Below are 227,483 nucleotides of genomic sequence, written 5' to 3'. Positions count from 1 at the left end.
CGACGGCGAGGTCGAGGTCCGCGTCGGCGAACACGAGGAACGGGGCGTTGCCGCCGAGCTCCATGCTCGTCCGCAGCACGTTCTGCGCCGCCTGGGCGAGGAGGGTCCGGCCGACCGGCGTCGATCCCGTGAACGACAGCTTCCGGAGTCGCGGGTCGGCGATGATCGGCTCGGACAGCGCACCGGCGTGCGTGGTGGGCACGACGTTGACGACCCCGGCCGGCACGCCCGCCTCGACCAGCAGGTCGGCGAACAGCAGGGTGGTGAGCGGGGTGAGTTCGGCGGGCTTCACGACGACCGTGCACCCGGCGGCGAGCGCGGGGGCGATCTTGCGGGTGGCCATCGCGAGGGGGAAGTTCCACGGGGTGATGAGGAACGCCGGGCCGACGGGCTTGTGGCTGACGATCGCACGGCCGGTGCCCTCGGGGTTGGTGCCGTAGGAGCCGCCGATGCGGACGGCCTCCTCGGAGAACCAGCGGAGGAACTCACCGCCGTAGGTGACCTCGCCGTTCGCCTCGGCGAGCGGCTTCCCCATCTCCAGCGTCATGAGGAGGGCGAAGTCGGCGCGGCGTTCCTGGAGCAGGTCGAAGGCGCGGCGCAGGACCTCGGCTCGCTCGCGCGGCGGAGTCGTCGCCCAGCCGTGCTTCGCCGCTTCGGCGGCGTCGAGGGCCGCGACACCGTCTTCGGGGGTTGCGTCGGCGATCTCGAGGAGCGTCTCTCCGGTGGCGGGGTCGACGACGCCGAACGTGCCGCCGTCGGCTGCCGGTCGCCAGGTGCCGTCGACCAGGAGGCCCGTGGGGACCTTCGCGAGCAGCTCGCGTTCGGCGTCGGTGCGCTGGGTGGCCTGCTGGGTGGTCTGCTGGCTGGTCTGCTGGGTGTCGGTCATGCTGCTGCGAGTCCTTCCAGGACGATGTCGAGCCCCTCGTGGAGCAGGTCGTCGTCGATCGCGAGCGGGGGGAGGAAGCGGAGGACGTTGCCGTACGTCCCCGCGGTGAGGGCGATCACGCCGTGCTCGTACGCGTACCGTACGACCCGTCCGGTGAGCGCGGCGTCGGGTTCCCCGGTCGCCGGGTCGACGAGTTCGATCGCGATCATGGCGCCGCGGCCACGGACGTCGCCGATGCGGGGGTCGGTCGCCTGTGCGGTGCGGAGTCGTCCGAGCAGCACGTCGCCGATCTCGGCAGCGCGCTCGACCAGGCCGTCGTGCTGGAAGGCGTGGATCGCGGCGAGTGCTGCGGCGCACGCGACGGGGTTGCCGCCGTAGGTGCCGCCGAGTCCGCCGACGTGGGCGGAGTCCATGATCTCGGCGCGCCCGGTGACGGCGGAGAGCGGCATCCCGCCGGCCATGCCCTTGGCGGTGGTGACGATGTCGGGGACGATGCCCTCGTGCTCGCTCGCGAACATGGCGCCGGTGCGGGCGAACCCGGTCTGCACCTCGTCGGCGATGAACACGACGTCGTTCGCGGTGGTCCACTCCGAGAGCGCGGCGAGGAACCCGGGTGCCGGGACGACGAAGCCGCCCTCGCCCTGGATCGGCTCGACGAGCACCGCGGCGGTGTTCTCCGCGCCGACCTGCTTCTCGATCTGGCTGATCGCCCGCTTCGCCGCCTCGGCACCGGACAGTCCGCCGTCGCGGAACGGGTACGACATCGGGACGCGGTACACCTCGGGCGCGAAGGGACCGAAGCCGTTCTTGTACGGCTGGTTCTTCGCGGTGAGCGCCATCGTGAGGTTCGTCCGCCCGTGGTAGGCGTGGTCGAACACCACGATCGCCTGCCGACCGGTGTGCTTGCGGGCGATCTTCACCGCGTTCTCGACCGCCTCGGCCCCGGAGTTGAAGAGCGCGCTCCGCTTCTCGTGGTCGCCGGGGGTGAGCCGGTTGAGCGCCTCGGCGACCTCGACGTACCCGTCGTAGGCGGCGATGGTGAAGCAGGTGTGCGTGAACGCCTGGACCTGCTGCTGCACGGCGTCGACCACGCCCGGGTGCGCGTTGCCGACACTCGTCACCGCGATCCCGGAGCCGAGGTCGACGAACGAGTTGCCGTCCGCGTCGACGACCACGCCGCCACCGGCCGCGACGACGGCGATCGGTACCGCGACCCCGACGCCGGACGCCACGGCGGCGGCCTTGCGTTCGAAGAGCGCTCGGGAGCGGGGGCCCGGCACCTCCGTGACGAGCCGCCGTTCCTGGGGCAGCGAGGGGCCGCCCGCGGCGGCGCTGGTCGAGGGTGCGACGGTGGAGGACATGCCGCGATCGTAGGAGCCACTCCCCTGCGGCGCCGCTGTCCACCGTGTACACCGGTGGTCACCTCGATCGACGCAGCGGATAGGGTGCACCCATGCCCGCGACCCTGCGCTCCCTGCTCCACCGCGCCGACCTGCGGCTCCGGCTCCTGACGGCCACCGACGCAGCCCTCGATGCGCCGCTCTCCTGGTTGCACAGCTCCGACCTCGAGGACCCGACGCCGTTCCTCGCCGACGGGCAGGGGCTGCTCACCACCGGCACGCAGTTCGGCGACGACACCGAGGTCACGGCGGCGGTCACGGACGCCTACGTCGCCCGACTGCTGCGCCGGGGCGTCGTCGCGCTCGGCTTCGGGGACGAGGTCGTGCGCACCGGCACCCCGCCGCAGCTCGTCGACGCCTGTACCGAGCAGGGGCTCGCACTCTTCGAGGTCCCGTACGAGACCTCCTTCATCGCCGTCGCGCAGGCGAACGCGGACGCCGTCGCCCGTGACGCCAACGCCCGCAACGCCTGGGCCCTCGCCGCGCAGCGGGCCATCTCGCTCGCGGCCATGCGACCCGACGGCCTCGGGGCGACCATCGCCGAGCTGTCCCGGCAGCTCGACGGGTGGGTCGGCCTCTTCGACGTCTCCGGACGGCTCGATCGCGGTCACCCGGCCGACGGTGTCCCCGCCGAGGACCTCGAGGTGCTCCGGACCGAGGCGCTCCGACTCCTCCGAGCCGGCCAGCGGGCGAGCCTGCCCGTGACGACCGAGCACCGCACCGGGTTCTCGCTGCAGACACTCGGCAGCGGCGGCCACCTCAGCGGCGTGCTCGCCATCGCGAACGGCGGCGCGCTCGACCGGGCCGGCCGCGAGGTCGTCACCGCCGTGATCGCCCTGGCCGGACTCGCACTGCAGCAGAACCGCGAACTCGCCCGTGCGCGCGGGCTCCTCCGCACCGGGCTCCTCACCATGCTGTCGGTGGGCGACCCCGCCGTCGTGGACACGACCTCGCGCGAAGTGTGGGGACCGCTGCCGGCCGAACCCGTCCGGATCGCCGCCGTCGACGTCCCCGACCAGGACCTCGACACCGTCGTCGATTGGCTCGAGCTGTGGGTGCAGGACCGCCCCGGCCGGCTCTTCTTCGCGGCGGACGACGAGCTGTTCCTCTGCGTCGGCGCCGAGGACACCGCGATCGTCGAGGAACTCGTGGACCGCTTCGACCTGCACGCCGGGCTCTCCGACGGCGCCTCGTACCGGTACTTCGGCCGTGCGCGGACCGAGGCGGTGCAGGCACTCGACCGCCGGCGCGAGGGGCGACCCGGCACCACCGAGTTCGGCGACCTCGCCCGCGAGGGGGTGCTCGCCCACCTGGCCCACGTGGACGTCGACGCCGGTGCCGTCGCCCGCGCGTTCCTCGCTCCCCTGCTCGACCACGACCGGACGGCCGGCACCGAGCTGACCCGCACAGTACGGACCTGGCTCGAGCAGAACTGCGAGTACGACCGCACCGCCCAGGCACTCGGCATCCACCGGCACACCGCCCGCGCGCGGGTCGAGCACGCGGGACGGCTGCTCGAACGGGACCTGTCGGTGTTCGCCACCCGCGCCGACCTCTGGGCGGCGTTCGTCGTCGAGGGCGCGTGAGGCGCGCCTAGGCTGGCGTCGTGCCGACCACTCCGACCCGCCGGCGCCTGAGCCCGGCCGAGCGGGAGGCCCAGATCGCCGACGCGGCCGTCGCCGTCGCCCGCGCCGAGGGCCTCGCCGCCGTGACCCTGCGGGGCGTGGCCGCAGCAATCGGCGTGGCGCCCTCGCTCGTGGCGCACTACCGTCCGGTGATGGAGGACCTCGTCGGCGACACCTTCCGCACCGTCGCGAGCGCCGAGGTGGCCGAGGTCCGCCGGATCGTGCACGAACGGTCCGACCCGACCGCACGCCTGGGGATCCTGCTGGCCTGCATCGCCGACCCCACCCGGGACGACGTCGCCGCGCTCTGGGCCGACGCGTGGAGCCTCGGCCGGACCAACGGTGCGCTCGCCACCGCCGCGCGCGACGTCATGGACGACTGGCAGGCGCTCGCGACCGGGGTGGTCCGCGACGGCGTCCGCGACGGGGTCATGCGCACCGACGACCCGGACGCGGTCGGCCGGCTGCTGTTCGCGCTCGTGGACGCCACGAACGGGTACGCCCTCGTGGACTACCTCGACCGGCCGACGCGCGAGGGCCTCGTCCGCACGACGATCGCCCACGCCGTCGGGCTGGACGCCGCTGCCCTCAGCGCTGCAGGGCCACCCACTGCAGGAGCATGATCGTCTTGCCGTCGGCGATGCGCCCGTCCGCGACCATCGCCAGGGCCTCGTCCAACGGAAGCTCGAGCACCTCGATGTCCTCGCCCTCGTCCTCCAGCCCGCCGCCGGCGTGCACGAGGTCGGCGGGCGTGTAGGCACCGACGTACCCGTGCACGCGCTCGGTCACGGACCCGGGGCTCATGAACGCGTCGAACACCTTCGTGAGGCTGCCGAGCCGGATGCCGAGCTCCTCCGCCGCCTCGCGCCGCACGGCCGTCTCCGGGTCGTCCTCGTCGAGGAGGCCCGCCGCCGCCTCGACGAGCATCCCGTCCGGATGGCCGTTGACGTAGGCGGGCCAGCGGAACTGCCGGGTGAGCAGCACGGTGTCGCGCTCGGGGCCGTGGGGCAGCACGGCAGCACCGTTGCCGCGGTCGTAGGTCTCGCGCTGCTGCCGGTCCCAACGACCGTCACGGCGCCGCACGTCGAGCGTCGTCCGGCGGAGCACGTGCCAGCCGTCCGAGACGACCTCGACGTCACGGACGACCACGTCCGGGTTGCGGTCGAGGTCGCGGCCGACGGCGTCGAGTCCGGTGCGACCACGGGCGTCCGGGACTGTGGTGCCGGGTCGGGGTTCGGTCGTGCGCGCGTCGTCCACGTCGTCACGCTAGCGTCCCGCCGGCGCGGGCGGGCCGCCGGTACGATCGTCACGCCGCACCAGGGAGCGGCGGGGACGGGGAGCACATGACGACGACGGACGAACTGCGACGTTCCCGACCGACCCCGCCTCCGGTCGTCCGGACGGCGGTCGTACTCTGGGCCGTCTGGCTGGTCGTCGGCGTCGTCTCCACCGTCGTCGTCTCGGCGTCCGGGTCGGGACTGACCGGGGTCGGCGGCGTCCTCGCACTCGTGCTGTCGTTCGTCGTCTGGGCCGCCGTCGCCGCTGCGACGATCCTGGTGCTCCGCGGCTCCGCGGTGGCCCGGATCGTGCTCGTGGCGATCGCAGCGCTCCGTGCCGTCCTGAGCATCACCGACGGGGGCCTGTCCACCGTCCTGATCCTGGTCTCGGTCGTCGCCGCGGTGCTGCTCTTCCTGCCCAGCGCACGCCCGTTCTTCCGGCGCGCCGACGGTGCCGAGCCGAGCCGCGCCTCCAGGCCGACGGATCCCGACCGCCCTCGGGACTGACGCCGCCGCGGAACGCGAAGAGGCCCCCGGATCTCTCCGGGGGCCTCTTGCGTTGTCTGGTGCGCGAGGGGGGACTTGAACCCCCACGCCGTTTCCAGCACACGGACCTGAACCGTGCGCGTCTACCAATTCCGCCACTCGCGCCAGCCCGAGAACACTACCACGCACAGACGCTGCCAGACGCCAACCACTACCATGCAGAGGTCGACGACCGAGAACACTGGAGACCCATGGGCTTGTTGGACAGCTTCGAGCGAGGGCTGGAGCGCGCCGTGAACGGCGCGTTCGCGAAGACCTTCCGCTCCGGCGTGCAGCCCGTCGAGATCTCGAGCGCCCTCCGCCGCGAGCTCGACACCAAGGCAGCCGTCGTCTCCCGCGAACGCATCCTCGTGCCGAACGAGTTCTTGGTGCGACTCGCGCCGCCGGACTACACGCGCATGAACGACATCGGTCGGCCGCTCGTCGACGAGCTCTCGCAGATGGTGCAGCAGCACGCGGTCGCGCAGAACTACTCCTTCTCCGGACCGGTGACGATCCGCCTGCAGCAGGACGGCACCCTCTCCACCGGGATCCTGCAGATCGACTCGACGACGGTCCAGCGCGACGTCGCCTGGGTCGCGGTGCTCGACATCGGTTCGCAGCGGCACAAGCTGCAGCGCGGTCGCACCGTGATCGGTCGCGGGACGGACGCCGACATCACCGTCGCCGACACCGGCACGAGCCGCAAGCACGTCGAGGTCATCTGGGACGGCAAGCACGCCCAGGCCAACGACCTCGGGTCGACGAACGGCTCGAAACTGAACGGTGAGCGCTTCCAGCAGGCCATCGTGGAGCCGGATTCCACGATCGAGATCGGTCGTACCCGTATGGTGTTCCGGGTGATACCCGAGAACGACGGAGGTACCAGGTGACCACAGGGCTGACCCTGCTCGTCCTGCGCTTCGCGTTCCTCGCGGTGCTCTGGCTGTTCGTGTTCGTGATCGTCTTCGCCCTGCGGAGCGACCTGTTCGGCCAACGCGTGCGCACCATCCCCACCGATCCGAAGGCCGGTGCGTCGGGTCCGACGACCCCCGCGGTGCCGGCAGCAGCGGCCCCGGCGGCCGCGTCAGCCGGTGCCTTCACGGACCTCATCGGTCAAGCGACGGGGGCGCAGCAGTCCGCCACGCCGGCTGCGACCCGCCTCGTGATCACCGAGGGCTCGCGCGAGGGCATGGAGATGCCGCTCGGTGGCGGCCCGATCACGATCGGCCGGTCGAGCGAGTCCAACGTCGTCATCCGCGACGACTACACGTCCACAAACCACGCCCGCCTCGACCTCCGGGCCGACGGCTGGCTCCTCACCGACCTCGAGTCCACGAACGGCACGTTCGTCAACGGTCAGAAGGTGACCGTTCCCGTGATCATCGCGGAGCGGACGCCGATCACGATCGGGACGACGACGTTCGAGCTGCGGCGGTAACCCGGGATGACCGCTCGCACGCTGAGCGCCGCTGTGTCCCACGTCGGACGCATCCGCGCGAACAACCAGGACTCCGGCTACGCCGGACAGCACCTGTTCGCGGTGGCCGACGGCATGGGCGGGCACGCGGGCGGTGACGTCGCCTCGGCGATCGCGATCCGCCGCATCCGGGAGGTCGACCGCGAGTTCCCGTCGGCGCACGACGCCGAGTTCGCACTGCAGTCGGCGCTGATCGCGGCGAACCAGCTCATCACCGAGACGGTGTTCGAGCACCAGGAACTCACCGGCATGGGCACCACGGTGTCCGCGATGATCCGGGTCGGCGAACAGATCGCCATCGCGCACATCGGCGACTCGCGCATCTACCGGCACCGCGACGGCGAGCTCCAGCAGATCACGTCCGACCACACCTTCGTGCAGCGGCTCGTGGACAGCGGCCGGATCACCCCGGAAGAGGCCGCGGTGCACCCGCGGCGCTCCGTCCTCATGCGGGTGCTCGGCGACGTCGACGCCGCGCCGGAGGTCGACACCGCCATCATGGACATCCAGCCGGGCGACCGCTGGCTACTCTGCTCCGACGGACTCTCGTCGTACCTGGCCGAAGAGCGCATCCGGCACGCGCTCGCGTCGAACATGGACGCGAACCAGGTCACGCAGCGCCTCGTGAAGGAGACGCTCGACCACGGCGCGCCCGACAACGTGACGGTCGTCGTGATGGACGTCACCGACACCGAGCCCGACGACGACGACGATGCGGCCACCACGGTCGGCTCCGCGGCGGCACCGCTCACGTTCGAGGCGTCGACCGGCCGCAAGCCGATCCGCCTCCCCACGATCCTGCTCCACCCGCTCAAGGTCACGACCGCCCCCGAGGACTCGCACTTCGAGCCCGAGTCCGACCAGTTCTTCGCCGAGCTCATCGCCGAGGACCGCCGTCGCCGGATCCGCCGTCGTGTCTCGTGGACCATCGCGCTCGTCGTGGCCGTCGCCGCACTCGTCGGCGCCGTCTTCCTCGGCTGGCGGATCATCCAGGACCACTACTACGTCGGGACCGACCGCGGCACCGTCGCGATCTACAAGGGCGTGCAGCAGTCGATCGGGCCGATCGCGCTGTCCGACGTGTACGAGGACACCGACATCTCGGTGTCCGGGCTGCCGGAGTACACCCGCGAGAACGTCCGTTCGACGATCAACGCGCAGTCGCTCGACGACGCCCGTGACATCGTCGACCGGCTCCGGAAGGCTGCCGAAACCGGGCAGGACCAGGCAGGCACCGGCGGTGACGGCGGATCACCGTCCCCGACGCCCTCCTCGTCCCCGACGAAGTCGCCGTCGCCGTCACCAGGGGCGAAGCGATGAGCAGCGCCACCGCCCAGTCCTTCACGCAGGCGATCACGATCAAGCTGCGGGAGCCCGCCCGCGCCCGCAACCTCGAGCTCGTGCTGCTCGTCATCGCGTGCGGCATCTGCGCCGGCGCGATGGTCCTCGTGCAGCTCGGCACGAAGGGCAAGCTGTTCGACACCTCGGTGCTCTGGGTCGGCGCCGGCATCCTCGGGCTCGCGCTCGTGATGCACGTCGTGCTGCGCATCGTCGCGAAGAACGCCGACCCGTTCATCCTGCCGGTCGCACTCGTGCTGAACGGCATCGGGATCGCCGAGATCTACCGCATCGACGTCCACAACGGCCTGACCGGCTGGGGCGCGATCGGCGTGAAGCAGATCGTCTGGACGATGCTCGCGATGATCCTGGCGATCATCACGGTCTCCGTCGTCCGGAACCACCGGTTCCTGCAGCGGTACCGCTACATCTTCATGTTCCTGACGATCGCGCTGCTGCTGCTGCCGATGCTGCCGGGCATCGGACTCAACGTGAACGGCGCGCGGGTCTGGATCAAGCTCGGCTCGTTCACCTTCCAGCCGGGCGAGCTCGCCAAGATCACGATGGCGCTGTTCTTCGCCGGCTACCTCGTCACCGCGCGGGACTCGCTGTCGATCGTCGGCCGGAAGTTCCTCGGCATGACGTTCCCGCGGGCGCGCGACCTCGGTCCGATCCTCGTGATGTGGGCCGCGGCCATGGGCGTCCTGGTCTTCCAGCGCGACCTCGGCACCGCGCTGCTCTACTTCGGCCTGTTCCTCGTGATGATCTACGTCGCGACGGCGCGGCTGAGCTGGGTCCTCATCGGGCTCGTGTTGTTCGTCGGCGGCGCGCTCGTCGCACAGTCCGTACTCGTCTACGTGCACGGTCGGTTCGAGCAGTGGCTCGACCCGTTCAACCAGGAGATCTTCACCAGGCAGACCCAGGGCAGCTACCAGCTCGTGCAGGGCCTGTTCGGCTTCGCGAACGGCGGGATCACGGGCACCGGTCTCGGCCAGGGGCGTCCGTACATCACCCCGGTCGCCAACGCGGACTACATCATCGCGTCGCTGGGTGAGGAACTCGGCCTGATCGGCGTCTTCGCGATCCTCGCCCTGTTCATCATCCTGGCGTCCCGGGGCCTCCGCGTCGGGTTCATGGCGCAGGACGACTTCGGCAAGCTGCTCGGCGTGGGCTTCGGCTTCATCATCGCCCTGCAGGTGTTCGTCGTCGTCGGCGGCATCACCCGGGTCATCCCGGTCACCGGCCTCACCACGCCGTTCATGGCGGCCGGTGGTTCGTCCCTCGTCGCCAACTGGATCATCGCCGCGATGCTGCTGCGCCTGACCGATGCAATCCCCGCCGAACAGCGCGTGCAGCAGGGTGCGATCCCGGCTGCTCGTGGTCGCGGGACGACCAGGAAGGAGCGCAGCCGGTGAACCGACAGCTCCGCGGTGTCTCGACCGTCATCGTGCTCATGTTCGTCGCACTCTTCGTGTCGACGACCTCCATCCAGTTCTTCTCGGCCGACTCCCTCCGCGCGGACTCGCGGAACTCCCGGACGATCCTCGCCAGCTACTCCACGAAGCGCGGCGCGATCCTCGTCAACGGCAGTCCCATCGCCGAGTCGACCCCGGTGGACGACCAGTACCAGTACCAGCGGAAGTACACGAACGGCGACCTGTACTCGGCCGTCACCGGGTACTTCACGATCGGCCAGGGCAACTCCGGCATCGAGGGCGCCGAGAACACCGTGCTCTCCGGCAACTCCGACGCCTCGTTCTTCCAGAACCTCAACGCGATCCTGACCGGCCAGGACGTCCAGGGCGACAACGTCAACCTGACGATCGACCCGGACGTCCAGAAGGCCGCGTACGACGCACTGGGTGACAACACCGGTGCCGTCGTCGCGATCCAGCCGAAGACCGGCAAGATCCTCGCGATGGTGTCGAAGCAGAGCTACGACCCGAACACGCTGACGTCGCACGACACGCAGAACGTCATCGACCAGTACAAGGCGCTCGAGTCGAACGCCGCGAAGCCCCTGCAGAACCGGGCCATCGGCGGCGACCTGTACACGCCCGGGTCGGTCTTCAAGCTCGTCGTGGCGTCCGCGGCGCTCGAGGGCGGCAAGTACAACCTCGACTCCGAGTTCCCGAACCCGTCGCGACTGCAGCTGCCCGGGACGAGCACGTACATCAACAACGCCGAGGGCGGCTCGTGCGGCGGCGGCGACAAGGTCAAGCTGCGCACGGCGATCCAGTACTCGTGCAACATCCCCTTCGCGGAGCTCGGCCAGAAGCTCGGCTACGACGCGATCAAGAGCATGGCGGACAAGTACGGCTTCGGCGACGCGATCGAGGTCCCGATGCGCGCCACCGCCAGCCAGTACCCCGACGTCAGCGACGACACCGCGCAGCTCATGCTGAGCTCGTTCGGCCAGGCCAGCGTCCGCGTGTCCCCGCTGCAGATGGCCATGGTCTCCGCCGGCATCGCGAACGGCGGCAAGGTCATGCAGCCCTCGCTCGTCGACTCGATCACGACGAGCGACTTGAAGACCGTCGAGTCCTTCTCCCCGAAGCAGTACAGCGATCCGCTCTCGGCCTCCGAATCGAGTGACCTCACCGAGGCCATGCAGAGCGTCGTCAGCTCGGGGACCGGCACCAATGCCAAGATCGACGGTGTCGACGTCGCAGGGAAGACTGGCACGGCCGAAGGCGGCACGGGCGATCCCTACACACTCTGGTTCACGGGCTTCGCCCCGGCGAAGGACCCGGAGGTGGCCGTCGCGGTCGTCGTCGGGAACGGCGGCGGACTCGGGCAGTCCGGAGTCGGCAACACGGTCGCGGCCCCGGTCGCGAAGAAAGTCATGGAGGCGGTGCTGAACAAATGAGACCCACCAGCGGACTCACCTTCGGTGGGCGGTACCAACTCTCGTCCCGCGTCGCCATCGGCGGCATGGGAGAGGTGTGGCAGGCCACCGACCTCGTCATCGGCCGGACCGTCGCACTCAAGATCCTCAAGGACGAGTACCTCGGCGACCCGGGCTTCCTCGAGCGCTTCCGCGCCGAGGCCCGTCACGCTGCGCTCGTCAACCACGAGGGCATCGCCAACGTCTTCGACTACGGCGAGGAGGACGGCAGCGCCTACCTCGTGATGGAGCTCGTCCCGGGCGAGGCGCTCTCGACCATGATCGAGCGGGAGCACACGCTGCCGGTCGACAAGGTCCTCGACATCGTCGCGCAGACCGCGAACGCCCTGCAGGCCGCACACGCCGTCGGGCTCGTTCACCGGGACATCAAGCCGGGCAACCTGCTCATCACGCCGGACGGCCGCGTCAAGATCACCGACTTCGGCATCGCGCGCATCGCCGACCAGGTGCCGCTCACCGCGACCGGACAGGTCATGGGCACCGTCCAGTACCTCTCGCCGGAGCAGGCGAGCGGGCACCCGGCGTCGCCGTCGACCGACATCTACTCGCTCGGCATCGTCGCGTACGAGTGCCTGGCGGGCCGTCGCCCGTTCACGGGCGAGTCGCAGGTCGCGATCGCCATGGCGCACATCAACGAGCAGCCGCCTGCGCTCCCGGGGGACATCCCGGAGCCGGTCTCCGCCCTGGTGATGTCGTGCATCGCCAAGAAGCCGGCCGACCGTCCGGCGACGGCGGCGAACCTGGCCCGTGCGGCTCAGGCGCTCCGCCGTGGGGACGTCGCGGCCGCCACCGTCGCCGTCCCGGCCATCGCGGCTGGCGGCACCGTGGCGTTCAACCCGCCGCAGACGCCGGGGAACGACGCCGCGACGGCGCTCATCGGCACCCAGGCCGGTGCGGTCGCGGGCGGTCCGGGCACCCCGGGCTCGCCGGTCGACGGCGAGGGCGAGGAGCCGAAGAAGAAGCGCGCCTGGATCTGGTGGGTCGTGGGCATCGTCGCGGTGCTCATCATCGCCGGTGTCGTCGGTGCGTTCGCCCTGAACAGCAACGACCAGCCGGAGCCGACGAAGTCCGCGACGACGCGCAGCGCGACGCCGAAGCCGTCCAACACCCCGACGCCGTCTCCGACCGAGACCCGCGTGACCGTGAACTCGGCGGACTTCGTCGGGCTGTCGGTCGCCGACGCGCAGGCCAAGCTCGAGGCCCTGAACCTCACCTCCCGCGTCGAGGACGGCGACCCCGCCCCAAAGCCCGAGCAGGCGAACACCGTCCAGTCGATCAGCCCCACCGGCAGCCTGGCTCCCGGCTCGCTCGTCGTGCTGCAGCAGTACACGGCGCAGCCGACGGTCAACCAGCCGAACTCGGCGTCCCCGGGTGCGGTGTCCGCCGACGGCGTGGTGACCTTCAGCTGGGCGGCGGCGACGTGCCCGACCGGGTACACCGTGTCGTCGTACGCGTACACGATCACCGGCGGCAAGGACGCCTCGAGCCAGACCTCGGGCACGCTCGACGCCGACCACCGATCGGTCACCGTGCAGATCGACAAGATCGACACCTCGGCCTCGCTGAGCTACACCGTGACGTGCGGCAACCTCGCGGCGTCCGCGGCGTCCGAGGCCGCGTCGAGCGATGCCTGGCAGGCCACGGACGAGCCGACGACCGACCCGACCGACGGCAACAACCCGAGCCAGGCACCGCAGGACGGCAACTGATCGACCCCCGGACGGGGGCTCGCGACACCGTTGCGTAACGGTTCGGTCGAGCCCCCCGTCACCAGCGTCTCACCAGCGAAGCCTGCCGTACACTTGCCCGGACGGACATTCGGAGGAGTACGTGCCAGAAGGTGTGACCGCGGGGATCACCCTCCTCGCCAACCGCTACGAGATCGGTGACGTCATCGGTCGGGGCGGCATGGCCACTGTGCATCTGGGCAACGACACCCGGCTCGGACGCAAGGTGGCGGTGAAGCTGCTGAAGCCCAGCCTCGCCAACGACCCGGCGTTCCGCACGCGCTTCCGGCAGGAAGCCCAGGCGGCCGCCCGCATGGCCCACCCCACCATCGTCCGCGTCTACGACGCCGGCGAAGAGACGGTCACCGAGACCTCTGGTGCCGAGGTGCAGGTGCCCTTCATCGTCATGGAGTACGTCGAGGGCCGTCCGCTCTCCGACATCATCGGCGAGGGCCCGGTCGCCCCGGACGAAGCCGTGCGCATCACCGAGGGCATCCTCACCGCGCTCGAGTACTCGCACCGTGCCGGCGTCGTGCACCGCGACATCAAGCCCGCGAACGTCATGGTGACGCACTCCGGCCAGGTCAAGGTCATGGACTTCGGCATCGCCCGCGCCATCACCGACACCTCCGCGACGGTCGCCCAGACGACCTCGATCCTCGGTACCGCGTCGTACTTCTCCCCGGAACAGGCCCGCGGCGAGACCGTCGACGCCCGTACCGACGTCTACTCCACCGGTGTCGTGTTCTTCGAGCTGCTCACCGGCCGCCCGCCGTTCCTCGGGGACACCCCCGTCGCCGTCGCGTACCAGCACGTCAGCGAACAGCCCGTCGCGCCGTCGTCCCTCACGCCCGAGGTCTCGCCGGCGCTCGACGCGGTCACGCTGCACGCCCTGGTGAAGGACCGCACGCGCCGCTACCAGAACGCGGCGGAGTTCCGGACGGAGCTGCAGCAGGCCGCGGCGGGCAAGGTTCCCGCGTCGACCCGCAAGCTCCAGCAGCAGGCCGCCCACGACGCCTCGACGGTGCTGTTCGGTGTGAACCCCCGGACGACCTCGAACCCCGCGGTGGCCTTCCGCGAGCTCGACGACGACACCGCCGAGCACCGTCCGCAGCGCACTCAGAACCGTCCGCCCGTCGCCTGGATCTGGGTCGGCATCATCCTGACCGCGGCGGTCATCGTGGCGGTCGTGTTCTTCGTCGCGAACCTCGGTCCGGGCAAGCCTCCCGTCACGTCCTCGGTCAGCGTGCCGAACGTCGTCGGTGCCACCTACGACTCCGCGGCCTCCGCGCTCGGCAAGAAGGACCTCGTCCCCGTCAAGGTCGAGGAGAACTCCGACGACGTCGACCGGGGATCGGTCATCCGCACCGAGCCCGGCTCCGGCACGAACGTCGCGCGCAAGCAGAACGTCCGCGTGATCGTCTCGCTCGGCCCCGAACAGGTCGCCGTCCCGGACCTCGCGGGGCAGGCGCAGGACGCAGCGCAGAAGACCCTCGAGCAGGCGGGCTTCGCCGTCGGTGCGATCAACTCCGACTACTCGCCCGACGTGCCCGAGGGGACGGTCATGAGCACCGACCCCGCCGCCTCCTCGCAGCACACCAAGGGCACGGTGGTGAACCTGACCGTGTCGAACGGCAAGGTCGAGTTGCCGAACGTCACCCAGCAGCCGTTCTCCACGGCGAACGCGACCCTCGCACAGCTGGGGCTGAAGGTCACGCCGGCGCCGTCCTACTCGTGCATCGGCGGTACCGTGACGCAGCAGAGCGCCCCCGCCGGCGACATCGCGCAGGGCAGCACCGTGACGCTCACGTACTGCGCCGGCTCCGCGCAGCCCTCGCAGCCGCCGGCGACGGATGCACCCGCCGACGGTGGTAAGGACGGCGGCGACGACGGTCAGTGACCTGACCGCGTCCTGACGGATGCTCCGTGACGGGGGTGCGCCGCGCCTCCTGTCCGGCGTCGTGTCGGCCTGCGTTCCCGGAGGCGCGGCTCGAGCCGGCTACGCCCCACCGTCCCGCAGGGCGGTCGCGTCAGTGGCGCGCCGCTGTCAAGCCCGGTGCGCCGCGATGAGCGGGTTCAGGCCCGCAGCGCGTTCCGCTGCACCGGCGAGGCCGGTCGTCTCGAGCCAGTTGCCGACCATCCGGTAGCCACCCTCGGTGAGGACCGACTCCGGGTGGAACTGCACGCCGTACACGGGGTGCTCGCGGTGCTGCACGCCCATGATGACGCCGCCACCGGTCCGGGCGGTCACCGTGAGCTCGTCGGGGACCGTGCCGTCGACGATCGCGAGCGAGTGGTACCGCGTCGCCGTGAACGGGTGCGGGACGCCCGTGAAGAGGGGGCTGTCGTCGTGGTCGACCTGCGAGGTCTTGCCGTGCATGAGTTCCTCGGCGTGGGTGACCGTCGCACCGAGCGCCTCGGCGATGGCCTGGTGGCCGAGGCACACACCGAGCAGGGGCTTGTCCGCGGCGATGGCGGCGTGCACGGTCTCGACGGAGACGCCGGCATCCGCGGGCGTCCCGGGGCCGGGAGACAGGAGCACACCGTCGTACTCGGCGATGCGGTCGGCGATCTCGGACGCGGGGAAGGCGTCGTTCCGGACCACGTCGGTCTCCGCCCCGAGCTGCTGCACGTAGCCGTTCAGCGTGTAGACGAAGCTGTCGTAGTTGTCGACGACGAGGATCTTGGTCATGGTCGGTTCACCGTACTCGTGGGGGATGTGTGCGGCGGGCTGAGAGGCTTCCCACACCCGCGGTCACGGTAGGATACCGGCCATGGCCAAGGACAAGGACCGCACCAAGCCCGCCCGGACGACCCGAGCCGACTCGGTCGACACCGCGGGGGACCAGCCGAACCCCGTGTGGTTCAAGCCGGTCATGTTCGGTTTCATGCTCATCGGCCTCGCCTGGGTGATCGTCTTCTACATCTCGAACACGACCCTGCCGGTGCCGTCCCTCGGCTCGTGGAACATCCTGATCGGCTTCGGCATCATGTTCGTCGGCTTCCTGATGACCACGCGCTGGCGGTAGCACCCCGGCCACACACCTCCCGACGCCCGTCGCACCTGCTGGTGCGGCGGGCGTCGTCGTACGTGCCGTTGTCCACAGCGCACTCGCCCCGCCGTAGCCCTTGTCCCCGCCTCCGCGTGCGTTCTCCACAGTTCTCCACACTCTCCACACACCCATCCACACCCTCGTCCCAGAGTTATCCACAGCGAAGTCCACAGTGGGGATAATCACACGCGTGTAACTCACCGCGTTCTCCACAGCTGTGGACAACTCGGTCGTGCACGTGTGGAAAAGCCCCCGCGGACGCACGAACGCCCCGCCGCTGAGCGACGGGGCGTTCGTGTGCAGACGGGGACTCAGATGCCGACGCCGACCGACAAGCCCGCGTACGCCGCGTAGATGAGCCCGACGAGGACGACGGCCTCAGCCACCAGGAGTCCGATCTGCAGCCGCCTTTGCCGGATGTTCCGGGTCCGCGCGAAGACGAATCCGGTGATGAAGCCGAGGACGATCCCACCCACGTGCGCCTGCCACGAGATCGCGGTCCCGGGCAGGAAGCCCACGACGAGGTTGAGGCCCATGATGACGAGGAGCTGCACGGCGTTGTAACCGAGGCTGCGCTGGATCACGAAGAACGCCGCGAACAACCCGAAGATCGCACCCGACGCCCCGACCACCGGCGTGGCAGGGCTGAGCAGGGAGACCGCGAGGTCGCCGCCGAGCCCTGCCAAGAAGTACAACGCGACGAACCGCCACGTGCCGAGGATGTTCTCGAGCATCCGCCCGAAGATCCACACCGCCCACATGTTGAAGAGGATGTGGAAGAAGGACGAGTGGACGAAGAGGCCCGTCACGAGTCGCCACGGCTGCGAGCCGACCGCCGGGGCGTAGTAGCTCAACCAGGCGTTGACGTAGCCGCCGGTCACCTGGTTCAGCAACCACAGCACAGCCGAGACGGCGACGATCACGACCGTCGCCTTCTGATCGAGCATGGCGAAGCGCCGCCGGGCGACCGTCAGCCCGCTGGGGCCTCCGGACGCCCGACGGTTCGCCTGGAACTGCGCACGCTGCTCGCGCACGCACTCAGGGCAGTGCACCCCGACCGCCGCCGGCGTCTGGCACTCCGGGCAGATCGTCCGCCCGCAGCGCTGGCAGAGCACGAAGCTCTGCCGGTCCGGATGCCGGTAGCAGGTGTTGTTCGGGTTGTACGCCTGATCGGTCACGTGGTGGCTCAGACGTCCTCGACGTCGATGCTCTGGATGACGACGTCCTCGAGCGGCTTGTCACGGCCGTCGGTCGCCACACCCTCGATCGCGTCGACGACCGCGCGGGACTCGTCGTCCGCGACCTCGCCGAAGATGGTGTGCTTGCCCTGCAGCCACGGCGTCGCCACCGTGGTGATGAAGAACTGCGAGCCGTTGGTGCCGCGGCCGCCCTGGATGCCGGCGTTCGCCATGGCGAAGATGTACGGGTTCTGGAAGGTGAGCTCCGGGTGGATCTCGTCGTCGAAGCGGTAGCCCGGTCCGCCGATGCCCTGACCGAGCGGGTCGCCGCCCTGGATCATGAAGTCCTTGATGATGCGGTGGAAGACGACACCGTCGTACAGCTTGTCGGTCGAGACCTTGCCGGTGCCGGGGTGGGTCCACTCCTGCTTGCCCGTCGCGAGGTCGACGAAGTTCTTGACGGTCTTCGGAGCGTGGTTGCCGAACAGGTTGACGCGGATGTCGCCCTTGTTCGTGTGGATCGTTGCGACAGCGGTGTGCAGAGACATGTTCCGATTCTCGCATGTACTGCTGACGGTCAGACGGATCACACAGGTGGGGCTCCGTGACCTGTCAGGCACTGCGGTGGCAGGATGGGGGTCACGCCGTTCCGATGGAGGTACCAGATGACGACGATCGAGATCCCGCGCAAGCGCCGGAAGCAGATCAAGAAGCTCAAGGGCCAGACCGCCTCGCTCCTCGGCGAGCAGCGCAAGGTCCTCGAGCACGCGAACGCGATCCTTGCGGAGGCGCGGTCCCACGCCGTGGACACCGCTCGCAAGGACATCGCTCCGCGAGTGCAGAACGCGATCGACAACGGCATCCGTCCGGCTGTCGCCACGGGGGTGCACGCTGCCACGAGCGCAGCGCAGAGTGCTTCGCACCGCTTCCAGTCCGAGGTCGTCCCCGGACTCGTCGCGACGGCGGGCTCGGTCCTCAGCGTGGGTGACCTCGCGAAGGATCCCCGCGTCAAGAGGATCGTGAAGAACGCCCAGAAGAAGGGCAAGAAGGCCAAGAAGGCTGCGGAGAAGTACGTGCCGCACCAGAAGAAGGGCATCGGCTTCGGCGGTGTCGCGCTGATCGTGGTCGGTGTCGTCGCCGTGGCGGGCGCCGCCTACGCCGCGTACCAGACGCTCCGCGCGGACGACGACCTGTGGGTCGCCGATGACGCTGACACGGCGGAGAAGCCTGCCGCCTGACCTCCCGGTTCGCACGAAGGGCCCCGGCACGCGCCGGGGCCCTTCGTCGTCCGTGGGCCGGCGGCCCGCCGGCCGTCGCCGGAGGCGGCGAGCGGGCACAATACGTCGCGCTTACCGCGCCGAAGCGGCCGTTCGTGCCCACTCGGCGCACGACGCGCGGCATGTCGTGCCCGCTCACCGGCCCGGCGGCGGACGGGAGGCGCGGGTCGACCCCGCCCCGCGCCTCCCGTCCGCCGTCGCGCTCGGCCCACCCCGCCACGCGGCGCGGTCGCACGACCCGCCACGCACGTCCACCGGGGTCCACCTGGAGCCGTGTCGCGGTCGCACGACGCGCCGCTCACGTCCGCCGAGGTCTCAGGAACGGCCGTTCTGCCCGCGCGAGATGCCACAATCGGCAAACCTCGAGCGCGAAACCGACCGATCGCGCGACGCAAGAACGTCGCGCAACGGAACCGATCGCGGAGCGGCGCGCCGAAGGCGCAGACGAACACAACGACCGAGTGAGGCGAAGCGAGGAACGAGCGGAGCATCGCTCACGCCGAGGGAGTGGAGCCTGGGAGAATCGAACTCCCGACATCCTGCTTGCAAAGCAGGCGCTCTACCAACTGAGCTAAGGCCCCGTGACACCCATCGTACGGAGTGTCGGAGGAAGTGGTGGGGCTACAAGGACTTGAACCTTGGACCTCTTCGTTATCAGCGAAGCGCTCTAACCGCCTGAGCTATAGCCCCTCAGACCGGATGAAAGCCTACCGTACGGATCTCGCAGAACGAAATCGAGGCGGTCGGCCCATCCGGCCCGGGTGTGTCAGTTGTTCGTGAAGCCGACGAGCAAGCCGCCGGTGATCCGCACACTGAGGTTGTAGAGGACACTCACGATGGCGCCGAGCACGGTGCCGACGACCACGTTGAGGATGCCCACGACGATGGAGAACCCGAGCACCTGGCCCAGCGAGAACTGGTCCATGATCGAGTAGTTGTTCTGCCCGGTGACGTCCTTCAGCAGGGCGTCGATCTGGGTGAAGACACCGGTCTGGTTCAGGATGACCCACACCAGCGCGGTGGCGACGACGATCACGATCGAGCCGGCCAGGGCGATGAGGAAGCTGAGCTTCACCATCGACCAGAAGTCGACGTACACGAGCCGCAGTCGCACCTGACGGGTGCCGACGGGCCGCTTCGCCTTCTTCTGGAGCTTCTCGGCGACACTACTCATTGCTTGACTGGTCCTCTCCGGCCACGGTGTCCGTGGGCACTGTGTCGGCGGGGTCGGCGGCCGCTTCGTCCGGGCTGACCGTCTCCACCGGGCCCGCAGGCTCGATCTCGGCGTCGTCCTGGTCGTCCAGGTTCCGCTCTGTGTTCCGGGCCACCGCGATGATCCGGTCGTTCTCCGCGAACCTCGCGAAGACCACACCCATCGTGTCGCGACCCTTGGCGGGCACCTCGGCCACGGCAGACCTTACCACCTTGCCCGATTGCAGCACGACGAGCACCTCGTCGTCCTCGCCCACGATGAGAGCACCCACAAGGTCGCCTCGGTCAGCGGCCAGCTTGGCCACCTTGATGCCGAGACCACCACGGCCCTGTACGCGGTACTGGTCGACCGACGTGCGCTTGGCGTAGCCGCCCTCGGTCATGACCCACACGTAGCCGTCGTCCGAGACGACCCGGGCTGCGAGCAGCGAGTCGTCGTCGCGGAAGGACATGCCCTTCACGCCGGAGGTCGATCGACCCATCGGGCGCAGGGTGTCGTTCGTCGCGGTGAAGCGCAGCGACATGCCGTGCTTCGACACGAGCAGGAGGTCGTCGTGCTCGTCGACGAGGAGCGCCTGCACCAGGGTGTCGCCGTCGCGCAGGTTGATCGCGATGATGCCACCGGTGCGGTTCGTGTCGTACTCGGTGAGCGGGGTCTTCTTCACGAGACCGTGCGCCGTGGCGAGCACGAGGTACTGGGCCGCCTCGTAGTCGCGGATGTCGAGCACCTGCTGGATCTGCTCGTCCGGCTGCATGGCGAGCAGGTTCGCGACGTGCTGACCCTTGGCGTCGCGGCTGGCCTCCTGCAGCTCGTAGGCCTTCGCGCGGTAGACCCGCCCCTTGTCCGTCAGGAAGAGGAGCCAGTGGTGCGTCGTCGTCACGAAGAAGTGCTCGACGATGTCGTCGGCGCGCAGCTGCGCACCCTTGACCCCGCGGCCGCCGCGGTGCTGCGAGCGGTAGTTGTCGCTGCGCGTCCGCTTGACGTACCCGCCGCGGGTGATGGTGACGACCATCTCCTCTTCGGGGATGAGGTCCTCGATGGACATGTCGCCGTCGAAGCCGAGCAGGATCTCGCTGCGGCGGTCGTCGCCGAACCGCTCGACGATCTCCTCGAGCTCGTCGCCGATGATCGTGCGCTGACGGGTCTCCGACGCGAGGATGTCCTGGAAGTCGGCGATCTTGCGCTCGAGCTCCTCGGCCTCGTCGTGGATCTTCTGCCGCTCGAGGGCGGCGAGCCGACGGAGCTGGAGCTCGAGGATCGCGCGCGCCTGGATCTCGTCGACGGACAGCAGGTCCATCAGGCCGGTGCGGGCCTCTTCGACGTCGGGCGACCGGCGGATGAGCGCGATGACCTCGTCGAGGGCGTCGAGCGCGGCCAGGTAGCCACGGAGGATGTGGGCGCGCTTCTCGGCCTCGCGCAGCCGGAACTGGGTGCGGCGGACGATGACGTCGATCTGGTGGTCGACCCACGCCGAGATGAACCCGTCGAGCGCGAGGGTGCGGGGCACACCGTCGACGATCGCGAGCATGTTCGCGCCGAAGTTCTCCTGCAGCTGCGTGTGCTTGTACAGGTTGTTGAGGACGACCTTGGCGACGGCGTCGCGCTTGAGCACGATGACGAGACGCTGACCGGTACGACCCGAGGTCTCGTCGCGGATGTCCGCGATGCCGGCGAGCTTGCCGTCCTTCACGCCCTCGGCGATGCGGATCGCGAGGTTGTCGGGGTTCACCTGGTACGGGAGCTCGGTGACGACGAGGCAGGTGCGACCCTGGATCTCCTCGACGTTGACGACCGCGCGCATCGTGATCGAGCCACGACCGGTGCGGTAGGCGTCCTGGATGCCCTTCGTGCCGAGGATCTGCGCCCCGGTCGGGAAGTCCGGGCCCTTGATCCGCTGCATGAGCGCGCCGAGGAGCTCTTCACGCGTGGCGTCGGGGTGCTCGAGCGCCCACTTGGCGCCCGCAGCGACCTCGCGCAGGTTGTGCGGCGGGATGTTCGTCGCCATGCCGACCGCGATGCCGACGGACCCGTTGACCAGCAGGTTCGGGAAGCGTGCCGGCAGGATCGCGGGTTCCTGCGTGCGACCGTCGTAGTTGTCCTGGAAGTCGACGGTGTCCTCGTCGATGTCCCGGACCATCTCCATGGCGAGCGGCGCCATCTTGGTCTCGGTGTACCGCGGGGCGGCGGCGCCGTCGTTGCCCGGGGACCCGAAGTTGCCCTGGCCGAGCGCGAGCGGGTACCGGAGCGACCACGGCTGCACCAGGCGGACGAGGGCGTCGTAGATCGCGCTGTCACCGTGCGGGTGGAACTGCCCCATGACGTCGCCGACGACGCGCGAGCACTTCGAGAAGGCCCGGTCGGGACGGTAGCCGCCGTCGAACATCGCGTAGATCACGCGGCGGTGCACCGGCTTCAGTCCGTCACGGACCTCGGGCAGGGCACGACCGACGATGACGCTCATCGCGTAGTCGAGGTAGGAGCGCTGCATCTCGAGCTGCAGGTCGACCTGCGAGATGCGGTCACCGGAGACGACGATGTCCCCGCTGTCGCCGTGGACGATCTCGGGCTGCTCGTCGGCGCCGTTCTCGTTGTCGTCAGCCATGTGGCTTCGTTCCCTTTCTGGACAGCCTGGAGGCTGTGGTTCCGTCAGTCGCGCCGGGCGCGACCACAGGTGGTCAGGACTGGTCCGCGCGACTCACGCCGCGCCTCCAGGCCAGGATCAGATGTCCAAGAACCGGACGTCCTTCGCGTTCTGCTGGATGAACTGGCGACGGGACTCGACGTCCTCACCCATCAGCGTCGCGAAGACGCTGTCCACCGCGGCGGCGTCCTCGAGCGTGACCTGCAGGAGCGTCCGGGTGTCCGGGTTCATCGTGGTGTCCCACAGCTCCTTGTAGTCCATCTCGCCGAGACCCTTGTAGCGCTGGATCCCGTTGTCCTTCGGGATGCGCTTGCCGGCGGCGAGGCCGGCCTGCATCAGGGCGTCGCGCTCCCGGTCGCTGAACACGTACTCGTGCGCCGAGTTCGACCACTTCAGGCGGTAGAGCGGCGGCTGCGCGAGGTACACGTAGCCGCGCTCGATGAGCGGCCGCATGTAGCGGAACAGCAGGGTGAGGAGCAGGGTCGTGATGTGCTGGCCGTCGACGTCGGCATCGGCCATCAGCACGATCTTGTGGTACCGGGCCTTGTCCGGGTCGAAGTCCTCGCCGATGCCGGCACCGAACGCCGTGATCATCGACTGGATCTCCTGGTTGGCCAGGGCACGGTCGAGGCGGGCCTTCTCGACGTTGAGGATCTTGCCGCGCAGCGGCAGGATCGCCTGCGTCATCGGGTTGCGACCCTGCACGGCGGAACCACCGGCGGAGTCACCCTCGACCATGAAGATCTCGGAGACCGTCGGGTCCTTCGACTGGCAGTCCTTGAGCTTGCCGGGCATGCCGCCCGACTCGAGGAGGCCCTTGCGACGGGTGGTCTCGCGTGCCTTGCGTGCGGCGAGACGGGCCTGCGAGGCCTGGATCGCCTTGCGCACGACGTCGCGGGCCTGCGTCGGGTTGCTCTCGAACCAGTGGGTGAGCTCGGTGCCGACGACGCGCTGGACGAAGCCCTTCGCCTCGGTGTTGCCGAGCTTGGTCTTCGTCTGCCCCTCGAACTGCGGCTCGCCGAGCTTCACGGAGATGACGGCCGTCAGCCCTTCACGGATGTCGTCACCCGTGAGGTTGTCGTCCTTCTCCTTGATGATCTTCGCCTCGCGCGCGTACTTGTTGACCAGGTACGTCAGCGCCGCGCGGAAGCCCTCTTCGTGGGTGCCGCCCTCGTGCGTGTTGATCGTGTTCGCGAAGGTGTGGACGCTCTCCTGGTAGGAGGTGTTCCACTGCATCGCGACCTCGAGCGCGATCTTGCGCTCCGGGTCCTCGGCCTCGAAGCCGATGACGTCCGGGTGCACCAGGTCGGCCTTCTTCTGGGCGTTGAGGTACTCGACGTAGTCGGCGAGGCCGCGCTCGTAGAGGAAGGAGTCGTGCCGTGCCTCTTCACCCTCGGCCGGGGTGCGCTCGTCGGTCAGGGTGATCCGCAGGCCCTTGTTGAGGAAGGCCATCTGCTGGAAGCGCGTGCGCAGGGTCTCGTAGTCGAAGACGACGGTCTCGAAGATGTCCGCGTTCGGCCAGAAGGTGATCGTGGTGCCGTGACCGTCGTCTTCCTCGTCCTTCGACAGGGGCGCGACCGGGACGCCGTCGGTGTAGCTCTGGCGCCAGACGTGGCCCTGCTGGCGGACCTCGACGTCGAGCTCGGAGCTCAGCGCGTTGACGACCGACGAACCGACGCCGTGCAGACCACCGGACACCGCGTACGCGCCGCCGCCGAACTTGCCGCCGGCGTGCAGGACGGTGAGCACGACCTGGACGGTCGAGACGCCCTCGGCAGCGTGGATCCCGACGGGGATGCCACGGCCGTTGTCGACCACGCGGACGCCGCCGTCTTCGCGGATGGTGACGTTGATCGTGTCGCAGTAGCCCGCGAGTGCTTCGTCGACGGAGTTGTCGACGATCTCCTGCACGAGGTGGTGCAGACCGCGGGGACCGGTCGACCCGATGTACATGCCCGGACGCTTCCGGACGGCTTCGAGTCCCTCGAGCACCTGGATCTGGTCTGCGCCGTACGCTGGATCGCTCTGCGGGGTCGCCTCGCCGGACGAGTTCTGTCGGTCGTCGTCAGATCCGGATGTCATTCGAAGGTGCTCCTGCCTGCGCGCGGAACACCCGCGCACTGCACCTCTCAGTCTACCGCAGGACCCCCTCCTCCGAGGGCGGATTCCGGCCGTGGACGGCCTTTTTTCGTCCTTCCGGACGATTTCGTCGCCCTACCCGTAAGTGTCGCGGGGACCGCGCCCCTGAACCGTCCTGGGACCCCGTTTCCAGGTGGGGGCGTCGGGGCCCGAAACCCGGATCGACTGGACCCCCGCCTCGGGGTGCCGCTCGGCGATGGTCGTCGTGACGGTGCTGCGCATCAGTCGGAGCTGGGTCGCCCAGGCCGTCGAGTCGCACCGGATGACGAGTGCACCGTCGTCGATGGTCACGGGTCGGGAGTGCTTCGCGAGTTCCTCCCCCACCACGGCGGGCCAGTCCACGAACAGCTCGGACCGGGCGAGGGGCTCCGTCCAGCCGAGTTCCTGCGCGAGCGAACCGACGACGTCGCCGAGTCCGGCGGGCTCGCGACCGCGACCGTAGGGCACGGAGTCGGGATCGAGTCCCTTCATGCGGCGCCGGCGCGCGTCGACGCCGCGCTTCGAGGGGTCGCCGAAGACGGCGCGGAGGTGCCGGTAGACCCGCGAGGGCTCGGTCGGCTTCGACGGCTTCGGCATCAGACGCCCGCTCCGGTCGGGTCGGCTTCCGCCCGGTGGTCTTCCGGTTCTCCGGTCGGACTGGAGGCGCGGCTCGGCTCCGCCTCGTCGGTCACGATCGTGCCCGATTCGATCCGGACGGTGTGCGCGGCCAGCTGCTCGGGCACGTCACCGAACACCGCCGCGGTGATGAGCACCTGCTCGTAGTCGGCGACCGCCCCAGCCAGGCGTTCCCGGCGGGACTCGTCGAGTTCGGCGAACACGTCGTCGAGGATGATGATCGGATCCCCCAGGCTCGACTCGGCGCGGAGGATCGAGGCACTGGCCAGCTGCACGGCGAGCGCGAACGACCACGATTCCCCGTGACTGGCGTAGCCGCGGGCAGGTAACCCGTTCAGCTGGAAGAGGACGTCGTCGCGGTGGGGACCGACGAGCGTCAGGCCGCGGTCGAGCTCGTCGCGTCGACGCCGTTCGAGTGCCGCGCGGAACGCATCTGCTGCTGCGGTGACGGTGACCGGCTCGTCGGGTGTCCCGAGGACGGGATCCGTCGCGGCCGCGTCCTCCGGGTCGCCGCCGCGGACGCTCAGGACTCCGGTGATCGACGCCTCGTGCCGTTCGCCGGCGACGGTCGCGTAGGCCTCGGCCACGAACGGGGCGAGCCGCCGGGTGAGGTGGTCACGGGCGGCGATGATCTCGGCGCCGAACGCCACGAGCCGCTCGTCCCAGACGTCGAGCGTCGCGAGCGAACCCGCCTTCGCACCGGTCGCCCGGGCCGACTTCAACAGGGTGTTCCGCTGCCGGAGCGTCCGGTCGTAGTCGGCGAGGACGCCCTGCATGCGCGGGGCGATCTGCCCGAGGAGCTCGTCGAGCATCCGGCGTCGGCCGGCCGGTTCGCCCCGGACCAGCGCGAGGTCCTCGGGAGCGAAGAGGACGCTCGTGCAGTAGCGCGGGAGCTCGCGGGGCTTGATGGCCGAGCGGTTCACCTGCGCCCGGTTCGCGCCGGTGCGGTTGATCTGGACCTCGGCGAGGATGCTGCGGTCCTCGTGCGCGAGCCGAGCGCGGACGATCGCCGCGTCGCAGCCCTGCCGCACGAGTGCCGCGTCCGTCGGGACCCGGTGCGATCCCAGGGTGGAGAGGTAGCCGATCGCCTCGACGAGGTTGGTCTTGCCCTGTCCGTTCCGGCCGACGAACAGGTTCGGCCCGCGTGCGAGGTCGACCTCGGCCTCCCGGTAGTTCCGGAAGTCCGTGAGTTGCAGGTGGTCGACGTGCACGCGGGCCGTGGCCGGGTTGCCCCGGTTGGACTACGCCTTCTTGACGGCGTGGCCGCCGAACTGGTTGCGGAGCGCCGCGACGGCCTTCATCGTCGGGGACTCGCTGCCCTGACGCGAGACGAAGCGGGCGAACATCGCCGCGGAGAGCGCGGGCATCGGCACCGCGAGCTCGATCGCCTCTTCGAGGGTCCAGCGACCCTCGCCCGAGTCGTCGACGTAGCCCTCGAGCTCGTCGAGCTTCGGGTCCTCGTTGATCGCGAGGACGAGGAGGTCGAGCAGCCAGGAGCGGACGACCGTGCCGCGCTGCCATCCGGCGAAGACCGCCGGGACGTCGTGGACGATGTCCTTCGCCTCGAGGAGCTCGTAGCCCTCACCGTACGCCTGCATGATCGCGTACTCGATGCCGTTGTGGACCATCTTCGCGTAGTGGCCCGCGCCGACGCCGCCGGCGTGCGAGAAGCCCTCTTCGCGCGGGCCCTCGGGACGGAGCGCGTCGAAGACGGGCATGGCGAACTCGACGTCCTCGGGGGCGCCGCCCACCATGAGGCCGTAGCCATTCTCCTTGCCCCAGACACCGCCGGAGACGCCGGCGTCCATGTAGCGGATGCCCTTGGCGTCGAGCTGCTTGGCGTGCACCTCGTCGTCGAGCCACTTCGAGTTGCCGCCGTCGATCACGAGGTCGCCCTCGCTCAGGACGTTCGACAGGTCGGTGATCACGTCGTCGGTGATCTTGCCGTGCGGGACCATGACCCACACGAGCTTCTTGCCCTCGGGGAGCGCCGCGGCGAGTGCGCCGAGGTCGGCGACGTCTGAGACGGCGGGGTTCGCGTCGTAGCCGGTGACCTCGATGCCTGCGTTGCGGAGACGGGCACGCATGTTGTTGCCCATGCGACCGAGGCCGACAAGACCGATGTGCATGATTTCCTCTTCTGTTCGTCGTCGCGCTGATGCAGGGATGGCGCGTCAGCGCAGTGTTCGGCTGTTGCGCTTACCGCAGCAGGAGATTGGGCTGCAGCAGGTACCGGTATCCGTCCGCGGCCGGGGCCTCTTGCGAGGTCTGGCCGGTGATGAGCACCGGACCCGGCTTGTTGGGGTTCTCCGTCTTGGTGAAGGAGATCCGGACGAACTCGGAGTGCACCGCGTTCAACCCGTCCAGGAGGAAGGCGGGCTTCAGCGAGACCACCGTTTCCTCACCGGTCAGCAACGCACTGATCGACTCTGACGCCTGCGCTTGTTCGGAACCGATCGCTTCGAGCGTGAGCCCGTCGACCGTGAAGGAGAACCGGAGGGCGGCTTCGCGCTCCAGGACGAGGGAGACCCGTCGGACCGCCTCGACCAGTTCCGCGGTGTTGATCACCGCGTGGTCCTGGACGGTCTCGGGGAAGAGCCGGCGGACCGGCGGGTAGTTGCCCTTGATGAGCAGCGACGTGACGGTCTTGTCGTCCGCGTGGAACGCGATGAGCTCGCGATCGGACGAGCCGCTGATCGACACCGAGACGGTGGACGCCGAGCCGAACGTGCGGCCCACCTCTTGCAGGGTGCGGGCCGGGACGAGCGCGTGCAGCGGGTCCGACCCGACGCGGCCGGAGTCCCACGCGATGGTGCGGACGGCGACGCGGTAGCGGTCCGTCGCGATGAGCGACAGGTCGTTGTCGCCGACCTCGAGCTGGACGCCGGTGATCACCGGGGTGACGTCGTCGCGGCTGGCGGCGACGGCGACCTGGGACACGGCTTCGGAGAAGGCGTCGCCGGGGATGACGCCAGTCTGCTCGCCGATCTCCGGGAGCGTCGGGTACTCCTCGACCGGCATGGACAGCAGCGTGAAGTGCGCCGAACCGCAGGTGACCGAGATCTTCGAGTCCTCGGTGGTGAAGGTGACCGGGGCGTTCGGCAGGCGACTCGCGATGTCGTTGAGGAGCCGGCCGGAGACGAGCACCGTGCCGGGGTCGTCGATCTGCGCGGCGATGGACGTCTGCGCCGAGACCTCGTAGTCGAACGACGAGAGCGTGAGTCGATCGCCGTCGGCGTGGATGAGGACGCCCGAGAGGATCGGGAGGGTCGTGCGCTGTGGGAGGAGCTTCACCGCGAAGGAGACGGCTTCGGAGAAGACGTCCCGGTTGACCTCGAACTTCACAGCTGGAACCCCTGTCGATCGGTTGGACTGTCCGGCCGCCCCATTGTGGCACAGCCCGGCGAGGCCCGGATTTCTTGTCATCCCGCCGTCCACAAGGTTGGCCCGCTGAGATCAATCGTTAACCAGGAGTAATGGTGTTAACGCCTGTGCACACTGTGGATAACCCTGTTCACACCGCTTGTCCACAGGGAACTACACACGTGTGAGTTGTGAGTGGTGTGTGGGCGGCGTCTGGATGAATGAATCTCATCTATCCACTTCCATCCCCAGTCTCCACAGGTGGCCCCTCCGCTGTGAACAACCGACCGGCGTGTCCTCCACAGTTATCCACAGGCTTTCCACACTGTGTGAAGTCCGGCGCATGGAACCGTCTCAGATGGTGGATGCGCGCGGAAGCAGGCCGATCTGACGGTCGTCAGCCGCGCCTCCAGGGCCGTACCAGATGTGCGCAGCGCGACGCAACGCGACGTGCGTCAGCGGTAGCGGCGGGTCCTGCTTGATGCGGCTGGTCAGCTCCGTGACCTGGTTGTAGATCGAGCGACGCTCCTTCATGAGCTCCGCGATCTTCTTGTTGGCGTACATGACCGTGGTGTGGTCCCGGTTGCCGAAGAGCTGTCCGATCTTCGGCAGCGACAGGCTCGTCATCTCACGGCAGAGGTACATCGCGATCTGCCGTGCCGTGGCGATCGCCTGCGAGCGGGAGGACCCGTAGAGGTCGTCGACGGAGAGCTTGAAGTACTCCGCGGTGTGGTTGATGATGTCCGTCGGCGCGATCACGTTGTCGTCGTCGAGCGTGATGAGGTCCTTGAGGACCGTCTGCACCAGGGCCATGTCGACGGCCGTCCGGTTGAGGCTCGCGAACGCCGTGACGCGGATCAGGGTGCCCTCGAGCTCGCGGATGTTGCTCGACACCTTCGACGCGATGAACTCGAGGATGTCGTCCGGCACCTGCAGGTGGTCGGACTGCGCCTTCTTGCGGAGGATCGCGATGCGGGTCTCGAGGTCCGGCGCCTGGACGTCGGTGATGAGGCCCCACTCGAAGCGGGAGCGCATCCGGTCCTCGAACCCGGTCAGGTGCTTCGGTGCGACGTCCGACGTGATGACGACCTGCTTGTTGTGGTCGTGCAGCGTGTTGAAGGTGTGGAAGAACGCCTCTTGCGTGGAGTCCTTGCCCTGCAGGAACTGGATGTCGTCGATCAGCAGGATGTCGATGTCGCGGTACCGCTGCTGGAACTGGTTCGACCGGTTGTTCGCGATCGAGTTGATGAAGTCGTTCGTGAACTCCTCGCTGGACACGTACCGCACCCGGATCCCGGGGTAGAGGCTCTCGGCGTAGTGGCCGATCGCGTGCAGGAGGTGGGTCTTGCCGAGGCCCGAGTCGCCGTAGATGAAGAGCGGGTTGTAGGCCTTCGCCGGGGCCTCGGCCACCGCGACCGCCGCCGCGTGGGCGAAGCGGTTCGACGAGCCGATGACGAAGTTGTCGAAGTTGTACTTGGGGTTGAGCCGGGACTCGGGGCGACCGCTGGTCCCCGGGGAGTCGATCTGGCTCGGGACGAACGGCGCCTCGATGTACTGGCGGGGGGCCGCACTCTGCTCGACGGCCTCCTGCACCGGCTCGGCGTACTCGGGGACGTTGCTCGTGACCTGCGTGTCTACGCGCGGCTCGGACGCCATGTCCGGGTTCACCGTGATGGCGAAGTTCGCGACGGTGTCGTCACCGATGCGGGAGACGGCCTCGGTGATCGGGATGCGGATCCGCTGCTCGAGCATGCCGCGGGTGAGGTCGTTCGGCACCTCGAGGTAGAGGGTGCCGGCGAGCACGCCCTTCGGCTCGACCAGGTTGAGGAAGCCGTGCAGCTGCGGGGTGATGCGGTCGTCCTCCGAGAGGAGTCCGAGGACGGATGACCAGAGGTCCTCGACGGGGTCGGCCGGCATCGTCATGTCGCGCTCGTCTCCTGATGTCGTGTCGTGCTCGTCGCTGGTGCTCGTCTGCACTGGGTGTCCACCGCCGCCGGACGGACCGGCGCAGCGTCGACCGCCGGAACGTTCCTGGCGGGTCGTCGTGAGTCCGGGTGGCATCGTCGACGTCCCGGACGCGTGTCGTCCCGCATGGTGGTCCACAGGGTTGTCCACAGTCTTGTCCACGACCGGCGCGAGCCGCACGACGAGGGGAATCCCCCGTCGTACCGGGCCGCTGGCCGGTCGATCACCCCACTGTAAAGGACTCGAGCGCGTCGTACCGAACGCACGTTTTCCCCAATGTGGATAATGAACGTGCGCACCGCTCCCTCGGTCGGGTCGACGACGGCGTTTGACCTGCTCGCCCCTGTCACGTACCGTTAACCAGTTGACTGCGGCCGTTCGGTCGCGCCCATCTGCGTCGTTCGGCACCGAGCGACTACACATACGTGACGGCTCGCCGCGAGCAGCCGTGTGGAGAACATCATGAGCAAGCGCACCTTCCAGCCGAACAACCGCCGCCGCGCCAAGAAGCACGGCTTCCGCGCCCGCATGCGCACCCGTGCCGGCCGCGCCATCCTGGCCGCACGTCGCGCCAAGGGCCGCACCGAGCTCAGCGCCTGATCAGGCTCCCCGCCTGATCTCGTCCTCCGGTACCGACTCGTGTTGGCCCGCGCCAACCGGATCGTCCGAGGTGACGACTACCGGTCCGTCGTGCGTCGTGGTCGCAGAAGCGCCACGGCGCACGCCGTCGTATCGGTGGTCCGTCGCACCTCGGGCGACCCGTCGAGCGGTACCGGTCCGACACGGTTCGGGTTCATCGTCGCGAAGACGGTGGGCAACGCCGTGACCCGGAACCTGGTCAGGCGTCGCCTCAAGGCGATCGCGCACGGACTGCTCGCCGACATCCCCGTCGGCTACGACGTGGTGGTCCGCGCACTGCCAGCCGCTGCGCAGGCCGGATGGCCTACCCTGCTCGAAGACGTCTCGCGCTCCTGTGCGCGTGGTGTGGAGAAGGCAGCATGAACCGCAACCTGTGGACCCGGCTCGCCTGGGCCGTCGCGTTGCTCCCGCGCAACGTGTGCGTCATCGTGCTGCGCGCCTACCGTGCCGTGATCTCACCGCTCTACGGCAACGTCTGTCGGTACCACCCCTCGTGCTCCCGGTACGCGCTCGAGGCGATCCAGCAGTACGGCGTCGTCCGCGGATCCGCCATGGGTGCATGGCGCATCGCACGGTGCAACCCCTGGGCAGCCGGGGGCATCGACGACGTCCGTGCACGGCGTCGCCCCTACGACGTCAACCGGTTCGGGTTCGTGCTCGCACCGACCCAGCCGCAGCCGCAGCCCACGGGTGGTTCCACCCTGCCGGTCCTGCTCCCCCAGCGCACTCGAAAGGCGTGACAGTCCCCATGGACCTCGGATTCATCGGAACGATCCTCTGGCCGCTCAAGTGGGTGGTCTCGGCCATCCTCGTGGGCTTCCACTGGATCTTCGAGAGCATCGGCATGGACCCCGGAGCCGGCATCACCTGGGTGCTCTCCATCATCTTCCTGACCTTCGTGGTGCGCGCCGCGCTCATCCCGATCTTCGTGCGCCAGATCAAGTCGCAGCGCCGCATGCTCGAGGTGGCGCCGCAGCTCAAGAAGATCCAAGAGAAGTACAAGGGCAAGAAGGACCAGTTCTCGCGTGAGGCCATGAGCCGCGAGACCATGGCGCTGTACAAGGAGACCGGGACGAACCCGCTGAGCTCCTGCCTGCCGCTGCTGATCCAGATGCCGATCTTCTTCTCGCTGTACTCGGTGCTGCACGAGGCGCAGATCAACAAGACGGGCATCGGCCTGCTCACGAACGACCTCGCCGCGTCGTTCGGCAACGCATCGCTCTTCGGCGCTCCCCTGCACGAGACGTTCACGAACGCCTCCGGCTGGGAGGTCCGGGTCATCGCCGGCGTCATGATCGTCGTGATGACCGCCTCGCAGTTCATCACCCAGCTGCAGCTCGTCGCGAAGAACATGTCGCCGGAGACCAAGGAGTCTCCGATGTACCGCCAGCAGAAGATGATGCTGTACATCCTCCCGCTGGTCTTCGTCATCTCCGGTCTGTCGTTCCCCCTCGGCGTCATGTTCTACTGGCTCGCCTCGAACGTCTGGACGATGGCGCAGCAGTACTTCGTCATCCGCAGCATGCCGACCCCCGGTTCCGAGGCCGCACTCGCTCGTGAGGCACGTCTCGCGAAGAAGGCGCAGCGTCGCGGTGCGGCCACCCCGGTCCTCGCTGAGGCCGGCGCCGGGGCCGGTGCCGCCGAGATCGAGGCCGTCCGCGTGACGACCCAGCGGCAGCAGCCGGTCGGCAAGAACCGTGCCAAGAAGAACGGGAAGAAGTAAGTGACCGAGCAGGACACCGCGGACGCCGTGGACACCACCGTCGACACCTCGACCGCGACCGTCGACGACGACGCCCGCGACGAAGCCGACATCGCGGCGGACTACATCGAGGAACTCCTCGACATCTGCGACCTCGACGGCGACATCGAGATCGAGGAGCGTGCGGGCCGCGTGTACCTGTCCGTCACGGACGAGGGCGACGCGCTCCGCGTGCTGTCGAAGCCGGACACCGTCTCGGCCCTGCAGGAGCTCACGCGCATCGCCGTCCAGGCCGAGACCGGCGAGTTCAGCAGGCTGATCCTCGACGTCGGCGGCTCGCGCGATGCCCGTGCGTCCGAACTGCAGCGGCTCGTCGACACCGCCATCGAGCGCATCGAGGCGGGTTCGACCACGGCTGCACTCCCCGCGATGTCGTCGTACGAGCGCAAGCTGGTCCACGACCTGGTCGCCGAGAAGGGCTTCCACTCGGAGTCCGAGGGTGAGGGTCGGGACCGCCACACGGTCGTCACCCGATGACCGAGACCGCGCCTCCCGTCCTCGAGACGGAGCCGGCGGCTGCTGCGACGCTCTTCGGCGATCGCCTCGACCTGGCGCGTTCCTTCACGAACGAGCTTGCTCGACGCGGTGAGGAGCTCGGCCTGATCGGCCCGCTCGAGCTGCCGCGCTTGTGGACGCGACATATCCTCAATTCTGCGGTGGTCGCTCCACTCCTGGAGGAACGGGGCCGGGTCGCCGACGTCGGTTCCGGTGCTGGACTCCCCGGCTTGGTGCTCGCGATCACCCGGCCGGACGTGCACCTCACGCTCATCGAACCGATGGAACGGCGAGTGGATTGGCTGACGTCAGAGGCCTCACGCCTGGGCCTCGACAACGTCGAGGTCGTCCGTGCCCGTGCTGAGGACGTCGCCGACGACATCGTGGTCGACCAGGTGACTGCGCGGGCCGTCAGCGCGTTGTCGAAGCTGATCCCCCTGACCGTGCCGCTGGTTCGGTCCGGTGGCCAGCTCATCCTGATGAAGGGTGCCCGCGTCGAGGACGAGATGGAGAAGGCTCGAAAGGTCATCCTCCGGAAGCGTCTCGCCGATGTCGAGGTGCTCGAGCTCGGAGTCGGTGTGGTCGAGGAGACCACACGCGTCTTCCGGGCTACAGTTGACTGACGCTGCGGCTCGGGCCGGTTCGACCGGCCACCAGTGGCTCCGCGTTCCACGTGAAACCGAACCGGGGAAGAGGCACTCGTTGAGTTCATCGACCGATTACGACGCGTCGACACCGCTCGCCCGTGAGATTGCTGATCTGAACCGTCGTCGCCGTGCGATCGCGACGCAGCAGTTCCCGCTGCCGCCGAAGACGCGTGTCTTCACGGTGTCGAACCAGAAGGGTGGCGTCGGCAAGACCACCACCACGGTCAACCTCGCCGCTGCGTTGGCGCACGGTGGAGCGCGCGTGCTGGTGATCGACCTCGACCCACAGGGCAACGCGTCCACGGCGCTCGGCGTCAACCACCAGGCCGAGGTCCCGAGTATCTACGACGTGATCGTCGACGAAGCACCGATCGCCGACACGGTCCAGCGCTCCCCCGAGTCGGACACGCTCTGGTGCGTACCGGCCACGATCCACCTCGCCGGCGCCGAGATCGAGCTGGTGTCGCTCGTCGCTCGCGAACAGCGCCTGCGGACCGCACTGGACCAGTACCTCGAGTCGCTGGACGAGCCGTACCACTACGTCTTCATCGACTGCCCGCCGTCGCTCGGGCTGCTCACGATCAACGCCTTCGTCGCAGCGCGCGAGGTCCTCATCCCGATCCAGTGCGAGTACTACGCGCTCGAGGGGTTGAGTCAGCTGCTCCGGAACATCGAGCTCATCGAGCGGCACCTGAACCCGAACCTCGCCGTGTCGACCATCCTCCTGACGATGTACGACAGCCGGACGAACCTCTCCAACCAGGTCGCAGCAGACGTGCGAGAGCACTTCGGCGAGCAGGTGCTCGAGGCCGTGATCCCCCGATCCGTCCGCGTCAGCGAAGCCCCGAGCTACGGGCAGAGCGTCGTTGCGTACGACGTCAACTCAACCGGCTCGCTCTCCTACCTGGAGGCGGCAGCCGAGATCGCAGCACGAGGAGCGCAGCACTGATGGCACCGAAGCGAACTGGACTCGGACGGGGTATCGGAGCCCTCATCCCGACGGCGTCGGAGCAGCAGGACCGCCCCGTCGACGTGTTCTTCCCGACCGGTGGATCGCCGGCGTCCGCGCCGCTCGTCGACGGTGCGACCGCAGAGGAGCTCGTCGCGGTTCCCGGCGCGCGTCTGGCGAACCTGAACCCTCTCGACGTCGTGCCGAACGCGCACCAGCCGCGCAAGGAGTTCCGCGAAGAGGAACTGCAGGAACTCGTCCACTCGATCCGCGAGATCGGGGTCCTCCAGCCCATCGTCGTGCGCCCGATCGCCGGCGCCGCTGGGACGGAGCCGCAGTACGAGCTGATCATGGGTGAGCGCCGACTCCGCGCCACCAAGGAGCTCGGGCTCAGCACCATCCCCGCCATCGTCAAGGACACCCCCGACGATGCGATGCTCCGTGACGCCCTGCTCGAGAACCTCCACCGTGCGAACCTCAACCCGCTCGAAGAGGCTTCGGCGTACCAGCAGCTCCTGGCGGACTTCGGCATCACGCAGGAACAGCTCGCCCAGCGGATCGGCCGTTCGCGTCCGCAGATCACCAACACGATCCGTCTCCTGCGACTCCCCTCCCCCGTCCAGCGGCGCGTGGCAGCGGGCGTGCTCTCGGCTGGACACGCACGTGCGATCCTCGCTGCGCCTGACGCCGAGGCCATGGAGTACCTCGCCGAGAAGATCGTCAACGAGGACCTGTCCGTCCGGGCCGCCGAGTCGATCGCGCAGCAGCTCGCGGCGAAGACGCCGGTGAAGCCCAAGGCGGAGCCGTCGAAGCGGCAGGTGCATTTCAACGACCTGGCGGAGCGGCTCGGGGATCGATTGAACACGCGGGTCAAGATCGCTGTCGGGGCGCGGAAGAGCTCGGTGACGATCGACTTCGCGAACGGGGATGACCTCAACCGGATCCTCGGGGAGCTTGGGATCGAGGACGTCGCGGGCTGACGTTCGGCCGTCTCCTGCCGCGGAGGTCTCTGTACGGCGCTGTGCGGCCGCCTGCCGGGTCGACGGCCTCGTCGGGTCCGTGGGTTCGACGGCGGGTCTACTGGGCCCTGAGTGAGCCTGCTGTGGCCTCTCGGGTACCCCGTTGTTCGGGGGCCTGATCGTGCAGGTGGCGTTTCACGTGGAACATCGAGTCCAAGTGCCGAGGGTGGTTCGTGTCGGCCAGCAGATGCCGTTCTGTCCGATCGTGGCGCCGTGCTCGCGCCCACCGGAGCCGTCAGACCGAGCGATCTCGCCCCTGCACGGAGCCGCAAGAAGCCCTAGGTGTCGAAACCAGTGGCCCGCGTGTTCCCGCAGTAGCGGTCATCCGCGCCATGTAATCGCGGTGGGGCAGTCGAGCGGCTGCGGCGCGTCTCGAATCCGGCCTTGTGCCGAGCTGCACGTTCGCACGCGTATGGGTGGCGGAACACGAGGCGGGATGTCGGATGACCCGCACGATACGAGTAGGAGTTGGCCCCGGGGTTCCTTCGCGGCAACGGCGCGATCCGTGACGGACGGGCGCTGGGGCCGGGCCGCTCCCCCGTTGGACGATGAGCGGCGAATGATCTCCTAGGCGCTTGGCATGGAGCCCTGGTCTTTGAGTCGCTGCGTAACCCTCCAGTTCGAGGGCGATGAGATGGGTGCGGGCCAACCGAAGGAACCGTCTCCATCATGCGTCACGGCCGTACGCGGGGATCCGCACCCGTCCCGGCATGCATGGAAGTCAGGGCTGTGGCCCCGGGCTGGCTCGCTCTGCGCGCGGCCCTCGGGCAGCGAGTGTGGATCGTGGAGAGGTCGACACTGGAGGACGCGATGTCTCCCAAGTGCCTTCCGCGCAGGTTTGGGCGAATGTTCCACGTGCAACGGGCGAACTAGGCCGGAGGTTTCACGTGGAACACGGCACGAAGCTTCCACAGCCCGACTGCAGCGAACACAGGCTTCAGTAACATCATATCTCCGAACCGGTAGTCATCGGCAGCCGCGAGCCGGTCAGCGAGCGTCCGGTCGCTGACGCGCGAGGTAGACACGCGCCTTCTCAGCGTGCAGCCCGTTCGATGCGAAGGCGACCCAATCCGCCGACTCAATCCACGGAAATGCGTTCCGGACGTTCTCCCACGTCGAACGACTGCCCGGCTCGATCGACACAGGACCATCCCAGCCGAGGGAGTTCTCGATGTAGTCGCGGAGGAGCACAGCCTCCGCGACCGTCCCGCGCACGGGTCCCCCACTGCAGAGGATCTGAACGGAAGCGCCGGCCGCGAGCCGAACGTGCTGTGCGGACAGTGATCCGAGCCCGCCACCGATTCACGACGTTGATGCGACGACCCCGATTGCCGAACCCCAGGACGACGACGAGCCCAGTAGAGCCCTCCGTCGGTGGTGGAAGCCGTCCTGCCTGACGAGTGGCCCGCCAGTGCACGGCTTCGCCTGTGGCCAGCGTCACGAGGCTCAAGGCCGAGAGGACGGGGGCAAGGGATGTTCCACGTGGAACGTGTCGGCACCCCACGATCGCGGTGTCAAGCTCGGTGCTCGCGGATCGCCTGCTCCGCGAGCTCGGCGTAGGTCCACCCCAGGTCGAAGCCCGACGCGGAGAGGGCCTGCGGCACGAGAGAGGTCTCGGTGAGCCCGGGAAGGACGTTCGCCTCCAGGAACCAGGGCGTCCCAGCAGCATCGACGATGAGGTCGACGCGCGAGATGTGTCGCAGACCGAGGGCCTCGTGGGCTGCCACGGCGGCGGCGGACGCAGCAGCCGCGAACTCCTCGGACAGGCGGGCGGGCGTGTAGAAGGTGGTCTCGCCGGCGTTGTACCGCGCCTCGAACCCGTAGATGCCGTTGCGGGGGACGATCTCGACGGCGGATAGTGCCACCGGACCGTCGCCGGTGTCGATGATGCCGACCGCGACCTCGGTCCCACGGATGAGCTGCTCGACCACGACGTCGTCGCAGTACGTGTACGCGGTGACCATCGCGCGCGGCAGGTCGTTCACGTCGTCGACGAGGGTGACGCCCTGGGCGCTCCCACCTCGGGCAGGCTTGACGGCGAGTGGGACCGGGTGCTCGACAGCGATGCTCTCGAGGACGCCGACCGCGCCGAGCTCCCGGAAGACGTCGTGCGAGAGCGTGACCGAGCGAGGGGTCCGAACGCCAGCCCGCGCGACCAGCGCCGACGCGGTGGGCTTGTCCCATGCCAGCCGGGCCGACGTCGAACGTGAGCCGACGAACGGGATGTCCAGCGCCTCCAGGATGCCCCGCAGGGCGCCGTCCTCACCGGAGGCGCCGTGCAGAGCCGGCCACACGACGTCCGGGCGGCTCTCCCGCAGGGTCGGCAACAACGATGCGTCCGCGTCGCGGAGGTCCACCTGCCAGCCGTACCCGGTCAGCGAGTCGGCCACACGGCGACCGGAGCGCAGGGAGACGTCACGCTCGTGCGAGATCCCTCCCGCGACGACGACGACGTGACGGCGGGTGAGCTCGGCCATGCGGATGGACCTCCGGTACTGCGGGTGGAACGGTGAAAAAGGCTGATCAGGAGATGTTTGGGGGCGGAGCGCTCACCGACGATGCCGGACGAACGACCGCGTTGGGCCGCGTCGCGGACCCGAAGGTCTCGACCAGCTCGAGCTCGTCGTTGACGACGTTCGCGAGCCGCTTCACGCCGACGCGGATCTGCTCCGGCGTCGGGTAGCAGAACGACAGGCGGATGTGACCGCCGCCGCGGCCGTCGGCGTAGAAGGCCGTCCCCGGGGTGTAGGCGACGAGCTCCTTGACCGCCCGCGGCAGCATCCCCTTGGAGTCGAGCGACTCGGGCAGGGTCAGCCAGACGAAGAACCCACCGTTCGGCTTCGTCCAGGACAGGTCCGGCAGGAACTCCCCCAGCGCGGACAGCATGGCGTCACGACGCTCGGCGTAGAGGCCCCGGAAGGTGTCGACCTGACCCTTCCAGTCCGCGGCGTCGAGGTAGGCGTTCACGACGTACTGGCCGAAGGAGTTCGGCGCGAGGACGGCCGACTCGTTGGCGAGGACGAGCTTCTCGCGGATGGCGTGCGGTGCGAGGGCCCAGCCGACACGGAAGCCCGGCGCGAGCGTCTTGGAGAACGAGCCGAGGTAGAGCACGCCCTCTTCGTCGATCGATCGGATCGCCTGCGGCGCCGGCTCGTCGAACCAGAGGAGGCCGTAGGGGTTGTCCTCGAGCACGAGGATGTTGTTCGACCGGCAGATGTCGAGGATCTCGATGCGACGCTCGCGGCTGAGGGTCACACCGGCGGGGTTGTGGAAGTTCGGGATCGTGTAGAGGAACTTGATCCGCTTGCCCTGGGTCCGCAGGTTCGCGATCGCTTCGCGCAGCGCTTCGGGGACGAGACCGTTCTCGTCGGTGGTGACGTGCACGGTCTCGGCCTGGTACGACCGGAAGACCCCGATCGCGCCGACGTAGGACGGCGATTCGGCGAGCACGACGTCACCCGGGTCGATGAAGAGCCGCGTGACGAGGTCCAGCGCGTGCTGCGAACCGGTGGTGACGACGACGTCCTCGGCGCTGGCACGGATGCCCTCGAGGCTCATCACGTCGACGATGTGCTCGCGCAGGGACCGCAGGCCCTGTCCCCCGCCGTACTGGAGCGCCATGGCGGCGTCCTCGGCCATGACACGGTCGAGGGAGCCCGTGACGAGCTCACGCGGCAGGGCGGAGACGTACGGCATGCCGCCGGCGAGCGAGACCACCTCGGGCCGCGACGCGACGGCGAACAGGGCTCGGACCTCGGAGGCGCTCAGCCCGGCGGTGCGCTGGGCGTAGGAGTCGTACCAGGGGTCGAGGCTGTTGCCGTTCGTCATCTTGGCTCCGTTCCAGCGGGACCTGCCCGCCACTCACATTCCCGCCACACTACGACATCGACCCCGGAAACCCGGGCCCCGCGACGGGGCCGATCCTGAACCAGTGGCCCGGAAGACGCGAGCGGCCCCGCACCCGGTGGGGTGCGGGGCCGCTCGGTGGGGCAGGTGCCTACGCGAGGAACTCTGCGAGGTCGGCCTCGAGCGCCGGCTTCGGCTTCGCGCCGATGACGGTCTTGACGACCTCGCCGCCCTTGAAGACCTTCATCGCCGGGATCGAGGTGATCTGGTAGTTCATGGCCGACTGGGGGTTGTCGTCCACGTTGAGCTTCACGATCTCGATCTTGCCGGCGTGCTCTTCGGCGATCTGGTCGAGGATCGGCGAGACCGCGCGACACGGGCCGCACCACTCGGCCCAGAAGTCGACGAGGATCGTCTTGTCGGACTTGAGGACCTCGTCCGAGAAGGTGGCGTCGGTGACTGCCTTGGCGTTGGACATGTGTGCTCCTTCGAGAAGTCGATCAGTGGGTGCAACGCCCGGGGCGCTGCGGTATTCCGTGGATCAGGCGTGGGCGGCTTCGACGTCGACCGTGACGGGCGACTCCGGGGTCACGCCCTCGGCAGGGCCGGTCAGCGCGTCGTCGAGCTCGGCGAGGTACTTCTCCGCGTCGAGCGCCGCGACGGTGCCGGAGCCGGCGGCCGTGATCGCCTGGCGGTAGGTCGGGTCGATGACGTCACCGGCGGCGAACACGCCGGGCAGGTTCGTCTTCGAGGAGCGACCCTGGACCGCGATCGTGCCCTCGGGGGCGATGTCGATCTGCCCGTGGATCAGGTGCGTGCGCGGGTCGTTGCCGATCGCGATGAAGAGGCCGTCGAGGGCCAGCTCGCTCTCGGTGCCGTCCACCGTGTCGCGCAGCGTGACGCCGGTCACCGCGGAGTCACCCGTGATGCCGGTGACCTCCTTGTTCCACGCGAACTCGATCTTCGGGTCGTTCATCGCCCGGTCCTGCATGATCTTCGACGCGCGCAGGGTGTCCTTGCGGTGGATGACCGTCACCTTGTCGGCGAAGCGGGTGAGGAACGTCGCCTCTTCCATCGCGGAGTCGCCACCGCCGACGACGGCGATGTTCTTCTGGCGGAAGAAGAAGCCGTCGCAGGTGGCGCACCAGCTGACGCCGTGGCCGGACAGCCGCTCTTCGTCTGCGAGGCCGAGGTGGCGGTACGCCGAACCGGTCGCGTAGATGACCGCGAGGGCCTCGTACGTCTCGCCGGAGCCGACCGTGACCTTCTTGACGTCACCGGTGAGGTCGACCGACACGGCGTCGTCGTACAGGACCTCTGCGCCGAACTTCTCGGCCTGTTCCTGCATCTTGATCATGAGGTCCGGGCCCTGGATCCCCTCGGGGAAGCCCGGGAAGTTCTCGACCTCGGTCGTCTTCGTGAGCTCGCCGCCGGTCTCGACGCTGGAGGCGACGATCAGGGGCTTGAGCTCCGCGCGTGCCGCGTAGATGCCGGCGGTGAACCCGGCCGGGCCGGAACCGATGATGATGAGCTGGCGCATGCCTCGCTGCCCTTCCGTAGATAGCTGACCGGGTCAACACATGCTACCGGCGTGGCATTCCGCATCGCCCGGGAGCGCGTCAGCGACCGAGCCGCTTCCGCAGGATGTCGACGGCGCCCCTGATCTCGCCGTTCTTCGCGACGACGAGCGCCCCGAAGTAGACGAGCACCATCACGGCACCGGTGAGGGCGATGGTGATCAGTGCGCCGGAGACGTCGGACATCGCGAACCCGTCGGCCGAGAAGCCGCCGAAGAAGTTGACGACGACGAGCCCCACGACGCCGGAGATGAGCGCGGCGATGACGAACTGCACGTGTGACCGGGTGACGATCGGCCCCTCGATGCCGTTCAGACGCTTGCGGACGAGGACGAGCGCGATGATCGTCTGCACGGTCCCCGCGACGGTCGTGCACACCGCGATCGAGACGCCGATCACGTTGCCGGGGAAGGTCGCGACGGCGAGGGCGCCGATGACGAAGAGCACCGACTGGACGCACTGCATCAGGAACGGCGTCCGGTGGTCGTGCAGCGCCCAGAACACCCGCTGGATGATGAAGAGCATGCTGAACAGCACGAGACCCGGCATGTAGGCCCACAGGACCTCGGCCATCGCCTGGGTGTGGTCGAACCGGTTCTCCCAGATCCGGGCGAACGGCATCGCGAGCACGATGAGCGCGACGCTCGCGAACACGGTGAACAGGCCGACGATCCGCAGTGAGAGCGAGAGGTTCCGGCGGACTGCTCCGAGGTCGCCGCGTTCGGCGTCGTGGCTCATCCGCGTGAAGTACGCCGTCGCGATGGAGACCGCGATGATCGAGTGCGGGAGCATGAACAGCAGCCACGTCGTGCCGAGGGTGGCGATGCCGGCGCCCCCGGCGAGCGATGCGACGCGCGACTGCACGATGCCGGCGAGCTGCGTCACGAGGATCATCGCGAACAGCCACCCGGCGGCCGTCCCGGTGGAGCGCAGCCCCACCCCGCGCCAGCGGAAGTCCGGTCGGAAGGTCAGTCCGGCACGCCGCCAGAAGAACGGCAGGAAGGCGGCCTGCGCGAACACGCCCAGTGACGCGCTGCCGGCGAGGACGGCGATCTTGATCGCCGTCCACCCCTCGGTGGAGGAGTTGACGTCGCGACCGCCGAACAGCGCGATGAAGACGATCAGTCCCGCGATCGCGATGACGTTGTTGAGCAGCGGCGCCCAGGTGAAGGGCCCGAACACCTGCTTCGCGTTCAGGACCTCGCCGAGGAGCGAGTACATCGCGTAGAAGAGGATCTGCGGCAGGCACCAGAACGCGAACGCGACGGCCAGGTCCGTCTGGGCGGGCGTGAAGCCCTTGCTGTCGCCGGACGCCTGCTGGCTGTACACCCACACGAGGAACGGCGCCAGGATCGTCGCGACGACGGCGATGACGACGAACACCGACCCGCCGAGCGTCACGATCTTGTTGACGTAGGCCACGCCGCCGTCGGTGTGCTGCTTCATGGAGCGGACGATCTGCGGGATGAGCACGGCGGACAGCAGGCCGCCGGCGATGAGCGCGTAGATGTTGTTCGGCAGCTGGTTCGAGATGCCGAAGGCGTTCGCGGCGTCGGAGCCGGTGTTGCCGATCGCGAAGGCGAGGACGAAGGTCTTCGCGAAGCCGAGGATGCGCGACAGCATGGTGCCGGCAGCGAGCATCGCACTGGCACGGCCGAGACTGCGCTCGGCGGCCGGCTCCGCGTCGACGGACGGCTCGGGCTGGGTGGCGCTGATGGTCGGCTCCTCGGGGTCGGCTGTCGGTGCGTCGCGCACCGCGGTGTCGGACTGGAGGAACGGTGCCCGCCCGTCGTGCGGCGATGCGGCGGGCACGGGGTCCCCACCGACCACCGGCTGGACCTCGAGCAGCCGGTTCGGGTCCTCGTCGTCGTCCTCGTCGACGTCGCCGTTCCGGCGACGGCGACGCTTCCGGATGCTCCGGAAGATGCCGAACCCGAAGATCGCGACGAGCGCCACCGCCGCGGCCGCGGTGATCACGGTCTCCCACTGCGCCTGGACGTTCAGCTCCACGGTGGCCGGGGTCGCGATCTTCACCCCGGTCGGACTCGTGAGGGAGAGGGTCAGGTTGACCTTGCCGTTCGCGACCGACTGGACCGGCACCGTCGTACGGGTGGAGGAGTCCGGCTGGATCTTCACCTCGATGTCGTTCCGCACCACCCGCAGCGCGGAGTTGGACGGCTGCACGGACAGCAGCACCGTGACCGGGAAGTCGGAGCGGTTCCGGATGGAGATCGGCAGCGAGGACCGGTCGCCGAGCAGGGTGAGGCTGCTCGAGTCGGGGATGCTGATCTGCGAGGTCTTGCCCGCCCAGTTCGCGACCTGGGCGTCCACGGCGGTCGCGAGGCCGTCCGTGTCGGTGCGCCAGGCGTTCGAGGCCAGGGCGAGCAGCCGGAGTCGGGCGGGCGCGGTCAGGTCGGTCGGGGTGTCCAGCGCGGACGCGAACCCGGCGAGGTCCTGTTCGCCGTCCACCAGTCGCTGCAGCTGGTCGATGCGGGCGTCGCCGTTCGTCCCGGCCGACAGCGTGAGGGAGCCGGCCGTGGCGGAGGCCGCGGTGGAGAGGTCCGCCGGGGCGACCCAGGCGGTGTCCTCGAGCGCGTCGAGCGCCTGGCTCAGCCGTGCGGAGTTCGTCGGCCAGTCGCGACCGAGGGTGAGCAGGATCGGTGCCTCGGCCGTGCCCGCCCGGGCGGAGGTGGCGAGCGTCGCGGTGAGCTCGGACATGGCCGTCGACCACTCCTGCTGGCTCGACGCGGTCGCGGCGGTGCGGAGCAGGGCAGACATCGACTGGTCGGACACGAGGACGTGCTGCCCGGCGATCTGCTCGGACGCGGCGATCGTCGTGTCCGCGCCGGCCGACGTGTTGCCGCTCGACACGATCGTCGTCTTCGAGCCGGCCTTCGCGAGCGCCGGCAGGTCCGCCGCGGTGACGGTGCCGTCCGACGGCCAGGCGATCCCGTCCATCGAGTAGGGGAAGTCGAGCAGGGAATCGGTGGTGGGCAGCGTCGCGGGTGCCTCGTCGTCCGTCCCGGGGTCGGCGGTGGCGTCGTCGGTCGGTGACGTCGAGGCGGAGGGGTCGGCCGTCGGGCTCTGCGGATCCGACGTCGGGGTCGGGGTCGGGGTGGACGCGCCGGGGAAGTTCTGCTGCTTGATCTCCTGGTCGAGGGAGATCGGCGAGAGGACCCCGTCGGCTCCCGCTTGCCGGAGGCCGGTGACGTCGGCGTCGGCGTACGGGAGCGCGAAGGTCTCGTTCCGGAGCGACTCGAGCCGGTCCAACCACGCGGTCGCCGACGACGGTGCGTTCTCGCCGAGGATCCGGATGGACGCGATGATCCGCGGGTCGATCGCGACGGCGACGTTGTGGTCCTCGGCTGCGTCGAGCTGCTGGGTGAGCGTGCCGTCGACGGCGGTCGCTGAGGCCAGGACGCCGGCCGTCAGGACGCCCTGGTTCGTCGCCGGGACGGTGATGGGCATCGCGACCGAGACGCTCACCGGCGTCTGGTCCGTCTCGGGGTACCAGGTGATCGCGGACCGCGCCACGGCGTAGGTGTCACCGGCCGTGTACTCGGCGGCGATGCGTCGGGCACCGAACGACGAGTACCCGCCGAGGGCGACGTTGCCCGAGACGATCTTCACCGAGCCGAGCGTGACGGATCGATGTGCCGGGACCGCCGGGACGTCCACAGAGTCCATCGGGGCGCCGAGGTAACCGGTCGTGCTGGTGTCGGCAAGCCAGTCGGAGAGGACGTCGCGCGTGCTCACGGAGCGGAAGATGTCGAGCTCCGCGGTGCCGGCGGGGACGTCCGCGTCGGTGTCGTTCGTGACCGTGACGGAGAGCTCGAGGTCCTCGTCGCGCTGGACGATCCCGCGGTTCGCCGGAGCGATCGTGATCGTCGTCCGGCCCTGCTCGGCAGCCGCGGGGTGTGCGGCGTGCGTCGTGGTCGTGGAGGCCGTCGTGGCGAGTGCACCGTCGGCCGCAGCGGGCGCGACGACGAGGCCGAGCGCGACGAGGGCCGACGCGGCGGCGGCGAGCGTGGTGCGGAAGATCTGCATACGGGAGGGCCACGGGGTCGGTTCGGGCCGTCCACGAGTGTATGAGGCCCGACCATGAACGCTCCCGTGCGCGCGCACGTTGTGGAGAACTCAGGCCTGCGATCTGGGAGGATGAGGACCGTCATGCAGTCCGTTGCCCAGGCCGTCGAGCGACTCGACGCACTCGCCGCCACCGAGCCCGTCGCCATCCTCGCTCGGGCCTTCGCCGACGCCGGACACGAACTGGCCCTCGTCGGCGGTCCCGTCCGCGACGCCTTCCTCGGGCGAGCGGTCACCGACCTCGACTTCACCACCGACGCCCGTCCGGACGACATCCTGCGGATCGTCGGACCGATCGCGAGCAACACCTGGGACGTCGGTCGGCAGTTCGGCACCATCGCCGCGCGGGTGGCCGGCGAGCAGGTCGAGATCACCACGTACCGCAGCGACGTCTACGACGGCGAGACCCGCAAGCCCGAGGTCGCGTTCGGCGACACCATCGAGGACGACCTGCTCCGCCGCGACTTCACCGTCAACGCGATGGCGCTCCGTCTGCCCGCACGGGAGCTCGTCGACGTGCACGGGGGCGTCGAGGACCTCCTCGCCGAGCGCCTGCACACGCCCCAGGCCGCCCGGGTCTCCTTCCGCGACGACCCCCTGCGGATGATGCGCGCCGCCCGGTTCACCGCGCAGCTCGGCTTCACGGTCTCGGACGAGGTGCGCGAGGCCATGACGGACCTGGTCGACTCGATCGACATCGTCTCCGCCGAGCGGGTCCGCGACGAACTGGTCAAGCTCCTGAACACGGACGAACCGGTGGACGGCGTGCGTCTACTCGTCGACACCGGGCTCGCCGAGCGCTTCCTCCCCGAACTGCCGGCGATGCGGCTCGAGATCGACGAGCACCACCACCACAAGGACGTCTACGAGCACTCCCTCACGGTCCTGACGCAAGCGATCGGCTACGAGGCCGAGCGGCACCCCGGCGAGGCCCCCGACACGGTGCTCCGGCTCGCCGCGCTCCTGCACGACATCGGGAAGCCCGCGACCCGCAAGCTCGAGCCCGGCGGCGCCGTGAGCTTCCACCACCACGACCTCGTCGGCTCGAAGCTCGCGAAGAAGCGGCTCCGTGCCCTGCGCTTCGACAACGACACCATCGCCGCCGTCAGCCGCCTGATCGAGCTGCACCTCCGCTTCTTCGGCTACACGGACGGCGCGTGGACCGACTCCGCCGTCCGTCGCTACGTCCGGGACGCCGGCGACCAGCTCGAACGCCTGCACGAGCTCACCCGCTCCGACGTCACCACCCGGAACCGCCGCAAGGCCGACCGGCTCGCCTTCGCCTACGACGACCTCGAGGACCGGATCCGGGAACTCTCCGAGCAGGAGAAGCTCGACTCGATCCGGCCGGACCTCTCCGGCGACGACATCATGCGCATCCTCGACATCCCGCCGGGGCGTGCCGTGGGCGAGGCCTACCGCTTCCTCCTCGAGGTGCGGATGGACGAGGGCCCCCTCGGCCCCGACGATGCCGAAGCGCGCCTGCGCGACTGGTGGGCCGCCCGCGACGCGACCGCCTGACGGACGCGATCGGTTCTGCACAGCCGGTGGCGCGCCTCCAGGCCGTCCGCTAAGCTTGCCGGGTTGTCCGCACGCACTCTGCGTGGCGGGACACATGCATCAACCCTCCTGCCCCGAGAACTGCTCGGGGCCGCTGAGACCAGAGGAGGTGGGTTCCGCATGCACCAGTACGAACTGATGGCGATCCTCGACCCCGAGATCGACGAGCGCACCGTCGCTCCCAGCCTGGACAAGTTCCTCGCTGTGATCCGCAACGACGGTGGCACCGTCGACAACGTGGACGTCTGGGGCCGTCGTCGTCTCGCCTACGAGATCGCGAAGAAGTCCGAGGGCATCTACGCCGTCGTGGACTTCACGTCCACCCCCGAGGCCGCCAAGGAGCTGGACCGTCAGCTCGGCCTCTCCGAGGCCGTGCTCCGCACGAAGGTCCTCCGCGCCGAAGAGGGCATCGCGCAGGTCGCCGCCCAGAAGCAGCGCGACGAGGCCCGCGCGGCCCGCAAGGCCGCCAACGCAACCGCGACCGCGAGCGCCGAGTAACCCGTGGCCGGCGAAACCGTCATCACGGTGGTGGGCAACCTCACCGCGGACCCGGAGCTGCGGTACACGCAGAACGGGCTCGCCGTGGCGAACTTCACCATCGCGTCGACTCCTCGCACGTTCGACCGTCAGGCGAACGAGTGGAAGGACGGCGACGCGCTGTTCCTCCGTGCGAGCGTCTGGCGCGAGTTCGCCGAGCACGTGGCGGGCTCGCTGACGAAGGGCTCGCGCGTCATCGCGCAGGGTCGTCTCCGTCAGCGCTCGTACCAGGACCGTGAGGGCCAGCAGCGCACGAGCATCGAGCTCGAGGTCGACGAGATCGGCCCGTCGCTCCGCTACGCGACCGCGCAGATCACCCGTGCTGCGGGTGGTTCCGGCGGCGGTCGTGGCCAGGTCGGTGGCGGCAACGCCCCGGCGGGCAACGGCGGCAACGGCGGCGGCTGGAACAACAACGGCGGCGGTCAGTCGGACGCGCCCTGGTCCCCCCAGGGTGGCCAGCAGGGCGGCAACGCACAGTCGAACGACGTGTGGAGCACCCCGGGCGGCACGTACGACGACGAGACCCCGTTCTGATCCTCCGCGGTTCAACGGACACAACTTCCACTTCTTAAGGACAAACAATGGCTGGAAAGAGCACCGGCGATCGCCGGAAGCCTCGCGGTAAGGGCGGCAAGAACGCCGCTCCCGCGAAGTCGATCAAGGTCGGCGTCATCGACTACAAGGACGTCGCGACCCTTCGCAAGTTCATCTCGGAGCGTGGCAAGATCCGCGCCCGTCGCATCACCGGCGTCTCCGTCCAGGAGCAGCGCCTCATCGCCCGTGCCGTGAAGAACGCCCGTGAGATGGCGCTCCTCCCCTACGCCGGCTCCGGCCGCTGATCGGAGGTCGACACATGTCGAAGCTCATCCTCACCCACGAGGTCTCCGGCCTCGGTTCCGCCGGTGACGTCGTCGACGTCAAGAATGGCTACGCCCGCAACTACCTGATCCCGCAGGGCTTCGCTGTCGCGTGGTCCAAGGGCGGCGAGAAGCAGGTCGAGTCGATCCGTGCGGCACGTGCCGCTCGCGAGCTCGCCACCATCGAAGAGGCACAGGACCTCAAGATGAAGCTCGAGAACGCGACCATCAAGCTGACCGTCAAGGCCGGCAAGGACGGTCGTCTGTTCGGCTCCGTCCGTCCGGGCGACGTCGCTGACGCCGTCCAGGCGCAGGGCGTCGGCTCGCTCGACAAGCGCAAGGTCGAGGTCCCCGCGACCATCAAGACCGTCGGTGACCACGAGGCCACCGTGCGTCTGCGCGAGGACATCACTGCCGTGATCTCGCTCCAGGTCGTCGCCGCCAAGTAACACTGGCCGCGGTCTTCCGCTCACGACGGGCGGGTCTCCTCCGGGAGGCCCGCCCGTCGTCGCGTTCCGGGGTCGTCGGTGGCGGTTCCGGCCCAGGAGGCGCGGCTCGTCCCGCGCTGACCGGTTACTTCTCAGACAGGGTCGCGCTTGCTGGGAACGGCTTGGGAAAGTTGTCCTCAGATTTCCGTTTGTCAACTGTTTTTACACAGGCGAAACGGACGGATCGGCAACCTTCAATGCGTACTTGAACCCCACTTCTCCACACATGGTGTGGAACACGAAACCCCAGGTCAAGCGGTCGAAAGTGTGTTCCCCAGGCCACTTGTCCACACCCCTGTCCACAGTTGTCCACACAGCATCCCGGCGTGTTCCGCAGGCTCTCCACAGAGTTATCCACAGGGCCGTTTGCTGGGGATAACTCTGTCCCCGTAGCTTGGCCCAGCGACTCGGCGATGTCGGTCGCCCGGGGTAGAACAGGGACGGTCGGTTCGTCACGGCCGCCGTCGACGGACCCGTCGCAGCCACTGGACGAGCCGCCACTGAACAAGAGGAGCAAGTGTGTCGATCGCGCATCTCGAACCCGCGCCGCAGGACTACGCGGATCGTGGTGGCGCGGAACGCACTCCCCCGCACGACATGCTCGCCGAGCAGTCGACGATCGGCGGCATGCTCCTGTCGAAGGACGCCGTGGCCGACGTCATCGAGACCGCTCGTGGCGTGGACTTCTACATCCCCAAGCACGAGGTCATCTTCGACGCGATCCTGTCCCTCTACTCGCACGGTGAGCCGACCGACGTCATCGCCGTCACCGACGAGCTGACGAAGACCGGCCTGCTGTCCCGCGCCGGCGGCGCCGAGTACCTGCACAGCGTGACGAGCATGGTGCCCACCGCGGCGAACGCCGGGTACTACGCGGCGATCGTGGCGGAGAAGGCCGTGCTGCGCCGCCTGGTCGACGCGGGTACCCGAATCGTGCAGATGGGCTACGCGTCCGAGGGTGAGGTCACCGACCTCGTCAACAGCGCCCAGGCCGAGGTCTACAACGTCGCCGGTGGTGTGCAGACCGAGGACTACGTCCCCCTCACCGACGCCATCTCCGCCGCCCTCGACGAGATCGAGGCCGCGAAGGGGCGCGACGGGCAGATGACCGGCGTCCCGACCGGCTTCGCCCAGCTCGACGGTCTCACCAACGGCTTCCACCCCGGGCAGCTCATCATCATCGCCGCCCGCCCGGCGCTCGGGAAGTCGACGCTCGCGCTCGACCTCTGCCGCGCGGCCGCGATCAAGCACAACGAGACCGCCGCGTTCTTCTCGCTCGAGATGGGTCGCGCCGAGATCGCGATGCGTCTGCTCTCCGCAGAGTCCAGCGTGCCGCTGCAGAACATGCGCAAGGGCACCGTCGACTCTCGCGACTGGACGACCATCGCGCAGACCCGTGGGCGGATCAACGACGCCCCGTTCTTCATCGACGACTCCCCCAACATGACGCTCGTCGAGATCCGGGCGAAGTGCCGGCGCCTCAAGCAGCAGCACAACCTCCGCATGGTCGTCATCGACTACCTGCAGCTCATGACCTCCGGCAAGAAGGTCGAGTCCCGCCAGCAAGAGGTCTCCGAGTTCTCGCGTGCACTGAAGCTCATGGCGAAGGAGCTCCAGGTCCCCGTCGTCGCACTGTCGCAGCTGAACCGTGGTCCCGAGCAGCGTGCCGACAAGAAGCCCCAGATCTCCGACCTGCGTGAGTCCGGGTCGATCGAGCAGGACGCCGACATGGTCATCCTGCTGCACCGTGAGTCGGCGTACGAGAAGGACAACCCGCGGCAGGGTGAGGCGGACCTCATCGTGGCGAAGCACCGCAACGGGCCGACGGACACGATCACGGTGGCGTTCCACGGGATGTTCTCGAGGTTCGTGGACATGCCGCAGTAGGCGACGTTTGTCGTCCGCCAGCTAACTTGTCCAATTGCCACACAACGTGTCCTGAAATACGAAGTTGGACAGGTTGGTGGCAGTCCGGTCGATGGACGTGTCGATCTCAGCACCCCTGGTCCCACCGTCTCGCTGGCCGATCGCCTAACGAGATGGGTTGTCGCTCCACTCACGGCGAGCCTGATCATGCTGTGGTCTCTACGGGTTCCCGACGCCGCACCGCACCGCGTCGACGTCGCCCCCCGTTCCTGAGTCAGGATGACGGAGTCGGAGATATCACGTGGAGCAGCGGCGACGTCATCTAGCCTTCAGCTATGACGGTCTTCATCAGCTGGTCGGGCGAGCGCAGCAAGGCGATTGCACATGTGTTCGCGAGCCACCTTGAGTACGTGATTCAAGGGCTGCCGACGTTCATGTCCGACAAAGACATCGCATCCGGCGTGCAGTGGTTCCAGGAGATCAGCGACAAGCTCCGAGAGGCCACGTTCGGAATCATTTGTGTGACTCCGGACAACCTCGACAAGCCATGGCTGAGCTTTGAAGCGGGGGCGCTCGGCAATCAGGCACCGCGATCACGTGTCGTTCCGGTTGCGGTAGGGCTGAGCAAGGAAGACCTGCCGTCGCCACTGAATGGGTTTAACGCCGTTGATCTGAATGAGGACGGGTTTGTCAGACTGATCAAGTCGATTCATGAGGCACGCGACGTCGCCACTGCCTGGCCGATCATCGAGTCGGCCGCCCGCCGCGAATGGCCCGAAATCGCAAAGGAACTCGATGCGGTCCCTACCCCGCCCGTCGCGGTAGAAACCGAACGCCCCTTCGACATGGAGAGCGCCGTCAAAGAGATGCGCGGGCTGCTCCGAAGCCTCGTCGAACAGCGGTACACCCCCCGACCGCTCAGCGACCTCGAGGCGTTCGAAGCCCGGATCGCCGAGCAGGCCCGTCGGGACCTTCGACTTGGCACCGACGCTCGGTCTCAACGCTCTCGGTTCATTCGCGAGGACGCTATCTCGCCAGGCCTAGCATCCGAACTCGCGAAGCCAAGTCTCGGATTGGTAGCCACAATCAACGGTCTGCTGGCTGACTACCTACACGGCGACAAGTCCGCACGGGAGCGGCTGCTCGAGCTCGGTGTCGACCCCGATTCAACAACACCACTTCGGGATCACGTGGCTGAACGGATTTCGGCGATCCAGCGGGCCGCAGCCGAAATCGAGGACGACCAGAAGCACGCCGACTAGGGCCGCGGCGCCGGGGACGTCCGTTACCCTCCGCGGATGCCGCCGCGCCGCGCCCGCTCAGGTCGACGTGGAAGCTTCTGCCCTCTGTAAGCCGCTCCTTCAGCGCACCTTCCCCGAGTACCGCCGGCTGAACCTCAAAGCATGGAACACCTACGAGCAGTCCGGATCGCGCTTCGACCAGAGCGGCCCGCAACGGCACCTATGACGCTCTAGGGCTTGGCAGGGAGGTCCATCGCAGCGTCAAGCAGAGGCTTCTCACAGTGCGTGAGCAGGCCGGAGCCCGGGTGCGCGGTGTCGTTTGGGCAGAACGCCAGGGCGAGGAAGCACAGCTTGAGTCGGATGAGACTGAGCGGGGCCGTCGCATGTGCAAGTGCGAATTTGATGGCCTGCTTCACGAGCACTTTGACCGCAACCGCGAGTATGGTTGGGCCGTTGATCGACGCGGCTGCGAGTTTCGCGACGACGTCGCCCGGCGCGTCAATCAAACCCTCGAGAGCGACCGCTGCATCCTCGAACAGCACGCACAGCACGTGACCGCGGCGGGCGACCCTTCCCCCTGGCGGTGCTACCGCGTCGAGCAGCAGAAACGTGGTGTCCCATATGCGGTCGATATCGTCATCTGCGAGTGCGAGCTCGAGCACCTTCTCGGCCAGGGAATCCATCCACTTTTGATCTGACGCTGAAAAGGGAGGAACCGCGGCAGGCTGCGTGTGCCCGATCGAGTGGGTCGTGGTCCCCGGCGCGACTGATGGCGCCACTAGAACCGAGATGCCTCCAGTAGTGACGGAAGCACCAAAATGCCCGGCTGGACAGTCTCTCTCGCGCTGGCTACCGCTTCGGTGACCGCGTTCCTGCGCCGTGCACACGCCATATGACATGGTGTCCCCCTCGACGGTGCGGCGATCCCCATGCCACATCAGGAGGACGTAGCAGCCTGCCGGCACCGAACCCGATCCTGCCCGGCTCGCTAAAGTGCCGTCAAGACCCCCTGTCAGCTGATGTCCAGCGCCTCGCCTGTCGCGGGGTCGATGTCCGCCAGTGTGCTTGCGGTTGTCGATCGATCAACGAGACAGCGTGTTTGGGTGAACACGTGACTACAGCCGGGAGGGGCTCCACGCTCGTCGACGTGGCGTTGCGGGACTTGCCCAGCGTCGTGCAGGCTGCCGTGGTGCGGATGCCCCGCGCATGCGTCTCCGAGCTCGACGACGAAGGGGCGACACTCGAGCAACGCTCGGTGCGTCTTGATTCCTCGTATCGAAGTCATCTCGCGCGAGGTCTGCCGGACACCGCATGGGGACTCTGAGTTCGCGATCGTCAGAGCTCAGCGGGGTGGCCTGTCCGCGCTCGACCCGATTCTGTCGGAGTTCGAGCAGTCCCTTTTTGGTTCGATCCACGCGGCAGCGACGGAGGCCTCGCCATAGGCCTCTACCCGTCGTACTCGGTATAGCTATCGCTAGGAGTCGAACCCCATTCGGCGGATGGCTTCGTCCACCTCTGCTGCGTGCTGTTCGAGTTGCGCATCGCGACGCTGCTTCGCTTGCGCATCCCGGCGACGCTGCGTTGCGGCCACTTCGTTGGCGTAGTCGATGGTCTGGCGCACCGTCGCAAGGTGATAGTCAGCGACCTCCTCGACAGTCGTGCCGTCGAGGAGGATCCGGTTGCCGCGAACCGACCCGATACCCGGCCGGTGCATCGAGGAGAACAGTGCGTTGTTCCACCGTTCGGTGAAGGCGGCCGCCCAGAGTTGATCGGGAGTGCGGGAAAGCACCAACGGCACGAGATACAGGGCGCTCCCCGGCGTCCCGTCCCCGCGAGGCGTACCAACGTTGTCCCGATCGATTCCCACGACCCGGATCGGAACATCTTCTGACTCGATCGATTGCTGCGCTGCAGCAGGGCGGAGACGGCGAGCAGGGATCTGCCGGACCGGCTGCAGGTGACTTCGGATGCTGTTCGCGAGGGTCTCCACGGCCTCGTTGGCGTTCTCCGTCGAGATGTCGAGATAGAGCTTGTCCTTCAGCGACGGGGGCATGTCGGTGCCGTCGACGCGTAACGGAAGCACCTGGACACCGCGGCGGGCGATCTCCCCCGTCATTGCGAGGGAAAGCTCCTTCTGACACCACGGACTCGTGACACTGGCGCTGCTGACAATTGCGGCGACGAACTCGATCTGATCGAGCGCCGCCGTTACGCGCTCGACGATACTGTCGCCAACCCGAAGCTCTGCTTCGTCACGCCACACGAAGAAGCCTTGTTGCTCGAGGCCGTCTTGCAGCTTGCGGGCCAGTGCCTTGTCGGCGTGCTGATAGCTAATGAACACGCTTGTTGGGTATGCCTCGGTCACAGAGTGAGCATACGAGTGAGGTCCGACGACACTCGGCCTGCTAGGGCGCGAGTGGCTGTCCGCGCATAGAGCTGCCATGTCGCCCTACATCGCAGACCTTGAAGCCGTCGTCTCGCAACTCGAACACATCGTGCACGCGTTCGTGCAGGTGCTCCATCACGTCGCCGTGGTCGTCGGTGACATCGTCTCCGTCGTCGTCGCCATCCGGTCGACTGTCGGCTGGTTCCGCCGGACTGCAGGGAGCAGCACGAGTGGTCCCCGTCATCGTCGGTGACTGTGCTGCGCAGCTGCAATGCATGGCTACCGTCCAGTCCGTTCACGAGCAGTGGGCGTCGACTCGGCGCTCAACGCGTGCTGCGGTCGACGTGAGCCCGGCAGCAGAAGTGAACAAGTTATTTGGCAGCGTGGCCGGACAGGTATGGGCAGAGGGCGAGCTGGATGACGGTGTGCGGGACTGCTTGTGTGGCAGCCGACAACGTTTGTTGTCGGCGTGCCAAATAGATGGTCTTTCCGCCTAAGAAGTGGTCCCTCCGCGTCCAACGGACCTTCTGTTCGGCGGGCGACTACTCGACGATCGGACCCGCATCGTGAGCGCTCCGCCTTTCAAGTCAGCCCCGGCCTTGACGCCATTCACCGGAGCACCTGGCGACTTCGGACTCGGCCCGGAGCCTCCGCGTCGGCGTACGTCGAACCCCTGGGCGGACTTTGAAGCGTGGTGTACCCAGCGGGGGCTGAGCTCGTTGCCCACCTCGGGTCCGGTCGTAGCCAGCTATCTCCTCGATCGGTGCCGGGAGGTTGATGACACAGGGGCGCTCGCGCACTCGGCTGCCCGGATCTCGGGCTGGGTTGACATCATCGACGCCAAGCACGTTCAAGCAGGGCTCCCCCGCATCAGGTCGGCTTCGCCGGTCCCTGTCGTTCTCTCCCGCGCCAACCGGCACGCAAATCGAGAGCGATCGCGACAACCATTGACCGCGGTGCGGGCGCTGCAAGAGACGCTTCGGGAGATCGACCGCTCGTTCTCGGAGGAAGCGGAGAAGGACCGCGCACGGGCTCTGCTGCTCATCGGCGCGGTCGGAGAGTTGTCAGACGCATGTTTGAGGTCTCTGCGTGTCGGGGACGTGCTCGCAGAGCCTGGAGACGGTCTTCGAATCTCGATCTCGTCAGCCGAAGTTGTCTGGATCCCGCTCATCCGGCACGCCGAATTCTGCCCCGCTTGTTCTCTGGTGAGATGGCGGCGCCACGTTGTCGGATCGGAATCGACTTTGAGCAAAGGGCAAAGCATGCACGTCTGCGTGATCGGTGCCGTCTACCCATCAGTCGAGCTGGAGAGGTCTCCCTTGTTCCGTCGATCGGTGACTGGAGAACCCGAGGCACTCACAGTCCGGGCTGGTCGGGCGATGCAATTCGATCCGAGTGACTGTTGTTCTAGTCGGTGGCTTTGCTGGCGGCGATGGCGGTGAAGACGCTGACGATCAAGAAGGCGATCGCGACCAGGATCGCAACGATGCCTTGTGCGTTGCCGTTGAGCAGGACTGCTCCGCCCAACCAACCGAGCCCTACAGCGACCACGGCGACGGCGGCTGCCCAGACAGCAACGGCGATGTTGCCGTGTGCCTGGTGACGGAGACGGGTCGCGTTTCGAATGTTCGCGATGGTCGAGATGACGGCGCTGATGGTGAGGATGAGGAACGCCATGATGACCACGTCGGAGGCTCGCGTGGCGAGCTCGAAGTACGCCAGGAACACGGCAATAACCGCCGCACCGATCAGCGGGCGGATCGGATGCGTCGGTGTTGTGGTCTGAGCGTCGGTGACGGCCATCGGGGTTCCTTTGTCGGCGATAGGTGTGTGGAAATGCTACTGGCGGATCAGGGGGCGACAGCGACTCATCGCCCCCTGATCAGTCTCAGTAGTTCGTCGTGAACGCCTTCGAGGAGTTCACGTGGAGCGACATGTAGAGATCCTCCGACTGATGCCCGGTGTTCCCGACATAGTGCGCGTGGGCGGTCGCCACCGCATCCTTTGAGCCGTCCTGCTTCTTACGCTTGATGGCGAGGGACTTGCTGTCGACGGACCCCCAGAACGCGTTGACGTAGAGCGAGCTGCTCGGTGCCGAGTCGATCTGCGCGCCGCCGGTATAGCGCTCGTACGTGGCCTTGAAGGATAGCTCGTAGCTTGCGGTCTGGAGGTAAACGGTGCAACCAGACATCACCACGTAGCCGCCGCCGTTCGACTCCTTGCAACCCTTGATGGCGCGCGGCGCGATCGATCCCGATGCCGCCGGCGCCGCTTGCTCGGTCCCGGAAACGCTGATCGAGCCATCAGCGAAGGTCGAAACGACCTCATCTGCGGTAGCAGTCGTGATGGTGCGCGACGACACCGGGATCGCTCCGGACTTCGCAGAGTCGAGAGTCTGACCGTGCGAGAGCTTGTCGACGAGGGCGTCCTGGGTCGTGGTGGGGACGCCGTACTCGGTCAGGAAGCTCCGTGTGTACGCCTCATCGTCGCTGGTGGCCGCGTGAGCAGGAACGGCGAGGGTCACACTGAGGCATGCTGCGACTGCGACAGCAGTTGCGAATGTTGCGACTCGGCGGGTTCGGGTGCTGTTCATGATTGTGGTCTCCTTCGTCATCGAGCTCACCAGCCCGTCGTCCATGCCTTGTCGCCGCCGACCTTGACGTACATCGTCCCCGTGTAACTGCCCGCGGATCCGCTGAACTGAGTCGAGCCGCGCGCGTACGCAGGCCCAGCAGAAGTCTCGGTCTTGCGCTGGATGGAAATCTTCGGCGTCGCCGCCTGACCACCACGAGCGAACTGATACGGCGTCGTGATCTCGTTGATGGTGTCGCCGGTCCCGGAGACCAGCGTGTAGGTGAGGTGCATCCCGACCGTCAGAACACCGTCGGAGGCCTCCGCGGCGCAGTCGTGGTAGGTCGTGCTGTAGTGCGACGTGGTCTTCTTCGCGCAGTTCCCGACCGCCTTGGTCGAGAACCCACCGGAGGTCGAAGTCGTCGGCCGCTCGACCGTGGACCTCCTCGCCCGTCCGGTCGTCGATCGACCGGCCCTCCGTCACGCCCCGATCTGCACGACCCCGATCGCGGACAGCACGAACGCCACGATCGCCGCGCTCGACCGGACCACGTCGATCCGCTCCCACCGCACCACGACCCGCTTCCAGTCCGCCGGCGGGTCGAGCGGATCCCAGTCGTTGACCCCGATGTTGATCGGGACCGTGCCGAGGAACGACGCCAGGACGAACACCCCGAGCGCCGCAGCGGCTGCCACTCGCCACCCGAGCCCGTCGCCCGCGCCGGCGACGACCAGGACCGCGACCGTGGCGAGCACGGCCGGCACCATCAGCATCGGTACGACGACCTTGAGCGACCTGACGAGCGCGATACGCGTGCGGAGGTGCGCATCGTCCGGCAGGGAGGCCATCGCCGGTTGGACGCCCCACCGCACGATGAACTCCTCGCCGGCGAGGAGACCGACGAGCACGAGCTGCGCGACCAGGACCACGTTCATGGACCACAGCCTCGTCCGAGCCACTCACACCACGCTGACGTGGCGCTCACACAGGTTCGACAGAACCGTCACCGGTGCCCGGGAGCCGCGACGGCGCGCATTCGACCACGAAACGGAACAGGAGCGGCCCCGCTGCCTGCGGGGTCGCTCCTGTTGACCGTGGCTCTTACGACTGCGCGACGCAGACCTGCTTGACGCTCGTGACGTGGCCCGTCGAAGCACCGATCTGGAACGTGTACGTGTGGTACCCGGAGTTGTAGCTGTACGAACCGCTCTTCGTGACCACGCGGATCAGGTTCGTTCCGGCCGAATTGCGGTCTGGTGAACCGAAGATGTGGACTTCACCCGTGCTCGTCCAGTTCAACTGGGCCGTCTTGTTCCCGCACCCGATGGTCAGGAGTGACCCGATCTTCTCGGCGTGTGCTGGACCTCCGGTGAACAGGGTGGCGGTGACGAAAGCCACGGCGACCAGCAGGAGAGCGCCGAACCGCTTTCGACCGGCAAAGGACGACGTCGTTTCTCGGGAGATTTGGCTGGTGATGTTCATGTTGCCTCATTCACTTCCGTTCGGGGATTCCCCGAAATGCCTTCGGGATCCCGTTCGGACGCTAACATCGGCAAGATGCGGTCAACAGTCCGCTGTTCTGTGGACTGCATTTCCCGGAGCATTGCGTATAAGGTCTCCGCCACAGCCGCAGCAGTGTTCCTCGGGCGCGCTGGAGCGGCACCGCTGACGATCGAGGGGACCGTGCAACAACGCTGTGACCAGTGCTGACGACCCATCCAGGGTGAGCCGGTCCGGACGGCTACGCGGACGCTGTGCGACGCGTGCGGGACGACCTTCCTCGGGCTAGCTGCCGGAACGATGGCCGGCAACGGCGACGTCGGGCAGTCGATCGCGACGGCGGGCTGGTTCGAGCGACTGCGCCGCCGGAAGCTGGACTGAGCACCGCGATCGAGGTCAGCGCACCGCTGCGAGCACCGCCGCCTCCTCAGCCGCCCCGAGCCCCGCCCGCCGCGGCCGCTCCACCCCACGCGCCCGCTCGTCGTCGAGCACCCCGGCGAGGGTCTCCGCCAGCGGACGACTCCGACCCCCGGCATCGCGGAACGCCCGCGCAGACCGGTGCATCAGCGCCGCATCGGAGTGCGGAAGCCACAGCGGCAGCGACCTCGGCCCCGCCCAGTACCGTATGTCGTGGGTGAGCAGCACGTCGTCCTCGACCTCGACGAGCTCGCCGTCGAACCCCGTGGCGTCGACGACCAGGCGGAAGAAGTCCCGCATCAGCACGATCTCGCCGACGGCGTTCACGACCCCGGTGCGGCGGGTCCGCCCCGCACGTCCGACCCACCCTGCGAGGTCCGCGACGTCGATGACCTGCACGGAACGCCCTTCCGACGTGGGGACCAGCACCGGCCCGGGTCGGTTGAGTCGGGCGGGCCAGTACCCGAACCGGTCGCTCGGGTCGCCCGTGCCGACGATGAGGCCGGGTCGGGCGACGAGGAGCCGCGACCCGAGTCGGTCGGCGCTGCTCCGCTCGGCGGCGACCTTGGCGTCCGCGTACTGCGTCAGGTCGACGGGTTCGACGACCTCGGCGGTCTCGTCCGCGCCCGGTTCGTCGTTCCGGGCGTAGACCGAGGTGGTCGAGACGAGCGTCCAGTGCGCGGCGGAGTCTGCGAGCGCGTCGAGCGCGGGACGGACGAGCTCCGGATCGGACGAGAGCTCGACCACCTCGTCCCAGGCGCCACGCACGGGTTCGTAGGCGCCGTCCGCGCGACGATCGGTGCGGACGAGTCGGGCGCCGTCCGGGACGTCACCCGTCGCACCGCGTGCGAGGCAGGTGACCTCGACGCCGTCCCCGAGGAGGTCCCGGACGATCGCACGTCCGAGCCATCCGGTCCCGCCCAGCACCAGTGCCCGCATGGACCCATTCAACCGTGGTCGACCCCGAGCGTCCGGCTCGTCCACCCCGCCAGCGCGGCGGTCGCCGTCCTGGAGATCGTGGCGTCGGGGAGCATGCTCGTGAAGCCGTGGAAGGCTCCTGGCCACACGTGCAGCTCGGCGTCGACGCCCGCCGCCCAGAGTCCACTCGCGAAGGCCACGGTCTCGTCGCGGAAGACCTCGGCGCTGCCGCAGTCGATGTAGGTGCGCGGGAGTCCGGCGAGGTCCGTCGCCCGCGCGGGAGCGGCGTACACGGACACGTCGCCGGTGGCGCGTCGGCTGCCGAGGTAGGCGTCCCAGCCGAACCGGGTCAGCTGGCGGTCGGCGACGCCGACACCGTCGATCTGCACGGTGGAGACGGTCTCGTCGCGGTCGTCGAGCATCGGCGACACGAGGATCTGGGCCAGCAGCGACGGCCCGCGACGGTCGCGGGCGAGCAGGGCCGTGCCCGCTGCGAGGCCGCCGCCGGCGCTCTGCCCGGCGATGACGATGCGGTCCGGGTCGATGCCGAGCTCCTCGACGTGCTCGGACACCCACACGAGCCCGGCGTAGCAGTCCTCGACCGGGAACGGGTCCGGGTACTCGGGCGCGAGGCGGTAGTCCACGCTGACGAGCACGACGTCGTGGACCAGCAGCCAGTCGTCGTAGGAGTCGAGGTTCCCGAGGTGGTGGCCGAACACCATGCCGCCCCCGTGGATCGTGTACACCCCCGTGGTCGCGCCGGTGCGACCGATGCGCTGGATCACCGCGAGGCCGATCGGGTCGCCGCCGTGACCGGGCACGGTGATGCGTCGACGCTCGTACCCGCGGGCGTGCAGCCGTGCATCGAGTTCGGCCTCGGTGACGTCGAGCTGCCGCATGCGCGGCAACACCTCGGGCGTGATGGTGACGGGTCCGCGCGCTGCGATGGCGTCGAGGAACGGCACGAGTTCGGGGTCGAACGGCGGGCGGGTGATGACTTCGGACACGGGTGCACTCCTTCGATGAAGAAGTGGCGACCCCCGCGAGTCGCGTGTGAGTACCCGGCAGCCGATGGGGCGCGGGCCTTTTCCCTCTGCGCCCGACGATAGCGCATCCCCGACGGGTGCCCACCCACGCCGATCAGGTCGGTCGGTGCTGCTCCGCGTACCGACGCGCACGACCGATCCGCCGTACCGAGAGGGGGATCGCCCAGGCGAGCACGACGACCACGGGCAGCAGCCCCAGGTCGCCGCGGACCGCGGACGACACGAACTGGAACGCGATGGCGACGTACAGCAGGCCCGTGAACACCAGCTGGAACTGCAGGGCGAGCGGGACGATCCGGGCGTACCGGACCGCTCCGGCGCGGTCGGCCTCGTCGAGCGGGAGCTCCTTGCCTCGCAGCACCACCTTCGCGTACCGCCGCAGGCGTCCGATGTCCCGCCCACCGCTGTCGCGGAGCGCACGGTTCAGCGGGAGCGCCACGACGATCGCGGCCATCGCCGTCGCGGTGAAGGTCAACTGGCCCCCGAGCAGGACGACCTGGAGGAGCGCTCCGCCACGGTCCGCGAAGTCCGCCAGGATCGTGACCCCGATCGTGCAGACCACCGCGGCGATGACGAAGGTCGTCGCGATCGAGCGCACCCCGCGTCGCACCAGCCCGGTGCCGGGGACGTCGTCGCCCTGGTCGGTGATGGGCGGCTCCGAACGCCGGAAGAGTGCTCCGAGCGGGCGGGCGACGGCGAGGAGCACCGCGGCCCCGACGACGAGCACCACCGGCACCCAGAGGGGAGCCTGCGCCGACAGAGCCGTCAGCACGAAGACCACTGCGGCCACGACGTCGACGGCGGCGACGACTGCCGAGACCCGGAACAGGGAGCGCTGGCTCTCGGGGGACGAGCGGTGGTCGTAGTAGCCGGCCAAGGCTCCGACGAGGACCGGTCCCATGACGACGAGCGGCGTGCAGACGGCCGCGGCGACGAGCCACCCGTGCGCCGCGCTCCCGAGTTCGAGCGCCACGAGCAGCCCGCCGCCGAGGGACAGCGCCGTCGCGACGACGATCGTGGCGATGTGCAGCAGGACCCGGATCACACCGTCGCCTCGGTCCCCCGGATCCGCCCGACGACGACGTCGACGATCCCCGCGAGCAACGCCGCCGCGACGAACCCGAGCGCCACGCCCAGTCCGAGCGGCAACCCCTGCGCGTAGTCGCCCTTCGAGCTCGCGAGCGCCGAGTAGAAGACGCTGCCGACGGCGGCGATCCCGATCGCGGACCCGACGCGCGCACCGACCTGGATGAGCCCACCGGCCGAGCCGCCCTGCTCCACCGGTACCTCGGACAGCGTGAGCGTCTGGTTCGGCGAGATCGTCAGTCCGGAGCCGACACCGGCGACGAGGAGCGGCACGACGAGCCACCATCCGAGGTCGGACCGGTAGTGGTTCGCGACGACCCAGATCACCCCTCCGAGACCGATCAGGACCAGCACGGTCCCGACGACGATGAGCTGTCGGCCGAACCGCGAGACGACGCGACCGCCGATGGTCGACGCGACCCCGGACCCGATCGCGAACGGCACGGACGACAGGCCGGCGAGCAGCGCGGAGTACCCGAGGCCCGACTGCAGGGCCAGCGTCAGGACGAAGAACAGCGGCGTGAACCCGGCGAAGTACAGCGTCGCGAGCCCGACACCGAGCGAGAACGACCGGCGGCGGAACAGCCCGAGGTCGATGACGGGCTCCTTCGACCGCGCGTACCGCCGCTCCCACAGCACGAAGAGTGCGCCGAGCACGACGGCGGCGACCACGAGCCACCACTTCGCCGTGCCCTTCCACTCCTGCGCCTGCACGAACGGCAGCAGCAGGGCGACCACCGCGGCGCCGAGCAGGACGATCCCGACCGGGTCGAAGTCGTGCTTCCGGCCGCGTTCCGCCCGGCTCGCCGCCGGCAGGTAGCGGAAGGCCAGGAGGATCGTGACGAGTCCCACGGGCAGGTTCACGAAGAAGACGAACCGCCAGCCGTTCTCGGTGCCGAAGGCCGTGATGAGCAGACCACCGACGAGGGGGCCGATCGCCGTGGCGATGCCGACCGTGGCGCCGAACAGCCCGAAGGCGGTGCCGCGCTCCTTCCCGCGGAACAGCTGCTGGATGAGCGCCGTCACCTGGGGTGTGAGCAGACCACCGGCGAGGCCCTGCACCAGCCGAGCGACGACCAGCACGATCCCGTTCGGAGCGAAGCCGCAGAGCGCGCTCGCGAGGGTGAAGAGCCCGACCCCGATGACGAACATGCGCCGGCGGCCGGAGGCATCGCCCAGTCGGCCGCCGGGGACGAGCAGGAGCCCGAACGACAGTGCGTAACCGGAGAGGATCCACTGCACGGCCTCGGGGGTGGCCCCGGGGAGTCCGGACGAGATCGACTGCAGTGCGACGTTGACGATCGACACGTCGAGCAGGACGATGCCGCCGCCGAGCAGGCAGATGACGAGGGCCTTCCACCGGTTCGGGTCCGGCTGGTCGCCGGATCCGGCGTCGGAGTGCTCGGATCGCTCGGGCGGCGCGGCGGTGGCCGCGTGGTGCGCATCGTGGTGCGCGACGGTGGGAGCCGCGTCGGGCTCGGCGGGGAGTCGGTGTTCGGGTGCCATGACGCTCTCACGCTAGGCCGCGGATACGGCGCAGGTCCGGCGAGCACGGATCTTGTCCACACCTTCAGGAGGCGCGGTGCGGGTCCGGTACGCCGGCTGGCAGCATGGCCTGGTGACGACCGATCCGGACCCCGCCCTCGTCCCCGAGCTCCTCGTCGCCGACCTGGACGCGAGCATCGGCTTCTGGTCCGGCCTGTGCGGGTTCACCGTGGCCTACGCGCGTCCCGAGGAGCGGTTCGCCTACCTGACGCTCGGGTCGGCGCACGTCATGCTCGAGCAGGCCGGGGTCGGTCGGAACTGGCTCACCGGGCCGCTCGATCGACCACTCGGCCGCGGGATCAACCTGCAGATCGGTGTCCCGGACGCGGACGTCGTCGCGGCGTCGCTCCGTGCCGGCGGTGTGGAGCTCTTCATGCCGGCGGAGACGCGCTGGTACCGCGTGGGCGACGAGGAAGCCGGGGTGCGGCAGTTCCTGGTCACCGATCCCGACGGCTACCTGCTGCGCTTCCAGTCGTCCACGGGGCGTCGACCGGTCGCGCCCTAGCGCGACTCACGCGTCATCGCGCAGCGACCGCACCATGCTCCGCAGTGCCCGGAGTGCCGCGCCCTGCTCGTCGGCCGACATCCCGCTCAGCATCCGGACCTCGACGCCGCGGACGGCTGCCGACGCCTCGGCGAGACGCTCCCGCCCGAGCGGGGTGAGCTGGACCGGCAGCGCCTTGCCCACCGGTGCCTCCGACGCGCGCGTCACCGAGCCGTCCCGTTCGAGCGCCTGCAGCAGGACGTTCATCGACTGCCGCGTCACGAACGCCCCGCGGGCGAGGTCGGAGTTCGACGACCCCGGGCGCTGCGCGAGCAGCTCGAGGCACGAGTAGTGCGTGACGGTCATGCCGAGCGGGCGGAGGACCGCCTCCATCGCGGTGCGGAGCGCGCTCGCGGCCTCTTTGAGCAGGTACCCGAGGGACGTGTCCAGGTCGATGCCGTGTCCGTCTTGACGCATGTCAGTAGTCTGACATAGGTTCGTCCGTGTCAGATAACTGACACCAACGAAGGAGATCCCATGCCCGTCACCGGTCCCGACTTCATCTCGCTGCAGACCCGCGATCTCGATGCATCCCAGGCGTTCTACGAGCAGTACCTCGGCCTCGTCCGGTCGCAGGCGGGTCCGCCGCACGCGGTCGTCTTCGAGACCACGCCGATCGCGTTCGCCCTGCGCGACCTCGTGCCCGGCACCGACCTCGACGCCGTGGCGCAGCCGGGGATCGGCGCGGCGATCTGGCTGCACGCGACCGACGTCCAGGCGATCCACGACGCCTTGGTCGCCGACGGCCACCGGATCGTGTCCGCGCCGATCGACGGCCCGTTCGGTCGGACCTTCACCTTCGCCGACCCGGACGGGTACCAGGTGACGCTGCACGACCGCGCCTGACGCCCTGGCACGGGCGGACCGGACGGTCTACGGTGTCGCCATGAGCGACGACGCCGGGGGCGAGCAGCTGTGGCGGTCGATCGTCGGGCGGCCGGCGCTCTGGATGGCCGTGGCGTGGACCGCCCTGGGCGTGGTGTGGCTCGTGTTCGCCGCGGTCGAGGGCGGCGACGACGCGTGGCGGTGGATCATCGGTGCGGTCTGGATCGCACTCGGCGTCGGCCGGATCGCCGTCGCGGTCTGGGACTGGCGGCACCACCGTGGGCGGTACGCCGGGCGCTGAGGCGGCGGCGCGGCTCGTGTCAGTCGTCGTCGGGGGTGGTCCGGCGACGGGCGACCAGCAGGACGGCGACGAGCGCGGCGGCGACCACGACCGCGATCCCGCCGAGGACCCATGGCGTCGCCCCAGGCCCGGACGACCCGGCCGTGGCGCTGATCGCACCGGCACCGGCACCGGCTGTGGCGCTCGGCGTCGGGGTGCCCGCGCTCGGGGTCTGCGTCGGTCCCGTCGCCGTCGCCGTCGCCGTCGGGGTCGGGGCCGGTGCTCCGGTCGACGTGAACCGGTAGCTCCCCGAGATCGGGTGTCCGTCCACCGAGACGCTCCGCCAGGTCACCGTGTACGACCCGGCAGCCGTGAGGTCGGCCGCCGTGCGCAGCGTGCTGCCGTCGACGTCGACACTCCCCGCGCCGACCTCGGCGCCGTCCGGGCCGGTCACGCTGACGACGATCCCGGACTCGAGCCCGGCCAGCGGCGGCTCCGAGAACGTGAGGGCGACCTGGTCGAGGTCACCCTCGACCGTCGCGTCCGCAGCGGGTGCGGTCGAGGCGAGGACGTCGTGGGCGGATGCGGGGGCCGCCGTGACGAGGACGAACGCCAGGGCGACGGCCGACACGGCGGTGGCGATCAGGGCACGGAAGGGCACGGTCCATTGTCGCCGATCCTGACCGGACGCACAGGACCGTGCCGTACTGCCCTCGCACGCCGGCATGCGCTACGGTCCGATCATGATCGTCTGGATCAACGGGACGCACGGCGTCGGCAAGACGACCACCAGCAGGCTGGTGCAGCCGCTCCTGCCGGACGCTCGCGTGCTCGATCCGGAGAAGGTCGGCGAGACCCTCATGGACGTCCGGCCCCCGCTGCCCGAGTCCGGCGACTTCCAGCACTGGGACCCCTGGCGACCGCTCGTCGTCGAGACCGCGCGGCAGGTCCTGGCCTTCGCGGGCGGCACGCTCGTGATGCCGCAGACGGTCCTCGTCGAGCGGTACTGGCGGGAGATCGCGGACGGGTTCGCGGCGCACGGGATCCCGGTCCGGCACTTCGTGCTGCACGCGGAAGAGGAGACCCTGCGGGACCGGATCCAGAACGACGCCGTGATGGGGCCGTCCACGTTCCGGTACAGCCGCGTCGAGCCGTACGCCGAGGCGGCACGCACCTGGCTGCACGCCGCGGCCGAGGTCGTCGACACGACGGACACCCCGCCCGAGCAGGTGGCACGGGACATCGCCGACGCGGTGCTGCAGGTCACACGGTGAGCGCCTTCGTGCAGCGGTCGCAGTGGTCGGTCGTGACGTCCGAACCGGCGGACGCGGCGGAGCTCGTCACGCGCATCCCCGACGTCCGACGGGCCACGGTCGAGGGTGCGCCCTCGGGGTTCTCGTTCGAGGAACGGCGACGTGGCTCCGAGCTGCTGTCGCTCGTGTCGATGGCGAGCACCGGCGTCGTCGAGGGAACGGTCGAGGCCGAGTCCGCGATGGTCCTGTTCTGGCTGAAGTCCGGCAGCGGTGCGGTCGACGGCGACGGGGTGCGCACCGGCCGTCCGGTCCTGTTCCGCCACGAGCCGCAGCAGGTCCGGTGGGACGGGTTCCACCTCGACCTCATCCGCATCGACCGGACCACGGTGGAGCAGGTCGCTGCCGAACGCGGCGCCTGGCAGCCGGGGCCGATCGAGTTCCAGCCGCACCACATCCCCGAGGGGCCGACGCTCGCCGCCTGGTGGTTGATGGTGCGCGCGGTGGCTGCCGACGTGCTGCGCGGTCCGGAGGAGGTCACCGAGGAGCACGAGCGCGAACTGACCCGCTTCGCGGCGGGCGGCCTGCTCACGGCGATCCCGCACTGGCCGGTCGGGCAGGACCAGCCCCGCACGGCAGCGGCGGCACGGTTCGCCCGGGCCGAGGCGTACCTGCTCGAGCACGCGACCGAGCAGATCACCGTCGAGGACGTCGCGGCGGCCGCGGGGCTGAGCATCCGCGGGCTGCAGGACGCGTTCCGGCGCCACCACGGCATCACGCCGACCACCTACCTCCGGCGCATCCGACTGCTGCTCGCCCGTGAGGGCCTGGAGTCCGGGGACGACCGGAGCGTCGGGGACGTGGCGCGGGACTCGGGCTTCGCGCACCTCGGACGGTTCGCCGGCAGCTACCGCGACGAGTTCGGGGTGCTGCCGCGGGAGACCTGGCAGGCCGCGCGCCGCCGCTGATCCGCGCGCCGCCGCTGAACGGCGCGCCGCGCCGGTCAGGCCGCCAGCGGCTGGTCCCGCAGCGCCGGGCAGTGCTCCGGCGTCGGGTGCTCGGTGATCGCGATGACCTCGTCGAGCCGGTCCCGAGCGGCCTCGAGCTCGGCGAGCTGCGCCGTGATCCGGTCCCGCTCGGCGACGAGGAGCGCGAACGACTCCGGCGTCGCCACCCCCGCGTCCACGCAGGGCAGCAGCTGCACGATGGTGCGGCTCGGCAGCCCGGCGGCGAAGAGCTGCTGGATGAGCTGGACCCGCTCGACGGCGGGCACGGCGTAGGAGCGCTGGCCGCTCGCCGTCCGTCCGGCCGGCAGCAGGCCCTGCTCCTCGTAGTACCGGAGCGACCGCACGCTCACGCCGGTCGCCGCAGCGAGGTCTCCGATGCGCACGATCTCCTCCTTGCACCTGACATCGATGTGAGGTCTTAGCGTAGCCGAGCCGCTGCGGGAGGTGCCCGCTCGGCAGGAGGAACACCATGGACATCGCTGGATCGGTCGCACTCGTCACGGGCTCGAACCGGGGCATCGGACGACGGTTCGTGCAGCAGCTGCTCGAGCGCGGCGCCGCCAAGGTCTACGCCACGGCCCGGCGCCCCGAACTGGTCGACATCGAGGGGGTCGAGGTGCTCCCGCTCGACATCACCGACCAGGCGTCCGTCGCGGCGGCAGCGGCGGTGGCGTCCGACGTGACCCTGCTCGTCAACAACGCCGGCATCACCACGCAGGGCTCGCTGCTCACGGACGACCTGACCGACGTGCGGCGTGAGATGGACACGCACTTCTGGGGCAACCTCGGGATGGTCCGGTCGTTCGCGCCGGTGATCGAACGCAACGGCGGGGGCGCGATCGTGAACGTCCTGTCGGCGCTGTCCTGGTTCGCGTACCCGGGCTCGGGCGGGTACGCCGCCGCCAAGGCCGCCGAGTGGAACATGACGAACGCCGTCCGCCTCGAGCTGACCGGCCGGGGCATCAGCGTCCAGGGGCTGCACCTCGGAGCCGCCGACACCGACATGATGGCCGGGTACGAGGGGCCGAAGGTCGACCCGGCCGAGGTCGCGCGCCTCTCCCTCGACGGTGTGGAGCGGGGCGCGGCGGAGGTCGTCGTGGACGACTGGAGCGCCGGGGTCAAGGCGTCGCTCGCCGAGGCGCCCGAGCGGTTCTACGCGCAGTTCGCGTGATGCGGCCAGCGTGACCAAGAGACGGACGGGAGGGACGGTGCGGACCCGCACCGCGCCTCCCGTCCGCCGCTCCGCACGGTCCGCGCGCTCGTCGCGTCCTCCGCGCTCGCCGCGTCAGGACCGCGCACGGGATCGGACCGACGGCGTCAGCGATCCGTCAGGACACTGTCCGCACGGCCGCCCCCGCCGGATCGTGGAGTGGTGACCCTGACCGCGATCCTCCCGACGCTCCGCGCGTCCCTCCCCGACCCCGTGGACCAGACCCTCTGGCCCGCCCACACCGAACCCACGACCGGCGACGTCCTGGTCGCCGCCGTGTCGATGGTCCGGCTGGCCGAACTCGCCGGCACCCCGTGCGTGCACACCGCCGAGCAGGCACCGCCCCGCTACCGACCCCGCACGTGGACGCCGGGCGAGGTGAGCGTCGCGGTGGCGTCGGTGCTGCGCGTGCGGCGCCCCCGGACCGGTGTCGTCCTGCTCGAACTCGACGCGGTGCTCCCCCGGTTCGCCGTCCTCGACCAGGTGCGGCTCATCGGCCGGGTGAGCACGGCGCCCCCGACCGGGACGTACGTCCTCACCCCGTGCGCCGGCGCGGAGGACGGTCCCTTCCACCGGCTCCCGGCCCCGTTGCCCGCGGACGTCCGCGAGGGCGACCTGCTCTGCTTCCCCTGCGTGGCCGCGATCCGGCACCGCGACGTCGTGGTGCCGGTCCGCGCCGAGGTCGTCCGGTGAGCGCCGTCTCCGACCTGCGCGCACGCGTGGTCGACGGCCCGCACGTGTGGGGTCGGTACTCCGTGCGCCCCGTCGACCGGACGATGTGGAGCACGAGGACCCTCGTCGTCTACCCGCCGGGCACGACCCGACGCGAGCGTGCGGTGCTCCGCGCGTGGTCGGCGTGGCCGGCCGTCGGGGCACTGCTGGCGATCGCCGTGATGGCCGCGCTCGCTCCCCGCGCCGCCCTCGGGACCGTCGCCGCCGTCGGGGTGTACGCGTGCGGCTTCCTGGTGCTCGGGCGGGCCGCCCGTCGACTCCGTCCCGGTGTCCGGACACTGACGGTGACGACCTTCCACGGCACCGGGCGACCCGAGGTGCACGGGGACGTCGGGTTGCTCGGCGCCTCGCTCGACGCGTTGACCGTGCCGGAGCGGGCGCTCCGTGCCGGCGCGATCCGACCGGTGGACTTCGAGTCGATCTGGGCCGACGTCTGGGACGACCTGCCGAGCGGCCCGCGGTCCCGGGTCAGTCGTGCAGGAACGCCTCGAGCTGCTGGACCACGAGGTCCGGTCGGGTGATGAACGGGTGGTGCCCCGTCGGGAGTTCGACCGACCGGGTGGCCCGCGCCGCGTGCTCCCGCTGGAGTGCGACGGTCGTCGAGCGGTCCTCGGCGCACACCACCGCGGTGGAGTCCACGCCGACCCACCCCTCGGCGCTCGTCGGCGTGCCGAACGCGCGGACGTCCTGCGAGGTGACCCGGTCCCACGCCGCCCGCTGCGTCGCGGCGTCCGCGTCCTGCAGGAACCGGGCGCCGAACGACCGCTCGTCGTACCCGTCGACGACGATCCGCCCGTCGGCGTCCGGGCGCACCGCGACGGGGTCCGGCTCGCCGGACATGATCGACCCCTGCGACGCCCCGACGGGCGGCAGGTAGCTCGACACGAGCAGCAGGTGCCGGACCGCGGGGTGCGGGCCCGCCTCGGCGATCACCGTCCCGCCGTAGGAGTGTCCGACGACGATGGCGTCGGGGACCTCGTCGAGGGCGCGGCGCAGTGCGGCGGCGTCCTCCTGCAGGCCGCCGCCGGTGTCGGTCTCCCCGCACGACGGCAGGGCCACGGCGCGGCTGGCGATCCCGGTCCGTTCGCGCAGCAGGTCGCCGGTCGGAGCCCACCACCAGTCGCCGTCACGGACGAGGGCGCCGTGCACGAAGAGGACCGTCGGGCTCGTCACTCCATCACCATCGCGGACATGCGTGTCATCAGGCCGCGGGGGACGAAGCGGTGCGCACTCGCCAGCACGGCGTTGCGCGCGCCGGAGACGACCGTGGGTCCGCCGGCACGGGCGAACGCCCGCAGACCGACGCGTGCGACCTCCTCCGCCGACTGCCGACCGCCCTCGAGGAACGACCCGCCGCCCGCGGCGTCGAAGAAGCCCGTCGCGGTCGGGCCGGGGCACAGGGCGAGCACCCGGATGCCCTGCCCGCGCGTCTCCTGCCAGAGCGCCTCGGTGAAGGACAGGACGAACGCCTTCGTCGCGCCGTAGAGCGCCATGTGCGGGGTGGGCTGGAACGCCGCGGTCGAGGCCACGGTCATCACGCCGCCGACGCCGCGGGCGAGCATGCCGGGCAGGAACGCTCGCGTCAGCCGGACCAGCGCGGTCTCGTTGAGCGCGATCTGCTGCACGATGCCGTCCTCGGGCTGCTCGGCGAAGGTGCCGTGCCACCCGACCCCGGCGTTCGCGATCAGGACGTCGACGCGGGTGCCGTCGAGCGCCGTGATCACCTCGTCGACGCCGTCGGCCGTGGCCAGGTCGGCCGGGAGCACCCGCACGCGCACACCGTGGCGCGCGTGGATGCCCGAGGCGACGGCGTCGAGCTTGTCGGCGGACCGGGCGACCAGGACGAGGTCGGCGCCACCCGCGGCGAGGCCCTCCGCCAGCGACTCGCCGATGCCGCCGCTCGCACCGGTCACGAGGGCCAGTCGGCCCCGGAACGGTTCGGGGTTCCGCGCCACCGCTCAGCCCGCCGTGCGGAGGAAGTCGGCGATCGGGGTGGAACCGGTGTTGAACCGGATCGTCCGGCCGATCGTCTCGTCGCCCTCGACCGAGTCGGCCACCACGTGCGCGACGTCGCCGCGCGGGACCTGCGTCGAGGAGCCGTCCCAGTCGACCGAACCCGTGGGCTCGTCGTCGGCGAGGGTGCTCGGCGCGACGACCGTCCAGCGGAGCCCCGAGTCGCGGAGCACGGCGTCGGCGATCATCTTCGACTGCGCGTACGCGAAGAAGTCGTCGTCCTGCGGCACCCCGTGGTCGAGGAGCGAGCCGGACCAGGAGACCATGACGTAGCGGTCGACACCGGCCTTCGCGGCTCCCTGCACGGACAGGATCGCCGCGTCGCGGTCGATCGCCCAGGTGCGGTCGGCCGATCCGCCGCCGGCACCGGCCGACCAGACCACGGCGTCGTGTCCGTGGATGAGCTCGGCGAAGTCGGTGAGGGTCTGCTGCTGGATGTCGGCGACGTGCGGCTGCCCGCCGTGGGCGCGGATCTCGTCGGCCTGGTCGGGGTCGCGGATGACCGAGGTGACGGTGTGGCCGCGGTCGGTGAGGATGCGGGTGGCGAGGAGTGCGACCTTGCCGTGGCCGCCGAGGACGATGACGTTGCTCATGGGCCGGACGGTACTCGTGGTGGCTCAGCGCTCCGGGAGTAGCGTCCGAACCGACACGACAGGAGCACCGATGAGCACGAAGAACGAGCAGCACACCCTGGTCCGCACCCTGGTCCTGGGCATCCTCAGCGGCGGCCGGAGCGCCACCCCGCTCGCCGTCATGGCAATGAACCACGACCGCTCCTCACTGAAGGGCTCGTGGCAGGACTGGAAGGTCTTCAGCACGCCCCTCGGCCGTGGCGTCCTCGTCGCATCGGCCGTCGGCGAGCTCATCGGCGACAAGCTGCCGGGGACGCCGAACCGGATCTCCCCCGCGGGCCTCGCCGGGCGCGTGGCGTCCGGAGCGCTCGTCGGGGCCGCGCTCGGCACGACGGGCAGGCGCGACCTGCGCATCGAGGGCGCGATCCTCGGTGGCGTCGGCGCGATCGTCGGCAGCTTCGTCGGCTGGGGTGCGCGCAAGCTCGTCGGCGCCACGACCCGCCTCCCCGACCCGGTCGTCGCGCTCGCCGAGGACGCCGCGACCATCGCCGGCTCCGTCAAGGTGATCACCACCTCGTGAAGGCACCGCGTCGAGCCCTCGTCACCGGCGGCAGCATCGCCGGGCTCTCCGCCGCCTACTGGTTGGACCGGACCGGCTGGGACGTCACCGTCCTCGAGCGCTCGGCGGGCTTCCGCACCGGTGGCCAGAACGTCGACGTCCGGGGCGTCGCCCGCGAGGTCCTCGACCGCATGGGGCTGACCGAGGCGATCCGCTCGGCCAACACGGGCGAGACCGGCACGGTGATCGTCGACGAGCAGGGGGGCACCATCGTCCGGCTGCCCGACGACGACTCCGGTGAGGGGGCGACGGCGGAGCTCGAGGTCCTGCGCGGCGACTTCGCGGACGCGATCCGGCAGGCGCTGCCGGACCGCGTGCGCCTCGTCTTCGACGACGCCGTGGTCGCGGTGGACGAGGACGGCTCGGACGGACGACCCGTCACCGTCCGCACCCGGAGCGGCGCGACGCTCCAGGCCGAGCTCCTCGTCGTCGCCGAGGGTGTCCGCTCGAGCACACGCGACCTGCTCTTCACCGTCGAGCCCCGGCGGCTCGGCATCACGATGGAGTTCGGGACGATCCCACGGATCCCGTCCGACGACGACACCTGGCGCTGGTACAACGCCGTCGAGGGTCGACAGGTGCACCTGCGGCCCGACAACCACGGCACGACGAGGGCGATGCTCGCGTACACCAACGACGACGGCGAAGTCCCCGACCGGCGCGACCGCTACGCCGGCGCCGGATGGCAGACCGATCGTGTGCTCGACGGGTTCGAGCAGTCGGACGACGTCTACGTCGACGACCTCACGCAGATCCACGCCCCGACCTGGCACCGGGGTTCCGTCGTGCTGCTCGGCGACGCGGCCTGGTGCGTGACACCGATGGGCGGCGGCGGGAGTTCGCTGGCGCTCACCGGCGGGTACGTCCTCGCTGCGTCCCTCGCCGACGAGTCCGACACCACCGCGGCACTCGGGGCGTTCGAGGCCTGGATGCGGCCGCTCGTCGACCGGATCCAGACCATGCCGTCCGGGATCAAGCACTTCGCGTACCCGCAGACGAAGCTCGGTCTCGCGGCGCAGCGCGCCGCGCACCACGTCCTGACCTCGCGCCCGGTGGCGCCCCTGATGGCGCGACTGACGCACACGGCGGACTCGGACCAGCCGCTCCCGGCCCTGGAGCCGACCCGCTGACGGACGGGAGGCGCGGTGCCAGCCCGCACCGTCCCTCCCGTCCGTCACAGGGGTTCCGTCCGGGCCTGCCACGCCCAGTCGCGTGCGCCTAGCGTGACCGGCATGCGCATCGTCGTCATCGGAGCCACCGGCCACATCGGCACGTTCCTCGTCCCCCGTCTCGTCCGCGCCGGTCACGACGTCGTGACCGTCACCCGCGGCAGCAGCACCCCGTACGCCGACTCCCCCGAGTGGCAGCAGGTCGAACGGGTCACCGCCGACCGCGAGCAGGAGGACCGCGACGGCACGTTCGGCGACCGGATCGCCGCACTCCGTGCCGACGCCGTCGTCGACCTCGTCTGCTTCACGACGTCGTCCGCCGAGGCCCTCGTCACGGCCCTCCGCGGCAGCGGCACCCACCTCGTGCACTGCGGGTCGATCTGGCGTGCCGGGGTGTCGCACGTGCTGCCCGTCACCGAGGAGAACGCGACCGAGCCGTTCGGCGACTACGGCGTGCAGAAGGACGCGATCGCCCGGATGCTCAAGCGTGAAACTGCCGACGGGGGTTTGGTGACTACCTCGTTGCACCCCGGTCACATCAGCGGACCGGGCTGGATGCCCATCGGTCCGCTCGGCAACCTCGACCCCACGGTGTGGACGAAGCTGTCCGCCGGCGAGCCCGTCGAGGTCCCCGGCCTCGGTGCCGAGACGATGGCGCACGTGCACGCCGACGACGTCGCACAGGCCTTCCAGCTCGCGGTCGAGCAGCGGGACGCCGCGGCCGGCGAGGACTTCTTCGTCACGGCTCCGACGGCGCTCACGGCACGCGGGTACGCGCACCTGGTCGCGTCGTGGTTCGGCCAGGAGGCGCGGCTCGAGCCCGTCTCGTGGGACCGGTTCCGCGAGACCACGGCTCCGGAGCACGCCGGTGCGAGCTGGGAGCACCTGTCGCGCAGCCAGGTGTTCGGCACCGAGAAGCCGCGGCGGCTGCTCGGCTACGAGCCCGCCTGGACGGCCGAGGCGACGGTCCTCGACGCGTTCCGCTGGCTCGTGGAGCACGGCGAGGTGGACGTCGCGCGCCCCCTCGTCGTCTGAGGTTGTGCTTGCGCCTGTGATCAGTTGCGGCTAATATCAGCCTTGGCTAATGTGCGCTGCATGCAGATCGACTGGCCTCGAGAGTTCAACGCTCAGCTCGACCGCCTCGAAGCCGACACCACCGAACGGGGTCGGCGGCGGCTCGAGTTGCTCACGTTCATGCTCAAGCGGCTGCGGGACCTGGATGCAGCGCCGACGCACGACACCGCAGTGATCAAGCGGGTCCGGCAGTCGAAGGAGCACGTCGTCTGGCGGGTGTCGCACCCGTACGTCCAGGGGATCGCGCTCCGGTTGATCTGCTGGTTCCCGCCGGGCACGGACCGTGTCGTCATCGCGCTGTTCTCCGGCGACAAGGCCGCGATGGGTGACGTGTTCTACGACACGGTCGGCGTCCGAGCCGACCGACTGATCGACCGATGGGTCGACGAGACGAAGGAAGCATGATGGGCGAGAAGGACTTCGTGCACGGCAACGACCGACTCGAGCGGATGCTCGAGCGCCCCGGCATGGCCGACGCCGTGGCGGCGCTCGAGACGGAGGCGGACGAGCTCGACCGGATCCACGCCATGAGCCTCGCGATGGTGCGGGAAGCCGGCAAGCGGACCCAGGTCGAGATCGCACACGAACTGGGGATCAGCCAGGGCGCGGTGTCCCAGATGGAGCGTCGGGAGGACATGCTCCTCTCGACACTCCGGAGCTACATCACCGCGGCGGGGGCACAGAACCCCCGGATCATCGTGACGGTCAACGGACACGACGTCGAGCTCGCGATCTGAGGTCAGGCGCGGGCGGTGACCACCAGCCCGCGGCGGCGGTGGACCGCCCAGACCGTCAGGGCGAACCCGACCAGGACCGCTCCGCCCACGGTGACCGCGGTCCAAACGCCGGCGTTCCACAGCACCGAGGCGAGTGCCGAGCCGATCGCCCCGCCGATGAAGTTCGCGGTGACGAACGCGGTGTTGAGTCGGCTGCGCGCCGCCGGGTCGATCGCGAAGAGCCGGGTCTGGTTGAGGACGTTCGTCGCCTGCACACCGACGTCCAGCAGGACGACCGCGACGAGGACGACCACGATCGACCGCGCTCCGAGGCCCGCGAGCACGAGCGAGACGAGCACGACGGCGATCGCCGCACCGGTCACCGGCACGGAGACCCCGCGGTCGTGCAGCCGACCGACCCGCTGCGCGGCGACCGCCCCGGCGAGCCCGGCCAGACCGACGAGCCCGATCGCGCTCGTGGAGTACCCGAACGGCTCGGCGCTGAGCAGGAACGTCAGCGCGGTCCAGAACATCGTGAAGACGGCGAACATCGCGGAGCTGATGACGAGGGTCACCCGCACGGCCCGGTGCGCGGCGACGGCACGGAACACCGAGGCGATGAGCGTGGGGTACCGCACCCGGTCGCGCCGGTCGAGCTCGGGGATCGCCCGCCGGAGCAGCACGGCGAACAGCAGGGCCGCGACGGCGGCGACCACGTAGATCGTGCGCCAGCCGAACGCGTCCGCGACGAGCCCGCTGACCGTCCGCGACACGAGGATGCCGGTGAGGACCCCGGATGCGATCGTGCCCACGACCCGCCCGCGGGACGAGGGATCGGCGAGGTCCCCGGCCAGCGGGATGAGCAGCTGCCCGGCGACGGTGGTGAGGCCGACGAGCGCGAGCGCCACCAGCAGCACGGCGAACGACGGGGCCACGGCGGCGAACAGCAGCGCGACCGCGGACGCGACGAGCACCCCGGGGATCAGGCGTCGTCGGTCGAGCACGTCGCCGAGCGGCACCACGAGCAGGATCCCCAGCGCGTACCCGACCTGGGTGAGCGTGACGAGCAGCCCGGCGACCGCGGCGGACGTCCCGAGCGAGGACGCGATGTCGTCGAGGAGCGGCTGCGCCCAGTAGAGGTTGCCGACGGCCGCGCCCCCGGCCACCGCGAACAGCAGCGTGCGCGCGGGCGTCATCCCCGCACCGGCGGTCACGGACGCCGCCGGAAGAGCTCCGCGAGGTGCCACGGACCCGGTGCGAGGCGCACTGCAGCCTCGGCGCGGATGCAGTCCTCGCGCGCGCGGTCGCGCGTGAGTTCCTCGATCTCGCGCTCGGCACGCAGGCGGAACCGGACCCGCTCGAGGAACGTCAGCGGCTCCGCGGGCCGGGTGGTCCGGATCGAGTCGGTCTCGCTCATGCGTCCTCCGTCTCCGGGACGGCGGCGACGGTGGTCGCCGCGAGGTTGGCGAGGAGCTGCAGGCGCTCCTCGGACGGCGAGCCGGGCTCCGCGCCGTAGACGATGAGCGTCAGCCCGGTGTCCGTGACGAGCTCCATCGTTTCGTACGTCAGGTCGAGGTCGCCGACCTCGGGGTGGTGCACGTGCTTGATGCCGGACCGGTGCCGCATCACGTCGTGCGCGGCCCAGCGCTGGCGGAACTCCTCGCTGCGGGTGGAGAGCTCCCCGATGAGGTCCGTCAGCCCGCGGTCGTACGGGGACCGGGCCGCTTCGGCACGGAGCACGGCGACCATGTCCCCGGTCACGCTGTCCCAGTCGCGCCAGAACTCGCGACCACGGGGGTCGAGGAAGGCGAAGCGCGCGGTGTTCGGGGTACCGGACGGGTCGAGGAAGAGCGGTGCGTAGACCGCACGGGCGAGAGCGTTGCCGGCCAGGAAGTCCGACCGGCCGTTCCGCACCCACGCGGGAGCGGTCATCGAGTCGAGCACCCGCTGCACGTTCGGCCGGACCTTCGACGTCGGGGTCTTCCGACGCGTCGTCGCCGAGGCGTTCTGCGCACGGGCGAGGTCGAACAGGTGCGCGTGCTCGGCGTCGTCGAGCCGGAGCGCCCGGGACAGGGATCCGAGGACGCTCTCGGACACCCCGGTGAGGTTCCCCCGCTCGAGGCGGATGTAGTAGTCGACGCTCATACCCGCGATGAGGGCGAGTTCCTCGCGGCGAAGGCCCTTCACCCGTCGCGCGCCGCCGAAGTCGGGAAGCCCGACCTGCTGCGGCGTGACGCGCTCGCGGCGGGTGCGGAGGAAGTCGCGGACTTCGTCTCTCGTGTCCATGTCCTCCACGGTAGGTCCGATCGACGGGTCGGAGCAGGGGCTGCTGGTACCCGTCAGGTCGGTCCGGGCGGTCGTAGCGTCGTGGACATGGACACACTCACCCTCAACAACGGACTCGAGATCCCCGCGATCGGGTTCGGCGTCTTCCAGAGCGCGCCGGCCGACACGGTCGACGCCGTGCGCACCGCGCTCGAGACCGGGTACCGCCACATCGACACCGCCGCCGCGTACGGCAACGAGCGCGAGGTCGGCGAGGGCATCCGCGCCTCGGGTGTCGACCGCGACGAGATCGTCGTCGAGACGAAGATCTGGGTCTCCGACTACGGTCTCGACGAGACCCTGCACGCGTTCGACAAGGCGACCGGCAAGCTCGGCTTCGACCACGTCGACGTCCTGATCCTGCACCAGCCCGCACCCGACCGCTTCGAGCGGACCATCGCGGCGTACCGGGCGCTCGAGCGGCTGTACGCCGAGGGTCGTGTCGGCGCGATCGGCGTGAGCAACTTCATGCCGCACCACCTCCGGTCGCTCCTGGACGCCACGGACGTGATCCCGGCGCTCAACCAGGTCGAGCTGCACCCGTACTTCACGCAGCCGGACGTGCAGCGCGCCGACGCCGAGCACGGCATCCTCGACCAGGCGTGGTCGCCGATCGGCGGCATCACCTTCTACCCGGGCTGGGGCGACGAGCGGGTCAGCGTGCTCGACGACCCGACGATCCGGGCCATCGGCGAGGCCCACGGGAAGACCCCGGCGCAAGTGATGCTCCGGTGGCACGTGCAGCAGGGCCGCAACGCGATCCCGAAGTCCACGAACCCCGGGCGCATCGCCGAGAACTTCGACGTGTTCGACTTCGTGCTCTCCGAGGACGAGCTCGCAGCGCTCGACGCCCTCGACACCGGTCGTCGCGGCGGGCCGGACCCGGACGGGACCGACACGAGCCGCTTCGAACGGGTGATCCCGGAGGCCTGACGCGACCCGGTGGGGCCTGGAGGCGCGGTGCGGGCCGGCACCGCGCCTCCAGTCCCGCAGGCGGTCGCGACCACCGCGTCAGACGCGCTCGCGCGCACGCTCCACGATGCGCTCCGTCGCCGCCCACGAGGCGAGCAGCCGCAGCGCGTCCGCCGTCGGGCTCCCGGGCGTCGCCGGGTAGATCGTCAGCGCGAGCCCCGGGTCCTCCGTGAGCTCGAGCGTCTGGAAGTGCAGCTCGAGCGGACCGACCACCGCGTGCCGGAACGACTTCACCCCCGCGTAGTGCCGCCGGACGTCGTGCGCCGCCCAGAGCGTGCGGAAGTCGTCGCTCCGCATCGAGAGCTCGCCGATCAGGGCCGCGAGCCCGGGGTCGTTCGGCGTCCGCCCGGCCTCGCGCCGGAGGATCGCGACGTTCGTGTGCGCCGCGCGCTGCCAGTCGAGGTAGAAGTTCCGTGCCTGCGGGTCGAGGAAGATGAACCGCGAGAAGTTGCAGGGCCGTGCGCTCGCCGCGACGAGGTCCGAGTGCATCGCCCAGCCGAGCGTGTTCGCGGCGACGATGTCCTGTCGGTTGTTCACGATCATCGCGGGGGCGTCGGCGATGGCGTCGAGCAGGTACTGGAGCTCCGGGCGCACTGCCGCCACCGGTGTGACCGCGGCGGCACGGCGGGGCGTGGCGTTCTGGTGGCGGGCGAGGTCGCGCAGGTGCTCGTGCTCGGCCGGGTCGAGGTGGAGTGCGCCCGCGATGGCGTCGAGCACGCTGTCCGAGACGCCCTGGAGGTTCCCGCGCTCGAGCCGGGTGTAGTAGTCGATGCTCACGCCGGCCAGCCGGGCGACCTCCTCGCGGCGCAGCCCGGTGACGCGGCGGCGGGTGCCGAACGTCTCGACGCCGGCCTGCTCCGGTGTGATGCGGGCGCGGCGACCGGAGAGGAAGTCGCGGGCTTCGTCGCGGTGGTCCATGCCGGTCACGGTACTTCGGCTGGGCGGGGGCGAGCGAGGTGCTGCCGGAACCCCCGTGCTGGTCGGGGTCCGTCGCTCGGGCTCAGCTCGTCGCGAGCGGCACCGACACGATCCGGTCGTCGCCGTCGGTCGGGTCGCCACGCCCGTCGGTGTTGTTCGTGACGAACCACAGGGCACCCTCGGGGCCCTCGAGCACCGTGCGGATGCGGCCGAAGTCCCCCGCGAAGTACTCGGTCGACGTCGAGGGTGCGTCGGCCGGCACAGCCCTGACGACCTCGCCCTGGAGGTTCGCGATGAACACCGTGTCGTCGATCACCGCCAGGCCGCTCGGTGAGGCGTCGTCGGTGGCCCACTGCTGCACGGGATCGACGAAGCCCTTGCTCGTGCCGCCGGTGCCCTCGACCTCGGGCCAGCCGTAGTCCCGGCCCTTCTCGATGACGTTGAGCTCGTCCCAGGTGTCCTGCCCGAACTCCGACGCGAACATCGTGCCGTCGGCCGTCCACCCCATGCCCTGCACGTTCCGGTGGCCGAAGCTCCACACCGGGGACCCGGGGAACGGGTTGCCGCCGGGGACCTGGCCGTCCGGGGTCAGCCGCAGGATCTTCCCCGCGAGCGAGTCCCGGTCCTGCGCGTCCGAACCGGTACCGGCGTCGCCGACGCTCGCGTAGAGCATGCCGTCCGGGCCGAACGCGATCCGCCCGCCGTTGTGGAAGCTGTTCGACGGCAGCCCGTCGATCACGGTCGTGGCGTCCCCGAGCGCGTAGGAACCGGCGCTCCCGGACAGGTCGTAGCGCTGGATGCGGTTGCCGTCGTCGCCCGTCGAGTACACGAACAGGTCGCCCTCGTGCAGCGCGAGTCCGAGCAGACCGCCCTCACCGCCGTGCCGGACGCCCGCGATCGTGCCGACCTCGCGCGTCTTCCCGGCGCCGGTCAGTTCGAGCACCGTCGCCGAGTCCCGCTCGCTGATCAGGGCATCGCCGCCGTCACCGGTGCGGACCACCGACCATGGGGCGTCCAGTCCGGTGGCGATGTCGGTCGTCTCGCCCCCGGGTTCGAGCTGTCCGGCGGCGCTCGCCGCGGGGGTCGTGGCGCTCGACGAGGGGCTGCTCGTGGCGGTCGCCCGACCCTCGAGCGTGCGGGCGTCGTCGTCGGTGCAGGCCGCGAGGACGAGGGCCGCGGCGGCGAACGCGCCGAGGGCGGACAGGGTGCGGCGGGTGCGAGCGGTGGTGTGCACGGTGGTCCTCCCGGGTCGTGGGTCGATTGCACACGCCGCGGTCGGGAATCCCCTGGGTGACGGGGGTTGCGGTGGAACCCCTGTCGGCAGGGACTCCCACCCGCGCACCGACCAGCCGTTCGATGGGTCCGTGCCCGCCACCGTGACCCCGCCCGCTCCCCCGACCGCCCGCGCCGTGCCGACGGCCCTCGTCGCCGCCGTCGTGTTCCTCACCGCGGTCGCGCCGCTCGCGACCGACATGTACGTCACCGCGTTCCCGACCGTCGAGGCCGAGTTCCACACGAGCGCGTCCGCCGTGCAGCTGACCCTCACGACGTTCTTCGCGGGCATGGGCCTCGGGCAGCTCGTCGGCGGACCGTTCTCCGACCAGCGCGGGCGCCGCCTGCCACTGCTCGCCGGCACGCTGCTCGTCGTCGCGGCCTCGGTCGTGTGCGCGCTCGCCCCGTCGATCGGCGTGCTCACGGCGGCGCGCCTCGTGCAGGGGTTCGCGGGCGGGTGGGTGATGGTGATTGCTCGGTCGGTGATCGTCGACCTCGCCCACGGCGCCCAGCTCGTCCGCGTCCTCAACGTCGTGATGGGTATCGGCGGGATCGCACCGGTGCTCGGGCCGCTGTTCGGCGCCGCGATCCTGGGGTTCGGTGACTGGCGGACCACGTTCTGGGTCCTCGCCGGCCTCGGGGTGCTCATGTGCGTGACCGCGGCCGTCGTCGTCCCCGAGTCCCTCCCACGGGACCGACGGCACGCCGGCGGCCTGCGCACGTTCCGGCTCGCGGCGCGGCAGGTCCTCGGCGATCGACGGTTCGTCGGCTACGTCGTCACCGCGTGTGCTGCGTTCGTCGGGGTGTTCGCGTACGTCGCGACCTCGCCGTTCGTGCTGCAGACCATGAACGGACTGTCGCCGACGGCGTACGCGATCGACTTCGCGGCGAACGCGGGCGCGATGACGATCGCGTCCCTCGTGGCCGCCCGACTCGCCGGCCGGGTGTCCACGAGACGCATCATCCTCGTCGGGCAGGCCTGCATGGGCGTCGCCGGTGCGGGCATGCTCATCGGCGCGATCTGGTTCGGGATGCCGCTGATCGTGGCCCTGATCGGCTTCTTCGTGCTCATGATCGGCAACGGGCTGGTCGTCACGAACGGTGGGGCCCTCGCATCGTCCGCCGTCCCCGCACACCCCGGGACGAGCTCAGCCGTGCTCGGTCTGGTTCAGTGGACGACGGCCGGCGTGACCGCTCCGATCGCGGGACTCGGCGGCTCGGACACCGCCGTCCCGATGGCCGTCCTCGTCCTCGGTGGCGCGCTCGTGTCGCTCTGGGGACTGCTCGTCCTCGCACGACCCCACACCACCGGAAGGACCACCTCATGACCACCATCGCCATCGTCGGAGCCGGCAAGGGCCTCGGCCTCGCCGTCGCCGAGCGCTTCGCCCGCGAGGGCTTCTCGATCGCCCTGCTCTCCCGCAACCAGGACCGCCTGGACTCCCTCGCCGCCGGCCTCCGGGAGCACGGGTACACCGCCGCCGGCTTCGCCGCGAACGTCCGCGACGGGGACTCCCTCCGCGGCGCCCTCGAGCGTGCGACCGAGCAGCTCGGGCCGATCGAGGTGCTGCAGTACAGCCCGCTGCCCGCCAAGGAGTACATGCGCCCGGTGCTCGAGACCACGGCTGAGGACCTGGTCGGCCCGATCGAGTTCTCGGTCTACGGCTCGGTCAACGCCGTCCGCCAGGTGCTGCCCGGCATGCGCGCGATCGGGCGCGGCACGATCCTGTTCGTGAACGGCGGGAGCGCGGTGCGCCCGGGTGCTCGGGTCACCGGCACGTCCGTGGCGTTCGCGGGAGAGAGCGCCTACGCGCAGCTGCTGCACGACGCCGTCCGTGACGAGGACGTCCACGTCGGACAGCTCATCATCCCGTTCGGCATCGACGACGGGCAGCCCGAGCACTCCGGTGCGTCGATCGCGGACCGCCTCTGGGCGATCCACACCGAGCGCGGTGCGTTCCGGACCTACGCCGAGCCGCTGCCCGAGTGACCAGCTGACGGACGGCGGGTGGGGCCCACCTCCCGTCCGACCCTGGTCGCGTCTCGATCAGCGCGCGGCGCGCGTGATCGCCGTCGCCATCACACGCGCGACGACGACGTTCGTCGCCGCGTCGCCGTGGATGCCGTCCGCCGACGCACCCCGGACCCACGCGCCGTCCGCCTGCCGGAACCCGGCGAACGGGTCGACGTACGACCAGCCGTGCTCCGCCGCGTCGCGCTCCAGCGCCCGGCTGAGGACGAGCTGTCCCGCGCGGCGGTCGGCGCCCCACTGGCTCCAGGTCCAGTTCGACGGCGGGCCGGAGACGACGAGGACGTGCCGCGCACCGACCTTCCGGACGACGGCGTCCACGTTCGCGATCGTCGTCGCGGTCGGGATCGCCTGGTTCACGTCGTTCGTGCCGAGCTCGACGACGAGGACGTCCGCGTCCGGCACGGGGCCGATCTCGTGGAGGACCTCGTCGGACCGGTACCCGCTGTGCGCGTAGCCGCCGACGGCGTGGAACCGGGTGTCCGGCACGAGGTCGTGGAGCCAGGAGTCCGGCCGTGCCGTGATGGAGTCGCCCGCGTACGCGAAGGTGACCGCGCCGGATCGGTCGCCGGAGCCGAGCGCCCCGGTCACGGCGTCGTCCGGTGTGGCGGCACGGACAGCTGTTCCGCCGGCTGCGGCTCGGGTGTCCGCACGTTCGACCGGCGCGGCGGAGGCGCGACCCACGGACGGGGCGCGCTCGGCTGCGGCGGTGCTCGCCGACACGACGGCCGTGCCGACGACGAGGGATCCGCCGGCGACGAGGCAGGCGGCGGTGACGATGCTCGCGACGAGGGCGAGACGACGGGTGCGGGACACGACATCAGGTATCCCCCGGATCGGCCTGCCGTACCAGTCCCCAGACCTGGGGAACCGCGCCGCTGGCTGTGGGTCTTCGCGGCCGTTCCCAGCCGGCCGCCCCGGTCGGGTCCGGGACCCGCCGCGTCCGGTCACGGTGTGCGCCGCAGTGCCACGCGGTGGCGGCGGCCCGCGAAGACCCACGTCCCCGCGGTGACGAGCAGCGGCAGCCCGAGCCCGAGGAGGGCGAGCACGGGCCAGTCCGCCACGAACGGCAGGTGCGTGGTGCCGGCTGGTCCCGCCGAGAAGCGGAGGGTGAGCGCCCGGATGGGCAGCAGCCCGAGCAGCGTGCCGATCACCGCACCGACGGTCGTCAGGATCGCGGCCTGCCACGCGGACACCCGGCGACGGAGCACGGGTGCCGCACCGACCGCGTCGAGGACCTCGTCGTCGCGTCGGCCGTCCGAGCGGGCCAGCCCGATGGCGACGGCGGTCGCGCCGATCGTCACCGCCGCGGCGAGGGCGAGGACGATCGCCTTGACGATGCCCTGCGCGTCGACCGGACCGGCCTCGTACTGGAAGTACGGGCCGCCCCACCGTTCGCGGTCCTCGCCGCCGAGGCTCTGCCACGCCGAGGTCAGCTCGTCGGACTGTGCCGGGGTCAGGTCCGCGGACTGCTCCGTGACGAGCATGCCGTCCACCGCCGGGACCCGGTACCGCTCGGCGGTCTCGCGGGTCATGAAGACGCCGACCTGGATGCGGGGGGTCTGCACGTCGAGCACCGCGGGGATCGTCGTCGTGGCGTCCGGACGGGTCTTGGCCGTGATCGCGGGGCTGTTCGACGTCTGGTCGCGGAACGCGTCGATCCGGACCTGGCCGTCGTGCGCGTACTCCGGCCACAGGGCGACGGCGCGGCCCGAGGTGAGGGCGTCGCGGACCTCGGCGGACGGACGGTGTCCGGTGAGGACCGCGTAGTCGTCCACCGTGCCGGTCCAGATCTTCGGCGCGGAGGTGTCCTGCGACTCCAGGTAGCGCGAGCACGACGTGGTGTCGTTCGCGCGGCAGTCCGTCCGCCCCCACGAGTGCAGGAGCGAGAGCGTCGACGGCTGGTCGCCGGCGACGTCGGGCGCGACGCCGAGCACACGCACCTGGTCGTGGTCGAGGACACCGGAGACGATCTTCGCCGCCTTCGCCGTGACGGAGGCGTCGTAGCCGCCATCGCTGCCGTCCTCGTTCGAGAGCCAGACGTCGGCCGTCGCGACGCCCACGGCGGTGCGGTACTCGTAGTCGCGGACGAACTGCGCGTGCTCGGACGCACTCCACGTGATCGCCACCGAGGCCACGAACACGACGCTCATCACGCTCGCGAGCACCGGCACGGTCCGCACCGGGTTGCGCCGGGCGTCGCGGGCGGCGATGCGGGCGGAGAGCCCGAGCCGCGTCGCGGTCCGGGAGACGAGGGCGAGCAACCACGGCGACGACATCGCGACCCCGAGCTGCATGAGGCACGGGCCGATCGCGACGCCGGCGCCGACGATCCAGGCGAGGTGGTCCTGCTGCACCGGGCGGTCGTTGAGCAGCAGCACGCCCGCACCGCACGCCAGGGTCATCACGGTGCCCGCGACGACGAGCACCGGTGCCCAGATCCGGCGGCGGCGCTCGGCGCGCGGGTTCACCGCCGCGGGCCGGAGCGAGCCGCGCAGTGCGGCGAGGACGTTCACCCGCGTGGCCGCACGGGCCGCGACGAGCGCCGACACGAGCCCGGCGAGGACGGCGGCGGCACCGATCGACAGGACCAGGCCGACCGGGACGTGCAGCCCGGGCCACGAGCCCACGTTGCCGTTGTCGGCCAGGTGGAACGCGAGCACGCCGACCCCCGTGCCGAGCGCGACCCCGAGGACGGCGCCGGTGAGCCCGAGCACCAGCCCGGAGCCGGCGACGATCGACCGGACGAAGCGTCGGTCCCCGCCGACGCTCGTGACGATCGCGTACGAGCGGGTGTCCGCCCGGGTCCCGACGAGGAACGCGGCGCCGGCGAGCAGGGCCACCTCGAACATCGCGAAGACGCCGAGCAGCGCCATCGCCCCGAGGAACCAGCCGATCGGGCTGCTGAGCCCGGCGCCGTGCAACCGCTCGTCGGGCGGGTCGAGCACGACGGGACGCGACTGCACGGTGATCCCGTGGGCGTTGAGCGCGCGGATCTCGGACCACGTCGGGGCGTCCGAGGCCAGGTACACGGTGACGTCGAACGGCGCCGCGGCCGTGCCGGTCGTCGGCTGCGTGGTGCCCCACGGCACGAAGACGCCCTGCACGCCCGGGTCGGACGCGGCGTCGCGCATGGTGCCCGTGATCGTGAAGCGCTTCGTCACCGGGTCGGTCAGGTCGACCGTGTCGCCGATCGACGCGCCGAGACGTTCGAGCGTCGCCGGGGTGACCATGAGCTCGTCACGGCTGGTCGGTACGGCGCCGTCGAGCACGTGCCAGTGCCCGTCGAGGACCCGCGACCAGACCGCTCCCTCGACCGCCTGGATCCCGATCGGCCCCTTCGGCCCGGTCAGCACGATCTGCGCCGAGGTGACCGGGATCGACACGGCACCGGCGGGCACGTGGTCGAGGACGTCGGCGAACCGGGCCTCGCCGTCGGACTCCGCGACCGGGCTGTCCTTCGCGGACTCGGTGTACTGCCACTGCACGGGGTCCTGCCGCATGCCCGGGAGGTCCGGGCCGACGACCTGCATCTGCGCTGCCGCGTGCCCGAGGTCGTACCGGAGGCTCTCCGCCTGGGTCGGCTGCGTCGACTGCACGACGACCGACACCGCGGCGAACCCGGCGGTCGGGATGCCGATGAGGGCGACGATCAGCGCCGCGCGGCCGGCCTTCGCGAACGCCAGCCGGCGGCCCAGCCGGAGCGCCGGTCGCAGCGCGAAGGGCGTGCGGCGGTCACGCCCCGCGCGGGCCCCGGCGTCGGCGCGTCGCCGACGCGCGTTCACGAGGCGGTCCGGTCCGTGAGCGCCATCTCGACGCCCGAGTACACGGTCTCGTCCACGACGCGGCCGTCGCGGAGGAACACGATCCGGTCCGCCCAGGCCGCGTGCCGGGCGTCGTGGGTCACGAGCAGCGCGCCCGCCCCGGAGTCGACGTGCCGGCGCAGCATGCGGAGCACGACCTCGCCGGTCTGCGAGTCGAGGGCACCGGTCGGCTCGTCGGCGAGGACCAGCCGGCGCTCGCCGACGACCCCGCGCGCGATCGCGACCCGCTGCTGCTGGCCACCGGACAGGTCGTCCGGGAAGGCGTCGGCGCGGTGCCCGAGCTCGACGTTCTCGAGCGCGAGTTCGGCTGCGCGCCGGGCACGGCTCGCCTTCCAGCCGTCGAGCTCGAGCGGCAGCGCCACGTTCTCGACCGCGGTCAGCGACGGGATGAGGTTGAAGTCCTGGAACACGAACCCGACGAGACGCCGACGCAGGGCGGCGAGGTCCTTGGCCGGCCGGTCGGACACGAAGTCGCCGTCGATGACGACCTCGCCGCTGGTCGGCGGCAGGAGCGTGCCCGCGCAGGCGAGCAGCGTCGACTTGCCCGAGCCCGAGGTCCCCATCACGGCGACCATCTCGCCGCGGGCGATGCGCAGGTCGATGCCGGCGAGGGCGGTGACGGCCTTCGCGCCGGAGCCGTACTGCACGCTCACGGCGTCGAGTTCGAGGAGCGGGGCGGCGGCGTTCACCGGGCGCTCCGCACGGTGGCGTCGGACGACTCGGCAGCGACCGTCGAGTCCGGTGTCGGGGACGGTCGGTGGCGCGCGACGCTCGACTCCACGTGGTCGAGCCAGCGGACGTCGGCCTCGGCCTGGAAGAGCATCGACTCGAGCACGAGCGACCAGGCCAGGTCGTCAGCCGGGTCCGAGGAGCGCTTCAGGCGGGTCAGGTCCTGCAGGTTCCGCACGGCGGCGGCGCGCTGGACCTGCACGAGGCGCGGCACGTCGACGCCGGGCACCGTCACCGCGAGGGCGAACTTGATCGCGAGCTCGTCACGACCGCGCTTCGGCGGGACCGGCTCGCTGAACCAGCGTGCGACCTCCTCGTGACCCGCGTCGGTCGCCGTGTAGACGACGTGTCCGTCGTCGTCGGCGTCACCGCGGGCCACGAGGCCGTCGCGTTCCAGGCGGTCGAGCGTCGTGTAGACCTGGCCGATGTTCAGCGGCCAGCTGCCCCCGGTCCGGTGCTCGAACTCCCCCCGGAGCTGGTACCCGTAGCCGGGCCCGGCCACCAGCAGCGCGAGTACGCCCATCCGTACGCTCATGACGTCTTCCCCCTCGTTCCGTCCGCCTTGGACATACCGAGTATGCACATACCGCGTATGCGAACGCAACCCCATGACGGACTGGAGGCGCGGTGCCAGCTGGCACCGCGCCTCCAGTCCGTCACCGTGTCGCGTCAGTGACCCAGCTTCGACAGCTCCTCGAACTCGTCGTCGGTCAGCTCGACCGTCGCGCCCGCGAGGTTGTCCTCGAGGTGGGCGACGCTCGACGTGCCGGGGATCGGCAGCACCACGGGCGAGCGCTTGAGCAGCCAGGCCAGGGCGAGCTGGGCCGGGGTGGCGCCCTTGCGCTCGGCGATCTCGGTCAGCGGGGAGTCGCTGCCGGTGAGACCGCCGGTCGCGAGCGGGAACCACGGGATGAAGCCGATGCCCTGCTCGGTCGACCAGTCGAGGAGTTCCTCGGCGTCGCGCTTCTGCAGGTTGTAGAGGTTCTGGACGGAGACGATCGTGGCGATCTCCTGCGCGGCCTTCACCTCGTCGACCGACACCTCGGACAGGCCGATGTGGCGGATCTTGCCCTCGTCCTGCAGCTTCTTCAGCTCGCCGACCTGGTCCTCGAGCGGGACCTTCGGGTCGATGCGGTGGAGCTGGAACAGGTCGATGCGCTCGAGGCCGAGGCGGCGGAGGCTCATCTCGGCCTCCTGGCGCAGGTACTCCGGGCGGCCGACCGGCGGCCACTCGTTCGGCCCGGTGCGGGTGAGACCGGCCTTCGTCGCGATGGCGATGTCGTCGCCGTAGGGGTGCAGTGCCTCGCGGAGCAGGTCCTCGGCGACGTAGGGGCCGTAGGAGTCGGCGGTGTCGAAGAAGTCCACGCCGAGCTCGACGGCGCGCTTGAGGACGCGGATCGCCTCGTCGTGGTCCTTCGGGGGTCCCCAGACGCCGGGGCCGGTGAGCTGCATGGTGCCGTAGCCGAGGCGGTGGACCTCGAGGTCACCACCGATGCGGAAGGTGCCGGAGGCGGCGGCCGGACGGTTCGTGGTGTCGGTGCCAGTGGTCATGTCCCCGGTCTACGCCTGCTTCGTTGCAGGTCTGGTGAACCGGTGTCCCCCGGGATCTGTCAGAAGCGGTTCCTATGCTCCTCGGCGTGCCCCTCCGCTCCCGCAGACGGAGTCCCGGCCGCTCGTTCGTCATCGGTGTCGTCGGGATCGCGTTGCTCGCCGGGATCGTCGTCCTCCTCGTCCCCGCCGTCCTGGGCGTCCTCGGGAGCTCGGGGTCCGTGATCGGCTCGCTGCTGCCGTGGCTCGCGCTCCTGCTCGTCCCCGTCGCCGGTGCGGCACTCGGCACCCGGTCGAAGCGGCTCGCCGTGCTGTCCCTCGCCTTCGCCGCCGCGTGGGCCGTCGCGGTCCTGCCCGGCGTGCTCGCTCCCGGCACCTCGGGGTCGCCGCAGTTGACGGTCGTCACCGAGAACATCGAGGCCGCCAACCCCGAACCGGCCGCCACCGCGAGGTCGATCGCGGCGCGCGACCCGGACGTCATCGCGCTCGAGGAGCTCACCCAGACCTCGGGCACGGCGGTCGCGGGCGTCCTCGACGAGCGGTACCCGCACCACTACCGGGTCGGGTCGATCGGGGTGTGGAGTCGGACGACCCTGCGCGACGGCGAACCCCTCACGCTCGGTCTGGGCTGGGCCCGGGCGCTCCGTGTGACGGTGGACACCGGGGTCGGCGACGTCCGGTTGTACGTCGTGCACATGGACTCACTGCGACCTGGCGGCGAGGACGGTCGGCCGCGGATGCTGGCGTCGCTCACCGAGGCGGTCCGCGACGACGAGTCGGAGCGGCTCGTCGTCGCGGGGGACTTCAACGGCGGTGCGGCCGACCCGGAGATGCTCCCGCTGACCCGGATGCTCGACGAGGGCGGCGGGTTCGGGGCGACCTGGCCGGCGCAGTTGCCCGTCGTGCGGATCGACCACGTCTTCACCCGGGGGCTCGGGACGACGTCGACCGAGGTCCTGCCCGCGAACGGCAGCGACCACCGGGGCGTGCTCGTCGGCCTGCGGCGCTGACGGCGGGCGCGGGCGCCGGCGTGGGTGCGTCGAACCACGTTTCCGACGTCGAACCAGCCCGCGCGCCTGGTTCGTCGTCGTCTTCGTGGTTCGACGCGGCCGTCAGGGCTTCCGCGGGTACGGGGTCTCGCCCCGCTCGAGCCCGCCGACGAGCTTCGCGAGCCGGTTCGCCCGCGCCGTCGCACTCGGCGCGGTCGTGATCCGGTGGAGCACGGCGTACCGGTTCGTGGCGTCGAGTTCGGCGAACAGCGCTGCGGCCGCGGGAGCGGCGTCGAGCGCTGCCCGCAGGTCGTCGGGCACGGTGGCCGTCGCGGCACCGGCGTAGGCGCGGTCCCACCGGCCGTCGCCCTTCGCACGGTCGACCTCGGCCCGGCCCCGGTCGCGCATGCGCCCCGCGGACTCGAGGGTGGCGACGAGTCCGATGTTCCGCTGCGACCAGATCGACGCCTTGCGCCGCGGGGTGAACCGCTGGCGGAAGGTCGTGTTGTCCCGCCCGCGCTTCTGGCCGTCGATCCACCCGGAGCAGAGCGCTTCGTCGAGGGCCTGGTCGTAGGTCAGCGTCGTCGGCTCCGTGGTGCCCTTCTTCGCGAGGACGAGCCACACGCCGTCGGGGTCGTCCTCGTGCGCGCCGAGCCAGGCGCGCCAGGCAGCGGCGTCGGGGAGTACCAGGTCGTCCGCGTCCATGCGGTCATCGTAGGGCGGCCCACCGTCGTCCGGAGGGCCACCGCTCACACCCAGTTCGGCTGCGCCAGCACCCCGTCCGGGTCCACCTGCTCGGCGATCCGGTGCAGCCGCGAGGTGTTCACGTCGAAGTAGTCCGCCGGGTCCGTGATCGCCGCGTCGCAGTAGTTCGCGTACGCCGCGTCACCCCACGCCGGCCGCATCGCCTTCCGGAACCCCCGGACGTAGGCGTCGAAGGGTGCCGGGTCCGATCCGTCCGCGAACACTGCGGTGTACTGCACGGTCATGAGCGCCGACCGCCACGGGAACGCGGTGTCGGTCCGTCCGACGTCGGAGACGACACCGCCGAGGGCGTCGAGCGCGACCCCGCCCTCGAGGTTCCCCGCCACGTCGCCGGCCGCCTCGGCGTGGGCGACGAGCACGTCGATCTGTTCGTCGGACAGTTTCACCGATCCGATCGAGGACGTCGCCGCCTCGGACACCCGCTGTGGCTTCCCCGCCAACGCGGACATCGCGGCACCGTAGGTGAGCTGCCGCGCGGTGTGGGCGAGCGGCTTCGCTCCGGTGGCGGCGATGAAACCGTCGACGGTGGTGTCAGCGCCGGTCTTCGAACCCGTCCACACACCCGTCACAGTGACCGTCGGGGCGGTGTGCCGGCTCCCGTTCAGCAGCTTGAGCGTCGACCACAGCTCCGGGTCGGCGGTGGGCGCCCAGTCCTGCCAGGCGCGCACGACCGCCGCTGCGGCCGACCACGCGAAGGTGATCGAGAAGAGCAGGACGCCGGGCGCGGCCTGGGTCCGGTACGTCAGTGCGGTCACGACGCCGACGGTCCCACCGCCCCCGCCGCGGCAGGCCCAGAACAGGTCGGGCTCGGCGGTCGCGGAGACCTCGTGCACGGTGCCGTCCGGCGTGACGACGGTCGCACCGGTGAGCTGGTCGCACGTCAGCCCGAAGGAGCGGACGAGCACACCGACCCCGCCGCCGAGCGTCAGGCCGCCGATCCCGACCGTGGGGCAGGAGCCGGCGCCGATCGCCCGTCCGGCGGCGGCGAGCGTGGCGTAGACGTCTCCGAGCTGCGCACCGGGACCGATCGTCACGGTGCCGTCGTCGTGCACGTCGATGCCGTCGAGGTCCTGCGTGCTGATCACCAGCGACCGCGGGACGTCGGTGCCGCTCGCACCGCCCGCCGACCAGCCCGTGTACGAGTGCCCGCCGGAACGGAGCGCCACCGGCGTGTTCGTGTTCCGGGCGAAGGCCAGCCCGGCCTGGACGTCCGCGGTGCCGGCCGCGCGCAGGATGCCCTGCGGGTCGGCGTCGTCGTACCGGGGGTTCTCGACGAGCCGGGCGCTGTTCCATCCGTTCGACCCGGAGCGCAGCAGCCGTCCGGAGACCGCGGCGGCGAGGGCGTCCCACGAGTCGGGGCCGCCCGGTGTCGGTGACGCGGTCGGAGTCCCGGTGGGGCCGGACGTAGTCGTGGCCGACGGGGACGGGGACGGCGCCGGTCGACTGCACGCGGCGAGCACCCCGGCGATCCCGAGTCCGACTCCCCCGGCGAGCACCGCACGCCTGGTGGCGGGACGGGTCACGGTCCGGAGACCCCACCGCCGGCGCCGGTGACACCCGGGTGCGCGGCCTTCGACAGCCCCTCGGTCACCGAGTGCGCGGCCTCGGCGTCCGCTCTCGCCTGGGCCCCGAGCCGCGGGTCGGCCGGTCCGAGGTGCGCGAGGCGCTTCGCTCGTCGGTGGTTCTGCACCTCGAGCACGGTGATGACGGCGGCGATCAGCACCGCGACGCCGATCACGATCCACACGATGGTCATGACGTCCCCTCTCGTCCCGGGGTCTCGGACCCCGTGCCGGCGAGCGTACCCGAGCTGCTGATCCGGGTGGCCCCGGCCCACTCGTGCACCCAATCCGGCACCGACAGGTCTCTATCGGACGCGCCCGCGGCCTCGAGCAGCTCCGACGGGGACACCGTCCCGCCGGTACGCAGCAGGAACCGCGCCTGCACCACGGCCCGTGCCACCACGGTCCCGCGGCGGACGAACGTCTGCTCCAGGTAGGCCGCGCGGTCGTCCATCCCGAGCACCCGGGTCACGAGTTCGAACCGCTGGCCGAGCGTCAACGACCGCTTGTAGGTGATCGTCTGCGCCGACACGACCGGGTACCAGCCGCGCTCGGCGATCGCACCCCAGAACCCCGAGCGCAGCATGAGGTCGAGCCGCCCGAGGTCGAGCATCGACAGGTACTTCCCGTTGTTCACGTGCCGCAGCGGGTCGAGGTCGGTCAGGGTCACCCGGAACGGCGTGCGGACCTCGTCCCAGAGCGTCGGTCGCCGTCCGCCGATCGCGGGGCGGAGCCGGACGCGCAACTGGAGCAGGAACAGCCGGAAGTACAGGTTCACGCCCCGATCACACCAGGGTCGGGCCACGAACGCGCGGAACCTTGGAGGAACCGCACGAACCGGCATTCCCGGCTGACGGGTCCGGTCAGTGCCTCCCTCCAACCGAGGGACCCGGAGTAGACCTGCTCCCATGCAGACACGCAAGCTCGCAGACCTCGAGGTCGGACCCGTCGGCCTCGGCACCATGGGCATGAGCGCCTTCTACACGGGCGCCGGCACCGACGACGACGAGTCGATCCGCACCATCCACCGTGCGATCGACCTCGGCGTCACCCTGTTCGACACCGCCGAGGCGTACGGCCCCTACACGAACGAGGACCTGCTCCGCCGGGCCCTCGGAGACCGCCGCGACGACGTCGTCATCGCGACGAAGTTCGGCCTCATCACGCACACCGCCGGCGAGGAGACGCCCGCCACGGGCCGCGGCATCAGCTCCGCACCGGAGTCCGTGCGCGAGGCGCTCGAGGGCTCGCTCCGCCGCCTCGGCACCGACCACATCGACCTGTACTACCAGCACCGCGTCGACCCGGCCGTCCCGATCGAGGACGTCATCGGGCAGCTCGCCGGCTTCGTGCAGGAGGGCAAGATCCGCCACATCGGGCTCTCCGAGGCGAGCGCAGCGACGATCCGGAAGGCCCACGCGGTCCACCCGATCACGGCGCTCCAGAGCGAGTACTCGCTGTGGACCCGGGACCCCGAGGGCGACGTGCTCGACACCCTCCGCGAGCTCGGCATCGGCCTCGTGCCGTACTCGCCGCTCGGCCGCGGGTTCCTGACGGGAGCGATCACGAAGCCGTCCGACCTGGACGCCGACGACTTCCGCCTGGCGAACCCGCGCTTCCAGGAGGAGGCCTTCGCCGAGAACATGCGCATCGTCGACGCCGTCAAGGAGATCGCGACCGAGGCCGGGGGGACCCCGGCGCAGGTGGCGCTGGCATGGCTGCTCGCGCAGGGCGACGACGTCGTGCCGATCCCCGGCACGAAGCGGGTCTCGCGACTCGAGGAGAACGTCGGCGCAGCCGACCTCACCCTGACAGCGGACCAGATCGCGCGCCTGTCGGCGCTGCCGGTGCCGACGGGTGACCGCTACCCCGACATGTCGACCATCGGTCGGTAGACGCGACCGGATGACGGCCTGGAGGCGCGGTGCCGGCTGGCACCGCGCCTCCAGGCCGTCTCGGCGTGCGTTCCGGGCGTCGGTCCGGTGACGGACGCGACCCACGCCCGTCATCCCGGCCCGGCGACGCGGGCGGAACATGCGCCGTTCGCCATGCGAGCTGCGCACATTTCGCCCGCTCGCGGGTTGCGGGCGGGACACATGCCCCGCGCGGCATGGGATCAACTGCCTCGGTAGGTGCTGTAGGCAAACGGGCTGAGCAGGAGCGGCACGTGGAGGTGCTCGGTCCCGCGCACGGTGAAGGCCACGACGACGAACGGGTGGAACGTCGGTACGCCGGCGGCGCGGTGGTACCCGCCCGTGTCGAAGCGCAGCTGGAGGTCGCCACGCGGCAGGACGTCCGGCCCGAGCGCAGCGCGTCCGTCGGTGTCGGTCGTGCCGGTCGCGAGGACGTCGCCGTCGACGGTGCTCAGCACGAGGCCCACCCCCGCGGCGGGCGTGCCCCGGGTCGCGTCGAGGACGTGCGTGGTCAGCTGGGCGACGGCGAAGGTCGCGCGGATGCGGTGCAGTGCGATGTCCGCGAGGGCACCGGCGGCCTCGGCGACCTCGACGTCGGGATCGTTGCCGAGCCGCCGTCGGAGTTCGGCGAGGAGCTCCTCGGGCGTCCGGCCGGCCGCGCGCACGAGGAACACCCGGCCGAACCGCCGCTCGTACTCGGCGTTCCCCGCGGCGATCGCCCGGGCGACGTCGTCGTCCGCGGCGCGCATGGCCGACTGCTCCCGGGCTGACGAGGCATCGCTGCCCCGCTCACCGATCCGCGGGTGCTGCGCGAGGGCGGCGTCGAGCTCGGCGGCGCCCCACCCACGTGCCTCGGCGGCGGCACGCTCCAGGAGCGCGGCGACGGAGCCGTACGGCCGTCCGGCGGCGAGTGCGTCGGCCCACGCCGGAACGGCCGCCCACCCGGTGGCCGTGGCGACCGCGTCGGAGACGGTCGCGTCGTCGAGATCGCCGATGTCCATGCCGCCACGCTACGGAACGCCCGTTTCACCGGGGTTACGCCGTGGTTACCCGCGCGACGTGACCCACGGTCCCGGAACGGTCGCCGCTGTGGGACGGGAGGCGCGGGTCGGGCCCGCACCGCGCCTCCCGTCCCGCAGGTGCGCACCTCGACGACGTCTGCGCGCGCTGCACGCCGCGCACTCGTCGTCCGCGTGCGCACTCGCGGCTAGACCTCCGCGGCGAAGGACGCCGCGCGGAGCTGCAGGTCCTCGATCCGCTGCAGCCGTGCGGCCTCGACGTCGTAGCCCTCGTACGCGAGCGGCGGCGTCCGCCGGACGTTGCGCGAGCACTGGAAGTCCTGGCAGACGAGCGTGCCGACGGTGTTGCCGTTGCGACCCGCCGTGCCGGACCGCTTCGCGCTGTAGAACACGACGTCGTTCGGGAGCTTCACGTCCTGGCACCACGAGCACTGCGCCCGGGCACGGGGCGAGGCCTCGGCCTGCCGGAACAGGATGCCGACGAGGTCGCCCTCGAGGGTCGGCACGACGGCGTACGCGCGCCGGGCGAGCTTCGGGTCGCGCCAGCCGAGGTAGTCGAGCGCGTCCCAGTCGAGGGTGTCGAGGTCGGCGGGCAGCGTGAGGTCGCCGGTCTCCTTGCGGGAGGCGTTGACGAAGGACGTGCGGATGGTCTTCTCGCTGATGGGCAGCATGGTGGTTCGCTCTCGGACGGGCCCGGGGCACGCGGACGCATGCCGCACCGGGCGGAGGGTTCAGGGTTCGATGACGGCGGCCGCACCGAACGGTGCGACCGGGGGCATCACGCCCTGATGTCGGCGAAACGGGCGCCGACCACCTCCTGGAAGCTCACCCGACCAGCCTACGTCGACGTGTCAAGCCGGGTGCGGCTGCGCGGTGAGGAGGACGAGCGAGCCCTCGAACGTCGGCTGCGTGCGGAGCGCGCCGTGGGCTCGGTCCCACTCGCCGGACTCGAGGGCCGTGCGGAGCGCGGCGACGGATCGCCGTGCGGTCATCTCGTCGACGGAGCTCCACGCCGGGTCCGCCCGTCGTGCGCCCGGGTCGAGGAGGCGTTCCGGCCGCGCGTAGTACGCCTCGGAGAACCCGTCGATGCACGTGAACGGGATCGGCAGGCGCGTTGTCGTGACCGCGTCGTCGGTGAGGGCCGCCGCGATCCGGGCGAGCGAGGGGTAGCGCCGGGCCTCGGTCGCCATGACCTCGGGGGCGTACTCGGCGAGCCAGAAGTCCTCGACACGGTCGGGGTCGCACGTCAGGATCACGATCGGACCCCGGGTCACCCGGCGCAGCTCGGCCAGCCCACGCTCGAGGTCGCCCCACTCGTGCACGGAGAAGGTCGTCATCGCGGCGTCGAACGTGTCGTCGGCGAACGGCAGGTCCTCGGCGGTGGCGTCGATCGCGGTCACCTCGCGGTCGGTGGGCTCGTAGGACCCGGCGCCGGCGCCGGCGCCCACGTCGAGGACCGTCCGGGCGTCGCCGAGGGCCTTCGCGATCGCCCGGGCGAAGGACGGCTCCGGCCGACGGTACTTGCTGTGGTCCTGACCGATGCGGGCGGAGTCGGCGTCCCCCGCTGAACCGTCCGTCGTCCTCGTCACGGCCCCAGCCTACGGACCGGGCCTGTTACGGTCGGGCCATGGTCTCCGGGGGATTCGCCGTCGTCAGTGTCCTGTACATCGCGTTCGTCGTGGCGCTCGCCGTGCTGACGGTCGCGCTCATCGTGCTCGTGTTCGCCGCGATCCGCGTGCTGCGGCTGTCCGCGACGGAGCGGCAGCTGCGCATCGAGCGGCTGCGGTACGACGCCGCCGTCGACGGCATCGAGGACGGTGGCGCCAGCCCCGACGAGACGGGTCCCGCGACCCCCACCGTCTGACGCCCGTCGCGCGGGAGGTCAGTCGACCGACTCGGTCTCCGACTCCCGCAGCGCCGCGTAGTGCTCGGCACGCTCGGTCGCAGCCCACGACCCGAGGAGCGCCAGGGACCGCTCGGACTCGCTGCCGGGCTCGGCCGAGTACGAGAACATCACCAGGCCCGGGTCCGCGACGAGTTCCAGCGCCTCGTAGTCGAGCCGGAGCTCACCGACGATGGGGTGCACGAGCCGCTTCTTGCCGGTGCGGTGCATCCGGACGTCGTGGGCGGCCCACCACGTGCGGAACTCCTCGCTCCGGGTCGACAGCTCGCCGACGAGGGTCACGAGTCCGGGCTCGCACGGGTTCGAGACCGCGGCCGCACGGAGGATCGCCACCGCGTCCCGAGCGGTCTGCGCCCAGTCCGCGAAGAACTCCTTCGCCGCGGGGTCGAGGAACGTGAAGCGCGCGGTGTTCACCGGGCGACCGGGGCCCGCGAACATCGGCGCGTACAGCGCGCGACCGAGCTCGTTCGTCGCGACCACGTCACCGCGCTCGTTCCGCACCCAGGCGGGCGCTCCCGTGATCGAGTCGAGCAGCCGCTGCACACCGGGGCGCACGCGGGTCGGGACGTTGCGGTGCATGACCTTCACGCCGGCGTTCGCCAGGCGGGCGAGGTCCCACAGGTGCACGCGCTCGTCCTCGTCGAGCTGCAGCGCACCGGCGAGCCCCTCGAGCACGCTGTCCGAGACGCCCTTGAGCGAGCCCCGCTCAAGCCGCGTGTAGTAGTCGACGCTGACGCCGGCGAGCATGGCGACCTCGTGCCGACGCAGCCCCGGCACCCGTCGGACACCACCGCCGAACGACGGCATGCCGACCTGCTCGGGAGTGAGCCGCGCCCGCCTCGAGGACAGGAAGTCGCGGATCTCGTTGCGCACGTCGATACCCATGCGACGAGCGTACGTCCCGTGGCTGGTACCGCGGCAGGCCCTGCCCGTACCCGGGACGGGACGGACGGGAGGCGCGGGGCGGCCCCGCACCGCGCCTCCAGTGCTCAGGCGGTTGCGTCGGCCGTGATGCGCACGCGCGCCACGCGGTGACCGTCCATGGCGGTCACCTCGAGCCGGTGGCCGCCGACCTCGACGACGTCCCCGACCTCCGGCACGCGGTCCAGCGCCACCTGCACCAAGCCGCCCACCGTCTCGTAGTCGCCGTCGGGGAGGGCCGGGCCGCCGTCGGCCACGAGGTCCTCGAGCACGGTCGCCCCGTCGACGCCGTCGTGCTCGGCCGCGGGCTCGTCGTACTCGTCGCGGATGCGTCCGACGAGGTCCTCGAGCAGCGCCTCGAGCGTCACCATGCCCGCGCTGCCGCCGTACTCGTCGACGACCAGGGCGATCTGGTGTCCCTCGGTGCGCATGTCCGCGATCGCACTCGACAGCGACTTCGTCTCGGGCAGCGCGAGCACCGGACGCACGAGGGTCGACACCGGTGCGGTGGGGTCCTCCGGGCGCAGCAGGTCCCGCAGGTGCACGAACCCGTCGACGTGGTCCCGCGTGCCGTCGGTGACGAGGTACCGGGTGTGCCCGAGGTCGATGGCGTGGTCGGTGGCCGCGGCGATCGAGATGCCCGCGTCGATCGTCGACACGTCGTACCAGGGCCGCATCGACTCGCGGAGGATCCGGTCGCCCGCGTCGAGGGCGCTCCGGGCGATCCGGCGTCCCTGGGCGTCGATGGCGTCGTGGTCCTCGACGAGACCGCGGAGCTCCTCGGTGCTCATCGACTCGCTCCGGGCGTTCGGGTCCCCGCCGAGCAGCCGCACGACGGTGTCGGTCGACTTCGAGAGCAGCCAGATCACCGGGCGCATGAGCGTGGCGAACCGGTCGAGCGTGGGGGCCACGGCCATCGAGAAGCCCTCGGCGCGCTGCAGGGCGAGCCGCTTCGGCACGAGCTCGCCGAAGACCAGCGACAGGTAGGCGATCACGAGGGTCATCAGCACGAGTGCCACCGTCTCGGCAGCACCCTGCTCGAGCCCGAGGCCCGTGAACAGCGGCGCGACGTCAGGAGCGATCGACGATGCGCCGTACGCGGCCGAGAAGAACCCGGCGACGGTCACGCCGATCTGCACGGCGGAGAGGAAACGGTTCGGGTCGCGGCCGAGCTCGGCGACGCGCATCCCGCGGGACCCGCGGCGCTCGAGCTGCTGCAGCTGGGATTCACGGAGAGAGACGAGGGCGATCTCGGCTGCGGCGAACACGCCACCGACGAGCACGAAGAGCACCACGAGCCCGAAGGCGATCCAGGTGTCGGGTCCCATCAGCGGGCTGCCGGCTCAGATCGGCGACGGGTGGGCGGTCTGTGACAGTCGTCCATGCCTGTGAGCATGCACAGGGAACCTGATCAGGCGGTGAGGGAACGCCCGATGCGCGCTTCGAGCCAGGCTTCCGGGTCGATCGGGGTCTCGCCGTCCATCAGGACCTCGAGGTGGAGGTGCGCCCCGGTCGAGACCCCGGAGGAGCCGACCTTGCCGATGAACTGCCCGGCCTCGACGGTGTCCCCGACCTTCAGCGGCGAGGAGCCGGGGATCATGTGGCCGTAGAGCGTCGAGACCTCGCGCCCGTCGATCACGTGGTCGATGATCACCGCGGTGCCGTACGAGAAGTACGTGCCGGAGACCCGGACGGTCCCCGCGGCCACGGCACCGATCGGCGCGCCCATGCCCGGGTTGAAGTCGAGGCCCTGGTGGAGCGACGAGCAGGCGCCGCACGGAGCCGAGCGGTAGCCGAAGCCCGAGCTCATCCGCACCGGCCCGGGGAACGGTGACCGGACCTCGCCGCCGTAGGACACCGACGTGCCCGGGGCCCCGGCCGAACCGCCGCCGACCGTGAAGCCGTCGCGGTCGAGGGCGGAGGCGGAGATCGCCTGCGTCACGGCGTAGTCCTGCGTGCGGACGGAGGGCGCGAGGGTCGCGGTCGCCATCGAGGTGCCGGCACTGGCGTGCGCGGGCATCGCGGACGCGGCGAACATCGCGAGGGCGGCGAGGGCGCTCGTGAGCGTCACGCGGCTGGCGCGGCGGGACCTGGAGGCGCGGGTCGCCCGGGCGACGGCGGTCACGCCGGGCGCGGGGCGGCGGACGACGCGCTGGATGCGGGCGTCGACGTGCTCGGTCGTCGCACGCGCGGCGGCAGCTCGGCGACCGGTGCGTTCGGGCTTCGGCGCGCGAGGCGGCGCGGGCGTGCGCTCGGCCTTCGGTGCGCGCTCGGGCTTCGGCGTCCGCTCGCGGCGGGCCGGCTTGCGGGCTGCTGCGCGCTCGGCCTCGAGGGCGGCGCGACGGGACAGGTGCACCACCGGGGTGTCCGGGTGCTGGTCGAGTTCGCGTGCAGTCGTCATGGCCGCCCACCATTCTGCACGACTCTGTCGCTTTGTACAGGTCCTTTCGTGATCTCATCGTTACCGAAGTGCTGGGAGGCTGCTGATCCCACAGCCCGCCCCGGCCCCGGAGGCCGCCCGATCAGTAGTGTCCGCAGTGAGCGAGCGGAAAGGACCCTCCACATGGCCCGAACACCGCGCGAGCGGCACGAACCGGTCGACCTGGCGTCGGCGCACGTCGTGCTCGCCGGGACGCAGGAGCTCCTGCCGGTGCTCCGGACCGCTGCCGTCCGGGCCGGGGTCGACGCCGCCCGGATGCGCGTGGTCGGGGTGGACGACCTGCCCGATCCCGAGGAGACCTGGGACGCCGAACTCGCCGTCATCGCGATCCGTCGACCCGGTGACGACCCGGCGTTCCACCGTGCGCACGAGGCCGCCGAGATGATCGACCCGCTGCTCGCGCCGCACGCGGTCCGAATCGTCGTGACGGTCTCGGGGCTGACCCGGCTCGCGCCGAAGGTCGAGCGGACGCTGACGTCCGAGGTGCTCCACCAGATCGGCGCGGCGTCGGCACCGTCCGGGTTCGAGCGGCCGTTCCGGAACTTCCGGATGCGCGTGGGGCTCGCGGCCCTGAAGACCGCCGGCGTCCGGGTCTTCCGGGTGCGCATCGGCGAGTGACCGTCACCGTGCGGGAGCGCCCCTGAGCTCGAGGGCGATCTGCTCGGCATCGAGGTTCTGCAGCATCGACTCGAGCACCTCGGCGTCGAAGCTGCCGTCGTCGCGGGCGTCGAGGATCGCGGCGCGCTGCGCTTCGAGCACCGCCAGGCGCCGGGCCTTCTCGCGCCCCATCCACGCCCGGAGTTCGGCGGGGTCGGCGGCTTCGAGCTCTTCCCGCGCGCGGGGTCCGGCCTCGCTCGTCCCGGGGACCTGCTCCGCCGCTGCACGCATGAGCTCGAGGAGCCGCTTGCGTTCCTCGGTGTCCTGCGCGGCGGTGTCCGTCGTCGGCGCGGCGATGCGACGGAGGAGCGGCCCGATCGTCCCGCCCTGGACCACGAGCGACAGCAGGGCCACGGCGAACGCGACGAAGACGAGCAGTGACCGCTGGGGCGTGCCGTCGGGGAGCGTCTGGGCCGCCGCGACGGTCACCGCGCCGCGCATCCCCGCCCAGACCACCGCGGTGCCCTCCCGCCAGCCGAGCGGCGCCTTCGTGTAGTACGCGATGTCCGCCAGGGTGCGTCGGACCCGCACCGCGAACCGGTCGAGTTCCCGTTCGGACGGCGCCCGGTTGCCCGGGCGGTGTTCGCGGATCACCTCGCTCATGGCGTCGCGGTCCTGCGCGTGCATCTCCGCGAAGCGGGTCTGCATCCGTTCGCCGCGCTCGGCGCTGGCGGACAGGGCGAGCAGCAGCGGCACGACGTAGGCCGCCCGGACGAGGACGGTGAGCACCAGGGCGCCGACGGCGATGAGGAGCGCCGGCCCGATCCCGGCGTGCTGGTCCTGCACGTCGCCGAGGATCGACGCGAGCTGCAGTCCCATCGTCAGGAACACGGCACCCTCGAGCACGAGCTCGATCGTCTGCCAGTTCTGGGCGTCCGACAGCCGGTGCCCCGGGGGGAGCCTGCGCGGGCCGACGATGCCCGTGAACAGCCCCGCGACGACCGCCGCGACCAGGCCGGACCCCTCGAAGTGCTCGGTCGGGATCGCGGCGACGAACGGCACCGCGAAGGACAGCGCCGTGTTCACCGCGGCGTTCGGCACCCGGGACCGCACCCAGACGTTGAGCCAGCCGACGAACCAGCCGATGACGACGGCGATCGCGACGGCCCGGGCGAAGTCTCCGAGTGCGCCCCAGAACGAGAACGACGCGCCCGCGGCGAAGATCGCGGTGCGGAGGAGCACGAGCGCGGTCGCGTCGTTGAGCAGTGACTCCCCGTCGAGGATCGAGATCGCCCGCCGTGACACCGAGGTCTGCTTGACGATCGAGGTCGCGACGGCGTCGGTGGGACTGACGATCGCCCCGAGCGCGATGCCCCACCAGAAGCCCAGCCCCGGGACGACCCACGCGAAGAAGAGCCCGAGCACCAGGCTCGACGCGACGACGAGCAGGACCGACAGGCCGCTGATCGCGCCGAACTCCCGCCGGAAGTTCATCGACGGCATCGACACCGCCGCCGAGTACAGCAACGGGGGCAGCACCCCTGCGAGGATCCACTCCGGTTCGATCCGGGCGTGCGGGATCCACGGCACGAGGCTCGCGGCGACCCCCACCGCGACGAGGACGAGCGGCGCGGCGACCCCGATGCGCGGGCCGAGCACGGCGGCGCCCGCGATGGCGACCAGGGCGACCACACCGATGACGAGGAGTTCGTTCACTCCCACAGCGTGGCACCGTTCCGGGCGATCAGTCCCGGTCCGGCTCCGCGCTGTGGACAGCCGAGGCGTTGACCGCGTGGTGTGGAGGAAGGACGTGGGCGACGACCGCGACACTGCCGGCGGCCAGGACGAGCGCGAGCGTGCCCGCGGTCACGGCGGTCCCGATCCGCCGCAACCGCGAGCCCGACCCACGGTCCCGCGGCGCGAAGCGGGCGAGCCCACGACGCGGCGTCGGACCGACCAACCACGGCCCGGAGCCGTCCTCGTCGTACGAGAACGGCCCGGACCCGTCCGGCGCGTACCGGTACGGCCCGCTGCCGTCCACGGCGTACGCCGAACGGAGGTCCTCCGCGGACCACCCGAAGTCCTCCGGTGTCTGCCGTGTCGTCGACATGCGCGCCTCCTGCGGTCGTGTGGTGCGGAAGACCACTCCACGCGACGTTCCTATGAGTCGACAGTGCGCCTCCAGGAAGCCATCCGAGCATCTGCTCCACGCAGGCGGCACCATGTATCTTGATGTCGAGACATCCCGTTGCGCGAGTAGCGTGGACGTACCGACGGTCGAACAAGGGAGTACCCGCCAGCATGGCCAAGATCATCTACACCCTCACGGACGAGGCGCCGTTCCTCGCCACCCACTCCTTCCTCCCGGTCATCCAGGCCTTCGCCGGCACCGCAGGTGTCGACGTCGAGACCCGCGACATCTCGCTCTCGGGCCGGATCATCGCCCAGTTCCCGGAGCGGCTCACCGCCGAGCAGCGCCTGGACGACGCCCTCGCCGAGCTCGGGGACCTCGCGAAGACCCCCGAGGCGAACATCATCAAGCTGCCGAACATCTCGGCGTCGATCCCGCAGCTCAAGGCCGCGATCAAGGAGCTCCAGGCGCAGGGCTACGACCTGCCGGACTACCCCGACGAGCCGACGTCCGACGACGAGCGCGACGCCCGCGCCCGCTACGACCGCACCAAGGGCAGCGCCGTGAACCCGGTCCTGCGCGAGGGCAACTCCGACCGCCGCGCACCGCTCTCCGTCAAGAACTACGCCCGCAAGCACCCGCACCGCATGGGCGCCTGGAGCCACGACTCGAAGACGAACGTCGTGACGATGGGCACGGACGACTTCCGCTCGAACGAGCAGTCCTGGATCGCCCCCGCCGACGACGTCCTGACGATCGAGTTCGTCGGTGCCGACGGTGCGACCACGGTCCTCAAGCAGTCGATCCCCGTCCTCGCGGGCGAGGTCGTCGACGGCACGGTGCTGCACGTCCGTGCGCTCGAGGCCTTCCTGCAGGACCAGATCCGCGCGGCGCAGGAGCAGGGCATCCTGTTCTCGGTGCACCTCAAGGCCACGATGATGAAGGTCTCCGACCCGATCATCTTCGGCCACGTCATCCGGGCGTTCTTCCCGAGCGTCTTCGAGCGCTTCGGCGCCGACCTCGCCGCCGCCGGGCTCAACCCGAACGACGGCCTCGGCTCGATCCTCGCCGGGCTCGACGCCGTGCCGAACGGTGCGGAGATCAAGCAGGCGTTCGCGGACGGCATCGACGCGGGCCCCGAGCTCGCGATGGTCGACTCCGACAGGGGCATCACGAACCTGCACGTCCCGAGCGACGTCATCGTGGACGCCTCCATGCCCGCGATGATCCGCACCTCGGGCCACATGTGGGGTCCGGACGGCGAGGAGCACGACACCCTCGCGGTCATCCCGGACTCGAGCTACGCCGGCATCTACCAGGCCACGATCGAGGACTGCCGCGCCAACGGTGCGTTCGACCCGGCCACCATGGGCTCGGTGCCGAACGTCGGCCTGATGGCGCAGAAGGCCGAGGAGTACGGCTCGCACGACAAGACCTTCGAGGTCCCGGCAGCCGGCCGCGTCCGCGTGGTCACGAGCGGCGGCGAGACGGTCATCGAGCACGAGGTCGAGGCCGGTGACATCTGGCGCGCCTGCCAGACCAAGGACGTCGCGATCCGCGACTGGGTGAAGCTCGCCGTGACGCGTGCCCGTGCGACCGGCTCCCCCGCGGTGTTCTGGCTCGACGAGACCCGTGCGCACGACGCGAACCTCATCGGCCTGGTGCGGACCTACCTCGCCGAGCAGGACACCGACGGCCTGCAGATCGAGATCCTCTCCCCCGAGGACGCGATGCGCTTCTCGCTCGAGCGCATCCGCCGCGGCGAGGACACCATCTCCGTCACGGGCAACGTGCTCCGCGACTACCTCACCGACCTGTTCCCGATCATGGAGCTCGGCACCTCGGCGAAGATGCTCTCCGTCGTCCCGCTCCTCGGCGGCGGCGGCCTGTTCGAGACCGGTGCCGGTGGTTCGGCGCCGAAGCACGTGCAGCAGCTCGTCGAGCAGAACTACCTGCGCTGGGACAGCCTCGGCGAGTTCCTCGCCCTCGCGGTCAGCCTCGAGCACCTCGCCGGTGTGACGGGCAACGAGCGGGCGAAGATCCTCGGCGAGACGCTCGACCGTGCGACCGGCACGTTCCTCGACGAGGACAAGTCGCCGCGGTCGCAAGCTCGGGTCGATCGACAACCGCGGCAGCCACTTCTACCTGGCGAAGTACTGGGCCCAGGAGCTCGCGGCGCAGACGACCGACGCCCAGCTCGCCTCGGCGTTCGCCGAGATCGCGGCGACGCTCGACGAGCAGGAGTCGACGATCGTCGAGGAGCTGAACAGCGTGCAGGGGCACCCGGCGGACATCGGCGGGTACTACCGTCCGGACGACGCCAAGACGAGCGCCGTGATGCGCCCGTCCGCCACGTTGAACGGGATCCTCGCCGCGCTGTAGCCGCGGGACGCACGGACGGGAGGCGCGGTGCCAGCTGGCACCGCGCCTCCCGTCCGTCGTGTGGTCGCGACCACCGCTGTCGCGTCAGTTCCGGGACGGGACGGGCGGGCCTGCGGCCAGCAGCGCCACGAACACCAGGGCGACGGCGACGACGCCGACGAGGATCGACACCGCCGGGTGCCGCACCACGAAGAACAGCAGGCGGTCCCAGAACCCGACGCGCCCCTCGGCACCCTGGCGCCACGGGCCCTCGAGCATCCCGCGCCGGGCCACGGCGACCTCGAACGGCACCGTCGCGTACGGCACGACGGCACTCGCCCACCCGAGCACGAGCGCTCCGGCCGACCACCGCTGGTTCACCGCGACGACGGTCGTCACGACGAGGTACGCCAGGAACACGAACCCGTGCACCCCGCCGCCGATCCGGACGCCCCAGTCGCCGGCACCGAGGCCGTACTTGAGCACCATCCCGGCGATGAGCATGGTCCAGGTCACGAGTTCGGCGACCGCGGCGGCGCGGAACAGGGAGCGGGGAGTCATGCGGACATCGTCGCGGACGCCTCCCGGGAAACCCCCGACACTCCGGTGGTCGTATCGATTCGACGACCAGGCGGACTAGCGTGGGAGCCATGTCGACGCCGACCGAATCCCGTCCCCTGAACATCGTCGTCTGGAACGAGAACGTGCACGAGAGCCGGGGTGACGAGACCGTCGTCGGGCACTACCCCGACGGCATGCACACCGTGATCGCCGCCGCGCTCCGCGAGCACCACTCCGACGCGACCGTGAGCACGGCCACCCTGCAGGAGCCCGACCACGGCATCACCGCCGAGCGACTGGCCACCACCGACGTCCTGTTCTGGTGGGGCCACGCCGCCCACGACGAGGTCAGCGACGCCGTCGTCGACCTCGTGGTCGATGCCGTGCACGCGGGCATGGGCCTCGTGGTGCTGCACTCCGGGCACTACTCGAAGCCGTTCAAGCGCCTGATGGGCACGACCTGCTCCCTGAAATGGCGCAACGACGGGGAGCGCGAGCTCGTCTGGACCGTGGCACCCGAGCACCCGATCGCCGCGGGCGTCCCGCACCCGATCGTCATCGACCGCCAGGAGATGTACGGCGAGTACTTCGACATCCCGCGCCCCGACGAAGAGGTGTTCCTGTCGACGTTCGCCGGCGGCGAGGTCTTCCGCTCGGGCGTCGCGTACCGCCGGGGCCTCGGGAAGGTCTTCTACTTCTCCCCCGGTGACCAGGAGTACCCGGTGTACCACCACCCGGACGTCCAGCGGGTGCTGTCGAACGCGGCCGCGTGGGCGGCGCCGGTGTCCGAGCGACGCGAACTGACCGCCGACCCCCACCCGCGGGACTGGTTCCTGGGCGAGGGTGCGGGTAGACAGGACGGGTGACCCACCTCGACGCCGCAGCGCACCGGTCGGCCGTGGTCGAGGCGCTCGGCGTCCTCGGCTGCGGCCCCGAGGAGCGCTTCGACCGCATCACCCGCATGACGCAGGAGGCCTTCGGGGTCCCGCTGACCTTCCTCAACCTCGTCCACGACGGACTCGTCACGTCCCAGTCGACCTTCGGGTGGCAACAGGGCTCCAGCGTGCCGGCGAGCGAGCAGTTCTGTGCGACGACCGTCCTGAGCCCCGAGCCGATGGTCATCCCGGACACCACGCTCGATCCCCGGTTCGCCCACACCCCCGCGGTGGCTGAGCACGGCATCCGGTTCTACGCGGGCGCACCGCTGTCGATGCTCGACGGCACGCGCGTCGGCACGCTCTGCATCATGGACGCGACGCCGCGCTCGCTGACGGCCGAGGACATCGACCTGCTCCGCGACCTCGCGCGCTGGGCGGAGCGGGAGCTCGGGCACACGATCGAGCGCGACCGGGTCCGGCGGGTCGTGGAGGGCCTCGTCCCCGGACCCGTCGAGGTCCCGGGGTACTCGCTGGAGGTGCTGACGCTCCCCCGCGAGGACTCCGGTGACGTCGCGGATTGGCGAGTCGCCGCCGACGGCCGCCTGCACTGCACCGTCGGAGCCGTCCCGGCAGCCGGTCGCGCCTCGGCGCTCCTGGCAGCAGCGGTCCGGGCAGCCGTGATCGCGCGGACCGACGTCGACGTGGAGACCGCGATCGTCGGCCTGGAGGCGCAGGTCGCCGCCGACCTGTCGGCTGCGGACACCGTCGGGTCGCTCTTCCACCTGCGGCTCGACCCCGCGACGGGTCACGTCGTGCACCGGGACGCCGGGCACGGCCTCGCGGCGGTCGTGCGCGCGGACGGCGGTGCCGCGGTGCTCCGGTCGCACGACCTGCCGATCGGCCTGCAACCGGACGGGACGCCGCGGACCCCCGGTGCGCTCGAACTCGCGTCGGGAGACCGCGTCGTGCTGTGCACCGACGGACTGCTGGCCGCGGTCGGGGACCTCGACACGCTGATCGGATGGGTGCGAGGCGCCGACGACACCGCGAGCCTGGTCGACCGGGTCCGGGGCGTCGCCACGGCCGGCACGCTCCTCGTCCTCACGCGCGACTGAGCGCCCGCGCCCGCGGTCGTCAGCGCTGCGCGGGCTTCGCGGTCAGGGACACGACCAGCAGCGTCGCGAGCATGCCGAACCCGGCGAGCTCGATCCCGAGGCCGGCGAGCTGCCAGTAGGCGCTCCCCACGACCTGCGGCTGCGTGATCGACTCCGGCCACCACCCGTCGATGAGCGGGATCGACGCCGGGAACGGATCGAGGCCGAACACGACGAGCCCGCCGAGCAGGAGCACCACCCCGAGCGCCGCCATCGCGCCCCGCGACCCTCGGAGCATCCGGGCGACGAGCGCCGCGGCGATGCCGGTCAGCCCGACCACGGCGATCGCGAACGCCAGCACGACGACGGTCTGCGGCGCCAGCGCGACCCAGTCGAGCACGGCGATCGGCAGCAGCAGCCACCGACCCGTCCGTGCCCAGCGCACCGGGTTCCGCCATCCGTCCATGCCGGGAACCGTACGACAGCCGACCGGGGAGGTTCCCGGACGTCACCCGGACACCGCCTGGGACGGCCGCATCGGTACGCTTGCAGGATCATGGCGCAGGACGGTGGCACGCGGCAGCAGCGGGCGGTCGCCACCCGTGCCGCGATCCTCGACGCGGCGGCGGGCGAGTTCGACGAGCGCGGGTACCTCGGCACCTCGATGGACGCCGTCGCCGAGCGGGCCGGTCTCACCAAGGGTGCGCTGTACTTCCACTTCACGTCGAAGGCCGACCTCGCCGGCGCGGTGATCGCCCGGCAGCACGAGGTCTCCCGGCGGTACGGCGAGGCGGCGGCCGCCCGCGGGACGACCCCGCTCGAGGTGCTCATGTGGATGTCCCAGGGCCTCGCGTCGCAGATGATCCACGAGACCGTCGTGAGCGCCGGCATCCGTCTGTCCACCGAGGCCGCGACGGCGGACGTGGCCCGGCAGGACCCGTACGCCGACTGGATCGCCGTGGTGACCGACCTCGTCCGACAGGGCATCGACGCCGGCGAGGTCGACCCCGCGTGGGACCCGGAACTCGTCGGTCGCGTCGTCATCCCCGCGTACACGGGGGTGCAGACCGTCTCGGACGTCCTCGCCGACCGGTCGGACCTGTACGTCCGGCTCCGTGAGCTCTGGACGGTCCTGCTCGCGGCCATCGTCTCCGACCGGGTACGCCCCGAGATCCCCCGGCTCGTCGCGCTGATCGCCCCGCTGCCCGACGACGCCTGACCCGACCGCCACGCGACGCGGGTCCCCCCATGGACACCCACGTCGCTGGTCCCTCGAGGCTACCGAGCGCCCGCCCCGCCCGGCTCTCCCCAGTTCACGGGTGTGCGCGCCCCCGGCTACCCTGACCCGATGGCCACCCCCGCCGCCGAGGTCGACGTCGACGTCCCGCTCGTCGCCGCCCTGCTCCGCGACCAGCACCCGGACCTCGCGGACCTCCCGCTCGCGATCGTGGCGAGCGGCTGGGACAACGTCATGGTCCGGCTCGGCGAGCTGCTCGCCGTGCGGCTCCCCCGCCGGGCGGCAGCTGCGGCGCTCATCGAGCACGAGCAGCGGTGGTTGCCGGAGATCGCGCACCGGGTGGCGGCGATCGTGCCCGTCCCCGATCCGGTCCGCACCGGACGCCCGGCCCTCGGGTACCCGTGGTCGTGGAGCGTCGTCCGCTGGCTGCCCGGTACCCCGGCGGCCGAACGCGCCGGCGGCGTGCACGTGGCCGAGGCGCTCGCCGCGTTCGTCGAGCTGCTGCACGTCCCCGCGCCGCCGGACGCTCCCGTGAACCCCGTCCGCGCGGTGCCGCTCGCCACGCGCAGCGACAGCGTCCTGACGCGACTCGCGACGGCGGACGTGCCCCGGGCCCGTGAACTCGCGGCAGTCTGGCGGACCGCGGCGGCGCTGCCCGCGTACGCCGGGCCTCCCGTCTGGGTGCACGGCGACCTGCACCCCTTCAACGTGCTCTTCGAGACGGCACCGGACGGCGGGACCCGCCTGGCGGCGGTCGTCGACTTCGGCGACGTGACCGCGGGCGACCCGGCCGTCGACCTCGCCACCGCGTGGCTCACGCTCGACCGGGAGGCGCGGCGCACCTTCCGCGCGCGCGTCGCGGCCGACGACGACACCTGGGAGCGGGCGCGTGCCTGGGCCGTCTCGATCGGTTCGGCACTCCACCTGTCCGACGACCGCGCGTTCCGCGCCGTCGCAGGCCGGGTGATCGGAGAAGTGCTGGACGACTGAGTCCGCGCGGGGCTATCGTGACCGCACCAATCCGTGCACGTGAAGATCGGAGGGGCCGTCATGACCCTCGAGTTCCGCGTCCAGCACGACGTCGCCACCGACGCCTCTCCCGTCCCGTCCACCCCGACCCGCACCGGCTTCCGCGGGCTCCTCGACCGGTTCTCCGCACGCCGTTCCGCTGCGCGCGACCGTCGCGTCGAGGCCCGGTTGCAGGAGCTGGACGACCTCGCCCGGCTGCTCTCCGGGGCGCGCGGCGTCATCGAACGGGGGTGGATCCAGCACGCGTGGTTCGCGTACGTCGACGAGCACGGTCGGATGCGGAAGGCCTCCAGTGCCGCGGCGATGGACGTGCAGGGCCGCCCCCTCGTCGCCGCGTGCCTGGTCGGCTCCGTGGTCTCCGCTGCCGGTGGCCCGCACGCCGTGCACTCGCAGCAGGTGCAGCGCGCCCTCGACCTGGTGTGGCACGCCCTCGCCGTCGACGAGGGACAGCCGGTCCTCTGGTGCCCGGCGCCGGACGTCCGGATGGGACGGGTCCGCGACCTCACCAGCTGGAACGACGCCCCGGCGCGGAACTCCGGCGAGGTCGCCGGGCTCCTGCTCACCGCCGAACGGGTCGCCGTGCAGGAGTCGGAGCGCGTCCGCGAGCGTTCGGTGGCACGATCGAGGGCATGACGAGCGCCGACCCGGTCCCCGAGGTCCACCCCGCACCGGCAGCACCGACCATCGCCTCGAGCGGCGGCTCGATGCTGTCGGACGAGGGGTCGACGACCGGCATCGACGCCGAGGTCATCAAGCGGACGCTGCACCGGTACCTGCAGAAGCACCGCGCGGCACTGGTCGCCAAGCTCGACGGGCTCGCCGAACGGCAGGCACGATGGCCGGTCACGCCGACCGGGACGAACGTGCTCGGCCTCGTGAAGCACGTCGCGGGCGTGCAGGCCATGTACTTCGGCGAGGTCTTCGGGCGCCCGCTGCCGGACCCGCCCGCCTGGCTCGAGTCCGAGGACGGCGACGACATGTACGCGACGCTCGACGAGACCCTGGACGACGTCGTCGCGTTCCACCACCGCAGTGCCGCGCACGCGGACGCCACGATCGAGGCGCTCGACCTCGACGCCCGCGGGGTCGTTCCCTGGTGGCCGGAGGACCGCCGGCGGGTGACCCTGCACCGGATCCTCGTGCACATGGGGTACGAGACGGCCCGGCACGCGGGGCACGCCGACATCGTGCGCGAGATGCTCGACGGGCTCGCGGGTGACGGGGACGGCAACCTCGCCGAGAAGACCCCGGACGAGTGGGTCCTCTGGCGCGAGCACCTGGTCGACGTCGCCGAGCGGTCGGGACTCCGCGACCTCGGCGCATAGCCGACGACTGCTCGCGATCGTTACCGTTCTCCCAGGGTCGGGGCGCTGCACCTGTCCTGACCGGGTGTTTCCGGCTTCGCGGATCCGCAGGGAGTCGCTCCGGCGCCCGTCCTCGGTTGTGCGGTGACCCTGCCCCCTGCGTAGGTTCGAACCCACTTGTGCCCCGACCCGTGGGCAGTTCGGCCGACCGGAGGGGAGCGTTCTGCGCGTGTTCCAGTACATCGGGGAGCGGTGGGACCAGATCTGGTTCGCGTCGTGGCAGCACTTCTCACTGGTCGTCCAGTGCACGGTGCTCGCGACGCTCATCGCCGTGGTCCTCGCCACGCTCGTCTACCGCAGCGAACGGCTCACCTCCGTCGCGAACGGGGTCTCGGCGATCGGCCTGACGCTCCCGTCCTTCGCGGTCATCGGTCTGCTCATCGTGCCGCTCGGCTTCGGCGTCGTGCCGTCCGTGGTGACGGTCGTCTTCTTCGCGACGCTGCCGATCCTGCGCAACGCCGTCGTCGGTCTCGCCGAGATCCCGCCGACGGTGGTCGAGTCGGCGCGGGGCATCGGCATGAGCCGGTTCCGGACCCTGCTCCAGGTCGAGCTGCCGATGGCGTGGCCGATCATCCTCAGCGGTGTGCGGGTGTCCGCGCAGATGGTGATGGGCATCGCCGCGATCGCCGCCTACGCGCTCGGCCCCGGGCTCGGCGGCTTCATCTTCTCCGGGCTGTCCCGCCTCGGCGGTGCGAACGCCCTCTTCTCCGTGACGGTCGGGGTGGTGGGGGTCGTCCTGCTCGCCCTCGTCCTCGACCTGCTCCTCCTCGGCCTCGGCCGTCTGACCATCTCGAGAGGTATCCGTGTCCAGCACTGACTCCGCCACCACCACCGCTCCCGCCGGCGACGTCACCGGCCGCCGCATCCTGCTCGACGAGGTCACGAAGCGGTACCCCGGTCAGGCGAAGCCCGCGGTCGACGGCATCACGCTCGAGATCCCGGCCGGCAAGATCGTCATGCTCGTCGGCCCGTCCGGCTGCGGCAAGACGACCACGCTCAAGATGATCAACCGCCTGATCGAACCGACCGAGGGACGCATCGTCGTCGGTGAGGACGACGTCACGGGGATCGACGCGGACGAGCTCCGTCGCCGCATGGGCTACGTGATCCAGGCCGGCGGGCTCTTCCCGCACATGACCGTGGCGGCGAACATCGCGATCGTCCCGAAGATGCTCGGGTGGTCGAAGGAGCAGATCGCGGCCCGCGTCGACGAGCTCCTCGACCTCGTCTCGCTCGACCCCGACACCTACCGCGACCGGTTCCCCCGCGAGCTCTCCGGCGGTCAGCAGCAGCGCGTCGGCGTCGCCCGGGCGCTCGCCGCGGACCCGCCCGTCCTGCTCATGGACGAGCCGTTCGGCGCGGTGGACCCGATCACCCGCCAGCGCCTGCAGGACGAGCTCCTCCGCATCCAGGAGGAGCTGCACAAGACGATCGTCATCGTGAGCCACGACTTCGACGAGGCCGTGAAGCTCGGCGACTGGATCGTGATCTTCACCGAGGGTGCCCACATCGTGCAGTACGACACCCCGGAGCGGATCCTCGCCGAGCCGGCGAACGAGTTCGTCGAGAACTTCATCGGGTCCGGCGCCGGACTCAAGCAGCTCACGCTGAACCGGGTCCGCGACGTCGAGCTCGCCCCCGCGGTGACCTGCTCGCCGGGCGAGGAGGCGAAGGCCGTGCTGCAGCGCATGCAGGAGGCCGGTGGCCACGGGCACGCCGTCGTCGTCGACCGCCGACAGCGTCCGATCGGGTGGCCGACGCGTCGTCAGCTCGAGCGGCTCGACCGGATCCCGGAGGGCATCGAGCCCGACCTGCCCGTCGTGGGCGGGGCCGCCACCCTGAACGACGCGCTCGACACCATGCTCGTGTCGAGCGCCGGCGCCGCACTCGTGACCGGCCGCGGCGAGGCGTTCCAGGGCGTCATCACGGTCGAGACGGTCATGGACGCGATCACCCGGTCGCGCGCCGCCGCCGCCCAGGACCAGGCGTACACGCCGGTCGGGACGAACACGAACCCGATCGAGACCATGCCGTCGTCGCCCGTGGTGGCGACCAGCGGGGAGGACCTGTGAGCGCGGTCGCCGCCGGGACGGGGACGGGCAGCCGCACCGGGTGGAAGGGGCTGCTCGTGCAGCCGATCGCCATCCTCGTCGTCCTCGCCGGGTTCGCGGTCTGGCTCGCCACGGCGGACCTCACGCCGACCGAGCGCACCACGCTCAACCCGGCGGACATCCTCGCGCTCACCGGGCAGCACCTCGTGCTGACCCTCGAGTCGACCGTGCTCGTGCTCGTGATCGGCATCCCGCTCGGCGTCCTGCTCACCCGCGGGCCGCTCCGCCGGGCGAGCGTGTACGTGCTCGCCGTCGCCAACTTCGGGCAGGCGGCACCGGCCGTCGGGCTCATCGTGCTGCTCGCCGCGTGGCTCGGCCTGAACTCGTGGTCGGCCGTCGTCGCCCTCGTGCTCTACGCGATCCTGCCGGTGCTCCGGAACACCATGATCGGCATCCAGAGCGTCGACTCGCGGTTGGTCGAGGCCGGGCGGGGCATGGGCATGAGCGCGTTCAGCGTGCTCGTGAAGGTCGAGCTGCCGCTGGCCGTGCCGGTCATGCTCTCCGGCATCCGCACCGCGCTGGTGCTGCTCGTCGGCACCGCGAGCCTGGCGACGTTCGTCGGCGCCGGTGGCCTCGGACTGCTCATCACCACGGGCGTGAACCTGTTCCTGCCGAAGGTCCTCGTCTCCGGGGCGCTCCTCGTGGCGCTCCTCGCCCTGTCCATCGACTGGATCGGCCGCGTGGTCGAGACGGTCGCACGACCGAAGGGACTCCGATGACCCACGGGACCCACGCCCTGAACGCGACCCACGACGCGCCGCGCGCCGATCTGCGGGGCGCACGCCGCGCCTCCCATCCGACCGTCCGTCGCCGGGTCGCGACCGCCACCGCCGTGGCGGGCGCGGCCGCCCTCGTGCTGACCGGCTGCGGCCTGCAGCCGGCGACGTCCTTCGTCCCCGCCGCGGACCCCGGTTCGATCCAGCGCATCGACGACCTGCCGGACGGCGCGCACATCACCGTGACCTCGAAGAACTTCACCGAGCAGCTCGTGCTCGGCAAGATCGCCGTGCTCGCCGCGAAGGCCGCCGGGTTCGACGTCACCGACGAGACGAACGTGCCGGGCAGTGTCGCCGTCCGCGAGCTGATGACCTCGCACGGCGCCGACTTCACCTACGAGTACACGGGCACGGCCTGGCTGACCTTCATGGGCCACAGCGAGGGCATCCCGGACAAGACCGAGCAGTGGGAAGCGGTGAAGCAGGAGGACGCCGGCAACGGCCTCACCTGGCTCGAGCCGGCGCCGATGAACAACACGTACGCCTTCGCCGTCCGCGACGAAGCCGTCTCGGAGCTCGGGAACATCAAGTCCCTCTCCGACATCACGAACCTCCCCGTCAGCGATCGGACGTTCTGCGTCGAGTCCGAGTTCAACTCCCGTGCCGACGGCTTCAAGCCGATGCTGAAGAAGTACGGGCTCGAGCTCGGCGGCTCGGGCGACAACGGCATCCCGACGAAGAACGTCAGCATCCTCGACACCGGCACGGTCTACACCGCGACCGATCGTGGCAAGTGCAACTTCGGTGAGGTCTTCACCACCGACGGCCGCATCAAGTCGCTCGGGCTCACCGTGCTCGAGGACGACAAGGGCTTCTTCCCGGCGTACAACGTCGCGCCCGTGCTCGACTCGGCGACGCTCAAGGAGTACCCGCAGCTCGAGGACGTCTACGACCAGATCTCGCCGAAGCTCACGGACGCCGTGCTGCAGGAGCTGAACCGGCAGGTCGACGTCGAGGGTCGGGAGCCCGCCGACGTCGCCTTCGACTGGATGGTCAAGGAGGGCTTCATCACGAAGCCGTGATGCGCGCGGCGGTGTCGCGGATCGTCGCGACCACCTGCGCGCGGACCTCCTCCGGGTCCGACCCCTCGTGGCGCGCCGAGCTCCGCAGCCCGGTCATGCACATGCCGAGCAGCATCTCGGCCGCCTGGGGCGTGGCCGCGTCCGGACCCCAGGCCGGGTCCCGCTCGAGGATCGTCCGGACCGCGCCCGTCATCGCCTCGGCGACCGTGGTCATCCGGGAGACCTGGCGGCGCATGAGCTGCGGGAAGCGCACGATCACCTCCTTCCGGGCGAGCCGCTCGTGCTCGTCACCGAAGGACTCCCCGAACACCAGGAACGCCAGGTCCACCACGGCCTGCGCCGCGGGCTCCCCCGCGACGGCGGCCAGGTGGGCGTCGAGCGTCTCGGGCGCGAGGTCGAGCTCGGTGTGCCCGAGGACCGCGTCCTCCTTGCTCTCGAAGTAGTTGAAGAACGTGCGCGGGGAGACCTCGGCGCGCGCGGCGATCTGCTCGATCGTGGTGCGGTCGATGTCCTGTTCGAGTGCGAGGGAGCGTGCCGCCTCGGCGATCCGGTGCCGGGTCTCGAGGCGTTTGCGGTCGCGGAGGCCCATCTCGGAGGCGGGCGCGGTGTCGGGCATGGCCCGACTGTAACCGGAACGTCACATCGTTTACAGCAAACGCAAACTTGCAGTCGTGCAGCGGACAGTACGGTGGGCGCATGACCACTCCCGTGCTCGAGGCCCGCGGCCTCGCCAGGACCTACGGCCGCGGCGCGACGCGGTTCGACGCGCTCAAGGGCGTGTCGCTGCAGGTGGACCAGGGCGAGAGCCTCGCGATCGTCGGCAAGTCCGGCTCCGGGAAGTCCACGCTCATGCACCTCCTCGCGCTGCTCGACAAGCCGTCGGCGGGCCAGGTGCTCCTCGACGGCACCGACGCCGCGACGCTCAGCGCGCGGCAGGTGAACCGCACGCGGAACAGCACCTTCGGGTTCGTCTTCCAGCAGTTCTTCCTCACGCCGAAGACCTCGGTGCTCGAGAACGTCGTGCTCCCGTTGAAGATCGCCGGCGTCTCCGGTGCCGAGCGGAAGCGCCGGGGCATGGCCGCACTCGACGCCCTCGGCCTGGCCGACAAGGCGAAGAACGACGCCAACGACCTGTCCGGCGGGCAGAAGCAGCGCGTGGTCATCGCGCGTGCACTCGTCGGGGAGCCGAGCGTCATCTTCGCGGACGAGCCGACCGGCAACCTCGACACGAACACGGGGCAGGTGGTCGAGGACATGCTCTTCGGGCTGCAGCGCGACCGGGGCATCACCCTCGTGGTCGTCACCCACGACGAGGAACTCGCCGAACGCTGCGACCGGCGCGTCAACGTGCGCGACGGACTCATCGTGGGCGGGAGCGACGACGCCGTCGACGCGCCGGCCACCCACGGAAGGCACTCCGCATGAACGTCCTCGACCTCTTCCGCACCGCGGTCGCGAACACCTTCCGGTCGAAGCTGCGCACGACGCTGACGGTCATCGCGATCTTCATCGGCGCGTTCACGATCACCCTGACCTCGGCCATCGGCACGGGCGTCAGCAACTACATCGACACCCAGGTGGCCTCCATCGGCGACACCGGGTCGCTGACGATCACCAAGGCCGTCGAGTCGTCGACCGACTCCGGGCCGGCGAAGTACGACCCCGACAAGTCGAGCCAGAGCGTGGACCGCGGGCCGGCCTCGTTCGCGTACCTGTCCCAGTCGGACGTCGCCAAGATCACGGACGTCTCGGGGGTGAAGAGCGTCCGCCCCGCCGTCGCCCTGAGCACGAAGTGGGTCGAGTACGACGGGAAGGGCAAGTACGTCGTCGACATCGCCGCCAACGCCGGGGAGCTCGACGCCGACCTCGCCGCCGGGAAGCAGCTCGACGACGCGTCCTCCGCCGGCAACCAGGTGCTCCTGCCCACGAACTACCTGGAGAACCTCGGTCTCGGCAGCGCGAAGGCCGCCGTGGGCAAGGAGCTGACCGTCGCGGTCGACGACTACCAGGGCAAGGAGCACACCCTGACCGCCACGATCGCGGGGGTACAGAACGAGTCGCTGTTCGGCGGCGGTGCCGGTGCGAACGCCGCCCTCACCGACGCGATGCAGGCCGCGCAGGAGACCGGCAAGCCCTCGTCGATCGCCACCTCGTACGCCAGCGCCACCGCCACGCTCGACAGCGGTGCGTCGGCCAGCAGCGTGAAGAGCGCCCTGTCGAAGGACGGCTACACCGGGCAGACCATCCAGGACCAGCTCGGCCAGTTCCAGACGGTCATCAACGGCATCGTCGGCGTGCTCAACGCCTTCGCCGTGATCGCGCTCGTCGCGGCCGGGTTCGGCATCATCAACACGCTGCTCATGAGCGTGCAGGAGCGCACGCGTGAGATCGGCCTGATGAAGGCGATGGGCATGGGCGGCGGGAAGGTCTACACGCTGTTCTCGCTCGAGGCCGTGTTCATCGGGTTCCTCGGCAGTGCGATCGGTGCGGGCGTGGCGATCCTGCTCGGGACGGGGATCTCGAACGTCCTCGCCGGGACCGTCCTCAAGGACCTGCCGGGGCTGCAGATCATGCAGTTCGCGCCGTCCTCGGTGATCACGATCATCCTCGTGGTGATGTTCATCGCCTTCCTCGCGGGCACGCTGCCGGCGCGTCGGGCGGCCCGGCAGAACCCGATCGAGGCGCTCCGGTACGAGTAGGCGCACGCGTGCCTAGTCTCGAGGGGTGGCGGCGTTCGGACGGGACCTCGGGGACGGGTACACGCTGACGCTGCGCGACCTCACCACCGTCCGGCCGCTGCACGAGCTCGTCGTCGCGAACGCCGACCGGCTCCGTGCCGCGGAGCCGTGGGCGTGGCAGGAGCAGACCGTCGAGACGATCGGCCTGCACACCGAACACCTGCTCGGCCAGTACGCGATGGACCGCGCGCTGCCCTGCGTCATCCGGCAGGACGACCGGGTCGTGGGTGCCGCCTCGCTCGCCTTCGACCCCTACCTGGGGCAGGCATCGCTCGGCTACTGGGTGGACGCGGGCCAGGAGGGACGGGGTGTCGCCCGGCGCGCCGCCACCGTCCTCGTCGGGGTGGCCCGGGCGCGGGGCGCCGCGCGTGCCGAGATCCGGACGGCGGTCGACAACGTGCGCAGCCGGGGCCTCGCCGAGCGGCTCGGCTTCACGCACGAGGGCACCCTGCGGAGCGCGATGCCCCTGGGGCCGGTGCGGGTGGACGTCGCCGTGTACGGCCTCGTGTTCTGAGCGGGCAGCTCCGGGCCCCAGGGCCGACCGGGTCAGCGGCCCTGCGTCGCGCCCGACCACACGGCGAACGCGCCGCCCACCACGAGCAGCACGAGCAGCAGGATCCACACCGCCAGTGCGACGAGGTTCAGGAAGATCCCCCACCCGGCACGTCCGCGGGCGAACGGTTCGCGGCTCCGCGAGGCGACGCCGAGGCACAGCCCGACGATCGGCGCGACGAACGTCCAGCCGGCGAGCAACGAGCAGACACCGAGGACGAGACTCGCCGTGCCGAGCCCGGTGCGGGGGGATTCCGAGGACGTGACCATGCACCCGACGCTACGGGTCCGTGGGAGGCGGGTCGTCCCTCCAGGGCCTGATCCGGTTCCACCTGCGGACGGATGGTCACCGGACGCCGGTATCGTCGACTGCATGGCCTTGTTCGGACGACGCAGCAAGCACGACGTGCGCGACCGACCCGTCAGTCAGGTCGAACTGAAGCGCGCCGTCGACGAGGGCTTCCTCATCGCGAAGGCCGCGGTCACCATCGCCGTGGGCAACCGGATCATCACGAACGCCCTCCGCGACGAGGGGTACTTCGACCACGCCGTCATCGCCGACGCCGCGCGCGAGGAACTCCACCGCATGGCCGAGGAACAGCGCGGCGACGCTGCCCGGATGCGCGAGATCCGCTCGAGGTCGAGCAAGCAGAAGGGCCGTTCGCGGCACCAGCACGACTACCGCCGCGGTGACGACCTCAAGCTCCGCACGCGTGAGGCGACGTACGAGCAGCTCGCGACGATGCTCGACAAGCGCCGGGACGACCAGGGCTTCGTCGACGGCATCGTCCTCGCCGCACGTGCCCGCGCCTGGGACGACATCGGCACGACCGTCGTCGGGCGGCTCGGGTGGGCGCAGCGTCCGGCGGACGACTACGAGGTCGGGCGGGACGACCGGCTGCAGCAGATGCTCGACGAGGACTTCGCGGCCCTGCTGGCGGAGCACCCGGTGGGATCGACCCCGGTGGACGCCGACGAGCCCGACGCGGCGGACGCGGGCGACGACGGGTCGGACCCGGCGGACCCGGACGCGGCGCGCGTCTGACGCCTCACCTGCACCGGGCGCGCCGCGCCCCGACCGAGACGGCGCGCAGCAGCGGTCCCTAGGCTCGGGGGCATGGTGGATGCGGTGGTCGTCGGAGCCGGACCGAACGGACTAGCGGCGGCGGTGACGCTCGCGCGTGCCGGGCTGTCGGTCGAGGTCGTCGAACGCGCCGACACGATCGGCGGTGGTGCGCGGACCGCCGAACTCACGCTGCCCGGGTTCCTGCACGACGTGTGCTCCGCCGTGCACCCGATGGCGCTGCAGTCCGAGTTCTTCCGGCGCTTCCGCCTCGAGGACCGCATCGAACTCCGCCTGCCCGAGGTCCAGTACGGGCACCCGCTCGACGGCGGCCGTGCCGGGATCGCGTACCAGGACCTCGCGCGCACCGCGGAGTCGCTCGGTGTCGACGGCCCGGCGTTCCGGCAGCTCATGGCCCCCCTGTCCGGCAACGCCGACCAGGTCGCCGACTTCGCCACCGGCGCCCTGCTGCACGTGCCGCGGCACCCGCTGAGCGTCCTCCGGTTCGGGTTGCGGGCGCTCGAGCAGGGCACGAGTGCGTGGAACCTGCGTTTCCGCGACGAGGTCGCCCCCGCCATGGTCTCCGGCGTCGCGGCCCACTCGATCCAGCACATGCCGTCCCTCGCCACGGCCGCCGCCGCGCTGTCGCTCGGTGCCTACGCGCACGCGCGGGGCTGGCCCGTCCCGATCGGCGGCAGCCAGGCGATCGTCGACGCGCTCGCCGCCGACCTCGTCGCGCACGGCGGCCGGATCGAGACCGGGCGCGAGGTCCGCTCGCTCGCCGACCTCACCCCGGCCAAGGCGGTGCTGTTCGACACGAGCGTCCCCGGGATGCTGCGGATCGCCGGGAAGCAGATCCCGACGCCGCGACGGGGTGCCCTCCGGCGCTTCCGGTTCGGCAACGCCGCCGCGAAGGTCGACTTCGCGCTCTCCGACCCGGTCCCGTGGACGAACGAGGCACTCCGCCGTGCCGGCACGGTGCACATCGGCGGGACCCGCGCCGAGATCGCGGCCGCCGAGGGCGCGGTCGCACGCGGCCAGCACGCCGAGCGTCCGTACGTGCTCGGCTCGGAGCCCACCGTGGTCGACCCGAGCCGCGCGCCCGCGGGCAAGCACGTCTTCTGGGCCTACGCGCACGTCCCCGCCGGGTCGGACGTCGACCAGACCGAGGCGATCACGCGGCAGATCGAGCGGTTCGCGCCCGGGTTCCGCGACACCGTCCTGCAGTCGAGCAGCCGCACCGCGGTCGAGATGGGCGCGTACAACCCGAACTACGTCGGCGGTGACATCGCCGCGGGGGCCGCGAGCTTCTGGCAGCTGGTCAAGCGCCCGGTGCTGTCGTCCGACCCGTGGCGCATGGGCGGCGGCATGTACCTCTGCTCCGAGGCGTCCGCCCCCGGCCCCGGTGTGCACGGCATGGCCGGCTGGCACGCGGCCCGGAGCGCCCTGCGGCACACGTTCGGGCTGCCCGAGCACGTCGATCTCACACCGGAGGACTGACCATGGCGAAGAACGTCCGCATCCTGCACTGCCGCCCGGAGGACGTCTTCGACGTGCTCGCGGACGGCTGGCTCTTCACGACGTGGGTCGTCGGCGCCTCGCGGATGCGCGGGCAGGACCCGGGCTGGCCGGCGGTCGGCACCCGCCTGCACCACTCGTTCGGCGTCTGGCCGCTCGTGATCGACGACGTGACGACGGTCCTCGAGTGGGACGCCCCGCACCGCATGGTCATCCAGCCGAAGGGGTGGCCCCTCGGCGAGGCCCGGGTCGAGCTCGTCGTCGAGGAGCACCGCCGTGGCTGCAAGGTCACCATCGTGGAGAACGCCGTGGCGGGGCCGGGCGCCTGGATGCCGGACTTCCTGATGCAGCCGATGATCTGGATCCGCAACCGCGAGACGCTGCGGCGGCTCGGCTGGGTGGCCGCGGGTCGCGCCGCGACGTCCTGAGGGACGGGAGGCGCGGTGCGGGCCCGCATCGCGCCTCCCGTCCGTCCTGTGGTCGCCGACTGACCGCGCAGCCGGGGTACACACCGGTCCACCGCGTGCCCGACCGACCCGATCCGGTCCGCATCCTGCTGCTTCCCCGAGCTGGTGCGGCTCGACGCGGCGCACGCGCCGGGGCGGGGTGCCGACCGGACCTGGCGAACGCCTCCGAGCAGCCTGAGCGATCGTCGGGACTCGTGTGACTGAGCGAACGTACAGGCATACCGTCCCTCGGTGTCGGGCCGAGGGAGCCCGGCGCCGAGGGGGGTCGGGTCGTGCAGCACACGTACGGGCAGCAGTTCGCGGAGATCTACGACGACGTCTTCCCGCCGGACCCGGGGCTCGTCGACGTGCTCGCTTCCAGCGCACCGGCGACGGCGCTCGAGCTCGGCGTGGGGACCGGTCGCGTGGCGATCCCGCTCGCGCAGCGGGGCATCACCGTCACCGGCGTCGACCTGTCCGCCGAGATGCTCGACCGGTGCCGCGACGGCGCCGACGAGGCCGGCGTCGACCTCGACCTGGTGCAGGGCTCGATGACGGACCTCCGCCTCGGACGGCGGTACGACCTGGTCTTCTGCGTCTGCGCGTCCATCTCGATGCTGCTGACCCGCGAGCACCAGCGCGAGACGCTCGCCACCGCGCGGGACCACCTCGCCGACGGCGGCCGGTTGGTCGTCGAGACGCACAACCCCGACGCGGTGCTCGGCCTGCACGGCGGACGTCGTCGTGAGACCTGGTTCGTCCCCTACCCGGGCGCCGGCCGTGGTCTGCAGACCTACGCGACCCTGGACGAGCCGACCGGACTCTGGCAGGTCAGTCACCTGTGGCACGACGGCGGACGGACGACCATCGGGAACGAGGTGAGCCTCCTCACACCGGTCGAGGTCCTCACGGACCTCGGTGCGGAGCTCGGGCTCGTGGTGCGGTCCGTGGCGGGCGACCGGGACGGCGGTCCGGTGACGCCGGAATCCCCCACGTACACGGTCGAGTTCGAGGTGGCGTCGTGATCGGGTTCGTGGACCGCGTCGTCCGCAGTGTCGTCGACCGGTCGGCCGACCGCGGGAACGTGCTCGCCGCGACCGAGCGGGCCTCCGCGCTCGTGGTGCTGATGGGGAGTCTCGAGCACCTCGCGAACGCGGACAACCGCCGGACGGGCGGCCTGAACGACTGGACCCTGCTGCGGGGCTCCGCGCTCGTCCGCAACGAGCGGCTGCGCCGCGTGCTCGACCGCGTCTACCGGCCCCGGGTGGTGACCGCGATGCACGGGCTCCGGGTGGCCGCCGCCCTCGTCCACCTGTCCCCGGTCCGCGACCGACGCGTCCGCGCCGCGGCGTCCGCCGTCACGGTGCTCACCGGCTACGCGCTCGGGCCGCTGCACCACAACGGCGGCGACGGCAGCGACCAGGCGGCGTTCTTCACGCAGGCGCTGTCGGGCGTGGCCCGGGCCTCCGGACGACCCGCGACGGTGGACACCGCGCTGTGGGCGGTCGCGAGCCAGGCGACGCTGTCGTACCTCGTCTCGGGGTGGGTGAAGCTGATGGGTGAGCCCTGGCGGAACGGCTCGGCGCTGCTCGGGGTGATGCGCACGCGGACCTACGGTTCGGAGTGGGTGTGGCGGGTCCTGCGCGACCGGCCGGCACTGGCGCGGGTGGGCGAGGTCGCCACACTCGTCCTCGAGTGCGCGTTCCCGATCGTGTTCGTGCTCGGCCCGAGGATGCGCGTGGCGTACCTCGGCGCGATCGCCGGGATGCACCTCACCATCGCCGCGACCATGGGACTCGGTCGGTTCCTCCCCGCGTTCCTCGCACTGCAGCCCGCGGTGCTCTACGTCACCGCGGACCGTCGATCGGTCGTGCCGCGTCGTCACGACGGGTTCCCGTGGGTCCTCGGCGTGATCGGGGCCGCGGTCGGGACGCAGGCCGTGGTCCGGCAGGTCGTGGACGCCCGGCGCAGTCGACGTCCCCGTGCCGGGCAGACCGTGGTCGAGACGCCCGCCGGCTCGCGCCTGGCCGTGCGGTACCGGCCGGCGGCTTCGGGCCCGGGCGCACCCCTGGTGGTGTTCGAGAACTCGCTCGTCGCGGTCCAGGAGTACTGGGACCCGATCATCGCGGAGCTCGGCGGCGACGTCGCCATGCTGACGTACGACCGTCCCGGTACCGGGGCGAGCACGGCACCCGGCGCGACGCTCGCCACCTACGCGGAGGACCTCCGTTTCCTCGTCGGCCGCCACGCCGGGGACGGACCCCTCTGGCTCGTCGGGCACTCGTTCGGCGGGCACCTGCTCCGACGCCACGCGGCCGAACTCGGGCGCGACGTCGCCGGGGTGGTCCTCCTCGACCCGACCACCGGTTTCGTGGACCGACCCGACGAGGACGTCCTGACCGCCGTCCGGTCGCTCACGGACGGCTTCCCGCTGATGGAGTGGTCCCTGCGGACCGGCTGGGGATGGCTGCTCGACGCCACGACCTGGGCGATCCCCGCACGCCCGGGACGGACCGACGACCTGAGCCCCGTGTACCGGAACGCCCGACTGTGGCGCACCGGCCGTGCGGAGTGGCAGGCGGCGGAGCCGGACCTCGTCGCCGACCGACCCGGACGCCGCATCCCCGAGGGTGCCGACGTGCTCGTCGTCACGGCGAGCACGAGCGACGAACTCCAACCGGCCGTGAGCGCCGCGCACGAACGCGTCGCGCACGAGCACGACGGTCGCCGCGAGGTCGTCCTGTCCACCCACGACGGCCTGCTCGTCCACCCCGGACCGGTCCGACGGGTCGGTGCACTCGTCCGCGAGGCGATCGGGGTGGACCGATGAGCCGCCGCAGTGACGGTCGGGGCCCTGCCCCTCGCGATCGGCCTCGCGCTCTGGATCATCGCGACGGTCATCGGCCAGCACCCGAACCGTCGGTTCGATCGGGTCCGGCAGGTCGACACCGCCGCGCTGCTCATCCCGAACTGGCGCTTCTTCGCACCGATCCCCGCCTCGATGGACTTCGAGCTGCTGCACCGGTACCGGCAGGACGACGTGGTCAGCGAGTGGACGCGGACCAAGGACGTCGCAGCGCGCCGGCTCCGGCACATGCTGTGGTTCCCGGACCGGCGGGTCGACAAGGGCCTGTTCGACGTGGTCGGACGGTTCCTGGTGGCAGCGGAACAGCTGCCGGACGGGTACGAGACGGGCGCAGACTACCGCGCGCTGCTCGCCTTCGTCCGCCGCGTCGTCGCCGCGCAGACCGGTGGTCGCGCCGATGCCGTCCAGTTCGCGATCGTCCGCACGGGCGGTCACGACGACACCGTGCCCGTCGAGGAGCTCTTCGCCTCCCGACGGGAACCGATGCACGACGGGGACGGCCCCCGTCGGCAGCCGGACGCCGCCTCCGCAGCGTCCGCACGACCGAAGGAGGAGACCAGATGAACGCCAACACACGGACCGCGCTGTGGTTCGCAGCACCCGTCGTGCTCATCGCCATCGCGGTGGCGATACTCCTGTTCGACCTGCCCGGCTTCGCGTGGCTGTCGGTCCTGGTCGTGCTCGGCATCGCAGCCGCAGTCTTCGTCGTCTCGGCACGACGAGAGTGACCTCGGCCCACCGGGCCGGGAACCGGGCCCTGCGCCCGACCATCACCATCGCAGAACGGAAGGAATCCAGCATGACCACCATCGCCGACATCGCGTTCGACAGCGACCGCGGGCAGCGGTTCGCACCGGAGCAGCCCCTCGCCGCGACCCCGCTCGCAGCGCTCGCCGCCACCTCGGTCTTCACGGGTGCGGTCGCCGCGTACGCGGTCGAAGAGGCCGTCGGGAACTGATCAGCAGGACATCGAGGAAGGAAGCAGCGCATGCAGCAGACACGACAGCTCGACGCCGTCCCGTTCGACAGTGACGAGGCGACCACGTTCCGTGGTCTCCGTCCCGTCGCGGCCACCCCGGCAGCGGTGGCCTGGGCCGGCGCCGTCGTGGCGGCGGCCGGGGTCGGTGCCGCCATCGGGGACGCCGTCGACTGACGGAGCCGCGTGACGGCGCCGGTGGGCGCCGTGTGCGGGCAGGACGGGAGGCGCGGTGCCGGTCGGTACCGTGCCTTCCGTCGTGGACGGTGCACGATCAGGGCGCGGCGCGGGTGCGTCTCGGTCCGGGTGCGGGGTGCGGGTGCGCTCCGCGCTACGGCCGGGTGTCGACGAGCGCGACGAAGCGGCTGCCGATGCCCTCGACCTCGTGCCGGGTGAAGCCCGCGACGGGGTCCGGCGCCTGGTAGGGCTCGTGGTAGTCGCACATCAGGTGGTCCCAGTCGGGCCACCACTTCTTCGGTCGTGCCTCTTCCGCGAAGCCGCAGACCACGCACTCGAGGCGGACCCAGACCTTCTTGGTGCCGGTGCGGTTGGCTCGGGACTGCACGAGCCAGGCGGGCGGGTCCTGCTCGATCGCCGTGAGTTCTGCCTCGCTGAGGTGCGAGGGGATCCCGTGCCGGGTCGCCATCTCGAGGGAGATGTCGAGCCGGACGGCGGCGTCACGTCGGGAGAGCATCCGACCAGCGTAGAGCGCCGACATCGAGCGGTGGGGACGGGTGTCGCTGCGCCGACGCTCGCGCTACGATCCCGACATGCGTTCTCCTCGTTCTTCGTGGTGGCTGCGGTAGCAGCCTCCTGACGCATGGTCGCGGGCTGCACGGCAGCTCGCAGACCGCAGGACCGTCGTGCAGCCCTTTCTCTCGAGAGGGCAACTCCAGTGGACACGTTCACCGCCACACAGCACCGCATGCACGACCTCGACGCCCGCATCCGGGCGCGACCGGACCGGTTCCGCGTCCTGACCGGCGAACGGCCGACCGGTCGGCTGCACCTCGGGCACTTCTTCGGCACGATCGCCGAGCGCGTCGCGCTGCAGCGGCGCGGGGTCGAGACCTTCCTGGTGCTCGCCGACTACCAGGTCATCACCGATCGGGACACCGCTGACCACGTCGCCTCGAATGTCCGCGAGGCTGTGCTCGACTACCTCGCGGCCGGACTCGACCCGGCCGCGACGACGGTCTTCACGCACTCGTCGGTGCCGGCGCTGAACCAGCTGCTGCTGCCGTTCCTCAGCCTCGTCACCGCAGCGGAGCTGCACCGCAACCCGACCGTGAAGGCCGAGGTCGCGGCATCCGGTCGCGCGCTCAGCGGCCTGATGCTCACCTACCCCGTCCACCAGGCCGCGGACATCCTGTTCTGCAAGGGCAACCTCGTCCCGGTCGGGAAGGACAACCTGCCGCACGTCGAGATGACACGGATGATCGCTCGGCGGTTCAACGACCGGTTCGGCGCGCTGTTCCCCGAGCCGGAACCGCTCGTCACGACGTCGCCAGAGGTCCCCGGTGTCGACGGCCGGAAGATGAGCAAGAGCTACGGCAACGCCATCGCGCTCGGCATGACCGACGACGAGACCGCGGACGTCATCCGACGGGCACGCACGGACGGTGATCGGCACATCACCTTCGACCCCGAGCGCCGGCCGGGGGTCGCAGCGCTCCTCACGACCGCGGCACTCTGCACGGACTCGACCCCGGAGGCGATCGCCGACGAGATCGGCTCAGCGGGCGCGGCGGCGGTGAAGCGTGTCGCGGTCGAGGCGGTCAACGAGCGCTTCGCCGCGCACCGACGCCGTCGTGCCGAACTCGCTCGCGACCCGTCGATCGTCACAGCGGTGCTGGCGGCCGGGAACCGTCGGGCGAACGAGGTCGCCGAGGCGACCCTCGACGAGGTCCGCACCCGGATGGGCATGCGGTACACCGACGAGCCGATCAGGCCTCGCTGCGACTGAACTCGCTCGCCCGGCGGACCTGGTCGTCCGTCAGCGCGACGCCCGTGTACCGCTCGAACTGCCGCGCCGCCTGCAGCGCGATCACCTCGGCACCGGTGATGACCTGCTTGTCCGCAGCGCGACCGGCGCGGATCAGCGGGGTCTCGGACGGGAACGCGACCACGTCGAACACGGTCGTCGCCGCCCCGACGCGATCCTGGTCGAAGGCGAGCGTGTCCTGCTGGTCGCCGCGCATGCCGAGGGGCGTGACGTTCACCAGGACGTCGGTGACCGGCGCGTCCCGCTCGTCGGCGACCCACTCGTACCCGTACTGCGCCGCGAGGGCCGGCCCCGCCTGCTCGTTGCGTGCGACCACGGTGAGGTCGTCGAACCCGGCACCCCGGAACGCCGCCGTGACCGCCTTGGCCATGCCGCCGGAGCCGCGGAGCAGCACGCTCGCGGACGGATCGACGGCGTGCGAGGCGAGCAGCGACGCGACTGCCTCGTAGTCGGTGTTCGACGCCGTGAGGACGCCGTCGTCGTTCACCACGGTGTTGATCGACTCGATCGCCGCCGCGGACTCCTCGACGACGTCGACGAGCGGGATGATCGCTTCCTTGAAGGGCATCGAGACCGAGCAGCCGCGGATGCCGAGTGCCCGGATGCCGGTCACCGCGCCGGGGAGGTCGGTCGTGGTGAACGCCTTGTAGACGAACTCCAGCCCGAGCTCGTCGTAGAGGAAGTTGTGGAAGCGGGTGCCGATGTTGCTCGGTCGAGCGGCGAGTGAGATGCAGACCTGCATGTCCTTGTTGAGGATGGGCATGTCGTAAGTCTCCCATGACAGCGGGGATGGAGCGGTCCACAGGAGTCAGACGTGGAGGGGGTGGGGTTGTCCCCACCACGGACCCGGGTGTCCCCCGGATTCGATGTCGGATCGATCCTCCGTACCGTCGATGACATGAACACACTCATCCGCCCCCGCACCGGCCGCCTCCTCGCCGGGGTCTGTGCCGGCATCGCCGACCGGTTCGGCTGGTCCCGCACCCTCGTCCGCATCGCCTGGGTCATCCTGAGCTTCTTCCCGGGGCCGCTCTGGATCGCCTACGTCGTCCTCTGGATCCTCATGCCGAACCAGGGCTCCCGGCGCTGATCCCCCACCCGTCCGGACGGGTTAGTGTGGCGGGGTGCCGGTCTCCGTCTTCGATCTGTTCAGCATCGGGATCGGTCCGTCGAGTTCCCACACCGTCGGACCGATGCGGGCCGGACGCGCCTTCGCCGCCCGCGTGGCCGAGGCTCCCGTCGCGACGATCGCCGTCCACCTCTACGGCTCGCTGGCCTCGACCGGTCAGGGCCACGGGACGCTCGGCGCGGTCGTCGCCGGCCTGATGGGGTCGGACCCCGAGACCGTGGACCCCGACGCGATGACCCGATCGCTCGCCGAGCTCGAGGAGACCGGCGTGCTCGGGCTCCAGGGCGGGTCGAGCGTCCGGTTCCGGCTCGCCGACATCGTGCTCCACCCGCTGACGATGCTCCCCCGCCACCCGAACGCGATGCGCCTCCGCGCCGACGACGCGTCCGGGGCGACCATCGCCGAGGAGACGTACTACTCGATCGGCGGCGGGTTCATCACGAATGACTCCGATGGGGACGTCGCCGAGACCGCGATCCCCGTCGACGACGCTGTGCCGTACCCGTTCTCGAGCGGCGCCGAGCTGCTCGCGGCCTGCGCGGCGAGCGGTCTGCCGGTCAGCGGGGTCGCACTCGCCAACGAGACCGCCACGCGCAGCGCCGACGAAGTCCGGGCCGGCCTCCTCCGCATCCACGGCGTCATGGAGTCCTGCGTCGAACGGTCCGTCGAACGCTCGGGCACGCTCCCGGGCGGGCTCACCGTTCGACGCCGCGCCGCGAACTGGTTCGAGCAGCTCACCGCCGACGACCCCGGGCACGACCCGCTCTTCGCGATGGAGTGGGTGAACCTCATGGCGATGGCCGTCAACGAGGAGAACGCCACCGGTGGACGGGTGGTCACCGCTCCGACGAACGGTGCCGCCGGCATCATCCCCGCCGTCCTCTACTACGCGCTCACCTACGTGCCGACGGTCACGCCGGCGAACCGCGACGACACCGTGGTGCGCTTCCTGCTGACCGCGGGCGCCGTCGGTTCGATCTACAAGGAGCGCGCGTCGATCTCCGGCGCCGAGGTCGGCTGCCAGGGCGAGGTCGGATCGGCGGCGTCGATGGCCGCCGCAGGGCTCGCCGAAGTGCTCGGAGGAACGCCCGAGCAGGTCGAGAACGCCGCCGAGATCGCCATGGAGCACAACCTCGGGCTCACCTGCGACCCGATCGGCGGGCTCGTCCAGATCCCGTGCATCGAGCGGAACGCCATCGCCGCGAACAAGGCGATCAACGCGGCGCGGATGGCGCTCCGGGGTGACGGCGTGCACCACGTGTCGCTCGACCAGGTCGTCGAGACGATGCGGCAGACCGGCGCCGACATGTCCACGAAGTACAAGGAGACCGCGATGGGCGGGCTCGCGGTGAACGTCCCGCTCTGCTGAGTACCGTCCCTCCCATGACGAAGCCCGACCGCGACCACCTCGACGACGGTGTCGACATGTCCTTCGAAGAACGCCGCCAGGACACCTTCCGACGCATGTCCGGCTCCGACGAGCACGACGCCGACCCACGGGTCGAGGTGTCCCGCGCCGAGGACGGCGACGTCCGCATCGACGTCTCCGACAGCGCCGCGGTCCGCCCCGGCGACCCCGGAGCGACGGATCCGCGGGAGGACCCCGCGCAGTGACCGGATGAGCTGATCACCGGACTGACGGTGGCGCACGGCATGATCGTTCCGTGCACCTCGTCCTCCGCCGCGTCGACGGCGGCGTCCTCGCGACGCCCCTGACCGACGCGGGGACCGCAGACGGCGAGCCGATCCGGGTGGACGAGCCGCGCCTCCCGGCGTTCGTCGCGTCCCGGGACGCGCCCGACGTGCGCTGGGTGTGGGACGACACCGCGCGCTGGTACCCGGCCGTGCTCGCGGCCGGCGGCCGGGTCGGACGCTGCATCGACCTGCGCCTGTGCCGCCGCATCCTGCGATCGGCCCTCGCGGCTCGGGACACCGCGCTCGCCGCCGCGCCCGTCGACGGATGGGACGCCGCCGTCCAGGAGGCGCGGGTCACCCGCCCGACGCACGCCCGCCTCTTCGACGACGCGCTCTTCGACGTGTCGCCTCCCGACGACGAGCTGGACCCGGTGGCAGAGCTGCGGGCGCAGCTCGACGCGGTCGCGTCGTCGACCGCGCCGGGTGCGCTGCGGCTCCTGGTGACGGCGGAGTCCGCCGGCGCGCTCGTGGCGGCGGAGATGCTCCACGCCGGGCTGCCCTGGCGCGCCGACGTGCACGAACGACTGCTCGAGGACGCGCTCGGACCGCGGGTGCCGTACGGCGTGCGCCCTCGGCGGCTCGAGGAGATCGCGGCCGTCGTGCGCGAGCGGCTCGGTGACCCGTCGCTCAACCCGGACTCGCCCGCCGACGTCCTGAAGTCCCTGCGCCGAGCCGGCCTGATGGTCACGAGCACACGGAAGTGGGAGCTGCAGGAGATCGAGCACCCGGTCATCGAACCGCTGCTCGAGTACAAGCGGCTCGCCCGGCTGCTGACCGCGAACGGCTGGACCTGGCTCGACGAGTGGGTGCACGACGGTCGGTTCCACCCGAAGTACCTGGTCGGCGGGGTCGTCACCGGGCGCTGGGCGGCCGACGGCGGGGGAGCGATGCAGCTGCCGAAGGGCATCCGCGCCGCCGTGGTCGCGGACGACGGGTGGAAGCTCGTGGTGGCCGACGCGGCGCAGCTGGAGCCCCGGGTGCTCGCGGCGATGGCCGGCGACCGTGCGATGGCGGCGGCCGGCGACGGGCGCGACCTGTACGACGGCGTCGTGGCCTCCGGAGCGGTCGAGACCCGGCAGCAGGCCAAGGGCGCGATGCTCGGCGCGATGTACGGGGCGACCCAGGGCGAGGGCGGGCGGCTCGTCCCGCGGCTCGAGCGGGCGTTCCCGGCCGCCCTCGGACTCGTCAGCCGGGCAGCCCGGGCGGGGGAGCGGGGCGAACCCGTGACGACGTTGCTCGGCCGGACGTCACCGGTGCCGGACGCCTCGTGGTTCGCGGCGCGGAACCAGGCCTACACGGTCGAGGGGACGCCGGCGATGCAGCGGGCGGTGGAGTCGCGGGCACGGAGCTGGGGGCGGTTCACCCGGAACTTCATCGTGCAGGGCACCGCTGCCGAGTGGGCGCTGGCGTGGATGGGGTCGTTGCGCTCGCGGCTCGCCGAGCACTTCCCGGGGCCGGTGACGGACGGCCCGCACCTGGTGTTCTTCGTGCACGACGAGATCGTGGTGCACACCCCGGCCGAGCACGCCGAGTGGGTGGCCGAGCAGATCCGGGCCGCCGCCGCCGATGCCGGGCGACTGCTCTTCCGCGACTTCCCGGTGGTGTTCCCGCTCTCGGTGGCGGTCGTCGACGACTACGGCGCCGCGAAGGACTGACGCCGCGCACCTGCGCGCCCTGCGTCCGGCGCACCGCACCCGCACACCGGGACTCGGGCAGGGTGGGTCGATGCAGACCGATCACCCCGAGGCCCCCGACCAGCGCGTCGGCGACGTCGACCTCACGACGTGGCGCACCCGCGCCGGCCGGGCATCCGCGGACGGCTGGGCAGCGCTCGGCCACCGCTGGGGTGCGCTCCCGCTGCTCGTGGTCACCCTCGCGATCGGCATCGGGGTCGCCGTGACCGCCACCTGGGCGGCGTCCGAGGTCTACGACGCCGTGCGCGAGGCCGACGACGTCGCCGTGCTCGACCGCCCCGTGCTCGACTGGATGCTCACGCTCCGGTCGCCGACGGCCGACACCCTCGTGACCTGGTGGACGGACGTCGCCGGCACCATCGGGATGCCGATCGTCGCCCTGGGGTTCCTCGTCGGCTTCACGATCCAGCGTCGTGCCTGGACGCCCCTCGTGCTGCTCGTCGCGGCCGCGGGCGGGTCCCTGCTCATGACCATCGCGGGCAAGGACCTCATCGGCCGTGCCCGCCCGCCGCTGCGCGATGCCGTCCCGCCGTACGAGCACTCGCCGTCGTTCCCGTCCGGGCACACGCTCAACGCGACCGTCATCGTCGGGACGATCGTGTACCTGCTGCTCCTCCGGCAGTCGAAGCTCGTGACCCGGGTGCTGACGATCGTCGCCGGCACCTTCTTCGTCGTCTCGGTCGGCATCTCGCGGGTGTTCCTCGGCCACCACTGGCTGACCGACGTCCTGGCGGCGTGGGCGCTCGGGCTCGCCTGGCTCGCGCTGGTGATCACGGCGCACCGGCTCTACCTCACGGCGCTCCGCCGCGGTGCGCGACCCGTCAGGTCGTCCCGGTAGGTTGCCCCGCATGGAAGAACGGGTATTCGGCGGTCGGTACCGCGTCACGGGAACGCTCGGGCACGGCGGCATGGCCTCCGTCTACCGAGCGGTCGACGAGCAGCTCGGGCGTGAGGTGGCGGTCAAGGTCTTCCGCATCGGAGCGGTCGACCACGGCGAACGCGCCCGTGCCGAGGCGGAGATCCAGACCCTCGCGGCGCTCCGCAGCCCGGCACTCGTGACCCTGTACGACGCCGCGCTCGACGACGTCGACGGCGACTCGTACCTCGTGATGGAACTCGTCCCGGGCAGCGACCTCGCGACGCGACTGCGCGAGGGGCCGCTCGACCGTGCCACCGCCGCCGGTGTCGGGGCGCAGGTCGCGGACGGCCTCGCGGCGGCGCACGCGCAGGGCATCGTCCACCGCGACGTGAAGCCGGCGAACGTGCTGCTCGAGAGCGACGGCGTCCACGTCAAGCTCGCGGACTTCGGCATCGCCCTGCTGCGGGACGGCGCCCGGGCCACCCAGACCGGCACGGTAATGGGCACGGCGGCGTACATCGCACCGGAGCAGGTCCTGGCGCAGCCGATCACCGGCAAGGCCGACGTGTACGCGCTCGGGCTCATGCTCCTCGAGGCGCTCACCGGCAAGCAGCCGTTCCCGGGCAGCGCGGTCGAGTCCGCGACCGCTCGCCTCACCCGCGGTCCGGAGATCGACCCACACCTGCCCACCGCCTGGCGCACGCTCCTGCACGTCATGACCGCGCAGGACCCGGCGGACCGGCCCTCGGCGGCCGAGGCGGCACAGCGACTCCGTGCGCTCGGCCACGACGACGCCGCTCCGGCCACGCAGCTCCTCCCAGGCGGTCCCGGCACGGTCACGCCGGCCGTGGCGGGCGCGGCGGCCGGTGCCGCGGCGGCGGGCGCTGCGGGTGCCGCCCGTGCGGACGAGGCGACGCAGGCGATGCCGGCGAGTCGCGCCTCCGGGGCCGACGCCGCCACGCGAGCCATGCCGACCGCGCAGCCCGGCGGCGCCGACGACGCGACGCGCGTCCTGGACGCGCAGCGGCCGAACGCCTCCGACGACGTCGCGACCACGGTGCTCGGCGCGCAGGGGGGCCGCGGTGCGGACGGCGCGACCGGAGCGGTCGGCCATGCCGGAGGCCCCCGTGGCCCGGTCGCGGCGCCCCCGGCGCCGGCACCGGACGACCGACCTCGGCGCCGACGCGGGCCGATCATCGCCGCCGTGGTGATCGGTGTGCTCGTGCTCGCCGGCATCGTCGTCGCCGTGTTCGCCCTGAACGGGGACGACGGGTCGACGCCGGCACCGACCGAGTCGAGCTCACCCTCGACCGACGACCAGCAGCCGAGTGAGCCGGCGGAGCAGCCGTCCGAGCCGGCGGAGCAGCCCTCCGAACCGGCCGAGCAGCCGTCCGAGCCCGCACAGCAGCCGTCCGAACCGGCCGAACAGCCGTCCGAGCCGGCACAGCCGAGCGACCCGGCGGACGACCCCTCGGTGGGGCCGCAGCCGTCGAGCCCGGCGTCCAACCCCGTGCAGGCTCCGCAAGACGGCGCCGACCCTGCCGTCGACACCAGTGGTCCGGGCGGCTCCGGCTCCGGCTCCGGCCCGGGGAACTCGGCGAACGCGCCGGGGCACAACAAGGGCTGACACGCCGAGGGTTTTCCTCCAGACGGTGGACCAAATACGCTGGGCCGGTGCGAGAACTGCAACGGAGCGGTGGCCCGACGACGGCCGTCGCCGCGCGGAACGGTGTCGGCTTCGGTTCGGCGGAGGGCTGGCTGGTCGAACGACCGGCGGGTGAGCACGTCGCCGCCGCGGTCGTCCCCGGGTTCGCCGGTCGGACGATCGAGTCGGGTGACGAACTCTCGTGGGTGTGGTTCCCGGAGCGCGTGCTGCCGGACGGTGCGACGGAACCCACCGAGGACGACCTGCCGCACTTCTGGGACGCGACGGCGTTCGCGCTCGACCTGGTCTGTACCGACGGCACGCGGCTGAGCGACGCGGCGCGCGACCAGTACGGCGATGCGCTCACGCCGGAGGCGCAGGACGCCGCGCGCAAGCAGTGGGTCGACCAGTGGAACCGTCGGGCGGTGGACCTCACCCTGCTCGCTGGCCGGGTCGTGGACCGCCTGGAGGCGCGGCTCGGCTCCGCCCCGCACCCCACGACCGCAGACGGGTCGCGCCCGCACCTCCGCGGCTGGCTCGACGCCGTCCGCATCGGGCCCGCGCGCCCCGTCCCGCGCACCCCGCTCGACCACGTCCGCACGACCCGCGGCACGCAGGCGTCATCCCGGTTCTCCCGCGGCAACAACGCCCCGCTGGTCGGCATCCCGCACGGTGGGGTCTTCGGCCTGCCCATGACCGACGCCTCGAGCAACCGCTGGCCGTACGCCTACCAGGAGCACGACCGCACCGACGCGACCGGCCGGGTCCGCCCGGCGATCCAGGCCTTCGCCACGAGCCACATCCCGTCCCCGTGGATGGGGGACCGGGGCGTCTTCCAGGTCATGCCCTCCCCGCTCGACACCCCCGATCCCGACCGGGCCACCCGCGCCCTCGGCTTCGACCACGACGACGAGCAGGACGGCCCGCACCGCTACCGGGTCGCCCTCGACCAGGACGTCACGGCCGAGATGACCGCGGGGGAGTTCGCCCTCGGCTTCCGGTTCACAGGCACCCGGAGCATCGTGCTCGACCACCACGGCCGGGTCTCGGACGTCTCGGTGACGGTCACGGACGGCACCGCCGTGGTCGAGGTCCTGCTCGACGACCGTCCGGGCACCCCGCCCCACTTCGTGCACCTGCAGGTCCCCGGGGTGACGGCCGACCACACCACCGTCGGCGAGCAGCAGCTCCGCGGCTGGTTGTCGCTGTCCGACGAGGCCGAGGGCACCGACGTGCTGCTCGGGATCTCCACGGTCTCGTTCGAGGACGCCCGCGCGAACCTGGACGCCGCCGGCCCCTTCGACACCATGCGCGCCCGTGCCGAGCGGCTCTGGACGGACGAGCTCGCCACGCTCTCCGTCGAGGGTGCGACCCCCGACCAGCTGACGAGCCTGTACTCGGGGCTCTACCGCCTGTTCCTCTACCCGAACCGTGCCGGCGAGACCGCGCGCGACGGGGTTCCCCGGCACCGCTCCCCGTACGGGTCCGTGCATGCCGAGCCGATCCGCGACGAGCCCGGACCCGAGGTCGTCGACGGGCCGTTCACCACCACGAACGGCTTCTGGGACACCTACCGGACCGCCTGGCCGCTCCTCGCCCTGCTCACCCCGGAGACGGCGGGCCACCTCGCGCAGGGCTTCGTCGAGCACCACCACGACGGCGGGTGGACGCCCCGGTGGAGTGCGCCCGGCGCCGAGGACTGCATGACGGGCACCACGAGCGACACCGTCTTCGCGGACCTCGCGGTGAAGGGCGTCACCGGGTTCGACCTCGCGCAGGCGTACCGCAGCGCACTGCGGAACGCGACCGTCCCGCCGCGCGACGAGCGTGTCGGACGCAAGGGGAGCCTCCCGGGTGCCTTCCGCGGCCACGTCGACACCGCGACCCACGAGGGGATGAGCTGGACCCTCGACGCGGCCATCAACGACTGGAGCCTCGCCGTCATGGCGGGCCTGCTCGCCTCGCGCGCCCGGACACCCGCCGACCTCGCCCGCTACGAGGCCGAGTCGGAGTGGTTCGCCCGTCGGTCCCTGCAGTACCGGAACGTGTTCGACTCCGAACGGGGCTTCTTCATCGGGCGCGACCCCGACGGGTCGTGGCGGGTCGGCACCGAGTTCGACCCGCGGGACTGGGGCGACGACTACACCGAGACGAACGCGTGGGGGACCGCCTTCACCGCTCCGCACGACGGCGCCGGCGTCGTCGACCTGCACGGCGGCCCGTCCCGCTTCGACGCCGCGCTCGACGCGTTCTTCACCACCCCGGAGACCGGCGCGACCGTCCGCTCCGGCTCGTACGGCTTCCCGATCCACGAGATGACCGAGGCCCGCGACGTGCGGATGGGGATGCTCGGGCTCTCCAACCAGCCCGCGCACCACATCCCGTTCTTCCCGATGTTCACCGGGCGGCACGACGATGCGCACCGCATCGTCCGCGAGGCGCTGCACCGGCTCTTCGTCGGGTCCGACCTCGGGCAGGGCTACCCCGGCGACGAGGACAACGGCGAGATGAGCGCCTGGTACGTCTTCGCGACGATCGGCCTCTACCCGCTGGCGCCGTCCACGGGCACCTACGTCCTCGTGCCGCCGTCGGTCCGCAGGACGGTGCTGCAGCAGCCGGGAGGCGCGCCCACCGTCATCGAGGTCGCCGACGGCTCCGAGGGCGCGTACGTCGCGTCGGTGACGGTCGACGGCTCACCCTGGACGTCGGTGAGCATCCCCCACTCGGTGGTGGTGTCGGCGTCGCGGATCGTGTTCACGCTGTCGCCCGAGCCGCAGGGCTGGGCATCGGACACCCGCCCGGTGTCCGCGTCCGACGTGCACGGGTACCGGGACACCCCCGTCGACCTGCTGCCGGTCGGCCTGTCGTCCGCCGACCTCCCGTCGCCCGCCTCCTCGCTCGTCGACGACACGGGGCGGACGGTCACGGCGCTCGCCGCGGGGACCTCGGTGTCGTTCGACGTCCCCGACGTCCCGACCTCGCTCTACACGGTCACCGCGGCGGAACCCGGGGTCCACTCGTGGGAGGCCGCGCTCGGGGACACCCGCGTCGCCGTGCAGGACGCGGTGTTCGACTGGGCCGGGCAGACCCGGGTGTTCCGGTTGCAGGGCTCCGGGACGGCCTTCACGTTCACGGCCGTCTCCGACCTGCCGCTCACCCAGCTCGAGCTGATCGCGGCGGACGGACAGCGTTGACCCGCCGTTCACCGGGAGGGGGCATGCTCGGCCCATGTCGATGAGCACACCCTTCGATCCCGAACAGGACGGCCGCTCGATCCCCGTGGACGGCTCCGACGAGGACGAGCTGCAGATCGAGGAGGACCGCGGCGCCGACGTCGGCGAGGACTCCGCCGACCCGAGCGTCTCGCCGGTCCGTCACGACGACGAGGACGAGGCCGGCGGCGGTCCCGTGTTCCGACGTCCGCAGGCCGGCGACCGCCTGCACCCGGACGATCTCTGACGCGTTTCCAGGGCGATTGCCAAGCGGACCGGGCATGCTCGGGCGCATGTCGATCGCGAACTCTTGGGACCCGTCCGGTGGCCGTGCCATCCCCGAGGACCAGGTGAAGGAAGACGGGCTCGAGCTCGACGAGGAGTCGGCCGCCGAGCTCGGCATCACGTTCGACGTCGTCGGCGGGGCGTCGGCCGACCCCGCGGGGGTGTCGCCGGTCGACGTGGCGGTCCCGAGCGCCCCCACCCGCGCCGACTGACCCGCGCCCCGCGCCCCGCGCGGCGCGCGGCGCGCGCTGCTGCCCGCGCAGTAGCGCGCGTGCTGCGCACAACCAAAAGCACCACGAACCGTGCGGAGCCGCGGTTCGACGCGCGTTCGGTTGTGCGACGGCAAGCGACGCCGCGCCGCGCGCCGCGCCCCGCGTCAGCGCCCGGCGGGCCCGCCGGGCACGCGGTACTTGAACCCGACGTGCGAGCCCGTGAACCCCAGCCGCTCGTAGAACCGGTGCGCGTCCGTCCGGTCTGCGTCCGAGGTCAACTGCACGAGCGGCGTCCCGAGTTCCCGGGCGGCGACCTCGGTCACCCACCGCATCACCGCGCTGCCGATCCCGCCCGACCGCACGCCACTGCTCACCCGGACCGCCTCGACGAGCAGCCGGGCGGATCCACGCCGGGCCATCCCGGGGATCCGCGTGAGCTGCAGCGTGCCGACGACGACTCCGCGCTCGTCCGTCACGACGAGGAGCGCGTTCGCCGGGTCCTCGACGATCGCCCGGAGCGCGGCGGCGTACAGCGGCTCGTCCTCCGGCGCGGCGACGTCCCCGCGTGCGGCACTGATCGGGTCGTCTGACAGCAGCGCCATCAGGGCGTCGAGGTCGTCGGGCGAAGCGTCCCGGACGGTGACCGGGCCGGAGCGGGCGACGAGGGGGACGGGCAGGGTGAGGTCGTGGAGCACGGGTCCCACCCTGCCCGATCCGCTCAGGGGACGGTGTGCCCCGCGGCGGTGAACACGCGGTACCACTCCTCGCGCGAGAGCACGACGTCCGACCCGGCGGCAGAGTCCCGGACGCGCTGCGGGTTCGTCGTGCCGAGGACGACCTGGAAGTGCGCCGGGTGGCGGGTGATCCACGCCACGGCGATGCCCGTCGGGGTGACCCCGTGCGCGGCCGCGAGCTCCTCGAGCACGTCGTTCAGCTCGGCGTAGTGCTCGCGGTCGCCGAGGAAGACGCCGTCGAAGAAGCCCTTCTGGAACGGCGACCAGGCCTGCAGCGTGATGTCGTTGCTGCGCGAGTGGTTGAGGATGTCGTTGTCGCGGTCGATCGACTGGTCGAGGCCGCCCATGTTCGCCGTGACGCCCTGCGCAATGACGTTCGCGTGCGTGATGCTCAGCTGCACCTGGTTGAACGCGAGCGGCTGCCGCACCGAGCGGCGCAGCAGGTCGACCTGCCCCGGCGTGTGGTTCGAGACGCCGAAGTGGTGGACCTTGCCGGCGGCGTGCAGCTCGTCGAAGGCCTTCGCGACCTCTTCCGGCTCGACGAGGGCGTCGGGACGGTGCAGCAGCAGGACGTCGATGTGGTCGGTCTGCAGTGCCGTGAGGGACTCGTGCACGGACTCGATGATGTGCTCGTACGAGAAGTCGAAGTACGCGCCGTTCGAGGTCGGGCGGATGCCGACCTTGGTCTGCAGCACGATCTCGGCGCGCTCGGCGGGGGAGAGGGTGACGGCCGAGCCGAAGCGCTCCTCGCAGCCGTGCCACCCGCCGTACACCGCGGCGTGGTCGAACATGGTCACGCCCGCGTCGCGCGAGGCGCGGTAGAGCGCGCGGATGTCCTCGTCGCTCATGTCGTTGATCCGCATCAGGCCGACGACGACGTCGGAGGCGGTGAGGTCCGTCTGTGGCAACTCCAGTGTCTTCACGCCCTCGATCCTGCCATCGGCGTGCCCGGGCAGGCAGGCCCTGTCCGTACCGGCATCGATACGAGCGACGGACGGGAGGCGCGGCTCAGCCCCGCCACGGGTGTCGCGGCCGTCAGGTGGTCCGGTTCAGGGCACCAGGACCGCGAGCACGCCGGTCCCGTCGGCCCAGCTGCCGGTGAGCGTGCGACCAGCGGGCAGCTCCGCCCCGACGGCACGGGCGACGACGAGCGTCCCGTGGTCGGTCGCGACGGAGGTCAGGGCGCCGGAGGTCTGCGCGTCCACGGCCGTCACGGTGGGGGAGTCGGCGTCGGACCCGCTGCCCGATGCCGTCCCCTCGGCGTCCCACGCCCCGGATCCGTCGGCGCGCTCGAGGGTGGCCTCGTGCCCGCCCGTGGCGATCGCCCGGCGCGGGACGTCCGCGTACACCGGGTCGCCCACGGCGTCGTAGACCCAGCGTCGTCCGAGCACGGCGTGGTCCATCTCGGTCACGAGGAAGGCCTCGGCGCCGTCGAGCGGAGCGCCGCGGTAGGTCAGCGGCGCCTGGAGCACCCGGCCGTCCGTCGTGCGCACGAGGACCGTCTCGACGCCGACCTCGCCCGCGGGGTCGTCGAACCGGAACTTCCCGGCGATCGCGAGGTCGTCGCCGGCGGAGACCCCGCTCCAGGGCTGGTCCGGCAGCCAGGCGGCGAGCGCCTCGAGCTTCGACGGGCGGAGTTCTGCACGGTGGATGACGGCCATGCCCCGACCGTACCGGGGTCAGTGCACGGAGAACCCGCCGTCGATCGCGATCGACTGCCCCGTGACGTACGCCGAACCGGGGCCGGCGAGGAACACCGCGGCGGCGGCGAAGTCCGAGGCGAGCCCGTTCCGCCCGACCAGGGTCCGTGCCGCGAGGGCGGCGACGGTCGCGGGGTCGGCACTGAGCCGTTCGTTGAGCGGGGTCCGGACGAAACCGGGGACGAGGACGTTGGACGTGACCCCGTGCCCGGACCAGGCCTCTGCTTGGGACCGGGCCAGCGCCTCCAGGCCCGCCTTCGAGACCCCGTACGCGCCGCTGGCGGCGAAGGGTCGGTGCGCCTGCTGGGAGCTGATGCCGATGATCCGGCCGTACCCGCGAGCGGCCATGCCGGGCGCGAGCCGCTGCCCGAGCACGAACGCCGCGTCGAGGTTCACGGCCATCGTGGCGTCCCAGGTGTCCTCGTCGAGGTCGGCCATGGGCGGCCGCAGGTTGATCCCCGCGGAGTTGACGAGCACGTCGACATCGCCCGCAGTGTCGGCGAGGGCGTGGGCTCCGGCGCGCGTGGACAGGTCTGCGACGATCCCGTCGGCCGAGCCACCCGCCTGCCGGATCGCAGCCACGGTGGCGTCGATGGTCGCCGCGGTCCGGGCCGCGACGAGCACGTGTGCGCCGGCGTCCGCGAGGGCGGTGGCGATCGCTCGCCCGATGCCGGAACTGCCTCCCGTCACCAGGGCGGTGCGTCCGTCGAGGCCGAAGAGCTGCTGCAGCGACATCCGGCCAGGCTAGCGAGGCCCCGTACGCTGGGCCGGTGCGTGACGACCTGCTGCCGATGCTCGCCTGCCCCGTCTGCGCCGAGCCCCTCGGCCGTGTCGACGGTGGCCAGGTCGGCTGCGCCACGGGCCACCGGTTCGACGAGGCCAAGCAGGGGCACCTCACGCTGCTGCCCGCGAAGCGTCGTGCGCTGACGGCGGACACCCCGGAGATGGTCGACGCCCGACTCCGCTTCCTGGGGCGGGGGCACTACGCACCGGTCGAACGGGCCGTGGCCCGGGCGGTCGCGTCCGTGGACGTGCCCGGTGTCGTCCTCGACGTGGGGTCCGGGCCGGGCACGTACCTCGCGCACGCGCTCGAGGCCGTCTCGCGGCTCGGGGTCGCGCTCGACCTGTCCGCGGTCGCGATCCGACGGGCCGCTCGCATCCACGAGCGTGCGGGGGCCGTCGTCGGGGACGTGACCGAGCGCCTCCCGGTCGTCGACGGCGCAGCCGCGGTCGTGTTGGACGTCTTCGCGCCACGCAACCAGACGGAGTACGCGCGGGTGCTGCACCCTGAGGGCCTCCTCGTCGTCGTGACCCCGCGCACCGGACACCTGGCGGAGCTGGCCGAGGCGACGATCACGGTGGACCCCGAGAAGGAACGGCGGCTGCACGACTCCCTCACGCCCGCGTTCGAGCAGCGGTCGGCCGAGGACCTCACGTGGACGATGGAGCTGTCCGCCGAGGACGTCCACGACGTGGTGCACATGGGGCCGAGCCACCACCACGTCGATCCGGAGCAGGTGTTCGCGCCGACGAGCGTCACCGCTGCCGTGACGGTCAGCACATGGAGTCCCGCGCGCTGACCGCCCGTCACCGCGGTCGCCGCCGGGCGGTGTGGGCTCGCCCACGTGCACGGTCGACCGCGATCCCGATCCGGGCGAGCAGCAGCACGGCGCCGACACCACCCGCGCCGATCGGGGTCACGAACAGCCCGAGGTCCATCCCCGGCAGCCTCCACCAGTCGATCGACCACGCGGCGACGACGGCGAACGCCAGCAGCACTCCGGCTCGCCACCACCAGCGCCCCGGCAACCGTCCGACGCCGAGCGTGGCCAGTACCAGGAGTGCCCAGCACCCCTCCGGTGCGAACGACCGCGGGTCGTTCGTGCCGCAGCTGGACACGGCGCACTCCCACTCGACCTGGTCGGCCACGCCGGCGTACCAGCGGAACAGCAGGACGGCCGCGACGACGGCGAGGAGCGCCACCGGCGGGCCGGCCCAGCGCCACACCCGGCCGAACCGGGAGCGACGTCGACGCGCGGCCACCCACCCGTCGCCGAGCTCGTAGCCGGGCATCGGACGGAACTCGGGCATGCCGGCACGCTACCGGCGGTCGGATTTCGTGGGGAAGTGGCTCGGAAACGTCACGGCGTGCGGCCCGGGGGTCGCCCCGGGCCGCACAGCGTCGCTGATCGAGCCGCGCTACTCGGTCGGCGCTACTCGGTCGGCGCCGCGACGTCGAGCGCCCAGATCACGCCGAAGCGGTCGCGGAGCTGTCCGGCCAGCGGTGCCCAGGCCGACGGACCGAGCGGCTGCCGGATCTCGGCGCCCTCGGACAGCGCCGCCCAGTACCGCTCGAGCTCGGCCGCGTCGTCGCCGTGCACGTACACGTAGAAGGCGTTCGTGCCCTGGTCGTACGGCTGCCCCGGCCAGACGTCGAAGGCCATCACGCGCAGCCCGGCGTCGGTGGCGACCTGACCCCAGACGATGCGGTCGGCCCAGTCCGGCTCGTCCGAGGCGCCCATCGCGCCGTAGGTCATGGACGCGACCTCGCCGCCGAAGACCGAGGCGTAGAAGTCGAGGGCCGCGCGGGCCTGTCCGTCGAAGTTGAGGTGGGTTGTCGTTTCGATGCTCATGGGACCAAGCATCCCGGGCATTGCGGTCAGATCCTGTCCGCTTCTCCACCGATACTGGAGACATGTCCGGACCGTCCTCGCGCATGCTCGCGCTGCTCTCGCTGCTGCAGGTGCACCGGGACTGGCCCGGCGACGAGCTCGCCGGACGGCTCGAGGTCAGCCCGCGCACGCTCCGCCGCGACGTCGACCGGCTCCGCGGCCTCGGCTACCGCGTGGAGGCACTGCGTGGCCCGGCCGGCGGGTACCGGCTGGCAGCGGGTGCGGACCTGCCCCCGCTGCTGTTCGACGACGACCAGGCGGTCGCGATCGCCATCGCGCTCGCCGTGGCGCCCGCGTCCGGCGCGGACATCGCCGAATCGGCCGCCCGGGCGCTCGCGACGGTGCGGCAGGTGATGCCCGCGCGTCTGCGCACACGGGTGGACGCGATCGACGCGGTCACGTCGGCCGGTCGCACCCCCGTCGACCCGGAGGTCCTCGTCGCGGTGAGCGAGGCAGTCCACCTCGGCGAGGTCCTCCGCTTCGGGTACGGCCCCGACGAGACGCCCCACCGGGTCGAGCCGCACGCGGTGGTCGCCCGGAACGGCCGCTGGTACCTGCTCGACTGGGACCTCGACCGCGATGACTGGCGCACCCACCGCGTCGACCGCATCACCCCGCGGATGCGGACGCGCGTGCCGTTCACACCGCGTCCCGTGCCCGGTGGCCATCCGGCGGCGTTCGTGGCCGCGCGGTTCAAGGGGTCCGACCGCGAGGACGTCTGGCCGTGCACCGGCACCGCCGTCCTCGAGGTGCCGGCCGAGACCGTCGCGCCGTACCTCCCCGACGACGCCGTGCTCGAGCCGCTCGGCCCGGACCGGTGCCGTCTCACGCGCGGCTCCTGGTCGTGGGAGGGCCTCGCGGCGGCGTTCGCCGGTGCCACCGCGGACTTCACCGTCGAGGGGCCCGACGAACTCCGTGCGGCGACGGCCGTGCTCGCCGAGCGGCTGGGGCGAGCGAGCGTTAGTGACGCGCATGCGTGTGTCAGGAGCGCGTCAGGAAACCGTTAGGGACGGGTCTGGAGGTGCGGTGCCGGATCCAGCATCGGTTCGGCACCACACGTGGTGCCGTCCGCGTCGCCCGGCGCGGACCCCGTGAACCTCTGGAGTCCCTCGTGTTCGACGTCTTCGTCGTCGCCGGTGTCCTCGCCGTGTTCGGCGTGGTGGCACTCATCGCCAAGGCGGTGGAACGGCTGTGATCGTCATCACCATCGCCGCCGCCGTCCTCGGCGTCGCCTCGCTCGTGTACCTCGTCTGGGCCCTCGTGCGCCCGGAGAAGTTCTGATGAGCACCGCGGACACGTGGGCCGGGATCGTCCAGGTCGCCACCCTCGTGCTGCTGCTCGTCGTCGCCTACCGGCCGCTCGGCGACTGGATGGCGCGGGTGTTCACGCCGACACGGCACAGCCGGATCGAGCGCGGCGTCTACCGGGTGATCGGCGTCGACCCCGATGCCGAGCAGTCGTGGCCCGCGTACCTGCGCGGCGTGCTGCTCTTCAGCGCCGTGGGGCTGCTGCTCGTGTACCTCCTGCAGCGCATCCAGGTCGTGCTGCCCGGCGACCTCGGGCTGCCGAACGTCGGTCCGTCGCTCGCGTTCAACACGGCGGCGTCGTTCGTCGCGAACACGAACTGGCAGTCGTACTCGCCCGAGGTCACCGTCGGGTACACGGTGCAGATGGCCGGCCTCGCGGTGCAGAACTTCCTCTCCGCGGCGGTCGGGCTCGCCGTCGCCGTGGCGCTCGTCCGCGGCTTCGCCCGTCGACGCTCCGGCACGCTCGGCAACGTCTGGGTGGACGTCGTCCGCGGGACCGGCAGGCTCCTGCTGCCGGGAGCGTTCGTGTTCGCGATCGTGCTCGTCGCCGGCGGTGTCATCCAGTCGTGGGGGAACGGCACCGACGTCACGACCCTGGTCGGCGGGACGCAGCACATCCCGGACGGGTTCGTCGCCTCGCAGGAGGCCATCAAGGAACTCGGCACGAACGGTGGCGGCTACTTCAACGCGAACTCGGCGCACCCGTTCGAGAACCCCCAGGCGTGGACGAACCTCGTCGAGGTCTTCCTCATGCTCGTCATCCCGTTCTCGCTGCCGCGCACGTTCGGCCGCATGGTGGACGACGACCGTCAGGGCTACGCGATCCTCGCCGTGATGGGCGCGATCTTCCTCGTCTCGCTCTCGGTGATGTCGATCGCCGAGCTCGGTGGCGGCGGCAGCGCGACCCACGCCGCCGGGGCCGCCATGGAGGGCAAGGAGGTGCGGTTCGGCATCCTCGGCACGACGCTCTTCGGGACGACCTCGACCGCGACGTCGACCGGCGCCGTGAACGGCATGTTCGACAGCTTCACGCCGATCGGCGGGATGATGGCGCTCGTCAACATGATGCTCGGCGAGGTCACCCCCGGCGGCGTCGGCTCCGGGCTGTACGGGATGCTCGTGCTCGCGGTCATCACGGTGTTCATCGGCGGGCTGCTCGTCGGTCGGACCCCCGAGTACCTCGGCAAGAAGATCCGGGCCCGCGAGATGACCTTCGCGTCGCTCTACATCCTCGTCACCCCGACCCTGGTGCTCCTCGGCACCGGCCTGTCCCTGGTGCTCCCGGGCGTCCGCGAGCAGGTCGTCGGCACGTCGATCTTCAACCCGGGCAACCACGGCCTGTCCGAGCTCCTCTACGCCTTCACCTCGGGCGCGAACAACAACGGCTCGGCGTTCGGCGGCCTGACGGCGAACACGACGTGGATGAACTCCGCGCTCGGCGTCGTGATGCTGCTCGGCCGGTTCGTCCCGATGGTGTTCGTGCTGGCGCTCGCCGGGTCCCTCGCGACCCAGGACCGGGTGCCGGAGACCGTCGGCACGCTGCCCACGCACCGGCCGCTGTTCATCGTCCTGCTCGGCGGCGTCGCCGTCGTCGTGACCGCACTCACCTACTTCCCGGTGCTCGCACTGGGACCGCTCGCAGAAGCCCTCGCCCGATGAAAGCCGAGACCATGACCACCGCGACCTCCGAGCACGAGGCGACCAGCGCCTCCAGGCCGGCCACACGCTCGTCCGCCTTCGGACCCCGTCAACTCGTGGCGGGCCTCCCGGGTGCCCTGCGCAAACTCGACCCGCGACTGATGTGGCGGAACCCCGTCATGTTCATCGTCGAGGTCGGCGCCGCGCTGACGACGGCAGCAGCCGTCGTCGAGCCGTCCGCGTTCACCATCGCCATCGCCGTGTGGCTCTGGCTCACCGTCGTCTTCGCGAACCTCGCGGAGTCGGTGGCCGAGGGCCGGGGCAAGGCGCAGGCCGACACGCTGCGGAAGACCCGCTCGACCACGAGTGCCCGTCGGGTGCTCCGGTACGACCGGTCCGACGCGGCGGCGGCCGGCAACGAGACCGAGGAGGTCGCGTCCGTCGACCTCGCCAAGGGCGACGTCGTGGTCGTCGTCGCGGGCGAGGTGATCCCGGGCGACGGCGACGTCGTGGACGGCATCGCGTCCGTCGACGAGTCGGCCGTGACCGGTGAGTCCGCCCCGGTCATCCGCGAGTCCGGCGGCGACCGGAGTGCCGTCACCGGCGGCACCCGGGTGCTCTCGGACCGCATCGTCGTGCGCATCACGTCGACCCCTGGTGAGACCTTCATCGACCGGATGATCCGGCTCGTCGAGGGTGCCGCCCGGCAGAAGACGCCGAACGAGATCGCGCTGAACATCCTGCTCGCCTCGCTGTCGATCGTGTTCGTGATCGTCTGCCTGACGGTGCAGCCGATCGCCGGGCTCGTCGGGGCGACCGTCAGCGTGCCGGTGCTCATCGCCCTGCTCGTCTGCCTCATCCCGACGACGATCGGTGCGCTGCTCTCCGCGATCGGCATCGCGGGCATGGACCGACTCGTGCAGCACAACGTCCTGGCGATGTCCGGCCGTGCGGTCGAGGCCGCCGGGGACATCACGACCCTGCTGCTCGACAAGACCGGGACGATCACGTACGGCAACCGTCGGGCGTCGCGCGTGGTGCCGGTCCCCGGTGTCACGGAGCCGGCCCTGATGGAGGCGGCCGCCCTGTCGTCCGCTGCGGACGGGACCCCCGAGGGGCGGTCCATCGTCGACCTCGCCGCGGGAGCGGGCGTCACCCCGGACCTCCCCGCCGGTGCCGTCGAGGTGCCCTTCACCGCACAGACGCGCATGTCCGGCGTGGACCTGCCCGACGGGAGCTCCGTGCGCAAGGGTGCCGCGTCGGCAGTGCTCGCCTGGGCTGCAACCGGCTCAGCCGGTGTCCCCGAGGCGGTCGCGCAGGCCATCGACGCCACGGTGGTCGAGGTCTCGGACCAGGGCGGTACCCCGCTCGTCGTCGGACGCCGCGCACCCTCCGGTGCGGTCACGCTGCTCGGGGTCGTCCACCTCAAGGACGTCGTCAAGGACGGCATGGCGGCGCGGTTCGCCGAGCTGCGCGAGATGGGGATCCGCACGGTGATGATCACCGGCGACAACCCGCGCACCGCGAAGGCGATCGCCGCCGAGGCCGGTGTGGACGACTTCCTCGCCGAGGCCACGCCGGAGGACAAGCTCGCCCTGATCCGCAAGGAGCAGGAGGGCGGGAACCTCGTCGCGATGACCGGTGACGGCACGAACGACGCCCCGGCCCTGGCGCAGGCGGACGTCGGCGTGGCGATGAACACCGGGACGACCGCGGCGAAGGAGGCCGGCAACATGGTCGACCTCGACTCGGACCCGACGAAGCTCATCGACGTCGTCCGGATCGGCAAGCAGCTGCTCATCACCCGCGGGGCGCTCACGACGTTCTCGATCGCGAACGACATCGCCAAGTACTTCGCGATCATCCCCGCGATGTTCCAGATGGCGTTCCCCGGGCTCGCCGCGCTCAACGTCATGGGGCTGCACAGTCCCGCGTCCGCGATCCTCAGCGCCGTCATCTTCAACGCGCTCGTGATCGTGGCGCTCATCCCGCTGTCCCTCCGCGGCGTCGCCTACCGCGCCGCCTCGGCATCGTCGATCCTCGGCCGGAACCTGCTCCTCTACGGGCTCGGCGGCGTGATCGTCCCCTTCATCGGCATCAAGCTCATCGACCTCGTGGTCGGTCTCATCCCGGGGTTCTCCTCATGACGTCTGCATCTCGTTCCTCCTTCCGCTCACTCGGGGTGGCCGTCCGGCTCACCCTGCTCAGCACCGTGGTGCTCGGCATCGCCTACCCGCTCGCGGTGTGGGGCGTCGGCCAGGCCGCGTTCCACGACCAGGCGAACGGCTCGATGGTGACGTCGTCGGACGGCACCGTCGTCGGGTCGTCGCTCATCGGGCAGTCGTTCGACGGCCGCGGAGCCGACCGGTGGTTCCAGTCGCGGCCGAGCGCCGCGGGGGAGAAGGGCTACGACGCCGGGGCGTCGAGCGGATCGAACCTCGGGCCGTCGAACCCCGACCTCCGCAAGGCGATCGAGGAGCGCAAGGCCGCCGTCGCGAAGGCCGACGGGGTCCCCGCCTCCGAGGTGCCGGCGGACGCGGTGACGGCGTCGGGCTCCGGCCTCGACCCGGACATCAGCCCGGAGTACGCGCTGCAGCAGGTGTCCCGCGTGGCCGCTGCGCGGGGGATGTCGGAGTCGGCGGTGCGGACGCTCGTGGAGCAGCACACCGAGGCGCGGCAGCTCGGGTTCCTCGGCGAGCCCGTGGTGAACGTGCTCGAGCTGAACCTGGCGCTCGGGAAGGCGTCGGCGTGACCGGTGGCGCGGATCGCTCCCGCACAACCGAAGTCACACCGAACCGCGCGGAACCGCGGTTCGCACGGACTTTGGTTGTGCGGGCGCTCCCCGAACCCCTCGGACGCGAGAGGATGAGCACGTGAAGCGCGGGAAGCTGCGGGTCCTGCTCGGTGCGGCGCCCGGTGTCGGCAAGACGTTCACGATGCTCGAAGAGGGGCACCGACTGCGCGCCGAGGGCCGCGACGTGGTCGTCGCCGTCGTCGAGACCCACGGCCGCGCAGCCACGGCCACACTGGTCGACGGGCTCGAGGTCGTCCCCCGTCGCATCGTGGAGCACCGCGGCGTCCAGCTCGACGACCTCGACCTCGAGGCCGTGCTGGCCCGCCGGCCCGACATCGCCCTCGTCGACGAGCTCGCCCACACGAACGCGCCCGGCAGCACGAACGAGAAGCGCTGGCAGGACGTCGAGGCGATGCGGGACGCCGGGATCGACGTCATCTCCACCGTGAACGTGCAGCACATGCAGTCCCTCGGCGACGTCGTCCGCGAGATCACCGGCACCGTCCAGCGCGAGACCGTCCCGGACGCCGTGGTGCGCGCGGCGGACCAGATCGAGGTGGTCGACCTCGCCCCGGCGGCGCTGCGCGAGCGACTGTCGGACGGGCTCGTCTACCCGGCGACCCGGATCGACGCGGCGCTGTCGAACTACTTCCGGCTCGGCAACCTCACCGCCCTGCGCGAGATCGCCCTGCTCTGGCTCGCCGACGAGGTCGACGACGCACTCAAGGCCTACCGCGCCGAGCACGGCATCGACCACCGGTGGGAGACCCGGGAACGCGTCCTCGTCGCCCTGACCGGCGGTCCCGAGGGCGAGACCCTGCTGCGCCGCGGCGCCCGGATCGCCGCCCGCAGCGCCGGCGGCGAGCTCGCCGCCGTGCACGTCACGACGAACGACGGCCTCCGCGAGCGCCACCCGGGGGCGCTCGGGAAGCAGCGCACCCTGCTCGAACAGCTCGGCGGGACGTACCACCAGGTGGTCGGTGACGACGTGCCGACGACCCTGGTGCGGTTCGCGAAGTCGATCGACGCCACGCAGATCGTCATCGGGGTGAGCCGCCGCAGTCGGCTCGCCGCGGCGATCACGGGCCCGGGCATCGGCAACACCGTCATCCGCGAGTCCGGCGACATCGACGTCCACGTCGTCACCCACGAGCGGGCCGGCGGTGGCTTCGCCCTGCCGAGGCTCGGCGGCAGCCTGTCCCGCGGCCGGATCGTCGCCGCGTTCGTGCTCTCCCTCGTCGCCGGTCCACTGCTCACCTGGCTGCTGTCGTTCAGCACCGACCCCGACTCGATCACCGTGGACGTGCTCGCCTACCAGCTGCTCGTGCTCGTGGTGGCGCTCGTCGGCGGGATGTGGCCGGCCGTCTTCGCCGCCGTGCTGTCCGGGCTGAGCCTCGACTTCTTCTTCGTGCAACCCCTGCACCGGGTCACCGTGCAGCAGCCGTGGCACCTGGTCGCCCTCGTCATGTACGTCATCAGTGCCGTGCTCGTGAGCTTCGTCGTGGACCGCTCGGCCCGTCGATCGCGAGCTGCCCGCCGCGCCGCCGCCGAGTCGGGCCTCCTCATGGGGATCGCCGGCAGCGTGCTCCGCGGCGACGACGCCCTGCAGGCGCTGCTCGACCGGACTCGCGAGGCCTTCGGCTTCGCCGGCGTCCGGATCCGGCAAGGTGACGAGGTGCCGGCCACGTCCGGGACGTTCGGCGAGACGCCGGACGCCGCCACGTCCCTCCCGTCCGGCGCCGTCCTGGAGTTCGCGGGCGCCCCCGACGACCCGACCCAGCGCCGACTGCTGCGCGTCGTCGAGCAGCAGCTCGACGCCGCCGTCGAGCACCGCGACCTCACCCGCGCGGCCGTCGACGCCGAGCGCATCGCGGCGGTGGACCGGGTGCGGAGCGCGATCCTCGCGGCCGTCGGCCACGACGTGCGGCGGCCGATCGCGGCCGCCTCGGCGGCCGTGCAGACGCTGCGGGCGCCGGACATCGAGTTGTCGGCGGACGACCAGGAGGCGCTGCTCGCCACCGCCGACGAGAGCCTGCGTCAGCTCGCGGTGCTGTTGGCAGACCTGCTGGACGTCAGTCGCGTGCAGGCCGGGGTGCTCGCCGTGACGCCGGTGCCGCTCGCCCTCGAGACGGTGGTCGCCCCCGCGCTCGACGAGCTCGAGCTCGGTCCGGACGACGTCGACCTCGACCTGCCCGCCGACCTCCCGCCGGTGCTCGCCGACGCCGTGCTGCTGCAGCGCGTCGTCGTGAACCTCCTCGCCAACGCCGTGCGGTACGCCCCGGAGGACACCCGGGTCCGCATCGCCGCGAGCGCGTTCGGCGGCGGCGTCGAGCTCCGGGTGGCCGACCACGGCCCCGGCATCCCGTCGGACCGCGTCGACGAGGTGTTCCAGCCGTTCCAGCGACTCGGCGACACCGACAACGACAACCGGACTCGGACTCGGACTGGCCCTCGCTCGCGGGTTCACCGAGGGCATGGGCGGCACGATCGAGGTCGACGACACCCCCGGCGGCGGACTCACCGTCGTGGTGCGGCTGCCGATCGCCGGACACCTGGGAGTGGAGATCCGATGAAGGGCCGTACGCGATGAAGGTCTTGATCGCCGACGACGACGTGCAACTCGTCCGGGCGCTCGCCGTGACGCTCGCCGCCCGCGGGTACGACGTCGTCACCGCCCGGGACGGCCGGGCCGCGATCGACGCGGTCATCACCGAGCGGCCCGACCTCGTGCTGCTCGACCTCGGGATGCCCCGGCTCGACGGCATCGGGGTGCTCGAGGGCATCCGGGCCTGGTCGCAGGTCCCGGTGCTCGTGCTGTCCGGTCGGACCGACTCGTCGGACAAGGTCGACGCACTCGACGCCGGCGCGGACGACTACGTCACGAAGCCCTTCCAGATGGACGAGCTGCTCGCCCGACTCCGGGCGCTCGGACGGCGGCAGGTCGCGGCAGCGTCGGCCGCGGGTGCGACGCCCTCGGTGTCGATCGGGGACCTCGTCGTCGACCTCGTCGCGAAGCAGGTCACGCCGCCGTCCGGTCCGGCCATCCGACTGACCCCGACCGAGTGGCGGCTGCTCGAGGTCCTCGTGACGAACCCCGACCGGCTCATGACGCGCGAGATGCTCCTCACCGACGTGTGGGGACCGTCGCACGGCAACGACTCCGGGTACCTGCGGCTGTACATGGCGCAGCTGCGGCGGAAGCTCGAGCCGGACCCGGGACACCCGCGCTACCTGGTGACCGAGTCGGGCATGGGCTACCGCTTCAGCCCCGCCGGGATCACGCCCGGGAGCTGACCGCGGCGAGCTCCGCCCGGGTCCGCGCGCCGAGCTTCCGGAGCAGGTTGGCCACGTGGTACTTGACCGTGTTCGGGCTGATGCCGAGCCCGTCGGCGATCTCCCGGTTGCCGATCCCGGTGGCGACGAGCCGCAGCACGTCCTGCTCCCGCGGCGTGAGGTCGGACGCCTCCGACGACACCGGCGTCCCCGCCGGCGGGTCGAGCGGGATCGCGATGTCGAGCACGGACCCCCAGCCCGCCGTGGACGCCACGTGCAGTTCGCCGTCGAGGGTCGCGACCCGCTCGGCGATCGGCCGGACGGTGTCGTCGTGCACGTCGAGCGTGCCGGCTCCGTCGTCGCGGAGCTGCATGAGCAGGTTCCGGCCGTCGCAGTCCCACTGGATCCGGACGCGCCGCGCAGCTCCCTCGTCGACGAGGGCGAGCACCGCCGTCCGCACGATCGCCCGGGCGCTGTGGGCGACGTCGCCGGGGAGTGCCCGACCGGTCGCCGGCGGTTCCACGAACTGCACGTCGAGGTCCCCGAACCGGACGAGCGGACGGAGGTCGGCCCGGAGCCGCGAGAACGCCCCCGTGACCGGTTCGAGCAACGCGCCGCGCTGCCGGTCCGTCACGGTCCGGAGGTCGACGAGCGCTGCCGACGCGATCTCGACGGCCTCGGCACGGGCGGCCGCGTCGCCCACGCGCGGCGACCGGAGCACGGCGAGCACCGACTCCAGGGTGAGTGCGTGCCGGTCCGCCTGCTCCGCGACGGTGCGCGCGTGGTCGGCGGCGGCGAGGCGTCCTGCGGGGTCGCGCCGCGCCTCCTGGACGGCCGACGGAGCCGTCGTCCCGTCGTCGCGCACGTTGTCGGTCACGTGACCAACCGTACGACTCCCACCCGAGCGGGTGGGGCCACCCGATCGGATGGGGACCCCGCCGTGTCGGGTAGCGGCGGCGGACCCGCGTCCCGACCACGATCGATGGCATGCCCGCTGACACCGTGACCGACGCCCTCGCCCTGATCGTCCGCGAGTCCGCCGACCTCGCCGAGACGGTCCGGGGCGACACCGATGCAGCGCTCGACCTCCTCAGCGGTGCCGAGCGCGTGTTCGTCCACGGGGCCGGCCGCTCCGGCCTCGCGCTGCGGATGACGGCCATGCGGCTCATGCACCTCGGACTCGACGTGCACGTCGTCGGCGAGGTGACGACCCCGGCCATCCGGACGGGGGACGTCCTGCTCGTCGCGAGCGGCTCCGGCACGACCACCGGCATCGTCCAGGCGGCGCGCACCACGGTCGACGTCGGCGCTGACGTGCTCGCCGTGTCGACGACCGACGACTCGCCGCTCGGCGCGCTCGCCGCCGTCACCCTCGTCGTGCCCGCCGCGACGAAGACGGACCGATCGGGCAGCGCCTCCGAGCAGTACGCGGGCAGCCGCTTCGAGCAGGCCGTGGTCCTGCTCGGCGACGCACTCTTCCACGCCCTGTGGACCCGGAGCGGACGCTCCGCCGACGACCTGTGGCCCAGCCACGCCAACCTCGAGTGAAAGGCACACCCATGCAGATCCAGTTCGCCATCGACACCCTCACCACCGAGGCCGCGCTCGACCTCGCCGCGAAGGCCGCCCCGAGCGTCGACGTCCTCGAGCTCGGCACGCCGCTCATCAAGAGCGCCGGGCTCTCCGTCATCACTGCGATGAAGGAGGCCCACCCGGACAAGACCGTGTTCGCCGACCTCAAGACCATGGACGCCGGCGAGCTCGAGGCGGACATCGCGTTCGCTGCGGGCGCCGACCTGGTCACCGTCCTCGGCGTCGCCGGGGACTCGACCATCGCGGGCGCGGTCGCCGCTGCCGAGAAGCACGGCAAGGGCGTCGTCGTCGACCTCATCGGCGTCGCGGACAAGCCCGCACGGGCCCGTGAGGTCGTCGCCCTCGGCGCGCAGTTCGTCGAGGTGCACGCGGGGCTCGACGAGCAGGCCGAGGAGGGCTTCACCTTCTCCACCCTGCTCGAGGCCGGCGAGGCCTCCGGCGTCCCCTTCTCGATCGCGGGCGGCGTGAACGCGTCGTCGATCGCGGCCGTGCAGGCGTCCGGAGCGATCATCGCCGTCGCCGGGAGCGCCATCTACAGCGCGGACGACGTCGCAGCCGCGGCGGCGGAGCTGCGTGCGGCCGCCACGGAGGCTGCGGCGGTCTGATCCGGTCCAGGAGGCGCGGGTCGGCCCGGCAGGGTCGGCTCGCACCCGCGGGCGGTAGCGTCGGGGCGTGACGATCGCGCTGCGCCGGGTGACGGCGGACGACTGGGAGACCTGGCGTCCGGTCCGGCTCGCGGCGCTCGAGGACGCACCGGAGGCCTTCGGGTCCACGCTCGCCGACTGGGCCGACGCGCCCGAGCACCGGTGGCGGACCCGCCTCTCGATCCCCGGAGCGCTCGACCTGCTCGCCCACGCCGAGGACGACTCCGTCGTCGGCATGGCCAGCGGCGTCCCGGGCGAGGGCCCCGGCTCCGCCGAACTCATCTCGATGTGGGTCGACCCCGCCGCCCGCGGCCGAGGGGTCGCGGCCGCGCTCATCCGTGCGGTCGCGACCTGGGCCGCGAGCGCCGGGGCCGACACCCTCGAGCTGTCGGTCATGCCGGACAACGCCACGGCCCGTCGCACGTACGAGCGCTGTGGCTTCACCGCGGCCGACGAGCCCGGTGACCCGCTGCCCGACGGTCGGCACGAGGTCGTGATGCGTCGTGACCTCACGGCCGAGCGCACGCTGGACGCCTACGAGCGTGCGGCCGACCGCTACGCCGAGCGCACCGTCGACCACCGTGCCGGGCTCGTCGACGACCTGCTCGCACTCGTCCCGGTCGGGGCGCGGGTGCTCGAGCTCGGGTCGGGCCCGGGGCGTGACGCCCTCGCGCTCGAGGCGGCCGGACTCGTCGTCGACCGGACCGACGGAGCGCGGTCGTTCGTCGACGCGCTGCGGTCCGCGGGGCACGAGGCGCGCCTCGTCGACGTGCGCTCGGACGCGTTCGGCGGCCCGTACGAGGCCGTGTTCGCGAACGCCGTGCTGCTGCACGTCGGTCGGACGGAGCTCGAGGGCGTCCTCGTGCGGCTCCGCGACGCCGTGCACCCCGGCGGTGTGCTGGCCGCCACCGTGAAGCTCGGCGACGGCGACGCGTGGAGCACGCGGAAGCTCGACCTCGCGCGACACTTCACCTACTGGACGCCGGGACCCCTGGCCGAGGTCGTCAGCCGTTCCGGCTGGACCGACGTCGACGTCCGTGAGACCACGCGCCCGGGTGCCGACGAGCGCTGGCTCACCGTCACCGCCCGACGCCCGCAGGAAGCAGGGACACCATGAACCGAGCACTCCGCTGGACCGCCTGGGTCGTCGCCGTGGTCGTGCTGATCGCGGTGGTGTTCCTCGTCTGGGCGAACATCGTCATGCAGGGCACACGGAGCGCGGCGCTGCAGGTCTGGCGGGACGACCGTGTGGCCGTCCGGGATGCCGGGGACGCCGTGGTGATGACGCCGACCGGCACCGCGAACGGCGCGGGTATCGTGTTCATCCCGGGCGCGAAGGTCGACCCGTACGCGTACATGGCGACGTTCCGGCAGGTGGTCGCCAGCGGGACGACCGTCGTCATCACGAAGCCGACGCTGCACCTCGCCTTCTTCGACACCCGCCCGCTGTCGACGTTCGAGTCCCATGCCCCCGACGTCCGGTCCTGGGCGGTCGGCGGTCACTCGCTCGGTGGCGTGCGCGCGTGCCAGCTCGCGCCGGACGCCGACGGGCTGCTCCTGCTCGGCAGCTACTGCGCGAACGACATCAGCAAGTCGTACATCAGCGTGCTCAGCGTCTCGGGGTCGCGTGACGGGCTCTACACCCCCGAGAAGGTCGACGCCGCGCGGCACCTGCTGCCGTCGAACGCGATGACGGTCGAGGTGCAGGGCGCGAACCACGCCGACTTCGGCGCGTACGGTGCGCAGCCCGGGGACGACACCGCGACGATCTCGCGGACCGACGCCCGGCAGCAGATCGGTTCGGCGATCGAGGAGTGGGTGCGGACGCTGCCGTCGGGCGCTGCGCTGCGCTGAACCTCCTGCACAGCGAACGAGTGTGTGAACTCTTTCCACAGGGGCCCGGCGCGCCTGAACATCGGTCCTGGAGCGGTCCTAGACTCGTCCGGAAGCAACGTCGACGACCCCGTCCCCCGGAGGGCAGCACATGACGACGCCGGACCGGCGCACACCCGCGCGACTCGCTGACCAGCGAGCGCTCCTGTTCGACCTGGACGGTGTCCTCACCCCCACCGCCGACGTCCACATGCGTGCGTGGAGCCGGCTGTTCACGCCCTACCTCGCCCAGCACGGCGTCACTCCGTACACGGAACAGGACTACTTCGCGTACGTCGACGGCAAGCCCCGGTACGACGGGGTGCGCTCCCTGCTCGAGTCCCGCGGCATCGACCTGCCGCAGGGCACCCCGGACGACCCGCCGGACGCCGACACGGTGTGCGGGCTCGGCAACCGGAAGAACGCCGAGTTCACGGCCGAGCTGACCGAGCACGGGGTGGAGCCCTACCCCGGTTCGCTCCGGTTCCTCGTCGCCGCCATCGACGCCGGGTTGTCCGTCGCCGTCGTGTCGAGCTCCGCCAACGCCGTGCAGGTGCTCCGCACGGCCGGCATCCTCGAGCGCTTCCCCGTGGTGGTCGACGGCCTCGTCGCCCGCGAAGACGGTCTGGCCGGCAAGCCCGCGCCCGACACCTACCTCGACGCCGCGAGCCGGTTCGGCCTGACCGCTGCCGAGTGCGTCGTGGTCGAGGACGCCACGAGCGGGGTCGAGGCGGGACGGAACGGTGCCTTCGGGCTCGTGATCGGCGTCGATCGCGGAGCCGGGGCCGACGCGCTCCGGGCGCACGGTGCCGACGTCGTGGTCGGCGACCTCGGCGACCTCGTCGACGAGCTGCCGGAACCGGCCACGAGCACGACGTAGGCGCCAGCGGCCGAGGCGATCCGCGCCTCCAGGCCCACCCGACCCTCCCACGAACACCCTCCTCCCCCACGGAGCACCATGAACCCCATCACCTCCGACCCGCTGGACCGCGTCCGCTACCCGATCGACGAGTGGGCCCTCGTCGAGACCGAGTACGCGCCCGACGAGCAGGGCGTCGCCGAGACGAACTTCGCCGTCGGCAACGGGTACCTGGGCCTGCGCGGCAACCTCGACGAGGGTCGTGGCGGCGTGCAGTACGGCACGTACATCAACGGCTTCCACGAGACCTGGCCGATCCGCCACGCCGAGGACGCCTTCGGCTTCGCGAAGACCGGGCAGACGATCATCAACGCGCCCGACGCCAAGGTGATCCGCCTGTACGTCGACGACGAACCGCTCGTCCTGGCCGAGGCGGACATCCTCCGGCACACCCGGCGGCTCGACTTCCGGGGCGGGTACCTGTTCCGCGAGACCGAGTGGTCGACGCCCTCGGGCAAGCGCGTGCTCATCCGGTCGCGGCGGCTGGTGTCGTTCACCGACCGACACCTGGCGGTCATCGACTACGAGGTGACCGTGCTCGACGCGGACGCCTCGATCCTGCTGTCGAGCCAGATCCTCAACCGGCAGGACGTGCAGGACGAGTACCACGCGGGGATGCGTGCGGCGGCGAACGCGTTCGACCCGCGCAAGGCCGAGGCGTTCACCGAGCGGGTGCTCGAGCCGAAGCTCAAGCGCAGCACCGGCGGCCGTTCGCTGCTCGGGTACCAGGCGGCGAGCTCGGGCATGACGATCTGCGTCGGCGTCGAGCACCACCTCGAGACCGAGAACAGCTGGGACGAGTCCTCGTCGATCGAGGACGACCTGGCGAAGCACGTCTACCGCGTGCAGGCGCGCGCCGGGCAGTCGATCCGCCTGACGAAGCACGTGGTCTACCACACGTCCCGCGGGGTCCCGGCGCGCGAACTCGCCGACCGCTGCGAGCGGACCCTCGATCGCTCGCGTGCCGAGTCCGTCGACGCCGCGTTCGCGCGGCAGGCCGAGTGGATGGACGACTTCTGGGCGCGGAGCGACGTCGAGATCGTCGGGCAGCCCGCGCTCCAGCAGGCCGTCCGGTGGAACCTGTTCATGCTCGCGCAGGCCACGGCCCGGACCGACGGGCACGGCATCGCGGCGAAGGGCGTCACGGGCTCCGGGTACGGCGGCCACTACTTCTGGGACATGGAGATCTACGTCCTGCCGTTCCTGTCCTACACGGCGCCGATCGTCGCCCGGAACGCCCTGCGGTTCCGCTACAACATGCTCGACGCAGCTCGGTCCCGCGCCCGCGAGCTGAACCAGCACGGCGCGCTGTTCCCCTGGCGGACGATCAACGGCGAGGAGTCCAGCGCCTACTACGCCGCCGGCACCGCGCAGTACCACATCGACGCGGACATCGCGCATGCGCTCATGCAGTACGTCCGCGCCTCGGACGACCGCGAATTCCTCAAGCGCGGTGCGATCGACATCCTCGTCGAGACCGCCCGCCTGTGGGAGGACCTCGGGTTCTGGCGGTCGAACGGCGACAAGAAGTTCCACATCGACGGCGTCACCGGTCCCGACGAGTACACGACGGTCGTCGACGACAACCTCTACACGAACGTGATGGCCCGGGCGAACCTGTGGTTCGCCGTGAACGCCTGCCGCGAGCTCGCAGCCGACGACCCGGAAGAGTACGACCGCATGGTGCGGCGGACCGGGTTGCAGGCGCAAGAGGTCACCGACTGGGAGCACGCGGCCGAGTCGATGGAGATCCCGTTCGATCCGCACCGTGGCATCCACCCGCAGGACGCCCAGTTCCTCGACAAGGAACTCTGGGACCTCGACAACACCCCCGAGAGCAAGCGACCGCTGCTGCTCCACTACCACCCGCTGGTGATCTACCGGTTCCAGGTGCTCAAGCAGGCCGACGTCGTGCTCGCGCTGTTCCTGCAGGGGCACGAGTTCACCGCTGCCGAGAAGCGTCGCGACTTCGACTACTACGACGCCCTCACGACGGGCGACTCCACGCTGTCGGCCGTCGTGCAGTCGATCATGGCGGCCGAGGTCGGGTACCACGACCTCGCGCTGCAGTACTTCCAGACGGCGCTGTACGTCGACCTCGCCGACCTGCACGGCAACACGACCGACGGGGTGCACATCGCCTCGACGGGCGGCATCTGGGGTGCGGTCGTGAACGGGTTCGGCGGCATGCGGGACCACGGCGGCCGGATGACCTTCAACCCGCGGCTGCCGAGGGACTGGGAGCGGATCACCTACCGGCTCACCGTGCGCGGGTCACGGGTGCGCGTCGACCTCGAGCAGGACGCCATGACCTTCACGGTCGAGACGGGTTCCGGGTTCACGGCGTGGGTGCACAACCAGCAGTGGGACGTCACGGCCGGCGAGCCGACCGTCGTGCGACTGCCGCACCAGGGCCCGCGGATGTCCGGGCGCACGCCGACGACAGCCGACATCCAGGGCACCCTCCGAGCCGACGGATCGGTCATCACGGCGTCGATCCCGACCATCTCGCTCGACCGCGACCTGGAGCCGGACGAAGCGACCGCCTGAGTCCCTCCGAACGCGCCCAGGCGGGTGCGGGCACCATGGCTCGCCGTGCCCCGCCGGGCCGATGGCGTCTCCCCGGGCACGGATCGTGCAACGAGAGGAGACACCATGGGCAACCGGTTCGAGGGCAAGGTGGCGATCGTCACGGGTGCCGGGTCCGGCATCGGCGAGGCGACCGTGCGGGCGTTCGTCGACGAGGGCGCGTCCGTCGTCCTGACCGACAGCGTCGACGAGAAGGTGCGAGCGGTCGGCGACAGCCTGCCGAGCGACCGGGTCGTGGCGCTCCACGCCGACGCCGCGAGCCCCGCCGACTGGCAGCGGGTCGTCGACACGGCCATCGAGCGGTTCGACCGCATCGACGTGCTGGTGAACAACGCCGGCACCTTCAGCTCCGGCGACATCACGGACATCACGCCGGACGAGTGGCACCGCGTGATCGAGACCGACCTCTCCAGCGTGTTCTACGGCACGCGCGCGGCGCTGCCGTTCCTCCGTGCCACGAAGGGGTCGATCGTGAACACCTCGTCGGTGTCCGGCGAGGACGCGGACTGGCGGATGAGCCCCTACAACGCGGCGAAGGGCGGGGTCTCGAACTTCACCAAGGCCGCCGCGCTCGACAACGGGCAGTTCGGCGTCCGCGTGAACGCCGTGGCGCCGGGGCTCGTCTGGACGGACCTCACGCAGGACCAGGCTGAGGACGAGGAGCTGCAGGAGAAGTTCGAGGAGCGGATCGCCCTCGGCCGCGCGGGTCGTGCGCACGAGGTCGCGGCGGCCGTGCTGTTCCTGGCGAGTGACGCGGCGTCGTTCATCACCGGGGCGATCCTGCCGGTCGACGGTGGCACCACCGCGAGCAACGGGCAGCCGGCGCAGTCCTGACCGTGGCTGTCCGCGGCCGGTCGGCGCTGCTCAGTCGGCGACGAGTTCGACCTTGAACCGTTCGGCGTCCTCGAGGAACGCCGCGTGGTGGTCCGGCCCGCCGGCGTGCGGATGGCGGTCCTCGTAGAGGCGTCGCCATCCGTGCCCGGGTGCGGCCGCCCAGATCCGGGCCACGTCGTCGATGCCGCCGGCGTGGAACGCGAGGTGGCTCAGGCCCGGGCGTCGTCGATCGTGCTCGCCCGGCAGCGGGGCGCTCTCGAGTACGACGTACAGGTCGCCGAGCCGCCAGCTGCGCCCGTCGGGCCACCGCTGGAAGGGCTCGTGGCCGAGCTCGGTCAGGAGCCAGTCCCACGCGGGACCGGACGCGTCGAGGTCGGCGGTGCGCAGTTCGACGTGGTGCAGACCACCCCGGCTCACAGGAGCTTCCGGAGCGTGTTCGCGTTGCGGGTCGTCGTCGTCCGCTTGAAGCGTGCGGCACCGGCCCGCTTGGCGAACACCGTGTCCGTGCTCGACCCCTTCGGGCACGACCAGTAGACGACCCCCACGCCGCGTGCGACGCGCTCGACGGACTCGTCGACCTCGAGGTCGGCCAGCAGGTCGTCGAGGGCGTCCTCGTCGGAGCCGAACACGACGTAGTCGTGGCGGTCCTCGGCGGCGGGGAACGGGAAGCCGTCCACGACGGCAGCGAGGTCGTCGTGGGGAACGAGCACGATCCAGGCGTCGTATCCGAAGCGGTCCCGGAGCGACTGCTCGATGTCGGTCTTCAGGGCGGCGGCCGTGCCGTCCGAGCCGAACACCACGTTCCCCGAGGCGAGGACGGTCCGGACGTCCTGGTAGCCGCGTTCTCGGAACAGCGCCGCGAGTTCGGCGCTCCTGATCGTGATCCCGTTGACGTTCACCCCGCGCAGCAGCGCGACCCACCTGGTCATGCCCGAACCGTACCGCCCCCGGCCGACCCCGGCACCTCGGAGCGGTGGGAGCAGCGGTCCGGTAGACGGGACCCATGACGAACGACGCACCGCACGACGACGCACAGGGCCCCGACGAGCAGCACCGCGTGCCCGAGGGGGTCTCGGACGCCACGGTCGAGGCGCTCGGCACCCTGTCGGCAGCGGTCGAGGTGATCGAGCACGCCCGCGGCCTGCTCTATGGGTTCCACCGGCTGACCGGGATGGCGGACCTGAACATCGGCGAGGCCGTCGAGCAGCTCCGGGACGCGGGCCACACCGAGCTGGCGGACCGCATCGACTCGGAGCTCGTCGGACGCAACGTCATCGCCGGCCGGTGGACGTTCCAGGTCGTCGAGGACTACGACGACGGGTACTACGCCCTCGCGAAGGAGCTCGAACGGACCGCGCGGGACGAGCTCGTGCAGGGACGGAAGCACCTGTTCGAGGCGGGCATGAAGGAGGACCGGCGCTCCCAGGGCCGACGCCACCACGAGGCGACGCCGGCCGACCTGGCGGACTGAGGCCGCGCCTCCCGGGACCGGTGCCCGCGCACAACGCAAGACGCCCCGAACCACGACTGTCCGTGGTTCGGGGCGACTTTCGTTGTGCGAAACGCGAGCGCAGCGAGCGGACGCAAGCGCCCGCGCCGCGCCTCAGCCGACGCCGAGCAGCACCTCGAGCGGCCCCCGCGCGAAGTACAGCAGGAAGCCCGCCGCCACGACGTACAGCAGCCACGACACCTGACGGCCGCGGCCGGACAGCAGCTTGATGAGCACCCAGCTGATGAACCCCGCACCGATGCCGTTCGCGATCGAGTAGGTCAGCGGCATGATCACGATCGTCAGGAACGCCGGCAGCGCCGCCCCGAAGTCGGTCCAGTCGATGTCCTTCACCTGCGCCACCATGAGCGCACCGACGACCACGAGCCCGGCGGCGGCGACCTCGAGCGGGACGACCTGCGTCAGCGGCGTGAGGAACATCGACGCTAGGAACAGCAGACCCGTGACGACGGAGGCCATGCCGGTCCGGGCGCCCTCGCCGATGCCGGCGGCGGAGTCGATGAACACGGTGTTCGACGACACCGAGGCGCCACCACCGGCGATGGCACCGGCACCCTCGACGACGAGCGCCGACTTCAGGCGCGGGAAGGTGCCATCGGGGTTCGCGACACCGGCGGCCTTCGCGAGGCCTGTCATCGTGCCCATGGCGTCGAAGAAGTTCGTGAAGACGAGGGTGAAGACGAGCATCGACGCGGCGATGGGACCGATGCGGGTGAAGGCGCCGAAGACGTCCGCGTGGCCGACGAGCGACAGGTCGGGCACCGCGAACAGCGCGGAAGGCAGCCCCGGCGCGTTGAGGTTCCAGCCGGTGGGCGAGTCGACCGAGGTCGGTACCTTGAAGATCGCCTGCAGGATGATCGCGATGACCGTGGTCGCCACGATGCCGATGAGCAGGGCGCCCCGGACCTTGCGGGCCATCAGCGTGCCGATGATGACGAGGCCGATCAGGAAGACGATGGTCGGCAGTGCTGCGATGGAGCCGTCCTCGCCGAGCTGCAGCGGCGGGGAGGCGTTCTTCGTGGTGCGGACGAACCCGGAGTCGACCAGGCCGATGAACGCGATGAACAGGCCGATGCCGACGGTGATGGCCGCCTTGAGCTGCGCGGGCACGGCCGTGAAGATCATCGTCCGGATGCCCGTCAACGCCAGGATCACGATCACGACGCCGTTGATGACGACCAGGCCCATCGCCTCGGCCCAGGTGACCTGGTGCACGACGCTGACGGCGAGGAACGAGTTGATCCCGAGCCCCGCGGCGATGCCGAACGGCAGGTTCGCGATGAGGCCCATCGCGATCGTCATGAGCCCGGCGACGAGTCCGGTGGCCGCGGCGACCTGGGCGTTCTGCAGCCAGCCGCCGAGGACGTCCTGCGGCGCCTGGTCCTGGCTGAACCCACCGAGGATGAGCGGGTTGAGGATGACGATGTAGGCCATCGTCACGAAGGAGACGAGGCCGCCCCGGATCTCGCGGGGGATCGTCGATCCGCGGTGCGTGATGGAGAAGAAGCGGTCGAGGCCGGTCGCGAAGCGGTTCCGGGGCGTGGTGTCGGTCTGCGGGGCGCTCACCGAACAAGCTTAAAGGGCGCTGGGTTTCCGGCACGTCACAGCTTCCTTCCAGGGGATTTCCTGGAGGCGCGGCTCGCCTCGACGGGGTACGTCACGCCCGGTGGCCGGTCGCGTTCTGCGGCCAGGGCTGGTGTTGGATGGACGGGTGAACCAACGTCTGGACCGTGCGCGCATCGAGTCCGCGGTGCGGGAGCTCCTGCTCGCGATCGGCGAGGATCCCGACCGTGCGGAGCTCGCCCGCACGCCCGCTCGTGTGGCCGAGTCGTACGCCGAGTTCTTCTCCGGCATCGGGACGGACGCGGTGGCGATCGCCCGCGACGGCACGGTCCACGCCGAACCGGGCGACCGCGGGCAGCTCGTCATCGTGCGCGACGTGAAGTTCCGGTCCGTCTGCGAGCACCACCTGCTCCCGTTCCTCGGTGTGGCGCACCTCGCGTACGCGCCGGGGGACCGGCTCATCGGCCTCGGCACGCTGTCGCGCGTGCTCGACGCGGTGGCCTCCCGTCCGCAGCTGCAGGAGCGGCTCGGCGAGCAGGTCGCGGCGACCATCGCCGAGGGGCTCGGGGCCGCCGGCGTCCTCGTGGTCCTCGACGCGCAGCACCAGTGCGTGACGACCCGCGGGGAGCGGCAGACCGGGTCGACGACCGTGACCGTGGCAGCGACCGGCACCCTGGCCGAGGCCGCCGGACGGGCCGAGGCGATCGCCCTGATCGGTGCAGGCGCGGATGTCGGAGCCGGCCGCGGGGCGGACGCGTGACGACCGAGCGAGGCGGGTCGCCTCCCTCGCAGGCTCGGTCGGCGCGCCCCGCGCAACGCTTCGCGTCGCCGCTGAGCGGGGCGCGCCAGGGCCCTGCTGCCACCGCACCCGGGTGGGTCGTCCCCGACCTGCGCGAGCCCGTGCGCACCATCGGCCGCCGGACCTTCGACTTCGACCACCGCATCGCCGTCATGGCGATCGTGAACCGCACGCCCGACTCGTTCCACGACCGCGGCGCGACGTTCGCACTCGACCGTGCCGTCGAGGCCGCCGTGCACGCGGCCGAGCAGGGCGCGGACTGGGTCGACATCGGCGGCGTGAAGTTCGCGCCGGGGCCGGAGCTGCCCGCCGCCGACGAGATCGACCGCGTCGTCCCCGTCGTCCGGCAGCTCGCGCAGGAGTCCGACGTGACGATCAGCGTCGACACCTTCCGGCCCGAGGTCGCCGCAGCGGCGATCGAGGCCGGTGCGAGCGTGGTGAACGACACGACCGGGCTGTCCGACCCCCGGATGGCGGCCGTCGTGGCGGACTCCGACGCGACGATCGTGGTCACGCACTCGCTGGCGGAGCCCCGTCGTCCGCTGCCGGCCCCGCCGCAGTACGGCGACGTGACGACCGAGGTCGTCGGGTTCCTGCGCGAACGGGTCGACCGGGCCCTCGCGGCCGGCATCCCGGAGTCGCGGATCATCGTCGACCCGGGGCACGACCTCAACAAGAACACGGTGCACACGCTCGAGCTCACCCGACGCCTGCCCGAGGTGGTCGCGCTCGGCTACCCGGTGCTCGCGGCGGTCTCGAACAAGGACTTCGTGGGGGAGTCGCTCGGGCGTCCCCGCGGTGAGCGACTGGCGGGGTCGTTGGCGGTCGCGACGGTGAGCGCGATGCTCGGCGCGCGGATCGTCCGGATGCACGACGTCGCCGAGAGCGTGGACGCGATGCGCATGGTCGAGGCGACGCTCGGCTGGCGGGCACCGGTGGAAGCGCGGCACAACACGTGAGCGTCCTCCCGCCGTCGATCGCCGACCTGTCCGACGACGAGCTGCTCGAGCTGTACACGGCGGGGGCGGTCGCGCCCTGGCTGCGGGTGAACTTCGTGACGACGCTCGACGGCTCGGCGACGGCCGCGGGTGACGGGGTCTCGGGATCGCTCGGCGGGCCGGACGACCTGCGCGTGTTCGACCTGCTGCGCCGGGTGGCCGACGCGGTGCTGGTGGCCGCGGGGACGGTCCGTGACGAGGGCTACGGGCCGATGGTGCTGCACGACGCCGACGTGGTGTGGCGGCGGGCGCACGGGCTGCCCGACCACCCGGTGTTCGCGATCGTCTCGGGCTCGCTGTCCCTCGACCCGGCGTCCCGGGTGTTCACCGAGGCGCCGGTGCGTCCGATCGTCCTCACCTCGACGACCGCATCGTCGTCGCCCCGGGCCGCGGCGCTCGCGGCGGTCGCGGACGTCGTGCCGTGCAGCTCCGACGACGACCCGGACACGGTCGACCCCGTCGCCCTGCGGGACGCCCTGGTGTCGCGCGGTCTCGGCACGGTGCACTGCGAGGGCGGACCGACGTTCTTCGGGGCGCTCGTGTCGGCGGACCTCGTGGACGAACTCACGCTGACGGTCGACCCGTCGCTCGAGGGTGGCGCCGGCCCGCGCATCACCCACGGCGGTTCGCCCGACCTCCGGCGCTTCCGGCCGGCCCACGTGCTCCTCGGGCGTGACGGTGTGCTGCTCACCCGGTACGTACGGGCGCCCGACCCCGGCGAGTGACCGGGGCCGCGCGCCGGACCCCGGCGAGTGACCGGGGTGGCACGCTAGGGTCGGGCGCGTGATCGACATCGTGGCGTCCGGGGTCCTCTTCGACATGGACGGGACGCTCGTCGACTCGACCGCGGTGGTCGAGGCGACCTGGACCCGGTTCGGTGTCGAGCACGGCATCGACCCCGCGGAGATCCTCGCCTTCTCGCACGGTCGTCAGGCGATCAGCACGATCCAGCGCTTCCTGCCCGACCTCGACCACGACGAGCAGCTGCGGATCGCTGCCGGGCTCGTCGCCGAGGAGCGCGAGAGCACCGAGGGCATCTCGGAGGTCCCGGGCGCCGGGGCGTTCGTGTCCCGCCTGGTCGACGCCGGGGTGCCGGTCGCGATCGTCACGAGTGCGCCCCGCGACCTCGCGGTGGAGCGGATGCAGGCCGCCGGGGTGCACGTGCCCGAGGCGCTCGTCGCCTCCGAGGACGTCGAGCACGGCAAGCCGCACCCGGACGGGTACCTGCGCGGTGCGGCACTGCTCGGTGTCGACGCCGCCGACTGCGTGGCCTTCGAGGACGCACCCGCCGGGCTCGAGGCCGCCATCGCCTCCGGGGCTACCACGGTCGTCGTGGGGACGCTCGAGGCCGACGTCACCGCGGGACTGTACCGAGTGGGCGGCTACGACGGCATCTCCGTGGAGCGCGAGGGAACGGCCTTCCGCATCCGCGGCTGACTGGACCGCCGCCCACGGCTGTCCACCTGCGGACGCTTCCAGCGCTCCCCGACGACGCTGGTCGTGCGGCCGGAACGACCGGGCCGCGGAAGGAACGACCATGGCAGCACTCGACGGCAAGAAGATCCTCGTCATCGCGACGAACTACGGCGTGGAGCAGGACGAGATCGTCGTCCCGATCGACCAGCTCCGCGAGCGCGGCGCGACGGTGACGGTGGCGGCGCAGGAGACCGGGGCGATCGCGACCCTCGTCGGCGACAAGGACCCGGGCAAGAACGTCGACCCGGACACCACCATCGCCGGTGTCAACGCCGGCTCGTTCGACGCGCTCGTCGTCCCCGGGGGCACGATCAACGCCGACACCCTCCGCACCGACCAGCAGGCGGTCTCCCTCGTGCAGGCGTTCGCGGAGGCCGGCAAGCCGGTCGCCGCGATCTGCCACGGGCCGTGGACCCTCATCGAGGCCGGCGTCGTGTCGGGGAAGACGATCACGTCGTTCCCGTCGCTGCAGACCGACGTGCGGAACGCCGGGGCCGAGTGGGTCGACCAGGAGGTCCAGGTCGACGGCGGGCTCATCACCTCGCGGAACCCGGACGACCTGCCGGCGTTCGTCGACGCCATCGAGTCCGCACTGACCGCGTAGCCGGCACTGCGCCCACTCGCGATCGAGTCCGCACTGACCGCGTAGGAGGCTGGGCCGAGTCTCGGCTCGGCGGACTCGGCGTGGGCTGCGGCAGCGCGAAAGAGTCCGCGGGCCCGAGTCTCGGCGCGCCGGGCGCGCAGGGCGCGCCGGCGCGTCAGGGGAGCGCGACGGGGCGGGCCGTGCGGAGCACCGCGGGACCGAGGGCGAGGACGCCGTCGGACTCCGGGTCGCACCGCACCCCGCCCCGCCCGCGCATCGCCCGGAACGCCCCCGGGGCCACCTCGTGGTCCATCCAGGCGCACGGGTTCGCCGGCCGGTACCCGCGGAAGCGGACCACCCCCTGCCCGGAGTCGAGCGCGAACGGCTGGCCCCGGAGCGCCTCGACGTCCACCCCGCGGAGGAACACGTTCCGCCGGGTCGCGACCGGGTCAACGGCCGCACCGAGTTCGGCGGCGACGGCGTCCAGCCCCTCGAGACCGATCACGGTCACCGAGGCGTGCACGTGCGCCCGCGACGCGAAGTACCGGTCGCCGACGATCCCGAGTCCCGCGCGCAGCTCGACGCGCTCGCGCAGGTCGTCCGGCTCGCCGTCCACGGCGGGCAGCGCCCCGTCCGCCGGTCGCCCCTCGTAGCGGTGCCGCCGGGACACCAGCAGCAGCGCGATCTCGACGTCGGTCCGGTAGGGCAGGTCGCCGGAGCCGGCCACGTCGTCCACGTCGGTCACGCACCCCACGCTAGCCGCGCCTCCAGGCCGCCGTCCCCGCACCGACGGACGTCCGCTGCCCTGTCTGATTTCCGCCAGTCGATGTCAGTGAGCCGTGTCAGGCTGTGGGCATGTCCACCGCACCAGAGGCACTGCACGCCGAGCGCTACCGGGTCGTCGCCTCCCGCGATGCCCGGTTCGACGGGCAGTTCGTCACCGCCGTGCACTCCACCGGCATCTACTGCCGCCCGTCGTGCCCGGCCCGGACGCCCCGGGAGTCCGGCGTCACCTTCTACCGCACCAGCGCCGCCGCGCACCTCGCCGGCTTCCGCGCCTGCAAGCGCTGCCTGCCCGAGGCCACACCGGGCAGCCCCGAGTGGGACCTCCGCGAGGACGTCGCCGGACGCGCCATGCGCCTCGTCCTCGACGGCGTCGTCGAACGCGACGGCGTGCCCGGCCTCGCCGCCCGCGTCGGGTACTCCGAGCGGCAGCTCAACCGCATCATGACCGCCGAGCTCGGTGCCGGGCCCAAGGCGCTCAGCCGGGCGCACCGCGCGCAGACCGCGCGGACGCTGCTCACCTCGTCCGACCTGCCCGTCGCGGACGTCGCGTTCGCCGCCGGCTTCGCGAGCGTCCGCCAGTTCAACGAGACCGTGCGCGAGGTCTTCGCGGTCACGCCGACCGAGCTCCGCGCACGCCGCACGCTCCGACCGGTCGCGGACGGAGCACTGCACGTGCACCTGCCGGCGCGCGCGCCGTTCGACGCGCAGGGGCTCCTCGACTGGCACGCGCTGCACGCCCTGGCGGGCACGGAGCAGGTGGAGGTCGACGACACCGGGCGGGTCACGTCGTACGGACGGGTGCTCGACCTGCCAGGAGGCGCGGCCTGGTTCAGCGCCTCGGCCGCCGTCCCCGGGGTGGCCGGGCGGGGGACCGGGATCGACCTGCGCGTGCGGGTCACGGACCTCTCCGACCTCCCGACGCTCGTGGCGCGGGTGCGCTCGTACTTCGACCTCGACGCCGATCCGGAAGCCGTCGACGCCGTGCTCGGCGCGGTGCCCGAGCTGGCCGACGCCGTCGCCCGGGTCCCCGGCATCCGGCTGCCCGGCGCCGTGGACCCGCACGAGATCGTCTTCCGGACCCTCATCGGCCAGCAGGTGTCCGTCGCCGCGGCCCGGACGGCGCAGACGCGGTTGGTCGCGGCGCTCGGTGCGCCCGTGCCGCCCGCGATCGCGCCGGACGGCCTGCTGTTCCCGTCCGCCGCCGTCATCGCGGCCCGCGGGCACGAGGTGCTCCGTGGCCCGGCTGCCCGCGTCGACACGATCCTCCGAGTGGCCGCCGCGCTCGCCGACGGGTCGCTCGTGGTCGACGGCGGGCAGTCGCTCGACGAGCTGCGCGCCGGACTCCTCGCGGTGAAGGGCATCGGGCCTTGGACCGCCGACTACGTGGCGCTCCGCGTCCGCCACCACCCGGACGTCTTCCTCCACAGCGACCTCGCGGTGCGCAACGGTGCACAGGAACTCGGTCTGCCCGGTTCGGCGCGCGAGCTCTCCCTATGGTCGGAGCAGGTGGCGCCGTGGCGGAGCTACCTCACGATGCACTGCTGGCGACCGATCATCGACCGCGCGACGGCGACGACCGGTGCGACCCACACGACCGCGGCTCCGGCCGCCCGGAAGGACGAACGATGACCGATGCGACGATCCAGACGCTGGACACCCCCGACGGCCCCTTCACCGTGCTCGAGGACACCGAGGGTCGTGTCCTCGCCTCGGGCTGGACGGACGACGCGGAGCGCATCCTCGCGCGCCTCGCCGACCGGCACCGGCCGGAACGCGTCGTCGACGGCCGGGTGGCCTCGGCGGACGCCGTCGACGCGTTCTACGCGGGCGAGGTCGAGCACGCGATGCAGGTGCCGGTGCGCCAGTTCGGCACCGAGCTCTTCGCCGAGGGCTGGCGGCAGCTCCGACTGATCCCCGCCGGCGGGACGTTGACCTACACCGGGTTCGCCGCCGCGATGGGGCGACCCGACGCCGTCCGGGCCGCGGCGAGCGTGTGTGCGCGGAACGCCCCGGCGCTGTTCGTGCCGTGCCACCGCGTGCTGCGGACCGACGGCACGCTCGGCGGCTTCGCGTGGGGGCTCGACGTGAAGCGGTCCCTGCTCGAGCGGGAGTCGGTGGGCACGACGGCACTCGTCTGAGTCGAGAGCGGCCGGACCGGCGTTCTCCCCCTGGTTGCGGGTGTCGACGCGGGGGCACGGGCCTGCCATGCTCGACACAACCGACCCGCCAAGGACCAGACCCGAAGGACCCCACGCGCGCCAGCGGCGCACCGCGGTCGACCCACCTTCGAGGACCCCATGGACCAGCACGTCGACCGCACGGTCGTCTCCGCGGACGGCACGGTGCTCGCCGTGTCCGACGCCGGGACCGGCCCCGCGCTCGTCGTCGTCGGCGGGGCGTTCGACCACCACGGCACCCCGTTCGTCACCGGCCTGACCGCGGCCCTGCAGGACCGCTACCGGGTCATCACCTACGACCGACGCGGCCGCGGCGCGAGCGGCGACACCGACCCGTGGGCGATCGAGCGCGAGGTCGAGGACCTCGCGGCCGTCGTCGCCGACGTCGAGGGTCCCGTCACGGCGGTCGGCCTCTGCGTGGGCGCGGGCGTGGTGCTGCACGGGATCGCGGGCGGGGTCCGACTCGACGCCGCCGTGCTCTGGGAGCCGCCCTACCGAGCCACCGTCGACCCGCACGCCGACGACGTCGTGTTCGCGGACGTCCTCGACGAGCACGTCATCGGCGGGCGTCGTGCCCAGGCCGTCCGGGCGTTCCTCGCGCACGTCCTCGGCGTCCCCATGGGCCAGATCACGGCGCTCCGGCTGAAGGGTGCGCTGTGGCGGTCCCTCGTCGTCGACGCGCACGTGCTGAGCCGTGACGTCCGGGTCCTCAACGGTCTCGCGATCCCCGAGCGGGTGGCCGCAGCCGTGGGCGTGCCCGTCCTCGTCGCGGCCGGTGGTGACGGCCTCGAGTGGATGCGGCAGGCGGCCCGGGCGGTCGTCGAGGCCGTCCCGGGGTCGGAGTACGCCGAGGTGCCGGGCCAGGGACACGTGCCCGCGCCCGAGGCCCTCGGCCAGCTGCTCGACCGCTTCACCGCGCGGACGGCCGCACGGCGCTGACCACCGGGGCTGCAAGGATGGTCGTCGTGAACGCACCTCGCCTCGGACTCCTGCTCGACGTCGACGGGCCCATCGCCAGCCCCGTCTCGCGCACCATCGCGATCCCGAGCATCGTCGAGGACCTCGTCGCGCTCGCGGCCGAGGGCATCCCCGTCGTGTTCAACACGGGGCGGAGCGACGCCTTCATCCGGCAGGAGGTCGTCGGACCCCTGCTCGCCGGCGGTCTCGCCGCGGGCGGCCGCGTGCACGCCGTGTGCGAGAAGGGCGCCGTCTGGTGCTCGATCGGCCCGCAGTACGAGGGCGGCATGGGCGAGCTGACCGTCGCCGAGGACCTGGCGCTGCCGCGGGACTACGCCGACGAGATGCGCGAGCTCGTCCGCGACGAGTACGCCGACCTGGTCTTCTTCGACGAGACGAAGCGCGCGATGGTCTCGATCGAGCAGCGCGTCGAGGTGCCGAACGCCACGTACCTCGCCCGCCAGCCGGAGTTCGACGCGAAGGCCATGGCCGCACTCCAGCGCCGCGGACTCGGGGTCCGCCGGCTCGACGACGTCCGCCCCGACGCCGACGGTGCCGTGCAGTGGCGGATCGACCCGACGATCATCTCGACCGACGTCGAGTCCGACCGCAGCGGCAAGGACATGGGCGCCGAGCGGTCGCTCGAGCTCCTCGCGCAGGACGGCGGGCTGCCCCTGGCGTGGCGGACGATGGGCGACTCCCGGAGCGACTACGCGATGGCGGACTGGCTGCACGCGAACGGCCACGAGGTGGCGCACGTCGACGTCCGCCCGTCCGACGGGGTCCCGGCGACGCCCTACCCGGTGCTCACGGCACCCGACGGCGTGATCCACGACGACGCCGGAGCGCGGTTCCTGTCGGACTGGCGCCGGTCGGTCTGAGCCGAGCCGCGCCTCCCGGGCCCCGGACCACGTGCCGTCGCAGGCCGCGCTGCCGGGCCACACCCGTCCGCGGTGTTTGCGTGTCGGGGTGGTACACCAGTAATGTCGCGGGGTCCGCCGCCAGCCGATGACGGGATCCACCCCATGGCACAGAAGCTCCGCATCAAGTCGATCGAGGCCTCACTGGCCGACTCCGAGGAGCAGGGCCGGTCCCTGAAACGCTCCCTGAAGACGTTCGACATCGCCGCGATGGGGATCGCGGTCGCCGTCGGCGCCGGCATCTTCTCGGTCGGTGCGAACGCCGCCGCGAACTTCGCCGGACCAGGCGTCATCATCTCGTTCCTGCTCGCCGCCGTCACCTGCGGCCTCGCGATCATGTGCTACGCCGAGTTCGCCTCGACGATCCCCGTCGCCGGCTCCGCGTACACGTTCACCTACGCCACGATGGGCGAGCTGCTCGCCTGGATCGTCGGGTGGGACCTCATCCTCGAGACCCTCACCGCCAGCGCCGTCATCGCGAAGTACTGGGGCATCTACCTCAGCACCGCGTTCGAGGTGTTCGGCGTCGACCTGCCGAGCACGATCCAGCTCGGGCCGATCCCGTTCACCTGGGGCCCGGTCCTGATCGTCGGGATCTTCACGGTGCTGCTCGCGTTCGGCACCCGGCTGTCGTCGCGGGTCTCGGCCGTCATCACGGTCATCAAGGTCGCCATCGTCGTGTTCGTCATCGTCGCCGGTGCGTTCTTCGTCAAGGCCGCGAACTTCACCCCCTTCATCCCGCCGGCGTCGCCCGCCCGCGGCTCGGAGGGGAGCGTCTGGACCCAGTCGCTCGTGTCCTGGTTCACCGGCTCGGAGCCCGCCCAGTACGGCGTCTTCGGCCTGCTCGCCGCGGCCTCCCTCGTGTTCTTCGCGTTCATCGGCTTCGACGTCGTCGCGACCAGCGCCGAGGAGACCGAGAACCCGCAGAAGACCCTGCCGCGCGGCATCTTCATCGGCCTCGGCATCGTGACGCTGCTCTACGTCGGCGTCAGCGTCGTCATCACGGGCATGGTGTCGTACCAGCGCCTGGCCGAGGAGAAGACGCCGTCGCTGGCATCGGCCTTCGACATCGTCGGGCTGCCGTGGGCCGCCGGCATCATCGCGATCGGCTCCCTGATCGGTCTGACCACGGTCGTCATGGTGCTGCTGCTCGGCCTGTCCCGCATCGTCTTCGCGATGAGCCGTGACGGCTTGCTGCCGCGCTGGTTCTCGAAGACGAACGAGAAGACGCAGACGCCGGTGCGCGTGCAGGTCGTCGCGGGTGTCGTCGTCGCGCTGCTCGCCGGCTTCACCGCGGTCGACAAGCTCGAGGGCATGATCAACATCGGCACCCTGTCCGCGTTCGTGCTCGTGTCGATCGGGATCATCGTGCTCCGTCGTTCGCGTCCCGACGCGCCGCGTGCCTTCCGGGTGCCGTGGTCGCCGGTGCTGCCGATCGTCTCGGCGGTGCTGTGCTTCTGGTTGATGTTGAACCTCGAGGTCGAGACGTGGCTCCGGTTCGTCATCTGGCTCGTGGTCGGGTTCGCGATCTACTTCGGGTACAGCCGTCGCAACAGCCGGGTGGGCAAGGGGCTGCAGTAGCGCGGGCGCGCTGGCGCTGGCGCGGGCGCTGGCGGGCGGGTCGAACCACGTTTCCGACACCGAACCACGCGCGGGGGCTGGTTCGGTGTCGGAAACGTGGTTCCACGCGGGCGGGGGCGCGGCCAGTCGCCGCGCGCCGCGTCAGGCGCCCAGTGCGAGCGCCGCGCCGAACCCGAGCATGACGAGCGCGACGAGCCCGTCGAACACGCGCCACGTCAGCGGCTTCGCGAAGAACGGTCGCAGCAGCCGTCCGCCGAACCCGAGCGCGCCGAACCACAGGCAACTCGCGAGGACCGCCCCCACCGTCCACCACCACCGCTCCGCCGGCCCCTGCTGGTTCGCGACGGACCCGAGGAACACGAGCGTGTCCAGGTAGACGTGCGGGTTGGCCCACGTGAACAGCAGCATCGTCACGACGGCCGTCCGCATGGTGACGGCGCGGTCGGTTCGTCGGGGTCCTGGAGGCGCGGTGCGCGTCCGCCCCGCACCCACCGTCGCCGAGGTGGCCGGTCCCACCGCCGCGGTCGCCACCGGCACGCCGTCGTCCGTCGCCGCCGACTCCACCCGCATCGCCGCGCCGGACGGCCACAGCGCCCGACGAGCCGCGAGCACCCCGTAGGTCACCAGGAACGCCGCACCGACGAAGCGGATCACCACGAGCGCCACCGGGAACCGCTCCACCACGACCCCGACGCCGAGCACCCCCGCGAGGATCAGCACGGCGTCCGAGAGTGCGCAGACCACCACCGCCGCTGCGACGACCCGTACCGACGAGGTCACCGCGAGCCGGAGCAGGTACGTGTTCTGCACACCGATCGCCACGATGAGCGCGAGCCCGGTACCGAGGCCGGCGAGCAGGGGGAGGAGTGTGGTCACGGTCCGACCGTACGGCCGCGGCCACGTGCAGAACAGCTCACGTTCCTGATGCTGCGTAAGCTCAGCTGCATGCCACGACTGCAGCGCGAACACCTCGAGACCCTGCTCGCAGCGGTCGACCACGGGACGCTCGACGCCGCGGCCCGAGCGCTGTCGATCACCCCGTCGGCGGTGTCGCAGCGGATCAAGTCGATGGAGCAGCAGGTGGGCCGGGTGCTCCTGCAGCGGACGACGCCGGTCCGCCCGACCCCCGACGGCGAGGTCGTCCTCCGCCACGCACGGCAGGCCCGGTTGCTCGACGAGGAGACCACCCGGGCGCTCGGCGGCGGCGACTCGGTCGTCCCGTCGATCCCGCTCGCGGTGAACGCCGACTCGCTGGGCACCTGGTTCCTCGACGCGCTCGCCCTCGTGCGCGCCGACACCGAGGTCGTGTTCGACCTCCACCGCGAGGACCAGGACCGCACCGCCGAACTCCTCCGCGCGGGCACCGTGATGGCGGCGGTCACGGCCGAGGCCGAGCCGGTGCAGGGGTGCTCCTCGGTGCCGCTGGGGATCGACCGGTACCGGGCCGTCGCCTCCCCGTCGTTCGTCGCCCGGTACCTGCCGGGTGTCGACAGCGAGCAGCGGATGACACGGCTCCTCGACCGGGTGCCCCTCGTGGACTACGACCGCGACGACGACCTGCAGCAGGGGTACCTGCGGCGGGTGCTCGGCCACGCGCCGTCCGGGCCGCGGCACTTCGTCCCGACCTCGGCGGACTTCGCCCGTGCGGTGTCGCTCGGCTTCGGCTGGGGGATGCTGCCGGAGGCCCAGTGCCTCGATGCCCTCGACCGGGGCGACCTCGTCGAGCTCACTCCCGGGCGTCGGGCGGACGTGTCGCTCTGGTGGCAGCGCTGGAACCTGGCCTCACCGCTGCTCGAGCGCGTGACCGAGGCCGTCCGGGCGACCGCGGCCGAGCGGCTCCACCCCGCCGGTCAGGCCGTCGCGCGGTAGCGGAGCCCGTCCACGAGCAGCCCGACGAGCAGCTGGCTCTGCTCGATCGTCGGAGCCCCGTGGCACAGGTCGGCCACCGCGTGCAGGAGCTGCTGCGCGTCGACGTCGGGGCGGATCGTCCCGGCGGCCGCCGCGGCCTCGAGGAGCCCACCGAGGGCGCCACCGAGCCGCGCGAGGAAGTAGTCCGGCAGCGCCTCGAACGCCGGGTCGCCCGAGTGCAGGGCGGCGGCGAGCCCGCGCTTCGTCGCGACGAACTCGGTGAACCGCTGCAGCCACAGGGCGAGCGCCTCGTCGGGGGCGTGCGCGGCGGCGAGCTCGTCCGCGGCGGCCGCCGTCGACTCGACCGCCCGCTGGAACACCGCGACGACGAGGTCCGAGCGCTGCGGGAACCGCCGGTACAGGGTGCCGACGCCGACCCCGGCCCGGTCCGCGATCAGCTTCGCGGGGGCGTCCACCCCGTCGGTCGCGAAGACGGCCTTGGCGGCGTCGGTCAGGGCGTCGGCATTGCGTCGGGCGTCGGCGCGCACGGAGTCCTCCTCTTGCGTAAACGGAAAGCCGTTCCGTATAGTTCCGGAAGAGCGTTCCACTTCGGGCCACGATACGGCACCGACACCCGGAACGCCATCGACAGGAGGAACCGCACATGCAGTACCGCACCCTCGGCCGCACCGGCATCCAGGTCAGCCCCTTCGCCCTCGGCGCCATGATGCTCGGCACCGACGGCAGCATCGGCAACGGCGACGAGCAGGACTCGATCCGCATCGTCCACCGCGCACTCGACGCGGGCATCAACTTCATCGACACCGCCGACCGCTACTCGCAGGGCGGCTCGGAGGAACTGCTCGGCAAGGCGCTCGCCGGCCGCCGGGACGACGTCGTCATCGCCACCAAGTTCAACGGCCCGATGGGCGACGACCCGAACCGGCGCGGCAACTCCCGGCGGTGGATCACGCAGGCCGTCGAGGGGTCGCTGCGGCGCCTCCGGACCGACCACATCGACCTGTACCAGGCGCACCGACCCGACGACACGGTCGACCTCGAGGAGACCCTGTCCGCCCTGACCGACCTGATCCGCAGTGGCAAGGTCCGGGCGATCGGCAGCTCGGACTTCCCCGCGTCGATGCAGGTCGAGGCGCAGTGGACGTCGGAGCGCAGCGGGCTCGAGCGCTTCCGGACGGAGCAGCCCACGTACTCGATCCTCAACCGCGGCATCGAGCGCGAGGTCCTCCCGGTCGTCCAGCGGTACGGCATGGGGTCCCTCGTGTGGAGTCCCCTCGCCGGCGGCATGCTGACCGGCCGCTTCCGGAAGGGGCAGGACACCGACCTCGCCCGCGCGACCATGTTCCGGCACAACCGCGACGAGCGACGGATCGACGCCGTGGAACAGGTGGTCGCACTGTCCGAGGAGACCGGCATCCGGATGACCCACCTCGCGATGGCCTTCGCGATCGCGCACCCCGGCGTCACGAGTGCCCTGATCGGCCCGCGCTCGGTGGAGCAGCTCGACGACCTGCTCGCCGGCGCCGACGTCGTGCTCTCCGACGAGGTCCTCGACCGCATCGACGCGATCGTCCCGCCGGGCACCGACGTCGGACGGCTCGACCAGCAGTACCAGCCGCCGGCCGTGCTCGACGCCACCCTGCGCCGACGCCCCGCCGCGGGACGCTCCGCGGCCTGACGTCGCGTCGGGGGCGGCCGCTTGCGGGAAACCGCACGATCGCCGCCCCCGGGGCCGTGTTCACACGTTCGTCACGCAACCGGCCCGATCGCGGCCCTACGATCGCAGGACCGACGGCGACGGGCCGTCGACAGCACGACCGCACCACGACACGACACACCGAACACCGCGACCGCACCCACGGTCGTGAGCACCGCCGGCGCAGGATCCCTAGTCCCTCGCCGGCCGGACCTCCCGAGGGTCCGGATCCATGTCGCCGCAGCCGCCGACGCCCGTCTCACGATGCGTCGGCGCCTGCGCTCGACCCCGCGTGAGTCCTCTCCGAACCCGACAGGAGACCACGCCATGTCCGCACCACCCGACGTCCGTCGTACCCAGACGCCACTCCGAGCACCAGCGGCGACCGACGAGCTGCAGTCCTTCGACTTCCAGCTCCCGGCACCGCTCACGCCGCGCGACCGCGAGCGCGCCCGACGCCGCCGGCAGACCGAGCCGGTGCCCTACGTCCGACCACGTGCCGAGAGCCGGGCGCACAGCCCCGTGATGGTCCTCATCGTGCTCATCGCCACGCTCGGCGTGATGGCGTACGCGGTGTTCCTCCTCGACCCGGCGAACCGGGGCGACTTCCTGCCGTACGGGCTCGTGATCGTCGCCGAGAGCGTGCTCGTGGGGCAGGCGCTCCTGTCCATGTGGACGATCCTGTCCGGCGGCTCCGATCCCCGGGACTTCGCGTTCCACCACACCCAGGACACCCTGTTCGACCGCGACACCATCGCCCGCAGCGGCGCCGCCGACCAGCCCCACCGCTGGCCGATGCACGTGCGCGGACGCCGGGTGGACGTCGACGTCTTCATCACCGTCTACGGCGAGGAGCTCACCAAGGTGGCCGCGACGGTGCAGGCCGCGGTGGCCATGCGCGGCGAGCACCGCACGTGGGTGCTCGACGACGGGCGGAGCGACGAGGTGCGGGCGCTCGCCGAGGAGCTCGGCGCCCGGTACGTCCGTCGGCTCTCCTCGCACGGCGCGAAGGCGGGCAACATCAACCACGCGCTGACGCTCGCCAAGGGCGATTACTTCGCGGTCTTCGACGCGGACTTCGTGCCGAAGCCGGACTTCCTGTTCGAGACCGTGCCGTTCTTCGCCGACGACGGGATCGCCTTCGTGCAGACCCCGCAGTCGTACGGCAACCTCCACAACCTCGTCTCGCGGGGCGCCGGGTACATGCAGACGGTGTTCTACCGGTTCATCCAGCCCGGCCGGAACCGGTTCAACGCGGCGTTCTGCGTCGGGACGAACGTCATCTTCCGCCGCGAGGCCATCGACGAGATCGGCGGCATGTACACCGACTCGAAGTCCGAGGACGTCTGGACGAGCCTGATGCTCCACGAGCGCGGCTGGAAGACCGTCTTCATCCCGATGACCCTCGCCGTCGGAGACGCCCCGGAGACCATCGAGGGCTTCACGAAGCAGCAGCTCCGGTGGGCCACGGGCGGCTTCGAGATCCTGCTCACGCACTTCCCGTTCCGCCCGAAGCACCGGCTGACGATGGACCAGCGACTGCAGTACCTCGTCACCGCGAGCTTCTACCTGACGGGCATCGTCCCCGGGCTCCTCCTGCTCGTGCCGCCGCTCGAGATCTACTTCGACCTGCGCCCGATGAACCTGACGATCGGGGCCGGCGAGTGGGTGCTGTTCTACCTCGGCTTCTACGGTGCGCAGGTGCTCCTCGCGTTCTACGCCCTCGGGTCGTTCCGGTACGAGACGCTCCTGCTCGCCGCGGTCTCGTTCCCGATCTACGCGAGCGCGCTCTGGAACGTCGTCTGCGGCAAGGAGCAGGCGTGGCACGTCACCGGCGCCTCCCGTGGTCGGACGCCCTCCCCGTTCAACTTCATCGTCCCGCAGGTGCTCGTGTTCGTGTTCCTGGCGTTGACGAGCGTCGTGGCGGTCTGGCGTGACCTCGACAACGGGCAGCTGACGCTCGCGACGGCCTGGAACACCACGAACACCCTCGTGTTCCTCGCGTTCATCATCGCCGCGTTCCGCGAACAGGCGCGGAACCGCGTGACGGACCGGCTGACCGCGATGCTGGACGGGGTGACGGCATGACCTGGACGAACCGACTCCGGCTGTTCGCGGGACTCATCGTGGTGCTCGTCGTCGTGGCGGCGTGCACGCTCGTCTTCAACCAGCGGCAGAGCGCCGTGGCGAGCACCTCGGCGGCGATCGCCGCGCAGGAGTACGCCGTCGGCACCGACTACGGCGGGACCGTCACCGAGGAGTACGTCGAGGAGGGCGACACCGTCCGGAAGGGCGACCAGCTCCTGCAGGTGCAGAGCCTCCAGCTCGCGCAGGACATCCGGAAGGGCGTCGTGGGCGCGAACACGCAGACGAGCGCGTACGACATCGGCGCCGACGGCTTCATCACGTTCAAGGCCGAGGTCTCCGGCACCGTCGCCAAGGTCGACGTGAAGACCGGCGGGTACGTGCAGGCCGGCTCCGAGCTCGGCACGATCCACAAGGAGGACAGCCTCTTCGTCACCTCGAGCTTCATCGTGACGGCCCGGGACTACGGGCGGATCCGGAACGGCGCCGCGGTCGACCTCGTGCTCCCGAACGACACGACGATCCGGGGCACCGTGAAGAGCGTCAGCGTCGAGACCAACGACCAGGGGCAGGCGAAGACCACGGTCGACGTCGAGAGCCCCGAGCTCTCCGCGTCGCCGTCGAGCGGCATCACGAGCCCCGGGACGCCGGTGGACGCCACCCTGCACCTGCGGGACGACGGCCGGCTCGCGGGTGTCACGGACCTCGTCCGTGACTTCGCGCGGCAGATCGGACTGTAGCCCCATGTTCCGGCTGCCTCGGTCTGCCCGTCGCGACCAGGCGCCGGACGCGCGCCGTCGGGTCGGCGTGCGCCGTGCCTCCAGGCTGTCCACCAGCGTCACCGTCGTGACGGCCGTCGCGATGCTCGTGACCGCGTGCACCGGTCCTGGAGGCACGGATCACCCCGGCGAGACCACCTCGCCCACCACGAACGGTGCGGCACAGGCGCGCGCGGTCGCCGGTCTCGGCGACGTCGCGTCGTCGAAGGCGGGCGCGATGCGCCTCGCCGACGGCCTGCTGCCGCCGACGAACCGCTGGTTCTCGGGACTCGTCTTCGGCGCGGCACCGCAGCCGGTGTTCCCCAGCCCGATCTCGTGGCAGGTGACCGACGACGGCTTCGCGGCCGGTCTCCCCACCGTCACGGCCACCGAGAAGACCATCGCCGGCGGCGCGACGCAGCAGGTCGGACTCGACCTCGGTGCGACCTCGACCCTGGTGTCCGCCTACGACTCGGTGTCCGTGACCGTCGAGCACCGTGACGGCTCCACCGTCCTCGGGCACACGGTGGTCGCCGAGGGCTCGCCGCTCGTGACGTACACCGCCGCGCGTGCCGGCACCGTCACCGCGACCACCCCGATCGACGGCACCGGGGACGGTACCGGGACCGTTACCAGCGGCGGCCGGACCTGGCAGCTCGTCGTCCGCGACGGGACGATCGACGGCGACGCGATCGACCTGCGGTCCGGCGGCAGCGTCGTGCTCCTGCCGGTCCCGGACGGCGCGACCGCGGCACAGACGGCCAGACTCGTCGCCGCCGCCCGTCCGCTCACGGGGGTCGCGCTCGACCGCAGCGCCTCGCGGGGGAAACAGCGCACGACGCTGACGTACGACTTCGGCTCCGGCGACCGGGGCGTGCTCGTCCCGCAGCCGGGGCAGGGCACGACCGGCCTGGAGTGCACCGGCCTGCACTACGAGACCGTCCAGGGACCGGCCCCGGTCTGCACCGGCACCGCCCTGCGGTTCGCGGTCGACACGGTCCGACCATCGGACACCCTCGACCTGTCGGGGCTGTCGTCCGCGGAGCGAGCGGCGCTCGTCACCCAGGTCCGCGCCGACGCGTCCACGGTGGATGCCTCGTCGTACGCCGCGGACAGCTACGGCGGTGGGAAGGACCTGTACCGCGTCGCGAACCTGTACCGGCTCGCGACGCAGCTCGACCTCGCGTCGGTGGCGGACGCACTGAAGACCTCGGTCGTCGACGAGCTCGACCAGTGGTTCGACCTCGCCGGGTGCGGGACCCGCACGGCCCGGTGCTTCGCCTACGACCCCACGCTGCACGGGCTCGTCGGGCAGGAGGCCTCGTTCGGCTCCGACGAGTTCAACGACCACCACTTCCACTACGGCTACGTGCTGTCCGCAGCCGCGGTCCTCGCCGCCGACGACCCGGCGCTCGTGAGCCGGTGGCGGACCGTGGCCGACCTCGTCGCGGCGGACATCGCGTCACCGGAGGCCACCGCCTCGTTCCCGGCGCTCCGCGTCTACGACCCGTACGTGCAGCACTCGTGGGCGTCCGGGTTCTCGCCGTTCGCCGACGGAAACAACCAGGAGTCGTCGTCCGAGGCCGTCTCGGCGTGGAACGGCGTCGCGCTGTGGGGAGCGGTGTCCGGCTCGACGTCGGGGTCGTCGTCGCTCCGGTCGGTCGGGACCTGGCTGCTTTCCAACGAGGCGGCTTCGGCCGCGCGGGACGTGCTCGACCCGGACCTGTCCGCGTTCCCGGAGTTCCGGCACCGGGTGGTCTCGCTGACCTGGGGCGGCAAGCGCGACCACGCGACCTGGTTCAGCGCCGCGGCGGCCGCGCCCGCGGGGATCGAGCTCATCCCGATGCCGGCCGTGGCGGCCTCGTACGTCGATGCCGGCGGCGCGGCGCAGATCCGCCGGGTGCTGGCCGAGGCCGTGCCGGACGGCAGGTACGACGTCCAGTTCGGCGACTACCTGCTCATGTACCGGGCGCTGGCGTCACGGGCCGATGCGGCCACGGCGCTGCGGGAGGCGAGGGCGTTGCCGGACGCGGTGGTCGACTCCGCGAACTCGCGGTCGTACATGCTGGCGTGGATCATGTCGCGCGCGTAGCGCCGGCGCGGTGGCCGCGACCCGTCAGGTCTGGCAGCGCGGGCACCAGTACGTGTCGCGCAGGGTCAGCTCCGACTCACCGAGCTCCCCGTACCGGATCGGCGTGCCGCAGCGCAGGCACGGCTTCCCCGCCCGGCCGTACACCCAGAAGCGCCGACCGGGCCGATCGACCCCGGTGGTCACACGGGCACTGCGGTCACGGTTGGCGAGGATGAGCCGGCTCGCCAGGGCGATCATCCGCGCCGGGTCGTGCACCTCGCGCACCGGACGGGTCGGCAGGACTCCGCGCAGGAAGCACAGTTCGTTCCGGTAGACGTTCCCGAGGCCGGCGAGCACCCGCTGGTCGAGCAGTGCGAGGCCGACCGGACGATCAGGGTCCCGCGTCAGGTTCGCCAGCGCGAGGTCGGCGTCCCAGTCGGGACCGAGCAGGTCGGGGCCGAGGTACCCGACGATCTCGGACTCCTGGTCGCGGGGGACGACCTCGAGCACCCCGAGCGCGAAGCCCACCGTCGAGACGTCCACAGCGTCGAGCACCACCCGTGCCTGGTGCGCCGGGCGACGCCAGCGGTCCCCGGGCGCGTAGACGTCCCACCGCCCCTCCATCTTGAGGTGCGAGTGCACGGTCAGGTCGCCGATCCGGTGCAGCAGGTGCTTGCCACGCGGGACGACCTCGTCCACCGTGCGGCCGACGAGGTCGAGCGTGGCGAACGCCGGCACCCGGAAGTCGCTGCGGGTGAGGACCTTCCCCGCCAGTGCGGCGTGGAGCCGACGGGCGGCGCGGAAGACGGTGTCGCCCTCAGGCACCGGGCACCCCCGTCGTGCGCTCAGACACGGAGACGCAGCCCCTGCGGCGTGGCGGTGAACCCGGCTTCGCGCAGCGCCGAACCGAGCGGGGTCTCGAGGACGAAGTCGCCGTCCACCCGCTCGACCGAGAGCTTCCGTAGGCCGCTCCGCACGGTCGCGGCGATCGACGCCGCAGCCACGGCGAGGTCCGCCGGGTCGTCGGTGAAGGTCAGCACCGACTTGCCACCGCGTTCGACGTACACCGCGAGGTGCCCGTCGACCGTCGTGACGAGCGCACCCGCCTTGCGCCCGGGCCGGTGCCCGCGGCCCGTCGTCTTCACGGGAGCGGAGTCGGCGGCCCCACCGGGACGACCAGCCGTACCGTCGGCGCTGCCCGGACCGTCGTCGTCGGGCCCGGCGGCGGCGTCGGACGGCCACGGCAGCGACGCCCCGTACGCGTTCGCCGGGTCGGTCGCCGCGAGGGTCAGGGCATCACGCGACCGGTCCGGATCGGCCCGTTCGTCGTCGTCGATGTCGCGCGCGTACGTGCGGAGCCGGTCGACGGTGGGCCCCGTCGCGAACTGCGCGGCGCCGAGGCCCTCGACGAAGTAGCCCCGGCGGGCCCGGCCGGACTCCTCGAAGCGGGAGAGCACCCGGTACACGCCGGCGAACCCGCCCCGGACGCCCTCGACCTGCACCGCGCCGCGGGTGACGACGCCGTACCGCTCGAGCAGCTGTTCGGCGGTCGCGGCGGCCCGGACGGTCGCGTCGGACTCGGCGAGGGGGAGCAGGGACCACCGGCCGCCGACGGACGGCGGACCGGACTGGGTCGGCATCGTCGGCCGACGACGCCCGCGGTACGCCCGTGCGCGGGGTGCGCTCGAGCTCTTCGCCTTCCCGCCGAGCATCGCCCGCAACGGCGCGAAGGTGTCGTTCGTGATCTGTCCGGCCCACACCAGGTCCCACAGCGCGGTCGACAGGGCGGTGTCGTCGGTGCTGCCCACGGCCTGCCCGAGCTGCCGGAAGAAGTACGCGCCGCCGCCCGCGAGCGCACCGAGCACGTCCCGCTGGAGCTCGGTCGTCTCGTCGCCGGAGGGCTCCGCCAGGGTCGTAGCCGCGGTGTCGGCGAGGTGCAGGCGGATCCATCCGTCGTTGCCCGGCAGTGTGCCGCCGCCGGACCAGAGGACCTCGCCCGTGGCGGTGAGCTCGTCGAGCATGCTCGGCGCGTAGTCGCCGACGCGTGCCGGCAGCACGAGGGTCTCCCACGCGCTCGCGGGCAGTGCCACCCCGGCGAGCTGGTCGACGACCTGGAGCACCCCGTCGACGCCGCGCAGCCCACCGCGGGTACCGGCGGTCCGGACGTGCTGCCACGCGGGCAGGAACCGCGCGAGGGCGTCCGGGGCGACGGGCTCGACCTCGTGCCGGAGCGCCGCGAGCGACTTCGTGCGGATGCGGCGGAGCACCTCGGCGTCGCACCACTCCGCACCCTGGCGATCGGGACGGAACTCGCCCTCGACCACGCGACGGTCGGCGACGAGGCGGCGCAGGGTGTCCTGCACGACGGCGATCCCGAGCCCCAGCCGTCCGGCGGCGTCCTGCGCGGAGAACGGCCCGTGCGACCGGGCGTACCGGCCGACCAGGTCGCCGAGCGGATCGGCCACCGGTTCGACGAACGCCGTCGGCACGCCGATCGGCAGGGGCACCCCGAGGGCGTCGCGCAGGCGGGAGGCGTCCTCGATCACGGCCCAGCGGGTCGCGCCGGCGTGCGAGAACGCGAGCACGCGGCGGTCTCGCTCGAGCGCGGCGAGCACGGTCTGCACCTCGGTCGTCGCTGCGGCGCGGTCGTCCGCCTCCGCCAGCCAGCTCCGCTCCACGATCTCGTCGAGGTCGAGCGCGCCCACGAGCCGCAGGACGTCGACGATTCCCTCGGCGTCGCGCGCCCGGCGGTCCGGCGAGAGCCGCTGCAGGTCACGCTCGACCGAGGCGATCACCGCCGGGTCGAGCAGCTCTCGGAGCTCGGCACGACCGAGCAGCTCGCCGAGCAGCGTCGAGTCGAGGGACAGTGCGGCCGCCCGACGCTCGGCGAGGGGGGAGTCCCCCTCGTACATGAACGCGGCGACGTACCCGAAGAGCAGCGAGCGCGCGAACGGTGACGGCGTCTCCGTCTCGGTCTCGACCAACCGGATGCGCCGGCCCGCGATGTCGTCGGCGATCCCCAGCAGGGCGGGCACGTCGTACACGTCCTGGAGGACCTCGCGCACGGTCTCGAGCACGATCGGGAAGGTCGGGTACTTCTGGGCGACCTCGAGCAGCTGCGAGGCCCGCTGCCGTTGCTGCCAGAGCGGGGAGCGCTGCCCGGGGTTCCGGCGGGGCAGCAGGAGCGCCCGCGCGGCGCACTCACGGAAGCGCGCGGCGAACAGCGCCGACGCCCCGACCTCGTCCGTCACGAGCGCTTCGAGGTCGTCCCGCTCGAACACGAACAGGTCGGCGCCGGGAGGCTCGGCATCGGTCTCGGGGATGCGCACGACGATCCCGTCGTCGGCGGCCATGGCGTCGCCGTCGATCCCGTGGCGCTCACGGAGTCGTGCCGCGACCGCCAGGGCCCACGGCGCGTGCACCTGCATGCCGTACGGCGAGTGCAGGATGAGCCGCCAGTCGCCGAGCTCGTCACGGAAGCGTTCGATCACGAGGGTCGTGTCGTTCGGCACGTGTCCGGTCGCGGCGCGCTGGTCGCGGAGGAAGGTGAGCAGGTTCGTCACGGCCCGTTCGTCGAGCCCACCGGCGGCCACCCGGGCACGTGCGTCGTCGTCGGAAGCTCCCTCGACCTCGCGCACGAAGGCCCCGGTGGCACGGCCGAGTTCCGCGGGGCGACCGATGCCGTCGCCCTTCCAGAACGGCACGCGGCCCGGCTGCCCGAACGCGGGGCTGACGATCACCCGGTCGTGGGTGATCTCCTCGATGCGCCAGCTCGTCGCACCCAGCGCGAAGACGTCGCCGACGCGGGACTCGTAGACCATCTCCTCGTCGAGCTCGCCGACGCGCGAGGCCTTCTCGCCGACCATGAACACGCCGAACATGCCGCGGTCGGGGATCGTCCCGCCGCTGGTGACCGCGAGCCGCTGGGCACCCGGACGCCCGGTCAGGGTGCCGTGCACGCGGTCCCACACCAGGCGCGGGCGGAGCTCGGCGAACTCGTCGCTCGGGTAGCGCCCGGTCACGAGGTCGAGCGTGGCCTCGAACGCGGAGCGGGGCAGACCGCTGAACGGGGCGCTCCGCCGCACGAGCTCGAACCAGTGCTCGACGTCGACCGTGTCGATCGCCCCCGCTGCCACGGTGTGCTGCGCGAGCACGTCGAGTGGGTTCGCCGGCACCGAGATCGACTCGATCTGCCCGGCGACCATCCGCTCGACCGTCACGGCGCTGTTCACCAGGTCGGCGCGGTGCTTCGGGAACAGCACACCGCGCGAGATCTCGCCGACCTGGTGCCCGGCGCGACCGACGCGCTGGAGACCGCTCGCGACCGAGGGTGGCGCCTCGACCTGCACGACGAGGTCGACCTCGCCCATGTCGATGCCGAGCTCGAGCGAACTCGTCGCGACGACGCAGCGCAGTCGACCGGACTTCAGGTCGTCCTCGATGATGGCGCGCTGGTCCTTCGAGACGGAACCGTGGTGGGCGCGGGCGAGCACCGGCACGGCGGCGTCGGAGCCCCCGCCACCGGTCTGCCCGGACGCGCCGATCACTTGCGCCGGGGGCCGCTTCGTGCCCTGCGGGGCGACGGCGTGCGCCGAGGTCCGTGCCGGGGACTGCGGACGCCCGCGCGCGACCGGCAGGCCGTCGTCGGCGGGGGAGGAACCGGCCGGCACCAGCGCCCCGTCGCCGACGGAACCCGCCGCCGCGAGGACGCGTTCTTCGTGGATCTCGTTCAGCCGTGCCGTCAACCGCTCGGCCAGGCGGCGGGAGTTCGCGAACACGATGGTCGACCGGTGTTCCTCGACCAGGTCGACCACGCGTTCCTCGACGTGGGGCCAGATCGACCCGTTCGTCGGTGACTCGGTCGCGTCCGCACCGACGGGCGGTGCACCGAGCTCGGCCATGTCGTCGACCGGCACGACGACCCGCAGGTCGAACGTCTTCTGCGCCGGCGGGGCGATGATCGACACCGGTGCGCGTCCGCCGAGGAACCGCGCCACCTCTTCCGGGGGGCGCACCGTGGCCGACAGCCCGATGCGCTGCACGGGCTTCTCGAGCAGGTCGTCGAGCCGTTCGAGCGAGACCGCCAGGTGGGCGCCGCGCTTGGTGGACGCGACGGCGTGCACCTCGTCCACGATGACGGTGTCGACGTTCACCAGGGTCTCGCGCGCCTGCGAGGTGAGCATGAGGTACAGCGACTCCGGCGTCGTGATGAGGATGTCCGGCGGCTGCCGCAGCAGCTTCTGCCGATCGGACGACGGGGTGTCACCGCTGCGGACCCCGACCGTGACGTCGGGTGGTTCGAGCCCGAGGCGCCGCGCGGTCTGGGTGATGCCGACGAGCGGGCTGCGCAGGTTCCGTTCGACATCGACGCCGAGGGCCTTCAGCGGGGACACGTAGAGCACCCGGGTGCGCTGCTTCGCGGGCGGACGGTCGGTCGAGCTGATGAGTCGGTCGATCGACCACAGGAACGATGCCAGCGTCTTGCCGGACCCCGTCGGGGCGATCACGAGCGCGTGCTGCCCGGTGGAGACGGCGTCCCACGCACCGGCCTGCGCCGGGGTCGGTGCGGCGAAGGCGCCGCGGAACCACTCCGCGGTGGCGGGGGAGAAGCGCTCGAGGACGTCCGTCATGGTCCGTCCCATCCTGCCCGCCACCACCGACAGCGGCCCGTGCGGACGTACCCCTTGACAGAGCGATAGTTACCGATCTATCGTCAACACATCGCGATACGACGAAGACGATTCTGGTCAGACCGTTCGCGAGCCGACTCAGCACGACGGAAGGACGCATCATGCGACCCATGCACAACGACTTCGACACCACCCAGCACCCGCGCGGCCCCCGCTTCGGCGGCGCGCGGCAGCACCACGGCGCCGGCTTCCCCGGCCGCGACCGCGGTGACCACGACCACGGCGGACGCGGCGGCTTCGGCCCCGGTTTCGGACGCGGCTTCGGACCCGGCTTCGGCGGTCCGGGGTTCGGCGGTCCCGGCTTCGGCCGCGAACGCCGTCGCCGCGGCGACGTCCGCCTCGCGATCCTCGGCCTGCTGGCCGAGGGCCCGCAGAACGGCTACGCCGTCATCAAGACCATCGCCGAACGCACCGGCGGCGCCTGGAAGCCGAGCCCCGGTTCGGTCTACCCGACGCTCCAGCAGCTCGTGGACGAGGACCTCGTCGTCGCCACGGGTGACGGCCGGAAGACGCTCTTCGAGCTCACCGACGCCGGCAAGGCCGAGGCAGAGGCGAAGGCGGACGAGATCGCGGCGGCCTTCGACGCGCCGGGCCTCCCGGACTCGTCCCGCGAGTTCATCGAGGCGCTCCGGAAGACCATGGGCGTCCTGCACATGTACCGCACCAGCGCGACGGAGGAGCAGGCGAAGGCGGCGACCGCCAAGATCGACCAGCTCCGCAAGGACCTCCTGCAGATCCTCGCCGACTGACGTCGGAACCCGTGACGGGAGGCGCGGTGCCAGCTGGCACCGCGCCTCCCGTCCTCGTCTCCTCGCGTGGAGGGTCGTCAGCCCCCGACGAACGCGGCCACGTCCGCCAGCTCCGCTGCGGACACCGCGTGGGGCAGACCCTCGTACGTGCGATCCGTCACGGTGGTGTTCGTCGCCGCCCACGCCTGCGTCCGGGCGGTGGCCTCGCCGGGGATCACCGGGTCGAGGTCGCCGTGCCCGAGGAACACCCGGGGCCGGACGGCGGCGACTGCTTCGTCACGCGAGTCCGTCACGCCCGGCACGACGAACCCGGAAAGCGACACCGCGAACGCGAACGCAGCGGGCCGTGCCCGGAGCAGTTGCAGCGCCATCGACCCGCCCTGCGAGAACCCGAGCAGTCCGATCCGCGGGTGCTCGGCCGCGACCGAGTCGATCCACTCGAGGACGCCGGCGACGGACTCGTCGACGGGCCCGAGTGCCGGGGAGCCCGGCGTCCCGAGCGGGTACCAGCTGTACCCCTGCCCGAACGGCATCGGCGCACGCAACGACGCCATGGTCCACGACGACGGCAGCGCCGGGGCGAGTCCGAGCAGGTCGCGCTCGTTCGACCCCACCCCGTGCATCGTCACGAGCAGCGGCGTCCCCGCACGCTCGGAGGGGCTCCGGGTCCACTGCACGGCATCGCGATCGATCATGGGGACGACAGTAGTTGACGCATCAACCATCCCCAACCCCCGCGCCTTCCGCCGAACTCGCCGCGGTGACTGGTAGACACGGTGCATGGCCTCGCTGCGCACCCCCGACCCCGACTCCGGCTGGCTGTCCGACGAGGAGCTCGCGAACGTCCGCCGTCGACTGCCGATCTGCTACGTCGAGGCGGTGCCCGTCCGCACCGACGGCCTCGGCGTCGTCACCGAGGTGGGCGTGCTGCTGCGCGTCGCCCCGAGCGGTTCCATCGCCCGCACGCTCGTCTCCGGGCGCGTGATGTTCGGCGAGTCGATCCGGACCGCACTGTTCCGGCACCTCGAGAAGGACCTCGGGCCGATGGCGTTCCCGCAGCTGCCGTCGAGCCCCACCCCGTTCACCGTGGCCGAGTACTTCCCGCTGCCCGGCGCGTCCGTCTACACGGACGAACGGCAGCACGCGATCTCCCTCGCGTACGTCGTCCCCGTGACCGGCACGTGCGAGCCCCGGCAGGACGCCCTCGAGCTGACCTGGATGAGCCCGATGGAGGCGGCCTCCGACGCCGTCGCCGACGAGATGGAGGGCGGTCGCGGGGCGCTCCTCCGCGCCGGACTCGCATCGGTCGGCGCCCTCATGTAGCGGCCCACGCCACCCGCACACGACGAAGCCCCCGGATCCGAATCGGACCCGGGGGCTTCGCAGCGCGGTACTGAACCGGCTTACTTGTTGTCGTTCTTGAGGCTGTCGGCCACGCCTGAAGCGGCGTCCTTGACGTTCGTACCTGCCTGCTTGGTGTCGGCCTTGACCTGATCGGTCTTGCCTTCAGCCTTGAGGCGGTCGTTGTCCGTCACGTTCCCGACGGCTTCCTTGGCCTTGCCAGCTGCCTTCGCAGCAGCGTTCTTGACGTCTTCGATCCCAGCCATAGGCTCTCCTTCCGACAGCGGACAGTTCCCCGTCAGCCGCTCACGCGGCATCCGGTGAACGAGAACCTACGCCCGTGGAGTGCGTCCGTGCTCAGGCGGCGTGGAGGTTGAGATCGAGAGGTCAGCGCGCGGAACCGGCGGGACGGGAGGCGCGGCGCGAGCCACCACGACGGTTGCCGCCCGACTCGGTGCCGGACCCACGACCGGCGGCGTAGCCGCCCTCCGAGGACCAGACCGGAGCGGACCCGCCACGGACGGTGTCGCTCGACGCACGACGGCTGCCACCACTGCGGCGACCGCCGGACGCGGCACCCGAGCGCTGCCCACCGGCGGAGCCGGTCGAGGCGCCGGCGCCGGCCTCGGCGGGACGACCGCCGCGACGCCCTGCACCGGACGACCCGGAAGCCGAGCCGGTGCGCGCGGGCTGCGCCGCGCCTCCGGTACGACCGCCGCGACCACGGCGACGGCCGCCGCCCGCGTTGTCGGACTCGGTGGTGCGCTGCTTGGGCTGGCGCTGCTGCTGTGCGGGCTGCTCCGGGGCGACGTGGCGGACCGGAGCGATCTCGCCGACCAGCTCCGTGACGGCGGGGGAGTTCGCCGTGACCTGCTGCGGCGTGACCTTGATCGCGGCCGCACGCATCATCTGCGCGACGTCGCGGCGCTCGGCGGGCATCGTCACGGTGACGACGTCGCCGGACGAACCGGCGCGGGCGGTGCGGCCCGAGCGGTGCAGGTACGCCTTGTGCTCGGTCGGCGGGTCGACGTGGACGACGAGCTCGACGTGGTCGACGTGCACGCCGCGGGCGGCGACGTCGGTGGCGACGAGCACGAGGGCCTCGCCGGAGGAGAACTTCGCGAGGTTCCGCTCACGGGCGCCCTGCGACAGGTTGCCCTGCAGGTCGACGGCCGGGATGCCCTGGCTGCTGAGCTGCTTGGCGAGGCGCTTGGCGTGGTGCTTCGTGCGCATGAAGAGGATGCGACGACCGGTGCCGCTCGCGAGCGTCCGGACGAGGTCCTTCTTCGCGTCGGCGTCGGCGACCTCGAACAGGTGGTGGGTCATCGCCTCGACGGGGCTGTTCGCCTCGTCGACCGAGTGCATGACCGGGTTGTGCAGGAACTTCTTGACGAGCTTGTCCACGCCGTTGTCGAGCGTGGCGGAGAACAGCAGACGCTGTCCCTGCTCGGGCGTGGCCTGCATGATCTTGGTCACACCGGGGAGGAAGCCCATGTCGGCCATGTGGTCGGCCTCGTCGAGGACGGTCACCTCGATGTCACCGAGGTTGACGTGGCCCTGCTGCATGAGGTCGGCGAGACGGCCGGGGCACGCCCACGACGACGTCCACGCCACCGCGCAGGGCGTCGACCTGACGACCCTGCCCGACGCCGCCGAAGACGGTCGTGGTGTTCAGGCCCATGGCCTTGGCGAGCGGGGCGAGGGCGACGTCGATCTGGGTCGCGAGCTCACGGGTGGGGGCGAGCACCAGGGCACGGGGCCGGCCGGCGCGGCGCTTGCGGCCACTCGCGGCGAGGCGGGCGACGAGCGGGATCGCGAACGCGATCGTCTTGCCGGAGCCGGTGCGGCCACGGCCGAGGACGTCCTTGCCCTGCAGGGAGTCGGGGAGCGTGTCCTCCTGGATGGGGAACGCGGTCTCCTTGCCCTGGTCGGCGAGGACGGCGACCATCGGCGCGGGGACGCCGAGATCGGAGAAACGGATGTCTTCGTTGGTCATGGTGACCTTTCCAACCGGAGTGCTCCGGCTGTGGTCGCGCTTGCGAGGCAGCGCGCGGGCGGGATGCGCGCCAACGGGTGTGGCTGGCGCAGTCGCCGCAGCAGAGAAGCCTGGCACCTTCGGGAGGTGCTCGATCATCGGTCCGTGGACCGGGAGTTCGGGGGCGTCCGTACGACGCACGAGGCGATCGGCGCCTCGAGTACGTCCAGCATAGCGTGCGCGGGTCGGATCCCCCAGGCCGAGGTGTCCGCCGGCTCGTGCGAGGATGCACCGGTGCGCACCAGAACCGTCCTGCTGACCGTCGCGACGGCCCTCGTCGCCGTCCTGGGGACGGCGTCCTGCGCCGCCGCGGTGCCCGCCGCGTCGTACCGGAACCTGCCCACCTCGGGCGTCCCCGACTACCAGCTGGGCGGCTCGTACGCGCCTCCGGCAGGTGTCACGATCGTCGAGCGCGACAGCACCGCACGCCCGGCGGCGGGGAAGTACTCGATCTGCTACGTCAACGGCTTCCAGACCCAGCCGGAGGACGCCGCGATGTGGAAGCGGGACCACCCGACGGCGATCCTCCGCGACCGATCGGGCCAGCCGGTGTCCGACCCGGGCTGGCCGGACGAGATGTTGCTCGACACGACGACCGCTGCGAAGCGCGCGACGATCGTGCGGGTCCTGACGAAGTCCGTCGCCCGGTGCGCCGATCGCGGGTTCGACGCCGTCGAGTTCGACAACCTCGACTCGTGGACGCGCTCGAAGGGGAAGCTGACGCGGTCCGGGAACCTCGCACTCGCCGCCGCGCTCGTCCGTCTCGGGCACGGCGAGGGGCTCGCGGTCGGGCAGAAGAACACGCCGCAGCTCGGGGCGTCCGGGCGGAAGCAGACCGGCTTCGACTTCGTGGTCGCCGAGGAGTGCTTCGTCTACCAGGAGTGCGGCGAGTACACGAAGGCGTACGGCAAGCGGGTCATCGACGTCGAGTACTCGGACAACAGCGAGCAGCCGTGGTCGTCGGTGTGCGCCTCGGCGAAGCGGCCGGCGATGACGATCCTGCGCGACCGGGACCTCGTGACGCCGTCGAGCGACGACTACGTGTTCGAGCGCTGCTGACGCAGCGCCCGCGCCGGCGTCAGGCGGGCCAGGCGTCCCGCAGGGCGGCAGCTGCTTGGTCGGCGGACAGCCCCGCGGCCCGTGCGGCGGCAGCGAGGGCACGGGCGGCATCGGTCACCGACGACGGCACCTCGGCCGGTCGGATCACCCGCGTACCGGCGCCGCGTGCGGTCTGCACGAGCCCGGCCTCTTCGAGCAACTGGTACGCCCGCGCCACGGTCCCGGCGGCGAGCCCGAGCTCGTCCGCGAGTCCACGGACGCTCGGCAGTCGTTCACCGTCCACGAGGTACCCGGCGCTGATCTGCGCGGCGATCTGGGACCGGACCTGCTCGAACGGCGGGATGCGCCCTCCGGCGTCGATCGCGACGAGACCCGACATGTGCTCCACCCTAGAAGTCGTACTGCTCGCCGACGGGGATCGGGACCGCGACGGTGTTGCCCGGAGGCGCGAGCGGGCACGCCCACGCCGGGTCGTACGCGCACGACGGGTTGTAGGCGAAGTTGAAGTCGAGGACGAGCTCGCCGTCGTCGCCCCCGAGGTCCGCGCCCTTGATCGTGTCGACGAGGTAGCGTCCGCCGCCGTAGGTCCCGCGGGCCTTGCCGGCGCTCGAGTCCTTGACCGGGATGAACACGCCGCCCGCGTAGCCGCCGTGCGACCACACGTCGAGCGAACCGATGCCGGCCAGGGTCACGACGCCGAGCCGGTCGAAGTGCACGATGCCGTCGGTGCCCGTCTCGACGTCCATCGCGAGGGGCTCCGCCGGCTCGATCCGGGCACGGAAGCGCCACGACGGGTCGTAGTCCGGGACGGGCAGGGACTCGAAGTCGCGGGCGTCCTCGTCGAGGAGCGGGCTGGCCGGGTGCTCGCCGAACATCGCGTCACGGGTCTCGCGCCACAGTGCGTGGGCGGTCTCCGGGTCGGTCGTCGCCCGAACCCGTCGGTACAGGTCGAAGGTCATCCGCCGCCAGTCCACGGTGGCGAGCGTGCTGTGCACGCGGTCGTCGGTTGCCGGCTCATGCGTCTGGCTCACGGTACGAGCGTACGCCCTGCCTGGAGGAACGGCGCGGGTCCGGCGGTCAGGCCGCGGCTCGTCGGGCGCGCCGCCAACCGGGCGCGAGGGCGCGCATCCGCAGCGCGCGCCACTGCCAGATCACCCACATCCCCGGCCAGAGCAGGGCTCCGAGCACCGCGGGCCGCATCCGGTACGAGAGCCGGTCGACGAGGAGCGTCCGACCGTCCCCGAGGTCGACGGTCGCCATCCGGTGCTGCATCGACATCCGTCCGAACAGCCCGCTCGTGCCACCGCCGTTGTCGCGTTGCACGGGCACACCGCGCACCTCGTACAGGTCGAGGTCGACGTGCGTGTCGCCGCTCGGGACCACGCCGAAGGCGCTCGCGGTGATCGGGTGCGGCTCGCCCGGCACCCAGCGCACCGGGAACCCCTGCGGATCGCGCGACCGGTAGACCAGGAACGGCTTCGTCACGGCGACCATCACCGCCGGGGACAGCAGGGCGTCACGCACGGCCTCGACCGGTGCGTCGAGGGTGATCCGGATGCCCACGTGCATGCCGCGAACGCTACTCGTGCGCGGTGGACGACCGGCGGGCCCGGCGGCAGGCGTGCCGGACGGAACCGGGTCAGGCGTGTCGAGCGGATCGGCGTCGAGCACCCTCGGCGCGGTCGTGCCGACGGAGCCGTTCGGCGAGGGACAACCGCACGGTCGGCCACTCCGACGCGATCACGGAGAACACCACGGTGTCCCGCAGCGTGCCGTCACGGCCGATCGAGTGGTTCCGGAGCACGCCGTCCTGCTTCGCACCGAGTGCCGCGATGGCCGTGCGGGACTGGAGGTTGTGCCAGTGGGTCCGGAACTCGACCGCGATGCACTGCCAGACGTCGAACGCGTGCGAGAGCATGAGCAGCTTCGCCTCGGTGTTGATGCCCGTGCGCTGCGTCGACCGCGACAGGAACGTCGCACCGATCTCGACCCGGCGGTTGCCCGTGTCGGGGTTGAGGAACGTCGTCGACCCCACGACCCGGCCGGTCGGGCGGTCGCGCACCGCGAACGGCACCATCCGTCCCGCTGCCTGCTCGGCGAGCCGCCGGTCGATCTCGTCGTCGACCTGCGCCGGAGCGGGGATCGAGGTGTACCAGGTGCGCCACAGATCGCCGTCCGCGACCGCCGCCCGCAGGTCGTCCGCGTGCTCGGAGCCGAGGGGCTCGAGCGTCACGCGGTCGCCGGTCAGGGTGGGTGCGGGGGCGATCTCCATGGCAACAGATCCTACGGTCGCCGACCCTGACGAACCCCGGACGGCGGAGCACCTGTGGAAAGGATCAGGGACCCGCCGACGGCTATCGTGTCGCAGGTGGCAGCACGCACGCAGGAGAAGTACCAGGTCCGCTTCGCATGGGGGACCGGCGGCGCCGCGCGGATCGCCCCGGGGACGCACCTGGTCGTCTGGGTCGACGTCCTCCCGGCGTCCGCGGCGCACGACGGACCCGCCCACCGACGGGCGCTCCGCGCGGTCGCCGCGCAGGTGCCGGACGGTCCGGAGGTCGTGCTCGGCCACCTCGGCAACGCGACGGCGGTCGCGGAACGCGTGACGCGCCTCCAGGCCGAACGCGGTGACCGCTGCGTCGTCGCGATCGTCGCCGCCGGACGCCACCACGCACCCGGTGACGACGCCGCGGAAGCGGCGGGCGAGGCCGCGGACGTGCCCGACGCACCGGACTTCGCGGTCGAGGACCTGCTCGCGGCCGGCGCCGTCGTCGACGCGCTCGCCGAGGTCGGGATCGACCACACCTCGCCCGAGGCGGCGGCCGCCTGTGCCGCGTACACGGGACTGCGGCGGGCGGTGAAGCACCTGGTCAGCGCTTCCGAGGCGGCCGCGGCGCTCGCACCGGCCGACGTTCACGCGGCGCTCGCGGTGGACGGCCAGCTGGAGACCCTGCGGGAATCGAGTTCGCGCGCGTAGCGTTCGACCTCCACATCCGGTACCTCCGCCGGACCGCAGAGCGAAGGAGCGTGCCGTGAAGGCAGTCGTCGGAGACACCGTGATCGCCGAGGCCCCGCAGGAGGACCTCATCCAGATCGAGGGCAACTGGTACTTCCCGCCGTCGAGCGTGAAGAGCGAGCTGTTCACCGAGAGCCCCACCCAGTACCACTGCCCGTGGAAGGGCGACACGCAGTACTACACGGTGAACGTCGACGGGCAGGCGCTGCAGGACAACGCCTGGTCGTACCCGACGCCCATCCCGTCGTCGTTCGACCGTGTCGGCGAGGACTACTCGGGCTACGTGGCGTTCTGGAAGGGCGTCCGCGTCGTCGACTAGTCGGCGCCGACTCGCCGGCGCCGACCCGCTCAGCCGGCCAGCGTCAGCACGATGAGCGCCACGTTGAGCGCGACGATCACCAACGCGATGACCCCCGCGACGACGCGGGTGGTCATCGCGTTGACGTCTGCACCCATCACGCTGCGGCGGGACGTGTAGACGACCAGCGGCACGATCGCGAAGGCGATCCCGAAGCTCAGCACGACCTGGCTCACCACGAGCAGCATCGTCGCGTCGGCGTTCACCGCGAGCAGGACGATGGCCGGCACGAGCGTGACCAGCCGTCGGGCCAGCAGTGGGATCCGCACGTGCAGCAGTCCCTTCATGATCTCGGCGCCGGCCATGCAGCCCACCGAGGTCGAGGCGAGTCCCGACGCCAGCAGCCCCACCGCGAACAGGACGCCCACGACGGGGCCGACGTGCTCGGCGATCGCCCGCTGCGCTCCGGGGATCGAGTCCGTGTCGGCGACCCCGGGCAGCGTCGCCGCCGCGAGGACGAGCATGCAGATGTTCACCCCGCCGGCCACCAGGAGCGCCAGCCCCACGTCCCAGCGCGTCGCGACGAGCACCCGACGACGCTCCGGGCCCGCCGGGACGTCGCCGTGCCGGTCGCGCGCCAGGGCGGAGTGCAGGTAGACCGCGTGCGGCATCACCGTCGCGCCGAGCATCGAGGCGGCGAGCATCACCGATTCGGACCCCTCGAACCGCGGGACGAGTCCGGAGACGAGCTCGCCCGGTGACACCTGCGCGAACAGCAGCCCGGCGCAGAACCCCACCGTGAGGATCGCGAGCATCGCCGTCACGACCGCCTCGAACGTCCGGGTGCCGCGGTGGCTCTGCAGGGTGAGGATCGCCATCGAGACCACGCCGGTGATCACCCCGCCGGCGACGAGCGGCAGCCCGAACAGCAGGTGCAGCGCGAGTGCGCCGCCGATGACCTCGGCGATGTCGGTCGCGGCGGCCACGACCTCGGCCTGCGCCCAGAACAGCAGCCGGGGCGTGCGCTTCATCCGCAGGCCGAGGTGCTCCGGCAGGGACTTGCCGGTGACGACGCCGAGCTTGGCGGAGAGGTACTGCACGACGACCGCGCTGGCGTTCGCGGCGACGAGGACCCAGAGCAGCAGGTAGCCGTACTTCGCGCCCGCGGTGAGGTTCGCGGCGACGTTGCCGGGGTCGACGTAGGCGATGGCGGCCACGAACGCGGGGCCGAGCAGGGTCAGGCCGGCCGCGCGCTTCCGAGGCGTGGTCGTCTCGGCAGGACGGGCAGCGGTGTCGGTCATGAAGACAGCATGCCAGAGGATTCGGCACGCCGAATCCTTGTTTTCGTGTCGCATGCGAATCGGCCCGGCCCGGAGCGGCGAGCAGGCCAGGAGGCGCGGGTCGGCTCAGACCGCCGCGCGTCGGGCCCGGTGCGCCCGCACCTTCGCCCGGTTGCCGCACCGCTGCATCGAGCACCACCGGCGTGTGCCCCCGCGCGACGAGTCGTAGAAGACGAGGCCGCAGTCGTCCGCCGAGCACCGGCTCAACCGCGTCGGCTGCCCGTCCGCGGCGACGTCGTCGAAGCCGACCTCGGTGAACAGGGCCACGGCGTCCCGTGCGACGCTCGACAGCGCCTGGGCGAGCCGCACCCGGTTCGCACCCGCACGACGACGACCACCGGGCAGGCTCGGCGGCACGTCCGGCAGCGCGGCGAACAGGTTGACCGTGTCGATGTCGTCCGGTGCCGGGCGCGTGCGACCCGTCCCGGCGCGGAGGCCGGCAGCCACCGCGGTCCGTTCAGCCGCGGTCGAGGCCGGACCCGGAGCCGCGGCGACGGCCAGCCGGGCGATCGCTGCGCGGAGGGCACGGGCGTCCTGCAGCTCGCGGGCGGTCGCGCCGACGTCGATCGGCTCGGTGTGGTCGCTCAGCCACTCGTCGAGGTCGGCCGGTGTCGCGAGCAGTTCGCCGAGCTGCGCCCGCGGACGTCGACCGTCCGGGTCGTCGGCGAACCCGCCGGTGTGCGCGAAGTCGAGGGCGATCCGTCCGGCGTCGAAGAACCACGTGGAACCGGTGTCCGTGCGGATGTGCTGCCCCGTGTGCATCCGCCCAGGCTAACGGGTTACCGGCGCGCCTCCGCATGCGATCGGCATCATGCGGTAGCTCGGCTGGCCTCCGCCGCTCGGCGCTCCCACGCGATGACGTTCCGGGCGTCGAACCGGCGGGAGCACTTCGCGCACGCCAGCGGCCGGGTCGGGGTGCGGTAGCGGAAGTGCTCGTGCCCGGCCGGACAGGTGCCGATCCACGGTGCGAGTTCGCTCGCCACGGGGCCGTCGTACAGGCGCGAGCCCGTGTAGCCGAGTGCCTTCGCCGTCCGGCGCCACGTGGGTCCGTGGCCGGCGCGGGCCCCGGCCACCGCGTGCGCGATCTCGTGCAGGAGCACCTGGTCGACGTCGTCCTCGGAGAACCGCACGGCGAGGTGGCGGCTCACCGTGATGCGCTTGCGGGCGAAGTCGCACTGGCCCGCCCGGGTCTTCGCGTGGTCGAACCCGAACGACCAGCTGCCCGCCCCGAGGTGTGCCGTCATCAGGTGTTCGGCGCGGGACCGGACGGCCTCGAGCGTCGTCACCGTTCGTCGTCGCCGGGTTCGTCGCGCCCGGCCTGGCCCTTCTGCGCGGCACGTGCGGCGATGCGGCCCCAGAGTTCGTCCGCCTCGGTCCGGGCGGCGTCCGGCGCACCGAGGACCCGGCGGCGCACCGTGGGGGTCTGCTGCACGGGCTCCGGAGCGCGGGGTGCGGCCGGTTCGTCCTCGTCCGCACGGCGTGCGGCGACGTCGCGGGCGGTGCGCGGCTTGTCCTCGGCCGGGGGCTGCGCGACCGAGGCCCGGAGCGCTGCCTCGACCGCCGTGCGGAGCGCCTCGGTGCGCTCCGACGGCGCACCGGCCTGGCGGAACGCCTGGTACGCCCGGGACAGCGCGGCACGGGCCTCGTCGAAGCGGGAGAGTTCGAACAGCGACCAGCCCTCGAGCTCGGCCGCTGCGCCCTCGAGCTCCGGCCACTCCTCGGTCCGGGCGGTGTCCCGTGCCAGGGCCGACTCGGTCGCGGCACGCTCGTACCGCCCCAGGTCGTGCAGGACGTGGGCGCGACGGATCCGTGCGGAGACCTTGTCCGAGCGCTCCCCCGTGAACATCGTCAGGCGGAAGACCTCCTCGGCGATGACGAGCGACTCGTCGAGCCGACCGAGCAGGCGGAGGAGCTCGGCACGCTCCGCGAGCGCGTCGGTGCTGCGGCTCTGCCCGAGGTCGCGCAGCCGCTGCTGGACGGCGTCGGCGTCCACCGCGGGGCGCAGGCTGATCGGAGCGAAGGTGCTGCCGGGGCTCACGCCGGCCGTCACGGGCGCCGCATGACGCGGTTCCCGGGCACGGTCGGTGCGGTCGGGCTGCTGGCGGTCGTCGGGCGGGAGGGACATCGGTTCGAGGGTAGCCGCGCCGCCCCGAGAGCGAGCGGTGCCACGCGCACGGGGGTCACGCTCGTGTCGACCGCGGGGACGAGAACGGCCCGCCGTGCGGGTGCACGACGGGCCGTCCGGGACGGTCTCCGGAGCTCAGCTGCCGCCGTTCACCACCGCCGCGGCCGCGACGCCGATGTAGGTGGCGAAGGTCGCGATCGTGGCGACGACCGCGAGGATGATCGCGAACACACCCCAGCCCCGGCCGCGCTTCGTGACGATCGCGACGATGCCCTGCACGAGCGCCCAGAGGCCGAGGAGCGCAGCGATCCCGGCGACGATCGCCCCGACCCCGAGCTGTGACACGACGTTGGGGTCGTTCATGAGCTGCTGCTGCAACTGGCTCTGGTCGGGCGTCGACCCGTCCGTCGGTACGACGCTCCGGAGGGCGTCGCTGCTCGCGAGCGCAGCCCCCATCAGCCATCCGCCGATCACGCCGACGACGAGCGACACGAGCCCGAGGACGAAGGCCACCACACCGACGGTCTTCTTCTTGGCCTTCGGCTCCTCGTAGCCCTGCCACGAGGGGGCACCGGCGCTCGCCGGAGCCGCCGCGTAGGGCTGCTGGCCGTACTGGGGCTGCCCGTGCTGCGGCTGCCCGTACTGGCCCTGCTGCTCGGCGTACTGGGTCGACCCGTACTGCGGGGTCTCGCCCTGCGGTGCCTGGTACTGCTGGGCCTGTTCGCCCCAGCGCGGCGCGTCGGCCTGCGGGGCCGGCTCGCCGTACTGCGGCGTGGAGGTGGGAGCGGGGTCTACCCGCTCGCCGTAGCGCGGCTCGTCGGCCGAGGGAGCGGGCTGCTGCGGCGCTCCGCCCCAGCTCGACGCCTGGCCGTCGCCCGTCCGGTCCTCGTTGCTCCGGTCGTCGTTCGTCATCAGGGATCCCCTTGCTCGGTCGCGCACCTGCGCGGTCGTTCAGACCCATCCTGGCAGGCGGACCCTCCGCGTGCGCGGCATCCGCCCGATCGCACGGCGACCGTCGGCCCGACCCGCGGTCGCGCGTCAGCCGCCGAAGACGCTCCGGTTCGGCTCCGGCGACGCCACCGCGGTCTGGTCCGTGACGATCGGCGCCCCGGCGATGAACGCCCGCAGCTCCGCCCCGTGCACGACCTTCGCCGGCATCGGGTCGGAGGAGTACCGGCGAGGCATCTCCGCCACGGGCAGGTCCGTCGGCGACCCGAGCAGCACGATGTTCCCGAACCGCCGGCCCTTGAGCATCCCGGTGTCCGCGACGGCCGCCACCGACGGCAGCACCGCCTGCAGCGTCGACGCCTGCCCCCGGGCGAACGCGAGCCCGGCCCCGTCCGCCACGTTCACGGCCACGATGCCGGTGGGCGACAGGAACTCCGCGACCTCGCGGTAGAACTCGATGCTCGTCACGTGCGCGGGGATCTGCGAGCCGCCGAACACGTCCACCACGGCCAGGTCCACCGTGCCGCGCAGTCCGGTTGGGAGCTTGCCGAGGACCTCGCGGGCGTCGCCGTACCGCACCCGGATCGAGGCCCCGCGGGGGAAGGGCAGCGCGTCCCGCACGTGGTCGACCAGGTCCCGCTCCAGCTCGATGACCTGCTGCCGCGAGCCCGGCCGCGTGACCGCGACGTACCGGGGGAGCGTCAGGGCCCCGGCACCGAGGTGCAGCGCCGTCACCGGGCCGTCCGGGAGCAGGTCGATGGCGTGCCCGATCCGCCCGGATGTACTCGAACGCCAGGTGCGTCGGGTCCTCGAGGTCGACGTGCGACTGTGGCGTCCCGTCGACGACGAGCGTGAAGGACCCCGGGCGGTGCCGGTCCGGCTCGACCACCGCGTACCCCGCACCGATCCGGAACCCGTCGAACGCATCAGCCATGGCACCAATCGAACACCACCACGATCACCACCCGCGTCCCCACCCCTGGTTGGTGTGCCCGCCGACGCCGTCGATCGAGGCTGGTACCACCGGCCGGGAGACGCCCGCCGGACCTCCTCGGAAGGCGGACACCATGTCGGTCCAGCTCCTCGTGAACATCCTCGTCGGCATCGCCCTGGTCGCGTTCCTCGGGTACCGCCAGGCGACCTGGCAGTACCTCGACCCGGCGCGCATCTGGCGCACGCCGCTCATCATGGCGATCGTCGGCGTGGTCGTCCTCGCCCAGACGAAGGCGACGATCACGACGACCGACGTGGTGTTCCTCGGGATCGAGGCGCTCATCACGATCGGGGTCGGCCTGACCATGGGCAGCATCACCCGCTTCCGCACGGTCGGCACTCCGGACGCCAAGGGCCGCACGATCCAGTCCCGTACGGGTGCGCTCGGCGCGGTGCTGTGGATCGTCCTCATCGCCGTCCGCGTCGGCCTCGACGTGCTCGGCGGCCACCTCGGCGCGCACCTGCTCACGTCGACCGGCACGATCCTGCTCGTCCTCGCACTGAACCGCGCCGCACGCGCCGTCGTCATCGACGGCCGCATCCCCCGCGGCGACCGCCAGCCGCGCGGCATGATGGTCCGGTGACCCTGCTGACCGGCCAGGACGAGACCGACCTCCCCGGAGGCCGGTCCCGTTCGGGCGCCGCCTGGGGGCTCAACGCCCTCGGCATCGCGATCGTCGCGTTCTGGTTCGTGAAGAACGGCATCGCCCTGCAGCACCCCGTGTGGGTGTGGGTGCTCGGCGCGGTGGCGCTCGCCGCGTGGGCGCTCCGCGAGTTCGGTCGCACACCCCGGCTCCTCGTCGTCGCCGGGGTCCTGATGATCGCCGCGGGCACCCTGACGGTGGTGCCGACGGACTCGCTCATGATCGTCCCCGTGATCGTCGGGATCGTCCTGCTCGGCGCGAACCTCCGCGTCCCGGTCTGGGCGGCATCCGTCGCCGCACTCGCCGCGATCGTGGTCGTCGCGGTGTCCGCCTCGATCGAGCACGCCTCGGTCCAGTTCGTCCTCGGGACGAGCGGCGGCATGCTCCTGGGCGTCCTCATCGGCTTCAGCCGTCGGCAGTTCCGCATCGCGGCGGAACGGGCGCGCGAGGCCGAGCGGGACCAGCAGCGCGCCGAACTCCTCGCGGACCGGTCCCGAGCCGCCCGGGACATCCACGACGTGCTCGCGCACTCCCTCGGCGGACTGGTGCTCCAGCTCGACGCGGTCGAGGCCCTGCTCGAGGCCGGCCGGGTCGACGACGCCACGAAGCGCGCCGCCGAGGCCCGCGCGCTCGCCGCGGACGGCCTGGCCGAGGCGCGACGTGCGGTGCACGCCCTGCGGGACGACGCGGAGACGGACACCGAGGCGGACGCGGGCCCGCCCGAGGTCCCGCACCGTGCCTCCCGTCCGACCACGGACCCCGCGGCGGGCCTGGGAGCCCTCGTCGACGCGCACCGGTCGTTCGGCGGCGAGATCGTGACGCAGGGCGACACGGCGCTCACCGACCTCGATGCGGCCCACCGCGCCGCCGTGGTCCAGGTGGTCCGGGAGGCGCTCAGCAACGCCCGCAGGCATGCCCCCGGCCGTCCCGTGTCCCTGTCCGTCATCCGGGACGGCGACGCCGTGGACGTCGTGGTCGCGAACCCGCTGTCGGGCGGCGGCCACGGTCTGCTCGGGATGCGCGAACGCTTCGCGGAGCTCGGCAGCGGCGCCGCGGTCGAGGCGGACCGGTCGGACGACGAGTTCGTCGTGGCGATGCACCTGCCGGTCGACGAGCTGGCCGCCGAGGGGGACCGCCCGTGACCATCCGCGTCCTCGTCGTCGACGACCAGGCCATCGTGCGCGACGGGCTGGTGACGGTGCTCTCGCTCGTGGACGACCTCGAGGTCGTCGGCGAGGCGTCGGACGGCGCCGAGGCGGTCGCCGCGGTCGAGCGGGAGTCCCCGGACGTCGTGCTCATGGACCTCCGGATGCCCGGCGTCGACGGCCCGACGGCGACGGCGCGCATCACCGCGGGACACCCCGGGGTCGCCGTGCTCGTCCTCACCACGTTCGCCGATGACGAGTCGATCCTGACCGCGCTGCGGGCCGGTGCACGCGGGTACCTGACCAAGGACGCCGGCCGCGGCGAGATCGCGACGGCGATCCGCGCGGTGGCGTCGGGGCAGTCGACGTTCGACGCCACCGTGGGCGCCCGGCTCGTCGCCCAGCTGGCCGGCGGCACCGCGCCCGCGCCCGTCGCGACGCCCGACCCGACCGAGTCGCTCCGTGCGCGCTTCCCGACGCTCACCCCGCGCGAGGCGGACGTGCTCGGGCGCATCGCCGAGGGCCGGTCGAACCCGCAGATCGCCGCCGAGCTCTTCCTCACCGTGCCCACCGTGAAGTCCTACGTGAACCAGGTGTTCACGAAGCTCGGCGTCCGCACCCGCGCGGAGGCCGTCGCCCTCGTCCTGCGCTGACCCGGGTCCGCGGTCCCGACCGGTCAACCCGGCGCAGGTGAATGCGTGCACATGCACCACCAGCGGACGCCAAGGGTCGTCGCCTACCGTTCACCGGGTCGTCACCTCGGTGCGTCGATCCGCGCAGTGCCCCACACCTCGCGCGCTTCCGCACCCCGCTCGTGACCGCGGCGCGACCGTCCGGCAACCCCCACTGCCCCTCGTGTGCGCGCCGTCGGCGTGCGCCGGGCTCCCCGCTCTCCTGCGCGCCGCCCGTGGTCCGCCCGCCGAGACCATTGAACACATTGCGTGCGCTATGTAACATATGAGCACGAACGGACCCGATCCCACGAGGAGTCGACCCGCATGACCGACACCATGAGCGTGCCCACGTACCGCCGCACCACCGCGAGCCGTCCCGCGGTCGCCACCCGCGCCTCCCGTCCGTCCACCCACACCGAGCGCGAGCACGCGCCGACCTGGATGCGTGCGGTGGGTGCGGTCCTGCTGGTGGGCGGGCTCGGGCTGACCGCGGCGGTGCTCGGCTGGCCGGGCGACGCTCCGGAGACGGCGCTGCTGGTGCCGGCGCTCGTCGGCGTCGCGGTCGGGTTCCTGCTCCTCGTCGCCCGATCGGGGTGGACGGTGACGGACACCCACGTCGTCCTGCACTTCCGGCCGCTGCCCGCGCGACGGATCGCCCGCGACCGGATCACCGACGTGCGACTCGTCGAGGCGGACGCGTCGACGTACGGCGGCATCGGGCTCCGGATCGGACGCGGCGTCCGCGCGCTCATCCTCACGCCGGGGCTCGGGATCGAGTTCACCGACGACCGCGGACGTGTCACGTTCGTGCGGACGCGGCAGCCCGAGGCGGCGTTCCGCGCCCTGCGCTGACGGGCGTTGCGCGTCCTGCGCCGGCGGGCGTGGCCGGGCTGCGGAGCAGGGAATACCCACGCTGTCCACCGGCTTATACACGGCACTGCCGAATTCGGTCAAGCCAGGACTGGACATCCGCGACGAGCCCGACCTATGATGGCAGTTCGCGCTCCCTGGCATCCGTGTCGTCATATTGCGGTCGACGCAGCGTTCTTCCAGAACGTGCCCTGGTGGTGCCGGTCCCGTATATGTCGGCGGGTCCCGTCCACCCAGATCATCGCACACGTGCACAGCTCACCGGCCGTCGCGTGATCGCGTGTCTTCGAGGGGTGCGCTGAAGCGTCAATCCACTCACCTACGTGCTGCTCGTCAGTACCGGCCCGACGGGGCCTACCGGAGGTCAAACCCTTGGCTGCTGCGCCCAACGCATCCACCAACCCCAAGAACGGTCGCAACCACTCGCGACTCTCGTTCGCCAAGATCACGGACACCCTCACGGTTCCTGATCTGCTCGCACTCCAGACGGAGAGCTTCGACTGGCTCGTCGGCAACGACGTCTGGAAGGCCCGCCTCGCCGAAGGCCAGGAGCAGGGTCGCACCGACCTCGCACTGCACTCCGGGCTCGAGGAGATCTTCGAGGAGATCTCCCCGATCGAGGACCTCGGCGAGACCATGCAGCTCGGCTTCACGTCGCCCGAGCTCGAGGACCCGAAGTACTCGATCGACGAGTGCAAGGAGCGTGGCAAGACCTACGCTGCCCCGCTCTACGTCAACGCCGAGTTCATGAACCACATGACCGGTGAGATCAAGACGCAGACCGTCTTCATGGGCGACTTCCCGCTCATGACCGAGCGCGGCACGTTCATCATCAACGGCACCGAGCGTGTCGTGGTCTCGCAGCTCGTCCGCTCGCCGGGCGTGTACTTCGAGCGCCAGCAGGAGAAGACCTCCGACAAGGACATCTACTCCGCCCGCGTGATCCCGTCGCGTGGTGCCTGGCTCGAGTTCGAGATCGACAAGCGCGACCAGGTGGGCGTGCGCATCGACCGCAAGCGCAAGCAGTCGGTCACCGTGTTCCTCAAGGCGCTCGGCATGACGAGCGAAGAGATCATGGACGAGTTCCAGGGCTTCGCCTCGATCGAGTCGACCCTCGAGAAGGACGCCATCCTCACCAAGGAAGAGGCGCTCAAGGACATCTACCGCAAGCTGCGTCCGGGCGAGCAGGTCGCCGCCGAGGCCGCGCGTGCGCTCCTCGACAACTTCTACTTCAACCCGAAGCGCTACGACCTCGCGAAGGTCGGCCGCTACAAGGTCAACCGCAAGCTCGGCATCGACGCGCCGCTCAGCGACTCGGTCCTGACCGTGCAGGACATCGTCCGCACGATCAAGTACCTGGTCTCGCTGCACGCCGAGAAGACCACGCTCGACGGTGTCCGTGACGGCGAGCCGGTGCAGCTGCGCCTCGACGTGGACGACATCGACCACTTCGGCAACCGTCGCATCCGCGCCGTCGGTGAGCTCATCCAGAACCAGGTCCGCACCGGTCTGTCCCGCATGGAGCGCGTCGTCCGCGAGCGCATGACCACGCAGGACATCGAGGCGATCACGCCGCAGACCCTGATCAACGTGCGCCCGGTCGTCGCCGCGATCAAGGAGTTCTTCGGGACGTCCCAGCTGTCGCAGTTCATGGACCAGAACAACCCGCTCGCGGGCCTGACGCACAAGCGTCGCCTCTCGGCCCTCGGCCCGGGTGGTCTGTCCCGTGAGCGTGCCGGCGTCGAGGTCCGTGACGTCCACCCGTCGCACTACGGCCGCATGTGCCCGATCGAGACCCCGGAAGGCCCGAACATCGGCCTGATCGGCTCGCTCGCGTCGTTCGGTCGGATCAACTCCTTCGGCTTCATCGAGACGCCGTACCGTCGCGTCGTGAACGGTCAGGTCACCACGACCATCGACTACCTCACGGCCTCGGAAGAGGACGACTTCGTCGTCGCGCAGGCGAACGCCCCGCTCACCGACTCCTTCCACTTCCAGGACGACAAGGTGCTCGTCCGGAAGAAGGGCGGCGAGGTCGAGCTCGTCGGCAAGGACGAGGTCGACTACATGGACGTCTCCCCGCGCCAGATGGTGTCGGTCGCGACGTCGCTCATCCCGTTCCTCGAGCACGACGACGCGAACCGCGCCCTCATGGGTGCGAACATGCAGCGTCAGGCAGTCCCGCTGCTCCGCTCCGAGTCGCCGCTCGTCGGCACCGGCATGGAGGGCTACACCGCCATCGACGCCGGCGACGTCGTCACCGCCGACAAGGCCGGTGTCGTCTCCGAGGTCTCGGCCGACGCCGTGACCCTGCAGCTCGACGAGGGCGGCACGCAGACCTACTACCTGCGCAAGTTCGACCGCTCGAACCAGGGCACGAGCTACAACCACCGCGTGGTCGTCTCGGCCGGTGAGCGTGTGGAGCAGGGCGAGGTCATCGCCGACGGCCCCGCGACGGAGAACGGCGAGCTCGCGCTCGGCAAGAACCTCCTCGTCGCGTTCATGCCGTGGGAGGGCTACAACTACGAGGACGCGATGATCCTGTCGCAGAACCTCGTGAAGGACGACACGCTCTCCTCGATCCACATCGAGGAGTACGAGGTCGACGCCCGTGACACGAAGCTCGGCAAGGAAGAGATCACCCGCGACCTCCCGAACGTCAGCCCGGACCTCCTGGCCGACCTCGACGAGCGCGGCATCATCCGCATCGGTGCCGAGGTCCGCCCCGGCGACATCCTGGTCGGCAAGGTCACGCCGAAGGGCGAGACCGAGCTCAGCGCCGAAGAGCGCCTCCTCCGCGCCATCTTCAACGAGAAGTCGCGCGAAGTCCGCGACACCTCGCTCAAGGTGCCCCACGGTGAAGAGGGCACGATCATCGGCGTCAAGGTGTTCGACTCGCAGGACGGCGACGACGAGCTCGGCTCGGGCGTCAACCAGCGCGTGGTCGTGTACATCGCCCAGAAGCGCAAGATCACCGCGGGTGACAAGCTCGCCGGTCGTCACGGCAACAAGGGCGTCATCTCGACCATCCTCCCGGTCGAGGACATGCCGTTCCTCGCCGACGGCACCCCCGTCGACATCGTGCTCAACCCGCTCGGCGTCCCCGGCCGCATGAACTTCGGCCAGGTCCTCGAGATCCACCTCGGGTGGCTCGCGAAGCAGGGCTGGAACGTCGAGGGCATCCAGGAGTGGGCTTCTGCCCTCCCCGAGGCAGCCCGCAGCGCGGAGCCCGGCACGAAGGTCGCCACCCCGGTGTTCGACGGTGCCTACGAGCGCGAGATCGAGGGCCTCCTCGACTCGACCCTCCCGAACCGCGACGGCGAGCGCCTGATCGGTTCGTCCGGCAAGGCGCAGCTCTTCGACGGCCGCTCCGGCGAGCCGTTCCCGGAGCCCGTGTCGGTCGGCTACATGTACATCCTCAAGCTGCACCACCTGGTCGACGACAAGATCCACGCCCGTTCGACCGGTCCGTACTCGATGATCACGCAGCAGCCGCTGGGTGGTAAGGCGCAGTTCGGTGGACAGCGCTTCGGCGAGATGGAGGTGTGGGCGCTCGAGGCGTACGGCGCCGCCTACGCCCTCCAGGAGCTCCTGACGATCAAGTCCGACGACATCCTCGGCCGCGTGAAGGTCTACGAGGCGATCGTCAAGGGCGAGAACATCCAGGAGCCGGGTATCCCGGAGTCGTTCAAGGTCCTCATGAAGGAGATGCAGTCGCTCTGCCTGAACGTCGAGGTCCTCTCGGCCGACGGCCAGGCGGTCAGCCTCCGCGACACGGACGACGAGGTCTTCCGTGCCGCTGAAGAGCTCGGCATCAACATCTCCTCGCGGTTCGAGTCGTCGTCCGTCGACGACATCTGATCCCGCCCGTACTCGTAACGAATCCAGCTAGAGAGAAGAACATTGCTCGAAGCAACTTCATTTGACGCACTGCGGATCGGTCTCGCCACGGCCGAGGACATCCGCCAGTGGTCGTACGGCGAGGTCAAGAAGCCGGAGACCATCAACTACCGCACCCTCAAGCCCGAGAAGGACGGTCTGTTCGGCGAGCAGATCTTCGGTCCGTCCCGCGACTGGGAGTGCGCCTGCGGCAAGTACAAGCGTGTCCGGTTCAAGGGCATCGTCTGCGAGCGCTGCGGCGTCGAGGTCACCAAGTCCTCGGTCCGCCGTGAGCGCATGGGCCACATCGAGCTCGCCGCGCCCGTCACGCACATCTGGTACTTCAAGGGCGTCCCGTCGCGCCTCGGCTACCTCCTCGACATGGCGCCGAAGGACCTCGAGAAGGTCATCTACTTCGCGGCGTACATGATCATCGACATCGATGAAGAGGGCCGTCACGCCGACATGCCGGGTCTCGAGAACGAGATGCGCCTCGAGATCAAGAACCTCGAGGGGCAGCGCGACTCGATCATCGCCGACCGCCTTAAGAAGCTCGAGGACGACCTCGCAGCGCTCGAGGAAGAGGGCGCCAAGGCCGACGTCAAGCGCCGCACCAAGGACACTGCCGAGAAGGAGATGTCCCAGGTCCGCAAGTCGTTCGACGAGGACATCACCCGCCTCGAGCGCGTGTGGGAGGACTTCCGCAACCTCAAGGTGGGCGACCTCAAGCCCGAGGACGCCGTCTTCCACGAGCTCCAGGACCGCTTCGGGATCTACTTCGACGCCTACATGGGCGCCGAGGCGATCAAGCTGCGGCTCGAGGCGTTCGACCTGGCCGCCGAGGCCGAGGCGCTGCGCCTGCAGATCGCCGAGGGCAAGGGCCAGAAGAAGATCCGCGCGATCAAGCGTCTGCGCGTCGTCAGCTCCTTCCTCGCCACCGGCAACTCGCCGGCCGCGATGGTGCTCGACGTCGTGCCGGTCATCCCGCCGGAGCTGCGCCCGATGGTGCAGCTCGACGGTGGCCGCTTCGCCACGAGTGACCTCAACGACCTCTACCGTCGTGTGATCAACCGCAACAACCGTCTCCGCCGCCTGCTCGACCTCGGTGCCCCCGAGATCATCGTGAACAACGAGAAGCGCATGCTGCAGGAAGCGGTCGACGCGCTGTTCGACAACGGTCGTCGTGGTCGTCCGGTCACGGGTACCGGCAACCGCGCCCTGAAGTCCCTGAGCGACATGCTCAAGGGCAAGCAGGGTCGTTTCCGCCAGAACCTGCTCGGCAAGCGCGTCGACTACTCGGGCCGTTCGGTCATCATCGTCGGCCCGCAGCTGAAGCTGCACCAGTGCGGTCTGCCCAAGCAGATGGCGCTCGAGCTCTTCAAGCCGTTCGTGATCAAGCGCCTGATCGACCTGTCGCACGCGCAGAACATCAAGTCGGCCAAGCGCATGGTCGAGCGTTCGCGTCCGCAGGTGTGGGACGTGCTCGAGGAGATCATCCGCGAGCGCCCCGTGCTGCTGAACCGTGCGCCGACGCTGCACCGTCTGGGCATCCAGGCGTTCGAGCCGCAGCTCGTCGAGGGCAAGGCCATCCAGCTCCACCCGCTCGTGTGTGCTGCGTTCAACGCGGACTTCGACGGTGACCAGATGGCCGTGCACCTGCCGCTGTCGGTCGAGGCCCAGGCCGAGGCCCGCATCCTGATGCTCGCCTCGAACAACATCCTGAAGCCGTCCGACGGCCGTCCGGTGACCCTGCCCGCACAGGACATGATCATCGGTCTGCACCACCTCACGACCGTCCGCGAGGGCGCCGTGGGTGAAGGCCGTGCGTTCTCCTCCGTCGCCGAGGCCATCCTCGCGAAGGACCAGGGCACGCTGCACCTCAACGCGCTCGTGAAGATCCGCATGGCGGACGTCCACTTCGCCGAGGGTGAAGCTCCCGAGGGCTACGAGCAGGGCGACACCGTGCTGCTCGAGACGACCCTGGGCCGTGCGCTCTTCAACGAGACCCTCCCGGCGAACTACCCGTTCGTCCAGAAGGTCACCGACAAGGGCGTGCTCTCCGCGATCGTCAACGACCTCGCCGAGCGCTACTCCAAGACCGAGACGGCCGCCGCGCTGGACCGGATCAAGGACGCGGGCTTCTACTGGGGCACGCGCTCCGGTGTGACCGTGGCGCTCTCCGACGTCGTGACGCCTCCTCGCAAGAAGGAGATCATCGCGGGCTACGAGGTCCAGGCCGCCAAGGTGCAGGGCGAGTTCGACAAGGGTCTGATCACCGACGCCGAGCGTCGCGCCGACCTGATCAAGATCTGGACCGAGGCCACGAACGAGATCGCGCAGGAGATGCGCGACAACTTCCCGGTCGACAACACCATCAACCGCATGGTGTCGTCCGGTGCTCGTGGTAACTGGCTCCAGGTCCGCAACATCGCCGGTATGCGTGGTCTGGTGAACAACCCGAAGGGCGAGATCATCGCCCGCCCGATCATCAACTCGTACCGCGAGGGCCTGACCGTGGCGGAGTACTTCATCGCCACGCACGGTGCTCGCAAGGGTCTTGCCGACACCGCGCTCCGTACCGCGGACTCCGGGTACCTCACCCGTCGTCTCGTGGACGTCTCGCAGGACGTCATCATCCGCGAGGACGACTGCGGCACGACCCGGGGCCTCGAGCTCCCGATCGCGACCGTGGGCGCCGACGGCAAGCTCGTGCGCGACCCGCGCGTCGAGAACACCGTGTACTCCCGCACCCTGGCCACCCCGGCCGTGGACGCGAAGGGCACGGTCGTCGCCGAGGCCGGCGAGGACGTCGGTGACGTCCTCATCGACAAGCTGCTCGCGGCCGGTGTCGAGAGCATCAAGGTGCGCTCGGTCCTGACCTGCGAGTCGAGCGTCGGTGTCTGCGCGAAGTGCTACGGCCGTTCGCTCGCCACGGGCAACCTCGTCGACATCGGCGAGGCGGTCGGCATCATCGCCGCCCAGTCCATCGGTGAGCCCGGTACCCAGCTGACGATGCGTACCTTCCACACGGGTGGTTCGGCCTCGGCCGACGACATCACCCAGGGTCTGCCGCGTGTCACGGAGCTCTTCGAGGCGCGTACCCCCAAGGGTGCGTCCCCGATCGCCGAGGCCCCCGGCCGCGCCACGATCGAGGACACCGACAAGGGTCGTCGCATCATCCTCACGCCGGACAACGGTGACGAGCCGTTCATCTACCCGGTGCTGAAGCGTGCGACGCTCCTCATCGAGGACGGCCAGCACGTCGAGCTCGGCGAGCAGTTCATCGCCGGCACCGTCGACCCGAAGGAAGTCCTCCGCGTCAAGGGTGTCCGTGAGGTCCAGAAGCACCTCGTCAACGGTGTGCAGGACGTGTACGGCTCGCAGGGCGTGCCGATCCACGACAAGCACATCGAGGTCATCGTGCGCCAGATGCTCCGCAAGGTCACCGTCGTCGACCACGGCGACACCGACCTGCTCCCGGGCGAGCTCGTGGACCGTTCGCGGTACAACGAGCTCAACCGTGCGGCGCTGCAGGAGGGTCGCAAGACCGCTTCCGCTCGCCAGGAGGTCATGGGCATCACGAAGGCGTCCCTCGCGACCGAGTCGTGGCTGTCCGCCGCGTCCTTCCAGGAGACCACCCGCGTGCTCACGCAGGCGGCCATGGAGGGCAAGCAGGACCACCTCGTCGGCCTCAAGGAGAACGTCATCATCGGTAAGCTCATCCCCGCCGGGACGGGCCTCAGCCGGTACCGCGACGTGGACGTGAACGCGACGGAAGAAGCGAAGGCGGAGCGGTACCCGAACCGCATCTTCGCGGACGACTCGTCGTTCTCGGACGCCGACCTGAGCTTCGTCGACTTCGACAGCTTCTCGTCGGACGACTTCACGCCGGGCACCTACAACTGAGCCTGAGCTCCACCGGAACGGCCCCCGCATCCTCGGATGCGGGGGCCGTTCCCGTTGGTGGCGCGACGGCTCAGACCGCGCGGTCCGCCCCGTTGCCGCGTCCGGAGCCCCGGCCGGTCTCGTCGACGAGGGAGAACAGGCTCAGGACGTTGCCGTCGGGATCGCGGACGTCGAACCAGTCGACGGCTCCGTCGACGCACTCGACCGGGCCGATGTCGATCCCGAGTGCGCCGATGCGTGCGTGTTGGGCGGCGACGTCGTCGACGCCGAAGCGGACGCTCACGGGGTTCTCCTCGGCGTCGGCGTCCTCGTAGAGCTGGATCCAGATGCCGCCGACCTCGTACTCGGCGATGCCCTCGTCGGGCTCGAGGTCCGGTTCGGCACGTTCGAACACGGCGCCGTACCAGAGGCAGGACGCCTCGATGTCGGTGACGGGCAGCCCCACGGTCACGCTCGTGATGTCCATGACTCATCATGTCCCGGAGCAGTGCTGCGCGTCGAGCACTTTCCGCCGTCGCGCCCGTGCCGGATGGCAGGCTGGGCGGATGGCAACGCTGCGCGAACGGATCACCGCCCCGGCCCACCTCGAGCTCCCGGTCCCGATCGCCGGCCTGACCTTCCGGGCGGCGACCCGGGACGACCTGGAGGCCGCGCACGCCCTCGCCGTGGCGGCTGCCGCGGTCGACGACCCACACGCTCGTCCCTCCACAGCGAGCCTGGAGCGGACGTTGTCCACCGAAGGGCTCGATCTCGCCCGGGACACCCTCGTCGGCGTCGATGCTGATGGGCATGTGCAGGCGTACGGCATCGTCATCGACGTCCCCTCCCGGGTCACCGCTGCTCGCGTGGTGCTCGAGGGGGCGGTCCACCCCGCGCTGCGCGGCCGGGGGATCGGCCGTCGTGTGCTCGCGTGGCTCATCGGGCGCGCACGGCAGCGACTCGCCGCGCTCGACCTCGACCTGCCGGCGACGATCTCGCTCGGTGCGCCGCAGGGATCCGGCGCCCTCCGGCTGGCAGCCCGTGCCGGACTCGAGCCCGTCCGGCACTGGGTGGACATGCAGGCGGTGCTCGACGAGCCCGCCGGTGCCGCGGTCCCGCAGTTGCCGGACGGGTACAGCGTGCGTGCGGCGACCCTCGACGACATCGAGCCGCTGCGGATCGCGAAGAACGACGCCTTCCGCGACCACTGGGGATCGCAACCGATGGTCGAGTCCGACTGGCGCGGGTTCCTCACCGCGGCGACGGCCCGCCTCGACCTCGGCCGCGTCGTCGTCGACCCGTCGGGCCGGATCGTGGCCTTCGCGCTCGTCGAGGTGGACCCGGACGGCTTCGCCGCTCGCGGCCGGTCGTTCGGGTACGTGCACTGGGTCGGTGTCGTGCGGGCGGCACGTGGGACAGGACTCGCGCCGATCGTCCTCGACGCCGCGCTGCAGGGGATGCGTGCCGAGGGGCTGTCCGCCGCGGTCCTGCACGTCGACGCCGAGAACCCGACCGGCGCCGGACGCATCTACGAGCGGCTCGGGTTCGTCCCGGGGCCGGTGCACGTCACCGCGTCGACGACCCTCTGACGGGGGTCGTCGCGGCCCTCGGCGCGCACGCCGTCGGCGGTGTCGATACCCGTGGGTACCCCTGCACTGGGGCCACCGAACACCCCCTCGCCCCCTCGTTGTGGGACTGCGGTGGCCGTTCCGTGCGGACGTAGCGTGGTCGGGCGTCGAACCCCTGCGGCGCTCGTCCCCACGAACCGCGCGCGACCCGAAGGAGGCTCCGCAGCTCATGGCCACGCTGTCCGAGATCCTCATCCTCAACGGAGCCCTGCCGATCGAGCACCTCGACTCGATGACCGGCGACGAGGAGATCGACGACCGTTCGATCCGCTCGCTCGTCGACCAGGGCCTCGTCAGCGAGGCGCAGTACATCACCGCGCGCGCTGCGTCGAACAACTCCAAGACCGTCCCGCTGACGGACTACCCGGTCGACGGCACCGCGGTGTCGATGCTCCCGGCGGCCCTGTGCCGTCGGCACGGCGTGCTCGGCGTCGGGTTCGAGGGCGAGGTCCTCGTCCTCGCGATGGTGAACCCGACGAACGTGCTGGCGATCGATGACGCCCGGACCGCCTCCGGACGCCCCGTGAAGCCGCTGCAGGTCGACGAGCGCGACCTCGCCGCAGCGCTCGACCGCTACCTGCGTGCCGACGACGAGCTGAACGACCTGACCTCCTCGCTCGAGGAAGAGGCATCGGCGCAGACCCAGCAGCAGGTCGACCTCACGGACGGCGCGCTCGACGACGTCCCGATCGTCCGGTTCGTCAACCTGCTCGTGTCCCAGGCCATCCAGGACCACGCGTCCGACATCCACATCGAGCCCGGCGAGCACGAGGTCCGGGTGCGCTACCGCATCGACGGCGTGCTGCACGAGATGGCCCCGGCGCCGAAGAACATCCAGAACGGCGTCATCAGCCGGCTCAAGATCATGAGCGACATCGACATCGCCGAGCGTCGGAAGCCGCAGGACGGCCGCATGTCGGTGCGCCACGGTGGCCGGCAGATCGACCTCCGCGTCGCGACGCTCCCCACCGTGTGGGGCGAGAAGGTCGTCATGCGGATCCTCGACAACACGAACACGTCGATGTCCCTCAAGGACCTCAACCTGCTCGAGCAGAACTTCCAGGCGTACCAGCGCTCCTACTCGAAGCCGTACGGCATGATCCTCGTCACCGGTCCCACTGGGTCCGGCAAGTCGACGACGCTCTACACGACCCTCAACGCGGTCGCCCGTCCGGAGATCAATGTCATCACCGTCGAGGACCCGGTCGAGTACCGGATGGCCGGCATCAACCAGGTGCAGGTCAACCCGAAGGCCGGACTCACGTTCGCGTCGGCCCTGCGATCGATCCTCCGGTCCGACCCCGATGTCGTGCTCCTCGGCGAGATCCGCGACCACGAGACCGCGCAGATCGCGATCGAGGCCTCGCTCACCGGCCACCTCGTGCTGTCCACGCTGCACACGAACGACGCCCCGTCGGCCGTGACGCGACTGACGGAGATGGACATCGAGCCGTTCCTCGTCGGGTCCGCACTCGACTCCGTGGTCGCCCAGCGTCTGGCACGACGGCTTTGCGACCGCTGCAAGGCCCCGGCGCAGTACACGCCAGCGCAGCTCGTGGCGCTCGGCTTCGTGGGCACCGAGGACACCGCCGTGCCGGAGTTCTTCGGCCCGGTCGGCTGCGCCGTGTGTTCGAACACCGGGTACCGCGGCCGCATCGCCCTGCACGAGGTCATGACCGTGACCGAGGAGATCGAGCGTCTCGCCGTCTCGCGTGCCTCGAGCGCCGAGATCGGCCGCGTCGCCCAGCAGCAGGGCATGCTCACCCTCCGCCAGGACGGGTGGGAGAAGGTCAAGCTCGGCATGACGAGCATCGACGAGATCCTGCGCGTGGTCGCGTAGGCGTGGGAGTGGAACGATGACCGATTCCGTCTACGACATCTCCGTGCCCGGCGACGAGCCGGTCGCGGGGTGGCACCCTGGACGCCCCGGCAACGAGGTCGGTGGTCGCCGCGCCGCCCGGCTCGCGGCCGCAGCGGCGCAGCAGCCGACGTCGCCGGCCGTCGAGGCGCAGATCGCCCCCGCCTCGGCCGCGCCGGTCTACGACCTGTCGGGTGACACCGCGTGGCCGGCTCCGGCTCCGGCTGCGCCCGTCCCCGGTGCTGCCGTGCCCTCCGCGTCCGTCCCGAGCGGGTCCTGGCCGGCGCCGTCCGGCGACCCCGTCGCCGTGCCGGTCGCGCAGCCGCACGCCCGCCCCGCGACGCCGTCCGCCGCCGTCCCGCCGTCGACCGCGTCCTACGGCTACGCCGACGCGGTGACCCAGCACCTGCCGGTCGTGCCTGCGGAACCGACCACGATCCTCCCGACCGTCGCCCACGTCGCGGCCACCCACGTGCCGGCACCCGCCGGCCACGACGAGATCAACTTCACCCGCCACGCGCGTGAGGTCGCCGACCCCGACCTCATCACCGCGCTCGCCCAGGTCGTCTACCAGGGTGCGTCGGACCTCCACCTCACCGCGGACGCGGCCCCGACCGTGCGCGTCGACGGATCCCTGCGACCGGCGGTCCCCGGTGGGCCGTGGGCGCGGAACAAGGTGATCGCCGCCCTCAAGACCCTGCTCTCGGTCGAGCAGGCCGGGCAGTTCGACCACGAGCAGGAACTCGACTTCGCGTACTCGCTGTCGCCCGAGTACCGCTTCCGCGTGAACTACTACCAGCAGCGCGGGAACTGGGGCGCGGCCTTCCGCATCATCCCCACGAAGATCAAGACCCTCAAGCAGCTCGGCATCCCCGAACACGTGGGGGAGTTCGCCAAGCTGCCGCGCGGACTCGTGCTCGTGACCGGGCCGACCGGTTCCGGCAAGTCGACCACGCTCGCCGCCCTCATCGACCTCGTCAACGAGACCCGGGCCGACCACATCGTGACGGTCGAGGACCCGATCGAGTTCATGCACGACCACAAGAAGGCGATCATCAACCAGCGCGAGGTCGGGGCAGACACGCACTCGTTCGCCGCCGCCCTGAAGCACGTGCTGCGCCAGGACCCGGACGTCATCCTGATCGGCGAGCTCCGCGACCTCGAGACGATCTCCGTCGCCCTCACCGCGGCCGAGACCGGCCACCTCGTGTTCGCCACCCTGCACACGCAGAGCGCTCCCGGCACGATCGACCGCGTCATCGACGTCTTCCCGCCGCACCAGCAGGGGCAGATCCGGACGCAGCTCGCCTCGACGCTCGAGGGGGTCGTCTGCCAGACGCTCGTGCCGAAGGCCAACGGTGCCGGCCGGGTCGTCGCCACCGAGATCATGAGGACCACCCCGGCCATCGGGAACCTCGTGCGCGAGGGCAAGACGTACCAGATCACCTCCGCCATGCAGGCCGGGCGTGACATGGGGATGCACACGATGGACCAGGACCTCGCCGAGCTCGTCAACGTCGGAACCGTCACGCGGGCTGCCGCGATGGAGAAGGTGCACGACCACGAGGGCTTCGACCGGCTCGTGCAGCGCGTCGAGTCCCCGTCCGACTCCTCGGCCGCCGCGATCGCCGCGTCCGAGATCGACTTCGGCGACAAGTACTCAGGAGGCCACTGATGTCACTCGCCTACGACTACCGAGGGCGCGACGGCGCCGGGAAGCTCGTCAAGGGACGGCTCGACGCGTCCTCCGAAGGAGCGGTCGTCCAGCGGCTGCGGGGCATGGGCGTCTCACCGATAGCCATCACCGAGGCGAAGCCCGGCACCGGACTGCAGACCGAGATCAAGATCCCGGGGTTCGAGAAGGGTGTGGGGCTCAAGGACCTGGCGATCATGTCGCGTCAGGCGTCGACCATGCTGACGTCGGGGCTCTCCCTGCTCCGCGCGCTGTCGATCCTCGCCGACCAGACGGAGAACAAGAAGCTCAAGGTGATCCTCGGCAAGGTCCGGGACGACGTCGAGCGCGGTGTCTCCTTCTCCGACGCCGTGGCGAAGTACCCGGTCGACTTCCCCCCGATCATGATCAACATGATCCGGGCGGGTGAGACCGGCGGCTTCCTCGACCAGGCGATGGACTCCATCGCGACGAACTTCGAGAAGGAGCACAAGCTCCGGTCGACCATCAAGTCGGCGATGACCTACCCGGTCGTCGTGCTGGTGATGTCGCTGCTCGCGGTCGTCATCATGCTCATCTTCATCGTGCCGATCTTCCAGGACATGTTCTCGAGCCTCGGCGGGCAGCTGCCGGTGCCGACGCAGATCCTCGTGACGATGTCCCACGCGATGCGGTGGCTCGGACCCGTGCTGGCCGTCGCGGTCGTCGTCGGGTGGCTCTGGTTCCGCGCCAACAAGAACACCGATCGTTTCCGCGCCGTCCGTGACCCGCTGATGATGCGTCTGCCGGTGTTCGGCCCGCTGACGAAGAAGATCGTCATCGCGCGGTTCGCACGCAATTTCTCGAACATGATCGGGGCCGGTGTGCCCATTCTGCAGGCATTGCAGATCGTCGGTGAAGTCTCGAACAACTTCGTCGTGCAGAAAGCACTCGAACGGGTTGCGGAAAGTGTTCGGAAAGGCGAGTCGATATCCGCGCCGCTCGCGAATGAGAAAGTATTCCCGAGCATGGTCTCGCAGATGATGGCGGTCGGTGAGGACGCGGGCTCGCTCGAGGTCATGCTCGAGAAGATCGCGATCTTCTACGACGCCGAGGTCGAGGCGACCACAGAGTCCCTGACCGCCCTCATCGAGCCGTTGCTCATCGCGTTCCTGGGCGTGGTGGTCGGCGGGATGATCGTGGCGCTGTACCTGCCGATCTTCCAGATCACGTCGCTCGTCAAGTAGGACCGGCTTTCCGCTACCCCTCGTGCGGGGGAGGAATTACCCCCACTGCCCCCGGGAGTGGGGGTATTTCGTTCCCTACTTGCCCCCCGTTCTCGGGATTCCGCCCGGAATTGGCCCTGAATACTCTTGTCAGCGGCGGCGAGCACGCCCCGAACAATCTTCCCATCGCATTCCCGAAAGAATGGAAACACCATGTACTTCGCTCTCATGGGCAAGCTCGAGGCTCGCCGTAAGGGACTCCTCGAAGAGGACGAGAAGGGCTTCACGCTCATCGAGCTCCTCGTCGTCGTGATCATCATCGGCATCCTCGCCGCGATCGCCATCCCGGTGTACCTCAACGTGCAGAACAACGCGAAGGACGCCTCCGTGAAGTCGGACCTCGCCAACGCGAAGACCGCGGTGATCGCGTACCAGACCGACAAGAACGGCGCCCTGCCGGCCGCGACCGACTTCAACTCGTCGACGCTCGGTCAGTACGGCTGGACGCAGAGCACGGACAACAACCTGGTCTACAAGACCACCGGCTCGGGAACGACCGCCGGCTTCTGCATCAACGGCACCGGCGCGACGAAGAACCCGTTCAACATCACGGACAAGACGTCTGCAGCCACCGGGTCCTGCTGATCCAATTGATCGTGTGAAGGGCGGTCCGTCGTCGGACGGGCCGCCCTTTCGCTCACCCGAACACCGACCAGGAGGTGACCATGATCCAACGACTGCGGGACGCCCTCAGCCCGCACGACGAGCGCGACGCCGAGGCCGGCTTCTCGATCATCGAGGTCATGGTCGCGATGATGGTGTTCGCGGTGATGTCGGTGGGCATCGCCTATGGCATCGCGAACACCCTGCAGCTCACCCAGACGACCCGTGGCCGAGAGACCGCGGTGGCGCTGGCGTCGCAGGACATCGACACCCTCCGGCAGACCGCCGCAGCGTCGACCGCGGGGATCTTCAAGGTGATCAGCAAGGCGGGGGCCGACAACACGAAGACGGTCGGCAACGTCGAGTACAAGATCGACCGAGCAGTCTCGTGGGTGCAGAGCGACGGTGCGACCGGCGCGTGCGGGTCGTCGACCGGCAAGCTGGCCTACAAGAGCATCGTCGAAACCGTGAGCTGGCCCAGCCCGCGCAGCGGCGGGACGAGCTCCACCTCGGTGACCTCCGCCATCGCGCCGAGCGACGCCGTGACCGACCCCGGGTACGGCACGCTGATCATCTCGGTCGCGACGGCGGCCGGCGCCCCGTACGCGGGCGTCGGCATCACGGTCACGCCGGTCTCCGGCGGCGGTGGCTCCGCGCTCACCACGGCGGTCCAGCCGACCGACGCACAGGGCTGCTCCTACGCGGTCAACGTGGTACCGGGCGACTACACGGTCACCGCGAACACCACCGGTGGCATCGACACGAACCAGGCGCAGCCGTCCTCCCAGTCGCCGATCACCGTCTCCGCCGGCGCGAGCTCACCGGTGCCGTTCGTGTACGACCGCGCGAGCCAGCTGACGCTGCAGTACGCGAAGGGCTACAACGCGACGCTCCCCACGAACATGGTGACGGTGCTCTCCTCGACGGTCGGCGGCCTCGACACGGTCAAGCCGTGGGACGTCACCAGCACCTCGCTCGCCGTCACGTCCGCCTCGACGCCGAGCCTGCCGGTGTTCCCGTTCACCTCGGGCTACACCGTCTACGCGGGTCCGTACTCGAACAGCTCGGCGTCGTCCTCGAGCTGTCTCAGCCCGAACCCGTCGGCATGGTCGACACCGAATCCCTCGGGGGCGGTCGGCTCGGCACCGGGGACGATCGAGACGTCACCGGGGGTGCCGTCCTCGGCGTCCGTGATGATGGGCGTCGCGACGGTGAAGGGGGTCAAGAGCCGCTACGTGACCGCGGTGTCGTCCTCGAACCCCGCGGCCGGTGACCCGGGGTGCTCCGCCGGCATGACGATGAAGTTCCCGCTCTCGTCAGCGGACACGGCGACGATCGCCCTGCCCTTCGGGACCTGGACCCTCTACTCGGGGACGTCCTTCGGCGCGACGACCAAGAACGAGATCGCCTCGAACGCCTCCAACGTGAACGCGGTCACGAGCGGCCGCGTGAACCAGAAGAGCGCGCTCGTGGTCATCAGCTACGACAACACGCTCACGCTCGACCCACGAGGGCAGACGTCGTGACCGGGGCCCTCCGTCGGCTGCACGCCGACCAGTCGGGCGTCACGCTCTCCGAGCTGCTGGTCGCGGTGAGCGTGGCGATGGTCATCCTCGTCGCCGTCGGCGGCTTCTTCACCGCCACGCTCCGGGCCGGTTCGACGAACACGACGTCCGACCAGAACGCACGGTCGGCGTCGATCGTGATGAACTCGCTGACCCGGTACGTCCACGCGGCGAGCCTGTTGCCGAAGGCGGACGGCAGCTACGCCGCGGCGCTGACCGAAGCCGCGCCGACGCGGACGACCTTCTACGCCTACATCAACCTGGACGGCAACAGCACCGACAAGCCCGTCCAGATCCGGTACTCGGTCAACGCTGCGAAGCGGATCGTCCTGGACCAGTGGGACGGCACCGCCAACAACGGCTTCTGGACGTTCCCCGCGACCACGCAGACCCCGACGCGCAGCGTCGTCGTGGGTGGACCCGTCGCGTCCCCCACGGTCGACGGCGACCCGCTGTTCGAGTACCTCGGGGCCAACGGCACCACCGTCCCGACGCAGTCGGACGGCACGCTCGCCGCGACCCAGCTCGGGAACGTTCGTGCCGTGCGCGTGAACCTCGAGCTCGGCTCGTCGACGGCCGGCCTGTCCGGGAACACCCACATCCAGAACACCCTGTACCTCTTCAACGTGGTCTACGGGACGAACACCGGAGGGACCCCGTGAGGCGGATCCACGCACTCCTGGACCGGGCCCAGCGCGACGAGCGGGGCATGATCCTCGGCAACGTGCTCATCTTCGGCACCGTCATGATGCTGCTCGTCGCGACCATGATCGCCGTGTCGACGTCCGGCGCCGTGAAGTCGGCGACCGACCGCAACTTCCAGAACGCGATCGCCGCCGCGTACGCGGGGCTCGCCGACTACCAGTCGAAGCTCTCGAACGACAACGGGTACGCCCTCTACGGCAACGCCGACGCTCAGTTCAGCAGGGACAGCGGGTCGACCTTCAGCGGACAGAACGGCAACGACGCCTTCTCGAAGTGGGCGGGGGTCGTCGGGTCGACGGACCAGTGGTACCGGTACGAGGTCGACAACTCGAACTACTCCTCGAAGGGCGTCTTGAAGGTCCGCGTGACCGGTAAGTCGGGCGGCAGCGTGCGGTCCCTGGTCGCCAACCTCAAGGGCGACGGCTTCATCAACTACCTCTACTTCACGAACTACGAATCATCGAACCCGGCGATCTCGGGTAGCTCCTGCACCACCATGTACCAGTGGCAGAGCGGGACGAAGTGCCAGGCGGTGCAGTTCGCCGGGACCGACGTCCTGAACGGTCCCATCCGGACGAACGACGTGTTCACCGCGGCCTGCTCGACGGTGTTCAACGGCACCGTCGAGCAGCACGACACGAGCGTCCGCCCGTCCAGCGGGACGTGCAGCGGCGTGTTCAACGGCGGCGCCGCGACCGCGGTGCCCTACCTCGGGCTCCCCGCGCTGAACTCGAACATGTCGCAGGAGACCCGCACGGACACCCCGACCACGGTCCCTCGTCCCGGCTGCCTCTACACCGGGCCGACGCGGGTGTCGTTCCTCGGCAACGGCAAGATGACCGTCTGGTCGCCGTGGTCCAAGGCGACGCAGATCCAGGTGGTCGCGTCGACCGGTGAGGTCAAGGCGGGGGCCGACCTCGCGAAGGCCGCCGCACTGTGCGGGACCATCTCGGACCTGCAGAGCGCTGCCGGTGCCACCATCACGACCCTCCCGGCGAACCTCATGTACGTCCAGGACGTGCCGACCGCCTCGAACAACGTCAACTCCTGGGCGGCGAACACGTTCCCCTCGAAGTACACGAACACGTACTGCACGACGACGGTCACCGTGCGATCGAACGGGACCACGACGACCACGACGAACCAGCCCTTCAGCAACGGGCAGGGCTTCCCGGCCGCCGGCGAGTGGATCAACGGCGGCACGTCGGGTTCGTACGCACAGACCGGGTCGGCGTCGGACACGTACAGCTGCTCGGCGGGGGACGTGTTCGTCAGCGGCGCGTTCGCCGGTGCCATGACCATCGCGTCGTCCGGCACCATCTGGGTGACGGACGACATCACCTACGTCAGCGCGACGAACGACATCCTCGGACTGGTCGGGCAGAACGCCGTCGAGGTCTACAACCCCGCACGCTGCACCTCCTACCCGACCGTCTACCAGTGGGGCGTCGGCAACGTCACCGACACCACACGCTGCAACCAGAGCGGCGTCCGACTCCTCAACCGCTCCGGCGGCGAGTCCCTGACCATCAGCGCGGCGATCGCGAGCAACGCGGGGACGTTCTGGAACCAGAACTACGACATCGGGTCGAAGCTGGGTGTGCTCAAGGTCATCGGCTCCATCGCGCAGAACTGGCGTGGACCCGTCGCGACCACGGGCAGCACGGGGTTCTCGAAGAACTACGTCTACGACCAGCGCCTGCTGACCACGGCGCCGCCGAAGTTCCTCCAGCCCGTGTCGACCTCCTACGGCGTGACCACGCAGGTGGAGGTGCAGGCGGCCTTCAAGGCGGACGGCTCGTGCGCGACGACCAGCACGGGGGCGTGCAGGTGATCGGCGTGGGCGAGGTCCTGCCGATCGTCGTCGTCCTCGCCGGCGTGCTCGGCCTGCTCGTCGGCTCCTTCCTGAACGTCGTCGTGCACCGCGTCCCCGCCGGCCTCTCGGTGGTGTCGCCGCCGAGCTCCTGCCCCGGGTGCGGACAGGCCATCCGGCGTCGGGACAACGTGCCGGTGCTCTCCTGGGTGCTCCTGCGCGGACGGTGCCGGGACTGCGCGGAGCCGATCTCGCCTCGGTACCCGATCGTCGAGCTGTCGACCGCACTGCTGTTCGTCGCGGTCGCGGCCGTCGCGGTCTCCGGACCCGTGGTGATCGGACCCGTCCGTGTCCCTGCAGCCCAGGCGGTCCTCCTCGCGGCTCTTCTCTACCTCATGGCGGTCTCCGTCGCCCTCGCGCTGATCGACCTCGAGACGCACACCCTGCCGAACGCGATCGTCTACCCGTCCGCCGTGGTCCTCGCCGTCCTCCTGGTCGTCGTCTCGGTGCTGAGCGGAGACCTCGCGGCCCTCGGCCGGGCGGGTATCGGGGCGGTGGTCCTGGGCGGCGCCTACCTCGCGCTGGCCGTCGCGGTCCCGGGCGGGATGGGGCTCGGCGACGTGAAACTCGCCGTCGTCCTCGGGCTCGTCCTCGCGTACCTCGGATGGGGACCCCTCGCAGTGGGTGCTTTCGGCGCCTTCGTGGTCGGAGGTACCGTCGCGATCGCGCTGGTCACCACACGACGTGCGCGATGGCGCGGTGGCGTGCCGTTCGGGCCGTCGATGCTGATCGGCGCGTGGATCGGCATCGTCTTCGGACACGCTCTCTGGACCGCCTACCTCGGGGTCCTCGGACTCGCCTGACGCCTCCTCCACCGACCACTCCTCGACGAAAGCAGCAACATGGGCAAGAGCATCGTGGGCATCGACATCGCGGGATCCTCGATCCGCGCGGTCGAGGTCGCGAACGCCGACCGCGCACGCCCGACCGTCCTGCGGTTCGCCGAGGTCCCGACCCCGCCGGACGCCGTCAGCCGTGGCGAGGTGCTCGAGCCCAACACGGTCGCGTCGGCACTGCGTTCCCTGTGGTCAATCGGCCGGTTCCGCTCGAAGGACGTCGTACTCGGCATGGGCAACCAACGCGTGCTCTCCCGCGACCTGACCGTCCCGGTCGCACCGTTGGCGCAGATCCGCGAGAGCCTGCCGTTCCAGGTGCAGGACATGCTTCCCGTTCCCGTCGGCGACGCGATCCTCGACTTCTACCCGACCGCCGAGGCGATGAGCGACAACGGTCCCGTCGTGCACGGCCTGCTCGTCGCGGCGATCAAGGACGCGGTGCTCGCGAACGTCAAGGCCGCGCAGCTCGCTGGTCTCAACCCGGTCGGCGTCGACCTCATCCCGTTCGCCCTCACCCGCGTCCTCGTGGGCAGGCCGGGGCTGCACGGCACCACGGCGCTGGTCCAGCTCGGCGCCGACACGACGACCGTCGTCCTCGTGAGCGACGGCGTCCCCCAGTTCGTCCGCATCATCCCGACGGGCGGGAACGACGTCACCAAGACGCTCGCGGCAGCGCTCGACATCGAGTTCGGACAGGCCGAGGTCGTGAAGCGGCACCTCGGCATCGGTACGGGCGCTCGCACGCCGGATGACGCGCGCGCCGTGTCGGTCATCGCCGACGCCGTCACGGAGCTCATCGCGAGCCTCCGGAACACGATCAGCTACTTCGTCAACACGCGCCCGGGCGACCACGTCGAGCGCATCGTCCTCGTGGGCGGTGGCGCTCGCCTCGTCGGCCTCCCCGAGGCGCTCGCCGCGCACACCCACCTCCCGGTGCAGCGCGGCTCCGCCTTCGCGGGGGTCGACCTCGCGCGGTCGATCCCGGTGCAGGACGTGACGGACCACGAGGACGCGATCGCCGTCGCCTACGGGCTGGCAGTGGGGAGTCGAGCAGCATGACCGCCACCGACGTCCGGGCCGCAGCGCCCGAGGACACCACCGGACCCGGACGGGGTCGCGCTCCGCGCGGCCCGCGCACGACGGCGTCCACCTCGATCGCGGGGCGTGAGCCGCGGGTCGACCTCCTCCCGCCCGAGGTCCACACGGAGCGCCGCGAACGGGCCATCGCGCGGCGCGCCTGGCTCGGCGTGATCGTCGCCGCCGCGGTCGCGGCCCTGGGCTCCGGCGGCGCGTACGTGCACCAGCTCGACACGGCGCAGTCGTACCTGTCCGCGCAGAACGAGACCACCTCGCTCCTGCAGCAGCAGCAGCGCTACTCGGAGGTCCGTTCGGCCGAGAACGACACGGCCCTGCTCGAAGCCGCCCAGTCCGTCGGTGGCTCCACCGAGATCGACTGGAGTTCGACACTCGCGCAGCTGAAGTCGGTGCTCCCCGCCGGCGTCTCCATCACCGCGATGACGATCGACTCGGCGGACTCCACCGAG

At 71.2% G+C, this 227,483-nt stretch carries 224 protein-coding genes, 3 tRNA genes and 7 pseudogenes (2 of these 234 running past the window's edge); 136 read left to right on the top strand and 98 right to left on the bottom strand.

The genetic code is table 11. From position 1 onward, the window contains the following. Together QE359_RS03715 and gabT are read right to left on the bottom strand one after the other, a co-directional pair. Positions 1-886, bottom strand: partial view of an NAD-dependent succinate-semialdehyde dehydrogenase gene (locus QE359_RS03715; protein WP_309777658.1) — the 5' portion only. Its footprint begins 656 nt before the window's first position; the window shows 886 of its 1,542 coding nt (coding positions 1-886); it begins with the start codon at positions 884-886; its stop codon lies off the left edge, out of view. Further along, positions 883-2,247, bottom strand: coding sequence for a 4-aminobutyrate--2-oxoglutarate transaminase (gene gabT / locus QE359_RS03710; RefSeq protein WP_309777657.1), 1,365 nt, complete (start codon positions 2,245-2,247; stop codon positions 883-885). The genes QE359_RS03715 and gabT overlap by 4 nt, the downstream gene beginning before the upstream one ends. A gap of 92 nt (positions 2,248-2,339) precedes the next feature. Between gabT and QE359_RS03705 the strand changes: the two genes are divergently transcribed. Together QE359_RS03705 and QE359_RS03700 are read left to right on the top strand one after the other, a co-directional pair. After that, positions 2,340-3,872: a PucR family transcriptional regulator gene (locus tag QE359_RS03705; protein WP_309777655.1), complete on the top strand. Its 1,533-nt coding sequence runs from the start codon at positions 2,340-2,342 to the stop codon at positions 3,870-3,872. A gap of 20 nt (positions 3,873-3,892) precedes the next feature. Beyond that, entirely contained in the window at positions 3,893-4,534 is a 642-nt protein-coding gene (locus tag QE359_RS03700; protein WP_309777654.1) for a TetR family transcriptional regulator C-terminal domain-containing protein, read from the top strand. On the opposite strand, the gene QE359_RS03695 is transcribed toward QE359_RS03700, so the two are convergent. After that, entirely contained in the window at positions 4,500-5,168 is a 669-nt protein-coding gene (locus QE359_RS03695) for an NUDIX domain-containing protein (RefSeq protein ID WP_309777653.1), read from the bottom strand. The two genes, QE359_RS03700 and QE359_RS03695, sit on opposite strands and share 35 nt — an antisense overlap. Before the next feature lie 86 nt (positions 5,169-5,254). Here QE359_RS03695 and QE359_RS03690 point away from each other — a divergent pair, with 86 nt between their 5' ends. Then, positions 5,255-5,695, top strand: coding sequence for a hypothetical protein (locus QE359_RS03690; protein ID WP_309777651.1), 441 nt, complete (start codon positions 5,255-5,257; stop codon positions 5,693-5,695). A 57-nt stretch (positions 5,696-5,752) separates the two neighbouring features. Here the strand turns inward: QE359_RS03690 and QE359_RS03685 are convergent. Beyond that, positions 5,753-5,839: transfer RNA gene (locus QE359_RS03685), tRNA-Leu, on the bottom strand. A gap of 86 nt (positions 5,840-5,925) precedes the next feature. Here QE359_RS03685 and QE359_RS03680 point away from each other — a divergent pair. The 7 genes from QE359_RS03680 to pknB all read left to right on the top strand — a co-directional run bounded on the left by QE359_RS03680 (position 5,926) and on the right by pknB (position 15,066). Continuing rightward, positions 5,926-6,606, top strand: coding sequence for a DUF3662 and FHA domain-containing protein (locus tag QE359_RS03680; protein ID WP_309777649.1), 681 nt, complete (start codon positions 5,926-5,928; stop codon positions 6,604-6,606). After that, complete coding sequence (locus QE359_RS03675) at positions 6,603-7,154, top strand: FHA domain-containing protein (RefSeq protein ID WP_070417452.1); 552 nt, start codon at positions 6,603-6,605, stop codon at positions 7,152-7,154. Before QE359_RS03680 ends, QE359_RS03675 begins: the two co-directional genes overlap by 4 nt. A gap of 6 nt (positions 7,155-7,160) precedes the next feature. After that, a complete protein-coding gene (locus tag QE359_RS03670; RefSeq protein ID WP_070417453.1) occupies positions 7,161-8,513 on the top strand; it encodes a Stp1/IreP family PP2C-type Ser/Thr phosphatase in 1,353 nt (450 codons plus the stop codon). Next, positions 8,510-9,946 carry an FtsW/RodA/SpoVE family cell cycle protein gene (locus tag QE359_RS03665; protein ID WP_309777646.1) on the top strand — a complete coding sequence of 479 codons (1,437 nt, stop codon included), beginning with the start codon at positions 8,510-8,512 and terminating at the stop codon, positions 9,944-9,946. Before QE359_RS03670 ends, QE359_RS03665 begins: the two co-directional genes overlap by 4 nt. Further along, the gene (locus QE359_RS03660) at positions 9,943-11,400 is read left to right on the top strand and encodes a penicillin-binding protein 2 (protein WP_071294235.1); all 1,458 of its coding nucleotides are present in this window, start codon (positions 9,943-9,945) and stop codon (positions 11,398-11,400) included. Before QE359_RS03665 ends, QE359_RS03660 begins: the two co-directional genes overlap by 4 nt. After that, a complete protein-coding gene (locus tag QE359_RS03655) occupies positions 11,397-13,148 on the top strand; it encodes a protein kinase domain-containing protein (protein ID WP_309777644.1) in 1,752 nt (583 codons plus the stop codon). Before QE359_RS03660 ends, QE359_RS03655 begins: the two co-directional genes overlap by 4 nt. A gap of 121 nt (positions 13,149-13,269) precedes the next feature. Beyond that, the gene (gene pknB / locus QE359_RS03650; RefSeq protein WP_302847769.1) at positions 13,270-15,066 is read left to right on the top strand and encodes a Stk1 family PASTA domain-containing Ser/Thr kinase; all 1,797 of its coding nucleotides are present in this window, start codon (positions 13,270-13,272) and stop codon (positions 15,064-15,066) included. A 147-nt stretch (positions 15,067-15,213) separates the two neighbouring features. On the opposite strand, the gene QE359_RS03645 is transcribed toward pknB, so the two are convergent. After that, entirely contained in the window at positions 15,214-15,858 is a 645-nt protein-coding gene (locus QE359_RS03645) for a glutamine amidotransferase-related protein (RefSeq protein ID WP_309777642.1), read from the bottom strand. 82 nt (positions 15,859-15,940) lie between these two features. Here QE359_RS03645 and QE359_RS03640 point away from each other — a divergent pair, with 82 nt between their 5' ends. After that, a complete protein-coding gene (locus QE359_RS03640; RefSeq protein WP_070417459.1) occupies positions 15,941-16,195 on the top strand; it encodes a cell division protein CrgA in 255 nt (84 codons plus the stop codon). A 335-nt stretch (positions 16,196-16,530) separates the two neighbouring features. Here the strand turns inward: QE359_RS03640 and QE359_RS03635 are convergent, their stop codons facing one another. Both QE359_RS03635 and QE359_RS03630 read right to left on the bottom strand, forming a co-directional pair. Further along, a complete protein-coding gene (locus QE359_RS03635) occupies positions 16,531-17,397 on the bottom strand; it encodes a rhomboid family intramembrane serine protease (RefSeq protein ID WP_309777639.1) in 867 nt (288 codons plus the stop codon). Between the two features lie 8 nt (positions 17,398-17,405). Continuing rightward, positions 17,406-17,945, bottom strand: coding sequence for a peptidylprolyl isomerase (locus tag QE359_RS03630; RefSeq protein ID WP_070417461.1), 540 nt, complete (start codon positions 17,943-17,945; stop codon positions 17,406-17,408). Between the two features lie 117 nt (positions 17,946-18,062). Between QE359_RS03630 and QE359_RS03625 the strand changes: the two genes are divergently transcribed. Continuing rightward, a complete protein-coding gene (locus QE359_RS03625) occupies positions 18,063-18,635 on the top strand; it encodes a hypothetical protein (RefSeq protein ID WP_309777636.1) in 573 nt (190 codons plus the stop codon). Between the two features lie 547 nt (positions 18,636-19,182). On the opposite strand, the gene QE359_RS03620 is transcribed toward QE359_RS03625, so the two are convergent. The 10 genes and pseudogenes from QE359_RS03620 to dnaA all read right to left on the bottom strand — a co-directional run. After that, positions 19,183-19,255: transfer RNA gene (locus tag QE359_RS03620), tRNA-Ala, on the bottom strand. A gap of 32 nt (positions 19,256-19,287) precedes the next feature. Then, a tRNA-Ile gene (locus tag QE359_RS03615) sits at positions 19,288-19,364 on the bottom strand. A 76-nt stretch (positions 19,365-19,440) separates the two neighbouring features. Further along, positions 19,441-19,848 (bottom strand): DUF3566 domain-containing protein, encoded by a 408-nt coding sequence (locus tag QE359_RS03610; RefSeq protein WP_070417462.1) that lies wholly within the window; start codon positions 19,846-19,848, stop codon positions 19,441-19,443. Then, positions 19,841-22,489, bottom strand: a complete 2,649-nt coding sequence (gene gyrA, locus QE359_RS03605) for a DNA gyrase subunit A (protein WP_070417463.1) — start codon at positions 22,487-22,489, stop codon at positions 19,841-19,843. Before gyrA ends, QE359_RS03610 begins: the two co-directional genes overlap by 8 nt. 117 nt (positions 22,490-22,606) lie before the next feature. Beyond that, complete coding sequence (gene gyrB, locus QE359_RS03600) at positions 22,607-24,610, bottom strand: DNA topoisomerase (ATP-hydrolyzing) subunit B (protein WP_070417464.1); 2,004 nt, start codon at positions 24,608-24,610, stop codon at positions 22,607-22,609. Positions 24,611-24,742: 132 nt separating this feature from the next. Continuing rightward, positions 24,743-25,243 carry a DUF721 domain-containing protein gene (locus QE359_RS03595; RefSeq protein ID WP_071294231.1) on the bottom strand — a complete coding sequence of 167 codons (501 nt, stop codon included), beginning with the start codon at positions 25,241-25,243 and terminating at the stop codon, positions 24,743-24,745. Further along, positions 25,243-26,493 (bottom strand): DNA replication/repair protein RecF, encoded by a 1,251-nt coding sequence (gene recF, locus QE359_RS03590; protein ID WP_309777631.1) that lies wholly within the window; start codon positions 26,491-26,493, stop codon positions 25,243-25,245. The genes QE359_RS03595 and recF overlap by 1 nt, the downstream gene beginning before the upstream one ends. Positions 26,494-26,523: 30 nt before the next feature. After that, positions 26,524-27,411 (bottom strand): phosphogluconate dehydrogenase (NAD(+)-dependent, decarboxylating), encoded by an 888-nt coding sequence (gnd, locus tag QE359_RS03585; protein ID WP_092385584.1) that lies wholly within the window; start codon positions 27,409-27,411, stop codon positions 26,524-26,526. A 70-nt stretch (positions 27,412-27,481) separates the two neighbouring features. Further along, positions 27,482-28,627 (bottom strand): DNA polymerase III subunit beta, encoded by a 1,146-nt coding sequence (gene dnaN / locus QE359_RS03580; RefSeq protein ID WP_070417468.1) that lies wholly within the window; start codon positions 28,625-28,627, stop codon positions 27,482-27,484. Between the two features lie 489 nt (positions 28,628-29,116). Next, positions 29,117-30,568 (bottom strand): annotated as a pseudogene (gene dnaA, locus QE359_RS03575) (chromosomal replication initiator protein DnaA); the annotation flags it as partial. 504 nt (positions 30,569-31,072) lie between these two features. On the opposite strand from dnaA, the gene rpmH reads away from it, so the two are divergent. The 8 genes from rpmH (at position 31,073) to QE359_RS03535 (ending at position 36,082) form a co-directional block, all read left to right on the top strand. Then, a complete protein-coding gene (gene rpmH, locus QE359_RS03570; protein WP_058724833.1) occupies positions 31,073-31,210 on the top strand; it encodes a 50S ribosomal protein L34 in 138 nt (45 codons plus the stop codon). Between the two features lie 39 nt (positions 31,211-31,249). Beyond that, positions 31,250-31,612 carry a ribonuclease P protein component gene (gene rnpA, locus QE359_RS03565; RefSeq protein WP_229084721.1) on the top strand — a complete coding sequence of 121 codons (363 nt, stop codon included), beginning with the start codon at positions 31,250-31,252 and terminating at the stop codon, positions 31,610-31,612. Continuing rightward, a complete protein-coding gene (gene yidD, locus QE359_RS03560; protein ID WP_071294227.1) occupies positions 31,609-31,989 on the top strand; it encodes a membrane protein insertion efficiency factor YidD in 381 nt (126 codons plus the stop codon). The genes rnpA and yidD overlap by 4 nt, the downstream gene beginning before the upstream one ends. An 8-nt stretch (positions 31,990-31,997) precedes the next feature. Then, positions 31,998-32,972: a membrane protein insertase YidC gene (gene yidC / locus QE359_RS03555; RefSeq protein ID WP_070417471.1), complete on the top strand. Its 975-nt coding sequence runs from the start codon at positions 31,998-32,000 to the stop codon at positions 32,970-32,972. Next, positions 32,973-33,488 carry a R3H domain-containing nucleic acid-binding protein gene (locus tag QE359_RS03550; protein WP_175473651.1) on the top strand — a complete coding sequence of 172 codons (516 nt, stop codon included), beginning with the start codon at positions 32,973-32,975 and terminating at the stop codon, positions 33,486-33,488. It begins immediately after the preceding gene. Continuing rightward, positions 33,485-34,129: a 16S rRNA (guanine(527)-N(7))-methyltransferase RsmG gene (gene rsmG, locus QE359_RS03545; protein WP_309777625.1), complete on the top strand. Its 645-nt coding sequence runs from the start codon at positions 33,485-33,487 to the stop codon at positions 34,127-34,129. The genes QE359_RS03550 and rsmG overlap by 4 nt, the downstream gene beginning before the upstream one ends. A gap of 79 nt (positions 34,130-34,208) precedes the next feature. Beyond that, entirely contained in the window at positions 34,209-35,102 is an 894-nt protein-coding gene (locus QE359_RS03540; protein WP_071294225.1) for a ParA family protein, read from the top strand. Then, positions 35,102-36,082 (top strand): ParB/RepB/Spo0J family partition protein, encoded by a 981-nt coding sequence (locus tag QE359_RS03535; RefSeq protein WP_309777623.1) that lies wholly within the window; start codon positions 35,102-35,104, stop codon positions 36,080-36,082. Before QE359_RS03540 ends, QE359_RS03535 begins: the two co-directional genes overlap by 1 nt. A gap of 1,026 nt (positions 36,083-37,108) precedes the next feature. Here the strand turns inward: QE359_RS03535 and QE359_RS19040 are convergent. From QE359_RS19040 to QE359_RS03510, 6 genes are all read right to left on the bottom strand, one after another. Then, positions 37,109-37,402 (bottom strand): ElyC/SanA/YdcF family protein, encoded by a 294-nt coding sequence (locus tag QE359_RS19040; protein ID WP_396127749.1) that lies wholly within the window; start codon positions 37,400-37,402, stop codon positions 37,109-37,111. A 233-nt stretch (positions 37,403-37,635) separates the two neighbouring features. Beyond that, positions 37,636-38,598, bottom strand: coding sequence for a D-alanine--D-alanine ligase (locus tag QE359_RS03530; RefSeq protein ID WP_309777622.1), 963 nt, complete (start codon positions 38,596-38,598; stop codon positions 37,636-37,638). Between the two features lie 46 nt (positions 38,599-38,644). Next, positions 38,645-39,949 (bottom strand): PLP-dependent aminotransferase family protein, encoded by a 1,305-nt coding sequence (locus QE359_RS03525; protein ID WP_309777620.1) that lies wholly within the window; start codon positions 39,947-39,949, stop codon positions 38,645-38,647. A 169-nt stretch (positions 39,950-40,118) separates the two neighbouring features. Then, entirely contained in the window at positions 40,119-40,445 is a 327-nt protein-coding gene (gene trxA / locus QE359_RS03520) for a thioredoxin (protein WP_017887828.1), read from the bottom strand. Positions 40,446-40,508: 63 nt separating this feature from the next. Continuing rightward, positions 40,509-41,507, bottom strand: a complete 999-nt coding sequence (gene trxB / locus QE359_RS03515; RefSeq protein WP_070417477.1) for a thioredoxin-disulfide reductase — start codon at positions 41,505-41,507, stop codon at positions 40,509-40,511. 79 nt (positions 41,508-41,586) lie between these two features. Beyond that, positions 41,587-45,591, bottom strand: coding sequence for a DUF6049 family protein (locus tag QE359_RS03510; RefSeq protein WP_309777617.1), 4,005 nt, complete (start codon positions 45,589-45,591; stop codon positions 41,587-41,589). 123 nt (positions 45,592-45,714) lie between these two features. Between QE359_RS03510 and QE359_RS03505 the strand changes: the two genes are divergently transcribed. The 7 genes from QE359_RS03505 to QE359_RS03475 all read left to right on the top strand — a co-directional run bounded on the left by QE359_RS03505 (position 45,715) and on the right by QE359_RS03475 (position 52,200). Further along, entirely contained in the window at positions 45,715-47,151 is a 1,437-nt protein-coding gene (locus QE359_RS03505; protein WP_309777616.1) for a CCA tRNA nucleotidyltransferase, read from the top strand. 159 nt (positions 47,152-47,310) lie between these two features. Further along, positions 47,311-47,688: a 30S ribosomal protein S6 gene (gene rpsF / locus QE359_RS03500; RefSeq protein ID WP_070417479.1), complete on the top strand. Its 378-nt coding sequence runs from the start codon at positions 47,311-47,313 to the stop codon at positions 47,686-47,688. Positions 47,689-47,691: 3 nt separating this feature from the next. Beyond that, entirely contained in the window at positions 47,692-48,261 is a 570-nt protein-coding gene (locus tag QE359_RS03495; protein ID WP_070417480.1) for a single-stranded DNA-binding protein, read from the top strand. 47 nt (positions 48,262-48,308) lie between these two features. Next, positions 48,309-48,566 carry a 30S ribosomal protein S18 gene (gene rpsR, locus QE359_RS03490; RefSeq protein WP_017887834.1) on the top strand — a complete coding sequence of 86 codons (258 nt, stop codon included), beginning with the start codon at positions 48,309-48,311 and terminating at the stop codon, positions 48,564-48,566. Between the two features lie 14 nt (positions 48,567-48,580). Then, positions 48,581-49,033: a 50S ribosomal protein L9 gene (gene rplI, locus QE359_RS03485; RefSeq protein WP_069712629.1), complete on the top strand. Its 453-nt coding sequence runs from the start codon at positions 48,581-48,583 to the stop codon at positions 49,031-49,033. Between the two features lie 558 nt (positions 49,034-49,591). After that, entirely contained in the window at positions 49,592-50,959 is a 1,368-nt protein-coding gene (gene dnaB / locus QE359_RS03480) for a replicative DNA helicase (RefSeq protein WP_070417481.1), read from the top strand. A gap of 314 nt (positions 50,960-51,273) precedes the next feature. Continuing rightward, the gene (locus QE359_RS03475; protein ID WP_309777592.1) at positions 51,274-52,200 is read left to right on the top strand and encodes a toll/interleukin-1 receptor domain-containing protein; all 927 of its coding nucleotides are present in this window, start codon (positions 51,274-51,276) and stop codon (positions 52,198-52,200) included. A 209-nt stretch (positions 52,201-52,409) separates the two neighbouring features. Here QE359_RS03475 and QE359_RS03470 read toward each other — a convergent pair whose 3' ends face one another. Together QE359_RS03470 and QE359_RS03465 are read right to left on the bottom strand one after the other, a co-directional pair. Continuing rightward, on the bottom strand, positions 52,410-52,862 hold the full coding sequence (locus tag QE359_RS03470) for a hypothetical protein (protein ID WP_309777591.1): 453 nt from the start codon (positions 52,860-52,862) through the stop codon (positions 52,410-52,412). Between the two features lie 791 nt (positions 52,863-53,653). Continuing rightward, positions 53,654-54,544 (bottom strand): toll/interleukin-1 receptor domain-containing protein, encoded by an 891-nt coding sequence (locus QE359_RS03465; protein ID WP_309777589.1) that lies wholly within the window; start codon positions 54,542-54,544, stop codon positions 53,654-53,656. 76 nt (positions 54,545-54,620) lie between these two features. On the opposite strand from QE359_RS03465, the gene QE359_RS03460 reads away from it, so the two are divergent. Further along, the gene (locus QE359_RS03460; RefSeq protein ID WP_309777588.1) at positions 54,621-54,818 is read left to right on the top strand and encodes a hypothetical protein; all 198 of its coding nucleotides are present in this window, start codon (positions 54,621-54,623) and stop codon (positions 54,816-54,818) included. A 1,154-nt stretch (positions 54,819-55,972) separates the two neighbouring features. On the opposite strand, the gene QE359_RS03455 is transcribed toward QE359_RS03460, so the two are convergent. The 9 genes from QE359_RS03455 to QE359_RS03415 all read right to left on the bottom strand — a co-directional run bounded on the left by QE359_RS03455 (position 55,973) and on the right by QE359_RS03415 (position 63,610). Then, the gene (locus tag QE359_RS03455; RefSeq protein WP_309777586.1) at positions 55,973-56,368 is read right to left on the bottom strand and encodes a hypothetical protein; all 396 of its coding nucleotides are present in this window, start codon (positions 56,366-56,368) and stop codon (positions 55,973-55,975) included. A gap of 85 nt (positions 56,369-56,453) precedes the next feature. Beyond that, positions 56,454-57,089 (bottom strand): hypothetical protein, encoded by a 636-nt coding sequence (locus QE359_RS03450; RefSeq protein ID WP_261645876.1) that lies wholly within the window; start codon positions 57,087-57,089, stop codon positions 56,454-56,456. A 95-nt stretch (positions 57,090-57,184) separates the two neighbouring features. Beyond that, entirely contained in the window at positions 57,185-57,430 is a 246-nt protein-coding gene (locus QE359_RS03445; protein ID WP_309777584.1) for a hypothetical protein, read from the bottom strand. 186 nt (positions 57,431-57,616) lie between these two features. After that, complete coding sequence (locus QE359_RS03440; protein ID WP_309777583.1) at positions 57,617-58,072, bottom strand: DUF1772 domain-containing protein; 456 nt, start codon at positions 58,070-58,072, stop codon at positions 57,617-57,619. Between the two features lie 166 nt (positions 58,073-58,238). Beyond that, positions 58,239-58,619, bottom strand: coding sequence for a hypothetical protein (locus QE359_RS03435; RefSeq protein ID WP_309777582.1), 381 nt, complete (start codon positions 58,617-58,619; stop codon positions 58,239-58,241). Between the two features lie 414 nt (positions 58,620-59,033). Further along, positions 59,034-59,993, bottom strand: a complete 960-nt coding sequence (locus tag QE359_RS03430) for an NAD-dependent epimerase/dehydratase family protein (RefSeq protein ID WP_309777581.1) — start codon at positions 59,991-59,993, stop codon at positions 59,034-59,036. Between the two features lie 8 nt (positions 59,994-60,001). Beyond that, positions 60,002-60,979 (bottom strand): alpha/beta hydrolase fold domain-containing protein, encoded by a 978-nt coding sequence (locus QE359_RS03425; RefSeq protein ID WP_309777580.1) that lies wholly within the window; start codon positions 60,977-60,979, stop codon positions 60,002-60,004. A gap of 133 nt (positions 60,980-61,112) precedes the next feature. Beyond that, positions 61,113-62,063, bottom strand: a complete 951-nt coding sequence (locus QE359_RS03420) for a hypothetical protein (protein ID WP_309777579.1) — start codon at positions 62,061-62,063, stop codon at positions 61,113-61,115. Beyond that, positions 62,060-63,610, bottom strand: a complete 1,551-nt coding sequence (locus tag QE359_RS03415) for an MFS transporter (RefSeq protein WP_309777578.1) — start codon at positions 63,608-63,610, stop codon at positions 62,060-62,062. The genes QE359_RS03420 and QE359_RS03415 overlap by 4 nt, the downstream gene beginning before the upstream one ends. A 112-nt stretch (positions 63,611-63,722) precedes the next feature. Between QE359_RS03415 and QE359_RS03410 the strand changes: the two genes are divergently transcribed. Continuing rightward, a complete protein-coding gene (locus tag QE359_RS03410; protein WP_309777575.1) occupies positions 63,723-64,154 on the top strand; it encodes a VOC family protein in 432 nt (143 codons plus the stop codon). A 6-nt stretch (positions 64,155-64,160) separates the two neighbouring features. Here QE359_RS03410 and QE359_RS03405 read toward each other — a convergent pair whose 3' ends face one another. Beyond that, a complete protein-coding gene (locus tag QE359_RS03405; protein ID WP_309777574.1) occupies positions 64,161-64,610 on the bottom strand; it encodes a MarR family transcriptional regulator in 450 nt (149 codons plus the stop codon). 60 nt (positions 64,611-64,670) lie between these two features. On the opposite strand from QE359_RS03405, the gene QE359_RS03400 reads away from it, so the two are divergent. Both QE359_RS03400 and QE359_RS03395 read left to right on the top strand, forming a co-directional pair. After that, entirely contained in the window at positions 64,671-65,039 is a 369-nt protein-coding gene (locus QE359_RS03400; RefSeq protein WP_070417517.1) for a VOC family protein, read from the top strand. 40 nt (positions 65,040-65,079) lie between these two features. After that, the gene (locus tag QE359_RS03395; protein ID WP_309777573.1) at positions 65,080-65,319 is read left to right on the top strand and encodes a hypothetical protein; all 240 of its coding nucleotides are present in this window, start codon (positions 65,080-65,082) and stop codon (positions 65,317-65,319) included. A 19-nt stretch (positions 65,320-65,338) separates the two neighbouring features. Here the strand turns inward: QE359_RS03395 and QE359_RS03390 are convergent, their stop codons facing one another. After that, positions 65,339-65,959, bottom strand: a complete 621-nt coding sequence (locus QE359_RS03390) for a copper resistance protein CopC (RefSeq protein ID WP_309777571.1) — start codon at positions 65,957-65,959, stop codon at positions 65,339-65,341. Between the two features lie 82 nt (positions 65,960-66,041). On the opposite strand from QE359_RS03390, the gene QE359_RS03385 reads away from it, so the two are divergent. Beyond that, positions 66,042-66,572 (top strand): AAA family ATPase, encoded by a 531-nt coding sequence (locus QE359_RS03385; RefSeq protein WP_309777570.1) that lies wholly within the window; start codon positions 66,042-66,044, stop codon positions 66,570-66,572. After that, positions 66,569-67,516, top strand: coding sequence for a helix-turn-helix domain-containing protein (locus tag QE359_RS03380; RefSeq protein ID WP_309777569.1), 948 nt, complete (start codon positions 66,569-66,571; stop codon positions 67,514-67,516). The genes QE359_RS03385 and QE359_RS03380 overlap by 4 nt, the downstream gene beginning before the upstream one ends. A 35-nt stretch (positions 67,517-67,551) precedes the next feature. Here QE359_RS03380 and QE359_RS03375 read toward each other — a convergent pair whose 3' ends face one another. After that, on the bottom strand, positions 67,552-67,938 hold the full coding sequence (locus QE359_RS03375; RefSeq protein ID WP_070417522.1) for a MerR family transcriptional regulator: 387 nt from the start codon (positions 67,936-67,938) through the stop codon (positions 67,552-67,554). Positions 67,939-68,024: 86 nt separating this feature from the next. Here QE359_RS03375 and QE359_RS03370 point away from each other — a divergent pair, with 86 nt between their 5' ends. From QE359_RS03370 to QE359_RS03360, 3 genes are all read left to right on the top strand, one after another. Then, entirely contained in the window at positions 68,025-68,726 is a 702-nt protein-coding gene (locus QE359_RS03370; RefSeq protein ID WP_309777568.1) for an SDR family oxidoreductase, read from the top strand. A 201-nt stretch (positions 68,727-68,927) separates the two neighbouring features. Further along, positions 68,928-69,458: a hypothetical protein gene (locus QE359_RS03365; RefSeq protein WP_309777567.1), complete on the top strand. Its 531-nt coding sequence runs from the start codon at positions 68,928-68,930 to the stop codon at positions 69,456-69,458. Continuing rightward, positions 69,455-70,018: a DUF6611 family protein gene (locus tag QE359_RS03360; protein WP_309777566.1), complete on the top strand. Its 564-nt coding sequence runs from the start codon at positions 69,455-69,457 to the stop codon at positions 70,016-70,018. Before QE359_RS03365 ends, QE359_RS03360 begins: the two co-directional genes overlap by 4 nt. Here the strand turns inward: QE359_RS03360 and QE359_RS03355 are convergent. The 3 genes from QE359_RS03355 to QE359_RS03345 are packed head-to-tail and all read right to left on the bottom strand — an operon-like array spanning position 69,966 to position 72,103. Beyond that, positions 69,966-70,670 (bottom strand): alpha/beta hydrolase, encoded by a 705-nt coding sequence (locus QE359_RS03355; protein ID WP_309777564.1) that lies wholly within the window; start codon positions 70,668-70,670, stop codon positions 69,966-69,968. The two genes, QE359_RS03360 and QE359_RS03355, sit on opposite strands and share 53 nt — an antisense overlap. Continuing rightward, positions 70,667-71,410 carry an SDR family oxidoreductase gene (locus QE359_RS03350; RefSeq protein ID WP_309777563.1) on the bottom strand — a complete coding sequence of 248 codons (744 nt, stop codon included), beginning with the start codon at positions 71,408-71,410 and terminating at the stop codon, positions 70,667-70,669. Before QE359_RS03350 ends, QE359_RS03355 begins: the two co-directional genes overlap by 4 nt. A gap of 45 nt (positions 71,411-71,455) precedes the next feature. After that, positions 71,456-72,103 carry an SDR family oxidoreductase gene (locus QE359_RS03345; protein ID WP_309777561.1) on the bottom strand — a complete coding sequence of 216 codons (648 nt, stop codon included), beginning with the start codon at positions 72,101-72,103 and terminating at the stop codon, positions 71,456-71,458. Positions 72,104-72,173: 70 nt separating this feature from the next. Between QE359_RS03345 and QE359_RS03340 the strand changes: the two genes are divergently transcribed. The 5 genes from QE359_RS03340 to QE359_RS03320 all read left to right on the top strand — a co-directional run bounded on the left by QE359_RS03340 (position 72,174) and on the right by QE359_RS03320 (position 75,681). After that, positions 72,174-72,662 carry a DUF4126 family protein gene (locus QE359_RS03340; protein ID WP_309777560.1) on the top strand — a complete coding sequence of 163 codons (489 nt, stop codon included), beginning with the start codon at positions 72,174-72,176 and terminating at the stop codon, positions 72,660-72,662. Continuing rightward, complete coding sequence (locus QE359_RS03335) at positions 72,659-73,831, top strand: FAD-dependent monooxygenase (protein ID WP_309777558.1); 1,173 nt, start codon at positions 72,659-72,661, stop codon at positions 73,829-73,831. Before QE359_RS03340 ends, QE359_RS03335 begins: the two co-directional genes overlap by 4 nt. Before the next feature lie 102 nt (positions 73,832-73,933). Further along, positions 73,934-74,905, top strand: a complete 972-nt coding sequence (locus QE359_RS03330; protein ID WP_309777556.1) for an NAD-dependent epimerase/dehydratase family protein — start codon at positions 73,934-73,936, stop codon at positions 74,903-74,905. Positions 74,906-74,965: 60 nt separating this feature from the next. After that, a complete protein-coding gene (locus QE359_RS03325) occupies positions 74,966-75,349 on the top strand; it encodes a hypothetical protein (protein ID WP_309777555.1) in 384 nt (127 codons plus the stop codon). After that, on the top strand, positions 75,346-75,681 hold the full coding sequence (locus tag QE359_RS03320) for a sigma factor-like helix-turn-helix DNA-binding protein (RefSeq protein WP_309777554.1): 336 nt from the start codon (positions 75,346-75,348) through the stop codon (positions 75,679-75,681). Before QE359_RS03325 ends, QE359_RS03320 begins: the two co-directional genes overlap by 4 nt. Positions 75,682-75,683: 2 nt before the next feature. Here QE359_RS03320 and QE359_RS03315 read toward each other — a convergent pair whose 3' ends face one another. From QE359_RS03315 to QE359_RS03305, 3 genes are read right to left on the bottom strand one after another with little or no spacing between them, the layout of a single operon-like run. Further along, positions 75,684-76,856, bottom strand: coding sequence for an MFS transporter (locus QE359_RS03315; protein ID WP_309777553.1), 1,173 nt, complete (start codon positions 76,854-76,856; stop codon positions 75,684-75,686). A 14-nt stretch (positions 76,857-76,870) separates the two neighbouring features. Further along, positions 76,871-77,077: a hypothetical protein gene (locus tag QE359_RS03310; protein WP_309777552.1), complete on the bottom strand. Its 207-nt coding sequence runs from the start codon at positions 77,075-77,077 to the stop codon at positions 76,871-76,873. After that, entirely contained in the window at positions 77,074-77,946 is an 873-nt protein-coding gene (locus QE359_RS03305) for a helix-turn-helix domain-containing protein (protein WP_070417536.1), read from the bottom strand. The genes QE359_RS03310 and QE359_RS03305 overlap by 4 nt, the downstream gene beginning before the upstream one ends. Before the next feature lie 87 nt (positions 77,947-78,033). On the opposite strand from QE359_RS03305, the gene QE359_RS03300 reads away from it, so the two are divergent. Further along, a complete protein-coding gene (locus QE359_RS03300) occupies positions 78,034-78,918 on the top strand; it encodes an aldo/keto reductase (protein WP_309777551.1) in 885 nt (294 codons plus the stop codon). A gap of 78 nt (positions 78,919-78,996) precedes the next feature. On the opposite strand, the gene QE359_RS03295 is transcribed toward QE359_RS03300, so the two are convergent. Together QE359_RS03295 and QE359_RS03290 are read right to left on the bottom strand one after the other, a co-directional pair. Further along, a complete protein-coding gene (locus QE359_RS03295) occupies positions 78,997-79,875 on the bottom strand; it encodes a helix-turn-helix transcriptional regulator (protein ID WP_309777550.1) in 879 nt (292 codons plus the stop codon). A gap of 82 nt (positions 79,876-79,957) precedes the next feature. Further along, positions 79,958-81,109 (bottom strand): PQQ-dependent sugar dehydrogenase, encoded by a 1,152-nt coding sequence (locus tag QE359_RS03290; RefSeq protein WP_309777549.1) that lies wholly within the window; start codon positions 81,107-81,109, stop codon positions 79,958-79,960. A 130-nt stretch (positions 81,110-81,239) separates the two neighbouring features. Between QE359_RS03290 and QE359_RS03285 the strand changes: the two genes are divergently transcribed. Both QE359_RS03285 and QE359_RS03280 read left to right on the top strand, forming a co-directional pair. Continuing rightward, positions 81,240-82,475: a multidrug effflux MFS transporter gene (locus QE359_RS03285; protein WP_309777548.1), complete on the top strand. Its 1,236-nt coding sequence runs from the start codon at positions 81,240-81,242 to the stop codon at positions 82,473-82,475. Continuing rightward, positions 82,472-83,137 carry an SDR family NAD(P)-dependent oxidoreductase gene (locus QE359_RS03280; protein ID WP_309777547.1) on the top strand — a complete coding sequence of 222 codons (666 nt, stop codon included), beginning with the start codon at positions 82,472-82,474 and terminating at the stop codon, positions 83,135-83,137. Before QE359_RS03285 ends, QE359_RS03280 begins: the two co-directional genes overlap by 4 nt. Positions 83,138-83,194: 57 nt before the next feature. On the opposite strand, the gene QE359_RS03275 is transcribed toward QE359_RS03280, so the two are convergent. From QE359_RS03275 to QE359_RS03255, 5 genes are all read right to left on the bottom strand, one after another. Continuing rightward, positions 83,195-83,992, bottom strand: coding sequence for an SGNH/GDSL hydrolase family protein (locus tag QE359_RS03275; protein ID WP_070417540.1), 798 nt, complete (start codon positions 83,990-83,992; stop codon positions 83,195-83,197). A gap of 131 nt (positions 83,993-84,123) precedes the next feature. After that, positions 84,124-86,961, bottom strand: a complete 2,838-nt coding sequence (locus tag QE359_RS03270; RefSeq protein ID WP_309777546.1) for an FtsX-like permease family protein — start codon at positions 86,959-86,961, stop codon at positions 84,124-84,126. Next, positions 86,958-87,689 (bottom strand): ABC transporter ATP-binding protein, encoded by a 732-nt coding sequence (locus tag QE359_RS03265; protein WP_070417542.1) that lies wholly within the window; start codon positions 87,687-87,689, stop codon positions 86,958-86,960. Before QE359_RS03265 ends, QE359_RS03270 begins: the two co-directional genes overlap by 4 nt. Further along, positions 87,686-88,264 carry a PadR family transcriptional regulator gene (locus tag QE359_RS03260; RefSeq protein ID WP_309777544.1) on the bottom strand — a complete coding sequence of 193 codons (579 nt, stop codon included), beginning with the start codon at positions 88,262-88,264 and terminating at the stop codon, positions 87,686-87,688. Before QE359_RS03260 ends, QE359_RS03265 begins: the two co-directional genes overlap by 4 nt. 134 nt (positions 88,265-88,398) lie before the next feature. After that, the gene (locus tag QE359_RS03255; RefSeq protein WP_309777542.1) at positions 88,399-89,280 is read right to left on the bottom strand and encodes an aldo/keto reductase; all 882 of its coding nucleotides are present in this window, start codon (positions 89,278-89,280) and stop codon (positions 88,399-88,401) included. Between the two features lie 86 nt (positions 89,281-89,366). Between QE359_RS03255 and QE359_RS03250 the strand changes: the two genes are divergently transcribed. Further along, a complete protein-coding gene (locus tag QE359_RS03250; RefSeq protein ID WP_309777540.1) occupies positions 89,367-90,287 on the top strand; it encodes an endonuclease/exonuclease/phosphatase family protein in 921 nt (306 codons plus the stop codon). Positions 90,288-90,389: 102 nt separating this feature from the next. On the opposite strand, the gene QE359_RS03245 is transcribed toward QE359_RS03250, so the two are convergent. Genes QE359_RS03245 through QE359_RS03230 form a run of 4 tightly spaced genes read right to left on the bottom strand, consistent with a single transcriptional unit; the run spans position 90,390 to position 93,371 of the window. Then, complete coding sequence (locus QE359_RS03245; RefSeq protein WP_309777538.1) at positions 90,390-90,971, bottom strand: YdeI/OmpD-associated family protein; 582 nt, start codon at positions 90,969-90,971, stop codon at positions 90,390-90,392. Between the two features lie 44 nt (positions 90,972-91,015). Beyond that, the gene (locus QE359_RS03240) at positions 91,016-92,554 is read right to left on the bottom strand and encodes an FAD-binding protein (RefSeq protein WP_309777536.1); all 1,539 of its coding nucleotides are present in this window, start codon (positions 92,552-92,554) and stop codon (positions 91,016-91,018) included. After that, positions 92,551-92,787, bottom strand: coding sequence for a hypothetical protein (locus QE359_RS03235; RefSeq protein WP_070417548.1), 237 nt, complete (start codon positions 92,785-92,787; stop codon positions 92,551-92,553). Before QE359_RS03235 ends, QE359_RS03240 begins: the two co-directional genes overlap by 4 nt. Then, on the bottom strand, positions 92,784-93,371 hold the full coding sequence (locus QE359_RS03230) for a thioesterase family protein (RefSeq protein WP_309777534.1): 588 nt from the start codon (positions 93,369-93,371) through the stop codon (positions 92,784-92,786). The genes QE359_RS03235 and QE359_RS03230 overlap by 4 nt, the downstream gene beginning before the upstream one ends. Positions 93,372-93,501: 130 nt before the next feature. Here QE359_RS03230 and QE359_RS03225 point away from each other — a divergent pair, with 130 nt between their 5' ends. Beyond that, on the top strand, positions 93,502-94,488 hold the full coding sequence (locus QE359_RS03225) for an aldo/keto reductase (protein WP_071294180.1): 987 nt from the start codon (positions 93,502-93,504) through the stop codon (positions 94,486-94,488). 221 nt (positions 94,489-94,709) lie between these two features. Here QE359_RS03225 and uraH read toward each other — a convergent pair whose 3' ends face one another. The 4 genes and pseudogenes from uraH to QE359_RS03205 form a co-directional block, all read right to left on the bottom strand. Next, positions 94,710-95,048, bottom strand: a complete 339-nt coding sequence (gene uraH / locus QE359_RS03220; RefSeq protein ID WP_309780396.1) for a hydroxyisourate hydrolase — start codon at positions 95,046-95,048, stop codon at positions 94,710-94,712. Beyond that, positions 95,049-95,507: pseudogene (uraD, locus tag QE359_RS03215) on the bottom strand (2-oxo-4-hydroxy-4-carboxy-5-ureidoimidazoline decarboxylase); the annotation flags it as partial. A gap of 206 nt (positions 95,508-95,713) precedes the next feature. Continuing rightward, positions 95,714-96,196 carry an FBP domain-containing protein gene (locus QE359_RS03210; protein WP_309777532.1) on the bottom strand — a complete coding sequence of 161 codons (483 nt, stop codon included), beginning with the start codon at positions 96,194-96,196 and terminating at the stop codon, positions 95,714-95,716. A gap of 180 nt (positions 96,197-96,376) precedes the next feature. Beyond that, positions 96,377-97,114, bottom strand: coding sequence for a methyltransferase domain-containing protein (locus QE359_RS03205; protein WP_309777531.1), 738 nt, complete (start codon positions 97,112-97,114; stop codon positions 96,377-96,379). 38 nt (positions 97,115-97,152) lie between these two features. Between QE359_RS03205 and QE359_RS03200 the strand changes: the two genes are divergently transcribed. Further along, positions 97,153-97,389: a hypothetical protein gene (locus QE359_RS03200; RefSeq protein ID WP_309777530.1), complete on the top strand. Its 237-nt coding sequence runs from the start codon at positions 97,153-97,155 to the stop codon at positions 97,387-97,389. An 18-nt stretch (positions 97,390-97,407) separates the two neighbouring features. On the opposite strand, the gene QE359_RS03195 is transcribed toward QE359_RS03200, so the two are convergent. The 3 genes from QE359_RS03195 to QE359_RS03185 all read right to left on the bottom strand — a co-directional run bounded on the left by QE359_RS03195 (position 97,408) and on the right by QE359_RS03185 (position 100,750). Next, on the bottom strand, positions 97,408-98,313 hold the full coding sequence (locus QE359_RS03195) for a helix-turn-helix transcriptional regulator (RefSeq protein WP_070417554.1): 906 nt from the start codon (positions 98,311-98,313) through the stop codon (positions 97,408-97,410). A gap of 104 nt (positions 98,314-98,417) precedes the next feature. Beyond that, complete coding sequence (locus tag QE359_RS03190; protein WP_309777528.1) at positions 98,418-99,677, bottom strand: hemolysin family protein; 1,260 nt, start codon at positions 99,675-99,677, stop codon at positions 98,418-98,420. An 83-nt stretch (positions 99,678-99,760) separates the two neighbouring features. Continuing rightward, entirely contained in the window at positions 99,761-100,750 is a 990-nt protein-coding gene (locus tag QE359_RS03185; protein ID WP_309777526.1) for a M23 family metallopeptidase, read from the bottom strand. Between the two features lie 162 nt (positions 100,751-100,912). Between QE359_RS03185 and QE359_RS03180 the strand changes: the two genes are divergently transcribed. Beyond that, complete coding sequence (locus tag QE359_RS03180; protein ID WP_070417557.1) at positions 100,913-101,407, top strand: hypothetical protein; 495 nt, start codon at positions 100,913-100,915, stop codon at positions 101,405-101,407. A 3-nt stretch (positions 101,408-101,410) separates the two neighbouring features. Here QE359_RS03180 and QE359_RS03175 read toward each other — a convergent pair whose 3' ends face one another. Next, the gene (locus tag QE359_RS03175; protein WP_309777524.1) at positions 101,411-103,102 is read right to left on the bottom strand and encodes a cation:proton antiporter; all 1,692 of its coding nucleotides are present in this window, start codon (positions 103,100-103,102) and stop codon (positions 101,411-101,413) included. Between the two features lie 28 nt (positions 103,103-103,130). After that, a complete protein-coding gene (locus QE359_RS03170) occupies positions 103,131-103,496 on the bottom strand; it encodes a hypothetical protein (protein WP_309777522.1) in 366 nt (121 codons plus the stop codon). 191 nt (positions 103,497-103,687) lie between these two features. Here QE359_RS03170 and QE359_RS03165 point away from each other — a divergent pair. Further along, positions 103,688-105,899 (top strand): annotated as a pseudogene (locus tag QE359_RS03165) (NADP-dependent isocitrate dehydrogenase). An 84-nt stretch (positions 105,900-105,983) separates the two neighbouring features. Here QE359_RS03165 and QE359_RS03160 read toward each other — a convergent pair. Then, a complete protein-coding gene (locus QE359_RS03160) occupies positions 105,984-106,367 on the bottom strand; it encodes a DUF3817 domain-containing protein (protein WP_309780395.1) in 384 nt (127 codons plus the stop codon). 161 nt (positions 106,368-106,528) lie between these two features. On the opposite strand from QE359_RS03160, the gene QE359_RS03155 reads away from it, so the two are divergent. Continuing rightward, positions 106,529-107,305, top strand: a complete 777-nt coding sequence (locus QE359_RS03155) for a ThuA domain-containing protein (RefSeq protein ID WP_309777520.1) — start codon at positions 106,529-106,531, stop codon at positions 107,303-107,305. Next, positions 107,302-108,432 (top strand): GAF domain-containing protein, encoded by a 1,131-nt coding sequence (locus QE359_RS03150; RefSeq protein WP_309777517.1) that lies wholly within the window; start codon positions 107,302-107,304, stop codon positions 108,430-108,432. Before QE359_RS03155 ends, QE359_RS03150 begins: the two co-directional genes overlap by 4 nt. Positions 108,433-108,451: 19 nt before the next feature. Here the strand turns inward: QE359_RS03150 and QE359_RS03145 are convergent, their stop codons facing one another. Then, the gene (locus QE359_RS03145; protein WP_309777515.1) at positions 108,452-108,877 is read right to left on the bottom strand and encodes a hypothetical protein; all 426 of its coding nucleotides are present in this window, start codon (positions 108,875-108,877) and stop codon (positions 108,452-108,454) included. A gap of 90 nt (positions 108,878-108,967) precedes the next feature. Here QE359_RS03145 and QE359_RS03140 point away from each other — a divergent pair, with 90 nt between their 5' ends. The 8 genes from QE359_RS03140 to QE359_RS03105 all read left to right on the top strand — a co-directional run bounded on the left by QE359_RS03140 (position 108,968) and on the right by QE359_RS03105 (position 115,950). Then, entirely contained in the window at positions 108,968-109,630 is a 663-nt protein-coding gene (locus QE359_RS03140; protein WP_071302407.1) for a ScbR family autoregulator-binding transcription factor, read from the top strand. Positions 109,631-109,759: 129 nt separating this feature from the next. Then, positions 109,760-110,638, top strand: a complete 879-nt coding sequence (locus QE359_RS03135; RefSeq protein WP_309777513.1) for an aminoglycoside phosphotransferase family protein — start codon at positions 109,760-109,762, stop codon at positions 110,636-110,638. A gap of 60 nt (positions 110,639-110,698) precedes the next feature. Next, positions 110,699-111,310, top strand: coding sequence for a hypothetical protein (locus tag QE359_RS03130; protein ID WP_139199256.1), 612 nt, complete (start codon positions 110,699-110,701; stop codon positions 111,308-111,310). Further along, positions 111,307-112,002 (top strand): DinB family protein, encoded by a 696-nt coding sequence (locus QE359_RS03125; protein WP_309777512.1) that lies wholly within the window; start codon positions 111,307-111,309, stop codon positions 112,000-112,002. The genes QE359_RS03130 and QE359_RS03125 overlap by 4 nt, the downstream gene beginning before the upstream one ends. 208 nt (positions 112,003-112,210) lie before the next feature. Then, positions 112,211-112,858, top strand: coding sequence for an ABC transporter permease (locus tag QE359_RS03120; protein WP_070417568.1), 648 nt, complete (start codon positions 112,211-112,213; stop codon positions 112,856-112,858). After that, a complete protein-coding gene (locus QE359_RS03115) occupies positions 112,845-114,113 on the top strand; it encodes an ATP-binding cassette domain-containing protein (protein WP_309777510.1) in 1,269 nt (422 codons plus the stop codon). Before QE359_RS03120 ends, QE359_RS03115 begins: the two co-directional genes overlap by 14 nt. Next, a complete protein-coding gene (locus QE359_RS03110) occupies positions 114,110-114,871 on the top strand; it encodes an ABC transporter permease (RefSeq protein WP_309777509.1) in 762 nt (253 codons plus the stop codon). The genes QE359_RS03115 and QE359_RS03110 overlap by 4 nt, the downstream gene beginning before the upstream one ends. After that, complete coding sequence (locus QE359_RS03105; protein ID WP_309777507.1) at positions 114,868-115,950, top strand: glycine betaine ABC transporter substrate-binding protein; 1,083 nt, start codon at positions 114,868-114,870, stop codon at positions 115,948-115,950. Before QE359_RS03110 ends, QE359_RS03105 begins: the two co-directional genes overlap by 4 nt. On the opposite strand, the gene QE359_RS03100 is transcribed toward QE359_RS03105, so the two are convergent. Further along, complete coding sequence (locus tag QE359_RS03100) at positions 115,937-116,566, bottom strand: helix-turn-helix domain-containing protein (RefSeq protein WP_309777506.1); 630 nt, start codon at positions 116,564-116,566, stop codon at positions 115,937-115,939. The two genes, QE359_RS03105 and QE359_RS03100, sit on opposite strands and share 14 nt — an antisense overlap. Positions 116,567-116,646: 80 nt before the next feature. Here QE359_RS03100 and QE359_RS03095 point away from each other — a divergent pair, with 80 nt between their 5' ends. The 3 genes from QE359_RS03095 to QE359_RS03085 are packed head-to-tail and all read left to right on the top strand — an operon-like array spanning position 116,647 to position 119,202. Then, positions 116,647-117,375, top strand: coding sequence for an ABC transporter ATP-binding protein (locus QE359_RS03095; RefSeq protein WP_309777504.1), 729 nt, complete (start codon positions 116,647-116,649; stop codon positions 117,373-117,375). After that, positions 117,372-118,649 carry an ABC transporter permease gene (locus QE359_RS03090; protein WP_309777502.1) on the top strand — a complete coding sequence of 426 codons (1,278 nt, stop codon included), beginning with the start codon at positions 117,372-117,374 and terminating at the stop codon, positions 118,647-118,649. The genes QE359_RS03095 and QE359_RS03090 overlap by 4 nt, the downstream gene beginning before the upstream one ends. A 25-nt stretch (positions 118,650-118,674) precedes the next feature. Next, positions 118,675-119,202, top strand: coding sequence for a GNAT family N-acetyltransferase (locus QE359_RS03085; RefSeq protein WP_070417574.1), 528 nt, complete (start codon positions 118,675-118,677; stop codon positions 119,200-119,202). A 32-nt stretch (positions 119,203-119,234) separates the two neighbouring features. Here QE359_RS03085 and QE359_RS03080 read toward each other — a convergent pair whose 3' ends face one another. Next, positions 119,235-119,510, bottom strand: coding sequence for a hypothetical protein (locus QE359_RS03080; RefSeq protein WP_309777500.1), 276 nt, complete (start codon positions 119,508-119,510; stop codon positions 119,235-119,237). A 103-nt stretch (positions 119,511-119,613) separates the two neighbouring features. Here QE359_RS03080 and QE359_RS03075 point away from each other — a divergent pair, with 103 nt between their 5' ends. The 9 genes from QE359_RS03075 (at position 119,614) to QE359_RS03035 (ending at position 126,286) form a co-directional block, all read left to right on the top strand. Next, positions 119,614-120,285 (top strand): hypothetical protein, encoded by a 672-nt coding sequence (locus QE359_RS03075; RefSeq protein ID WP_071294162.1) that lies wholly within the window; start codon positions 119,614-119,616, stop codon positions 120,283-120,285. Positions 120,286-120,357: 72 nt separating this feature from the next. Continuing rightward, on the top strand, positions 120,358-121,803 hold the full coding sequence (locus QE359_RS03070) for an NAD(P)/FAD-dependent oxidoreductase (protein ID WP_309777497.1): 1,446 nt from the start codon (positions 120,358-120,360) through the stop codon (positions 121,801-121,803). A gap of 2 nt (positions 121,804-121,805) precedes the next feature. Beyond that, the gene (locus QE359_RS03065) at positions 121,806-122,249 is read left to right on the top strand and encodes an SRPBCC family protein (protein ID WP_309777495.1); all 444 of its coding nucleotides are present in this window, start codon (positions 121,806-121,808) and stop codon (positions 122,247-122,249) included. A 311-nt stretch (positions 122,250-122,560) separates the two neighbouring features. After that, positions 122,561-123,292, top strand: coding sequence for a class I SAM-dependent methyltransferase (locus QE359_RS03060; RefSeq protein ID WP_309777494.1), 732 nt, complete (start codon positions 122,561-122,563; stop codon positions 123,290-123,292). Further along, complete coding sequence (locus tag QE359_RS03055) at positions 123,289-125,097, top strand: alpha/beta fold hydrolase (RefSeq protein ID WP_309777493.1); 1,809 nt, start codon at positions 123,289-123,291, stop codon at positions 125,095-125,097. The genes QE359_RS03060 and QE359_RS03055 overlap by 4 nt, the downstream gene beginning before the upstream one ends. A 9-nt stretch (positions 125,098-125,106) precedes the next feature. Beyond that, a complete protein-coding gene (locus QE359_RS03050; protein WP_309777492.1) occupies positions 125,107-125,697 on the top strand; it encodes a hypothetical protein in 591 nt (196 codons plus the stop codon). Then, positions 125,694-125,861, top strand: coding sequence for a hypothetical protein (locus QE359_RS03045; RefSeq protein WP_022905510.1), 168 nt, complete (start codon positions 125,694-125,696; stop codon positions 125,859-125,861). Before QE359_RS03050 ends, QE359_RS03045 begins: the two co-directional genes overlap by 4 nt. 71 nt (positions 125,862-125,932) lie before the next feature. Then, a complete protein-coding gene (locus QE359_RS03040; RefSeq protein ID WP_156794815.1) occupies positions 125,933-126,091 on the top strand; it encodes a hypothetical protein in 159 nt (52 codons plus the stop codon). A 30-nt stretch (positions 126,092-126,121) separates the two neighbouring features. Continuing rightward, positions 126,122-126,286, top strand: coding sequence for a hypothetical protein (locus QE359_RS03035; RefSeq protein WP_156794816.1), 165 nt, complete (start codon positions 126,122-126,124; stop codon positions 126,284-126,286). A 154-nt stretch (positions 126,287-126,440) separates the two neighbouring features. Here the strand turns inward: QE359_RS03035 and QE359_RS03030 are convergent, their stop codons facing one another. After that, complete coding sequence (locus QE359_RS03030) at positions 126,441-126,803, bottom strand: hypothetical protein (protein WP_070419333.1); 363 nt, start codon at positions 126,801-126,803, stop codon at positions 126,441-126,443. Positions 126,804-127,034: 231 nt separating this feature from the next. On the opposite strand from QE359_RS03030, the gene trpS reads away from it, so the two are divergent. Continuing rightward, entirely contained in the window at positions 127,035-128,075 is a 1,041-nt protein-coding gene (trpS, locus tag QE359_RS03025) for a tryptophan--tRNA ligase (protein WP_309777488.1), read from the top strand. On the opposite strand, the gene QE359_RS03020 is transcribed toward trpS, so the two are convergent. Continuing rightward, positions 128,056-128,877 (bottom strand): shikimate 5-dehydrogenase, encoded by an 822-nt coding sequence (locus tag QE359_RS03020; RefSeq protein ID WP_309777486.1) that lies wholly within the window; start codon positions 128,875-128,877, stop codon positions 128,056-128,058. The two genes, trpS and QE359_RS03020, sit on opposite strands and share 20 nt — an antisense overlap. A gap of 135 nt (positions 128,878-129,012) precedes the next feature. On the opposite strand from QE359_RS03020, the gene QE359_RS03015 reads away from it, so the two are divergent. The 9 genes from QE359_RS03015 (at position 129,013) to QE359_RS02975 (ending at position 138,845) form a co-directional block, all read left to right on the top strand. After that, on the top strand, positions 129,013-129,204 hold the full coding sequence (locus QE359_RS03015) for a PspC domain-containing protein (RefSeq protein ID WP_309777485.1): 192 nt from the start codon (positions 129,013-129,015) through the stop codon (positions 129,202-129,204). 34 nt (positions 129,205-129,238) lie between these two features. Further along, on the top strand, positions 129,239-130,612 hold the full coding sequence (locus QE359_RS03010) for an L-serine ammonia-lyase (RefSeq protein WP_309777484.1): 1,374 nt from the start codon (positions 129,239-129,241) through the stop codon (positions 130,610-130,612). Between the two features lie 14 nt (positions 130,613-130,626). Beyond that, a complete protein-coding gene (locus tag QE359_RS03005; RefSeq protein ID WP_309777483.1) occupies positions 130,627-130,857 on the top strand; it encodes a hypothetical protein in 231 nt (76 codons plus the stop codon). 50 nt (positions 130,858-130,907) lie between these two features. Further along, positions 130,908-132,593: a bifunctional 3'-5' exonuclease/DNA polymerase gene (locus QE359_RS03000; RefSeq protein ID WP_309777480.1), complete on the top strand. Its 1,686-nt coding sequence runs from the start codon at positions 130,908-130,910 to the stop codon at positions 132,591-132,593. Between the two features lie 70 nt (positions 132,594-132,663). Next, positions 132,664-133,470 carry a phosphatase PAP2 family protein gene (locus tag QE359_RS02995; protein WP_071295652.1) on the top strand — a complete coding sequence of 269 codons (807 nt, stop codon included), beginning with the start codon at positions 132,664-132,666 and terminating at the stop codon, positions 133,468-133,470. Positions 133,471-133,480: 10 nt separating this feature from the next. Beyond that, positions 133,481-135,118, top strand: coding sequence for a protein kinase domain-containing protein (locus QE359_RS02990; protein WP_309777478.1), 1,638 nt, complete (start codon positions 133,481-133,483; stop codon positions 135,116-135,118). 47 nt (positions 135,119-135,165) lie between these two features. Beyond that, entirely contained in the window at positions 135,166-138,330 is a 3,165-nt protein-coding gene (locus QE359_RS02985) for a GH92 family glycosyl hydrolase (protein ID WP_309777477.1), read from the top strand. Between the two features lie 34 nt (positions 138,331-138,364). Then, positions 138,365-138,595: a hypothetical protein gene (locus tag QE359_RS02980; protein ID WP_070417603.1), complete on the top strand. Its 231-nt coding sequence runs from the start codon at positions 138,365-138,367 to the stop codon at positions 138,593-138,595. Between the two features lie 46 nt (positions 138,596-138,641). Beyond that, on the top strand, positions 138,642-138,845 hold the full coding sequence (locus QE359_RS02975; protein ID WP_139201893.1) for a hypothetical protein: 204 nt from the start codon (positions 138,642-138,644) through the stop codon (positions 138,843-138,845). A 164-nt stretch (positions 138,846-139,009) separates the two neighbouring features. Here QE359_RS02975 and QE359_RS02970 read toward each other — a convergent pair whose 3' ends face one another. The 4 genes from QE359_RS02970 to QE359_RS02955 all read right to left on the bottom strand — a co-directional run bounded on the left by QE359_RS02970 (position 139,010) and on the right by QE359_RS02955 (position 142,014). Next, entirely contained in the window at positions 139,010-139,540 is a 531-nt protein-coding gene (locus tag QE359_RS02970; protein WP_309777473.1) for a GNAT family N-acetyltransferase, read from the bottom strand. Positions 139,541-139,563: 23 nt separating this feature from the next. Next, the gene (locus QE359_RS02965; protein WP_309777472.1) at positions 139,564-140,502 is read right to left on the bottom strand and encodes an aldo/keto reductase; all 939 of its coding nucleotides are present in this window, start codon (positions 140,500-140,502) and stop codon (positions 139,564-139,566) included. Positions 140,503-140,628: 126 nt separating this feature from the next. Continuing rightward, the gene (locus tag QE359_RS02960; protein ID WP_309777471.1) at positions 140,629-141,240 is read right to left on the bottom strand and encodes a CG0192-related protein; all 612 of its coding nucleotides are present in this window, start codon (positions 141,238-141,240) and stop codon (positions 140,629-140,631) included. 18 nt (positions 141,241-141,258) lie between these two features. After that, positions 141,259-142,014, bottom strand: a complete 756-nt coding sequence (locus QE359_RS02955; protein WP_309777470.1) for an SDR family oxidoreductase — start codon at positions 142,012-142,014, stop codon at positions 141,259-141,261. 35 nt (positions 142,015-142,049) lie between these two features. Between QE359_RS02955 and QE359_RS02950 the strand changes: the two genes are divergently transcribed. Further along, the gene (locus tag QE359_RS02950) at positions 142,050-142,859 is read left to right on the top strand and encodes a putative RNA methyltransferase (protein WP_309777469.1); all 810 of its coding nucleotides are present in this window, start codon (positions 142,050-142,052) and stop codon (positions 142,857-142,859) included. A gap of 7 nt (positions 142,860-142,866) precedes the next feature. Here the strand turns inward: QE359_RS02950 and QE359_RS02945 are convergent, their stop codons facing one another. Continuing rightward, positions 142,867-143,370 (bottom strand): hypothetical protein, encoded by a 504-nt coding sequence (locus QE359_RS02945; protein ID WP_309777468.1) that lies wholly within the window; start codon positions 143,368-143,370, stop codon positions 142,867-142,869. Between the two features lie 122 nt (positions 143,371-143,492). Further along, the gene (locus tag QE359_RS02940) at positions 143,493-143,912 is read right to left on the bottom strand and encodes a VOC family protein (protein ID WP_071302439.1); all 420 of its coding nucleotides are present in this window, start codon (positions 143,910-143,912) and stop codon (positions 143,493-143,495) included. 62 nt (positions 143,913-143,974) lie between these two features. Between QE359_RS02940 and QE359_RS02935 the strand changes: the two genes are divergently transcribed. The 9 genes and pseudogenes from QE359_RS02935 (at position 143,975) to QE359_RS02900 (ending at position 152,984) form a co-directional block, all read left to right on the top strand. Continuing rightward, on the top strand, positions 143,975-144,958 hold the full coding sequence (locus QE359_RS02935) for a WYL domain-containing protein (RefSeq protein ID WP_309777465.1): 984 nt from the start codon (positions 143,975-143,977) through the stop codon (positions 144,956-144,958). Positions 144,959-144,972: 14 nt separating this feature from the next. Further along, on the top strand, positions 144,973-145,146 hold the full coding sequence (locus QE359_RS02930; RefSeq protein ID WP_309777464.1) for a hypothetical protein: 174 nt from the start codon (positions 144,973-144,975) through the stop codon (positions 145,144-145,146). Further along, positions 145,143-145,232 carry a K(+)-transporting ATPase subunit F gene (gene kdpF / locus QE359_RS02925; RefSeq protein WP_070417610.1) on the top strand — a complete coding sequence of 30 codons (90 nt, stop codon included), beginning with the start codon at positions 145,143-145,145 and terminating at the stop codon, positions 145,230-145,232. Before QE359_RS02930 ends, kdpF begins: the two co-directional genes overlap by 4 nt. After that, a complete protein-coding gene (gene kdpA / locus QE359_RS02920) occupies positions 145,232-146,917 on the top strand; it encodes a potassium-transporting ATPase subunit KdpA (protein WP_309777461.1) in 1,686 nt (561 codons plus the stop codon). The genes kdpF and kdpA overlap by 1 nt, the downstream gene beginning before the upstream one ends. A gap of 11 nt (positions 146,918-146,928) precedes the next feature. Further along, positions 146,929-149,043, top strand: a complete 2,115-nt coding sequence (kdpB, locus tag QE359_RS02915; RefSeq protein ID WP_309777459.1) for a potassium-transporting ATPase subunit KdpB — start codon at positions 146,929-146,931, stop codon at positions 149,041-149,043. Continuing rightward, the gene (gene kdpC / locus QE359_RS02910; protein ID WP_309777458.1) at positions 149,040-149,648 is read left to right on the top strand and encodes a potassium-transporting ATPase subunit KdpC; all 609 of its coding nucleotides are present in this window, start codon (positions 149,040-149,042) and stop codon (positions 149,646-149,648) included. The genes kdpB and kdpC overlap by 4 nt, the downstream gene beginning before the upstream one ends. 184 nt (positions 149,649-149,832) lie before the next feature. Continuing rightward, a pseudogene (locus QE359_RS19035) lies at positions 149,833-151,173 on the top strand (DUF4118 domain-containing protein); the annotation flags it as partial. Then, a pseudogene (locus QE359_RS19030) lies at positions 151,156-152,263 on the top strand (sensor histidine kinase). The pseudogenes QE359_RS19035 and QE359_RS19030, both read left to right, overlap by 18 nt. Positions 152,264-152,276: 13 nt before the next feature. Further along, positions 152,277-152,984 carry a response regulator gene (locus QE359_RS02900; RefSeq protein WP_070417615.1) on the top strand — a complete coding sequence of 236 codons (708 nt, stop codon included), beginning with the start codon at positions 152,277-152,279 and terminating at the stop codon, positions 152,982-152,984. Here the strand turns inward: QE359_RS02900 and QE359_RS02895 are convergent. Next, positions 152,968-153,840: a LuxR C-terminal-related transcriptional regulator gene (locus QE359_RS02895; RefSeq protein ID WP_309777455.1), complete on the bottom strand. Its 873-nt coding sequence runs from the start codon at positions 153,838-153,840 to the stop codon at positions 152,968-152,970. The genes QE359_RS02900 and QE359_RS02895 overlap by 17 nt on opposite strands. Positions 153,841-153,950: 110 nt before the next feature. Between QE359_RS02895 and hxlB the strand changes: the two genes are divergently transcribed. The 7 genes from hxlB to QE359_RS02860 all read left to right on the top strand — a co-directional run bounded on the left by hxlB (position 153,951) and on the right by QE359_RS02860 (position 161,414). Continuing rightward, the gene (gene hxlB / locus QE359_RS02890; protein WP_309777453.1) at positions 153,951-154,511 is read left to right on the top strand and encodes a 6-phospho-3-hexuloisomerase; all 561 of its coding nucleotides are present in this window, start codon (positions 153,951-153,953) and stop codon (positions 154,509-154,511) included. A gap of 11 nt (positions 154,512-154,522) precedes the next feature. Continuing rightward, the gene (hxlA, locus tag QE359_RS02885) at positions 154,523-155,161 is read left to right on the top strand and encodes a 3-hexulose-6-phosphate synthase (RefSeq protein WP_309777452.1); all 639 of its coding nucleotides are present in this window, start codon (positions 154,523-154,525) and stop codon (positions 155,159-155,161) included. A 67-nt stretch (positions 155,162-155,228) separates the two neighbouring features. Further along, positions 155,229-156,317 (top strand): bifunctional GNAT family N-acetyltransferase/class I SAM-dependent methyltransferase, encoded by a 1,089-nt coding sequence (locus QE359_RS02880; RefSeq protein WP_309777451.1) that lies wholly within the window; start codon positions 155,229-155,231, stop codon positions 156,315-156,317. After that, complete coding sequence (locus QE359_RS02875) at positions 156,314-157,054, top strand: alpha/beta hydrolase (RefSeq protein ID WP_309777450.1); 741 nt, start codon at positions 156,314-156,316, stop codon at positions 157,052-157,054. The genes QE359_RS02880 and QE359_RS02875 overlap by 4 nt, the downstream gene beginning before the upstream one ends. Before the next feature lie 130 nt (positions 157,055-157,184). Further along, positions 157,185-157,952: a beta-phosphoglucomutase family hydrolase gene (locus tag QE359_RS02870; RefSeq protein ID WP_309777448.1), complete on the top strand. Its 768-nt coding sequence runs from the start codon at positions 157,185-157,187 to the stop codon at positions 157,950-157,952. Between the two features lie 78 nt (positions 157,953-158,030). After that, on the top strand, positions 158,031-160,541 hold the full coding sequence (locus tag QE359_RS02865; protein WP_309777446.1) for a glycosyl hydrolase family 65 protein: 2,511 nt from the start codon (positions 158,031-158,033) through the stop codon (positions 160,539-160,541). Positions 160,542-160,646: 105 nt separating this feature from the next. Beyond that, complete coding sequence (locus tag QE359_RS02860; protein ID WP_309777445.1) at positions 160,647-161,414, top strand: SDR family NAD(P)-dependent oxidoreductase; 768 nt, start codon at positions 160,647-160,649, stop codon at positions 161,412-161,414. Between the two features lie 30 nt (positions 161,415-161,444). Here QE359_RS02860 and QE359_RS02855 read toward each other — a convergent pair whose 3' ends face one another. Then, a complete protein-coding gene (locus tag QE359_RS02855; RefSeq protein ID WP_309777444.1) occupies positions 161,445-161,831 on the bottom strand; it encodes a VOC family protein in 387 nt (128 codons plus the stop codon). Further along, on the bottom strand, positions 161,828-162,343 hold the full coding sequence (locus QE359_RS02850) for a DUF1697 domain-containing protein (RefSeq protein WP_309777443.1): 516 nt from the start codon (positions 162,341-162,343) through the stop codon (positions 161,828-161,830). Before QE359_RS02850 ends, QE359_RS02855 begins: the two co-directional genes overlap by 4 nt. Positions 162,344-162,417: 74 nt before the next feature. On the opposite strand from QE359_RS02850, the gene QE359_RS02845 reads away from it, so the two are divergent. Next, positions 162,418-162,885 carry a hypothetical protein gene (locus QE359_RS02845; protein ID WP_309777442.1) on the top strand — a complete coding sequence of 156 codons (468 nt, stop codon included), beginning with the start codon at positions 162,418-162,420 and terminating at the stop codon, positions 162,883-162,885. A 132-nt stretch (positions 162,886-163,017) separates the two neighbouring features. Here QE359_RS02845 and QE359_RS02840 read toward each other — a convergent pair whose 3' ends face one another. Beyond that, positions 163,018-164,490, bottom strand: coding sequence for an NCS2 family permease (locus QE359_RS02840; protein ID WP_071295179.1), 1,473 nt, complete (start codon positions 164,488-164,490; stop codon positions 163,018-163,020). A 145-nt stretch (positions 164,491-164,635) separates the two neighbouring features. On the opposite strand from QE359_RS02840, the gene folE reads away from it, so the two are divergent. The 5 genes from folE (at position 164,636) to QE359_RS02815 (ending at position 168,364) form a co-directional block, all read left to right on the top strand. Then, positions 164,636-165,247, top strand: coding sequence for a GTP cyclohydrolase I (gene folE / locus QE359_RS02835; RefSeq protein ID WP_309777440.1), 612 nt, complete (start codon positions 164,636-164,638; stop codon positions 165,245-165,247). After that, positions 165,244-166,245: a dihydropteroate synthase gene (gene folP, locus QE359_RS02830; RefSeq protein WP_309777439.1), complete on the top strand. Its 1,002-nt coding sequence runs from the start codon at positions 165,244-165,246 to the stop codon at positions 166,243-166,245. The genes folE and folP overlap by 4 nt, the downstream gene beginning before the upstream one ends. Then, positions 166,242-167,009, top strand: a complete 768-nt coding sequence (locus QE359_RS02825; protein WP_309777437.1) for a pyrimidine reductase family protein — start codon at positions 166,242-166,244, stop codon at positions 167,007-167,009. The genes folP and QE359_RS02825 overlap by 4 nt, the downstream gene beginning before the upstream one ends. A 58-nt stretch (positions 167,010-167,067) precedes the next feature. Further along, positions 167,068-167,721: an HAD-IA family hydrolase gene (locus QE359_RS02820; protein ID WP_071302454.1), complete on the top strand. Its 654-nt coding sequence runs from the start codon at positions 167,068-167,070 to the stop codon at positions 167,719-167,721. A gap of 100 nt (positions 167,722-167,821) precedes the next feature. Then, positions 167,822-168,364, top strand: coding sequence for a type 1 glutamine amidotransferase domain-containing protein (locus tag QE359_RS02815; protein WP_092385362.1), 543 nt, complete (start codon positions 167,822-167,824; stop codon positions 168,362-168,364). A 154-nt stretch (positions 168,365-168,518) separates the two neighbouring features. Here QE359_RS02815 and QE359_RS02810 read toward each other — a convergent pair whose 3' ends face one another. Continuing rightward, positions 168,519-169,088 carry an MOSC domain-containing protein gene (locus QE359_RS02810; RefSeq protein ID WP_309777436.1) on the bottom strand — a complete coding sequence of 190 codons (570 nt, stop codon included), beginning with the start codon at positions 169,086-169,088 and terminating at the stop codon, positions 168,519-168,521. Between the two features lie 110 nt (positions 169,089-169,198). Between QE359_RS02810 and QE359_RS02805 the strand changes: the two genes are divergently transcribed. The 5 genes from QE359_RS02805 (at position 169,199) to QE359_RS02785 (ending at position 174,764) form a co-directional block, all read left to right on the top strand. Then, the gene (locus QE359_RS02805) at positions 169,199-170,758 is read left to right on the top strand and encodes an AlkA N-terminal domain-containing protein (protein WP_309777435.1); all 1,560 of its coding nucleotides are present in this window, start codon (positions 169,199-169,201) and stop codon (positions 170,756-170,758) included. Then, positions 170,755-171,267, top strand: a complete 513-nt coding sequence (locus tag QE359_RS02800) for a methylated-DNA--[protein]-cysteine S-methyltransferase (RefSeq protein ID WP_070417632.1) — start codon at positions 170,755-170,757, stop codon at positions 171,265-171,267. Before QE359_RS02805 ends, QE359_RS02800 begins: the two co-directional genes overlap by 4 nt. Positions 171,268-171,426: 159 nt before the next feature. Continuing rightward, on the top strand, positions 171,427-172,245 hold the full coding sequence (locus QE359_RS02795; protein ID WP_309777432.1) for an alpha/beta hydrolase: 819 nt from the start codon (positions 171,427-171,429) through the stop codon (positions 172,243-172,245). Between the two features lie 17 nt (positions 172,246-172,262). Then, entirely contained in the window at positions 172,263-173,144 is an 882-nt protein-coding gene (locus QE359_RS02790; RefSeq protein ID WP_396127715.1) for a hypothetical protein, read from the top strand. Positions 173,145-173,288: 144 nt separating this feature from the next. Further along, complete coding sequence (locus QE359_RS02785; RefSeq protein ID WP_070417635.1) at positions 173,289-174,764, top strand: amino acid permease; 1,476 nt, start codon at positions 173,289-173,291, stop codon at positions 174,762-174,764. Positions 174,765-174,905: 141 nt separating this feature from the next. Here QE359_RS02785 and QE359_RS02780 read toward each other — a convergent pair whose 3' ends face one another. Beyond that, a complete protein-coding gene (locus tag QE359_RS02780) occupies positions 174,906-175,640 on the bottom strand; it encodes a LysE family transporter (RefSeq protein WP_309777429.1) in 735 nt (244 codons plus the stop codon). Between the two features lie 69 nt (positions 175,641-175,709). On the opposite strand from QE359_RS02780, the gene QE359_RS02775 reads away from it, so the two are divergent. After that, positions 175,710-176,633, top strand: a complete 924-nt coding sequence (locus QE359_RS02775; RefSeq protein WP_309777427.1) for a LysR family transcriptional regulator ArgP — start codon at positions 175,710-175,712, stop codon at positions 176,631-176,633. Here the strand turns inward: QE359_RS02775 and QE359_RS02770 are convergent. After that, complete coding sequence (locus QE359_RS02770; protein ID WP_309777425.1) at positions 176,615-177,160, bottom strand: helix-turn-helix domain-containing protein; 546 nt, start codon at positions 177,158-177,160, stop codon at positions 176,615-176,617. The two genes, QE359_RS02775 and QE359_RS02770, sit on opposite strands and share 19 nt — an antisense overlap. A 116-nt stretch (positions 177,161-177,276) precedes the next feature. Here QE359_RS02770 and QE359_RS02765 point away from each other — a divergent pair, with 116 nt between their 5' ends. The 4 genes from QE359_RS02765 to QE359_RS02750 all read left to right on the top strand — a co-directional run bounded on the left by QE359_RS02765 (position 177,277) and on the right by QE359_RS02750 (position 183,264). Then, a complete protein-coding gene (locus tag QE359_RS02765; protein WP_309777424.1) occupies positions 177,277-178,311 on the top strand; it encodes an aldo/keto reductase in 1,035 nt (344 codons plus the stop codon). A 345-nt stretch (positions 178,312-178,656) separates the two neighbouring features. Continuing rightward, positions 178,657-180,417 (top strand): cellulose synthase catalytic subunit, encoded by a 1,761-nt coding sequence (locus QE359_RS02760; RefSeq protein ID WP_309777422.1) that lies wholly within the window; start codon positions 178,657-178,659, stop codon positions 180,415-180,417. Then, positions 180,414-181,154, top strand: coding sequence for an HlyD family efflux transporter periplasmic adaptor subunit (locus QE359_RS02755; RefSeq protein WP_092385340.1), 741 nt, complete (start codon positions 180,414-180,416; stop codon positions 181,152-181,154). The genes QE359_RS02760 and QE359_RS02755 overlap by 4 nt, the downstream gene beginning before the upstream one ends. A gap of 4 nt (positions 181,155-181,158) precedes the next feature. Then, positions 181,159-183,264 carry a glycosyl hydrolase gene (locus QE359_RS02750; protein WP_309777420.1) on the top strand — a complete coding sequence of 702 codons (2,106 nt, stop codon included), beginning with the start codon at positions 181,159-181,161 and terminating at the stop codon, positions 183,262-183,264. A 24-nt stretch (positions 183,265-183,288) separates the two neighbouring features. Here the strand turns inward: QE359_RS02750 and QE359_RS02745 are convergent, their stop codons facing one another. Together QE359_RS02745 and QE359_RS02740 are read right to left on the bottom strand one after the other, a co-directional pair. Then, a complete protein-coding gene (locus QE359_RS02745; RefSeq protein WP_309777419.1) occupies positions 183,289-184,068 on the bottom strand; it encodes a DNA-formamidopyrimidine glycosylase family protein in 780 nt (259 codons plus the stop codon). Positions 184,069-184,088: 20 nt separating this feature from the next. Next, a complete protein-coding gene (locus tag QE359_RS02740) occupies positions 184,089-188,873 on the bottom strand; it encodes a DEAD/DEAH box helicase (RefSeq protein ID WP_309777417.1) in 4,785 nt (1,594 codons plus the stop codon). 170 nt (positions 188,874-189,043) lie between these two features. Here QE359_RS02740 and QE359_RS02735 point away from each other — a divergent pair, with 170 nt between their 5' ends. Further along, entirely contained in the window at positions 189,044-189,682 is a 639-nt protein-coding gene (locus QE359_RS02735; RefSeq protein WP_309777416.1) for a PadR family transcriptional regulator, read from the top strand. Between the two features lie 77 nt (positions 189,683-189,759). Here QE359_RS02735 and QE359_RS02730 read toward each other — a convergent pair whose 3' ends face one another. Beyond that, entirely contained in the window at positions 189,760-190,377 is a 618-nt protein-coding gene (locus tag QE359_RS02730; protein WP_309777415.1) for an alpha/beta hydrolase-fold protein, read from the bottom strand. A gap of 85 nt (positions 190,378-190,462) precedes the next feature. Here QE359_RS02730 and QE359_RS02725 point away from each other — a divergent pair, with 85 nt between their 5' ends. Next, positions 190,463-191,005: an NUDIX hydrolase family protein gene (locus QE359_RS02725; RefSeq protein WP_070417646.1), complete on the top strand. Its 543-nt coding sequence runs from the start codon at positions 190,463-190,465 to the stop codon at positions 191,003-191,005. An 80-nt stretch (positions 191,006-191,085) separates the two neighbouring features. Here the strand turns inward: QE359_RS02725 and QE359_RS02720 are convergent, their stop codons facing one another. After that, complete coding sequence (locus QE359_RS02720; protein WP_070417647.1) at positions 191,086-191,289, bottom strand: CsbD family protein; 204 nt, start codon at positions 191,287-191,289, stop codon at positions 191,086-191,088. Positions 191,290-191,410: 121 nt separating this feature from the next. Next, a pseudogene (locus QE359_RS02715) lies at positions 191,411-193,019 on the bottom strand (DEAD/DEAH box helicase). 273 nt (positions 193,020-193,292) lie between these two features. Here QE359_RS02715 and QE359_RS02710 point away from each other — a divergent pair. Continuing rightward, entirely contained in the window at positions 193,293-194,117 is an 825-nt protein-coding gene (locus QE359_RS02710) for an endo alpha-1,4 polygalactosaminidase (RefSeq protein WP_309777413.1), read from the top strand. Positions 194,118-194,136: 19 nt separating this feature from the next. Here QE359_RS02710 and QE359_RS02705 read toward each other — a convergent pair whose 3' ends face one another. From QE359_RS02705 to QE359_RS02690, 4 genes are all read right to left on the bottom strand, one after another. Further along, positions 194,137-194,496, bottom strand: a complete 360-nt coding sequence (locus tag QE359_RS02705; protein WP_071295229.1) for a GntR family transcriptional regulator — start codon at positions 194,494-194,496, stop codon at positions 194,137-194,139. 10 nt (positions 194,497-194,506) lie between these two features. Continuing rightward, positions 194,507-195,076 (bottom strand): DUF1684 domain-containing protein, encoded by a 570-nt coding sequence (locus QE359_RS02700; protein ID WP_309780394.1) that lies wholly within the window; start codon positions 195,074-195,076, stop codon positions 194,507-194,509. 118 nt (positions 195,077-195,194) lie between these two features. Then, entirely contained in the window at positions 195,195-195,686 is a 492-nt protein-coding gene (locus QE359_RS02695) for a hypothetical protein (RefSeq protein ID WP_309777410.1), read from the bottom strand. 70 nt (positions 195,687-195,756) lie between these two features. Beyond that, positions 195,757-196,389, bottom strand: a complete 633-nt coding sequence (locus tag QE359_RS02690) for a GNAT family N-acetyltransferase (RefSeq protein ID WP_071295193.1) — start codon at positions 196,387-196,389, stop codon at positions 195,757-195,759. Positions 196,390-196,485: 96 nt separating this feature from the next. On the opposite strand from QE359_RS02690, the gene QE359_RS02685 reads away from it, so the two are divergent. Then, positions 196,486-197,094, top strand: coding sequence for a 2-phosphosulfolactate phosphatase (locus QE359_RS02685; protein WP_309777408.1), 609 nt, complete (start codon positions 196,486-196,488; stop codon positions 197,092-197,094). Between the two features lie 55 nt (positions 197,095-197,149). Next, on the top strand, positions 197,150-197,452 hold the full coding sequence (locus tag QE359_RS02680; RefSeq protein ID WP_309777407.1) for a DUF427 domain-containing protein: 303 nt from the start codon (positions 197,150-197,152) through the stop codon (positions 197,450-197,452). 29 nt (positions 197,453-197,481) lie between these two features. Here the strand turns inward: QE359_RS02680 and QE359_RS02675 are convergent, their stop codons facing one another. The 6 genes and pseudogenes from QE359_RS02675 to QE359_RS02650 all read right to left on the bottom strand — a co-directional run bounded on the left by QE359_RS02675 (position 197,482) and on the right by QE359_RS02650 (position 202,778). Beyond that, positions 197,482-198,732: an Nramp family divalent metal transporter gene (locus QE359_RS02675; RefSeq protein WP_229085561.1), complete on the bottom strand. Its 1,251-nt coding sequence runs from the start codon at positions 198,730-198,732 to the stop codon at positions 197,482-197,484. 105 nt (positions 198,733-198,837) lie between these two features. Further along, on the bottom strand, positions 198,838-199,533 hold the full coding sequence (locus tag QE359_RS02670; RefSeq protein ID WP_070417654.1) for a CGNR zinc finger domain-containing protein: 696 nt from the start codon (positions 199,531-199,533) through the stop codon (positions 198,838-198,840). A gap of 47 nt (positions 199,534-199,580) precedes the next feature. Beyond that, positions 199,581-200,057: a SprT-like domain-containing protein gene (locus tag QE359_RS02665; protein ID WP_309777405.1), complete on the bottom strand. Its 477-nt coding sequence runs from the start codon at positions 200,055-200,057 to the stop codon at positions 199,581-199,583. Next, positions 200,054-200,896, bottom strand: coding sequence for a hypothetical protein (locus QE359_RS02660; RefSeq protein ID WP_070417655.1), 843 nt, complete (start codon positions 200,894-200,896; stop codon positions 200,054-200,056). Before QE359_RS02660 ends, QE359_RS02665 begins: the two co-directional genes overlap by 4 nt. 135 nt (positions 200,897-201,031) lie before the next feature. Beyond that, positions 201,032-201,808, bottom strand: coding sequence for a hypothetical protein (locus QE359_RS02655; protein WP_309777402.1), 777 nt, complete (start codon positions 201,806-201,808; stop codon positions 201,032-201,034). A 126-nt stretch (positions 201,809-201,934) separates the two neighbouring features. Further along, positions 201,935-202,778: pseudogene (locus tag QE359_RS02650) on the bottom strand (spermidine synthase). Positions 202,779-202,911: 133 nt separating this feature from the next. On the opposite strand from QE359_RS02650, the gene QE359_RS02645 reads away from it, so the two are divergent. From QE359_RS02645 to rpoC, 6 genes are all read left to right on the top strand, one after another. Next, positions 202,912-203,421 carry a hypothetical protein gene (locus tag QE359_RS02645; protein WP_071302473.1) on the top strand — a complete coding sequence of 170 codons (510 nt, stop codon included), beginning with the start codon at positions 202,912-202,914 and terminating at the stop codon, positions 203,419-203,421. Beyond that, on the top strand, positions 203,418-204,623 hold the full coding sequence (locus QE359_RS02640) for a histidine kinase (RefSeq protein ID WP_309777400.1): 1,206 nt from the start codon (positions 203,418-203,420) through the stop codon (positions 204,621-204,623). Before QE359_RS02645 ends, QE359_RS02640 begins: the two co-directional genes overlap by 4 nt. Beyond that, positions 204,620-205,279: a response regulator transcription factor gene (locus tag QE359_RS02635; RefSeq protein WP_309777399.1), complete on the top strand. Its 660-nt coding sequence runs from the start codon at positions 204,620-204,622 to the stop codon at positions 205,277-205,279. Before QE359_RS02640 ends, QE359_RS02635 begins: the two co-directional genes overlap by 4 nt. Before the next feature lie 345 nt (positions 205,280-205,624). Further along, positions 205,625-206,152: a hypothetical protein gene (locus QE359_RS02630; RefSeq protein WP_309777397.1), complete on the top strand. Its 528-nt coding sequence runs from the start codon at positions 205,625-205,627 to the stop codon at positions 206,150-206,152. A 390-nt stretch (positions 206,153-206,542) separates the two neighbouring features. Continuing rightward, positions 206,543-210,031, top strand: a complete 3,489-nt coding sequence (rpoB, locus tag QE359_RS02625; RefSeq protein ID WP_070417662.1) for a DNA-directed RNA polymerase subunit beta — start codon at positions 206,543-206,545, stop codon at positions 210,029-210,031. Positions 210,032-210,073: 42 nt separating this feature from the next. After that, positions 210,074-213,955, top strand: coding sequence for a DNA-directed RNA polymerase subunit beta' (rpoC, locus tag QE359_RS02620; protein WP_070417663.1), 3,882 nt, complete (start codon positions 210,074-210,076; stop codon positions 213,953-213,955). A 70-nt stretch (positions 213,956-214,025) separates the two neighbouring features. Here rpoC and QE359_RS02615 read toward each other — a convergent pair whose 3' ends face one another. Further along, positions 214,026-214,421 (bottom strand): VOC family protein, encoded by a 396-nt coding sequence (locus QE359_RS02615; RefSeq protein ID WP_309777395.1) that lies wholly within the window; start codon positions 214,419-214,421, stop codon positions 214,026-214,028. 79 nt (positions 214,422-214,500) lie between these two features. Between QE359_RS02615 and QE359_RS02610 the strand changes: the two genes are divergently transcribed. The 11 genes from QE359_RS02610 to QE359_RS02560 all read left to right on the top strand — a co-directional run. Then, a complete protein-coding gene (locus QE359_RS02610) occupies positions 214,501-215,523 on the top strand; it encodes a GNAT family N-acetyltransferase (protein WP_309777393.1) in 1,023 nt (340 codons plus the stop codon). A gap of 208 nt (positions 215,524-215,731) precedes the next feature. Beyond that, positions 215,732-217,402 carry an ATPase, T2SS/T4P/T4SS family gene (locus tag QE359_RS02605; protein ID WP_309777391.1) on the top strand — a complete coding sequence of 557 codons (1,671 nt, stop codon included), beginning with the start codon at positions 215,732-215,734 and terminating at the stop codon, positions 217,400-217,402. Positions 217,403-217,418: 16 nt separating this feature from the next. Further along, positions 217,419-219,095, top strand: coding sequence for a PilT/PilU family type 4a pilus ATPase (locus tag QE359_RS02600; RefSeq protein WP_309777389.1), 1,677 nt, complete (start codon positions 217,419-217,421; stop codon positions 219,093-219,095). Then, a complete protein-coding gene (locus QE359_RS02595; RefSeq protein WP_083295163.1) occupies positions 219,095-220,318 on the top strand; it encodes a type II secretion system F family protein in 1,224 nt (407 codons plus the stop codon). Before QE359_RS02600 ends, QE359_RS02595 begins: the two co-directional genes overlap by 1 nt. A gap of 192 nt (positions 220,319-220,510) precedes the next feature. Next, positions 220,511-220,942 carry a prepilin-type N-terminal cleavage/methylation domain-containing protein gene (locus QE359_RS02590; RefSeq protein ID WP_309777388.1) on the top strand — a complete coding sequence of 144 codons (432 nt, stop codon included), beginning with the start codon at positions 220,511-220,513 and terminating at the stop codon, positions 220,940-220,942. A gap of 80 nt (positions 220,943-221,022) precedes the next feature. Then, positions 221,023-222,486 carry a prepilin-type N-terminal cleavage/methylation domain-containing protein gene (locus tag QE359_RS02585; RefSeq protein ID WP_309777386.1) on the top strand — a complete coding sequence of 488 codons (1,464 nt, stop codon included), beginning with the start codon at positions 221,023-221,025 and terminating at the stop codon, positions 222,484-222,486. Further along, complete coding sequence (locus QE359_RS02580) at positions 222,483-223,187, top strand: type II secretion system protein J (RefSeq protein WP_071302480.1); 705 nt, start codon at positions 222,483-222,485, stop codon at positions 223,185-223,187. Before QE359_RS02585 ends, QE359_RS02580 begins: the two co-directional genes overlap by 4 nt. Before the next feature lie 47 nt (positions 223,188-223,234). After that, a complete protein-coding gene (locus QE359_RS02575) occupies positions 223,235-225,064 on the top strand; it encodes a hypothetical protein (RefSeq protein ID WP_309777385.1) in 1,830 nt (609 codons plus the stop codon). Next, positions 225,031-225,906, top strand: a complete 876-nt coding sequence (locus QE359_RS02570; protein WP_309777384.1) for a prepilin peptidase — start codon at positions 225,031-225,033, stop codon at positions 225,904-225,906. The genes QE359_RS02575 and QE359_RS02570 overlap by 34 nt, the downstream gene beginning before the upstream one ends. A 39-nt stretch (positions 225,907-225,945) precedes the next feature. Next, complete coding sequence (gene pilM / locus QE359_RS02565) at positions 225,946-226,998, top strand: type IV pilus assembly protein PilM (protein ID WP_309777383.1); 1,053 nt, start codon at positions 225,946-225,948, stop codon at positions 226,996-226,998. Then, positions 226,995-227,483: the 5' portion of a hypothetical protein gene (locus QE359_RS02560; protein WP_083295164.1), read on the top strand. It continues 249 nt past the right edge of the window; only the first 489 of its 738 coding nucleotides appear in the window; the start codon lies at positions 226,995-226,997; the stop codon falls past the right edge of the window. The genes pilM and QE359_RS02560 overlap by 4 nt, the downstream gene beginning before the upstream one ends.

The organism is Curtobacterium sp. SORGH_AS_0776 (assembly GCF_031453355.1).
In the GTDB taxonomy this organism is placed as follows: Bacteria; Actinomycetota; Actinomycetes; order Actinomycetales; family Microbacteriaceae; genus Curtobacterium.
The sequence above is the reverse complement of the archived record's forward strand: the minus strand, read 5'-3'. Positions and strand labels throughout refer to the sequence as shown.

Bases quoted from the DNA above. Each gene is read 5' to 3' on its own strand.
- QE359_RS03225 (WP_071294180.1), top strand. From the start codon at position 93,502: ATGCAGACACGCAAGCTCGCAGACCTCGAGGTCGGACCCGTCGGCCTC.
- QE359_RS02730 (WP_309777415.1), bottom strand. From the start codon at position 190,377: ATGATCGATCGCGATGCCGTGCAGTGGACCCGGAGCCCCTCCGAGCGT.
- QE359_RS03045 (WP_022905510.1), top strand. From the start codon at position 125,694: ATGAACGCCAACACACGGACCGCGCTGTGGTTCGCAGCACCCGTCGTG.
- QE359_RS02600 (WP_309777389.1), top strand. From the start codon at position 217,419: ATGACCGATTCCGTCTACGACATCTCCGTGCCCGGCGACGAGCCGGTC.
- QE359_RS03535 (WP_309777623.1), top strand. From the start codon at position 35,102: ATGGCACCGAAGCGAACTGGACTCGGACGGGGTATCGGAGCCCTCATC.
- QE359_RS02785 (WP_070417635.1), top strand. From the start codon at position 173,289: ATGGCACAGAAGCTCCGCATCAAGTCGATCGAGGCCTCACTGGCCGAC.
- QE359_RS03295 (WP_309777550.1), bottom strand. From the start codon at position 79,875: ATGGACCACCGCGACGAAGCCCGCGACTTCCTCTCCGGTCGCCGCGCC.
- QE359_RS02945 (WP_309777468.1), bottom strand. From the start codon at position 143,370: ATGCCCGAGTTCCGTCCGATGCCCGGCTACGAGCTCGGCGACGGGTGG.
- QE359_RS02865 (WP_309777446.1), top strand. From the start codon at position 158,031: ATGAACCCCATCACCTCCGACCCGCTGGACCGCGTCCGCTACCCGATC.
- rplI (WP_069712629.1), top strand. From the start codon at position 48,581: ATGTCGAAGCTCATCCTCACCCACGAGGTCTCCGGCCTCGGTTCCGCC.
- QE359_RS03020 (WP_309777486.1), bottom strand. From the start codon at position 128,877: ATGCCCATCCTCAACAAGGACATGCAGGTCTGCATCTCACTCGCCGCT.
- QE359_RS03525 (WP_309777620.1), bottom strand. From the start codon at position 39,949: ATGACGAACGGCAACAGCCTCGACCCCTGGTACGACTCCTACGCCCAG.
- QE359_RS02815 (WP_092385362.1), top strand. From the start codon at position 167,822: ATGGCAGCACTCGACGGCAAGAAGATCCTCGTCATCGCGACGAACTAC.
- QE359_RS03325 (WP_309777555.1), top strand. From the start codon at position 74,966: ATGCAGATCGACTGGCCTCGAGAGTTCAACGCTCAGCTCGACCGCCTC.
- QE359_RS03305 (WP_070417536.1), bottom strand. From the start codon at position 77,946: ATGGACACGAGAGACGAAGTCCGCGACTTCCTCCGCACCCGCCGCGAG.
- QE359_RS03470 (WP_309777591.1), bottom strand. From the start codon at position 52,862: ATGGATTCCCTGGCCGAGAAGGTGCTCGAGCTCGCACTCGCAGATGAC.
- QE359_RS03145 (WP_309777515.1), bottom strand. From the start codon at position 108,877: ATGGACGGATGGCGGAACCCGGTGCGCTGGGCACGGACGGGTCGGTGG.
- QE359_RS03105 (WP_309777507.1), top strand. From the start codon at position 114,868: ATGACCCACGGGACCCACGCCCTGAACGCGACCCACGACGCGCCGCGC.
- QE359_RS02645 (WP_071302473.1), top strand. From the start codon at position 202,912: ATGTCGGTCCAGCTCCTCGTGAACATCCTCGTCGGCATCGCCCTGGTC.
- QE359_RS03135 (WP_309777513.1), top strand. From the start codon at position 109,760: ATGGCCACCCCCGCCGCCGAGGTCGACGTCGACGTCCCGCTCGTCGCC.
- QE359_RS02790 (WP_396127715.1), top strand. From the start codon at position 172,263: ATGGTCGTCGTGAACGCACCTCGCCTCGGACTCCTGCTCGACGTCGAC.
- QE359_RS03665 (WP_309777646.1), top strand. From the start codon at position 8,510: ATGAGCAGCGCCACCGCCCAGTCCTTCACGCAGGCGATCACGATCAAG.
- QE359_RS02605 (WP_309777391.1), top strand. From the start codon at position 215,732: ATGGCCACGCTGTCCGAGATCCTCATCCTCAACGGAGCCCTGCCGATC.
- QE359_RS02655 (WP_309777402.1), bottom strand. From the start codon at position 201,808: ATGACGAACGACGACCGGAGCAACGAGGACCGGACGGGCGACGGCCAG.
- QE359_RS02870 (WP_309777448.1), top strand. From the start codon at position 157,185: ATGACGACGCCGGACCGGCGCACACCCGCGCGACTCGCTGACCAGCGA.
- QE359_RS03595 (WP_071294231.1), bottom strand. From the start codon at position 25,243: ATGCCGAAGCCGTCGAAGCCGACCGAGCCCTCGCGGGTCTACCGGCAC.
- QE359_RS03035 (WP_156794816.1), top strand. From the start codon at position 126,122: ATGCAGCAGACACGACAGCTCGACGCCGTCCCGTTCGACAGTGACGAG.
- QE359_RS02775 (WP_309777427.1), top strand. From the start codon at position 175,710: ATGCCACGACTGCAGCGCGAACACCTCGAGACCCTGCTCGCAGCGGTC.
- pilM (WP_309777383.1), top strand. From the start codon at position 225,946: ATGGGCAAGAGCATCGTGGGCATCGACATCGCGGGATCCTCGATCCGC.
- QE359_RS03440 (WP_309777583.1), bottom strand. From the start codon at position 58,072: ATGAACGTGGTCCTGGTCGCGCAGCTCGTGCTCGTCGGTCTCCTCGCC.
- QE359_RS03130 (WP_139199256.1), top strand. From the start codon at position 110,699: ATGACCCTCGAGTTCCGCGTCCAGCACGACGTCGCCACCGACGCCTCT.
- QE359_RS02760 (WP_309777422.1), top strand. From the start codon at position 178,657: ATGTCCGCACCACCCGACGTCCGTCGTACCCAGACGCCACTCCGAGCA.
- QE359_RS02575 (WP_309777385.1), top strand. From the start codon at position 223,235: ATGATCCTCGGCAACGTGCTCATCTTCGGCACCGTCATGATGCTGCTC.
- QE359_RS02585 (WP_309777386.1), top strand. From the start codon at position 221,023: ATGATCCAACGACTGCGGGACGCCCTCAGCCCGCACGACGAGCGCGAC.
- QE359_RS03190 (WP_309777528.1), bottom strand. From the start codon at position 99,677: ATGGGACCCGACACCTGGATCGCCTTCGGGCTCGTGGTGCTCTTCGTG.
- QE359_RS03670 (WP_070417453.1), top strand. From the start codon at position 7,161: ATGACCGCTCGCACGCTGAGCGCCGCTGTGTCCCACGTCGGACGCATC.
- QE359_RS03340 (WP_309777560.1), top strand. From the start codon at position 72,174: ATGAGCACGAAGAACGAGCAGCACACCCTGGTCCGCACCCTGGTCCTG.
- QE359_RS03015 (WP_309777485.1), top strand. From the start codon at position 129,013: ATGAACACACTCATCCGCCCCCGCACCGGCCGCCTCCTCGCCGGGGTC.
- QE359_RS02595 (WP_083295163.1), top strand. From the start codon at position 219,095: ATGTCACTCGCCTACGACTACCGAGGGCGCGACGGCGCCGGGAAGCTC.
- hxlA (WP_309777452.1), top strand. From the start codon at position 154,523: ATGCAGATCCAGTTCGCCATCGACACCCTCACCACCGAGGCCGCGCTC.
- QE359_RS02700 (WP_309780394.1), bottom strand. From the start codon at position 195,076: ATGACCTTCGACCTGTACCGACGGGTTCGGGCGACGACCGACCCGGAG.
- QE359_RS03680 (WP_309777649.1), top strand. From the start codon at position 5,926: ATGGGCTTGTTGGACAGCTTCGAGCGAGGGCTGGAGCGCGCCGTGAAC.
- QE359_RS03195 (WP_070417554.1), bottom strand. From the start codon at position 98,313: ATGGGTATCGACGTGCGCAACGAGATCCGCGACTTCCTGTCCTCGAGG.
- QE359_RS02805 (WP_309777435.1), top strand. From the start codon at position 169,199: ATGTCCACCGCACCAGAGGCACTGCACGCCGAGCGCTACCGGGTCGTC.
- QE359_RS02675 (WP_229085561.1), bottom strand. From the start codon at position 198,732: ATGACCGACACCGCTGCCCGTCCTGCCGAGACGACCACGCCTCGGAAG.
- QE359_RS02740 (WP_309777417.1), bottom strand. From the start codon at position 188,873: ATGACGGACGTCCTCGAGCGCTTCTCCCCCGCCACCGCGGAGTGGTTC.
- QE359_RS02630 (WP_309777397.1), top strand. From the start codon at position 205,625: ATGACCGACACCATGAGCGTGCCCACGTACCGCCGCACCACCGCGAGC.
- trxA (WP_017887828.1), bottom strand. From the start codon at position 40,445: ATGTCCAACGCCAAGGCAGTCACCGACGCCACCTTCTCGGACGAGGTC.
- QE359_RS03075 (WP_071294162.1), top strand. From the start codon at position 119,614: ATGGCCTTGTTCGGACGACGCAGCAAGCACGACGTGCGCGACCGACCC.
- QE359_RS03245 (WP_309777538.1), bottom strand. From the start codon at position 90,971: ATGGACGCGGACGACCTGGTACTCCCCGACGCCGCTGCCTGGCGCGCC.
- trpS (WP_309777488.1), top strand. From the start codon at position 127,035: ATGCACGACCTCGACGCCCGCATCCGGGCGCGACCGGACCGGTTCCGC.
- QE359_RS03475 (WP_309777592.1), top strand. From the start codon at position 51,274: ATGACGGTCTTCATCAGCTGGTCGGGCGAGCGCAGCAAGGCGATTGCA.
- QE359_RS02735 (WP_309777416.1), top strand. From the start codon at position 189,044: ATGCACAACGACTTCGACACCACCCAGCACCCGCGCGGCCCCCGCTTC.
- QE359_RS02720 (WP_070417647.1), bottom strand. From the start codon at position 191,289: ATGGCTGGGATCGAAGACGTCAAGAACGCTGCTGCGAAGGCAGCTGGC.
- QE359_RS02610 (WP_309777393.1), top strand. From the start codon at position 214,501: ATGGCAACGCTGCGCGAACGGATCACCGCCCCGGCCCACCTCGAGCTC.
- QE359_RS03300 (WP_309777551.1), top strand. From the start codon at position 78,034: ATGGACACACTCACCCTCAACAACGGACTCGAGATCCCCGCGATCGGG.
- rpsR (WP_017887834.1), top strand. From the start codon at position 48,309: ATGGCTGGAAAGAGCACCGGCGATCGCCGGAAGCCTCGCGGTAAGGGC.
- QE359_RS03655 (WP_309777644.1), top strand. From the start codon at position 11,397: ATGAGACCCACCAGCGGACTCACCTTCGGTGGGCGGTACCAACTCTCG.
- QE359_RS02795 (WP_309777432.1), top strand. From the start codon at position 171,427: ATGGACCAGCACGTCGACCGCACGGTCGTCTCCGCGGACGGCACGGTG.
- QE359_RS03310 (WP_309777552.1), bottom strand. From the start codon at position 77,077: ATGAGCGAGACCGACTCGATCCGGACCACCCGGCCCGCGGAGCCGCTG.
- QE359_RS03100 (WP_309777506.1), bottom strand. From the start codon at position 116,566: ATGCCCGACACCGCGCCCGCCTCCGAGATGGGCCTCCGCGACCGCAAA.
- QE359_RS03160 (WP_309780395.1), bottom strand. From the start codon at position 106,367: ATGGTGCTCAAGTACGGCCTCGGTGCCGGCGACTGGGGCGTCCGGATC.
- trxB (WP_070417477.1), bottom strand. From the start codon at position 41,507: ATGCGCCAGCTCATCATCATCGGTTCCGGCCCGGCCGGGTTCACCGCC.
- QE359_RS03690 (WP_309777651.1), top strand. From the start codon at position 5,255: ATGACGACGACGGACGAACTGCGACGTTCCCGACCGACCCCGCCTCCG.
- QE359_RS02800 (WP_070417632.1), top strand. From the start codon at position 170,755: ATGACCGATGCGACGATCCAGACGCTGGACACCCCCGACGGCCCCTTC.
- gyrB (WP_070417464.1), bottom strand. From the start codon at position 24,610: ATGACATCCGGATCTGACGACGACCGACAGAACTCGTCCGGCGAGGCG.
- kdpA (WP_309777461.1), top strand. From the start codon at position 145,232: ATGAGCACCGCGGACACGTGGGCCGGGATCGTCCAGGTCGCCACCCTC.
- QE359_RS03345 (WP_309777561.1), bottom strand. From the start codon at position 72,103: ATGAGCAACGTCATCGTCCTCGGCGGCCACGGCAAGGTCGCACTCCTC.
- QE359_RS03030 (WP_070419333.1), bottom strand. From the start codon at position 126,803: ATGCTCTCCCGACGTGACGCCGCCGTCCGGCTCGACATCTCCCTCGAG.
- QE359_RS03435 (WP_309777582.1), bottom strand. From the start codon at position 58,619: ATGAACATCACCAGCCAAATCTCCCGAGAAACGACGTCGTCCTTTGCC.
- QE359_RS03155 (WP_309777520.1), top strand. From the start codon at position 106,529: ATGTCGACGCCGACCGAATCCCGTCCCCTGAACATCGTCGTCTGGAAC.
- QE359_RS03370 (WP_309777568.1), top strand. From the start codon at position 68,025: ATGGACATCGCTGGATCGGTCGCACTCGTCACGGGCTCGAACCGGGGC.
- gabT (WP_309777657.1), bottom strand. From the start codon at position 2,247: ATGTCCTCCACCGTCGCACCCTCGACCAGCGCCGCCGCGGGCGGCCCC.
- QE359_RS03125 (WP_309777512.1), top strand. From the start codon at position 111,307: ATGACGAGCGCCGACCCGGTCCCCGAGGTCCACCCCGCACCGGCAGCA.
- hxlB (WP_309777453.1), top strand. From the start codon at position 153,951: ATGCCCGCTGACACCGTGACCGACGCCCTCGCCCTGATCGTCCGCGAG.
- QE359_RS03640 (WP_070417459.1), top strand. From the start codon at position 15,941: ATGGCCAAGGACAAGGACCGCACCAAGCCCGCCCGGACGACCCGAGCC.
- QE359_RS03255 (WP_309777542.1), bottom strand. From the start codon at position 89,280: ATGACCACTGGCACCGACACCACGAACCGTCCGGCCGCCGCCTCCGGC.
- QE359_RS03385 (WP_309777570.1), top strand. From the start codon at position 66,042: ATGATCGTCTGGATCAACGGGACGCACGGCGTCGGCAAGACGACCACC.
- QE359_RS02900 (WP_070417615.1), top strand. From the start codon at position 152,277: ATGAAGGTCTTGATCGCCGACGACGACGTGCAACTCGTCCGGGCGCTC.
- yidC (WP_070417471.1), top strand. From the start codon at position 31,998: ATGGACCTCGGATTCATCGGAACGATCCTCTGGCCGCTCAAGTGGGTG.
- QE359_RS02615 (WP_309777395.1), bottom strand. From the start codon at position 214,421: ATGGACATCACGAGCGTGACCGTGGGGCTGCCCGTCACCGACATCGAG.
- rpmH (WP_058724833.1), top strand. From the start codon at position 31,073: ATGAGCAAGCGCACCTTCCAGCCGAACAACCGCCGCCGCGCCAAGAAG.
- QE359_RS03625 (WP_309777636.1), top strand. From the start codon at position 18,063: ATGACGACGATCGAGATCCCGCGCAAGCGCCGGAAGCAGATCAAGAAG.
- QE359_RS03200 (WP_309777530.1), top strand. From the start codon at position 97,153: ATGGTCTCCGGGGGATTCGCCGTCGTCAGTGTCCTGTACATCGCGTTC.
- QE359_RS03260 (WP_309777544.1), bottom strand. From the start codon at position 88,264: ATGAGCGTACGGATGGGCGTACTCGCGCTGCTGGTGGCCGGGCCCGGC.
- QE359_RS02850 (WP_309777443.1), bottom strand. From the start codon at position 162,343: ATGACCAGGTGGGTCGCGCTGCTGCGCGGGGTGAACGTCAACGGGATC.
- QE359_RS03455 (WP_309777586.1), bottom strand. From the start codon at position 56,368: ATGGCCGTCACCGACGCTCAGACCACAACACCGACGCATCCGATCCGC.
- QE359_RS03645 (WP_309777642.1), bottom strand. From the start codon at position 15,858: ATGACCAAGATCCTCGTCGTCGACAACTACGACAGCTTCGTCTACACG.
- QE359_RS02750 (WP_309777420.1), top strand. From the start codon at position 181,159: ATGTTCCGGCTGCCTCGGTCTGCCCGTCGCGACCAGGCGCCGGACGCG.
- rpsF (WP_070417479.1), top strand. From the start codon at position 47,311: ATGCACCAGTACGAACTGATGGCGATCCTCGACCCCGAGATCGACGAG.
- QE359_RS02690 (WP_071295193.1), bottom strand. From the start codon at position 196,389: ATGGAGATCGCCCCCGCACCCACCCTGACCGGCGACCGCGTGACGCTC.
- QE359_RS02670 (WP_070417654.1), bottom strand. From the start codon at position 199,533: ATGCACACGGGGCAGCACATCCGCACGGACACCGGTTCCACGTGGTTC.
- QE359_RS03415 (WP_309777578.1), bottom strand. From the start codon at position 63,610: ATGGCACCCGAACACCGACTCCCCGCCGAGCCCGACGCGGCTCCCACC.
- QE359_RS02695 (WP_309777410.1), bottom strand. From the start codon at position 195,686: ATGCACGTGGGCATCCGGATCACCCTCGACGCACCGGTCGAGGCCGTG.
- QE359_RS03080 (WP_309777500.1), bottom strand. From the start codon at position 119,510: ATGGTCACGTCCTCGGAATCCCCCCGCACCGGGCTCGGCACGGCGAGT.
- QE359_RS02940 (WP_071302439.1), bottom strand. From the start codon at position 143,912: ATGAGCATCGAAACGACAACCCACCTCAACTTCGACGGACAGGCCCGC.
- QE359_RS03400 (WP_070417517.1), top strand. From the start codon at position 64,671: ATGCCCGTCACCGGTCCCGACTTCATCTCGCTGCAGACCCGCGATCTC.
- QE359_RS03210 (WP_309777532.1), bottom strand. From the start codon at position 96,196: ATGCTGCCCATCAGCGAGAAGACCATCCGCACGTCCTTCGTCAACGCC.
- QE359_RS03320 (WP_309777554.1), top strand. From the start codon at position 75,346: ATGATGGGCGAGAAGGACTTCGTGCACGGCAACGACCGACTCGAGCGG.
- QE359_RS02955 (WP_309777470.1), bottom strand. From the start codon at position 142,014: ATGTCGCTGCAGCAGCTCTTCGGCCTCGACGGACGCACCGCCCTGGTG.
- QE359_RS02860 (WP_309777445.1), top strand. From the start codon at position 160,647: ATGGGCAACCGGTTCGAGGGCAAGGTGGCGATCGTCACGGGTGCCGGG.
- QE359_RS03445 (WP_309777584.1), bottom strand. From the start codon at position 57,430: ATGCACCTCACCTACACGCTGGTCTCCGGGACCGGCGACACCATCAAC.
- QE359_RS03610 (WP_070417462.1), bottom strand. From the start codon at position 19,848: ATGAGTAGTGTCGCCGAGAAGCTCCAGAAGAAGGCGAAGCGGCCCGTC.
- QE359_RS03140 (WP_071302407.1), top strand. From the start codon at position 108,968: ATGGCGCAGGACGGTGGCACGCGGCAGCAGCGGGCGGTCGCCACCCGT.
- QE359_RS03630 (WP_070417461.1), bottom strand. From the start codon at position 17,945: ATGTCTCTGCACACCGCTGTCGCAACGATCCACACGAACAAGGGCGAC.
- QE359_RS03070 (WP_309777497.1), top strand. From the start codon at position 120,358: ATGGTGGATGCGGTGGTCGTCGGAGCCGGACCGAACGGACTAGCGGCG.
- QE359_RS02995 (WP_071295652.1), top strand. From the start codon at position 132,664: ATGCAGACCGATCACCCCGAGGCCCCCGACCAGCGCGTCGGCGACGTC.
- QE359_RS03705 (WP_309777655.1), top strand. From the start codon at position 2,340: ATGCCCGCGACCCTGCGCTCCCTGCTCCACCGCGCCGACCTGCGGCTC.
- QE359_RS02935 (WP_309777465.1), top strand. From the start codon at position 143,975: ATGTCCGGACCGTCCTCGCGCATGCTCGCGCTGCTCTCGCTGCTGCAG.
- QE359_RS03170 (WP_309777522.1), bottom strand. From the start codon at position 103,496: ATGTCGACGACACGGCAGACACCGGAGGACTTCGGGTGGTCCGCGGAG.
- QE359_RS02755 (WP_092385340.1), top strand. From the start codon at position 180,414: ATGACCTGGACGAACCGACTCCGGCTGTTCGCGGGACTCATCGTGGTG.
- QE359_RS03090 (WP_309777502.1), top strand. From the start codon at position 117,372: ATGAACGTCCTCGACCTCTTCCGCACCGCGGTCGCGAACACCTTCCGG.
- QE359_RS02960 (WP_309777471.1), bottom strand. From the start codon at position 141,240: ATGGCCGTCATCCACCGTGCAGAACTCCGCCCGTCGAAGCTCGAGGCG.
- QE359_RS02975 (WP_139201893.1), top strand. From the start codon at position 138,642: ATGTCGATCGCGAACTCTTGGGACCCGTCCGGTGGCCGTGCCATCCCC.
- gnd (WP_092385584.1), bottom strand. From the start codon at position 27,411: ATGCACATCGGTCTTGTCGGCCTCGGTCGCATGGGCAACAACATGCGT.
- QE359_RS03430 (WP_309777581.1), bottom strand. From the start codon at position 59,993: ATGCGGGCACTGGTGCTGGGCGGGACCGGATGGCTCGGACGTGCGATC.
- QE359_RS02590 (WP_309777388.1), top strand. From the start codon at position 220,511: ATGTACTTCGCTCTCATGGGCAAGCTCGAGGCTCGCCGTAAGGGACTC.
- QE359_RS03235 (WP_070417548.1), bottom strand. From the start codon at position 92,787: ATGACCATCGTGTGGATCGTGATCGGCGTCGCGGTGCTGATCGCCGCC.
- QE359_RS03065 (WP_309777495.1), top strand. From the start codon at position 121,806: ATGGCGAAGAACGTCCGCATCCTGCACTGCCGCCCGGAGGACGTCTTC.
- QE359_RS02980 (WP_070417603.1), top strand. From the start codon at position 138,365: ATGTCGATGAGCACACCCTTCGATCCCGAACAGGACGGCCGCTCGATC.
- QE359_RS02875 (WP_309777450.1), top strand. From the start codon at position 156,314: ATGAACCGAGCACTCCGCTGGACCGCCTGGGTCGTCGCCGTGGTCGTG.
- QE359_RS02660 (WP_070417655.1), bottom strand. From the start codon at position 200,896: ATGTCCCTCCCGCCCGACGACCGCCAGCAGCCCGACCGCACCGACCGT.
- gyrA (WP_070417463.1), bottom strand. From the start codon at position 22,489: ATGGCTGACGACAACGAGAACGGCGCCGACGAGCAGCCCGAGATCGTC.
- QE359_RS03530 (WP_309777622.1), bottom strand. From the start codon at position 38,598: ATGGCCGAGCTCACCCGCCGTCACGTCGTCGTCGTCGCGGGAGGGATC.
- QE359_RS03095 (WP_309777504.1), top strand. From the start codon at position 116,647: ATGACCACTCCCGTGCTCGAGGCCCGCGGCCTCGCCAGGACCTACGGC.
- QE359_RS03330 (WP_309777556.1), top strand. From the start codon at position 73,934: ATGCGCATCGTCGTCATCGGAGCCACCGGCCACATCGGCACGTTCCTC.
- QE359_RS02845 (WP_309777442.1), top strand. From the start codon at position 162,418: ATGACGAACGACGCACCGCACGACGACGCACAGGGCCCCGACGAGCAG.
- QE359_RS02765 (WP_309777424.1), top strand. From the start codon at position 177,277: ATGCAGTACCGCACCCTCGGCCGCACCGGCATCCAGGTCAGCCCCTTC.
- kdpB (WP_309777459.1), top strand. From the start codon at position 146,929: ATGACCACCGCGACCTCCGAGCACGAGGCGACCAGCGCCTCCAGGCCG.
- QE359_RS03505 (WP_309777616.1), top strand. From the start codon at position 45,715: ATGCAGTCCGTTGCCCAGGCCGTCGAGCGACTCGACGCACTCGCCGCC.
- rsmG (WP_309777625.1), top strand. From the start codon at position 33,485: ATGACCGAGACCGCGCCTCCCGTCCTCGAGACGGAGCCGGCGGCTGCT.
- QE359_RS03315 (WP_309777553.1), bottom strand. From the start codon at position 76,856: ATGACGCCCGCGCGCACGCTGCTGTTCGCGGTGGCCGGGGGCGCGGCC.
- QE359_RS03405 (WP_309777574.1), bottom strand. From the start codon at position 64,610: ATGCGTCAAGACGGACACGGCATCGACCTGGACACGTCCCTCGGGTAC.
- QE359_RS03395 (WP_309777573.1), top strand. From the start codon at position 65,080: ATGAGCGACGACGCCGGGGGCGAGCAGCTGTGGCGGTCGATCGTCGGG.
- QE359_RS02705 (WP_071295229.1), bottom strand. From the start codon at position 194,496: ATGTCGGGTCTCGTCGCGATCGACGCCGGAGGGCGCATCCCGCCGTTC.
- QE359_RS03510 (WP_309777617.1), bottom strand. From the start codon at position 45,591: ATGCAGATCTTCCGCACCACGCTCGCCGCCGCCGCGTCGGCCCTCGTC.
- QE359_RS03460 (WP_309777588.1), top strand. From the start codon at position 54,621: ATGTCGCCCTACATCGCAGACCTTGAAGCCGTCGTCTCGCAACTCGAA.
- QE359_RS03185 (WP_309777526.1), bottom strand. From the start codon at position 100,750: ATGACGACTGCACGCGAACTCGACCAGCACCCGGACACCCCGGTGGTG.
- QE359_RS03180 (WP_070417557.1), top strand. From the start codon at position 100,913: ATGGCCCGAACACCGCGCGAGCGGCACGAACCGGTCGACCTGGCGTCG.
- QE359_RS02990 (WP_309777478.1), top strand. From the start codon at position 133,481: ATGGAAGAACGGGTATTCGGCGGTCGGTACCGCGTCACGGGAACGCTC.
- QE359_RS02725 (WP_070417646.1), top strand. From the start codon at position 190,463: ATGGCCTCGCTGCGCACCCCCGACCCCGACTCCGGCTGGCTGTCCGAC.
- yidD (WP_071294227.1), top strand. From the start codon at position 31,609: ATGAACCGCAACCTGTGGACCCGGCTCGCCTGGGCCGTCGCGTTGCTC.
- QE359_RS03280 (WP_309777547.1), top strand. From the start codon at position 82,472: ATGACCACCATCGCCATCGTCGGAGCCGGCAAGGGCCTCGGCCTCGCC.
- QE359_RS03040 (WP_156794815.1), top strand. From the start codon at position 125,933: ATGACCACCATCGCCGACATCGCGTTCGACAGCGACCGCGGGCAGCGG.
- kdpC (WP_309777458.1), top strand. From the start codon at position 149,040: ATGACGTCTGCATCTCGTTCCTCCTTCCGCTCACTCGGGGTGGCCGTC.
- QE359_RS03005 (WP_309777483.1), top strand. From the start codon at position 130,627: ATGACGAAGCCCGACCGCGACCACCTCGACGACGGTGTCGACATGTCC.